The organism is Acinetobacter sp. FY683 (assembly GCF_059515885.1).
The window spans coordinates 1-168,814 of the sequence record NZ_JCAKNA010000004.1; the positions used below are offsets into that span (position 1 = coordinate 1).

Here is a 168,814-nt window from a genome sequence, read left to right on the forward strand (position 1 = left end):
ATCTAAAAAACCGATCACATATATAAAAACAAACTGTTTCCTCTATTTTATTGTTTGTTCTATGATTCTTTCATCAAATAAATATTTACTCCTTTGGAGACGTTAGCAATGTTAGACCAAAATACTTCAGCTCAATTAAAGACACTTCTTGAACGCCTTGAAAGCCCAATTGAAATTGTTGCAACTTTAAATGGTTCTGATAAATCAGACAAAATTAAAGAACTTGTGACTGAAATTGCTGCACTTTCTAATTTAGTCACTGCTCGTTTTGACGGTACTAATTCTCGTGCGCCAAGTTTTGGTATTGCTAAAGTAGGTGAGCAACCTCGCGTAAACTTTGCTGGTTTACCAATGGGACATGAGTTCACTTCTTTGATTCTTGCATTGTTACAAGTATCAGGTTACGCACCTAAAGTTTCTGATGAAGTTCTTGCTCAAATTAGAGGTTTAAACCTAACTGCTGACTTCGATGTATTTGTATCTTTAAGCTGCCATAACTGTCCTGACGTTGTTCAAGCGCTTAACTTAATTGCAATTAACAATCCAGGTACAACTGCAACCATGATTGATGGTGCATTCTTCCAAGACGAAGTTGAAGAACGCAAAATTATGGCAGTTCCAATGCTATTCCAAAATGGTGAGCACATTGGTCAAGGTCGTATGACTTTGGAAGAAATTATTGCGAAGTTAGATACAAATTCTGCTGCAAAAGATGCTGAGAAATTAAATGCAAAAGAAGCATTTGATGTATTGGTGATTGGTGGCGGTCCTGCAGGTAACACTTCTGCAATTTATGCTGCACGTAAAGGTATTCGTACAGGTATCGTCGCTGAACGCATGGGCGGTCAGGTGATGGATACTATGGATATTGAAAACTTTACATCAGTACAAAAAACTCAAGGTCCTAAATTTGCTGCTGAAATGGAAGCACACGTTCGTGAATATGGTGTAGACATCATGAACTTACAACGTGTATCTGACATTAAAGGTGCAGATCAAACAGCAAATGGCTTAGTTGAAGTCACTTTAGAGAATGGTGCAAAACTAGAATCTAAAACAGTGATTCTTTCAACAGGTGCACGTTGGAGAGAAATGAATGTTCCTGGTGAGCAAGAATACCGTACACGTGGTGTTGCTTACTGTCCGCACTGTGATGGTCCATTATTCAAAGGCAAACGTGTTGCTGTGATTGGTGGTGGTAACTCAGGTGTAGAAGCAGCGATTGACCTTGCGGGTATTGTTGAACACGTAACATTGGTTGAGTTTGATACTAAATTACGTGCTGACCAAGTGCTTCAAGATAAATTGAACAGCTTGCCAAACACAACAGTCATCAAAAATGCGTTATCTACAGAAGTGGTTGGTGATGGTTCACAAGTAACTGCACTTAAATACAAAGACCGTGCAACTGATGAAATTAAAACGGTTGAGCTTGCTGGTATCTTTGTACAAATTGGTTTGTTACCAAACACAGACTTCTTAAAAGAAACTGCTGTTGAGCTTTCAAACCGTGGTGAGATTATAATTAACGACCGTAACGAAACCAATGTAAAAGGTGTATTTGCCGCAGGTGACTGTACAACTGTTCCTTACAAGCAAATTATCATTGCGACAGGTGAAGGTGCTAAAGCTTCTCTATCTGCTTTTGATTATATTATTCGTAGCGGAAACTAAGCGAAATTAAAAGAGCTGAAAGTGTCCCCAAACACTTTCAGCTCTAAACTGTAAAACATATTTTTTCTTTTTTGGGAACTTTGGATGCTAACACCAAAGTTCCCTTTTTTTATTTTAAGTTAAAAGTTCAAGGTGTTCCCCATACACCTTGAACTTGTCCCTTAATATACTTTTCTTATTCTAGTTTTTTTCTTTTCCCCCTGGTTATATTCTCTAAATGCAATATGTATGCCATGGATTATTTTTATTGCATACTAAATAAATTGAGTGCTTTAAACTTTGTTTCGAGTTGCTCTTGGGTTTCAATATGCTCAGGATGAGGAATAATGCACTCAATAGGACATACTGAAACACAAGTTTGATGGTCATAAAAGCCAACACATTCAGTACAACGATCTACATCAATTTCATAGACCTTTGAACCTTCATAAATTGCGTCATTTGGACATTCTGGTAAACACATGTCACAGTTGATGCACTTGTCAGTAATGAGCAAAGCCATTTTAAAATCCTAAACCGCTTGATAAGCCAAAGACGACGCTGAAATATCAGCAGTAGAATTTGGTAAGTTACGAATAAGTAGAGCAAAATTCATATCAACATCGGCAGGGACAGGAATATCTACGATGTGACCTGAACCTTTTGCATCTTCAATTGAATTGCCTTTCTTGTCTAAAATCTCAGTTAAAGTAAATGTGATATTGCCTGAAGTTGTCATCAGTTCTAATGAATCTCCAACAACAAAACGATTTTTCACATCAATTTTAATGTAGTTACCGTTACGTTCTAAAACTTCACCACAGAAAATTTGATGATCAAAAACAGATGAGCCTGTTTCGTAATTTTGATATTCACTATGTACATGGCGACGTAGGAAACCTTCGGTATAGCCACGGTTTGCTAAGCCTTCAAGTTGTGTCATTAATGCTGGGTCAAAGTCTTTGCCTTGTAGAGCATCATCAATTGCTTTGCGATAAATTTGTGCAGTACGTGCACAATAGAAGTACGATTTAGTACGACCTTCAATTTTTAATGAGTGAATGCCCATTTTTGTTAAGCGGTCTACATGTTGTACTGCACGTAAATCTTTTGAGTTCATGAAGTAAGTGCCATGTTCATCTTCTTCTGCAGCAAACATTTCTTCTTCATTACGTTGTAAAAGTACAGGTTCATTAAATTGGTTTTGTTCCTGCATGTGTTGTTCATCTGCATTCGCTTGTGAACCTGAACAGCCACAACCTGAATGTTCATCTAATTGTTTTACTGGAATTACATCGCCAGTTTCATCTTCTTTAGCATCGTGAATTTGATATTCCCAACGGCAGGCATTGGTACATGCACCTTGGTTTGCATCACGCTTATTCATGTAGCCTGAAAGTAGGCAACGACCTGAATATGCCATACATAAAGCACCATGTACGAAAACCTCAATTTCCATATCAGGCACATTATTTTTAATTTCTTCAATTTCTTCGATAGATAATTCACGTGACAAAATTACACGTGTTAAACCCATATTTTTCCAAAATTTTACTGTAGCCCAATTTACAGCATTGGCTTGTACAGAAAGGTGAATATCTACATCTGGGAAGTTTTCACGCACCATCATAATTAAGCCTGGATCAGACATAATGAGTGCATCGGGTTGCATTGCAACAACAGGTTCTAAATCACGAATGAAGTTTTTGAGTTTTGAATTATGTGGCTGAATATTCACAACAACATAGAATTTTTTACCGAGCTCATGTGCTTCAGAAATACCAATGGCTAAATTGTCATGGTCAAAAGCATTGTTTCTAACACGTAAACTGTAACGAGGTTGTCCCGCATAAACAGCATCTGCTCCATAGGCAAATGCATAACGCATATTTTTAAGAGAACCAGCAGGAGAAAGTAATTCAGTTACGTGGGAAAGCGTCATGTTGAAAGGCATATAAAAAATATGTCTTTATTGTAAGAATTTAAAAAAAAGTTTCAACCAAGTAAATTGGTCGGCTTTTAAGGAGAATTTGCCTCAAGTTGCTTTAAAATTTGGCAGTCATCGATACGAGAATCATTGTTACAACTCGAGCGTAATTCAATAAGTTGAGTTTGGAATTTTTTTAATTCATTTATTTTATCAGTGACTTGTAGTATGTGGTCGTCAATTAGTTGATTGACAGCACTACAGCTTTGAGTTGGTTTTTGTTCGAGTTCTAAGAGTTTTGTAATTTCATTTAATGAAATTTCTAAAGCACGACAGCGCTTAATAAAGATTAATTTATTGAGTGTTTTTTCATCGTAGTAACGATAATTGTTTGCGCCACGAAAACTTGGATGAATTAAATCTTTCTTTTCATAAAAACGAATCGTATCGGTACTGAATCCTGTTTTTTCAGCCACATCTTTTATTCGATAGTTTTTTTGAAGATTCATACTTGACCTTAGAGTTACTTCATAGTTTTCAATAAGCATAATACAAATTGAATGACTTAGTTATTGAGGTTATGTAAATGGCATGTTCTTGTAGCAGTGCACCTGCACCACAAAAGCCAAATAGTAAATTTCGTACTGCATTATGGATTGCTTTGGTTCTTAATTTGGCTATGTTTTTTGTGGAGTTGGCAGGAGGGGCGTATGCACATTCATCAGCACTTTGGGCAGATTCATTAGACTTTTTTGGTGATGCGGTGAATTATGGTGTTTCACTTGCTGTGCTTGGTGCAAGTTTATATTGGCGTGCAACAGTGGCTTTAGCAAAAGGAATTGTCATGGCGACCTTTGGTTTTGTGGTTATTGCTAAAGTGATTTACGCCTATATTCAAGGAATTCCACCCGAAGCAATTACTATGGGTGCAATTGGTATTCTTGCTTTAATTGCGAACGTAATTTCTGCGGCAGTACTTTATGCATTTAGAGAGGGTGATTCTAATATGCAATCGGTTTGGTTGTGTAGCCGTAATGATGCGATTGGAAACGTAGCGGTAATTTTGGCGGCTGTTGGTGTGTTTGGTACAGGTAGTATGTTACCCGATTTAATTGTCGCGATGATTATGGCAGGATTGGGTGTAACAGCAGGGTATCAAGTGATTAAAAATGCAAGATTTGAACGTCAACAAAATAAAGTGTTAGATGCTCATTAATATTGAATATGATCTGAAATAAAAAACCGAAGCTTGAGCTTCGGTTTTTTTGATTCTAAAGAATCTTATTTTTCAACGAAAGCACGTTCAATTACGTAATCGCCTAACACACCCATTTTCGGTGATTCTTTAAGACCATGTTGGTCAAGAAGTGCAGCAACATCGTCAAGGAATGCAGGGCTACCGCAAAGCATTGCACGGTCAGTTTCAGGGTTGAAACGTGGTAAACCAATTTTCTCGAATAAATCACCGCTTTCAATGGCAGTTGTTACACGACCTTGAGTGTGGAAATCTTCACGAGTAACAGTTGGGTAGTACACTAATTTTTCTTTAGCGCCTAATTCACCAAAGAATTCATGATTAGGGATTTCGTTTTCGATTAAGTCTTGGTAAGCCAACTCTGAAACGTAACGTGTGCCGTGAACCACGATAATTTTTTCAAAACGTTCGTAAGTTTCTGGGTCACGAATAGTTGAAAGGAATGGTGCAAGACCTGTACCTGAAGAAAGAAGGTATAAGTTTTTACCTGGGTTTAAATCGTCAAGAACTAAAGTACCTGTTGGTTTTTTAGAAACTAAGATTTCATCGCCCACTTTTACTTTTTGTAAAATAGAAGTTAAAGGACCATCTGGAACTTTAATAGAGAAGAACTCTAATTCTTCTTCGTAGTTTGCACTTGCAATAGAATAAGCACGCATTAAAGGCTTGCCATTTACTTCAAGACCAATCATCACAAATTGACCGTTTTTAAAACGTAATGCGACATCACGAGTAGTTTTAAAACTAAATAACGTGTCATTCCAGTGGTGAACGTGAGTAATCTTTTCGACGTTGAAAGCAGCCATTAAAGGTCTCAATAATTATCAAATTAGAACAGCTTGCTATTCTAATCTAAAATCATTCTCGATAAACTGAATATATTTAATTGAGCTTATCAGAAAAAGTGATTATGACTGATCTAAAAATGCCAATAATTGGTTATATGAAGTCGCCTTACACAGAAAAGTTTGGTATTCCACGTCAACCGAATTTGGTACAAGTCGAATCTTATATAGAAATGGTAGCGCCTTATAATGATCTTTTAGCATTTGAGGGTATTGATGAATTTAGTCATCTTTGGTTAATTTGGCAATTTCACAATAATAAAAATCAACAGGAAAATCCGAAGTTTAAAGCACAAGTGCGCCCGCCAAGGTTAGGTGGAAATAAGAAAATAGGGGTGTTTGCAACGCGTAGTATGTACCGACCTTCGCCTATGGGCTTATCGGTTGTTCAATTTAGAAAAGTAGAAAAAGTGGGTAAATCTGTACGTTTATATGTGATGGGTAGTGATTTATTAAATGACACACCAATTTTAGATATTAAGCCTTATATTCAATATTCGGATGCCGTTCTTGATGCAAAAAGTGGTTATGCACAAGATGAACCTTCACGAAAGAAAGTTGTTTGGTCGCAAAGTGTTCAAAATGAATGTGACAAATTATTAAAAGAACACAGATTATCGAATCAGTTGATAGATGAATTAAATCAAGTACTCAGTTTGGATCCTCGACCTGCTTATCAAGATGATGCTGAACGTATTTATAAAATGAAATTTGCAGAATTTGATGTTTCATTTCAGGTGATCAATCAAGAAATTTATGTGTTGCAGATTGAATGAAAAGCAGAGGAAAGTAGATTTAGAACATTCAATAATTTGGTATAGTGAGATCAGTTTTGGGGAAAACGTAATGACATATAACTTTGAAATTGATACAACTTGGTGTTTAGAACAATTATTAAAAGATGGACGGATTACAGAGCGTGATCGTAGCTTAGTCCAAACAACACATCGTCAACGAAATCAATTGAAATGGCATGCTTTAGAATGGATAGCACATTTTAATTTAAAAGATCATGCTCATCCTCAAGCAATGCTGACTTTAAATAGACTAAGTCAGTGGTTGGCTGAAAAAGCACAAATCCCTTTATATGTGATTGATCCGTTAAAAGCAGATGTAACGGCTTTAACAGGCGTAATGTCACATGAGTTTGCATTACGTAACCGTATTTTAGCTGTGGAAACAAATGCGAATGAAGTTTTAATTGCTTCCGATCAGCCTTACCAAACAGAATGGTTAAGCAATTTAGAGCGTAGTTTATCTCCAAGAAAAATTAAGCGAGTTCTGCTTAGTCCAGATCAGCTTCAACGCTATATTATTGAATATTATCAAGTGAGCCGAGCTGTTTCAGGTTCACAAAAATCTTCTGCTTATGAACGTGACAACAAAGGTGTAGAAGCACTTTTACAACTCGGTGATACACAGAATCCAGATGCAAATGATCAGCACATCGTAAAATTGGTAGATTGGGTATTACAATTTGCCTTTGAACAAGGTGCAAGTGATATTCATTTGGAACCACGTAAGGACAACGGTAAAATCCGTTTTCGTATAGATGGTGTGTTGCATACAGTCTATAACATGCCAGCAAATACACTTATGGCCGTGATTTCCCGCATTAAAATTTTAGGGCGTATGAATGTTGCGGAAAAGCGTAAACCACAAGATGGTCGATTAAAAACTCGAACTCCAAAAGGTCGTGAAACAGAACTTCGTTTAGCAACTTTACCTACAGCATTTGGTGAAAAGTTGGTGATGCGTATTTTCGACCCTGATGTATTGGTTCGTAGTTTTCAACAGTTGGGTTTTGAAGGACATTTATTAGAAAGTTGGAAAGCTTTAACCACGCATAGTCACGGTATTATTTTGGTGACAGGGCCAACGGGTTCGGGGAAAACGACCACGCTTTATTCAACATTGAAGCAACTTGCGACTGAACAAGTCAATGTCTGTACTATTGAAGATCCAATTGAAATGTTGGAGCCAAGCTTTAACCAAATGCAGGTGAATACAGGTATCGATTTAGGCTTTGCTGATGGCGTGCGTGCTTTAATGCGCCAAGACCCAGACATTATTATGGTTGGGGAAATTCGAGATCACGATACTGCAAATATGGCAATTCAAGCTGCACTTACAGGGCATTTGGTACTTTCAACGTTACATACAAATGATGCGCCATCAAGCTTAACTCGTTTGCATGATTTGGGTGTTCAATCATTCTTAACTTCAGCAACTATTTTAGGTGTACTTGCGCAACGATTAGTGCGTACCTTATGCCCACATTGTAAAGAAAAAACAGTAATTAATGAGCAAGAATGGAAGCATTTAGTATTTGATTATACGGTGCAAACTCCTGACCATGTTTATAAAGCGGTTGGTTGTGAAGAATGTCGAAATACTGGCTATAAAGGGCGTGTCGGGATTTATGAGTTCCTACCTTTAAGTATAGAGATGAAACAGCAGATTAGTGCAAATGCACCTTTAGGTGAATTAAAGCTTCTCGCACAAAAAGAGGGTGTAGAGCCTTTACGTATTGCAGGGGCAAGAAAAGTGGTTGCAGGTTTAACCACCTTAGAAGAAGTGCTAAGAGTAGTACCTTTAAATTAATTATTTCTGTCTTAATATTCGCCTCATCTTTGTTTGTTTTAATAGCTTTATCGAAATGACAAACAGAGATAGAGGCAAGAAATGAAAACTTTAATTAATACACTTTTATGTACGGCATTACTTGGTTCAGCAACAACTGCAATGGCTGAAACGGCTGTAAATCAGCAAGCGCTGAATAAAGTAGTTACTGTAAAACAAGCATTAACAATGAAAGATGATGCTAAAGTTCAATTAAAAGGCTATGTTGTTAAATCTGTTGGCGATGAAAAATATGAATTCCGTGATCGTACAGGTTCAATGACGGTAGATATTGATGATGAACTTTGGATGGGTAAAGAAATTTCAGCAAAAACACCCGTTGTGATTATTGGTGAAGTAGACATCGATTATAAGCCGATGAAACGCGTTGAAATTGATGTAGATGCAGTTAAATTTTAATTTGCATAGAAAACATGAATTTATGATGCTAAAAGACCACATATTTTTGTGGTCTTTTTATGTAAAAATAACATGATATCAATCTATGGAAAGGAAGTTCATCATGAGAATTCTTTTAGCAGAAGATGATTGTTCTCAGGCAGAAAGCATAAAAACGTGGCTAGAAATGGATGGTTATTCTGTTGATTGGGTAGAGCGTGGTGATCATGCAATTTTAGCAATAGAACAACATCAATATGATTGTATCTTATTAGACCGTGGTTTACCGAAAGCAACGGGAGATGAGATTCTGAAAAAGATAAGAGAAAATCAGTCGCATATTCCCGTAATATTTCTAACTGCAAAAGATAGTATTCAAGATCGGGTTGATGGCCTAGATTTAGGTGCCAATGATTATTTGGTTAAGCCATTTAGTTTGGAAGAGTTATCTGCACGATTACGTTCACAACTTCGACAAATGCAAGTGACAAATACCAGTAAAATTCACTTTGCAAATTTAGAGTTAGATATTGCTGCCAAACAATTAAAACTGAATCATGAGCTTGTCGACTTAACAGCAAATGAGTTTAAAATTTTATATAAACTTATGCAAAATCCAACGCATACAATTACTAAAGAACAACTTCAGGAATCACTCTATGCTTGGGGTGAGGAAATTGAAAGTAATGCAATAGAAGTATTTATTTATCAAATTCGCAAAAAAATTGGTAGTCAATATATCAAAACGATTCGTGGGTTAGGTTACAGAATGAATCAGGAAAACTAATATGTCGGAACATCCAAAATCGACAGTTTCATTACAACATCGCTTAGTTAAAAGCTCAATGATTGGCTCTGTATTTGCAGGGCTCATTGCGCTTGTGTTGTTAATGGCAATTAGTACTTATCAAGCTTTGAAAGTACAAGATGAAATTATGGATGAAATTTCTGATATGTTGTTAATTGATGATATTTCTAGTGTTTCCAATTCACAGTTAGATGAGTTGAGTGAAGAGTTTGATATTCAATATGTATTGAAAAATCACCAACAGGTACTATCACATTCTGAAAATTATGATGCAGTTACTGAAAATTTTGAACCTGTAGATAAAGCATATAATGTGATCTGGAAAGATGGAAAGTTATGGCGTACTTATATTCAAACGAATGATGGATTATCGACTTATGTCATTCAACCTTTGAAATATCGTTTTGAACATTTACTGAATACATTCGCTGTCTATGTTGGTGTGCTGTTGATTTTATGGTTAATTCAATGGCTATTTATTCGAATTATGATCCGTCGTCAATTTAAAAGTTTTAATATTTTGGCACGACAAATTTCTGAAAAAAATGCAGATGATTTAGCACCTATACATACTCAGAATATTGAGTTTATTGAGCTTCAGCCAATAATTTTGCAATTGAATAAATTGTTGCAGCGCTTGGATACATCTTTGCAAGCAGAACAACGATTTACTTCAGATGCTTCGCATGAATTACGTTCACCACTTTCAGCTATTCAAATGAGGCTACAACTTTTACAACGTAAATATTCAGATCAAGTTCCCTTACAACAAGATTTAAAGCAAATTCAACAAGACGTAAATCGAGGAACACTCGTACTTGAAAATTTACTGTTACTGGCAAGATTAGATCCTGAAAATCAGCGAAGTTTAGTTACAGAACTGGTAGATTTGAGTGCGCTAGTTAAAGAGGTAGTTTATGCCTTACAGCCGTTTATTGATGAAAAAGCGATAGATGTTGGTGTGAATATAGATGAGCTTTTAAATCTTAATGTTAATAAGCAACTGATGTTTATATGCATCCGAAATATTTTAGACAATGCAATTCGCTATCTTCCTCAAGCTGGAAAGGTTGAAATAACAAGTGAAGTTGTTGGAAATTGTGTGAAATTAAAAATCATTGATCAGGGAAATACTGTGACTGATGAAACAATTCAAAGAATGGGAGAGCGGTTTTATCGTGCTTTAGGTACTAAAACGGTAGGGTCTGGTTTAGGTATTTCAATTTGTAAAAAAATTATTGAATTACATTCTGCTCATATTGAGTATTCCAAAAATCAATATGGTGGATTATCGGTCATCATATCGTTTCAACAAAAACAGTTTTAAATATTTTTATGGTTAGTTTTAAGCTTTAGTGAGCAATAAAAAAGCAGTATGCGCTGACTCATACTGCTTGTTCCCACGCTTATTATTATATTTTGGGTATTTATTATTTTGTCAGAATTAGGCGATTATTACGTGTTAAGCGTAAACGGTATTCTTCGCCAGCATGCATAATTCTAATTTCACGGCCTAAAGAAAATAAGTTGTTTGAATATAACATTGGTAAAGAGTGAGCTGTTTCGTTACGAGTAAATAAGCTAAAAGGTGCGTTCATTTTTGTTAACTCCGTGGTGTGTGGTGAACGATTTAAATGATAATCATTATCGAATAGACCTGTCAATAATTTATTTTAAAAATTTGTGTAATCAGATAGAACGTATACACTGAGTTTCTGAAACAAAGAAAAGGATGGTTTCATGTCAAAGCCTCAGTTAGATGTTGCAATTGGTTTACTTGTTCATAAAAACCAAATTTTGGTGGGGTGGAGAGAAGAAAATCAACATCAAGGAAATAAACACGAATTTCCTGGTGGCAAGGTGGAAAATGGTGAAATGCCGGTAGATGCTTGTCGTCGTGAAATATGTGAAGAGGTCGGGTTAAATTTAACAAGCTGGCAAAAGTTTGATCTAATTAGACATGAATATGATGATGTTATTGTCCAACTACATTTTTTTATTACTCAGATATCTACTGAGGACAGTCAAAGAATAGAAGCACCATGGAAATGGATCGCAAGAGATCAGTTATTCGATTTAAATTTTCCTAAAGCAAATACTGCAATTGTGAAGCGTTTATATTGGCAACGTCTAATTAAGATTAGCCATGATTTATCTGTATTAACCGATTTATCAGATGATCGATTGTTATATTGGCGTATAGATATCTCTGAATTTTCACATGAAAATTTCTCTGCATGCAGTATTGAAAAATTATCTAAGCTTATTGTGAATTTTGATATTTGGAATAAATTAGGTGATTTACAACAGAATGCAATTCAAACGATTCATTTAAAACAAGAGCAATTATTGAAACTGACTCAAAGCGATTTAAATTTAACAAAAAGATATATTGCCGCATGTCATAGTTTAGATGCTTTAAAGCATGCAGAGCAGATTGGTTGTGATGCTGTGTTTTTAAGCCCAGTATTCAACACAGAAACACATCCTGATGCAGAAGCTCTAGGTTGGGATAAGTTCGCTGATATGGCAATACAGGTGAATATGGTGATATTTGCTTTAGGAGGAGTGTCACCTGAACTATTAGCTGATGCACAAAAACATCATGCATACGGTGTGGCAGGCATTCGAAGTTTTTAGTCGGTATTTATTTTTGACCCCAAAAATGCATTAAAGTCTAAAGTGACTTCAATGCATTTTTTGCTTCTGTAACTGCTTTTATATTGTTTTGCTTTTGAGCTGCATTTTGAATGGTAAGCCAAAGCTGACGTTTCATGGTATTGGTTTGTGCATAGCTTAAACCACGTCTAGCTAAAGACTCTGCATTTTTTGCATTGTCCTTTTTCAATGAAATAAGTGATAAATACAAATATGTGTCAGCAGATTGGGGGGCAAGGCGTTGAGCTTGTAAAACAAGACGTTCAGCTTTATCGAACTGACTTGCGTTATAACTGGTTTTAGCTTGAGCCATTAAGCTTTTATAGGCAGGTAATGACTCTCCATCTTCTAACTTTTGTTTCACGCTAGATGTTGGTGGTGCTTGTAGTTTTTCACGCTTAATTTCATCAAGCTCGTAGGTTTTAATGACTACACCATGTTCATTTCTAAACTCTTTAGCTTGAGGCTTAGAAGAATCTGTTTTTTTAGACTCTGGCTTGCTTGGGAGGCTTTGACACCCCACCAAGCCAAGAATGATACATGTGGTCGCTATCAGTTTATACATAGAATAACCTTTTAGTTTGCAAAGCCACCGCTAGAAATAACACGTCCGCCATTTTCATCGGTGCTATCACTTTCACGAATCAGGTTTTCTATACTGTCAGAACTTTCGGTATTTTCATCATCTGTTTGTGTATCAGGATTGTAAGATGCTGTTGGATCATAGTATGGCAAACCGCACTCTGTTACTTGAGTTGGTGCTTTATTGCGTAATACAGGAATATTCATCGCACCATTACAATTTGGTGCAGATAAGAAACCTGAATAACGATCTAACCATAACCATTGAATATTATCTGGTTGGCGTAAATTGACAGGTTTTTGGCGTAATTGTTTCATTACGTTTGTCCAAACAGGAAGCGCGCCTGTTGAACCTGTTAATCCTGTCGTTGCATTGTTATCTAGACCAAGCCATACAACGGTTGCATAGTTGCCTGAATAGCCTGCAAACCAAGAGTCACGTGTATCATTTGTTGTACCTGATTTACCTGCCAGTTTTAAGCTTGGCGCTAAAACAGAATTTGCTGCACGTCCTGTACCTGATGCAATAACTTGTTGTAAGCCATAATTGAGCATATATGCAGATGATGGGTCTATAGTTTGTTGAACGGTTAAGCTATAACGGTCTAGCACACGTCCTTTTGCATCTACAACAGTACGAATAGACTTCACAGGATATTGGAAGCCGCCAGTAGCAAAATTATTGTAAATGTTTAAAACTTCAAGTGGAGATAAATCTACAGCACCTAAGAATGTAGAAGGGTAGTTTGGAATTTTATTCGCATCGATGCCAAACTTCATTAATTGGTTGCGGAAACTACTTACCCCAAACTCTTGCCCTAAACGAACAGCAGATAAGTTGTATGAGTTTGCAAGGGCTTGAACCATAGGTACTACGCCATGCTCACCGCCACTATAATTTTTAGGCGTCCAGTTTTTACCATTTGAAGGAATACTAATGTAGCTATCTTCAATAGGCGTTGCCCAGTTATAACGACCAGACTCTAAAGCATTTAAATAAATAATAGGTTTGAGTAATGAACCAACTTGGCGTTTTGCATCTAATGCACGGTTAAAGCCTGTAAAATCTTGTGTTGAACCAACAGCTGCAACAAGCTCTCCATTTTCAGGATGAGTGATAACGACCGCACCTTGCAAGTCTTTTAAGCGTTTAGGATTACCATTTGCTAAACGTGCAACGGAAGATTTAAACGCATTTTGAACATTGGTTTGTGCAACAGGATCGAGTGTTGTAAAAATACGTAGACCTTGGTTAGTTAAATCACTTTCTTGATATTCTGCACGAAGTTGGCGACGTACAATATCCATAAAGTCTGGGAAACGTGAAGGTCCTAAAGTTGGCTTATCAATAACATTGAGTGGGCGAGCACTTTCAGTTTCAAATTGTTGTTCTGTTAAATACCCCATAACCAACATATTGTGTAAAACAATATTGCGACGTTTAAGTGCACCTTCAGGATTTCTCCAAGGGTTGAATAATGTTGGACCTTGAACTAAACCCACTAAATAAGCTTGTTGTGCAATATTGAGTTCACGTAAAGGTAAACCAAAATAAAATTGAGCAGCTAAACCATAACCATTAATCGAGTAGTTACCGTTTTGACCTAAGTTCACTTCATTTAAGTAAGCTTCTAAAATTTCATTTTTATCGTAGTGCAATTCAATAAGCATAGCCATGAATGCTTCATTTACTTTACGTTTTAATGTTCTTTCAGGAGATAAGTAAAAGTTCTTTACAAGTTGCTGAGTTAGTGTTGAACCACCTTGACGTTTACCACCTGTTACATTACTTACAAGCGCACGTGCTGTACCACGAATAGAAATACCATGGTGACTATAAAAGTTACGATCTTCCGTTGCAATTAAGGCTTGAATAAGTGGTTTTGGCACTTTATCTAATTTAATAAGAACACGGTCTTCATTATGTTGAGGATAAATACCACCAATAAGCATTGGCTCTAAGCGTGCAATACCAGTAGAAGATGGCTTAGTCGCACTGACTTCAGAAATAGAGTCATTATTAAATGTAACTTTTAAAATTTGCTCAGGCTCTACGCTATCGCCAAAATCGAAGCCACGTGTATGTACATAAACAGAATTACCTGAATTGGTGTAATTGCCTGTTTTTGTATAGTTATCTGAATTTTTATAACCCAAAAAATTTAATTCTTGAAGAAGATCTGACTGGCTAACAGGTGCATTGCTATAGATTTCTAATGGACGAGCAAAAACTTTTGCTGGAATATCCCATCTATTGCCTTCAAATTTTTCACGAACAATATTATCCATACGAATAAGATAGATACTAAATGCTACAAATAAGGCAATAACTACAATACAAAAAAGAAGGGCAAATATGCCAATGCCACGTTCAGACTTCATATATCAGAATAAAATATTATTAAATTATGCTAATCATGCGAAGCTTTTAACCAATTTGCAATGATTAATGTGTTTATATCTTTAAAAAACTCATATATTACTAAGAGAAATTTCTAGTCCTAATTTTTAAAATTTTCTGTGATAGTGATATTATAGATAACGAATCGTAGTGGAGCGATATCGCTGGTGCAAATTTCACATAAGAATTTTCGTAACATTGGTTTAATTGGACGTCCAGATAAATCTTCAGTTGTTGAAACTATTAGTCTTATACATGATCATTTAATTAATATTGGTCTACATCCAGTTTTTGACTCGGAAACTGCTGAACTCGTCCCATATAAAAATACGCAAACTGTAAGTCGTGCTTTATTAGGTGAAGTGGTTGATTTAGTCATTGTTGTAGGTGGTGACGGTTCGTTACTTCATGCTGCACGTGCATTGGTCAAGTTCAATACGCCTGTAATTGGTGTAAACCGTGGTCGTTTAGGTTTTTTAACAGATATTAATCCAACAGAAGTGATTTTTAAGCTTGATCAAGTTTTAAAAGGTCAGTTTCAGTTAGATCGTCGTTTTCTTCTAGAAATGGAAGTTCGTTCAAAAGGCGAAATTATTTACGAAGCCATTGCGCTCAATGATGTTGTATTACATGGTAAATCTGTTCATATGATTGATTTCGATTTAAGTATCGATGGTCAGCATGTTTATCGTCAGCATAGTGATGGTTTAATTGTATCTACACCAACAGGCTCAACGGCTTATGCTTTATCTGGTGGTGGACCTATTTTGCATCCGAGTATGGATGCAATAGCACTGGTTCCTATGCATCCGCATACCTTGTCTTCTCGACCAATTGTGGTGGGTGGACAAAGTGAGGTTAAAGTTGCTGTACGTGAAAATCGTGTAATGCCGATGGTGAGTGCGGATGGGCAACAAAGTGTTTCATTGGGTGAAGGTGATACTTTGCATATTCGTAAACATCCTTATAAACTTAATTTACTTCATCCGCCGGGCTACGATTTTTATATGGCTTGTCGTACCAAATTAGGATGGAATCAAGATTTTGAATCTATGCAAAAACAGGATTAATTATGAATATTGAACAAATGTTAGCGGCACTCAATCCTGAAATTGTAGGTCGTTTAAAAACAGCAGTTGAAATTGGTAAATGGCCTAATGGTATTGCTTTAACGCAAGAACAACGCCAAACGTGTATGCAAGCTGTTTATGCTTGGGAAATAAAGAACCTTCCAGAAGCAGAACGTAGTGGTTATATTGACCGTGGTACCAAAGAAGAAGATGAACATTGTGACTCTCATGTTGAAGAGCCAGAGTTTCAACCTGTCCGTTTTATTTAGTTAGCAAATATAATGGTTTGTTAAATAAAGACTAAAAGCCCAATATTCAATTGGGCTTTTTATTATTTGTGTATTTTAAAAGGTGTATATTCTTACTTTAATGGACACTCAATATTACACATAAATGAACAGCGACTCCTATCTCATTTGGACACATTAGAGTTCGTATAATCGCCATTATGTTAAATAATCTAAGCTCTTTACTATAAAATTACTCATAAATTATTTAGATATAGCAAAATGAACGAACAGGAAATTTATCAAAAAATTGGCGAACTTCTATGGTCAATAATGGCAACAGAAGCAAGAATTATTTTTTGTGAAGGATATATTTATCCTGATACTAATTCATGTAGTTTTGAATGGTTAACTCAAAATAATAAAAAAGATTCATTTGAATTTGATGACTATCCAATTGAAATTGGAAATCAAATCATATCCTTAATAACAAAGTTGAGAGCATTCGATGTTTTTAGAGAAAAATGGACACATTTTAAAATTTCATTAACGGAAGAAGAAAAAATAGGTTTTGAATTTGCTTATATTCCTGAAGAAGATAGTTGGGTAAGTCTTTATATGAAAGGCATTAGTGATCTTTCTGAAGAAGAATTAGATAAAGATTATCCTCAAATTCCGAAAGACTTATGGAAAGAAAGATTAAGAATTAAGAATAGTTATAATTAACATAATACACGTTATACGAAATGCTAATTTTTATTCCTTTTAATTCAATTATTTAATACTAATTAAAAAGCCCATTCTCCATTGAGCGGGCCTTTTAATGGATTTTTTATGTTTCGCACTTAATAAATAATCAATTTTTACTGTTTTTATGTAGTCTAATTTAATTCTGAAGCAGAAAGAAATGTCCAAATAAAATAAGAATAGATGTCTGAGTAGTTATTAATTTTGTAAAAAGGTAATGAAAACTACCATGAGTTTAAATTCTTAGCTCTTTTAAAGCGTTCTACTGTATCTTCAGCATCATAATAATTCCTCATGATACGACTACGTTTGAACTCCAAGTTACTTAAGCTATTTTTATATGATTTTTTAACATCCTCTTTAAGATCTTTATTTTCTAGTAGCTTTTCATAGCGTTCAATTTCTCTTTGCAGTTCTTCTTTTTCACGATTTGCTTCGTAGTAGGAGTTACTTACATCGTAATAGGGTTTTAGATACGCAAGTTCACTTGCGGGGCAAATCATATAATTCGCGCTACCACTAAGACCAAGATCGAAAATATTTTGTGGCGTACAATATAGTTTTAGCCCAGCGCTATAACCTGTATTGTAGCGTGTTTGATTGGGTGTAATATTTCCTTTGGCACAAGCTTTTGTATAACTTGCAAACCTGAGTTTATCGTATCCTTGAGAAGCATCGTTATATCCGACATCTTCCCATTGAGCAATTTTGCATTCTTCAACGCTCATTGCTGAACAACCGCTGAGTAAAATGATTAGGCTGAATAAAGTAATTGGTTTCATTTAGTTATGTATATTTGTAATAATTATCAAATATATTACATATTTTGTGACTTATTTCACTAAATATTTAGCATTTTACAAAAATATAATCTCAACTTAATAACTCTAGGTTTGAATAATAATTATTGAATGCAATATAGGCTAAAGCTTTTTTGTCATTTTTTAATAAGTTTAGCCTATATTAGATGGTTGATTTATCAGATTTATTTTTCTGTAAGTCGGTTTAACCAAAGTTTTTTCGCTTCAATCATTGCTTCTTCATAGCTTGAGCAAACGCGCATTGTATATAAAGCGATTCCGATTGTTTCGATAACAGCGGTTTCACCATATTCATGCGATTGTTGACCTTCCCAAACCGCTTTAAAAACATCTAAATTCAATTCTTCTTCGGTTGGGCTGCGATTATCGGTTAATTTGGGTAATTCGTGCTCATACATTTCACCATCTCTAATACCACAAATTAATGTTTTGGCATCTGGATTACGTTCAAATTCACCACCTTCACCTTTAATCACAGCACTATTTTTATAACCTAATTGAAATGCAGCACGTTGATGAGAGCTTCTGTATGCAGGATGGAAAATGGCTTGCATCGTTGCTTTGGCATTAAATGGATTAATTAAACGTGCAAGTGTATGAATAGGAGAGCGCAACCCCATTACATTTCTAAGATTAATTAAGTCACTTAAAATAGGTGAAATAACATCTAAGGGTAAGTAGGCAAAGTTTTTTTCTTGAAGTTGTTGTTCAATATCTTTTTGATTTTGGCAAATAGGGAAGTTTAAAAACTCTAAAACTTGTTCAGTGTATAAACGGTTGATGGTATGACCAGAAGCACCATGCATGACGACTTTGTAGTCATGTTTTGCAAGTGTTAATGCTGCAAGTAAAAACCAAGGATAATGTTTGCGTTTACCAGCATAAGATGACCAGTCTAAATCTACTTCGAGTGGTTTAAATTGAAGTTGATCTTTAGTGGCTTGAACAAAACCTGTTAGTTCATCGACAGATTCTTCTTTTACACGAAGAAGCATTAAGAATGCACCAAGTTGAACATCAAGAACTTCATCTTTTAAAATCATTGAAAAAGCTTGATAAGCTTCTTCATAGGTGAGCGAGCGAGCACCATTTTTGCCTTTGCCAATAATACGAACAAATTGTGCAAAAGGATGTTCAAAGTCTTTATAAAGATTGCGCTTGGTATTCATTAAATCATCATCAACAGATTACAGCTAAGACAATATGCCATAAAACGAGATGAAATAAGCGAATGATGATGGGTTTATTGGGAGAGATTGATAATTTTAACTTTAAATAGATTGGTGATTACGCATGAATTTGCCAGATATTAATGATGTATCTAGAGAATAAAAAGAGCTGTAGCTCTTTTTATATTTAAAGTCGAAGGACATTTAGACTTTCTTTAATAAATGCATTTAAGTCTGCTTGAGAGCGAGAACTGATATATAGGTTATTGTCATTCACGACAGCTTGATCTAAAAATACAGCACCAGCATGAATCACTTCAGACGAAATTTGTTCATGCGTTGTAAGTCTACGCCCTTTAATAACATTGGCATCAATGAGCAGCAGAGGACCATGACAAATACAAAAAATAGGTTTGTATAAGTTCGCAAAATGACGAACAAAATTAATAAATCTTTCATCTAAACGTAGATGTGATGGAGACTGACCACCGGGAATCAGTAATGCATCAAAATCATGTGCAGATACATCATCGATACTTTTATCTATGGTTGTATTATGTTTGTAGTTTCTACCATGAATCACATGACCTGCGTGTGTATTAATATTTGTAACGAGATGGCGTGCAGCACGAAATGCTTCTACGGGTTCAGCATATTCGTCATCTGCATATTGGTGGGTGACTAAAACAGCAATTCTCTTTGACATTTTTATTCCTCGAATTGTTTAGCACGACGTGTTAGGTTTATTTTTAACAAAAAATATAAATGCTTTTGTATTAAATACGTGATTAAAGTGTTTATTTTTAAAATTATAATTACTTTTCAATAAAATAAATTTTATCAGTTTTAGTAAATCTAGCTTTGAATAAGAATGTTTTAGTTGTTTTTATGAACTAATTTAGCAGAGTTAAAGGTAGAGTTATCACTTAAACTTCTAATATTCATAAAACCTTTTCAATATACAAATATCTTGAATTAATGAATGATATTCAAAGCTAAAAAAGACAATAGAATTGGTAAAAACTTCAATTGAGTAAAATTAAGGCTGAGTAAAGCAAAGTCTTATTGCGCAACATTTGAAAGCTAACTATTGTTATACTGTCAAAAATATGTTTTTAAGGGCATCATAACAATGATCAACGACGATCAAAACACAACAACTTCTCTTGATTTAGGCAAAATTCGTGAGGATATAGACTCTGTAGATCAACAGATTCAACAACTCATTAACCGCCGTGCAAAACTGGCTGAAGCAGTGGCTAAAGCAAAATTTGCAGCAGAAGAGAAACCATTGTTTTACCGTCCTGAGCGTGAAGCACAAGTTTTACGTAATGTTATGGAGCGTAATGAAGGTCCACTTTCAGATGCAACAATGGCACGTTTATTCCGTGAAATTATGTCTGCATGCTTAGCTTTGGAAGCACCGCAAAGCATTGCCTTCTTAGGGCCTGTAGGAACGTATACGCATTCGGCTGTTTTAAAGCATTTTGGTCAAGATGCGGTTGTGCGTCCATTACCAACAATTGATGAAGTATTTCGTGATGTAGAAGCAGGTAGTGCACATTATGGTTTAGTGCCTGTAGAAAACTCATCTGAAGGTGTAGTGAACCATACTTTAGATTGTTTTAAAGCATCACATTTAAATGTGATTGGTGAAGTTGAACTTCGTATTCATCACCAATTTCTAGTATCTGAAAACACACGTAAAGACAGTATTAAACAAATTTATGCACATCAACAGACTTTGGCACAATGCCGTGGCTGGTTAGATGCAAACTATCCAGGTGTTGAGCGTGTTGCTTTAAGTTCTAATGCAGAAGCTGCGCGCCGTATTCGTAATGAGTGGCATTCTGCTGCTATTGCTTCAGAAGTTGCAGCAAGTATTTATAATTTAGAAATTTTGCATGGCAATATTGAAGATAATCCAGAAAACACAACACGTTTCCTTGTGATTGGTCGTGAAAAAGTGCCACAAAGTGGTAATGATAAAACGTCATTACTTATTTCTGCACATGACCGTGCAGGTGCTTTACTTGAAATTTTAGCACCATTTGCGAAGCACAATATCAGCTTAACAAGTATCGAAACACGTCCTGCACTTCCTGAAAAATGGGCTTATGTATTCTTTATTGATTTAGAAGGTCATATTGAACAAGAAAACGTAAAATTGGCGATTGAAGAAATTCGTCCATTGGTAAAAGAAGTACGTGTTCTTGGTTCTTATCCAATTGCAGTTTTATAAGATTGCAACCGTGGTTAATGTCAGGGGGAGATTAACCACAATCATTACTTGAAATAATTGGAAGTGTAAAATGTCGTTTGTCCCAGCCAATGAAGGCATCTCGAAATTAAAGCCTTATCAACCAGGTAAACCAATTAGTGAACTTGAGCGAGAGTTGGGGATTACAGATATCGTCAAACTGGCATCAAATGAAAACCCGCTAGGTTGTTCAGATAAAGTAAAAGAAGCTGTTGCAGCAGAACTGGCTGAAATTGGGCGTTATCCTGATGGTGGTGGTTTTATTTTAAAAGACCAAGTTGAAAAGCAATTTGGCGTTGCACACAACCAAATTACTTTAGGTAATGGTTCAAACGATTTACTTGAAATTTTTGCACGTGCATTTGTTTCTGAGCATGATTCTGTAGTTTATAGCCAACATGCCTTTGCCGTTTATAGCTTGGTTACACAGGCTATTAACGCCGAAGCTATTGAAGTGCCTGCAAAAGGTTTTTCACATGATTTAGAAGCTATGGCTGCGGCAGTTAAAGACAATACCAAGTTGATCTTTATTGCGAATCCAAACAACCCGACAGGGACGTGGTTTGAAGAAGCAGAATTTGAAACATTTATGCAAAAAGTGCCTGCAAATGTCATTGTTGTACTAGATGAAGCTTATGTTGAATATTTCCCTGAAAACTTCAACAGCTTAAAGTTCCTTGCTCAATATCCAAACCTTATTATTAGCCGTACCATGTCTAAATGCTTTGGTTTAGCTGCGCTTCGAGTTGGTTTTGCTTTGGCTTCGGTAGAAGTAACAGATTTCTTAAATCGTATTCGTCAGCCATTTAACGTGAACCATTTAGCAATGGTTGCTGCTGTTGCTGCATTAAAAGATGAAGATTTCATTGAGAAATCACGTGTGGTGAATAAAGCCGGTATGGCACAACTTGAAGCAGGTTTTAATGCTTTGGGTTTAGCTTACGTCCCTTCACGCGCCAACTTTATTTTGGTTGATGTGCAAGCAGATCCTGCACAAACATTTAATGCACTTCTGAAAGAAGGTGTTATTGTACGTCCTGTAGGTATTCCAAATCATCTTCGTGTATCGATTGGTACAGAAGAAGAAAATGCAAAATTTTTAGCTGCATTAGCTAAAGTACTTGGTTTAGAGGCCAAAGCTTAAAATATGTCATTGCCACTGTTTGAAAGAGTTGCTTTTATTGGACTTGGGCTCATTGGCTCAAGTCTAGCTCGCGTTATTGTTGCTGAAAAATTAGCAACAGAAATTGTTGCGTCTACACGTTCTCAAAAGACCTTGGATGATGCAAAAGCCCTTGGCTTAATTCAAGAAGGATATACCAATCCAATTGATGCTGTTCAAGGTGCAGATCTAGTTGTATTGGCACTTCCAGTACGTGCAACTCAAAAAGTGCTTGAAATAATTAAGCCTTATTTGTCTGAGCGTACCATTATTACCGATGTTGGAAGTACCAAGGGAAATGTCGTGGATGCTGCCAAAGCTGTTTATGGTGAAACATTACCTGAAGGTTTTGTACCAGGGCATCCTATTGCAGGGTCAGAACATACTGGGGTACATGCAGGTAAGGTCGATTTATTTGCAAACCATAAAGTGATTTTGACACCGCTACCAAGCAGCGCAGATTGGGCAATTAAAAAACTCATTCAACTTTGGCAAGCATCTAAAGCTGAAGTGATTTGTATGGATGTCGAAAAGCACGATGAAGTATTGGCGCATACAAGTCATCTTCCTCATTTGATGGCATTTAACTTGGTTGAGCAACTTGCGAACCGAGAAGATAACTTAGATATTTTTCGTTATGCTGCTGGTGGATTCCGTGATTTTTCAAGAATTGCTGCAAGTGATCCGCAAATGTGGCATGACATTTTCTTTGCCAATAAAAAAGCAATTTTGAATGCCGTAGATGGCTTTGAACAGCAATTGGCAACGATTCGTAAATTAATTGAAGATGAAGACTCACAAGCTTTAATGGGCTTGTTAGGACATGCGCAGGCTGCGCGACAGCATTTTAATCATATGCTCGCAAAGAAACCCTTGATGGAGAAAAATAAAGTGACGACACAGCAATTCACAATATTACCGGGCAAGAAACAATTCCAAGGTAAATTTACAATTCCGGGTGATAAATCTGTGTCACATCGTTCTATCATGTTTGGTGCTATTGCAGAAGGTACAACGCATGTAACGGGTTTTCTAGAAGGCGAAGATGCACTTGCAACACTTCAAGCGTTTCGTGATATGGGCGTAAGTATTGAAGGCCCTAAAAATGGTGAAGTGACCATTCATGGTGTGGGTATGCAGGGCTTAAAAGCACCTGTGGGCGCGTTGTACATGGGGAACTCAGGTACATCTATGCGTTTGCTTTCAGGGATGCTATCTGCTCAGAAATTTGATTCAGTTATGACGGGCGATGCTTCATTAACAAAACGTCCAATGGAGCGTATTGCAAAGCCACTACGTGAAATGGGTGCTTTATTGCAGACTACAGGTGATCGTGGTACACCACCTGTTTCAATTACAGGTAACCAGACGTTAAAAGGTATTCATTACGATTTACCAATGGCTTCAGCACAAGTGAAATCGGGTATTTTACTTGCAGGTTTATGGGCGGAAGGTGAAACAGTTGTTACTGAACCTGAACCAACTCGTGACCATTCAGAGCGTATGCTTCGTGCATTTGGTTATGAAGTGAAAACTGAAGGTAACCGTATTTCTCTACAAGGTGGTGGAAAATTAGTTGGTACAAATATCCAAGTACCATCTGATATTTCTTCAGCTGCATTCTATATGGTCGGTGCTGCAATTACAGAAAATGCAGATGTAACACTAGAAGCTGTAGGTATTAACCCAACACGTACTGGCGTAATTGAAATATTGAAGCAAATGGGTGCGGATATTTCAGTTGAAAATGAACGTATAGCGGGTGGTGAACCTATTGCAGACATTTGCATTCGAGGTTCGCGTACATTAAAAGGTATTCATATACCAGAAGATCAAGTACCTTTAGCAATTGATGAATTCCCAGCTTTATTTATTGCTGCGGCATGTGCAGAAGGTCAAACTATTCTTACGGGTGCTGCGGAGCTTCGTGTAAAAGAATCTGACCGTATTCAAGTCATGGCAGATGGCTTGAAAATTATGGGGATCGACTGCACACCAACTGAAGATGGCATTATCATTGAAGGTAAGGGTAAATCGGGTGAGTGGGATGCAATTTTCACAGGTGGTGAAATTGAATCACATCATGACCACCGTATTGCGATGAGTTTCGCTATGGCAGGTTTGCGTACTTCAGGTGAAATTAAAATTGTGGGAACTGAAACTGTTGCAACAAGTTTCCCAACATTTACAGAACTTGCAAATGAAGCGGGTCTTGCAATTCAAGTTACTGAATAAAACATCATCGTAAAAAACATTAGATTTTAGTCAAAACAGCCAAGCAAATGCTTGGCTGTTTTGTTTTTATTGCTTATGCTAAAACCATACAACAATAAAGCCTTTGGATAATGTAATGCGTAAATTAAAATTTGTGGCAAATCGTGAAATTAAAAATCAAATTAAAGATTTTAGCGAAGTTCAAACGTATGTTGCCGATTTACTTGCACATGAATTAGTGAATCATGGCTTTGAAACCTTGTCACAAAGTGGGGCACAAGTGGCCGTAAGTGTAGATGATCATGCATTACCACTTTCTGTAAGCTGTGAATCACGTAGTGAAGATGGTCATTTAGTATGTGAAATATATTCTCATCCAGATGAAAACCAAGATTGGTTAGATAGAATTACAGAACAAAGTTTATTGAATCAATTAGCACAGGCAGTGGAAAGTAGCCTAAAAGAACATGAAGCATTGAGTGAATTTGAATGGAAAAATACGTAATTATTTTTAATTTTTTTAAAATGGGGCATTAAACTGAATGTATATACCTAAAGTTTTTGAGGAAACAAGAACGGAAGTTTTAACCGAGCTCGTTCAAAAACATGCTTTAGGATGTTTAGTGATATATGCAGATAACGAGCTAAATGCCAACCATCTTCCTTTTGAATATGATGAAAAGACACATTCATTGCTTGCTCATATTGCAAAAGAAAATCCATTATATGCACAGCTAACACAGCCTCAAAATGCGTTGGTGGTTTTTAGTATAGATCATGCCTATGTATCGCCAAATTGGTATGAAGGGAAGTTTGAGCATCATAAAGCCGTTCCTACATGGAATTATGTTGTTATACATGCCAAAGGAACGGTGCAAGTCATTGAAGATGAAAAAATATTGAGAGGTATATTGGCAAGATTAACGCGACAACACGAAAGTAATCAGCCTAAACCTTGGAGAATGTCCGATGCACCGAAAGATTATATCCAAGATGAACTTGGAAAAATTGCTGCAATACGTATTGAAATTAAAAGTTTAGTGGGTAAATTTAAACTCAGCCAAAATAGAGAAGTGACCGATCAACTTAATGTAGCAGAAGCATATCAGCACAATAATAAAAAAGATTTAGCTGAAATAATGTTACGCATCAAAGGCTAATCTAAGAATAAATAAACCTCGCAATAAGCGAGGTTTATTTTGAATCTAAAATAAGTTTTAAGCTGAAACTAAGTAGCGTGAAATAGCTAAACGTAGATGCTTTAAATAACCTGTAAAGAAGTGGTTTGCTCCAGGTAATACTGTAACCATATGACGTTGTGGTCTAGACCACTCAATCATGTCAGATAACAAAGTAACATCATCAGCTTCGCCATGAATAAATAAGATATCACCTTTAATTGGCGGTGTTACATAATGGCGTACACCTGCTACTGTTGCAGTAGGCAAACCACATAAAATAGTTTGTACAGGTTGTAATTCGGCAGGAATAGAAGCATAACTTTTTGCCATAACGTGCGCACCAAAGCTAAAACCACCTGCAAAAAATGGTTTTCCGATATGCTTTTGACGCGCATATTTAATGACTTCTAGTGTATCTTCAGTTTCACCATATCCTTCATCGTGTATACCTTCACTTTCCCCCGAACCTCGGAAACTAGGACGATAAACAACACAGCCACGTTCTAAGAACATTTGCGCTAAAAGATGAGGAACTTTGTGATGTGGCGTTCCACCCTGTAAAGGATGTGGGTGACAAACGACAGCGAATCCTTTCACTTCACCTTTGGGATAATCAACAAAAACTTGAATTTTACCCTCAGAGCCTTGAATGAAAAATGCTTCGGACATAGGATAAGTATACATAGCGGGAGAAGCGGGCTATTTTACCGATTAAGTTAAGCAAAAACAAAAATTGGTTTCAAAATAAGCCTACTGTTATAGTTTGAATTATTAATTATTTGATCGAGTCTTTTATGCTTGCTTTAATTTCACCAGCCAAAACTTTAGATTACGAATCACATTTACCAACAGATCAACATAGTTTGCCACGTTTACTTCAAGAATCTGAATTACTAATTCAAGATTGTCAGAAACTCTCTGTTTCTGAGGTATCTAGCCTAATGAGTGTGAGTGAAAAGATTGCAAAATTGAACGTAGAACGCTTTCAAGATTGGACACCAGAGTTTAATTTTTCAAATGCTAGACAAGCAATTTTTGCATTTAAAGGCGATGTTTATACGGGTTTAGATGCTTATAATTTGGTCGAACAAAATGTTACATTTGCGCAACAAAAACTTAGAATGCTTTCAGGTTTGTACGGTCTTTTACGTCCTTTAGATTTAATGATGCCGTATCGATTGGAAATGGGAACCAAATTAGCCAATATTCGTGGGCATAATTTATATGAGTTTTGGGGGGATAAAATCACCCATTTAATTAATGAAGATTTGGCAGCATCAAATTCAGAAATTTTGTTAAATATAGCATCAGATGAATATTATAAGTCGGTCAAAGAAAGCAAAATTCAAGCTGAAATTATTAAGCCTGTATTCTTAGATCAGAAAAATGGAAAATACAAAGTTATTAGTTTTTATGCAAAAAAAGCACGTGGCTTAATGGCGCGCTTTATGATTGAAAACAAAATTGAGCGTGTAGAAGATATCAAAGCATTTAATATAGATGGTTATTATTTTGATGCTGACAGTTCATTGAAAGGTGAACTTGTATTTAAACGTGATGAGCAAGTTACTTAATTAGCTTTAAAATTGACACTTATTTTTATAAAATAAGTGTCAATTTTAATAAGAATATAGTAAGTAAAAACATGAATTATCGGTTAAAACGTAAGTTAGAGTACATCTCCTTTGGTGTTCTTATATCTATATCTTTTGCATGGATTTTTTTAAATACGGAAATAGACCCAGTTATTGTCATTTTCGGAATTATTATTCTGTTATTGCCATTTTACTCAATAGTAAAGTCTTATCTTAATGCTAGAGTAAAGAGGAAAATACAAAAGAAAATTCGAGTAGGAAGAATATCCAAATTAATTGATGAAACTACAGGTTCATTTTTTAAATTACAAGAAAAACTAGTAGCTTACTGTGATTTATATATTTATTTAGAATCAAAAACTAATCCATATTTTAAATGGAGTGAATTATTGAAGAGTATTGATATTCCAATAAAGGACAGAATAAAACAAGATGATAGATATTTAGCTGTATTAGATCAGATGAGATGTAGTTTTGACATAGGGGATGCATCTATTGGACAAGTTTTATATAAGCTAAATTTATCTTCGCTGGTATCGAAACAAGATATTAAAAAAATGATTGAAGCAATCTTATTGGCTATAGGAATATACCATAAAGAGCATTTAAATATGATTGAAAATGAAATAATCGACTTGATTGAAAACTAACAAAAAAGGCAAAGTAAAAACTTTGCCTTTTTTTATTCAGTGACGAATTAGTGGTGGTGACCGCCAACGCCATGAACGTGACCGTGTTCTAATTCTTCAGCAGAAGCTTCACGGATTTCAACGATTTCAACTTCAAAAGTTAAATCTTGACCAGCAAGTGGGAAGTTAGCATCAACAATTACGTTGTCGCCTTCAACAGATTTAACAGTAACGATTTGAACGCCATCATCAGTTTGAGCTTGGAATTGCATGCCCGCTTGGATGTTATCAACACCTTGGAACATTTGAGCAGGAACTTCTTGAACTAGGTCAGGGTTGTATTCGCCATAACCTTCAGCAGCAGGAATAGTTACTGTGAATTTTTCACCAACTGTTTTGCCTAAAAGTGCATTTTCAAGACCAGGGATGATGTTACCTGCACCGTGCAAATAGGCAAGTGGCTCACCTTGAGATTGGTCCAGAGTTTCACCCTCTGCGTTAGTCAATGTGTAGTTGAAAGAAACCACGAGGTTATTTGCAATAGCAGTCATGTTATTGATCCAGTCAAATTTTAAGGGTACATCATAAAACGAAAAGCGAATTTTGTAGAATAGATTTAAGCAAAATTCTACATTTTAGTGATGTTTTGATATTTATATGGGCAGTTTAAACAAATTCAATGTCATTTCAATGAATAACTGACAAATTCCTTGTTTCTTTTTATATAGTCCATAAAAATGGCGTGATTGAAGTATTATTTTGCAATAAGTAAGGTGTTAATTATGAAAATGTATCAAGTAGATGCTTTTACAACAGAACTTTTCAAAGGAAATCCTGCTGCGGTAATTGTTGTTGATAATTGGTTAGATGATACCCTAATGCAAAATATTGCACTAGAAAATAACTTATCTGAAACAGCATTTGTAAAAGTAATAGATGATGAAAACTATGAAATACGCTGGTTTACACCTACCACCGAAGTCGATTTTTGTGGGCATGCAACATTAGCCAGTAGTTTTGTATTGTTTAATGACTATACCCAAAAACAGAAAATACAGTTTCATGTAAAAGCTTTAGGTATTTTTATTGTAAACCAAGCAGAGGATGGGAAAATTACGATGAATTTCCCAATTCGTTATGCAAAAAAAGTTGAAAACTACCCTGAATTATTAGATCAGGCTTTTACGAAAAAATTTAAAAATGTCTATTTAAATGAACAAGCTTATATTATTGAGTTTGAAAATGTAGATGATGTTTTAAGTGAAAAGCCAAATTTAGAACTTCTTAAACAGTTGGGGAAAATACGCACAGCGATTACAGCAGATGCTTCAACTTTAGATGTTGCAATTACTGCTAACTCTAAAGATTACGATTGTGTTTCACGCTATTTTGCACCCGCAAATGGAATTAATGAAGATCCTGTAACGGGTTCAATTCATACAGGAATTGTCCCTATTTGGGCTGAAAAGTTAGGGAAAAGTAATATTTTAGCTTATCAAGCATCTCAGCGTGGTGGGGAATTATTCTGTCAAATAGTGGATCAAAATCGTATTGAAATTTCAGGTTATGCAAAACTATATATGCAGGCAGAAATTTACATTTAATTTAGATTTATAGATAAAGCCAACGGGAACGTTGGTTTTTTTTTGCAAAAATTAACAGAAATCACTGAATTGCTCGATATATTGAGATTCTTAATAAAAATAAAACATCATTCTAAATAGGTTATTTTATGCAATTAAAACTCAAAACATTAACCATTTCTTTATTGGCTTTAGGTCTAAGCGCTTCCATTTTCGCAAAACCCGTATTGGTGAAGAAATATGATCAAATTGAAGAATATCAACTCGATAATGGTTTGAAGGTTATTTTATCTGACAAAACCAAAAATAATACCGTGTTTATGAATGTCATTTATCAGGCAGGCTCTTTAAATGATCCTCTTGGTAAAAGTGGTATGGCGCACTTGTTAGAACATTTGGCTTTTAAAGGGACTGAAAATATTAAAGAGGGTAATTTTCAAAGTGCGCTTGATCAATACACGTTATTTAGTAATGCACGTACAGACTATTATTCAACTCAATATATGAGTGAAATTCGTTCTGAGCAAAACACTATTAATAAAGTGATTGAGTTAGAAGCGGAACGAATGGATAAATTGGTATTGGATAAAAAGTTTGTAGCACCAGAAATAGAGGTGGTGAAACGTGAACGTGAAGCAAACTTTGATCAAACTTTTTCAAGGTTGATGAATAAAATTTTTCAATCGATCTATGGGGTGGAATATTTTGGTAGAGAGCCAATTGGCGAGTTAGCCGAGCTTGAGTCCATCAATATGAATGAGTTAAATCAGTTTTATCGCACTTGGTATCGTCCGAATAATGCTGTCATTGTTTTGACAGGGAGTTTTGATAAGACAGCTGTTTTAAATCAGATTGATCAAAAATTTGGTGGAATTCCATCTAAAATAGTACCTGAACAACCCACTATTCCTAAAATTAGTATTGAACAAGCAAAATCAGAAGAAATTGTAATTAAAAAGGGAGATGGTTATCAAAAGATTAACGTTTATATTGTGCCTAGAAATGAAGAAATTGAGCCAACATTAGATATTACATCGGCATTATTCACCTTAGAACCTAGTGGTACTCTGTATCAGCGTTTAGTTGAAAAAGGGATTGTTGATAATGTTGATGTCGCTTTATGGACATCACGTGATTTTAATATGATGTTTGTCAGTGCAGATTATGTACCATCGCAAAATTTAAAAAAAATGAATAAAGCTCTCATTGAAAATGTAGAGAAAAAACAGAAATTTAATCAAGCTGATGTGAAACGCTTGCAAGATATTACGAAGAATAGTCGCATAGCCACATTTAGAGAGGCTTCTGCATTGGGAGGAATGTTAAGCGAGGCTATTGTTTTAAATCAGGGTGATTGGCTTTCTTATTTCAATAATAGAGATCGTATTCAAAGTTTGACTACAGACCAAGTTAGTCAAGATCTTCAGAAGATTTTTAAAGAAGAATATCGTTTAGAAGCGGAAATACAGCCAACACCTCTTGCAGATCAAGAAAAACAAAGACTTGAGCCTGAACAGGCACCGCAATTTTTACAACCTATGGGTAATACAAAGCAAGAGACACCTAAAAATTTAGCTGTATATAAAAAGGAAACTGAGCAATATGTAAAGCAAGCTCAAACAATTTTAGAAAAAGCTGAAACAAAAATTCAAAGAGGAACGTTGGAAACTGGGCTTAAGTATGCTTTGTATTCAACACCAACGAAAGATGATCAAATATCTGCTACTTTGACCATACCATTTAGTACTGCAAAAAAATTAATGAATCATGAAAAAATCATTGATATAAGCACATACTTAATGAGTCGCGGTTCAGATCAATATCCATTTCAATATTTAATGGATAAAAGTATTGAGGTAAATGGTGGGGTAGCTATTTCATCAAACTTAAATAGCATTGATGTGCAGGTTGTAGCCAATAAAGATAAGTTTGAAGAATATTTCAAACTTATTATAGATATTTTGCAGAAACCAAGTTTTGAGCAGAAGCAGTTTGATTCTATTAAAAGTAAATATTTAAATCAGATGGATAGAACATATACGGAGCCAGATATTGTTGTCGCAATGGCCTTATCTGAAATTGCAAATCCATATCCTCAGGGAGATTTACGTGCTTATTCTGATCCAGAATTTACAGTTAAGTTGCTAAAGCAAGTTACGAACAAGCAAGTTAAAAAGTTTTATGAAGAAAATATAGGTTTAGATTTTGCACGTGTTGCGGTTACAGGTGAGTTTGATGTGAGTCAAATGAAAGAATTTTTAAATTCGACGCTTTCTAAATGGAAGACAAAAACACAATTCGAAGAAATGGAATTTGCATCTCAACCTAAACCGGCACAAAAGCATTATCTAAAGTCAGAACCTCGTGAATTTGGAAGTTACAGCAGTATTATGAATATAGAGATGGGGAGTGATAGCCCTGATTTACCCGCTGTATTGGTTATGGGGTATATTTTAGGTGAATCGCAATTAACATCTAGATTAGCTAAGGAATTACGTGAAAATAAAAATTTAGTGTATGGTTTTAGTCAGTCTTTAGATTTGAATGAAGGAAATAATGCGAGTAGCTTCAGTATTTCTGCAAACTACACTGCAGGAAAAGCAGATTTAGTTTCGCAAGCGATTCATAAGGTTTTAAGTGATTTATTGAAACATGGTGTCACTGAACAAGAGCTAGAGGTTGCAAAAGCAGAATTATTAAAACAGGGTGTAAGTGGTTTAGATAATGAAAAAGTGATCCATGAATATATGGCTGCAGATTTAAAATTTAATGATGACTTATATTTATTACTCAATCGATATAAAGATATTGCAAGCTTGAAAAAAGAAGATGTTAATGCGGTGATAAAAAAATATATTCGTATGGATCGGTTGGTTGAAGTTATGGCAGATCAATATGGTACACCCACTCAATAAATCGTATGCATGTTTATATTATATTTGTTTATCTAATGTGAATATTTAAGATGTTTACTATGAATTGTTTACAATGAAAGCTAAGTCGCTAGTATACATGTAGAATATATACTAGCTGTCTTTGTTAAATTATCTTTATTAAAATTAAAGAGATATTAGTTTTTATTTAACTTATATTTTAAGAAAAATATAACTAAGTCTTTTGGAGTGGGCATGTCATTTCGCTTTAACCAATGTGTGGTTTCTTTTGTTCTATTGGGTTTTGGTTTTTCTGTTTTTGCACAACCTGTACTGCTGAAGTCGGAACAGCAAGTTGAAGAATACAAATTAGACAATGGATTTCGCATTATTCTTGCGGAAAATGATAAAGAAAATAAAGTTTATATGAGCACAATTTATCAAACGGGTTCTTTAAATGACCCTAAAGGTAAAGGTGGCTTGGCACATTTATTAGAGCATTTAGCATTTAAGGGTACTCAAAATATAAATGGTGAGGAATTTCAGCGCCGTTTAAATCAATATACATTATCAAATAATGCGAGTACCGATTATTACGCGACAAAATATATCAATATTATTCGACCTGAAAAAACTGCAATTAATGAGATCATTCATTTAGAAGCAGAGCGAATGGATAAGTTGGTATTGCAAGAAAAATTTGTACCTTCTGAAATTGCAATTGTAAAGCGTGAGCGTGAAATTCGTTTAGATCAGCCATTTTCGGTGTTAATAGATCAGATTTTTAAAACAGCTTATGGCAATCAATATTTAGGTCGTTTGCCTATTGGCGATTTAAATGAACTGCAATCAATTAAAATGAGCGATTTAAATACATTCTACCGAACATGGTATGCGCCCAATAATGCGATTATGGTAGTTTCAGGTAAATTTGATAAAGCTGAAGTTTTAAAACAAATCGATGAAAAATTTAGCCAAATTCAACCTCGCACTATTCCGAGTCAAGTGAAAGTGCCTGCTTTAGATAGTGCAAAAATTCAAAATAAAACCTTTGTTGTAAAAAAAGGTAGTGACTTAGCGAAATTTAATATTTATTTAACGGCTTCTGATCAGAGTACACAAACAGCATTAGCAATGTCTCCTACACTATATACTTTGCAGCCAAGTGGTCATTTATATCAAAGTATTGTGGAGTCAGGTGTAGCAACAGCTGTAGATTCAACAACTTGGTTAGATAAAGACTTTAATATGGTTTTTATGGGGGCTGTTTATGCACCTAATCATAATGCGAAAATCGTTCAAACGACATTGAATAACGGTGTGGAACAAACGAAGCCATTTACCGATGTTGAGTTAAATCGTGTAAAAAAAATGACGATGAATCAAGCAGAGAATATTAAGAATAATGCGGCAGCATTAGGTTCTCGTTTGGAAGATTATGCTGTTGCCTATAATGGTGATTGGAGTCGATATTTTAAAGATTTGAATGATGTTCAGAATTTAAAAGCGGATGATTTAAATCAGATTTACAAAGCATTTTTTACACCGAAAAATAGAATTATTGGTGATATTCAACCTACACCTGAAGATCAGAAAAAAGCATTAACACTTGATGCAAATGCAGCAGAAGCGAAAACTTTAGATGCTTCTAATGAAAAGCCTGAACCTTTAAAAGATATTTCTACGTATAAAAAAGAAGTAAGTGATTTTGTTGCTGCATCCAAAGCTTCTATTGATTCTACGGAAAAGAAAATTGAACGTGGTGAATTTAAGAATGGCGTGAAATATGCGCTCTATCCAACATCTACCCGTGATGATAAAACCTATGCCACTATTCATGTCGATTTTGGTACAGCGGAATCATTATTTAATAAAGGACAAGTGGTTGATTTGATGGCATACCTGATGTTGCGTGGGTCTGATCAATATAGCTTGCAAGATATAGCTGATAAATCAATTGAAGCGGGTGGTGGTATTTCTGCTTCTGGTAGTGATAATGGCGTAAATATTCAAATTGTTGCAAAAAAAGAGAAGTTTGAAGAATTCTTTAAGTTTGCAATTGAATTGATGAAAAATCCGAAGTTTGAACAAACTCAATTTGATTTAATTAAGTCACAATCATTATCAAGTTTAGATCGTCCATATACAGAACCAGATGTAGTGTCTGCATTAACGATTACCCGTATTGTTGAAAAATATCAGCCAGGTGATTTACGTTATCATTTCGAACCTGAGTTTGAGAAAAAACAATTAAATGCTGTAACAAATGATCAGGTAAAAGCTTTATATCAACAATTCTTTGCGATGAATCATTCACAAATTGCAGTAACAGGTGATTTTGATCCGAAGAAAATTAAAAAATTATTAAAAGCTGAATTTTCAAACTGGAATGGAAAAGAGGCTTATGAAAAGTTAGAAAGTCCATATTCATCTTATCCTGCACAAAAACATCATGTACTTGCTGAACAAAGAAAATTTGGTAGTTATGTAAGTGTAATGCCATTTCCTGTTGGTGATGATCATCCAGACAGACCAGCGATTGTGGTATTTGGAAATATTTTAGGTGCTTCGCAATTATCTTCACGTTTGGCACAAGAATTACGTGAAAAAAATGCTTTGATTTATGGTTTTGGTAGCAACTTAAACTTTAGTGATCATACAGACAGTGGGGCATTGGGTATTAGTGCTAACTATACTGCGGGCAAAGCAAACCAAGTTTCACAAGCTGTTCATAAAGTATTGAATGAATTAATAGAAAAAGGAGTAACCGAGCAAGAAGTTGAAGCTGCAAAAGCGGATATCTTTAAAAAACGTGTAACAGCATTAGAAGATGAACGCCGTATTCACAGTATGTTAGCGCCACAATTAGAACGTGGACGTGATTTATATGCGCGTGAAAAGCAAGATCAAGCTTTTGCTAAGGTGACGAAAGCAGATGTGGATGCAGTGATTAAGAAGTATATTAAGCTCGACCAATTTGTTGAAGTCATGTCTGATCAATATGGCAAAGCTGTAAAGTAAGATTGAGCAGTCTTAATGACTTAAACAATAAAAAAGCCCATAAGGGCTTTTTTATTGTGAGTTTCTAAGGCTAAATATGATATAGCATACTAGTGCTTATGATCATGGTTATGTTTATTAGCATGAAACTCTTCGTTATGACGGAAACGTAAATAGTTTTCAAACTGTTCACAATATTCATCATAGTTATCTTCTAACATCATTTGGAATTGCTGAAGAATATAAGACATGACTTGATCTTTGGCATCACGCATTTCATCGCCATCTTTAAAGTTGTTTGCAGCAACCCAAGTATTAAAACGGGCTGTACCAAACAACATTGCAGCACTCACTTGACCACGCTTTTCACTTGGTTTGTCTTGTGAGCCTTTTTCTACACGGCTAAACTCATTTGCTTGTTTGATAAATTCATCAGCGCGTTCAAAGAAAACGGCATTCAAAGCTTCTTCTTCAGTTACATCTGTCGCTTCGATCTTTTGAACCATGAGCTTTTCCTAGTATAAAAATCTAATGTTGCATTATAGGCAAAGCCTTGCAGAAACGGAACCTTTCGCTTAATCTAAAAATAGCCTAAGCATGATTATGGAATATTCAATGCAAGATGCCATTGCGGTTCAAAGTTTAAAAAGTGATATTGCGTTATTACGCCAAAATATTTGGCCACCTGCAAATTTAGCCAATGTTGAAGGTTTACCAATTTATTACGGTACAAAACCTGAAGTAGACGAATATTACAAACAATGGACAGGTTTAATTGAAAGGGCACAAGGCTTATTTCAGCCATTCATGGAAGATGAACTGCTCGATGCAATTCACTTGCCAAGTCACTTGAATTTACCTTTATTTTACTTTCATGTAGACCGAATACGTATTAATAAAACACGCGCAAAAGAATCGAAAACGTTTCGTGGTATTGCAAGTTTAATAGATAAGTGTGGGCAATTTGAACCTGAGCAAGTTCAAGCAATGTCATATTGGTTAGATAGTGATGACACGGCTGTATTGGTTGCACATCGTGAATTTATTGATTTAAGAACCTATGTGTTTCAGAACAAACAGAGTGAATATACACGTACGCGTTTTTATGTGAATGGTATTGTTTTAAGTACTGAGGAGGATTTTAAGTTGATTGATGCGCGTGATAAGCCACGTAAGCAACGTAGCGATAGTTATAATGATCCTTTAGCGGATAACAACACTTGGAAAGTGTTTGGGAAGTATCGTTAAGTAAAAAGATATAAAACTGTGGAACATTGTTTGAATAATAATCGTGGAACATAAATAATCAATAAAAAAGCCCCTGATAGTAGGCAGGGGCTTTTTATTTTTAGTTATATTTTTGATTTATAAAGACTAAATTTTTGCACTTCGTATAACGTGTATTATGTTAATTTTAGGAAAACTATACAGTAATAAAAGTATCTCTAGCAATATTTCCAACAGTATTAGTTGTTACGGAATCAAAACTTGCACCGATAACACCACCTAATAATGGAATTGCCTTACCTAAATTAATAACACCTTTTTCACCAAATTTAGTAAGTAATCTAAACCCTACTTTTTGGTTTATTGCTGTAATTGTTTTACCACTAATATTTTTAATACTGTTCTGCGCTATTTTTTTGCCAACGACTATACCAATATCTTTTAAAATATCTTTAGCTGCATTTCCTGTTAAACATACAAATACTAAAGATCTGACTCGATCATCATTTAAATTATGCCCGCCCATATGTGCAATAGCAGCAATCATTCTAATCTGAACATACATTACACTAGCTACATTTGCAGGAATTGCGATTGGTAAAGTAATAATACCTCCCAAACCTGTTAAAAAACCTGAAGTCCCCGCCTTAGTGTTTTGCCACCGAATTAACGAATTAGCTTGGTTGTGTAAGCTGTCATTAGTTTTCATATAATCATTTGCTAGATCATATGCAGAATCTAAACCAGCAACACCATTTACAGCTTTTTCATATGACCAATTCAAGAGATCCATCATCTTACTTTGGGTTAATTCATTTGCCATATCTATATTCTTTTAGAAAATTTATAGATCGAATATTACTGAATAAATACATTAAAAATCAAATATTAATAAGTAATCAAACAAGAGTTTGATTAAATAATAGCTATTCAACAATCAAATTTGAATCTTATGTTTGATATACCAATATTGGTATAGGACATTTCTACTTAAGAATTTTTTAAATCTTATGGGTAAATCCCTAACAATTTTCTGAGGCATAAATTTCGGAGAACGTTGTGGGAATAGGTAGGTTGACTTTAAAAGCAAAAAAGCACCTATTGGACTCAATGGTAAAGTGTATCCCTCAGGAAATACCGCATTATTAAAAAATCATTTTTAAATAGAGTCAACTATAGCGAAAACAATAGATATGGCTAATAAAAACCAACTATGATCAGCAAATATTTAAAACCTTTTATTACATATGGTTTTATTCTATAAATCCAATTTGAGAAGCTAGAAAAAACACTATGAATTGCCATCATGATAAATAATATATCGATGATTACGACTATAGGGATTCCAATAACACTTACTATCCCCACACAATTAAGAATAAATATAAATAGTATTTTCGCTAACTTAGTAGCTAATCATGCTGCAATAAAATTATAAATATAAGTCATGGCTAAAATGTATTTTTAATTTAATGAATTATTACATTTTGTTGTAACGATATAAAACTAAATCTAGTTGTTATTTAACATAAAATCTCTTATACGAAATATAAATTTGTAAAAAAAGAGAGGCAGTTAGCCTCGCTTTTTTGTTTATTGAAGCTTATTTCAAGAACTTTCGGCTCACCATAAATTGCTCGGTTGCTTCAAGTAAACGCTCTGCATACACTTCTTGTTTTGCAGTTAACCAACCTAAAACAAACCAATCGCTCGCTTCTAATTCCGTTTGCTGAATATATAAAGCAGAAGAAGATAAAACCAAATACTCACGCGCTGCAAGTTGAGCATCATTTAAAGCTTTGCTGTATTTTTGCAAATTTTTAACATCATAAATATTGGTTAAAATTGGGAAGCTAAATTTAAGCTCACTAATATGCGTTGCGAGCAAATCTAAACTTTCAAAATTGCTAATGTCTGCGGCAGTTAAACTTTCCTGCAAAATTTTATATTGATGTTGTAGGGTATTTTGTGCAAAAGATTTTAAATCTTGCTTTTGATGAAGATCACTTTCATCCAAGCCAAAGGTTAAAAGCTCCAAAAAATGATGAACATTTTGAGTCGACTTAACTAAATTATTCAACTTTTCTTGAGCATAAAGAATATCTTTTTCTAAGTTTGAAGATGTATTGGGGTTTTGTAAGAATGTGCCCAAAGTCTCTTGCATATGTTGTAGATGCTGTAAATTTTCAAATTGTTGTTTAAATGCATTCAACTGATTTGTCCATTTATTTGAAAGAGAAGGACTCCAATCTTTGAAAATATGCAAACTTAAATATAAATGATCTAAAGCGGTTTGAGCTTGCTCAATATGCGCTTTTTCTGCAAGACCTGCCGATATCGCTGCAATATTGGGTAATAAATGCTGAAGCTGCTGAGAAATTAATAAACGTAAATTTTTATCTGCATTGTCTTTTTTACTTAATACAAAGTCTTTTGCATTTTGTGCAGGACTTACATTTTGTTGTTGTGCCAATAAGTTGCCAATTTCAGCTTTACTACGTACATCTAACCAAAGTTGATACTTTTTAACCCACTCAAAACTAAAGGCAAGTAAGCTTTTAATAGAACCTTCTTTAAGTTCAAATTCTACTTCATGAACAGGTGTTTCAGCATGTTCAGAACGAATTGTACCAATATCTAAACTTACCTCAATTGTGGCATCTTCAAAAGGAATTAAGCGGAAAGTACGTTCAATATCTGTTTCAAATTGAAGTTTGAGCGCATTAAAATTTTGTCCTAAAGCATTTTTTAAAATTTGAGTTGCTTCAGCATCATCTTTATAAATGTCGAGGTTTAATTCAGGAGCTTGTTCCGACTCACCCAAATCAACATTATGTTCAAAGCGCTGAATATGGCTTTTACTTGCTGCTTTTAGGGTTTGAATCCAGCGAGTACCTTCTAAACGAAGGCGAAGTGCAGCATGGTTTTGTGCAAGCAGACGATCTTCTGTATCAAAGTATTTTGCTTTTAGCTGAATGGTTTCTGACTTTTTAGGATCTAAAGCTTTAAGTAAGGCATTGCGTCTTGATTCATGAATTTGAAATTTTAATTCAACTTCGATCATAAGTTTTATCCTAGTTTTAAATCTCAGTAATTGAGATCAGTCAGTTCATGTGAATATGCGTTATTAAAGTTATGTATAGCGCGAAAAATAGTCTTGTATAAGTTTAGCTTTTGATTGTAGCGAAAATCTATTTTCATGTAAGACTTGACGAATCTAGATTAGGACGAAGTGGCTTTAATTTAAGCAAAAAATGGTTTAACGTGTTTAAAAAAATATCAGGAAGATATGTATGAACATTAAAATGGATCAAAACTTTAATGTAGATATTCAACCCGAATATAAGTTGCCTATTAAAAACTATCACGAATTTTATCGTTTTTATCTTACAGAACATCGAAATATAGTGAGCCGTCGTTTACACATCTTTGGTAGTAGCTTAGGTTTATATTTTTTTGTTAAAGCAATAAAACAACGTAAAGTGAAATACGTTGTATATGGTTTGGTATCAGGTTATACCTGTGCTTGGATTGGTCATTTTATGTTTGAAAAAAATAAACCTGCAAGTTTTAAACAGCCCATTTATAGCTTTATTTCAGATTGGAAAATGTTTTCGGACGTCTTACGTGGTCATTTAAGTTTAAAAGATAAGAGCTTTGATAAAATAAAAAGTAAGCCAAAGTATTAAAAATAGTACATTTGGTGAAAATATTTTCATGATTAATATAAAAAATATAATAAAAGCTCTATTTTTCTTCAGAAATAGGGTAGAGTGATCAAACATTAAATGAGTTTGATGTAAAAAATTCAGTTTCCAAACCTAGAGCGACCTTCTCTAGGTTTTTTTTATGGAAAAAATATTTCATTTTTTATTTTAAAGTTTTAAAAACAGATTTCTTCTGCTGTCCTATGAGATAATTGAATAAAGTAAGAATTTGAGCAGTTGTTATGCGCGGTTTATATTTAATTACCAATGATGATCCAATTGAGCTTTTATTGGCAAAGCTAGAAGGTGCAATGGCGACCTATGAAGTCGCTGTATTGCAATACCGTCGTAAAAATGTGGTGGATCCAGAAGCTAAAGCTTATGAAATTGGCTATATGAAGCATTTATGCGATCAATATAAAGTACCTTTTGTAATTAATGATGATTTAGATGCAGCGGTTGAATATGGCGTTGGTGTGCATTTAGGTCAGGATGATGGCTCAATTATCGATGCTGTTGCACGGTTACCGAAAAATGTATTGATTGGTCGTAGCTGTAATAATTCTCTTGAATTGGCAGAGCAAGCGATTGCAGATGGCGCAAACTATGTTGCATTTGGTGCTATTTATGCCACAGATACGAAACCTGAAGCGGGCAATATTGGTCTTGAAACATTAAAACAAGCAAAAGCGAAGTTGAATGTGCCAATTTGTGCAATTGGTGGTTTAACCGTAGAAAATGGTAAAGAAGTGATTGAAGCAGGTGCTGATCTGTGTGCTGTAATTAGTGACGTTTTAGGTCGCTCAATGTCTACAGTGGGTCAACGTGTGTATGATTGGTCAGAACTATTTGCTGAACAAGCTTAATTTTTTTATTTATTTTTTGAGTTGAGTGATTTTCATGAGTTTATCTCCAAAGCAAGAACAATTGTTTAAACAAGCGAGCAAACATATTCCAGGTGGTGTGAATTCACCAGTACGTGCATTTAACGGTGTAGGTGGAACGCCTGTATTCATCGAAAAAGCACAAGGTGCTTATTTGTATGATGTTGATGGTAAACGTTATGTAGACTACGTTGGCTCATGGGGTCCAATGATTTTGGGTCATGCACATCCTGAAATTATTAAAGCTGTTCAAAATGCTGCGGTAGATGGTTTAAGTTTTGGTGCACCAACGGTTCACGAAACAACTTTAGCTGATATTATTTGTGAAATCATGCCATCAATTGAGTTAGTTCGTATGACTAACTCAGGTACTGAGGCAACCATGACCGCAATTCGTCTTGCACGTGGTTATACAGGTCGTGACAAGATTGTGAAGTTTGAAGGTTGTTATCATGGTCACTCAGACTCATTGTTGGTAAAAGCAGGTTCAGGTCTTTTAACAAGTGGTGAAGGTGAAGCAACATCTGCGGGTGTTCCTGCAGATTTTGCAAAACATACACTAACGCTGCCATACAACGACATAGCAACACTTGAAGAATGTTTTGCTAAATTTGGTTCTGAAATTGCAGGTGTGATTGTTGAACCTGTTGCAGGTAATATGAACCTTGTAAAACCAATTGATGGTTTCTTACAAGCCATTCGTGATGTTTGTGATGAGCATGGTTCAGTATTTATTATTGATGAAGTGATGACTGGTTTCCGTGTTGGTCTAGGTGGTGCACAAGCACATTATGGCGTAACACCAGATTTAACGACTTTAGGTAAAATTATTGGTGCTGGCTTACCAGTTGGTGCATTTGGTGGTAAACGTGAAGTAATGGAATGCATCGCACCTCTTGGTAAAGTTTATCAAGCGGGTACATTGTCAGGTAATCCACTTGCTATGCGAGCAGGTATTGAGATGTTTAAACATCTACGTGCTGAAGGTTTTTATGAAAAACTAACTGTACAACTTGAAAAGCTTTTAAAAGGCTTACAAGCTGCAGCTGATGAAGCAGGTGTGCCATTTAAAACTCAACAAGTGGGTGGTATGTTTGGTTTGTATTTTACAGACCAGCAAGACATTACAAGTTTCGATTCAATGTTGAAATGTGATGTAGATGCTTTCCGTAAATTTTTCCATGGTATGTTGTCACGCGGTGTAAACCTTGCACCATCTGCGTTTGAAGCAGGCTTTATTTCTGCTGCACACTCTGATGAAGATATTGAATTTACAATTCAAGCGGCTAAAGAAGTTTTTGCAGAATTAAACAGCAAATAAGTTTAATCTTGGTTAATATAAAAGCTCGCAGTAAATGTACTGCGGGCTTTTTTTGAATGAAATTTAGAATAAATTAAGGACATTTTATGAAAACTACACATTATTTAACTTTAGCTGATGCAGAATTCTTATTAAATCAAGCACAAGAATATGCTGTTGAGCATTCATTTAATGTCAGTATTGCTATTGTAGATGCAACAGGTGGTGTGTTGGCTATGAAACGTATGGACGGTGCTGCACCAATTAGTGCAACAATTTGCCAAGAAAAAGCGAAATGTTCAGCGGTTAGTCATAAGCCATCAAAAGTATTTGAAGAGATGATTAAAAATGGTCGTGGTGGTTTTCTTTCAGTTTCTAACTTTGTTGGGTTGCTAGAAGGCGGTTTACCAATTGTTTATGAGGGGCAAGTTGTAGGTGCTGTAGGTGTATCTGGTGTTCAAGCATTTCAAGATGCAGAAATTGCTCAACATGCAATTGATAAGTTTTTAGCTCAATAGTATTTAGATAAAAGCTCTAAAGAGGGTGTGGATATAATCTACACTTTCTTTTTAATATGAAAATTATATTTTTATCATTACTAACAGATAAAATTGTAAATAGTTCGAATAAAATGAAGATTGAAAACCATTGTTCAGAAGGTGGATTTATTATTAAGTACCATACTAGGCTTGGTTGATGCTTTTTCAAACTTAGGGTTCTCTTAATAAAAAATCTCGATTTTCAGTCATATTTAAGTGCTGATATAAAATGCGTAAGTAATAGGTTTGAATTATTATCACTATAGTTTAATTTTTTATTATTTAATTTGTGGATTATTCATATAATTAAACTCACCATCTAAAACTTATTGTTCAATGTTCTATCCACTCCCAAAGAAAATTCAACTCCAAGCAAGCCAAGCCAAATGGACACTTTTATCTACAGATAGTGTTTTACTTATTCTAGATCTAGATGAATTACAGCAACAACAAGATTTTCAAAATTCACAATTAAATCAAAATTTAGGCGTTTTACTTAAAAAAGCCAAAACTCTAGATATTCCTGTTGTGTCTTTAAGTGCAAATGAGCTTATGCAGGGGATGATCCTTTTAGGAGAGCAGCTGAGTTTAAGAAAACAACTTATTGTTATTGGTAAAATTACAGCCCAAGGCAAGCAATTGCTTGAGTATTTAAATTCAGTTACTGAATATATTTGCGTGATTAATGATGCGATTTTACTTGCGAATATTGATCAGCATATTCAATGGATTGATAGTATTTCAACGCAAAAATACCATCATACCAATACATATTCGTTATTACGGTTGTGGACGTTAAGTGCGCCCAAAGAATTTATTCTTTCAACGAAAGGTATTTTATTGGCTGTTGCAGAAGCTTTAGATCTTGATGCTTTGGAAATAGATCCAACTATAGATTTAAAAAGTTATGGTTTAGATTCAGTTGCTATAGTGAGTTTGGTCGGATTGTGGCGAGCTAATGGTGCCAATATTAAATATGAAGATTTACGGGAAGCTTCTTTACAACAATTAATTGAGAGGCTAGTTCATTGAAAGTTAGGGCATATCGATCAAGATAAGCCCTAAGAGGTTAGTTAGTCAAAAATTTTATAAACTGCCTGAAAAGGTAGCGTGACGACATCAAATGCAACAGCAAAAGGGAAAAGTACCAGTTTCCCAGCTGCGCTACTTCCTGCATTTGAGTAGTCAACCTTCTGCTTTTGTGTATATATTTTTACGCTGTAAGGTTTACTTAACGGTTTAAATGCATTGAGATTATTGGCAACAGGATATACAAGACCTTCTAAGTCAATATTAAAACAAAAACGTTGAGCTTTAATCTTTTCATCACTATAAGAAGTACAGTCTCTAGCATTATTTTGTAAGTAAAATTCACGATCAGACTTTGATACATCCTCGGCAAGCATGACATATGAAAGTGATAAGTTTCCATTAAAACGACCATCATTGTCTTTTGAGTAAAAATCTAATTTATCCGTAATGGTAATGCGTTTAGGATCGAGTTTCGAAATGATCTTAACAAATTCGGGTCCACCTTTTGTAAGGACATAGCTATTTTTTTGTCCCATGATTACAAGACTATTTAACGGTAATTGAGGGATAGGTGATGATGGTTGACCAAATGCAACAACATAATCTGAGACTAATGTTTCTTGAACGTTAGTCGTGCGAATTCCGTCGTCCTTATCCATTAAAGTAGCAGTGGCACAGCCAGTTAATAAAGTTAAACTAATGGATGCAAGTGTTGCTAAAAATATATTTAATTTTTTCATAACTCATATTTCTTGTATTTTTTAAGGGGTCTTTTATAGCATCAAAAAAATATTTTTTAACAGAAATCTGATATGTGGTAGGTAAGGAGTGAAATAAAATGTATAAATTGAAAATTTTATTAAGTTAAATCGGAAATTTCGTCGGTTATTAACGCTTTGAACATTGTATTTTAAACTCAAGATTCTTATCATTGCTCGCTTGTTTTCGTGATCAGATTGGAATAGCAACTTGAGTAATTTTCTAAGCGAACACCTAATTCATCGTGATGAAGATTTCATGGTCATTCACAAACCAGAAGGAATACTCACTGTTCCGGGGAAAACAGCAGATTTACAAGATTGTGTGATCAATCGTTTATTAGATGTAGAGCCTAAAACTTTACTGATCCATCGTTTGGATCGGGATACATCGGGTATTTTGGTTTTTGGTTTGTCTAAGTTTGGTCAGAACCGTATTTCTCGTCAATTTCAAGAAAGACAAACGTCAAAAACATATCAAGCTGTAGTGGCGGGTCATTTGAAGGGTGAAGGAACGGTTGATGTTCCTGTTATTTATGATCCATCTCGTCCACCACTTCACATTGCTGAACCATCTCATAATAAGCCTGCACTCACACATTGGCAGGCGATAGAGCATTTCCAAATTCAAGGACAAGATGTAACTCGCGTGGCACTTACGCCTATTACAGGTCGTTCTCATCAACTCCGTGTACATATGCAATATTTGGGTCATCCAATTATTGGCGATACTTTATATGCGACACCAGAACAGCAAAAGCTTTCTGAACGCTTATGTTTACATGCGGAAAAATTAAGCTTTCACCATCCAAAGACAGAACAGCCCGTTGAGTTTTATTGCGCTGTTCCGTTTTAAGATGAAAGTGTTTCAAGAGATTTAATTTAGCTCACTTTTTAGTGAGCTTTATGTCAAAATATATTGCTTAAAGGTGTGGTTTTTTGGTCAAATGCTAGTCGATAGTATTAAATTAAAAACACATCCTAACTTCTAGATAAAGGTGGAAAAAATTGCAGCAGTTTGCTATTGGTCAACGTTGGCTTTCAGACACAGAAACAGAACTTGGTTTAGGGGTTCTCATTGATGTAGATGAGCGATCGGTCAGCATTTTATTCCCCAAAAGTGATGAAACTCGTGTCTATGCACGTAGCAATGCGCCTTTATCTCGTATTATCTTCAATCCTAAAGATGAATTAATGGATCAAGAAGGTACAACGTGGATTGTTGAGTCGAATGAAGATCGCAACGGTGTCATTCGTTATAACGTGATTCGTACACTTGAAGATGGTACAGAAGAGCGTAAATCTTTAAATGAAACGCGCATTGGCGCAAGCATTCAATTGTCTAAGCCTTTAGAGCGTTTGCTTGCAAGTCAAATTGATTATAAAGAATGGTACGATTTACGTATTGAATCTATGTTGATGCAAGCGAATATGAAGTCTAGCCCATTGCGTGGCATGATTGGTTCGCGTGTAGGCTTAATTCCGCATCAACTTTATATTGCACATGAAGTTGGTCAGCGTTTTGCGCCACGTGTTTTATTAGCCGATGAAGTAGGTTTGGGTAAAACGATTGAAGCAGGTTTGATTATTCATCAACAGCTTAAAACAGGGCGTTCTGAACGTATCCTCATTTTAGTACCAGATTCACTACAATATCAGTGGATGATTGAAATGCGTCGTCGTTTCAATCTTCAATTCTCGTTGTTTGATTTGACGCGTACGGCATCTATTAAAGAACATGATCCAGATTTAAACCCATTCTTGACAGAGCAATGTATCATCGCAAGTGTCGATTTAATGATTGACCACGATGATTTACGTGAACAAGCAATGGAAGCAGGTTTTGACCTGATAGTTGTCGATGAAGCTCATCACTTAATGTGGAATGAGGAAGATGGCGGTAATGACCGTTATGACCTTGTTGAAGAGTTTGCACAACAAACAGCGGGTGTGTTGTTATTGACGGCAACACCAGAACAACTGGGTGTGGAAAGTCATTTTGCACGTTTACGTTTGCTCGACCCACAACGCTTTAGTTCACTTGATCGTTTCTTGGATGAAGAAGAGCAATATCAACAAACTGCAAAAATTGCAGAAGTATTGATGTCAGATCTACCTTTAGAAGAAAGTCATTTGGTCGCTTTAGATACATTGTTAGGTCGCCGTATTGAAGATAATCCTGAACAGCGTTTCCGTGCAATTCATGAGTTATTAGACCGTCACGGTACAGGTCGTATCTTATTCCGTAATACACGTGAAGCAATTCAAGGCTTCCCTGGTCGTGATTGTCAACCAGCGCCATTACCAGCACCAGAAACTTGGTCTAAAGATGGTAAATTACGCGAGCAAATGTGGCCTGAAGAAGCGCAACTTGATGGCGCATGGATGGAAACAGACCCACGTGTAACATGGTTAATGGAAATGTTACGTACGCAATTGAAGCACAAAAAAGTGTTACTTATTGCACGTAGCGGCCCTGTGGTTGAAGCGTTAGAAAATGCACTTCGTATTCATGCGGGTATCCGTACGGCAATGTTCCATGAAGGCATGAGCTTACTTGAGCGTGACCAAGCTGCGGCTTATTTTGCTGAAGATTCTTATGGTGCTCAGATTTTACTATGTTCAGAAATTGGTTCTGAGGGTCGTAACTTCCAGTTTGCATCTGATCTAGTCTTATTCGATTTACCTGCAAACCCAGACGTACTTGAGCAACGTATCGGTCGTTTAGACCGTATTGGTCAAGAAAACCGTATTCAAATTCATGTGCCGTATTTGGAAGGTACAGCGCAAGAGCGCATGTTCCGTTGGTATAACGAAGGTCTAAATATCTTCAGTAATATTTCGCCAACTGCGCAAACTTTACAAGAAAACTTTATTGTAGATTTGAAAGACTGCTTGCTTGCAGATTTAGGTCAACAGTTTGAAGACTTGCTTCAAGGTGTCATTGTTCAACGTGAAGCGTTAGAAGCAGAATTGCAAAATGGTCGTGACCGTTTATTAGAATATAATTCATGTCGTCCTGTGGTTGCTCAAGAGATTGTGCAAGCACTTGAAGATTATGATGACAATACAACTTTGCCAATGTTTATGAAGCGCTTTATGGCTTCTACAAATATTGATTTTGATGAGCAAAGTAATGGTACGGTTATTATTAAACCAACAGATCAAATGCAAGTTCAAGGTTTGACACTTGATGAAGAAGGTATGACAGCTACGTTCTACCGTGATCAAGCGCAAATTCGCGAAGATGCTCAGTACTTAACTTTAGAACACCCATTTACTGAAAGTGTAATGGAAATGATTAATACACAAGGCTTTGGTAGTACCAACGTGTCTGTGTTGAAATCTGCTGCATTACCGCAAGGTTCTGTATTATTAGAAGTTTGGTTCAAAGTTGATGTTGTTGCACCAAAAGCATTGAACTTGCCTGCAAGCTTGCCACAACAATTAGTACGTGTGTTATTGAGTGAAAAAGGTCAGGATTTATCACAGAAAATTGCGCCTGATATTTTAAAACCTTATTTACATCACTTAGATGGTAATAGCTGCCGTCAAGTTGTAAAAGCGCGTCGTGATATTATTGAAGCACGCTATTCACAAGCTTTAGATCTTGCTAAAGGTGTGTTGCCACAATTTAAAGAGCAAGCAAAAGAAGTATATGGTGGTAAATGGCAGTATGAAATTGACCGTTTAACTTACTTAAAGCAGTTCAACCCAAGTATTCGTGAAGATGAAATCTTACGTTTACAAAAGTTCCAAAAAGAAGGTTTAAGCCTGTTAGATGGTTTAGCTGTAACACCTGAAGCGATTCGTGTAATGGTTGTTGTAAAACCATAAGATGGCACAATAAAAAAAGCACCTTAGGGTGCTTTTTTTATTTCACTTATTTTAAGAAGTAGTATTAGTCATTAAAATTATAGAAATAAACAGACTAGAGCAGAGTCGTTAAGATGTTATTTATGTACATTTAATTCATTTTATTTATGAAATAAAAAACCCGCAATAAATGCGGGTTTTTTAAAATTTGATGATTAAATCAAATTATTTTTTCTCAGCGGCAATAGAAGCAATTGCAGCATCTACGCCTTCAATTGAATCAGCAGCTTTTTTGATACGTGCAAGTGCATCAACAAGTACTTCATCAGCAGTTGCATAAGAAATACGCATGAAACCGCCTAAACCAAATGCATCGCCAGGAACTACAGCAACGCCAGTTTCTTCCAATAACCATTCAGAGAATTCTGTGCAAGATTTTAAACCTTTAGCACGAATTAATGGGCGGATATTTGCGTATGCATAGAATGCACCATCAGCAGGAAGGCAAGAAATACCGTTAATTGCATTTAAGCCATTTACAACTAAGTCGTGACGACGTTTGAATGCTTCAATCATTGGCTCAAGAACATCTTGAGGACCATTCAATGCAGCTTCAGCAGCAACTTGTGAAATAGAAGTTGGGTTTGAAGTAGATTGAGATTGGATTTTTTTCATTGCACCAATAAGTTTAGCAGGACCCGCTGCATAGCCAATACGCCAGCCAGTCATTGCATATGCTTTTGATACACCGTTAAGTACGATTGTGCGATCGTAAAGGTCAGGTGCAACAGTTGCGATGTTGTAGAATTCATCATCCCAACGGATTGGTTCGTACATATCGTCAGATGCGATATACACTTCTGGATATTTACGAAGAACTTCAGCTAAAGCTTCTAATTCAGCTTTAGTGTAGATCATGCCTGTAGGGTTAGATGGGCTGTTTAATACCACTAAACGAGTTTTGTCAGTGATTGCAGCTTCTAATTGTTCAGGAGTAATTTTGAAACGTTGTTCTTCACCACATTTCACGATTACAGGAGTACCTTCTGCAATAATAACCATATCAGGGTAGCTTACCCAGAATGGAGCAGGGATAATAACTTCATCACCTTTGTTTAACAAAGCTAAAGCCAAGTTAAAGAATGATTGTTTACCACCACAAGAAACCAAAATTTGGTTTGCAGCATAGTCTAGGTTATTGTCACGTTTAAACTTAGCAATAATTGCTTTTTTAAGACCTGGCGTACCGTCAACAGCCGTGTATTTTGTGAAACCATTATTGATTGCTGCAATTGCTGCATCTTTGATGTGTTGTGGTGTATCGAAATCCGGTTCACCAGCACCTAAACCAATAACGTTTTTGCCTGCAGCTTTTAATTCAGCAGCTTTATTGGTAACAGCAAGTGTAGGGGACGGTTTGATGGCATTTACACGATCAGAGAGACGTACGTCCACGGCAGTATTCCTTCTTATGGGGTTTAAAAAATAAAAAGCATATTATCTTATCCTAAAAACTCACCATTAGGCGTAGATAATCTATACAAAATAATAAAAAAATTGAAAAAATGATAAAACTCATTCATTTGTATGTAACGAAGTATGGCATTTACTTGCAAAGGGTCGCACTACTTTTAAAAATTCCGTACAATATGTGCAGTTATAATTGAGTGAATCTAATGAGCACCCAAAATACTCCCAAGAAAAGTCCCAAAGTAGCACTTCCTTTTCCTATAAAGAATGCTAATGATGCTAGAGGCGCAGATGAGGAAGTGGAAGGCTTACGTCCAAAACCACAACCTTATGCTGATCGTACTTGGATGCCACCTCGTGGTACGCGTCGTTCGATGGGTAAACGCTAATAAAAAAGGTGCTATTAAGCACCTTTTTTATGTCTATTCTTTTTAAGAAAGAGAGGAGTAGTATTCTTTCTTTTTAGAGTACATAGATTTATCTGCACGTCGAATCATATTTTCCATGCGTTCATTGGGCTGGGATGTTGCAGTACCAATGGCAAAATCAATTTTGTGTTCAGAGTAGAATTGATTGTCGATGGCAATAAGTTGGAATAAGGTATCTACACAAGACTGAAGTGCAGTTTCATCGGCACCTGGTAGTAAAATAACAAACTCATCGCCACCAATACGAGAAGCACTATAAAGCGTGTTTTGAATAAGCTGAGTTAATATGTTCCCTGTACGGCGTAGTAACTCATCGCCTTCATCGTGACCACGCTCATCATTAACCTCTTTTAAACCATTCATATCGATAAAAATACATGAAACAGGGCGTAATGAACTACGGTCTAATCGATTGAGTTCGGCACTAAAAAATGAGCGATTATATAGCTTGGTGAGCACATCATGCTTTCCTAGATATTCTAAATAATTTTCGGCTTTTTTACGTGCAGTAATGTCTGTGAGCGCAAGTTGCACCATACTCCAATCATTCTCGAAGCTAGGGAATACGGTAAATTGCAGTAATATATGACGAATACTGCCATCTAAAGCATAGTTAGTCGCTTCACATTGATGATGAAGATTGCCATTCCATAATTCAATGAGTTGATGTCGGAATGTTTGCAACGTCTCTTTACCAAATACCGTGTAAATATTTTGGAATAAGTGATCTTTTGAATTTGCACCAAATAAACTTAGTGTTGCTTGATTGACATCAATAATATTGATTTCACGCATACATTCAGTAATAAAGTCATTGTGAACATCAAGAAATGTGACAAAGTCATCGATGCCAAGAGCGCGTAAATGATCAAGGCGCATTTTAATTCGACTAAAATCTTCAACCCAAAGTGAGGTCGGTGAATAGTTGAAGCGAGCTTCTGCAATTGAGCGACTACGAGCTTCTAAACGACAAGCATCTTGATACGAAGTAATGTTTTCTGAGCTGAGTAAAATGAGAGATAAATCATCTTCATGGCCTGGTAATACCGTACCTCTTAAATGAATATCTAAACGCTGTCCAGTTAATGAGTAATTGATCGCCGTATTGGAAAAACTTTTTTCATTATTCCATAAAGCAAGTAATTCTTGTATGTGCGTTTCAGCCATGTCATTTCTAAAGATTTGACTTAAGTTGTCGCGTAAATGATCAATATTCTTTGCTTTAAATAATGCTAAAGTTTCACGGTTAACTTTAATAATTTTAATTAAGCTAGCGCAATGTAGAGCTCGAGAAAGATCTTCTCTTAAAAAGTGTTCTAAGTCTGTAATACCGTCTTTTTTCCAGCGGTCGAATTGATTTTTAACTTCGCTAAAATCTTCGAGCCAAAAGGGAATGGGTGATAAATCAAAAATTGAAGAATCAATAATCTCCATTTGAGTAATACCTAACTTTTTTATGTGTTTTAATGTGTGAAATATATCACTAAAAAATAAAAATAAACAAACGAATAATGATGTAAGTATTATGAAATTTCTATAATTTTTGAAATCTTAATCGGTTTAATAAACTTTATAATGTCAAAAACATTATAAAGTTCGATTAAATATTTTGAGGTAATAAAAACAACAAAGTTTATTTTTTGGCTTTATGCTCAGGTTTTGGGGCAGGAATATCACGACTACCATTCCATACATCAATAAAATCTGATTCATTAATGTTGTAAAGTTCAAGTATTGCTAAAATAGTGCCACCTAAAATAAAACGTGATTCGTTAAGCATGGGAAATTGAATAGCCTTAACACTTAGGTTGTGTAAAATATCTTCAATTTCGAAGGTGCGGTCACGACCATTACTGTCATTTGGATACATTTCTGTATTAATAATAATTTTGGCTAAGCTAATTTCATTATCGGTTAAATTGAGTTGTGCTAGTGAGTGCTCATTTTCTTGAGCATTATAAATATGGTCTGAATTAAAAAGTTCATGCAAAAATTTTTGGGTTAGTTTTGGAAGCGATTTTTCTACAAAAGGACGAAAAGAGGCAGGGAAAATTACATTATGACTAATCCCTTTAAACATCGGGGCAATTTCTTCTACTTTATAACCTGCAATACCACAGCCAATAGAGGTTACAAAATATTTATTTTTAGGGTGGTTTTTTGTATAGATTTTAAAGTCATCAATATAGTGTTGAATTTGAGATAAAGGCATTTGTTGTAAATGTTCATTCATAGTGGGAATGGCAAAACTTTGACCTGACCATCCACGTCCAACACCGTTTAAAGCACCAAAATACTCTAAAGCTGTTTTGGCTGCACCTGCACTATGTTCACCCGCCATGTTGCTTCCAAAGACAAAAGTCGTATCTTCAGCTAAATTTTTTACAATGCTTTCATCGTGATATTGGTAAGTCATGGCACGCTACGGTATCTAGATTCTTCACTTTATGTTGCCTTTGAATAGGTAAGGGGTCAAGCAAAACTTAGTCAAAAAATAAGTCTTTTAATAGAATAAAAATAAATCAATTTAGTTCTATTGTGCAAAGGAAATACACGAAAAAAATGAGGATTATTTATTGCTGAGAGTATGAATCTGCTAGAATCTTTGATCTAAAAATATATCGAGTGAAAGATACTGTGAGTGACCATCAACCTTTCGAATTAGTAACTAACTATGCGCCTGCTGGGGATCAACCGCAAGCAATTGAAAAGCTAGTCCGTGGTGTTGAACAAGGCATGCACGATCAACTTTTATTGGGTGTTACAGGGTCTGGTAAAACCTATACTATGGCAAATGTCATTGCTCAAACGCAAAGACCAACTATTGTCATGGCACATAATAAAACATTAGCGGCACAGCTTTACGGAGAGTTTAAAGCTTTTTTCCCACATAATGCTGTTGAATATTTCGTAAGTTATTACGACTATTATCAGCCTGAAGCTTATGTACCATCTTCAGATACCTTTATTGAAAAAGATTCTTCGATTAATGATCATATCGATCAAATGCGTTTGTCGGCAACGCGTTCATTATTAGAACGTCGTGATGCCATTATTATTGCTTCTGTTTCTGCTATTTATGGTTTGGGTGATCCAAATGCGTATATGAGCATGTTGCTTCATGTGGTGCAGGGTGATTTTATTAATCGAGATGACATTATTCGTCGCTTGGTTGAAATGCAATATTCAAGAAATGAACTTGAATTTTTACGTGGTACTTATCGCATACGTGGGGAGATTATCGATATTTTCCCAGCAGAATCTGAGCAACATGCTATTCGAATTGAGCTATTTGATGATGAAGTTGATTCGATTCGTTGGTTCGACCCAATTACAGGGAAAATGGTAAAAAAAGTTCCACGTGTTACGATTTATCCAAAGAGTCACTATGTAACGCCTAAAGATAATTTAGAACGTGCAATAGGAACCATAAAAGAAGAATTAAAAGAGCGGTTAGTGTTTTTTCGTGAGAATGACAAATTACTCGAAGCTCAGCGTATTGAACAACGTACTCGTTACGACTTAGAAATGATGCAGCAATTGGGTTATACCAATGGTATTGAAAACTACTCACGTCATTTGTCGGGCAGACCTGCGGGCGAAGCACCACCGACTTTGTTTGATTATATCCCCGATGATGCCTTACTTATTATTGATGAGTCTCACGTGACTGTTCCTCAAATTGGTGCGATGTATAAAGGTGACCGTTCACGTAAAGAAAACTTAGTAAATTACGGTTTCCGTTTACCAAGTGCATTGGATAACCGTCCTATGCAATTTGAAGAGTGGGAGCGAATTGTTCCTTCTACTATTTATGTGAGTGCCACGCCAGCGCGTTATGAATTGGAAAAATCTCAGCAGATTGTTGAACAAGTCGTTCGACCGACGGGACTAATTGATCCTGAAATTGAAATTCGTCCTGTATTAACGCAGGTGGATGATGTTCTTTCGGAAATTAATCTTCGTACGGCATTAAATGAACGTGTTTTGGTGACAACGCTGACCAAGCGGATGGCGGAAGATTTAACATCTTATTTAAAAGAATATGGTGTAAAAGTCGCTTATTTACATTCAGATATCGATACTGTTGAGCGTGTTAAAATTATTCACGATTTACGTATGGGCGTACATGACGTTTTAATTGGTATTAACTTGCTGCGTGAAGGCTTAGATATGCCAGAAGTATCTTTGGTTGCTATTTTAGATGCGGACAAAGAAGGTTTCTTGCGTTCAGAAAGATCGCTTATTCAAACTATTGGTCGTGCTGCGCGTAATTTAAAAGGTAAAGCAATTTTATATGCAGATCGGATAACCGATTCTATGCAAAAAGCGATTGATGAAACAGATCGACGTCGTACCAAGCAAATTGAGTTCAATAAAGAACATGGTATTACACCACGTAGTGCAGTTCGCCAAGTGATTAAAGAAATTGATACAGGTGAAGTGTTAAATGATGATCAAATTGAAAGCCAAATTGCAGAACAGGATAAAGCAATTTCAGCAGATGAGCGTTATTTAATGTCGGATCCGAAACTGTTTGCAAAACACCTTGCAAAACTTGAAAAGGAAATGCTTAAAGCATCGAAAGAGTTGCAATTTGAACAAGCTGCTCGCTTACGTGATGAGATATTACGTTTAAAAGCTCAAATGGTACAGTTGAGTTAAATAGTTGAAATATTTATTACATTTTTCAACATTTAAAATTTGAAAAATAAGATATTTTAAAACAACGTATTTAAATTTAACCAAAGGTGTATTTATGGCAAGAGGTATTCCTAAAGCGAGTTATAAACTGGCGAAAATTGCACTTGGTGGAGTGGTTTTAGTCGGATTGGGTATGGCAACAATGGCCTATGCACAATCAAAACCATTAAATACTGTAGAGAAGGTTGAGTTAGATAAATACCTTGGTGTTTGGTATGAAGTTGCTCGAAAACCTTTATCTTTTCAGAAGATGTGTGCACGTGATATTTCTGCTAGATACACATTAAATGAAAATGGAAATATTGTTGTAGATAATCGTTGTTATGATCAAGAAGGGCAATTAAACAAATCTTTAGGTGAAGCTTATGTACAAAATGCTCCTTTTAATTCTAAATTAAAAGTCAGTTTTTTACCTGAAGCAATTCGTTGGTTACCTGTTGGGCGTGGTGACTATTGGATTCTTAAAATAGATACAGATTATGAAACAGTGCTAGTCGGTGAGCCGAGTCGTAAATATATGTGGGTGCTTTCTAGACATACTGAAATAAAACCTGAAGTATTGAATGAGTATTTAGAATACGCAAAGTCTGTGGGTTATGACTTATCTGATTTAATTAAAACACCACATACAATTAAAGATTAAGTTTAATCAGTCAATTTAAATATAAAAAGCCATGTTTTGACATGGCTTTTTTATTCTCTGTTTTCATTATTTGAAAATTATTTTTTGACTCTGTTGAAGACTTAAAATAATGAAATAGATATACTGATGGGTAAAATATTTTTAGAACATTATATTCAGTAAATAGGGGTTTTAGATGTACAAAGGCGTTTTCTTGTCGGTTTTGGCATCGATCACTTTTGGTGTACTGTATTTTTATACAGAATTTCTAAAACCTCTGAATAGTGAAGAAACATTTGCATGGAGAATGCTTTCCACAATTCCATTTTTAACGTTGTTAATGTGGTGGATGGGCGATTTAAAGCTTATTTCTGATATTTTAAAACGCGTTATAAAACAACCTATATTGATTCTTTGGTTAATTTTAAGTTCTATCTTATGTACATCCCAATTGTGGTTATTTTTATGGGGGCCGATTAACGGACGTGGTTTACAGGTTTCGTTAGGTTATTTTCTTTTACCTTTGGTAATGGTGCTTATAGGATGTTTACTTTACAAAGAGAAATTAAGTAAGTGGCAAATAGCAGCCATTATTCTTGCTGTTTTAGGTGTGGGGCATGAGATTTGGCGTATAGGTTCGGTGGTTTGGGAAACTGCGTATGTCGCATTGGCTTATCCATTATATTTCTTTTTACGCCGTGTATTTAAAACTGATAATTTAGGCGGTTTTTGGTGGGATTTAGCTTTGATCTTACCGCTTTCAGTTTATTTAGCATTTGTTTATAGCGATACTATTTCTATTATTGCTGCTTTCCCGTATTTGATTTTAGCTGTTATTGGTTTAGGTTTTTTAAGTGCATTGGGTTTAGGAAGTTATATTTTAGCAAGTCGTTATTTGCCCTTTGTGATCTTTGGTTTATTGAGTTATTTAGAGCCCGTACTTTTAGCATTCGCTTCAATATTATTGGGGGAGCGTGTTCATGCTGCGGAATTACTCACCTATATTCCAATTTGGGTTGCTGTTTTATTACTAGTAGTAGAAGGGAGTTTACATTTGATTAAGCAAAAGAAAAAACAAGATGAGTTAAAAATGAATGCCAATAATTTAGAAAAACGTCTTGGTCATGATGAGTAGTAGATTTAGTTGGTTTAAATTTATCGATATAAGGTAGAAATAAATCAGTGAATCAAATTAGAATGCGCTGAAGATTTTTGTAACTAAATATCTTAGAGTGAATATATTTGCTCGAAAATTGCTTATATTTTGCAGGTGTTTTATCTTTGTTTAGATTTTTATTTTTTGAAAATATAAACATAAGCGACTTATACGCTATGATTTAGAAAAATTATATTTGAACGATTGATTTGTAAATTAAGGGGCTTGGTGTGCAGTCAAATGCTATTCCATACGAAATTCGTGCAAAATTATTGCAGCTAGAGCCAAGTTTAGAGACTGATTGGCATCTTATAATATTGGAAGTACTGCAAGATGCAGACCCTGAACTTTGTGATGATATTAATGAACAAATTCTAAAACCTAAAGAAATTCATTGGAATCGTTTAGCGAATACATTTGAATATAAAGCAAATACAAGTTTAGCTATTTTAAGACATCGTTTAACTCATCCTAAAATGGGGGAGTTTGCTAAAACGCTGAGTGATTCATTAGAAGATTTAAAAGAGTTAAGTGAAAGTTTAGAAATTGCTGATTATTTAGAAAATGCGATTGAACAAATTAATCAAATACAGGTTGAAGAAGATTTTGTGCTTCAACGTGAGAAAATTTTAATTCATCGTACTTTTTTATTAAATGCAGCAAAAATTATTAAAAAAATTAAAATAGACGAACTTCAAGGTTTAAGAAATTTAACCGAAAATGAAATTAAATGTTTTATTGTTGAAGTTTATATTAAGCAGCAATTGCTCGATTATTGGTATAAGCCCTTATTAAAAAAAGACTCTAAGCTTAATAAATTAGCGATTTTTAAGTATCTGGTTTTACGTGAGCAAAAAGTTCGCCATTTTCATATTGTTAAAACATCATCGCTGATTTATTTGGTGGCGCCTGTGATGCATGTTGAAAATAATCCCTATTCTATTCGTCGTTTTTTAATTGAAGAACAAGGCGCACTTCCAGATCAAATTTTCTTAAATGTTATTGTGCTTGATTTATCGAAAGTTGAAGAGATTCAATATATTGAAAGTTTGAAAAGTTTAATCAAGCGTATGGTAACAATTCAAAGCCAAATTCATTTGGATGTTATTGATGTGGTTCACCAGCTTGAAGAAGTGTATGAGGAAAAGTTAATTCCTTTGCTGATTGAGCCTGTTCAGTTTGTGGCAAAAAATGCAGATGTTGTTGCTAAAATGCATTTAAAGAAATTTGAAAATGTTTTAACAGGTGAGTTTTTTGCCTTGATGCATGTGGCGGCAAAGAAGCATTTATCACATATAGAAGAGTTTGATTATTTATATTTAAATGCACATAGATTGCTTTCAGAATTATTAGCATATTACCGTGAATTTAAAGCACAGCCATCATTGGTTTTTAACCAATACGTACAAATGTTTGAATATAAATTATTTGCTTATGTAAAACTGCTAGAAAAGCGCAAGCAAGAATGCTTTGTTCCACTGAATGATAATGATTGGAATTTTATGCATGAACGCTCAATGCAGCCTATTCGTGCTTTGCAATCTACAATTAGTCAGAACCTTGTGGATTATCGCGAGCTTCGAATGTTTATTAATAAAGTGAAACGTGAGCAGACGACAAAATCGACTTCACTGATTAAGCGTATGATGAAGTCAGATCAATCGGAAAACGATTTGCTTGATGCACAAAAGTCAGCTATAGAATTAAAGCGTAAACTTTTTATGAATATTATTGAAATTCCTCGTTTGTATCCAAGCGCGAGCGTGTTTATAGAATTTGAAAGTATGCATAATTTTACAGATAAACAGCGTCATTATGCTTTTCCATGTGGTGATAATGGTTTGACACGGTTACCTGTTTTATTGGGAGTTCCTGATACTTATACAGAGTTTGATGTAGAAGAATTTAATGCGCTTATTCAATATGATTTAAATTTTTCTGCATCTTCAAGAGCTGAAAAAATTGATTTAGATGATCATTCACCTATCTCATACAACACATAGAAGTATAAATTGTATGTAATTTCAACATTTAAAAATAAGCCTATATAAACCGCTAAATATCAGATTTTGCGGTTTTATTTTTGAAATCATAAAAATAATTACAACTATTTCATTATTTTATAGTGAATATACAAGAAAATAGTACAGTCTTATTCAGCTTTTGATACAAAGTTGCCGCTAATTCCATTACAATTATGGGGTTTAGAAATTTATGATTTACCATTAATTAGAGGACGTATCTGTGAGCAAAGACAGTATCATTGCCCTACATGCAGAGCACCAAGGTCGCTGGAAAAACCGTGAAGAACTTGCGGAACGTATGATTGCCCTAGTGGGTCAGTTATACCGTGAAAAAAATATCGTAGTTACAGTATATGGTCGTTCTTTAATTAACCGTTCTGTAATCCAGATTTTAAAAGCTCACCGTCGTACACGTGTATTAGACGTAGAGCTTTCTGCAGTTCATACATACCCAATTCTTGAAGCTTTGGCGAAAATTGAAAACATTGGTTCTGCAGAAGTTGACTTAGGTAAACTAGCGGTTGAATTCAATGCAAAAGGCGGCGATATCAATGCATTTGTTGCAGAAGCGGTTAAGCCTTTAGAAGGCAATAACTCTGCTGTAGAACATAAAGATGTTGTTCTTTATGGCTTTGGTCGTATTGGTCGTATCTTAGCGCGTTTAATCATCAGCCAATCTGGTCTTGGTCGTGGTTTGAACCTTAAAGCGATTGTTGTTCGTAAATCATCTGATGGCGATTTAGAAAAACGTGCTTCACTTTTACGCCGTGACTCAATTCATGGTCCATTTGCAGGCACAATTTCTGTAGATGAAGAAAATGAAGCAATTATTGCAAATGGTAACTTCATTAAAGTTATTTATGCATCTAACCCATCTGAAGTGGATTACACAGCTTACGGTATTAACAATGCATTGGTTATTGATAATACGGGTAAATGGCGTGATTCTGAAGGTTTAGCTCAGCACCTTAAATGCCCAGGCGCTGCACGTGTAATTTTGACTGCACCCGGTAAAGGTGACATGAAAAACGTTGTATACGGTGTTAACCAAGCAGACATCTTAGATGAAGATACAATCATCTCTGCTGCAAGCTGTACTACAAATGCAATTACACCAACACTTAAAGTGTTAAACGACAAGTATACAGTGATTAATGGTCACGTTGAAACAGTTCACTCGTTCACAAACGACCAAAACTTAATTGACAACTACCATAAAGCTGATCGTCGTGGTCGTGCTGCTACATTGAACATGGTTATTACTGAAACTGGTGCTGCTAAAGCTGTTGCTAAAGCTCTTCCTGTTCTTCAAGGTAAGTTAACAGGTAACTCTGTACGTGTTCCTACACCAAACGTATCTTTGGCTATTCTTAACCTTACTTTAGGTCAAGATGTAGACCGTGATGAAGTGAACGAATATATTCGTCAAATTTCTATCAACTCTAAGCTACAAGGTCAAATTGGTTATACAAACTCTACAGAGGTTGTATCTTCTGACTTTATCGGTTCACGCACTGCAGGTGTATTTGATGCGCAAGCAACAATCACTTCTGGTAACCGTTTAACAGCTTATGTTTGGTACGATAACGAAGTTGGTTATAGCTGCCAAGTATTACGTATTGCTGAACAAATGGGCGGCGTAAGCTACCTTAAAGTTCCTGCTGAAACAAATGCATAATTTGTGACGTAGATAAAAAAAGAGCCTCATTTGAGGCTCTTTTTTTATGTGAAACTGAAATTACATAAGTAAGGGTTTAATGGTTTCTTCAAGTGATGTTGTTTGGCGGTTTAACAGAGCTTCTAAGTCTTTACGATCACTCAACATTGCGCCGTGCGTTGCTTCTACATCTGCTTCAATAATTACATCGACTAAACCTTCAGGTAAGCCTGCTTGTAAAAGTCCTTGTTTGTAATCTTCGGCAGATAAGTTGGTATAAACTACAGTTTTATGACTTACTTTTGAAATGGTATTTGCCAAAGTTTCTAAAGTGAAAGCTGTGGAACTTGCCAATTCATAAGTTTTATTTTTATGAGATTCGCTCAATAAAACATTTGCTGCAGCTTCTGCATAATCATTTCGTGGAGCTGCACTAATAAGCGAATTTTGAGCTGCACCATATAAAATGCCTGTTTCAATATTATGAGCAAGACCTGCTAAATAGTTTTCGCTATACCAATTGTTTCTTAAGAAAGTATAGCTTAAACCACTTTCATGTATTAATTGTTCAGTTTCACGATGTTCTTGAGCTAAATCTAGCGGAGATGTATCTGCACGGAGTAGGCTTGTATAAGCAATATAAGGCACTTGTGCTTCAACAGCAGCATTAATAACTGCTTTATGTTGTGGTGTGCGACGACCGATTTCATTTGCAGAAATCAATAATATTTTATCGACTCCTTGTAGAGCAGGAGCAAGCGTAGCAGGTGAGTCATAATCAAAATGTCGAACATCAATTCCTTTTGCTTTTAAGTTTTCAGCCTTGTCTATATTACGAACAAGAGCAACAATATTTTCAGCTTGAGTTAGTTTTAATAAGTGTTGAATAACGAGGTGACCAAGTTGACCTGTTGCGCCAGTAATTGCAATTTTCATGTTTTAATCTCACATTATTTTGATGAATAAATAAACTTGCTGAATAAATATTAATCTGTTAACTTACTAAAAGAAAGTACGTACTAAAAAGTAAGTTAATTACTAAAAGGAAAGATTTTTATGTCTACTTATGAAACGAGTAAATTATTAGGACAAGTTTTATCCACGGACTGTCCATCTCGTGAAATATTGGAACATCTTATGAATAAGTGGTCTGTGTTAGTTTTGAGATGTTTAAGTGATGGTGTACACCGTTTCAGTGAGTTAAAACAGCGTATAGAAGGGGTAAGTGAAAAGATGCTTGCTCAAACATTAAAGATGCTTGAACAAGATGGTTTTATTTTACGTACGGTTTATCCTGTTGTGCCACCAAAAGTGGAATATCAACTGACAATTTTAGGTTCAGATGCTGCAAGTAAAGTGAATTATTTAATCGATTGGATTGAAAAAAGTTTACCTGAAATTATTGAAAATAAAGCACGTGTAATGAGTAAAACTAATTGAATTGAAAGAATTAAATGCAATGAAAATGTACCAAGTCGATGCTTTCAGTCATCAGTTATTTAAAGGTAATCCTGCGGCTGTTTTATTGTTAGATCATTGGTTGGATGATGATTTAATGCAAAATATTGCACTGGAAAATAATCTTTCAGAAACAAGTTTTGCTAAAAAAAATGATGATCAAAATTATGAAATTCGTTGGTTTTCACCAGTAAAAGAAGTTCAGTTTTGTGGGTATGGAACATTAGCAGCAAGTTTTGTAATTTTTAATAATAATCCACAGATTAATTCACTTATATTTCATGTAAAAGGAATGGGTAAATTTTTTGTAGAGAATTTAAGTAATGGTCAGATCTCTCTAAACTTTCCTGCTAAAGTTCCTCAAAAATTAGCACAAGTGCCTGAATTACTGAAAAAGGCGCTAAATTCAGAAATTGTAGAAGTTTATGAAAATCCACAAGCATATATTGCGGTATATAAAGATACGGCAGAAATTTTAGCTGAAAATCCAAATTTTAATTTAATTAAAGAACTTGGTGGAAAACGCGTTGCAATTACGGCTTTTAATGAGCAAAAAGAAGGGTTCTTGAAGGATTACGACATTATTTCCCGTTATTTCACACCATCTATGGGAATTGATGAAGATCCTGTGACAGGCTCTTTGCATACTTCGTTAATGCCATTATGGGCTGATAAAACGGGCAAAAAGGAATTAACAGCCTACCAAGCTTCAAGTCGTGGAGGCGTTCTATATTGTCGTTTACTTGAAAATAATAGAGTTCAGATTAAAGGGAAATGTAAACTTTATATGGAAGCTGTTCTAAATATTAAGATCTAAAACTTATATTCGTGATACAAGCTGAATGAAATTTATTGTATTGCTGAATAAATCTATTCGAGAAAACTTTTAAAATGTGGCAGAATATGGGGTTTTTAAAGTTTTTAGAGGATTGGCAATATGCGCTTTGTTGATGAAGCAGTCATTACCGTAGAGGCTGGCGACGGTGGCAATGGCGTAGCCAGTTTTCGCCGTGAAAAGTTCGTACCATTTGGTGGTCCAGATGGTGGTGATGGTGGTCGTGGCGGTAGTATTCATATTCAAGCCAACGACGACACAAGTACACTTGTAGATTATCGTTATACCCGTAGATACCGTGCAGAACGTGGTAAAAATGGTCGTGGCGCAAACTGTGCAGGCCGTGGCGGTGAATCAGTAATTCTAAAAGTTCCGGTAGGAACAACAATTGTTGATGTAGAGTCTGGCGACATTATTGGCGATTTGATCGAAGATGGTCAAAGCGTAATGGTCGCATTGGGCGGTGATGGTGGTTTGGGTAACACGCACTTCAAATCATCTACAAACCGTTCACCACGTAAATGTACACATGGAACAAAAGGTGAGTTCCGTGAAGTACGCTTAGAACTTAAAGTATTGGCGGATGTTGGCTTATTAGGCATGCCGAATGCAGGTAAATCGACCTTTATTCGCGCTGTTTCTGCTGCAAAACCAAAAGTTGCAGATTATCCATTTACTACTATGGTTCCAAACCTTGGTGTTGTAGATGCAGACCGTTATCGTTCATTTGTAATGGCAGATATTCCAGGCTTAATCGAAGGTGCATCTGAAGGTGCGGGTCTTGGTATTCGTTTCCTTAAGCATTTAGCACGTACACGTATTTTATTACACATTGTAGATGTTCAACCGATTGATGGTTCAGATCCTGCTTACAATGCAAAAGCAATTTTGAAAGAGTTAGATAATTTCTCTCCTACACTTTCAAAATTACCAATCGTATTGGTATTAAACAAAGTAGATCAATTATCTGAAGATACACGTGAAGAATGGTGTAGTCACATTCTTGAAGAACTTCAATGGAAAGGTCCTGTATTCAAAACTTCTGGCTTAACGGCAGAAGGTACGAAAGATGTGGTTTATTACCTCATGGATCAAATTGAAGAACAACGTGAACGCGAAGTTGAAGATCCTGAATACGCAGCAGAGATGAAAGCATTCCGTGATCAGCTTGAAGCTGAAACACGTGAGCAAACACTTGCTGCGAAAGAAGCGTATCGCGAAATGCGTCGTCAACAACGTCTTGCTGGTATTTTGGGTGAAGACGATGAAGATGATGAAGACGACGATAACGATGTAGAAGTGTTTTACGTACGTTAAGCTCTTATGGAAGAGTAACTGAGGACAAGATGATAGAAGTGGTAGATGGGCAACGTCAGCTCAAGGGTTGTAAACGAATCGTTGTTAAGATCGGATCATCTTTACTCACAGCAAATGGGCAAGGTTTAGATATTGCAGCTATTTCGCATTGGGCGAAACAAATTGCAGATCTACACAATGCAGGGCATGAGATTATTCTTGTGACGTCAGGTGCTGTGGCTGAAGGTATGGTTCGAATGAAACTTGAGAATCGACCCACAGATCTACCCAGTCTTCAGGCGTGTGCCGCCATTGGTCAAATGGGTTTAATCCAAACTTGGTCTAGCATACTTGCACAGTTAAATATTCAAACTGCGCAAGTGCTTTTAACCCATGATGATTTGGCGGATCGTCGACGCTATTTAAATTCGTGTGATGCTTTGCAACACCTAATTGATTGGCGTGTGATTCCTGTGATCAATGAAAATGATACAGTTTCAACTGATGAAATTCGCTTTGGTGATAACGATACTTTGGCGGCAATGGTCGCAGGTCAAGTTCATGGTGATTTGCTGATCATTTTAACTGACCAACAAGGTATGTTTGATTCAGACCCACGTTCAAACCCAAATGCCAAACTTTTTGATACTGTTCGTGCTTTAGATGAAAGTTTATTTGATATGGCAGGTGGTGGCGGTAAGTTTGGTCGTGGTGGCATGCTCACGAAAGTTCGTGCAGCACGTTTAGCGGCTAAATCTGGTTGTCCAACGCTTATTGCAAGTGGTGAAAGTGATCATGTTTTATCACGTTTAATGGCTGGGGAAATGCTAGGGACATTGTTTATTAATGACAATGACCGCATGACAGCACATCAACAATGGCTTGCAGCACATTTGCAAACAGCGGGTCGTTTAGTGATTGATGATGGTGCTGTGAAAGCGATTAAAGAAAACCATCGTAGTTTATTGCCTGTAGGTGTAAAAGCTGTAGAGGGGCATTTTGAACGTGGTGATGTGGTTGAATGTGTCGATTCTGATGGTGGGCGAGTTGCTGTAGGTCGTGTGAACTTTAGTTCTCGTTCGGCAGACATTGTAAAAGGTTTATCTTCAGATAAAGTTCATCAAGTGCTTGGTGAAGCTCGTTCTTTAGAGATGATTCATCGAAATCATATGGCGATTTATTAATATATTTTTGATAAATATTAAAAGGCTTAATTCTACAGAGAGTTAAGCCTTTTTTTATGAGGTTATTTAGTGTTTGAAATATCAAGTTATTATTATTTGATTATATGCTGTGTGTTATGATGATTTATATTGAGTTGATGATTGATTTAAATACAATATTTTAGTAAAACCTAATAAAGTTTGGTTTTTTGAAGTTTTAAATAGGCGTAAATTATGAAAAAAATTGCTATAGGGATTCTCTTAGTTAGTGCTGCTGTTCTTGTGCTCATTCTTTATGGTGAAGTTCAAGATGTCGAGACGCCCGTACAGCCAGAGGAAATGACGAAATAATTATATTGGATTAAATATTAAATCTAATAGAAGTCGTCAATAAATAGACAATAAAAAAATCGCTTTAAGCGGTTTTTTTATTGAATTAAACCTTTGTTAATTAGGAATGCGAAAATTTTACGGTAAAGCATCATTACCCAAGTCATAAGTTGCTCTTTATATCGATTCCAAAACTTTAGACCTGAAATATTCACAATATAAGCTAAGAAAAAAGCACCCAGCATATCTATCGGGAAGTGAACGCCAACATAAACACGTGCCCAAGCTACTAACCAAGCGACTGCTATTAATAACTTACCTAACTGACGTTGCGATGAAAAATAATAAGAAAATGCAAGCCCACTAAAAATACTCATGTGATTACTTGGAAAAGATCCTGTAGGTGCATGTAATAAAATTGTTTCACCAACATCCATAACAAAGGGTCTAGGTGTGTTTAATACGTACGATAGTAATTCGCTCATGAATAGAGTGATTGCTGTAAAAATAAATGCTTTTAAAATATTTTTTTTAGTTTGAAAGTTACCAATGAACCAAGCCAAAATAAAAATACCCAATACAATATATATTAAGTCTTGAGCAATAAAAGTTGCATAAGACATCATAAAATTAGATGCATTATTTGGAACATTAAAAATATGAAATAAATAGAGGTTTAAATTTTGCATGAGTATTGTTTATATTGAGGTAAAACGAGATGGACTACTTTAGTTGCTATAATAATTGAATAAAATAATTTTATTGTTGCACTTGTATTAATCATCTTTTTATAACATCAAATCAAAACCGCATAGCGGACTTACGATTTAGATTTGAGATGATTTACTTTAATTGAATTGAGCCATTTGCATTTACAGTAATTTGAGATTCACCACTTGCCATTTCTTGTTCAGGAATAGCATCTGCACTTGCTGCTTTCATCATTGCCATACGAGGAATAGCTCGATTGCTATAATGATTTGTATTTAAATTAAGGTTAATAAGTTGATAACTTGATTTATTCCAAGCTTGAGCCAATGAGTTAGCACGTTGTTGAAAGTTTTTTGAGGCTTCAATCATCAGTTCATTTTCAACTTTTTTACGCTGAGCATCTGACACATTAAAGTGAATAGATTGAGTTTGGAAATTTTGTTGAAGTTCACTAATAAGTTGGCTTGCAGTTTTAAAATCTTTGCTTTCTAATCGAATTTCAGCACGACCACGCCATTCTTTTACTTTACGATTATCATTGTCATAAATTGGGTAGGTCGATTGTGAGCCTGTTTCAAACTTAATTTGAGGATATTTTTTAGCTGCATTCACAGCTTGTGTCATGAGGAGGTTAATTTCAGCTGCCAATTGAGTAGGTTGTTTATTTGATTTTTCAATATATAAAACAGCACTCATTTCATCGTTGGAAATATTACGTGAAGCTTCAGTTTGAATATTGATCACATTGTAATTCAAAGAAGCATTTTCTTGAGCAAAAGTAGGTACGGAAATAACTGCTGTGATTGCAAGGGCAAAAGAACGGTAAAAATGGTGCATATTTATTCCTCATTTGTTGCTGTATTTATTTTTGCTAGCATAGAAATTGTTTATGCCTGATTTATGTATGAAATGTAGTTTATGTGTAAAAGGGTATTTTAAAAAGTAGTTGTTTAAAATTTTTAAATTAGAACTATATCAATGGTTTATGTTGTTTATTTGAGTCGGTAGTCAATAATTAGTTTATAATTTACATGAAGAATAAAAATTAAGCTTTTCTTTTATTTGTCACAGCGTAAGATGATAATTCAATATATCGATGAGATGAATATATCTTTCCGATAAAATTAGGGTAATTTTATTTCCTAAAAGTATTTATTTTTTGGAAAAATTAGGTATTATCCGCCTCCTAGTTAGTGAATGCATATTTCATGATATTTCAACTAACTAGAAAATCAAAAAGCACCGAGTCAAAAGACCGAAAGTCCCCCGACTTATTTCTTTCAACCCATATCAGAGATGGTAATTCGATATGAGCGTTTCTTCAGTAAATTCTGCCACTAAGTCTACTAACGAATACTATTTAACTCGCCAAAGTCAAATGGAATCTAATGTTCGTAGCTATCCACGTAAACTTCCACTTGCGATAGCAAAAGCCTTAGGGTGCTGGGTTACCGATGTTGAAGGTACAGAGTACCTCGATTGTTTAGCTGGGGCAGGGACATTGGCATTAGGCCATAATCACCCTGCGGTCATTCAAAGTATCCAAGACACACTTGCAAGCGGTTTACCGTTGCATACTTTGGATTTAACAACACCTTTAAAAGATGCTTTCACTGAAGCATTACTTGAGCAATTACCAGGTGGTAAAGCTGAGTATTGTTTACAGTTCTGTGGTCCATCTGGTGCAGATGGTACAGAAGCAGCAATTAAATTAGCAAAAACTTACACTGGTCGTAGTTCAGTAATCAGCTTCTCAGGTGGTTATCATGGTATGACTCACGGTTCTTTGGCAATGACAGGTAACTTGTCTGCGAAGAATGCTGTGAATGGCTTAATGCCAGGTGTTCAATTTATGCCTTATCCGCATGAATACCGTTGTCCATTAGGTATTGGCGGTGAAGCGGGTGTAGATGCTTTAACTTATTTCTTCGAAAACTTTATTGAAGATGTAGAAAGTGGTGTAACTAAACCTGCTGCCGTTATTCTTGAAGCAATTCAAGGTGAAGGTGGGGTAGTAACTGCACCTGTAAAATGGTTGAAGAAAATCCGTGAAGTAACAGAAAAGCACAACATTGTGTTGATTCTTGATGAAGTTCAAGCGGGCTTTGCACGTTCAGGTAAAATGTTTGCCTTTGAGCATGCGGGTATTGAACCAGACGTAATTGTAATGTCTAAAGCTGTAGGTGGTAGTTTACCGCTTGCTGTATTAGGTATTAAGCGTAAATTTGACGCATGGCAGCCAGCGGGTCATACGGGTACATTCCGTGGTAACCAACTTGCTATGGGTACAGGTCTTGCAACCATCAACACTATTAAAGAGCAAAATCTAGCTCAAAACGCGCAAGAGCGTGGTGATTTCTTACAAGCTGAAATTAAAAAATTAGCGGTAGAATTCCCATGTATCGGTAACGTGCGTGGTCGTGGTTTGATGCTTGGTGTTGAAATTGTTGATGAGCGTCAAGCGGCAGATCACATGGGTTCTTTACCTGGTGATGGTCAATTAGCTGCTGCGATTCAAGCTGCATGTTTCGATAACAAATTATTGTTAGAGAAAGGTGGTCGTAACGGTACAGTGATTCGTTTACTTTGCCCATTGATCATTACACAAGCTGAATGTGAAGAAGTTATCGTACGCTTCAAAAAAGCTCTTGCTGAAGCACTTGTTGCAACTCGAGGCGCGTAATCATGGTTGATTTTGCAGAACATCGTAAAGCGTTATTCTGCAATGATGCACAATCCATTGCTGACTATCAGTCTGCAATGGATTCAGCTGTAAAAGCTGTGTCTGCATGGTTGCAAAATGACAAAATGTATACAGGCGGTAGCATTAAAGAGCTTCGCTCTGCAATCGCATTCAATCCTTCTAAAGAAGGTTTAGGTGTACAGAAGTCTCTTGATCGTATGGTTGAGCTTTTCTTAAATAAAAGCTTAAAAGTACATCATCCGCATTCTTTAGCGCATTTGCACTGTCCGACTATGGTGACAAGCCAAATCGCAGAAGTTTTAATTAACGCAACTAACCAATCTATGGATTCATGGGATCAAAGCCCAGCAGGTTCATTAATGGAAGTTCAGTTGATTGATTGGCTTCGCCAAAAAGTAGGCTACGGTGCAGGTCAAGCAGGTGTATTCACCTCTGGCGGTACGCAGTCTAACTTGATGGGCGTTTTGCTTGCGCGTGATGCGTGTATCGCGAAAAACTGGAAAGACGAAAACGGCAATCCGTGGTCTGTTCAGCGTGATGGCGTACCAGCGGATGCGATGCGTAATGTCAAAGTTATTTGTTCTGAAAATGCACACTTCTCTGTGCAAAAGAACATGGCAATGATGGGCATGGGTTTCCAATCTGTGGTGACTGTTCCTGTAGATGCAAATGCACGCATGGACATGGATGCACTTGAGAAAACCATGGCACACCTTCAAAACGAAGGCAAAATTGTGGCATGTGTCGTTGCAACTGCGGGAACAACGGATGCAGGAGCAATTGATCCACTGAAAAAAGTGCGTGAAATCACCAATAAATATGGCGCGTGGATGCACATCGACGCAGCATGGGGTGGTGCTTTAATTCTATCGAATGATTTCCGTGATATGTTGGATGGTATTGAACTGTCTGATTCGATCACGCTTGATTTCCATAAGCATTATTTCCAAACGATTTCATGTGGCGCATTCTTGCTAAAAGATGAAGCGAACTATCGTTTCATGCATTATGAAGCTGAGTACTTAAACTCTGCTTATGATGAAGAGCATGGCGTACCGAATCTTGTATCTAAGTCGCTTCAAACAACTCGTCGTTTTGATGCGTTGAAATTGTGGATGACAGTAGAAGCACTAGGTGAAGAGCTTTACGGTTCTATGATCGATCACGGTGTTGGTTTAACACGTGATGTTGCAGCGTATATCGATGCAACTGACGGTCTGGAAATGTTGGTTGATCCACAATTCGCATCTGTATTGTTCCGTGTAATTCCTGAAGGTTACCCAACAGAATTACTTGATACACTCAACCAAAACGTTGCAGATGAACTGTTTGCACGTGGTGAAGCGAACATTGGTGTAACTAAAGTTGGTCAAGTTCAATCATTGAAAATGACAACTTTAAGCCCAGTTGCAACTTTAGACAACGTGAAGAACTTACTTGCACTTGTGTTAGCAGAAGCTGATCGTATTAAAGATGCAATTGCTGATGGTACGTATACACCTGCAATTGACTAATCAATTGGATGTGCAAAAAAGGAGCTCAAACGAGCTCCTTTTTTTGTGATAAATTTAAAATTATTGATAAATTTTGTGATAAATAATGATGTTTTTTAATATCGGTGTATTATTTATAAGCAAAATAAATGCAACTAAAAATTGATTATAAAAACTGAGTAAAAGTGTTTTGGAGCAAAAATGAAAATTAAAAAAATGGTGTTTAAAACATTGTTATTAAGCACATTGATATGTTCTCAAGTATATGCGGCAGACATTATTATTAAAAATGCAAATGTGTTTGATGGTACAGGTTCAGACTTAATCAAAAATGCAAATGTCATTATTGAAGATGGTAAAATTAAAGCAATACAAATAGAAAAGACATCAGAAAAAGCAAAACAAATTATAGATGCGAAAGGCAAAACAGTTATGCCGGGTCTAATTAATGCGCATTTACATTTGTTTTGGGATTTTTATGATATGCCACCGCAAATGCCTGCTAGAAGTGACGCAAGTGCTCAAGCCTTCATTAAGGGAGATTTGACGAAGCGACTTCGTGGACATCTAGACAATGGATTTACTTCGACCTTTTCTCCAATCGATTTCCAACCCTATATTTTTCAAGTACGAGATAAAATTCAAAAAGGTGAAATTATTGGTCCGCGTATTATTGCAGCAGGGCCAGTTCTTTTAAATGCGGGTGATTACTATGCTTGTGGCGATCTTAAAAATGAAGAATTGAAATGGTGTAATAATCATGTGCGTTTATCTATGGACACACCAAAGCAGGCTCGAGCATCGGTACAAGAGCTTGTAAAGAATAAAGCTGATGTTGTTGTTTTTGATGGTGTAACGAATCAAACAGCAATTAATAAAGATGTGATTAAAACAATTGTTGATGAAGCACATAAAAATGACTTAAAAGTTTTTGCTCATAATGCAAATGCAAAAGACGTAAATACCATGCTTGATGCAGGTGTTGATGGGTTTATTCATCCACCTACCGTGACGAAAGATGTGGATGGTACTTTGTTGAAAAGACTAGGTGAACAACAGACACCTATTGCGGTTACCCTTGGTTTCTTGGAGCGTTATATTAAGCTTGGTTATGCATCTGAAAAAGATAAAAATGATTACAAAATTTTAGAATATAACGTTAATGTGATGTTAAAAGCGGGTGCTGTGCCATTGTTTACATCTGATATTCCGGGTATTCCACCACAACAAGTAGTGCCGTTGGTCACGCATGTAATGAAGGGTGTAGGAATTGACAACAAGACAATACTTTTATCTGCAACAAGTGAAGCTGCAAAAGCACTTGGTCAAAAAAAATTAGGGACACTTGAAAAAGGTCAAATTGCCGATTTAATTATGATTGATGGTAATCCAATTGCAGATATTTCAGCATTACAGAATATTGAATTGGTCGTGAAAGATGGTGTGATTGTGACGAATCATTTAAATCAAAAAACGAAACTTGTAAAAGTAGACTGGTTAAATCAACCTATAAAATAATGAAGTATTGAACTCAGATGAGTTTGAACTATTTAGCTCATCAAGTTTTTTAATTATAAACTTTATAACTTATGTGAAATATTACAGAATAAATTAATTAGATTAAAAAAAACTCATTTTTGTGGGTTTGAGGGGAGTTTAATTATCATTAAACCGTAATATAGTTGTAACTTATTTGTCATATTATCTACTCAAAATGCAATAACACAGAACAAGTACAAAACTAAATAAAAGTGGCGTACTCCAAATTTGCATAAAAGAGAGATTCAAATGCGCTATACACATATTGCACTTGCATTAGCAGTTTCAGGGGCAGCTGTAGCAACAACGGCAAATGCAGCTCGTGACACAATTCAAATCGCTGGTTCTTCAACAGTACTTCCATATGCAAGTATTGTGGCTGAAGAATTTGGTAATACATTCCCACAGTTTAAAGCACCTGTTGTTGGTTCTGGTGGTACTTCTGGTGGTTTAAAACAATTTTGTAATGGTGTTGGTGACAACACAATTGATATTGCAAACGCATCTCGTAAAATTAAAGATACAGAATTAGCTGCATGTAAAAAAGCAGGCGTTAATCAAGTATTAGAAATTAAAATTGGTTATGACGGTATTGTATTTGCATCAAACTCAAATAAAGCAGCATACAAACTTCGTCCGCAACATGTATTTGCTGCTTTAGCTGCAGAATTACCATCTAACGGTAAAATGGTTCCAAACCCTTATACACGTTGGAATCAAATTGACAAATCACTTCCAAATGAACCAATTACTTTGGTCATTCCAGCATCAAACCACGGTACACGTGAAGTGTTCCAAGAAAAAATGGTTGATGCAGGCTGTGAAACTTATGAAGCAATTAAAGCTCTAGATAAAGATGCTCAGAAAAAAGCATGTTCAACTTTCCGTAAAGATGGAAAAGTAATTGAAATTTCAGGTGACTACACAGAAACACTTGCACGTCTTAAGACATCACCAAGTGCTGTAGGTGTGTTTGGTTTAGGTTTCTATGACCAAAACCGTGACAAGTTACGTGTTGCAACGGTTAATAATGTTGCACCATCAGAGCAAACTGTTTTAAATGGTTCTTACCCAGTTTCACGTCCTTTATTCTTCTACGTGAAAGGTGAGCACCTTAAATCAATTAAAGGTTTACCTCAATTTACTGAATACTTCTTAAGTAAGAAAGTTTCTGGTAAAGGCTCTAAATTAGATAAAGCTGGCTTAATTTCAATGTCAGACAAAGAGCGTGCACAAGTTCTTGCGAACTTCAAAGCAGGTAAAGCAGTTAAGTAAGTTATCAGCTGATGATTAGGTTTCTAATCATCAGCTTTTTTAGCATCACAATATTCAAAAAATAATTGGAAATTGGTGGAAAATACATGAATCTGCTACTTATTGGTGTGCTGTTGGCAATAATTGCTATCGCTTATCAAATTGGATTAGCCAAAAGCCGCACACTAGCAGGTAAGGGAAATAACTCTGCGAAACTACATTCGCGTCCGGGCTATTATGGTGCATTGGTCGCTTTGTGGTGTGGTATTCCTGCATTCTTAATTTTATTGGTTTGGAATATTGTTGAGCCAAGTATTTTAACGCATGTTGTATTAAACAATGTGCCTGCAAATATTGCTGTGAACTTAGACCCTGCAACAACAGGTGTATTGGTCGATCGAGTACAAGCTATTGCTTCAGGTTTTGGGGTGAGTGATACGCCTACAGTATATGAAGTTGCAGCAGCAGAGCAATTAGCAAAATTTCAAAGCATAGCAACATTTGCAAAAGTGGCACTTGTAATTTGTGCGGCATTAATTGGTTTAGTGTTAGCAAAAAAGAGAATTTCTGAACAATTCCGTGCACGAAACCAAGTCGAAAAAATAATGAATATTAGCTTGGCACTTTGTTCAGGCGTTGCAATTTTAACGACAGTTGGCATTGTAATGTCAATGTTTAGTGAAGCTTTGAGATTTTTCCATTTTGTAAATCCATTTGATTTTTTCTTTGGTACGGAATGGAACCCAGGATTTAGTACATCTGGTAGTGCTGAAGGCAGTTATGGATTGATTCCATTGCTGTGGGGTACGCTCATGGTTAGTGGTATTGCGCTTTTAGTTGCAGTCCCAGTGGGGTTAATGATTGCAATTTATTTGGCGGAATATGCATCTTCAAGTTTTCGTTCTTGGGCTAAACCTGCAATTGAAGTTTTAGCTGGTATTCCAACAATTGTTTATGGTGTATTTGCCTTAATGGTGATTGGTCCTTTTGCAAAGCAAGCAGGGGCATATATCGGCTTAGATATTAATGCGACTAGTGCATTAACTGCAGGTTTTGTGATGGGGATTATGATTATTCCTTTCGTATCATCTCTTTCGGACGACATTATTACGCAAGTGCCAAGAGCGCTTCGTGATGGTTCATTAGGTTTGGGTGCAACTAAATCTGAAACCATTCGTCAGGTGGTTATACCAGCAGCTTTACCAGGCATTATTGGCGCATTTTTACTTGCAGCTTCACGCGCAATTGGTGAAACCATGATTGTGGTGTTAGCAGCGGGGAACAGTCCATTACTACATATTAATCCGCTAGAAGCTGTTTCTACAGTAACGATTACGATTGTGAATCAATTGACGGGAGATACAGATTTTGCAAGCCCACAAGCATTGGTTGCCTTTGCATTGGGTTTAACATTATTTGTGATTACCTTAGGTTTAAACATTGTTGCACTTTACATCGTGCGTAAATACCGCGAGCAATACGACTAATGAGCAATACGAATACAAATACATTAAGTCCAGCCGATCCTCAAGTTGCAGCTGAACTCAGAGAAAAACGAAAGAAAACGATTGCTAGTTCTTTATCTAAACGCCATCGTAAAGAAAAGACATTTCGTATTTTAGGTTTTTCTGCTGTTATTACAGGTTTGTTTTTTGTCGCACTGTTGTTCGGCAGCATTCTTGCGAAAGGTTTACCATCATTTTGGCAAAGTAGTTTAACTGTTCCTATTTATTTCGATCCAACTGTTATTACTGCAGGTCCTAAGCCAAAACCAACTCCAAATGAAACGCCTGCGAAGTATGAAGAGCGTTTAATAGAGTGGCAAACTCAAATGGGGATGGCCGATTGGGATCTACTATTGGTGAATGGTATTGTTTCTGAAGATCCTCAATTAGAGTCTAAGCGTGATGAGGTTGCTTCGTTATATACAAGTTCAGAAGCTTATAAACTTCGCGATATGGTACTTGAAAACCCAAGCTTAGTTGGGCAGGTTAAAGAAGTTAAGGTATTGGCAGACGCAAATATTGATGTGTGGCTGGCTGGTAATATTGATCGCTCTTTACCCGATGAACAGCAACAATTAAGCCCAGAAGTGCGTCAATTAGCAGATGAATTAAAAGCAAAAGGAATTATTGAGAATACATTTAACACCAATATTTTCTTTAGCCCAGATTCACGTAGTTCACCTGCAACATCAGGTTTAGCTGGTGCATTTATGGGGTCATTATTCATGATGTTTATCGTGATATTGATTTCTATTCCAATTGGTGTGGCATCTGCAATTTACTTAGAAGAATTTGCGCCAAAGAACTGGATTACCGATGTTATTGAGGTAAATATTAATAACCTTGCAGCAGTTCCATCTATTGTATTTGGCTTACTTGGCGCGGCAATCTTTATTGGATGGATGCACATGCCGTTATCTGCGCCATTGGTAGGTGGTTTGGTTTTAAGTTTAATGACGTTACCAACTGTCATTATTACAACACGTGCTTCATTAAAGGCAGTACCACCATCTATTCGTCAAGCAGCATTGGGCTTAGGTGCATCTAATTTACAAACAGTATTTCATCATGTATTGCCATTGGCATTGCCGGGTATTTTAACAGGTGCAATTATTGGTGTTGCACAAGCACTTGGTGAAACTGCGCCATTGTTATTGATTGGTATGAGTGCTTTCGTTGCAAGTGTACCAGCAACACCTTTAGATCAATCTACAGCATTACCTGTGCAAATTTTCTTATGGCAAGGTAATGAACTTCGTAACTTCTTTGAAGGACGAACAGCAGCAGCAATTATTGTACTTTTAGCATTAATGATTGGTTTAAACAGTCTTGCTATTTGGTTACGTAAAAAATTTGAAGTTCGTTGGTAATTCAGGGCATGATTATGAATACAGTAACTGCAACAAAAACAAATTCCTTAGAACAGGATAAATCGGTGAACTCAGAACATACACAATTTACATCTGAAAATTTAGATAAAAAGTCATCAACTTCTTTCGTTTCTCAGTTTGATGTGCAATCTTCGGCAAAAAAAGAACCGAAGTCTGCCAATGTAAAACTGAGTACTTCAGATGTGCATGTTTATTATGGTGAATCTGAAGCAATTAAAGGTATTGACCTTAATATTTATGAAAATGAAGTGATTGCATTTATTGGACCATCGGGTTGTGGTAAGTCTACATTCCTACGTACTTTAAACCGTATGAATGACACGATTGATTCATGTCGTGTGACAGGTAAAGTCTTGCTCGATAATCAAGATATTTATGATCCAAACCTAGATGTTGTATTGCTTCGCGCACAAGTAGGTATGGTGTTCCAAAAGCCAAATCCATTTCCAAAGTCTATTTTTGATAACGTTGCTTATGGACCAAAATTACATGGTTTAGCACGTGATAAATACGACTTAGAAGAAATTGTAGAGAATAGCTTACGCAAAGCTGGATTGTGGGATGAAGTGAAAGATCGTTTGAACCAACCAGGTACAGGTTTATCGGGTGGTCAACAGCAACGCTTATGTATTGCACGTACTATTGCTGTTTCTCCTGAAGTGATTTTAATGGATGAACCATGTTCTGCACTCGATCCTATTGCAACTGCTAAAGTTGAAGAGTTAATTACCGAATTATCTCAACAATACACCATTGCAATTGTGACACACTCCATGCAACAAGCTGCACGTGTATCTGATCGTACTGCATATTTCCATTTGGGCGATTTAATTGAAGTTAATGCCACTGAAAAAGTATTTACACAGCCTGATCATCAGCTTACAGAAGCTTATATTACTGGTCGATTTGGCTAATATTGTTTCCACTCACAAAGCGACAAACTAAAAGAGCCAATTTGGCTCTTTTTTTGTTGAATAATTCAATGAGAATTATTTACAAATAGGCATTGATTTTTTGTTACAAAGCCCACATCTTATAAAATATAAATATGTATTAGATGAGCTTTATTATATGTTATTTCACGCAACTAAATTTCCTGCTGAAATTCGAGTGCATCATTTAAATGCTCGAGTAAATGAACAACGCAAAAAAATAGCTCAAACAACAGCTTCTAAATTTGAATTTTTACAGCTTACACAACAACTTGTTAAAGAAGCACGCGTACGTAAAAAAACCAATGAAAAAATTTATGTGCTCGACTTTAAAGGTGATACAGCGGCATCTGCTGTAGAACAATTACGTGAAGAAATTACCTTGGTTTTAGCAACAGCTAAAGCAGGGCGAGATCGTGTGGTTTTACGTTTAGAAAGTCCCGGTGGTATGGTGCATGGTTATGGACTTGCTGCTGCACAACTAGTGCGCTTACGCGATGCGGGTTTTCATTTAACCATTTGTGTCGACAAAGTTGCTGCAAGCGGTGGTTATATGATGGCATGTATTGCATCTGAAATTGTATCTGCACCATTTGCAGTAGTTGGTTCAATTGGTGTGGTTGCTCAAGTGCCAAACTTCAACCGTTTGTTAAAAGAAAACAAGGTCGATTTCGAGCTTTACACAGCAGGTCAATTTAAACGTACAGTGACTATGTTTGGTGAAAATACCGATGAAGGTAAAGCTAAATTTGAAGAAGAATTACAGCAAACGCATAACTTGTTTAAGCATTTTGTTGAAAAGTATCGCCCACAATTGAATATTGAGAAAGTTGCAACAGGTGAGCATTGGTACGGTCAAGATGCCTTAGATTTAAACTTGGTAGATAGCTTAAAAACATCGGATGAATACATTTTAAGTCTTTTATCGAAGCATGATATTTATGTGATTGAAACACGTAAAAAACCAACTTTTGGTGAAAAACTAGGTCTACAAGCAGCTCAAATTGCAGATTCTCTGGTACCTACAGTGATGAATAAAGTAATGGAAAGTTTGACTAAAGCGAGTTCAAATTTGGTTCAAATGCGCGATCCTAAACTTTAAATATTTCGCATATATAAGCTCGCTTTGGCGAGCTTTTTTATATTTGTTTTCCTAAGTTATTAATATTAATAACTTAGGGGATCATTATATAAATCTCATTGATTTAAAATAAAGTATATATTGAAATGAAAAATTAAATTTGAATAATGAGTTCGAGAAATTTGATTGGGATGAGTTATGTGTATTTTAGTAATGTAGTAATAAGTATAGAATAAGAAAAATGATAAAAACACGATTGATGTTCTATAATGTTATTTATATTTTTAGTTGTGATAGGCTTTGTCTTTTTAGTTTTAGGTCCAATTGTTATACCAAGAATTATGAGTTTGAACGGACGTGAGATACAACACGAGGGATTTATTTGGTACAGTTTTGGGCCTGGGCTATTTATAATGATTGTTGCTTTTTATATACAATCGCAACAAATAGTTAAAGTTTCATATGGTTGTGGTGTTGTTCAATACTATAAATTAAATATAAATTCTAAAAACGAATTTGAAAGGATAGTCATTAAATTTGAAAATTCTTCTTATTATCGACACTTAAGGTTTGAAGATCATCTGCTACGTAAAGAATCGGGCGATTATGTGTGTTTCGAGTTTTACGATAAGTTTAAAAATTCCTCTTTGAGAGAATCCGTCGTTTTAAAATGGATTGAACCCACTGAAATGCAAACTATTGCGAGTTTTAATCAGATAAAATAAAGTATATTTCATTGTTAGAGTAGAAAGATGGCTGTTGCTGAAGCATTTGTAGCAATTCAAAATTGTTATTTTAATTATGATTTTGAAGAATTAAATTTGGGTGATGATTTTCCTGAAGAATTGTCTGTGTCACTTCGTGGCATGATGTTCCGTCATGAAATTCAGTATCCTGATGCAATTTATTATATTTACTATAGTGATGTTCTTACAGGTTGTGAATTACAGCGAATGAAGGATGATTGGGCGAAGTATTGTCCCGTGGAATAAGTATTCTCATAAAATTTCCCTCTTTAGTTCTTTCCCAAAGGGAGAGAGAACTTTAGAACTATCCTATTGGATTACCTGTTATTCATCTCCTAAACGGAGAGGGATCAAATAAAAAAGCGAAGCCTGAGCTTCGCTTTTTTATTTATCTAAAATTAGATTTTAGAGATTAGGTCAGCAACTTGTTTTGCTTGTTCTGCTGCATTACCTGTGTAAGTAGCAGGCGTCATTTCAGCTAAACGCGCACGATCTTCAGCAGGAACAGCCGAAAGTTCATTACCATTTACAAAATCAACCATCATATCGCGAGTCATTGCTTGACCACGAGTAAGAGCTTTTAATTTTTCGTATGGTTTTTCAACTGCATAACGACGCATAACAGTTTGAATAGGCTCAGCCAATACTTCTTGAGCATTGTCTAAGTCTTCAAGAATACGGTCAGCATTCAATTCAAGTTTACCAATACCTTTAGAGCAAGCTTCAAAAGCAATTAAGCTTTGTGCAAAACCAACACCCATGTTACGAAGAACAGTTGAGTCGGTTAAGTCACGCTGCCAGCGAGATACAGGAAGTTTTTCGCCTAAGTGACCAAGTACAGCATTTGCAATACCTAAGTTACCTTCAGAGTTTTCAAAATCGATTGGGTTTACTTTATGTGGCATAGTTGAAGAACCAACTTCACCTTCTTTCAAACGTTGTTTGAAGAAACCAAGTGAAATATAACCCCAAACGTCACGGTTAAAGTCGATTAAGATTGTGTTGAAACGACGTAGCGCATCAAAAAGTTCCGCCATGTAGTCATGTGGTTCAATTTGCGTTGTGTACGGGTTAAATGCTAAACCTAAAGATTCAACAAAAGCTTGTGAGTGTGCAGGCCAGTTAATTTCTGGGTAAGCAGAGTAGTGAGCGTTATAGTTACCTACAGCACCGTTAATTTTACCCAATAATTCAACTTGTTTGAATTGTTTGATTTGACGTGCAAGGCGGTAAGCCACGTTCGCCATTTCTTTACCTAATGTTGTTGGGCTAGCAGTTTGACCGTGTGTACGAGACAACATTGGTTGTTCTGCATGAGTTACAGAAAGAGCAACAATTGAGTCGATAATTTGCTGCATAGCGGTAACTAAAACGTCACGACCATTTTTAAGCATTAAAGCATGAGACAAGTTGTTAATGTCTTCAGAAGTACATGCAAAATGAATGAATTCACCAGCATCTTTTAATTCTGCGATATTTGCAATTTGTTCCTTAAGGAAGTATTCAACTGCTTTAACGTCATGGTTTGTTGTACGTTCAATTTCTTTAATACGATTTGCATTGTCTTCAGAGAAGTTTGCAACAATTGCATCAAGTGCAGCATTTGTTTCGTTTGAAAATGCAGGAACTTCTGTAATTTCAGGACGGTTTGCAAGTGCTTGTAACCAGCGAACTTCAACAGTCACACGAGCATGGATTAAACCAAACTCAGAGAGGAAAGGGCGCAAAGCATCACATTTGCTAGCATAGCGTCCATCTAATGGAGAAAGTGCGGTTAAAGCGTTCATAGCGATTCCTTAAACTTTGGAACTAAGCGAAAAAACAAAAACTCAATTTGCATAGGTTAAATTACCTGAAACTGCAAACGAGCCAGATCTTGAATATCTTTAAGTAACTTACGTTTGGTGAAGATCATACTCCATGAACTTCCACCAGATTGACGCCATAAATGCGCCATTTGTAAGCCAGTAAATAATGATGCACGAATACGGTTGGTATGCGAGCTGTCTTTGAAAGCTTCCGCATTGCCTTTCACCATAATACGAGGATTAATTTGTCCTGCTGTATCTACATAGGTTTGGGCTAGGTTTGCGATGATACTAGGATGGAGATAGTTGTTATCGAAAAAAGAAAGTTGTTTTAATATTTTTTGTTGTGATTGTTCAATAATTTCTACAAATTTTGGATTGCTATACACCTTCTTTTCTAAATGTAGAAGAGACATAGCATAGGACATGGGTAGTTTGGTTTGTGAAAATTTTGGAAGTCTAGATTTAGGTGAAGGATTGAAGGGTTGAGTAATACTATTCTCTAATGTTTTCAATCCTAATGAAATATCGGCAAGTTGATTAAAGTAATCTAAAGTTTGGGAACACGGTTTGGCTTGTGGTCGAATATTTAAACTGGCTTTAATTAATTGTTCTAAATAAAAGTTACCGTTTTCGCCTGTGCTCTGTCGTCCTGATAGTGCGGTCATGTGCGTAAGCTGTGCTGATTGAAAAACAGCAGCTAACGCCAAAGCTCTATTTTGACGTGTATTCAGAGTTTGAAGCGATTGAAACGGTAACTCCGTCATGCTCAATATTCCTTTAAATAAAATCAGGTTTTGGGGCATTGGTATGGTGAATTACACCGCCACCTAAACAAACTTCATCTGCGTAGAACACTACACTTTGTCCTGGGGTTACAGCACGCTGTTGTTCATCAAATTCGACACGAACACCATTTGGCATGGTTGAATCTTTGAATAGAACACAGCCTTGGTCGGGTTGGCGATAACGCGTTTTAGCAGTACAGCGGAAACCTGATTCAGGAATTTCTTGTTCACCTGCAACCCAGTCAATTTCCTCACTCCAAAGCATAGTACTTTGCATAAGAGGATGTTCATGACCTTGACCAATCACTAGGCGGTTATTTTCGATGTCTTTGTATAAAACAAACCATGCGCCTTCAGCAGCACCTTTTAAGCCACCTAAGCCAATACCACCACGCTGACCGAGCGTATAGTACATTAAGCCGTGATGTTCACCAACCTCTTTACCATCATCTAGTACAATTTTTCCTGCTTGAGCTGGTAAATATTGTTTTAAGAAGTCATTAAAGCGACGTTCACCAATAAAACAAATACCCGTAGAATCTTTTTTCTTCGCTGTTGCAAGTCCGAGTTCTTCTGCAATACGACGAACTTCAGGTTTTTCAATTTCACCAACGGGGAATAAAGTTTTATTAATTTCACGACCATGCACAGCATGTAAGAAATAAGTCTGATCTTTATTTTGGTCAAAACCACGTAGTAGAGGTGCATATTCTTCACCACGTGAATTTTTTAAAGTTTCACCACGACGGCAGTAATGACCCGTTGCAATAAAGTCTGCGCCTAAATTTACGGCATGATCTAAGAATGCACGAAATTTAATTTCTTTATTGCATAAAATGTCTGGGTTTGGTGTACGACCAGCTGCATATTCAGCTAAGAAGTGCTCAAATACTCGATCCCAATACTCCATAGCAAAGTTTGCTGTATGTAGTTTGATCCCAATTTTGTCGCAAACGGCTTGAGCATCGGCTAGATCTTCCATTGCCGTGCAGTATTCCGTGCCGTCATCTTCCTCCCAGTTTTTCATGAAAAGACCTTCAACTTGGTAACCTTGTTGAAGAAGTAGTGCAGCAGAAACAGAAGAATCTACACCACCAGACATACCGACGATGACACGTTGTTGCATAGGATTAGGCATCCATATTTGTAAATAAGGGAGAGTTTTGATGCTCATAAATGAGCGATAAAGGATATTTTTGACCTGTTAAAGCATCTTCCACGGCTTTAATCACTAATGGACTACGGGCACGTGCAGATTCTTTCAGCTCATCCAATGTCATCCATACAGCGCCAATAATATCTGCATCAAGTTGAGCATCTACATGGTGTTGTATGTCTTTTGCTAAAAAGCAAAAACGATAATATGTACGGTCAGGAAACATTGGAGGCGTGTAAGTATAAATACCAAGCAATGATTCAATTTTTACATCATGCCCAGTTTCTTCCATGGTTTCACGGATTGCTGCTTCAATGAGGGGCTCGCCGCACTCTACATGACCTGCTGGTTGATTAAACACAGTATGAGTCACACCTTCTGTGTGTTCTTCAACAAATAGGAATTTCCCGTTTTTTTCAATAACGGTTGCTACAGTAACGTGAGCAGTCCAAGCGGTCATAGAAAAGCACCATGGGATAAGGATATTGCTATTGTATAAAATTTTGAGTTACGTGGCTATGATGATTGTTGTTTTCCGTCATATTATCTTTGTATTGTGTATGGAATTGTAGATTTAAATAAGATGATGACATATTAGGTAAATGTAGATAATTACATCGAAGTGGGTAATATTTGGGTCATTTTTTTGTTTTTGCAAAGAAATGTAGGTGAATATTTGTGATGTTAATAAAAATAAATAAAAAAATTAGATGAAAAAGATCACTTTATCTAAGAATTCATATAATTTAAGGAAGTAGAGGAAATTCATGATTAATTATTAGAAGTGGAGATTACAGAAATGTCTGACGCAAATACGCCAAACTTAACATTTGCATGTACATCATTAAAAGTTACAGATAAAAAAGGCAATGTATACCATGGCCGTACTTTAGAGTTTTCAGAATCCCCATTGGTTTCAAGTTTTACATATTTTCCAGAAGGACATGTATTTCAACATGTATCGGAAGATAACAAGACTATGGGCTTAGCGTATAAAGCAAAGTATCCAATCATGGCTTTAACAATGCCTCAGAGTGCATCTGAAAAATATGATTGCTTAGAAGGTATGAATCAAGCTGGTTTGTCATTTAGTTTAAATATGTATCATCACAAAGGTCTAAAATCATTAGACCCTACTGAATATGAAAACTCAATTCCTTACGAAGCACTAGGCGAGTGGGGTGTAGCGAATTTTGCAACTGTAGAAGAGTTGAAGGAAGGTTTAAAACAGGTCAATGTTTGGTCTGGAATTATTGAAGTTTTAGGTTTAAATTCGCCATTCCACTTCGTTTTTTATGATAAAAATAATCAATCGGTTGTGATTGAAATTAAAGATAGTGCATTGGCAATTTATGATAATCCAATTGGTGTTATGACAAACGGTCCAGAGTTTCCGTGGCATTTAACGAATTTAAATAATTATACGCAATTGACGAATGTTGATGTGCCTGCTGCTAAAATTGGTGGAATCACACTGATTCAACCCGATAGTGGTATTGCGACACATAACATTCCATCTTCAAATACATCTGTAGGGCGCTTTATTAAGGCCTTTTATTATTCAAGTTTTTACAATCAAGTTGATGATGCACATGAACAGATTGTTGAATTATCACATATTATGAATAATTTTGATCGACCAAAGAACATTAATATAGTGAATACAACGTTACATGGACAAGCCATTGTTGCACGTGAATATACAGTATGGACTGTATTAACTGATTTAACTGGTGGGTTAATGTATGTGCGTGAATATAGTAATTTAAATTATACGAAGTATGATTTTGAACAGTTTAAGAATGTTACAGAAGTATATTCAGTCGCGATTAACTAATATTATTAAAGGCACACTGAATTAAGTGTGCCTTTTTTATTTGATAAAGATATACGATAAATATTTAATTTTTTGAAAAATTTATTTTAAATTAAAAAAATGGTTGTTTACTTCTAATTGAGTTTGATTGTTAAATCGGTTTACAAACTTTGTTTTAAAGGTGAACGAAAAAATGACAAACGACTTAAAAGGTTTACTTATACTGTAATTCCTAGAAATAGCTCAATAATAATGATGTTGAAAACAAAACAAAATTCACTCCCCGTTATTGTGATTGGCTCTGGTATTGCTGGGCTTTCATGTGCAGATAAACTAAAAAAATCTGGAAAAAATGTTCTTGTTTTAGAGGCAAGAAATCGAATAGGCGGTCGCTTATATTCTATAAAGAATGAAGATGAAACGTTCGATTTAGGCGCATCGTGGATTCACGGTATTGAGAACAACCCACTTTGGGAAATAGTGCAAAATAATAAAATTGAAACAGCTATATTTAATTATATAGATTCAGATTTTTTTCATGAAAATGGTCAAGCATTTACTGCGGCAGAAAAACAAGAGTTTGTGCAATATGTAAAACGTATTGAGCAATTACTTTTAAAATCAGAACATGATTCTGCGCTAAATGCTTTGACAAAAATATTAGATAATTTAGAAATAAATAGCCTTAGTTTTTCTCCGAATCAATTTAAAAAATTACTGTATTCGTATTTTGAAAGATTCGCGAATGATCCTTTTGCGACAGAGTTGAATCAACTTTCAACGCATTTTCAGAGATATGAGGGTTACTTTGATGGTGATGAAGTCATTTTCCCGAAAGGCTATACGCAAATTTTAAGTGAATTATCTAAAAACCTTGTCATTAAAAACAATGTAAAAGTTACCCAAATACGTTTAGAAAATAACGCTGTAAAAATTGTTGATGCCAATAATGCAGAATATTTGGCATCTAAAGTTGTGGTGAGTGTACCTTTAGGTGTTTTGAAAAAAGATTCAATTACATTTGTTCCTGAGCTACCAAAGCAACATCAAAACGCTATTTCTAAAATGGGCTTTGGTTCATTTAATAAAGTATTTTTTGAATTGGAAGAATCTCTTAATTTACAAGTTGACTCCAATTCGAATAGTTTTTTTTATTGGGTGAAGGGTGGTTGGTTTAATGTTCTAGATTTATCCAAAATTTATAATAAACCTATTTGTTTAATGTTGTTTGGTGGCAATCAATCTACATTTATTGATGAAGCAACAGATGTGAAAGTTTGGAATTTTATCTGTAGAAATTTAAATACAAGCTTAAATAATTTACCAGATCAACCGAAACGAATATTGATTACTCGTTGGGGTGCAGATGAGTTTAGTTATGGTTCATTTAGCTTTCCTGCTATTGGGCATAATGAGGGTTTGGTTAATACATTAAATGAATCTGTTAATGAGCGAATCTTTTTTACAGGAGAGCACTGTAGTTTAGAGTATGCCGGTACAGTGCATGGTGCATATATAAATGGTTTGGAAACAGCGGGGAAAATCTAGCTAGTTTTAAATCCCATTCGTTTTTTAATATTCAGTATGTTTTCTTTCGAGGTGAGTTGTTCTAGCTTAAGTTTGAGATTCTTTCCAACTTTCTAGTATATATAATCCAATTGTATGAGCAGAATGAATAGCAAGTCGAGCGTGTCTTGGCTTTAAATTGTATAGCTTTAACCCTGCACCATGTGCTGAACTAGCATGAGTTCTTAAGGATGCTATTCCATCTACAACAGAAATAATTCCTGAAATTATTCTTAGAAGATCTTCATCTTCGATAGAATCTCTCTGAATATTTAAAGACTTTCTAACTACATCAAATAAATTTTTTAAATCTTTTTTCTTGGGCATAGCTAAATTATTTTCTGAGATGTAAACCTTACAAATAGATTCTAAGATATTACTTGCTGCTGATACGGCTTCTCTTGGGCTGGTGTCTACATGTGTTAAAGCTCTTAAGAATTCTTGATCTAAGGCAGGTATCTCTAACCCTTTTATGACATTCTCTAAGCTTTTAGTGGGTGTTGTCAGAGAGCCACTAATTATCCCTCCTTTAATATAAAGTAAAGAGTTTTCTGATAAAATTCTTTTTATATTTTTAATTTGTACATCGAAACGTTCTTGATTACTAGGATATAAAATTCCGCCATCTAAATATTTTTCTAATAACTTTCCTAGGATTTTTAGTGGTTCAGGCTCTGATTTATTGACATTCATAAGAACTTGCTGAACTTTTGCTGGCTTACTTACATCAGGAATTTCTGATGTAATTTCAGCATATAGGAATAAATTATCTAAAGTCGCATGACTTTCATTTTCTGGAAGAATTTCGGCGAGAATCGCTACAAGATTTAGAGGTATTTTTGACATAAATGTTTTAAAAATATAAAAAGAAGTAGAAAAGTGGAAGTAATTATCATAAATAATTAATATTTAACATGAAATGTTTAAAACTAAAGATATTATTTATAATTCCCTGAAACTTTCACATAGTTCTGAGCAGAATAAGGCAAAAATGCGAGTTCTTTTTCAGTCAATTTGCGAACTTGCTTAACAGGACTACCCACATATAAATAACCACTTTCCAAACGCTTATTGGGTGGAACAAGCGAACCTGCACCAATCATCACATCATCTTCAACAACAACATCATCTAAAATAATAGTACCAATACCTACAAGAACACGGTTACCAATAGTACAGCCATGCAATTTTACATGATGACCAACAGTTACATCTTCACCAATAATTAACGGTGAGCCTTCAGGCTTATCGGCTTTTTTATGGCTTACATGAAGCATAGAGTGGTCTTGAACATTCGAATTTTTACCAATACGAATATGATTCACATCGCCACGAATTACCGCAAAAGGCCAAACAGAAACATTTTCAGCCAAAACAACATCACCCACCACAACAGACATTGGGTCGATATAACAAGAATCATCAATTTGTGGGGCAGTGTCTAAATAAGGGCGAATGTTTTGGCTCATAAGATTAATCACATTTTTTAGAATAAAGGGAAGTATAAATAAAAAAGCACCTATATCGAAATATAGATGCTTTATCTTAAGTCTAAGATGACGTTATCTGAAAAGATAAATCCTTAGAATAAGTTAGCAAAGAATTGCTTGATATGATCAATCATACGAGAGAAGAAACCTGCTTCTTCAACAGCTTGTAAAGCAACAAGCGGTTTTTCTGCAATAACTTTACCGTCTAAACTCGCAACATATTTACCTACAACTTGACCTTTTTGAAGTGGCGCAGTCAATTTTGGTTGTACTACAAGTTGAGTTTTAATTTCGTTTGCTTTGCCTTTAGGCATAGTTACGTTAAAGTTTTCAGCTAAACCAATTTGAACGTCATTTTCTTTACCGTACCAAATTTTAGATTCAGCCAAAACTTGATTTGCAGACTGAACTTTTACAGTTTCAAAGTTTGCATAACCCCAAGCCAATAACTCACGTGTTTGAGATGCACGCTCATTCATGCTTGGCGCACCAAAAATCACAGAAATTAAGCGCATAGGACCACGCTTAGCAGAAGTTGTTAAGCAATAACCCGCTTCATTGGTGTGACCTGTTTTTAAACCATCTACACTTGGGTCTGTATAAAGCAATGCGTTACGGTTGCCTTGCTTAATACCATTAAACGTAAATTCTTTTTCAGAATAAATTGGGTAGTATTTAGAGCTGTCATGAATAATGTGTTTTGCAAGAGTTGCCATGTCTTTTGCAGTTGAATAATGACCTTCAGCAGGCATACCTGTAGAGTTCATAAACTGCGTATTTGTCATACCAATTTTTTTAGCTTCTTCATTCATCATGTGAACGAAAGTGCCTTCATTACCTGCAATATGTTCAGCCATTGCTTTAGAAGCATCGTTACCCGACTGAATAATAATACCACGCAACATTTCTAAGGCTGTAGCTGTGCCATTCAGCGGAACATACATGCAAGATTCCGTGCTACTACCACGACACCATGCAGATTCGTTCATACGAACTTTTTCATCTTCCGTGAGTTCACCTTTCAATAACTTCTGTTCGATGATGAAACTTGTCATCATTTTTGTCATTGAAGCAGGTGCTAATTTTTCATTTTCGCCTTTAGCAGCTAAGATTTGCCCTGTTTCATAATCCATCAAAACATAAGATTTATTGTTGAGTTCTGGTGGTGTCGTTAAGACAGTCGCTGCATATGAAAAACTAGGTAATAATATCAATGCAGCAAGGGCGCTTTTTCCGGTCATTTTTAGGTGGTTCCAATATTCTGATATAAGCACAACGTTCTTGCATTCTAGGGTAAATGTAAGCTGACTTCTACGGGAAAAATCAGCTAATTTTCAAAACTATTGTAACGAATATAAATTAATTGTTATAAGTTGCGACTTCTTTGCAAATAGCCTTGTTTTTTTCGTCCCCAGCTTTTTTTGCATCAGATTTCGCTTCATCTAAAATGGGTTTAAAACTGGTTTGTTTAGATAATAAATTTAATGCTGCAACTGGATCTTTTTCTGAAGCTAAGTATTCAGTTACTAGGTTCTTATAGCCAGCATCAAATTGTTTTTTATCAGACACTAGGCTAGGGCAAATTTCAGATAAAACATAAATTGCAGCTAGTTCTTGATGAGTGACATCTTGAATTGGTGTTACTTCAATGTTTGCATCTTTTGCATTGGTTACTTGGCTTAACACTAAGCTTAACGCAATTGCGCTCATTGATTTTAAAATTTGAGATTTCATAACGAATATTTACCTAAAATTTTTGTATATATTTTTAACGCTATGATGATTGTCTATTTTTATAAAAATGAAAAGATGCTGAGTGTATAAAAGATGTTGAAAGTGCAAAGATTTTGCAAAAAATATGGATAAATTGTGTAAATAGGTTGCATGATCTTTCATACAACCTAAAAGTTTTACATTTCGATGCTTAAAACTTCTTCACAAGCAAGTTTGTTTTCTTCTTTAGAAGTACTTTTAGCTGCGTCACGAGCCTCTTGAATTAAGCCTTTATACTCAGCATCTTGCTGAAGTTTTTCTAGTGAAATAGATGGCTCTGAATAATCGATTAGATATTCTGCGATCAGACCTTTCATGTTATGTTCAAATTTGGCATTTTTACCAATAAAAGCAGGGCAAACTTCTTGCATTACTTGTGCAGAAGCAACATCTTCTTTAATCATACTGTTTTTTTCAGTTGCGCTTAAATCAGTGGTTGCATGGGTCATAGGTGCTATAAATAGAGTAAGTCCGAATGAATAGCACAATGCTTTAAAAGTTTGCATTTTAATCTCAGTATTTGAGTGGAACTGTAAGCAACAATATATATAATATTTATTACATTTCAATAAATTGAACTTATTGGTCAATAAATTAATAGATAAGAGATTCACGTGAATATTCTAATAGCGAATGATGATGGTGTTTTTGCGCCTGGTATACAGGCTTTAGCTCAGGCATTGAAACCATTGGGTCGAGTGGTTGTAGTTGCACCTGAAAGTGAACGCAGTGGTTTTTCAAGTGCATTGACGTTAGATCGACCATTACGCCCAATTCAAATTTCACAGGATGTCTGGGCTGTAAATGGTACACCTGCAGATTGTGTATATTTATCAATGAATGGTCTATTCGATTTTGAATTTGACTTGGTGGTTAGTGGTATTAATAGTGGTGCTAATTTAGGCGATGATGTTTTGTATTCAGGTACAGTTGGTGCGGCTTTTGAAGGGCGTTTGATGGCACAACCTGCATTAGCTGTTTCATTCTGCGGTGCGAATGTACGCTCTTATAATGAAGCTCAAGATTATGCTGTTGCAGCACAATGGGTTCATGATTTTATTGTTCGTGGTTTACCTGAACTACCACCACGTCATATTTTAAATATTAATATTCCCGATGTGGCTGAATTAAAAGGCTCAAAAGTTACATATCAAGGTCGACGTAGTCAGTCTAAACCTATTACAAGTCATGTCGATCCACGTGGACGTCAAGTATTTTGGATTGGGCTTTCTGGTGAATCGGTAACAGAACAGAAACAAGGGCTCAATAATATAGAGTCTGATTTTTTTGCTGTGGCAAATGGTTATGTCAGCATTACACCTATTCAGATGGATGCGACAAATTATTTAATTTTAACAAAGTTAAATGATGATTTAGCTTGATGGTTTTAAGCCGATTAAAGTCCTAAGAACGTATTGTATTTTTGCAATAAAAGCAAAATGTGAATAAATAATGAGCATGATTGTTATAAGTTTGTGAAAAAGTACTTTCTATAGAATTTTAAAGTACTTTTTTTTGCTACTCTTAGTGTTAATGTGTGGAATTGATTGAAATTAGCGGGGGAAGATGAATGCATTTGGTGTCAAATTGTCGTGGACTGACTATGCCTAAACTATTAAAAACGATTGTAATCTCTACAGCGATGATTACTACAGTTGTATTAAGCGGTTGTGCTTCTAAACCACAAATAAACAATGCTACACGTTATGCAGCAGCGCCAAATTACTATACTGTGCGTACAGGTGATACATTAAGCGGTATTGCAGCGCGTTATGGCTTAAGTTATATCAGTGTTGCAGAGATGAATGATATTGCAGCACCGTATCGTATTTATGTAGGGCAGTCTATTCGCTTGAAAAAAGGGAGTGCACCTCGTACTACAAATACACAGGCTATGACACAAGCGGCACCAATTCAACGTCAAAAAATTGATCTTCCAACAGCAGCAACACAAACGGTAAAACCAATAACACCGGTTAAGACTCCAACAGTAAGTGCAAGTTCTGCATCAAGTTCTTTGCGTTGGGTAAAACCAAGCAATGGCTCAATTATTTCTAAATTTGATTCTGCATCAAATGTAAAAGGGATTCGCTATAGTGGTAATGTAGGTGATCCAATTTATGCGGCAGCAGATGGGCAAGTAGTTTACGCGGCAGATGGTCTTAAGGAGTACGGTAATTTAGTCTTGGTTAAGCATGTAGATGGTTATATTACAGCTTATGCACATAACAATAAAATGTTAGTGAAAAGTGGTCAAAATGTAACTGCTGGTCAAAAAATTGCAGAAATGGGTTCTACAGGTACATCTCGTACAATGTTAGAGTTTCAGGTTCGCCTTGATGGTAAGCCAATCGATCCCGCAAAAATTTTACCAATAAATTAAATTTTATAATGCAAAACATAGATTTCACCGTATAATACAACGAGTTGCTTTTAATATTATGTTGAAGCTTCTCGTAATTTCAGAGGGAAATTTATGTTAGATCAACTTCGTGCAATGGGCGTATTCGCGTGCGTTGTTGAAAAAAGTTCGTTTAGTGGTGCAGCTCGTGAATTAGGAATTACAACGAGCGCAGTCAGTCAACAAATTCGTTCTTTGGAAAATGATATGGAGGTTACACTTCTACATCGTTCTACTCGGAAATTGAGTTTAACTGAAACAGGACAGGCTTTTTTCCACAGTTGTAAAGAAATGTTGGCTGCTGCTGAACGTGGGAAAATTCGGATCAATGAATTACGTGATGATCTTGTGGGTGAATTGCGTTTAGCAACGACTCCAGAACTTGCTGCGAATCATGTAATACCAGCATTGTCACAATGGATATCTGCACATCGAGGTTTGGCTGTTCATATTGAAGCTGATAATCAATATATTGATTTAATTGAAGGTCGTATTGATATTGCACTTCGTTTAAGTTTAAAAACTGAAGATGCTAGTTTGCAGGTTTTTCCTTTAACTCGTGTAGAGCAAGTATTGGTTGCATCTCCAAGTTACTTGAATCAATCAACACCGATTTCTCGTCCAGAAGATTTTCGTAATCATGATTTAATTCCTGTAAATTTACAAAAAAATGCTCAGAATTTTACATTTCAGCACATGAATACAGCTGAAACGATTAATTTGGACATGGATTCACGTTTTACAACGAATAATGTAATGGTTGCGAAGGCACTATGTTTGCAAGGTTATGGTATTGCAAGACTGACATATCTTGATGTGCAAAATGAATTAAGATCTGGTGCTTTGGTTGAAGTATTACCTGAGTGGAAACTTCCAGCATTTACTTTAAATGCTATTACTTCTAAACATGATCAACAACCAATGAAAATTCATCGTTGTTTAGATGCTTTGAAACAGTATTTTGGTCCGCTTTCTACAGGACGTAGTTTTCAAGAAGTATCTTAATTTACGTGTATAGTAAGTTAAGTAAAAAGATAGATTGTAAAAAAGCCGCGAAATGCGGCTTTTTTAGTTAAGGTGTTTTACAAAAACCTATTTATGCTAAATAAGTTTTAACCATTTTTACAATGCGTTCAATAAGTTGATCTGCTTGAGCTTGATCAATATTTAATGCAGGAAGTAAGCGAATTACAGAGCCTGCTGTTACATTAAGAATTAATTTATATTCATCACGTGCAATATCAACCAATTCTGGACAAGCTTTTGGTAATTCAATACCAATCATTAAGCCAAAGCCACGTACAATGACATTTTGATCTGCAAGTTGCTGTTTAAGCTGCTCAACAATATAAGCACCCATGTTGGCAGCATTTTCAACTAAGTTGTCTTTTTGAATAGTATCTATCACTGTATAAACTACACGTGAACCAAGTGGTGTGCCGCTATAAGTAGAACCATGGTTACCCGCAGTTAACACCCCAACGCCACGGCCTTGAGTCATTACAGCACCAATAGGGAAGCCGTTACCTAAGCCTTTTGCAGTGGTAATGACATCTGGAATAATATTGGTATGTTGGTAAGCAAAGTATTTACCTGTACGACCGTTACCTGTTTGAACTTCATCAAGCATCATTAACCAATTATGTTGGTTACAAATTTGACGAATTTCTTCTAAGTAGCTAAAGCCTTGAGGTGCAGTATTTACGCCACCTTCACCTTGAATAGGTTCAACTAGAATTGCCACGATATCAGGATGATTAATGGCTGCTTCTTCAATAGCTTCAATGTCACCAAATGGAACACGAATAAAACCTTCAACAAGTGGACCAAAACCATCTTGAACTTTTTTATTGCCTGTTGCAGAAAGTGTTGCCATTGTACGACCATGGAATGAATGATCGGCTACAATTATTTTAGGGTTTGCTACACCTTGCATGTGACCAAATTTACGCGCAATTTTAATTGCACCTTCATTTGATTCTGCACCACTGTTAGAGAAAAAAACTTCTTCCATACCTGCAACTTCTGCAAGTTTTTGGGCAGCAGCAGTTTGCCAAGGCACTTCAAATAAATTACTTGTGTGAATTAAAGTTGATGCTTGATCAACAATAGCGGCAGTAACAGCAGGATGTGAGTGACCTAAACCACAAACAGCAATACCTGTAAGTGCATCGAAGTATTCGGTACCATCTGCTGTATAAAGATAAGAACCTTGTCCTCGGACAAAGCTGATCTTCTGACGGCCAAATACAGGCATCAAGTGTGATGGTTGATCAGTTTGCACGGGAGCAAAGGTAATGTTATTCATGGCTAACTCTTATCTGTTAGTTGATTGGGAAATTTGGGTATTAATACCAAATAGATCAAAGGTATTAAGATGTTCTATATAAGCAAAATCTGTCTTAAAATTAAAGCCCGATTGTAAATAAAAATGGATTTATTACTTTTGACATACTGTTTTGCGTAGATTTGGGTATAATGCGAAGCAGAATTATTGAGGATTTATCAATGACTGAACAAGCACGCGATACCGAAGCGTTAATTCGTGACCAAATTGCTAAACATGCAGTTCTTCTTTACATGAAAGGCACACCACAATTTCCACAATGTGGTTTCTCTGCACGTGCGGTAGAAGCGCTTAGTCAAATTGGTCGTCCATTTGCGTATGTAAATATTTTGGAAAACCAAGATATTCGTGCTACTTTGCCACAAATTGCAAATTGGCCTACATTCCCACAATTGTGGATCAATGGTGAATTGATTGGCGGTAGCGATATTATGCTAGAAATGTTCCAAACTGGTGAATTGAAAACATTAGTTGAACAATATAGCGCGGCACCTGAAGCTTAATTCAGTTGTTGAAGCAAAAAAAAGCGCCTCTAGGGCGCTTTTTTATTATTTAAATTTTACTTTCATCTGATAGATGTTCTGAAGTTTCAGGTGTGTGTTCAGCATCTTTTAGCTTTTCTTTTTTCTTGTCCTTCTTTTTTTTCTTCTTTTTCTTTGGCTTTTCTTCTTCAAGCTCAGCACCATCTTCTATTGCTTGCCAGTACTCGAGTTGTTCCATAACGGCAGCATAAATAGAGTTTTTGGTATATCGACCTTTTTTATCCAGTGTACCTACAGGGCGAGCCATCAGAATTTCAAGTGCTTGATCGATCGTATCAATCGCATGAATGTGGAATTGACCTTCGGTTACCGCTTCAATTACATCTTTACGGAGCATGAGGTGTTGCATGTTTTGACGAGGAATAATAACGCCTTGTTTACCCGTGAACCCTTGAAGCTTACATGCATCGAAGAAGCCTTCAATTTTCGCATTGACACCGCCAATAGGTTGTACCTGACCTAATTGATTCATGGAACCAGTAATTGCCCAAGATTGATCAATTGGTAATTGGCTAATTGCAGAAATAAGTGCTGAAAGTTCGGCAACTGTTGCGCTATCACCATCTACTTGACCATAACTTTGTTCAAAAGCTAATGCAGCAGAGAAATGTAAAATTTGTTCACGGCCAAAGTGAGCTTTTAAGAAACTTGACATCAATAGCACGCCTTTGGCATGTAAAGAGCCACCCAGTTCTACACTGCGTTCAATATCTAGAATATCGCCACCACCTTGATAAACTGAAGCAGTTAAACGAGAAGGTAAGCCAAATTCTACATCTGCATATTGAATGACAGAGAGGGCATTAATTTGTCCTAAGCGATGTCCGCGTGTTTCTATAAGTTGTGTACCGCGGGATAAATCTTGCCAATACAATTCGCGTAAATAACCTAAACGATATTTACGATGGTCTAAAGCTGTATTGATATGCGCTTCTGTGACCATTTTATCATCTGCTTTTTCTGCATGATGATGTGCTTCGCGAATGAGATCGCCCAAGGTTAAAGCATGAAGTGATAATGAACTTTGATCTTCAGCTTGGCGGCTTGAATCTGTAAGTAATGCGGCTAATGCGCTACGGTCAAAAGGCAGTAATTTATCGGACTGAACATAGTCTGCAATAAGCTGCATATAGGCTTGTTCGTTTAATTCATTACGCTGTAAGGTATCCGTAAAGTCTGCACGAATTTTGAAAATGCTACCAAGTTCAGGCTCAAGTTCTAAGATTTCATAATAAATTTCAGGTTCTGCAAGTAATATCACTTTAATATTTAAAGGAATTGCGGCGGGTTCAATAGAAATGCTTCCTGTTAGGGTAATCATGTGCTCCAAAGAGGAAAGTTTGAGCTGTCCCGATTTAAGTGCACGTTTTAGGCCTTGCCATGCATAAGGTTGTTCTAATAATTGCTCTGCTTCGAGAATGAGAAATCCGCCATTGGCTTTATGCAGTGAACCAGAACGTATTAAGGTGAAATCTGTGGTAATGGTGCCATTTTGAGTAAGTTGTTCTACATGACCCAATAAATTGTAATGCGTTGGGAAATCTTCAAATACGACAGGCATACCAGAATTAGGTTTATGCGTTACTACAATATTGGCTTGATAGCGTGGAGGTACACGACTAAATAGCCCCGCAGTAAAGTCATCTTCTTCTTGTTCCAAAACAATTTCAACATTATGAATAATGTCTTCGGCATAGTGTTTAAGATAGTCGGCTAAACCAGCTACATCTTTAAACTTATTTAACAATGCTTCAATACGAGGAAGAACAACTTGTTTGGCAATATCACGGTTTAACACTTGGACTTTGTCACGAGCATGATCTTCTAAATCACCCAAATGCATACCTAGTCGTTCAAGCTTTTTATCCATATAACGAATGTTTGCAGAAATTTCAGCACGATCTTTGTTGTTGAGTGCATTGATTTCAGTTTGCGTCATTTCTTGCATTTTATTGTCTTTTAAATGCATTGGAACAAAGCAGTGTTCTTCATTGTTCGAGATAAGTTTTAAATCTAATTCTTCGCCTTCTTTAGTAAGCTCAATAAGTGCAAGATGTTGTTCATCTCCCGTTTGTTGACGAATCATTTCAATACGGTTGTGATACGTTTCTGCGGTAAAACGACGTTCAAGCTGTTTGAGTACTGTTTGCCAAGTTTGATGTAGTTGTGCTTGAAACTTGGGTGCTTGTCCTGCGGGCATTTGTAGCGCAATAGGTTGGCGTGGATGTTTAAAGTTATAAACATAGACCCAGTCATTAGGCGTAGGCATAGTTTTCGCATGTTGTTGAAGCAAACGCTTCACCATTGTACGTTTGCCTAAACCGGCTGTACCTACAGCAAATATATTGTATCCAGAATATGGTAGTGCAATGCCAGCTTCTACAGAGGCACGTGCTCGGTCTTGTCCCAAGAAATTATTTAATGGTTTGATACGTTTTGTTGAAGAGGGAATTTTTACAAGATCAGGTGTATGTGTAAGCTGAGACGCTTCAAGCTTAGTTTGAGTAAGCGTAGGAAGGATTTCTGTTTGATCAAATGCTGATATCAGGTTAGTTTGAGTTGTATCTGAGGTTATGTTTGTTGTGTTGGCAGCGACAGCAGTTTTTACTTGATCGAGTTTTTTCGGCACAGTTTTAGGTCCAAAACAAAATTAAACATGAGAAGTTTAAGATATACAGGTTTAAGGGAAAAATTCAAGCAAACATAAAGTTTTTCGTCATAAAAAGATGAATGTTTTCATAAATCATGTTGAATCTATTTGTATTAAGCGTTTGAATAGCAATTATTCATTTTTGCAGAAAATAAATAAGTAATGACAACACAAACTAAGGATTGGAAATCGGCTTTTACTGCATTTTTAGACCGACGTGCATTAATTATGCTGTTCTTGGGTTTCTCTGCGGGTATTCCGATTTTACTCATTTTTTCTAGCTTATCTTTATGGTTAGGTGAAGCAGGAATAGATAAAAGTGCAGTGACATTTTTTAGTTGGGCGGCACTCGGTTATTCGTTCAAATTTGTTTGGGCTCCCTTAGTTGATGAACTTCCTGTACCTATTTTAACGAAGTTATTAGGTCGGCGTAGGGCTTGGTTGCTCATTGCACAATGCTTAATTATTTTAGCTATTTGTATTATGGCATTTTCAGATCCTTCTTTAGGGCAAGGCTATATTTATCAAATGGCGGTAGGTGCAGTATTACTTGGTTTTTCTGCCGCAACGCAAGATATTGTGATCGATGCTTACCGTATTGAGCTTGCTGAAACTAATATGCAAACGGTGTTGGCATCTACCTATAACGCAGGTTATCGAATAGGGATGATAGTTGCTGGTGCTGGAGCATTGTTTCTAGCTGCATCTTTTGGAACGGCAAAAGGGAATTACATTTATAGTGCATGGAAAATCACGTATTTAATTATGGCTGCGGTGATGTTGGTCGGAATCCTGACAACATTATGTATTCGTGAGCCACAAGTAGATCGTATTCGTAAAGAATATAAACGTGGTGATTATTATCGTTTGGTCACGGTATTTTTCATTGCCGTTATTAGTTTTGTACTGAGTTATATCTATTCAGGAAACCTAACCGAAAGCTTAAAAACACAATTAAACATTTCAGATTCATTTTTATTGTTTTGTTTTGAAGCATTACGCTTTTTAGGATCAGGTGCTGTTGCTATATGTATGGGTTCTGTTTTAGTTAAATCAGGTGCTGTGAATAAGCAAATGGCGTATGAAACTTGGGTTCATCCTATCGCAGATTTTTTTAAGCGCTATGGGGTAAAACTTGCTTTAGTTTTATTGTTGCTGATTGGTTTTTACCGAATTTCAGACATTATTGCAGGTGTCATTTCGAATGTCTTTTATCAAGATTTAAACTTTACGAAAGAGCAAATTGCAGAAGCTGTAAAAATTTATGGTGTGATTTTTAGTTTAATTGGCGGTTTTTTAGGGGGCTTGCTAGCACAGCGTATGAACATCATGAAGCTGATGTTTGTAGGTGCTGTACTTGCATCTTCAACCAACCTTATTTTTGTTGGTTTGGTGAAGTCGGGTGAGAAACTTAATGATGTTCAAATTCACGTAGGTACTCAGGCATACGCAGCATCTGTTGATGAAGTTGGCTATTGGCAAGTGAATATTCCAAGTCAGGTTTTAGTGCAAAGTCATCGGTTAGATGTAAAAGCGAGTTATGTAAACTCTAATGAATCTATAACAGCAAACTTACCGTATTTGGTTCAAAAAAATCATCAAACTGTTATGCAACTATTGCCTGTCACAAGTGATAATACAATTTCTGCAAAAGAAAAAAATGGTAGTTTAGTTGTTCGAGGACAGTACTTTGGTGCGCCGTTAAATGATCAACAAAAAATTGTAGTGACGTTGGATGGTGAAAAACTTGATGCCAAATTAGACAAAGATGGTATGTTTAGTACGGCAATTGATGCCAAAAAATTGTTGAACTCACCATCTAAAAATATCACGGCTACACTTGTAGAAAATGACAAAACTGGCTTAGCAGTACAGCATAAATATAGCGTAGATACATCTGAACAAAAACATACTTTAAATGTAGATTTAAAACCGATCCCTGCAATTGATACAAATTCAAATGAAAGCGTAAAAGTGTCAGGAAAAGTGATTAAGCCATATAGTAGCGGTTGGCTCTATTTTGCAATTATTGTCGATAATCTAGCTTCAGGTCTGGCAGGAGCAGCATTTATTGCTTTCTTATCAAGTTTAACGAGCGTGTCATTTACAGCAGTTCAATATGCAATTTTCAGCTCATTAATGACGTTAACCCCTAAGATTTTAGGTGGTTATTCAGGTACTATAGTGACTAATATTGGTTATCCAAATTTCTTCTTAATGACTACATTAATTGGTGTTCCAATTTTGGTTTTAGTTGTTTGGGTTGGAATTTTACTCAGAAACCATCAAAAACTTACTGCAAATGAAGGTGAATAGTATGCGAATGTTACATACCATGTTACGTGTAGGCAATTTAGAACAATCTTTAGCGTTCTATACTGAAGTACTGGGTATGACATTGCTTCGTAAACGTGATTATGAAGAAGGTCGTTTCACATTAGCTTTTGTAGGCTATGGTGATGAAGCAAATAATACAGTACTAGAGCTTACTCATAACTGGGATACAGAAAGTTATGAATTAGGTAATGCTTATGGGCATATCGCAATTGCAGTAGATAATGCCTATAAAGCGTGTGAAGAAATTAAAGCACGTGGTGGTAATGTTGTACGTGAAGCAGGTCCTATGAAGGGCGGTGTAACGGTTATTGCTTTTGTTGAAGATCCAGATGGCTATAAAATTGAGTTGATTCAACAAGACTCAAATGCACGTAATAACTAATAGACCTTATATAGGGTAAATAGTTTAAGAAAATAGTGAATATTTTAATAGATATAGACACTTTTTTCTAAAAGCTCAGTAAGATAGTTTATCGAAAGGTAAATTCTCATACTGAGCTTTTTAATGTCGGTTGATAAATACAAGGAAGAAGTAATGTTGAAGTTGTTGGCTTTAGATCGTTTTACGATTTTATTGGTTGTAATGGTTATATTGGCATCAGTAGTGCCTGTATCGGGTCAGGCTGCATATTACTTTGGTATTTTAACAACAGTTGCCATTGCGATTTTATTTTTTTTACATGGTGCTAAATTATCACGTGAAGCAGTAGTGCAAGGGATTATGCATTGGAAACTTCATACGCTTGTCTTTGCGCTTACTTTTGCTGTATTTCCAATACTGGGGCTAATGGCAAAACCTATACTTGAACCATTATTAGGTAGAGAGTTGTATTGGGGCTTTTTGTTTATGTGCTTTTTGCCCTCTACAGTTCAGTCTTCAATTGCATTTACTTCTGTAGCTAAAGGTAATGTTGCAAGCGCCGTATGTAGTGCATCTTTTTCTAATATTATTGGGATGTTTATTACACCTGTATTGGTGAGTGTATTTATATTGGGTCAGGTCAAGCATGATTTTGATCCAACAGCATCTATTATCCAAATTACGTTGTTACTTTTGATCCCGTTTATTTTGGGGCAAATTTTAAGACCTTGGGTATTTCCCAAAATGCAAAAAGTACCCAGTATTGTCAAAGCATTTGATCAGGGTTCAATTTTGATGGTGGTGTATGGTGCATTTAGTGGAGCAGTAGTTGCTGGTCTATGGAAGGCTGTTAGTTTTAATACTTTGGTTTTATTAATTTTGGCATGCTCAGTGTTGCTAACAGTTGTAATGCTTTTAGCCTTATATATTCCGAAATTATTAGGTTTTAATAAAGCAGATCAAATTGCAATATTCTTTTGTGGCTCTAAGAAAACCTTGGCAAGTGGTGTACCAATGGCACAAATTTTGTTTATTGGTCAGCCATTAGGAATGATTGTTTTACCTATTATGATTTTCCATCAAATGCAACTTATGGTTTGCGGTGTCATTGCAAACTACTGGTCTAATAAAGCTGAAGCAAAAGAGAAAGAATAGTTCGCTTTATGTAAAATATAAAGTATAATGTTGCCCACTTGTTGTGCTTAGCTCTGACGGTATCCGTCTCGGTGGGCCAAAAGAATGGTCTGTTGTGGTGTTGATCTGCTGAAATAATTTAATTCTTTCACCTTTTCCTCATTTTTGATGAGAGTGATCAATTGCGATGACAGCAAAACCTTCTTTAATCTTAGGAGAATCGACGATGCGCGCCGATATTCACCCAAAATATGAAAAATTAGTTGCTACTTGTTCATGTGGTAACGTAATTGAAACTCGTTCTGCGATTGGTAAAGAAACTGTTTACCTAGACGTATGTTCAGCTTGTCACCCATTCTATACTGGTAAACAGAAGAATGTTGACACTGGCGGTCGTATCGACAAGTTCAAACAACGTTTCTCTGGTATGTCACGTTCTATCAAACGTGGTTAATACTGAAGCGAAAAAAACGGGCTTTAAGCCCGTTTTTTTGTGTCTAAAAGAAAGAATAAAAATAAGATTTAACTATTCATATTGGATTGAAAATAAAAAATCAGCAATATTTAAAACCTTTGTATTTTATATTTCAAAAATGACAAAGGTTTAAATAAAGAAGCATGTACAAAAACTTTACGAGTCTTGTACATCAACAAGTTGGTCTAATTTTTTCTGGAAATAATCACCTTGAATAAAACGAGCTTCAACATTCCAGGCATTTGCAAATAAGTTCATATCGTTTAATTCACGTAATAGCATTTGTGCTGGACGAATTTCTTGGAAAGTTAATAGCTTTTCATTGAATTCTTGCATGGTTGTTTCATTGGCTAGCATGTGTGTTAAATCTGAATGTAATGATAAACACTCAACATCAAGTTGTTTTAGAAGCGTTTCACTATACATTGAGCGACCAAAATTACGGATTGCAATTTGTGCGCCGTGCGAGCGTAATAGGGCATACTTTTTCTTCACTTCATCAATATATTGATGTACATCTTCTTCCGCAAATTGAAGAATAAGAGGGTGTTCAACTGGGCTACCAACAATAGTAATTAGTTTTGATACAAACTCTGGGAATGCGTTGTCTTGAAGTAAAATATGTTTGTTTAAGTTGATAATGAGTTTAGCACTCGGATATTGAGTAATAAAATTATGTAGCTGTTTACACGCTTCTACTAAAATCCAACGGTCAAGTTTAATAGATAATTCAGGGTCTTCTGAAAGCTCTAAAATATCATTACAGTTTTTCCAAGTTGTTCCATCAATAAAACTACTTGTAACCTCGTAGGTATAAAGACTTGTATCTTCTTTGTCATATAGTTGTTGATATTTAAGATGAATTTCACCTTTGTTTAGGCATTCTGTAAGTCGACCAAGCGTACTGTCAAGTTGCGGGGCAATGAATACGGATTCATTTGGTTGAGTAATTGCAGGAGTTGGGGTAAGTGCAATGACAGGACTTTCTACTTTGGTTGTAGGAATTTCAATATTTGGTGCGAAGTCTGTGTCTAAAGCAAAATCTACGGTTGATTGTTTGCATGGTACTGGAAGCTCAGTATTAAATGCTTGAGCAATGTGATGATCAAAAGCTTGTTCATCTTTAATACTATTTTCTAATATGCTAAAGCCCATACGTAAGTTTAATGGATAAGATGAACCATTAACTTCAATAAGTTGAGGCTTTGAGAGTGAGCTCAAAGCAGATAGTTTTGAGTCTAAAACAGCTTGTGAATCTGCTTGAAATAGACCGATATAGACAAGGGTATCGACTTTGAATAAAGGAACTTGGGTTTGTTCTTTTAAAAAATTACGAATATTTTGGAAATAGGCTTTAGATGTAAACCAATCTAACTGAAAAATTTGTTCTGGGCATGAAGCCAAAGAAAAAATGACTAGGGCATTTGCAGTAGCTGGCTGCTTTTGCAATACACGATTGATTTGTTGGAAAATATGTGTATTTTGTGGCTGTGTTTCAATAGTTGTTGCAAGTGAAGAAGATGTTGTTTCAATATCGATTGTAATTTGAATAGCATCTTCTTCTGTTGCTTTTAGAAACTCTACATTGAGAGGGTTTTTACTTGATATATTGCTATTTAAAGATTCTAGGCTAAATGAACCTGCTTCTAGTTGACCTTGAGTTGCTTTTTTTATACGCGTTTTTAATTCCGCAACATTTTTAGGCTGAAGTAAATCAAGTAAAGGTAAACCAATAATTTCATCTTCAGATTTAAAGCCAAATAAGTCTAAATACTCAGGATTCGCTTGAATGTGAATACCTTCTTGTACAAGAGCAAGTGCTTTATTGCTGTCTTCAACTAAAGATTGTGCTTGAGTTTGAGCTGTTTCTAACTCTTCCATTAAGTTTTCTTGATGTTGTTGCAAGCGACTAAATGCAAGCGTGCGAATTACACCATAATAAAAACGCTCAGGATGATCGATATTAAGAACATCGTATAAACCTTTATGGATATAACTCGTGTATTGTTCATATTCGTAATCATCGGGGTTAAGTAATAAAAGAGGTAATCCCGGTTGTGATGATGAACGAATTAATGCAATGGCTTGATCTACTTTTAAGTCATAAGCACGACCAAAAATAACAACATCCCATTTTAAATTTAATTGTTTTTCGAAGCTTTTAACATCATCTAAAAGCGTGGCAACAACATTAAAGTTATTTTCTTTCAGTTGATTACAAATTTGATTAAATCTAATTTGATTATCATCGATAATGAGTAAGCGTGCTTCCGAACGTTTATGTTTTTTAGAAAATAATGGATTTCTCACTTTAATGTTTCCCATAAATCATGATGTTTTACTTCATTCAATTGTTGCTGGATAAATGTATCCAAAATTGGCTTGTGCTGTTCATTAAGCAACTCAAAGTCAAAACGCATGAAACTTTGAGTAATTAATAACGGCTTAATTAAAAATACTTTTAACTCATCTGAGCCTAAACGAAGTTGAATAGATTGCTTGTCTTTTAATAATCCAATTCCTGGCAAAATGAGAGTAGTGGATGTTTCATCTAATTGTGTGTTTTGCATAATAAGAGCAGGGTGGTAATGTCCTGTATTCCGATCGACTTGTAAGAAACATGCACATGGTGCAATGTCTTGAGCAAGGATTTCTAAGCCAAGTTCTAAACTTTGTTCGGAAGATTGTTTAATCCAACGAATAACGCCACCACGCCATGGGCTACGTGAGTTTTCTTGGACTAGAATGAATTCACCAGTTTTTAAATTTTTGGGTGTTTCTCCAGACCATTTAATACGATAACCATTGACACTAATATCAAGAACATCGACTTGAAAGATTTTTTTTGCTTCTCGATCTGTTGTTTTAACTGTTTTGTCATTTAGTGAAATTGAATGATCATTTGGGTCTTCAAATACACTTGCACCTTTAATTTGGTAATTAGGGCCTAGTGCCAATGTTTCATTGAAATTTTTGGCTTTAGATAGGTAAAAATGAGCAGCACTTAAGCCAAAACATATTTTAATACGTGCATTATATTCATACCGTTCATGACGTCTTTCTGCTGTATTTGTTAAAATATTATGCAGATGAAAATGTAGAGCAGGTGTTAAAAATAGCTTCTCATTAGAAGACATTTTTTCATTTTTTCGCCCCTGATTTTCATTCAAATATTCAAGTAATGCTTGGGTTGAAATATAGATATTTACACTGCAATCTGAGTTTTGTAGGGTATTGAAAATAGGAGCATGATCTTTAGTTGAATCGACAATATAGCGAGATAGCGTAGATTCTTTAGGTAAAATTTGAATGAACTTTACCCATTCATAGCTACATAAAAACAAGCCCTGAATTTCAGCTGGACGAATTTGATGGGTATTAAAAATATTAAGCACAATTAATTGAGCATAAGCTTGATTAATATTTTTAATTTGATGTTTTGTACCTAATATTTGGTTAATGTTGGTCAAATTGTAATTGTGCTTCATTGCTGTTGCTAAAAGCGTATGCGTGATAAGCCATTGACCAGGGAGGGCTGTGTTGTACAGCATTTGTTGTTGGTAAAATAATAGAGCAAGTTGTTGCAATGCGTAATAGGTTGCAACAATTCGAGCAGTCTGTAAGTTCTTTTTCAGTTTAAAAGAAAATAAAGAAAAATTTTGACTTTCTAATTGATGATTACTGCGCTGAGCAATATCTATATAAACTTTAGATAAATGAATTCTTAAAGATAAAGCCAATTCAATAATTTGTTTATTACGGCTATCTGAAATAAGAGATTGATTAAAGAAATGTTTCTCTAGACTGTTTAAAATATTATCGATAAGAGGGTGAATCGCTTGAGTTAAATCAAAGCGAAGTGTTTCACTACAGTTAAGTTTAGATATTTCTACAAGTGCATTAAATAAAGCACGTGCCGAATCTCCCAAATGATGAATTTCTAATTGTCCCGACCATTGTTGAATGCTTTTTACAGAATTTTGGCAAAAACTAAGTTGATCCAATGTTAATTCGTAGGTCGTTTGAAAGATATCGTTCGACTTTATATCCATAGTTCTTATCTAACTCAAAAAGTTGCAGTTCCAAATAGTGGAGTTTTATTCTTTTCTCCAGCAATTTCTCTAACAAGTTTAGGTACCAAATAGCCAGGCAATGTTGCAAGTAAGTCTGTATAAATGTGATTAATGACATCGGGGGCTAAATCGAAATGATGTGCGCCTTTCACTTTATCTAATACATGTAAATAGTACGGCATTACCCCAATATCAAATAATTTATAACTTAAGTTTGCTAAAATGTCAGCTGAATCATTTACCCCTTTTAACAAAACAGCTTGATTTAAAAGCGTAATTTTATTCTCTACAAGTCCACTTAATTTTGAACATGTATAGTCATCTAATTCTAGAGCATGATTTGAGTGTATCACTAGAATTATGTGTAGCCTACTGTTTTTTAAGATAGAAATAAGTTCATTATCAATTCTACTTGGAATAACAACGGGAACACGTGAGTGAATTCTCAAGTACTTTAATTGATCAATTGATTCTAGTCGATCAATCCATAATTGCAATTTTCGATTTGAAATTGTGAGCGGATCACCACCACTTAAAATAACTTCATTAATGTCAGGTTTCGATTCAATATAGTTTTTTATATTTATCCAGTCATCATTTTTAGGTAAATTTTCTTGATATGGAAAATGACGTCTAAAGCAATATCGGCAATGAACCGCACAAGCACCAGTAAGTGTAAGTAAAAACCGTGATTTATATTTATGTAAAACACCTGGTTGTTGATTGGCATCTTCTTCACCTAATGGATCAGTTACAAAACCACCATGATCCTCAAGTTCTAAGTGATGAGGTAATATTTGTAGTAATAAAGGATCAAGGGGATTTCCTTTCTCTATTTTTTCAGCAAAAGCACGAGGCACACGTAGTTTGAATTCTTCAGATGCCAAAAGCGCACCAGACAATAATTGTTCAGTTGATAATTCGAGTTGATCTAACAGCTCTTGAGGATGAGTAATAAGATCACTCATTTGAGATTGCCAATTTTGCTCTTGATACAAATAATTTGTCATGTTGATGCTTAAAAATATTAATTAATTTTAAATACAAACGAATGGGCTGATTCAAAATTCAAGTGGAGTGAGAGATAAAATTATCTGAAATTGATATTCAATTTTGATGAATTTTACATCTTTATGAGAGTGCTATAAACCAGAGAAATTAATGTATGTGTATAAGTTAATCAGCTTAAGTTCGTTATTCAGGAATTTTTCATTGCGACAAAGTGTATTGGTCATTTAGAATACGTCATATTACATTAATGTGCGCGTGGCATAAATGTGCGAATTAGCTTGCTAAATGATTTGTACAGCCCGTGGCACTAAAGATTAAAGTTAGTAAGTTTGGAGTGCCAGTCATGGCCTATTATTCTACGAATGATTTCAAGTCAGGCCTTAAGGTCATGCTTGATGGTAACCCATGTTCAATCATGGAAAATGAATATGTTAAGCCTGGTAAAGGTCAAGCATTTAACCGTGTTAAATTGCGTAACCTTCGCAGTGGTAAAGTTTTAGAAAAAACTTTCAAATCTGGTGAAAGCTTAGAAGCTGCAGACATCGTAGAAGTAGAAATGGAATACTTGTACAACGATGGTGAAATGTGGAACTTCATGGATCCTGTAACTTTTGAACAGATTGCTGCTGATAAAACAGCGATGAGCGATGCTGCGAAATGGTTAAAAGACGATTCTAACGAAAAATGCACAATCATGTTGTTCAATGGCGTTCCTTTGAACGTTACAGCACCTAACTTTGTTGTATTAAAAATTGTTGAAACAGATCCAGGCGTTCGTGGCGATACTTCAGGCGGTGGCGGTAAGCCAGCTAAGCTTGAAACAGGCGCTGTTGTACGTGTTCCATTATTTGTACAGCAAGAAGAAAGCGTTCGTGTAGACACTCGTACGGGTGATTATTTAGAGCGTGCATAATGGTCTACAATTAGACTATTATCGAAAGGGATGATGAAAATCATCCCTTTTTTTATGCCAAAGTCTTAGATTAAAAGAAGGATATGAGGAGTAAAATTGTTTAGGAAGAAACAGCGGTACTCCAACAAGAATAAATAAGCTGATTAAGTACATACATTTATGAGGGATTTACATGGAATCTGTACAACCTAAGTTGACAACAACTTCGAAAATAATATGGCTGCTTGTTGCCATATTAGGCGCAGTATCATTTGGAATATTGGCGGTAAGTCGTGGTGAGCATGTAAATGCGGTTTGGCTTATTCTGGCAGCTATTTGTGTTTATAGCATTGCATACCGTTTTTATAGTTTATTTATTGCAAATAAAGTTTTTGAACTTAATGAACGTCGTTTAACGCCAGCTCATCGTTTAGCAGATGGCTTAGATTATGTTCCAACAAATAAAAGCGTATTGTTTGGACATCACTTTGCTGCAATTGCAGGTGCTGGTCCGCTTGTAGGTCCAATCCTTGCAGCACAAATGGGTTATTTACCAGGCACCATTTGGCTTTTAGTGGGTGTTGTTCTTGCAGGTGCTGTACAAGATTTCTTAGTTCTTTTCATTTCTACACGTAGAGATGGGCGTTCTTTAGGTGAAATGGCGAAGCAAGAGCTTGGTTCATTTGCTGGTGTAATTGTAATGCTCGGCGCGCTTGGTGTGATGATCATCATTCTTGCTGTATTGGCATTGGTTGTTGTTAAAGCATTAACAAATAGCCCTTGGGGTGTATTCAGTATTGCAGCAACTATTCCAATTGCATTGTTCATGGGTATTTACATGCGATTTATCCGTCCAGGGAAAATTGCAGAAGTGTCAATTATTGGTTTTGTACTAATGATGGCAGGTATTATCTATGGTGAAAATATTGCTCAACATCCATATTGGGGTCCATTATTCACATTAACTGGTACTGAATTAACTTGGTGCTTAATCGGATATGGTTTTGTTGCATCAGTTTTACCAGTTTGGTTGCTTTTAGCACCACGTGATTATCTATCTACATTCCTAAAAATTGGTGTAATTGCAGGTTTGGCTATCGGTATTCTTTTTGCAATGCCAGAAATGAAAATGCCAGCAATCACTCAATTTGTTGATGGTACAGGTCCTGTGTTTGCAGGTTCAATGTTCCCATTCTTATTTATTACTATTGCTTGTGGTGCTATTTCAGGTTTCCACGCACTTGTTTCATCGGGCACAACGCCAAAACTTGTCAACAAAGAAACTGATATTCGTATGATCGGTTATGGCGGTATGTTGATGGAGTCTTTTGTTGCAATCATGGCAATGGTTTGTGCAACAATTTTAGATCCAGGCGTATACTTTGCAATTAACTCTCCAGCAGCAGTTATTGGTACATCTGTAGAGTCAGCAGCTGAAGCTGTTCGTAATTTAGGTTTTGTCGTAACTCCTGAAGCTCTAACATTACTTGCACAAGAAGTGGGTGAGAACTCAATTTTATCGCGTACAGGTGGTGCACCAACATTTGCTATTGGTATGGCTCACATCATTACTGATATTTTTAACAGTCGTGAAATGATGGCATTCTGGTATCACTTTGCAATTTTATTCGAAGCATTATTTATTTTAACAGCAGTTGATGCGGGCACACGTGCTTGTCGTTTTATGGTTCAAGATACCGTTGGTATTGTTGTTCCTGCGGTTAAAAACTCTAAGAATTTTGTGGGTAACCTTATTGGTACAGCGGTAGCCGTATCAGGTTGGGGTTTCTTTGTGTATCAAGGCGTAGTAGACCCATTAGGCGGTATTAATAGCTTATGGCCGTTATTTGGTATTGGTAACCAAATTCTTGCTGCAATGGCACTTATTTTGGGTACAGTTATTCTGTTTAAAATGAAGAAAGAAAAGTATGTTTGGGTGACAATTGTTCCAACAATTTTCTTATTCATCACATCAATGACAGCGGGTTGGCAAAAGATTTTCCACGAAAATCCAAAAATTGGTTTCTTGGCACAAGCGAACCGTTTTTCAGATGCAATTGCGCGTGGTGAAATTTTAAAACCTGCTAAAACAATTGGGGAAATGCAAACAATTGTATTATCAAATCAAATTAATGCAGCGTTATGTGCATTCTTTATGATTGTTGCATTTGTCATGTTGTTTGCTGCTATTAAGGTGATTCGTCGTGCTTTAGCTTCACCAACACCAACAGTAAATGAAGCGGAAGCAATTTACGTTGATCCTGCTGAAATTGAGCCATCAAAATCTGCACATTAATGAGGATTTCGTATGAACCTTAAATTTGCTAAAAGTGGTAAAACGGTGATTTATAAAATCATTAAGATGACCATTATGTCGCAAAAAGAGCTGATTCTTAATCCTAAGAATTGGTCTAGAATTGCGACACTTTGGCAGCGTTTACAACAAAGCTTTCGCTTAATGGTTGGTGTGCCTGATTACCAAAATTATTTGGAACATATGGCAAAACATCATCCTGATTTAGAAGCAATGGATGCAAAAACATTTTATCGTTACTGTGTGGATGCTCGTTATCCAACCGCAGGTGGTGACATGAAAAAATGTCCTTGTTGATATTTTGGTGAATAAAAAAGCGCTCATAAGAGCGCTTTTTTATTTGATTTTGAATGTAATATTTGAATAATGATGATAGAGGAAAACATATAAGTACATAAAATGAGTGAATTTGTAGAATTAATAAAAGTGATCATTGCCAATCCATCATCTAGTATTGTTGTTTTTGCGATTTGTGGGTTCTTAATTTTTAAAGTTAAAGATTTATTGCAAATATTTTTTGATGTAAAAGATTTAAATAAAAAGAGATTGATGCAGAAATTTGAGGAAACATACACATTTCACGAGAAAAACTTTCTCAGTTCTGAGTTAAAAATAAATTATGAGCGCTTATGTGAAGAGGCTCAGATAAAAGCCCTAATTGGTTGTCCATATTGTTCAAAGGAAATGGCGCAATATATTTTAAGCCGGAAACATATCACAAGAGCAATTCGAATTTATCATCGAATTAAAGATGAAATTAAAATAGAAAATGGAGTGATTGTGCCTAATTTGGTTATGCCTAATTGGCGTATAAAGTTGAATACTTATGCTGGTGATGTTTTTTATTTTGTCCTTATTTTTATAGGGGTGATACCGATGATATTAGCTGCGCTAGGAATCTTTTTTAAAGTTCAAAATGCTTTCGATACTCAATATTATATGAATGCTATCTTTATTTTTATAGCATTATCAATTCCCGCCTTTTTTGTTTTAATCCAATCTTTAAAGCCTGAGTTCACTAAAATATTTTGTGAGTTAGAAGCACAACTTACAGATGAAACTGAAGATAAGTCTGAAACGATAGAAATAGAGGGAAAAGTCGCATAACTATCTTAAATTTAATGATACAAAGAGCTTTGAATTCTTTAGAAAAAATCGAAAACCGTGTATGTTAATCATTCATTAGCTTTTATTTTGGGGAAAATGGGTGATTTGGGGAATGAATAAATTTAAGCAAAACGATATATCAGAACTTAGTGCTGACATTGTCATTACACAGTATGCAGATAAAATTGATTTATTCTTAGAACAACTCAACACCATTATTTTAGATAAAAATCAACAAACAAAGCTTTCACTCTGCTGTTTGTTGGCAGGAGGTCATGTTCTTTTTGAAGACTTACCTGGGCTAGGTAAAACTACACTTTCAAGTGCTTTGGCAAAACTTGCGGGAATGGAGTTTCAGCGTATTCAATTTACCAATGACATGCTTGCAAGTGATGTTATTGGTGTGAATATGTTTAATCAAAAAGAACATCAGTTTGAGTTTAAACAAGGCCCAATTTTCACTCAAATTTTACTAGCAGATGAAATCAATCGTTGTAGCCCTAAAACACAAAGTGCATTATTGGAAGCAATGGAAGAAAGCAATGTCACAATTGATGGGGTACGTTATGAGTTACCTCGACCATTTTGGGTTATGGCGACACAAAATCCATTATTCCAAAGTGGTACGTATGCTTTACCTGAATCTCAACTTGACCGATTTTTAATGCGTTTATCAATGGGCTATCCATCAAGACAAGCTGAAAAGCAACTGCTTCAACAAAACTCACGACAAAGTTTAATTTCAACATTAAAGGAAGTATTTAGTGAAAATGAAATTTTAAATATCCAGAACAGTGTGAAAGAAGTACATGTCGCTGAATCAGCCTTGGACTATATGCTTGACTTGGTAGAAGAAACTCGTAAGGGAAGACATGGCTTATCTACTCGAGGCGTAATTGCTTTAAAACGAGCTGCACAAGCTTATGCATTTATCGAAAAAAGAACATACGTTACAGCAGAAGATATTCAAGCAATTTTTGTTGCTGTAACAGCACATCGTATTGGTTTATCAGAGGCAGAAACCTTAAGTATTATGCATAAGGTTGCAGTGAGTTAAGCGCAATGCTGAATAGTTTTTGGCAGAATTGGGAAAATAAACGATTTCGTTTTGATAACTCAAAAAAGCTCTCGCAAAAAGATATTTTGGTCTTTATGTACCAACATGGATATCTATATTTGGTGCTAATTTTTATCACATTTGTTGCAGGTATTAATTATGCAAACAACTTGATTTTGGGTTTTTGTTTTTTAATTAGTGCTGTGCTCTGTATTAGTTTTTATCTGACATTTAAGCAATTACATGGGCTAGAAGTTGAAATCGCGACCAGTGAAATTGGACAGGTAGGACAAAATGTAGAGGTCACGATATATCTGCATCAACAGGAAAAGCATCATCGTTATTTGTGGATTGAAAGCGATGGATATGAAAAAAAGATATTGCTAAATCAATTAAAAGATAAAGTAATTTTGAGCTTGTATACGGATGCTCGAGGGGAATTCTACTTACCTAAAATTAAAATAATGTCGGTGTATCCTTTTGGGTTGGTTCGGGCTTGGACATATTTATATCCAGAAAATTTTATTTGGATTGCACCAAAACCTGAACATTACCAGAGTGAAAGTAAACAATTGCAGCGTTCATTAGAGTTGGATGTAGATGAGTTTCGAGAGCTTCGTGATTTTCAAAAAGGAGATTCTTTGCATGCAGTGTCATGGAAACAAGCTGCACGAGGTCAGGGACTTTATATTAAAGTATTTGAACAGCATGAAGATCAGCACAGCATGAATATTGTGTATGAAAATATGCCTGCAAATTCACATGAAAATAAGCTGAGTTTAATGATGGGGCTAATTGAACAATGTGAGCAAGCAAATTGTGCATATAGTATGTCATTACCTAGAGCTCAACTTGAAAAAGGATCTGGAGAACAACATCTTTTGAATGCAAAACTATTATTAGCACAGGCTTAAAACAATGCATGAATCTATTCGTAATTCGATTGTTTTGACACTGAGTTTAATCTTAGTGACGCAAGCTATTTTTTTACCTGTAGCCATAAGTATTCTATTTTTTATTGTTATTCTTATATTTTATTTTAATGCGAGAAAGAATAAACGTACATCTAAAGTCATTACATTTTTATTTGTTTTAAGTGCATTGCTCAGTATTTTTTTATCATTTAAAACGTTTTTAGGCGTTGAAGCTGGTGTTGCTGTACTGTCTACATTCCTCTTTGCTAAATCGTTAGAAACAAAAGCGAAACGCGACATTATTGTTTTATTTAATTTTGCATTATTTGTGAGCGCAAGCTGTTTTCTTTACAGCCAAGCTGCATGGATGGCAGCGCTAGTTTTCATGTGCTTTTTAAGTTGTTTAACAGGATTGTATCGTTTACAAAGTATCGATTTTTTACCTACACATGAACATAAAGCATATTTATTACAGGATGTTAAACATGTAGGTAAATTGGTTGTATTTGCTATACCATTTTTTGTATTACTTTTCTTGTTTTTCCCGCGTTTACCACCGCTTTGGCATATACCAATACCTGATGATTCAGGTGTAACAGGATTAAGCGATACTATGTCACCAGGTGATATTGCTAAGTTATCGCAATCATCTGAGTTGGCTTTTCGTATTGTGGGGGATATAACGCGGTTGCCTGAACGCTCAGAATTGTATTGGCGAGCATTAGTTTTAGACCAATATGATGGGAGGACATGGACAAGTAATTTTATTAATCAGCAACCTATTCAAAATGAGAAATATCAACAAATAAAAGGGCAGTTGGATTATCAATATTTACCTGCTGATGCACGGGGAAAATGGATAACAGTACTTGAAAAATCTATTCCTCAGCAAAACAATTATGTTTTAAGAGCGGATTGGAGTGTTATCTCAAATAGACCTAATGCACGAATTATTCCAATCTCTATGCAATGGATAGGAGATGGTACTGTTGATGGTATTGATCAAAATATTCCAGAATGGGTGAAATCGACGAATTTAAAAGTTCCTGTAACCGATATAAAAGCACAACAATTTGCTCAAGATTTATATGTGAAAAGTGGTGAAAATTCAGCGAGCTATATTGAAAATATTTTGAATTGGTACAAATCGAATGGCTTTGTTTATACCTTGAGTCCTGGTGTTTTAGGTGAAAATCGCGTAGATGAGTTTTTATTTCAATCAAGACAAGGATTTTGTGAGCATTATGCATCAAGTTTTGTCATGTTAATGCGCTATGTTGGAATTCCTGCACGTATCGTTGTTGGATATCAAGGAGGGCAACTTTCACCTGATGGAGAGACTTGGGAAGTTAGACAACTAGATGCTCATGCATGGGCTGAAGCTTACATTGATGGAAAATGGCATCGATTTGATCCCACTGCGATGATTGCTCCTGAACGTATTGATAGTGGTATGCAGAATATGCTTGCTAGTGATCAAAGGGTTTTAGGTAATCAAAATCAGTGGAAATATCAGCAATTTAATTTGGTGAATAATCTGCGTGTTTGGAGCGATTATTTAGGTTATCAATGGCAGAGTAAAATTGTGGGATATGATGTCGAAGCTCAAAAAAATTGGTTTAATCGAATTGGATTACAAAGTTCATATTCGGCTGTATTGTTTTTAATATTTGGGATAATGATGATCGTGGGAAGCTATTTTGCTTCACTTCAGCTAATTAAATATAAAAGACGAGATAAGATTGTATGGGCATTTAAAAAAATGTCACAAAAACTTCCTGTAGAGTTGCAAAAAGAATTATCAGAACCTATATCAATATGGTTGAAACGTATATCTGTTTCATTGCCCTTAGATCAGGCTGCTGTTTTTCAGCAATGTACATCAGCTTATGAACAATATAAGTATCACAATAGGTGTGAAAAGGCTGATATTTCATACCTGCTTTTTTTGATTGATAATTGTACGGTTGTAATTAGGGAACATAGATACTACTTGTTTTCAGAATCGAAAATTAATAATATCGATAAGCCTTAGGTGTATAGCTCAGTTGGTTAGAGCGCTACGTTGACATCGTAGAGGTCTCCAGTTCGAGTCTGGATATACCTACCAAGATTTTTACTATAAAAAATTAATATATATCTTCAATTAAATTATAGCATTTATACTGTATTTTAAATTTACACCCAATAGCTTCTATAAATAGAAAAGGGCAAGTAAAACTCGCCCTTTTTTAATGCTTATATCAAAGAAAACTTAAACTAAGTTTTGATCATGGCCTAAAATATTTTGGTTGATGTTACTTTCTAAAATAGAAAACAAACGGTCTTGGGCTTCATCTGTTGCCCAAGCAATATGCGCTGTAATCATAACATTTGGATGGTTTATATTTAATAATGGGTGATCTTGAGCAGGTGGTTCTTGATCTAATACATCTGCGCCAAAACCTACAAGATGACCAATCTTAAGAGCATTCGCTACATCTTGGTTATGAACTAAACCACCACGTCCAACATTCACTAATATGCTATTTTTCTTCATTTTAGAAAGAACTTTACTGTCAATAATATGGTATGTTTCATTGTTGAGTTCACAGTGAAGTGACAGAACATCTGCTTGTTGAATGGCATCCTCAAATGGAACATAACCATCACGACAAGTTGTATTGTTTTTGCGTTCGCAGAAAATGACCTTCATTCCAAAAGCTTGTGCTTTATCTGCTAAGGACTGACCAATTTCACCTTTACCTAAAATGACGAGTGTTTTATTTTTTAGCTCACGAATAGGTGCTGCGAGGTGGAATGAAACGGGGCTGTTTGTCCATGTGCCATCGGTTACAGCTTGAATTTGTGCGCCAAAATTTTTAATGAGATTCATCATTAAAATAAAAGCATGTTCTGCAACAGCATCGCCAGCATAACCACGAATATTGCAAACTTTAACATTATGATATTTAAGCAAAGCGATATCTACATGATCATAGCCTGTAGAACATAAAGCCAATAATTTAAGGTTTGGATTGTTATCTAAAACTTGTTGATCAACTTTTAAGTCGCTAATGATTAAAACATCTTGACCGTGGACCAGATCATAAAATTCTTGCTGGCTGAGTTGTTCATATTCGGTATATTCAACTGGAAAATCAAATTGAAAAGCTTGATTGAGTAAAACACCTTTTTCAACGCAGCTAATTTTTAAAGTACTCATAGATTCAATGTTCTTTTATAGGTGTTAGAACATACGAGCTATTTTTTAATTAAGTCGTATGCTACTTTGGTGTCCTCTAGTTGCACTAATGACGCATGACGAGCAGATAAAGGGTCTTTATTTTCAATAGCTGTCATAATTGCTTTATGTCGAGGAAGCGAATGGTTTTGAAGGTTTGGGCGTAAGCTGGTGACTTGAATTGATTGCTGTAAAGGTAAAACTAACATTTTTAACATATAAGCAAGTAAATCATTATGAGTTGCATTGGCAATTGCAAGATGAAAATCTATATCAGGTTGAATAAATTCTTCAATATTTTTTGCTTTTTCCATGCCAGCATACGCTTCTTTAATACGATTTAGGTCTTCTTCTGTGGCAGTGCTTGCCGCAATAAATGCTAACTCAGGCTCCAGCACACGACGTACAGTAGACAATGTTTTAAAAAACTCATTTTCAGGTGTGGATTGGATACGCCAATACATAATATCAGGATCTAGTAAGTGCCATTCATCTTTAGGTCGAACAACTGTGCCAATCTTAGGTCTAGATAAGGTCAAACCTTTTGCATGTAAAACACGAATTGCTTCGCGAAAAACAGGACGGCTGACTTGGTATTCTTCACACAGTTCAGCTTCAGACGGTAATTTTGCATTTTCAGGGATTTCGCCCGAAACTATTTTTAGACCTAATTGTTGGACAATCAGAGCATGTTGGCTTTTACTTGGAGCAGGATTTTTATAATCGGCATTACTCATATTTTAACAATTGACCCTATATGACCTCATTATGGTATAGATGACCTGCTCAATGTACAAGGTCATCTATATATGAGGCGATTAGTGTGAGTGACGTGGAACTTCTGAACCACGGCAACCAACTAGGAAATCAAAGTCACAACCTTCATCGGCTTGAAGAACATGGTCTACATATAGTTGACGATAACCACCAATAAATGTTTTTGGTTGAGGTAGAACTAAAGTATCTAAACGCTGTTTAAGTTCTTCATCGCTAATGTCTAAATGTAATCTACCTTCATAAGCATCTAGCTCAATAAAATCACCATTTTTTACAACTGCGAGAGGACCTGCTGCCATTGCTTCAGGCGCAACATGAAGTACGACTGTACCATAAGCTGTACCACTCATACGTGCATCAGAAATACGTACCATATCTGTAATGCCTTTTTCCAAAATTTTAGGTGGTAAGCCCATATTGCCTACTTCAGCCATACCTGGATAACCTTTAGGACCAGCATTTTTCATCACAAGTACACATGTTTCATCAACATCAAGGTTGGGGTCTGCGATACGTGCTTTATAGTCATCGAAGTTTTCAAATACTACAGCACGACCACGGTGTTTCATCAGTTCAGGTGAGGCAGCTGAAGGTTTTAATACCGCACCTTTAGGTGCAAGGTTACCGCGTAAAATACACATACCACCATCTTTACGAAGCGGATTGTCAATTTTACGAATCACTTCATCGTTATAAATTGGTGAAGCTTGGCAGTTTTCCCAGATTGATTGACCGTTCACAGTAAGTGCATCTGGATGTGGGATAAGATTATTTTCACCCATACGGCGTAATACAGCAGGTAAGCCACCGCTATAATAAAACTCTTCCATTAAGAAACGACCTGAAGGCTGTAAGTCAACAATTGTTGGCATACCACGACCTACACGATTCCAGTCATCGAGTTGAAGATCAACACCAATACGACCTGCAATTGCTTTTAAGTGAATAACAGCATTGGTTGAACCACCAATTGCAGCATTGACACGAATCGCATTTTCAAATGCTTCTTTTGTTAAAATTTTAGATAATGTGAGATCTTCTTTAACCATGTCAACAATACGCATACCTGAAATATGTGCAAGAACATAACGACGTGAATCCACCGCAGGAATAGCCGCATTGTGCGGTAAAGATGTGCCCAATGCTTCTGCCATACATGCCATTGTAGATGCTGTACCCATCGTGTTGCATGTACCGGCAGAACGTGACATACCTGCTTCAGCAGATAAAAATTCATTTAAATCAATTTTTCCTGCTTTTAATTCTTCATGCATTTGCCAAACAATAGTACCTGCACCAATGTCCTTGCCTTTGTGCTTGCCATTCAGCATAGGGCCACCAGTCACGACAATTGCAGGTACATCACAGCTTGCGGCACCCATCAATAATGCAGGTGTAGTTTTGTCACAGCCAGTTAAGAGCACAACACCATCAATTGGGTTGCCACGAATCGCTTCTTCTACATCCATACTTGCTAAGTTACGCGTTAACATCGCTGTTGGACGTAAATTTGACTCACCATTGGAGAACACTGGAAACTCAACAGGGTAGCCTCCGGCTTCTAAAATGCCTTTTTTTACATGTTCTGCAATTTTACGAAAGTGTGCATTACAAGGCGTTAACTCAGACCATGTATTACAAATTCCGATAATTGGACGACCATCAAACTCATGATCAGGAATCCCTTGATTTTTCATCCAGCTGCGGTACATAAATCCATTTTTGTCTGTTGTACCGAACCATGCTGTTGAACGGAAAGGTTTCTTGTTAGCCATGCCTACATCCCTATATAGTATTACTATTTAAAAATTTATAAATAAAATACATGAAAAAAAATAGTTTTAAAAGGGTTTACAAGTTAATTAGTAATACTATATCTTGTTTATTGTGGATGGGAGATCTTCTATAAAACAAAAACACATGGAAAGAGAGGGTGTTATGAGTTTTGAAAATAGCGTTATAAGGAAAGTAACATTTAAGCTGGTTCCAGCTTTAATTGTTTTGTACTTAGTTGCCTATATTGATCGTGCTGCTGTGAGCTTTGCACATCTTCATATGGGTGCTGATGTCGGTATTGGTGATGCTGCTTATGGCTTGGGCGCAGGATTATTTTTTATTGGTTACTTCTTGTTTGAAGTACCTAGTAATTTATTGCTCGACAAATTCGGTGCAAGAAAGTGGTTTGCACGTATTTTATTGACGTGGGGCTTAATCACAATGGCTATGGCACTTATTCAAGGTCCATATACATTCTATGCACTGCGGTTTTTACTTGGTGTTGCTGAAGCAGGCTTTTTCCCTGGTGTTTTGTATCTGATTACTCAATGGTATCCAGTTCGTCACCGTGGAAAAATTATGGGTATGTTTATTCTTTCACAGCCTATTGCAATGATGGTTGCAGGACCACTTTCAGGTGCATTATTAGGTATGGATGGTATTGCCAATATGCATGGTTGGCAGTGGTTGTTTATTGTAGTGGGTTTGCCTGCAGTATTACTTGCTTTGCCAACATTGTTATATCTTCCAGAAAAAGTCGACACAGTATCTTGGTTATCCGTAGAACAAAAAAGTTGGCTTAAAAATGAATTAATCAAAGATGAGTCTGAATATGAACAAACACGGCATGGTAATCCATTACATGCTTTAAAAGATAAGCGCGTACTAACTTTAGCATTGTATTACTTACCAGTCACTTTAAGTATTTATGGCTTAAATATGTGGTTGCCAACAATTATTAAGCAATTTAGTGGCGGTACAGATTTACAAATTGGCTTTTTGTCGAGCATTCCATATCTATTCGGGATTATTGGTCTACTTATTATTCCGCGTAGTACAGATAAGTTAAATGATCGCTACGGACATCTTGGTGTTTTATATGCGGTGGGTGCATGTGGCATGTTCTTAAGTGGTTGGTTAGGGACACCAGTACTTCAATTAGCAGCCTTATCATTAGTTGCATTCTGTTTGTTCTCAACGACAGCTGTGTTCTGGACCTTACCTGGTCGATTCCTAACTGGGGCAAGTGCAGCAGCGGGTATTGCACTTATTAACTCGGTAGGTAATTTAGGTGGATACATTGGACCATTTGGTATTGGTCTATTGAAAGAATACACAGGAAATATGGCTTCGGGCTTGTACTTCCTCACAGGATTTATGATTTTTGGACTGATTTTGACATATATCGTATATGCAAAATTTGAGAACCAGAAAAGCACTAAAAACTAGTTTAAATTAAAATGCTTAAGGAAATTAGCATGAATATTATTCAATTCGAAACGAGTTTAAACCAACGTGCGGTTGGTGTGGTGGAGCAAAATACTGTTTTTCAGCTTAACCAAGTGACAACAGTTCGTGAATTAGCTTTGTTGGCAATTGAAGCTAAAAAATCTTTAGAAGAACAAGTTCAGGTACTGGGTTATACAGATGATCAATATGATTATCAAGAGCTTCTATCGAGCTTAAAAGTATTACCACCGTTAGATCATCCAGATGCTGCGCATTGTTTCATTTCGGGTACAGGGTTAACACATTTAGGTTCGGCATCTACACGTGACAAGATGCACCAACAGAATTTAAATGATGCAGATTCAGTGACTGATACGATGCGTATGTTCCAATGGGGAGTACAAGATGGTAAGCCAACTGAAGGAAAAATTGGCGCACAACCAGAATGGTTTTATAAAGGAGATGGTTCGATTGTTGTACGCCCGGGTGAGTCTTTACCTTTACCACCATTTGCTGAAGATGGTGGTGAAGAACCTGAAATTGCGGGCTTATACGTAATAGGCTCAGATTTAAAACCATATCGTGTTGGCTTCGCATTGGGTAATGAATATTCAGACCATGTGATGGAACGTCGTAACTATTTATATCTAGCTCATTCAAAACTACGTTTTTGTAGCTATGGTCCAGAGCTGTTAACAGGTGAGTTACCTAGGCACTTAGTGGGCACAAGCCGCTTGAAACGTGATGGTAAAGTCATTTGGGAAAAAGAGTTCTTATCTGGTGAAGATAATATGTGTCACAGCCTAAGTAATCTTGAATACCATCACTTCAAGTATCAACAGTTTTTAAAACCTGGTGATGTACATATTCATTACTTTGGTACAGCAACACTTTCATTTGCTGATGGCATGAAAGCTGAAATTGGTGATGAGTTTGAAATTGAAATGAAGGAATTTGGTCAGTCTTTAGTTAACCCATTGGCGCGAACTCAACCAGAACTTCCAATCGGCTCAGTTATCACTCTATAAGGAATATTTACCATGACTATTGGACACAACTTTATTTCAGGCACGCGTAGCGCAGAAGGGCAAAAAATTCTTAAAAGCTTAAATGCAACTACCGGTGAAGCGCTTGATTTTGATTTTTATCAAGCAACTGAACAAGAAGTTAATCGTGCGATTGAAGCAGCTCATGATGCTTTCAAAACTTATCGTCATACATCTCCTGAACAACGTGCAGTGTTCTTAGAAACAATTGCAGATGAGTTAGATGCATTGGGTGAAGATTTCTTGAATATTATTTCTCAAGAAACTGCTTTACCACTTCCACGCTTACAAGGTGAACGTGGTCGTACAAGTGGTCAAATGCGCTTATTTGCTCAAGTACTACGTCGTGGTGATTTCTTAGGTGCACGTATTGATACAGCTTTACCAGATCGTAAACCTTTAGCTCGACCTGATTTACGTCAAATTCAAATTGGCGTAGGTCCTGTTGCTGTATTTGGTGCAAGTAACTTCCCATTGGCATTTTCAACTGCAGGTGGCGATACAGCTTCTGCTTTAGCTGCAGGTTGCTCTGTTGTGGTAAAAGCACATAGTGGTCATATGGCAACAGCAGATTATGTTGCTCAAGCAATTGATCGTGCTGTTGAGAAAGCGAATATGCCTAAAGGTGTATTTAGCATGGTTTACGGTAATGGTGTAGGTGAAATGCTTGTAAAGCATCCTTTAATTAAGGCTGTTGGTTTCACAGGTTCATTAAAGGGTGGTCGTGCTTTATGTGATATGGCAGCAGCACGTTCTCAACCAATTCCTGTATTTGCTGAAATGAGTAGTATTAACCCAATGTTGGTATTACCTCAAGCTATTCAAAACCGTGGTGAAAAAATTGCTCAAGAGTTGGCTGATTCTGTTGTATTGGGGTGTGGTCAGTTTTGTACAAATCCGGGTTTAATTTTAGGCTTGAAATCTGCTGCATTCACTCAGTTCCTTGAGCGGTTAGCATCAAATATTGAAAGTAAGCCAGCACAGACGATGTTGAATGCAGGCACATTAAATAGTTATGTAAATGGTTTAGCACACTTGTCTGAACACCATGGTGTTGAGCATTTAGCAGGTCAAGTGCAGCAAGGTTCGCAAGCATTCCCGCAATTATTTAAAGCGGATGTAGAGTTATTGCTAGCTGGCGATCAATTACTTCAAGAAGAAATTTTTGGACCAACAACCATTGTGATTGAAGTGGAAGATAAAGCACAATTGTTGGTAGCACTTAATAGCATGAATGGTCAACTTACAGCAACATTAATTGCGGATGAGCAAGATATCATAGATTTTGCAGATGTTGTTCCTGTGTATGAGGAGAAGGCGGGTCGTTTATTATTAAATGGTTATCCAACTGGTGTTGAAGTTTGCGATGCTATGGTTCATGGTGGTCCATACCCTGCGACTTCAGATGCTCGTGGTACTTCGGTAGGTACATTAGCAATTGATCGTTATTTAAGACCAGTATGTTACCAAAACTATCCTCAGGTTCTATTACCTGCTGCTTTAAAGGATGAAAATCCTTTAAATATTTTACGCTTAGTAAATGGTCAAATGTCTAAAGATCAAATCTAAAAGGAACGAATATATTCCACAATCTTAAATGTATTTGGATTGTGGAATTTCAGGAGTAAGGTTTAAGATTTTGTTATATATTTTTTATATTAATACCTACATTTTATCTATTCATAAAGGTATTTTCTGTCGAAATATGTTTCAAAACAAAAACTTTAGACTTAAAATATCATAAAATGTCGATCTAACTATAGACAAAAGTCTAAGATTTGAATTATTAGTTATTTGGAAAAGAATAATAATTTAGCGTAATTTTTACAAATAAAACTATAAAAAACAGTATATTGGTTTAAATTATTAAAATTAAATATCATTATTTCATGAATGAATACCTAATATTTTGATCTACGAGAAAACATAAAATTCTTGTACAATATTGCCACTTAAAAGCAGTATATATGTGTGTATTATTTATTCGATATCACGAAATGAAATGTTCTTTCATGAATTGGTAACGATGAGCATCGATACTCTTAATGTTTTATTCAAGCAAATCGGTTCGAAGAGTTGAGTCAAAAGCTCACTTCTAAAAACTCAAAAATCTATCGCAAGGGGCTATATATGGCTGGTGGAAAGTCAAAAATCATTTATACACTGACCGACGAGGCGCCATTATTGGCAACTTATTCACTATTGCCGATCATTGAAACCTTTACAAAGCCGGCTGGTGTAGAAATTGTTAAAAGTGATATTTCTGTAGCAGTACGTGTACTCGCAGAATTTTCAGATTATTTAACAGCTGAACAAAAAGTTCCTGATAATCTTGCAGAGCTAGGTCGTCTTACTCAAGACCCGGATACTAACATTATTAAACTCCCTAATATTAGTGCATCTGTTGGTCAATTAACGGCATGTATTAAAGAACTTCAATCTAAAGGTTATGCGATTCCTGATTATCCAGAAAATCCAACAACTGAAGAAGAAAAAGCGATTAAAACACGTTACAGCAAATGTTTAGGTTCTGCTGTAAACCCAGTTTTACGTGAAGGTAACTCTGACCGTCGTGCACCTGCTGCAGTTAAAAACTACGTTAAGAAAAATCCACACTCTATGAGCGAGTGGAAGCAGTGGTCACAAACTCACGTATCACACATGAATGAAGGTGACTTCTATCATGGCGAAAAGTCTATGACTTTAGACCGTGCTCGTGATGTGAAAATGGAATTAGTGACTAAGTCTGGTCAAACTATTGTTCTTAAGTCAAAAGTTGCACTTCAAGACGGTGAAATCATCGATTCAATGTTCATGAGCAAGAAAGCGCTTTGCGATTTCTACGAAAAAGAACTTGAAGATTGTCGTGAAGCGGGCATTTTATTCTCTTTACACGTTAAAGCAACAATGATGAAAGTTTCACACCCGATCGTATTCGGTCACTGTGTGAAAATTTACTACAAAGAAGCTTTTGAAAAGCACGGTAAATTATTTGACGAGCTAGGCATTAACGTAAACAACGGTATGGCTGGTCTTTACGAAAAAATTCAAACTTTACCGACTTCTTTACGTGAAGAAATCATTGAAGATTTACATGCTTGCCAAGAACACCGTCCTGCGCTTGCAATGGTAGATTCTGCAAAAGGTATTACAAACTTCCATTCACCTAACGACGTAATTGTAGATGCTTCTATGCCTGCAATGATTCGTGGTGGCGGTAAAATGTGGGGCGCTGACGGCAAACCTTACGACTGTAAAGCAGTAATGCCTGAATCAACTTTCGCACGTATTTACCAAGAAATGATCAATTTCTGTAAATGGAATGGCAACTTCGATCCAAAAACAATGGGTACTGTACCTAACGTTGGTTTGATGGCGCAAAAAGCGGAAGAATACGGTTCACACGACAAGACGTTTGAAATCACAGAAGCGGGTGTTGCAAACATCGTTGATATCGAAACTGGCGAAGTGTTGATGTCACAAAACGTGGAAGAAGGCGATATCTGGCGTATGTGTCAGGTGAAAGATGCACCGATTCAAGACTGGGTTAAACTTGCAGTAACTCGTGCACGTAACTCTGGCATGCCAGCAATTTTCTGGCTGGACCCGTATCGTCCACACGAAAATGAAGTGATCAAAAAAGTTGAAAAATACTTGAAAGATCATGATACTGACGGTTTAGACATTCAAATCATGTCTCAAGTTCGTGCTATGCGTTATACGCTTGAGCGTGTTGCTCGTGGTTTAGACACAATTTCTGTTACTGGTAATATCTTACGTGACTACTTAACAGACTTGTTCCCAATTATGGAATTAGGTACATCTGCTAAGATGTTATCTATTGTTCCGTTAATGGCGGGCGGTGGTATGTACGAAACTGGTGCTGGTGGTTCTGCGCCTAAACACGTACAACAGCTTGTTGAAGAAAACCACTTGCGTTGGGATTCTCTAGGTGAGTTCATGGCTTTAGCTGTTTCTTTAGAAGAAATGGGTATTAAAGAGAACAACCCAAGTATCAAATTACTTGCTAAAACTTTAGACCAAGCAACAGGTAAATTACTTGATAACGATAAGTCTCCATCACGTCGTACAGGTGAGCTTGATAACCGTGGTAGCCATTACTACTTAGCAAAATATTGGGCAGATGCACTTGTTGAGCAAAATGAAAATGCTGAACTTAAAGCTCAATTTGCTCCATTAGCTAAAGCACTTGATGAAAACGAAGATAAAATCGTTGCAGAACTTGCTGCTGTACAAGGTAAGCCTGCTGATATCGGTGGTTACTACGCTGTAGATCAAGAAAAAGTAAATGCTGTTATGCGTCCAAGCGCAACATTAAATGCAGCACTTGCTACAGTTTAATTGTTAAACATATTGCCTATGTAAATGGGCAGTATAAAAAAGCCGATACGATAGTATCGGCTTTTTTATGTTTAGAGGAGGTTAAATAAGTGATTGAAGTGAAACACAGTATTGATTTGGGTTGTTTAGCTTCGACTGTTAAATTTGAATCTTTTATAGGGTAGTGATTGGGTTTTTAAAGGAATATTAACCATTAAATAAGGGGCTTTCTTAATATAAGGTTATTCGTATTTCGTTGTAATGCACTAATCAAGACAAAAGCTTGAGGTGAGTAGCTCTAAGTTGAAAGTGGCAGATAGAATGGGTTTTACGTATTTCATTGGTAATTTATTTTTAAGTAAAACTGATAAAAAAATCCATAATATTTAATATTAATGAATAAAAGTGTTAAAAATAATACAAAATATTGAGTTTTTTTGTTATATTTTATAATAAATATGTAGTTGGGCTAAAAAATAATTGGGTATTTAAAATAATTGAGGCTAAAAATGTTTAAATTTATTGTGGGGGGGACTTTTTTTGTTGTACTGGTATTGGGTTTTATTGTTTATAAAGACGTACAAGTAAAACAACATGAAGAGTTAAAGTTACTGATTAAAGATGCTAGATATTCTATTGATAAAATAGAAAAAATAAAAATTATTATGCACCTAAAAAAGATGGTGCTTTAGGCGATCATAAGGAATAGAAAGGTAGTTTGCATTTCAGGATTCTTTGATAGCACTTGAAAAATAAAATTTTAGAAACTTTAAAAATCAATGTGATATAATCCTGAAATAGGAAGGTTGGACTCAATATCTTAAAAAATTATGTATTTAATTTCAGGTGAATAGGTAGGGCTGCATATAATTTATGCAGCTTTTTTGTTTACCAACACAATGAGTTTTTCTATTTGTTGTGCTGTGAAATTGGTTGGATATATTCTTTTTTTAATTTGGCATAACCATTGCAGCAAGTTTTTTATGCAATATACCTTTTTGTATATCTTAAAATTTCTTGGCATTAAGTTTATTAACAGGGGCTAGGTCATGACGACTCCTAATCCATCTTCAGTGAGTGTGCTAGAGCGCTTATTCAAGCTCAGCGAAAATAAAACTGATTTTCGTACAGAAGTTCTAGCAGGTATAACAACATTCTTAGCAATGAGTTATATCATTATTGTCAATCCAATGATTTTATCCGCGACAGGAATGGATCACGGGGCTGTCTTCGTTGCAACATGTCTTGCTGCTGCTATTGGTTGCGTAGTCATGGGTATGATTGCAAACTATCCGATCGCTCTTGCACCTGGTATGGGGCTAAACGCTTACTTCACGTACTCTGTCTGCTTGGGTATGGGAGTGCCGTGGCAAACTGCTTTAGCGGCAGTGTTTGTATCGGGTTTAGTTTTTATTGCTATTAGTATGTTTAAAATTCGTGAGGCAATTGTGAATGCAATTCCAATGTCTCTGAAGTTTGCTATTGGTGGTGGTATAGGTTTATTCCTAGCATTGGTTGCATTGAAAAATGCGGGTATTATTGTCGATAATCAAGCAACTTTAGTTGGCTTGGGCGATTTAAAACAGCCTTCAGTATTACTTGCGCTTTTAGGTTTCTTATTCATTGTTATCATGCATCATTTTAAAGTGCGTGGTGCGATTGTAATTAGTATTTTAGCAGTTACTGCTTTATCTACAATTTTAGGTTATAACGAATTTAAAGGTGTTGTAGGTGCAATTCCTTCTATAGCTCCAACATTCATGCAAATGGATTTTGAAGGCTTATTCACAGCAAGCTTAATTGGCGTGATCTTTGTATTCTTCTTGGTTGATTTATTTGACTCGACAGGGACATTGGTTGGTGTTTCACATCGTGCTGGTTTGTTGAAAGATGGTAAATTACCTCGCTTGAAAAAGGCTTTATTTGCCGACTCATCTGCAATTGTTGCGGGTGCAGCTTTAGGTACATCTTCAACTACGCCTTATATTGAATCTTCGGCAGGTGTTGCTGCTGGTGGTCGTACGGGTTTAACCGCGGTAGTTGTTGGCGTTCTATTTATTCTGTGTTTATTCTTGGCGCCATTGGCTCAATCTGTACCAGGCTTTGCAACAGCTCCGGCATTGTTGTTTGTTGGTGTGTTGATGATTCAAGGTATTACCAATATTGATTGGGAAGATATCACAGAGGCAGTTCCTGCATTTTTAACCATTATTTTCATGCCGTTTGCATATTCAATTGCAGATGGTATTGCAATGGGCTTTATTAGTTATGCATTAATTAAACTCTTTACAGGTAAGGCGAAAACCGTACCGTATATGGTTTGGATTGTTGCTGTACTTTGGGTATTAAAATTTGCCTTATTTGGTGGCTAATTCACCGAATAAAGCAAAGGGTGTAAACTTTGTTTACACCCTTTTTTATTTTTGAGGATATCAATGAATCAATTAGATTTTATTCGTGCATTGCCAAAAGCTGAGTTGCACGTACATATAGAAGGGACGTTTGAGCCAGAGCTAATGTTTGCAATTGCACAACGTAATCAAGTCGAAATCCCATACAAATCTGTAGAAGAAGTAAAACAAGCTTATAATTTTCATAATTTACAATCTTTTCTCGATATTTATTATGCGGGTGCAAATGTACTTATTCATGAGCAAGACTTTTATGATCTTGCTTGGGCATATTTTGAAAAATGTGCTGAAGATAAAGTTGTTCATACAGAAATGTTCTTCGATCCGCAAACACATACAGATCGAGGAATTGAATTTTCAACAGTAATTAATGGCTTGCAACGTGCATGTGATGACGCAAAAGAAAAATTTGGTATCTCATCACATTTAATTATGTGTTTCTTGCGTCATTTGAGTGAAGAAGCTGCATTTAAAACACTTGAGCAGGCCTTACCATATAAAGATCAAATTATTGGTGTTGGTTTAGATTCTAGTGAAGTTGGTCATCCGCCATCTAAATTTGAACGTGTGTTTGCTAAAGCGCGAGAAGCAGGCTTTTTGGTGGTGGCTCATGCAGGTGAAGAAGGGCCAGCAGAATATGTGTGGGAAGCATTAGATTTATTAAAAGTAAATCGTATTGACCACGGTGTACGCTCTGAAGAAGATGATAAGCTTATGGAGCGATTGATTGCAGAAAAAATGCCATTAACTGTTTGTCCATTAAGTAACTTAAAACTATGTGTTGTAGATGATATGGCGAAACATAATATTCGTCGTTTATTACAAAAAGGTGTGCATGTTACAGTAAATTCAGATGATCCATCTTACTTTGGTGGTTATATGAATGATAACTTTATTGCAATTACTGAAGCTTTAGATTTAACAAAAGATGAGCTTAAGCAATTGGCAATTAATTCATTTGAAGCTTCTTTTATTTCAGGTGATGAAAAGCAAAAATGGTCAGAGAAAATTCAAGCAATGGCTTAAGTTTCTGATTTAGATAAAGCAGTGAGTTTTCACTGCTTTTTTTATAGAAGAAGTATAGATGAAGAAGATATTTAAAATATTTACGCTGATATTATTTTTATTGGTTGCTATTGTGATGTACTTAGCTGTGGCACATCCTGCCATAATTACAAAAACGGCACTTAAACCTGTAATCGATTATCAATGTAAAGCTGAGCTACAAGCGACGAAAATTTGGAAAACAGCTTCAATTTTTATGACAGAAGATGAACAACTACAGAGTTTATCTCAAGTTTGTGGTTGTGTTTCTGAGCATGCAACAGATGATGTATCTGTTAAGGAGTTGATGAGCGCATTGTTTAATGAAGAGGCTAAAAATAAGTTGGTTTCTAAAGCAATTGGAAACAGTGTGCGTGGTTGTGTCGTTAAAGCATTGGAATGAAAATATTTCACTAGTGTAATAAAAAAAGCCGAATTAATGCGGCTTTTTTTATTGAGTAGGTGTGTATTTATTTTGGTTGTTTTGTCATGCTAATTAAAACAGCATCTTTATCAATAAAATGATGCTTTAATGCAGCAAGAATATGACCTACAAGTAATAAGCCCGCAGCCCAAGAAAGATAAATATGCAATGGCTTAACAATAGCTGTAACTTCAGGGTTTTCTGAAATTAAAGCAGGTAGGTTAAATAAGTATAAAACGGGTGCAGGATATCCGGCACTCCAGCTAAATAAACAGCCTGTAATGGGTAATGCAAGTAACATAAAATAAAGTGCTATATGTCCCAAATGAGCGAGACGCTTCATAGTTGGAGACATTGTATTTGGTAGTTCTGGTGCAGGGTGGGTGTAGCGCCAAAAAATACGAATAACAACTAAGAAAATAATAACGGTTGCAATATTTTTATGTAGAGTGGTAACACTTCCTTTAAAGCTACCATCTACGTCATAGCTTAAAAAATTACCGCTATAAAAGCCAATGACCCATGCAAGAATAAAAATAATAGCCATTAACCAATGTAGAACTTGTGCGGTGCGTGTGTAATATCCTGAAGTATTTTTCATAATATATTCGAAGTTTTTAGATTTAAATAAATATTAGAGTGTTTTTTGACTATTTAAAAGCTAACTGGCGTAACAGAGTGTTTGATTGTTAGAACGATGGCTGTTGATTAATTATGCATATAATGAATAATTAAAAAATGGGGATTCACTATTATTTTTATATTCGGCAAAATAGGGCACATTTATTTTTTATAAAAAGGACAATATTGTGAAAAAGTTATTTGCTGTATTGGCACCAATGGCTTTGGTTTTATCTGCATGTGCAACAACGGACACGACAGGTACTCCATCTACGACGCAGCAACTTGGTACAACAGCACTTAAAATTGCAGTAAATACAAAATGTACAGCTGAATTAAATGACTTGGCTGCATGGAAAACTGCAACACAATTTATGACAGTATCACAAAAAGAAGAAGTTCAATCTAAAATTTGCGATTGTGTAAGTGAAAAAGCACCACAAAGTGTTTCTGCTATGGATTTAGCAAGTGCAGCACTTGATCCTGTAGCTCGTACGACAATTATTTCAAATGCGGTAGCAAAAACAGTAAATACTTGTGTAGCTGAAGCTGTCGCTAAATAATTGGAATTTATTTGAAATGGGCTGATGTTTTATCAGCCTATTTTTTTAAGGAAAGATATGAAAAAAATTGCCGGTACAGATGAGGCGGGGCGTGGACCATTAGTTGGTTCGGTTGTTGCTGCGGCTGTTATTTTAGACCCGAATAATCCTATTGATGGATTAAATGATTCTAAAAAGTTAACAGAAAAAAAACGTGAAAAGTTATTTGTTGAAATTAAAGAAAAGGCACTTGCTTGGGCAATAGCGGAATCGAGTGCGCAAGAAATTGATGAATTAAATATCTTGCAAGCATCCTTATTGGCAATGCGTAGGGCGGTAGAGAAGCTTTCTATTCAACCTGATCATGTGTTGGTAGATGGAAATAAAGAGCCTAAAGGTTTACTCATGAGTTGTGAAGCTGTTGTGGGTGGTGATGCTATTCATGCTGAGATTTCTGCTGCAAGTATTTTGGCAAAAGTTACTCGTGATCATGAAATGGTCGAACTTGATCAAAAATACCCACAATATGGATTTGCAAAGCATAAAGGTTATCCGACAAAAGCACATTTTGAAGCAATTGCAGAACATGGTGTAATTGATGAACACCGTAGAAGTTTTGGCCCTGTGAGGAAAGTGTTGGAATTAATGGATCAACAATAATTTTCTAAATTTTAGGCAAATTTAAAGCGGCAATGTAGCCGCTTTATACTTACAAAATATAATAATCTTAACGATTATATGTATTTTGTTGACTATTTTCTTCTTCAATAGACGGTTGATAGTCTTGATCAATGTGTTGAAGATGTTCATGCATTGCACGTTCATGCTGAATGCGTTGATAAATTTCTTCACGATGAACAGAAACTTCTTTAGGTGCATTTACACCAATACGAACTTGATTGCCTTTAACACCAAGAACAGTAACACTGACTTGATCCCCAATCATTAATGTTTCACCGACACGTCGGGTAAGAATCAGCATGTTTATCTCCTTGCAATATGCTAAACGTGCAAATGTTAAAATAGGAAATTACACAACCCTAAAACCTTTTTAAATTTTGACAAATATTTGTAGTAAACAAAACATAGGATACAAATTGTCTTAATCTAATATTAAGCTGTAGCTCAATATAACAGAGCCACTAATATAAATACTAGGGGCTCTATCTGTTCTGTATATAAAACTTTACAAATTTATTTAGGATATCAATAGATTAAGCACGAACGCTTGATTCACCGCTTTCACGATCTAAACCAAATGCTGTGTGAAGTGCACGTACAGCAAGTTCTAAATACTTTTCATCAATAATCACTGAAATTTTAATTTCAGATGTTGAAATCATTAAAATGTTAATGCCTTCTTTTGCAAGAGCGGTAAACATTTTACTTGCAACACCAGCATGAGAACGCATACCAACACCAACGATAGATACTTTTACGATATCTGAACGTGTAGCAACTTCACGCGCACCAATTTCTTTTGCTGTTGCTTCAAGAATTGATTTTGCTTTCGCCAATTCACCACGGTTCACAGTAAACGTAAAGTCAGTTGTTCCATCTTCTTCAACATTCTGTATGATCATGTCAACTTCAACATTTGCATCACCAATAGGTGAAAGAATGTTTGAAGCAATACCAGGTAAATCTGGCACACCAAGAATAGTTAATTTTGCTTCGTCACGGTTAAATGCGATACCTGAGATGATTGGTTGTTCCATGTTGTCTTCCGCTTCAGTGGTGATTAGTGTTCCGACGTTTTGTTTAAAATCTTCGTCGAATGCGCCATCATCGTCATTATCAAAACTAGATAATACGCGTAAAGGCACTTGGTATTTGCCTGCAAACTCTACTGAACGAATTTGAAGAACTTTAGAACCAAGCGATGCCATTTCAAGCATTTCTTCAAAAGAGATACGATCTACTTTTTTAGCTTTTGGTGCAACACGTGGATCTGTTGTGTAAACACCGTCAACATCTGTATAAATTTGGCATTCGTCTGCTTTAAGTGCAGCAGCAAGTGCTACACCTGAAGTGTCAGAACCACCACGACCTAAAGTCGTTGTGTTGCCATTGGCATCAAAGCCTTGGAAACCTGCAACAACAATCACTTGACCAGCATCTAAGTAACGTGTCATTACATCAGTATCAATTGCTTCGATACGTGCTTTTGTGAATGAGCTGTCTGTTTTAATACCGACTTGGCGACCTGTTAGTGATGTCGCTTTCACACCAACAGTGTTTAGTGCCATCGCTAACATGGAAATCGTTACCTGTTCACCCGTAGACACCATTTGGTCTAATTCACGAGGATCAGGGGTTTCGGTAATGGCCTTCGCTAAAGCAAGTAGACGATTGGTTTCACCACTCATTGCTGATACAACCACCACTACCTTGTGGCCGTGGTCATGCCAGCGCTTTACACGACGAGCAACATTTAAAATGCGCTCGGGAGTACCCATTGAAGTACCGCCATATTTTTGAACGATTAATGCCATAGTTGTTCCATAAAAGCCATGACCCTGATTACCTTTCAGGGTCAGTTACACAAAAGGTGAAATTATTTAGCCTCAAGCCAAGCCACAAGGCTTGTCATTACAGGTTCTAATTTCTCGTTAAGTGGCGCGCCACCTTGTGCCAAGTCAGGTTTACCACCACCTTTACCACCTAGTTCTTGACCTAAGTGTTTGATGATGTCGCCTGCTTTAATAGACGCAGTAAATTCTTTCGCTACAGATGCAATCAGGCTAACTTTGTCACCCTCAACACCTGCAAGTACGATGACTGCATTGTCTAATTTAGATTTCACACCGTCATGCAAGTTGCGAAGTGATTTCGCATCTGTATTTTGAACGGTTATGATTAATGTTGAACGACCAGCAATAGTTTGAACTTGGCTTAAAAGTTCAGTTGCTTGGAAGTTTGCAAGTTTTTGGTTGAGTTGCTCAATTTGCTTTTGAAGGCTAGAAGCGGTAGAAGCAAGATTTTCAACTTTTTCTAAAGTTTGATCTTTTTGTGCCTTTAGCAAATCGTTAATTGCATGAATATCACGATCTGCTTTTTGAGCCGCTTCAATTGCTTTTGTACCAGTAACAGCTTCAATACGACGTACACCAGCAGCAACACCACCTTCAGAAGTGATTTTGAATAAACCAATATCACCTGTACGTTTTACGTGAATACCACCACAAAGTTCGATAGAGAAGTTTTTATCTTCACTCATAGAACCCATAGAGAGTACGCGAACTTCTTCACCGTATTTTTCACCGAACAACATCATTGCGCCTTTCTCTTTAGCCGCATCGATGTTTAAAAGCTCAGTTGTTACAGCTGTGTTAGCAATGACTTCACGGTTAACAATACGTTCAATTTCTTGAATTTGTTCAAAAGTAACAGGTTGGTCATTTGCAAAATCGAAACGTAAAAGCTCGCTTGCAACTAAAGAACCTTTTTGTTGAACATGAGAACCTAAAACTTGGCGTAAAGCTGCATGTAACAAGTGCGTAGCAGAGTGGTTGCGTGCAGTTGCATCACGAAGATCTGCTTTCACAATAGCTTCTACAGATTGAGTAGATTTGAGGTTACCCATAGTCACGATACCTTGGTGTACAAATGCACCACCAGATTTTTTCGTGTCTTGAACTTCAAAAATACCTGTATCGTTTTTGAAGATACCTGTATCGCCAATTTGACCACCACTTTCTGCATAGAAAGGTGTTTGGTTTAGGACAATAAGGGCTTCATCACCTTCGAATACTTCATCAACTTGTTCGCCATCTTTGTAGATCGCAATAATTTGACCTTGACCTTGAGTTGCATCATAGCCATCAAATTGAGTTTCGCCTTCAACTTTTACAACACTGTTGTAGTCGATTGCGAACTTACCAGCATCACGTGCACGTTGACGTTGTGCTGCCATTTCAACTTCAAAGCCTGCTTCATCAATGGTTAAGTCACGTTCACGTGCGATGTCAGCTGTTAAATCTGTTGGGAAGCCATAGGTGTCGTAAAGTTTAAATACGGTTGCACCTGGAATAACGGAACCAGTTAAATTTGCTAACTCGCCTTCAAGCAATTTCAAACCTTGCTCTAAAGTTTTTGCAAATTGTTCTTCTTCCTTAAGAAGTTGTGCTTCGATGCGAGCTTTTTGAGCTTCAAGTTCAGGATATGCAGCGCCCATTACATTAATTAATGGTTGAAGCATTTTGTGGAAGAATGAACCTGTAGCACCTAATTTGTTACCATGACGTACTGCACGACGAATAATACGACGTAATACATAACCACGACCTTCATTAGAAGGGTTTACACCATCTGCAATTAAGAAACAGCATGAACGAGCGTGGTCAGCTACAACTTTTAATGATGCAGGATATTCAACAGGTTTGTTTTCTGCTTGTGCTTTAGCATCTATTTCAGCAGTGTCTAAACCAATAATCTGTGCAGCATCTTTAAGTAAGTTTTGGAATAGATCGATTTCGTAGTTTGAGTTTACGTGTTGTAAAACTGCAGAAATACGTTCTAAGCCCATACCTGTATCTACAGATGGAGCTGGAAGAGGGTGTAATACGCCATCAGCAGTACGGTTAAACTGCATGAAAACGTTGTTCCAAATTTCAATGAAACGGTCGCCATCTTCTTCAGGTGTGCCCGGTAAGCCACCCCAAATGTGATCGCCATGGTCAAAGAAAATTTCAGAACATGGACCACATGGACCTGTATCACCCATTGCCCAGAAGTTATCAGATGCGTATTTTTCGCCTTTATTATCGCCAATACGGATAATACGGCTTGCATCTAAACCAATTTCTTTATTCCAAATATCAAATGCTTCGTCATCTGTATGGTAAACAGTGGCATATAGTTTATCTTTTGGTAAAGCGAGCCATTGTTCAGATGTGAGGAAATCCCAAGCAAATTTAATTGCATCACGTTTGAAGTAGTCGCCAAAAGAGAAGTTACCTAACATTTCGAAGAATGTATGGTGACGTGCTGTATAACCTACGTTATCTAGGTCGTTATGTTTACCGCCTGCACGTACACATTTTTGTGAAGATGTTGCGCGAACATAATCACGTTTTTCCAAACCAAGGAAGCAGTCTTTAAACTGGTTCATACCAGCATTTGTAAATAATAATGTTGGGTCGTTGGCCGGAACCAGAGAACTCGACGCGACACGTGTATGCCCTTGCGATTCAAAATAGCTTAAAAAAGCTTCGCGAATTTCAGCGGATGTCATAAAACGAGTACTCACAACCAAGTCACTCCATAAATCTTGTATTTGGCTAATAGTATCTCAGATAAGTTTGACTTAAATATTAAAGCTAACTTGAGATACTGGCTTAAATTTTAAAAACGACAAATTATAACGGAAGAAAGGCGTACGCACCAATTATTTTCCAAGGAAAAGTAATATGAATTGAATAATTTGATTTAAGGGGAATGTGAAATTAAATAGAGGGTTATCGTTATTTTGAGTTATATCTCGGATAAATAAAAATGTGAGAGATTTTATTTAATGAAAAATATAATCTCTCACAAATTAGAATGAAGCTTTAGCTATGAATTAGCAAGCGCCCCAATATGGACCTTCTGCTGGTGCAAATTCACAGTTGAATGGCTGATTGTTGAAGAAACCATCATTTGTATTCCATTCCATTTGTTCTAGGTTGAACTGTTGGTTTTCTTGGTTAATTTGCTGTGTTTCTTGGAACGATTGGAAAGCAAGTTTGTAACAAGCTTGGAATGTTGGGTTATTTACACGAGCTTGATATTGTTTGTCAAAGCTAGCACGATCTTGTGCGCTAAGTTGACTAATTTTTGGTAACTCTGCCATTAGGTTGGCTGCAACAGGGTCACATTGTTTTGCTAAAGCAACTTGGAAGTTAAGTCTTTTTTGAGCTTTTTCTTGCGCATATTCTGCTTTTTGCTGAGGTGTTAATGCACAAGCAGTTAAAACCGTACCAAATAGAACTGCTCCGAATATACCTAATTTCTTTTTCATGTGATATTTCCTTTATAGTGGTAAATAAAACCGCACTTAATCTTATATTTATAGCGTGAATAGTGAAAGTATTTAATTGTTTAAATTGTTGATTTAATATTTGATTTGTTATTTTGTCACTATAGAGATTTATGTGTGATTAAAAATAAGAGAGCAATATTATCTTTTATGTTGCTTTATCCCTTAATATATTGTGGTTTTCTTCTTGTTTGAAATGTAAAGGGTCTTTTCATGCAACATGTGGCGATAAATGGATTTGGTCGAATTGGACGTAATGTATTACGTGCATGGTTTGAAAATCCTAAAGATTTTGCATTTAAAATTGTTGCGATTAATGATGTTGCTGATGTAGAAACTCTGATTCATTTATTTAAATACGATACAACGCATGGTCGTTTTCAAGGTGAAGTTGAACTGTGTTATGTTGATGAGCAAGCATATTTGCAGATATCGGCAGGTGATGCGAAGTTAAATGTTCAAGTACATAACTGTGAAGACCCAGAACAGTTGCCTTGGAAAGAGCTACAAGTTGATGTGGTTTTAGAATGTACGGGCTTATTTCGTTCTCGCCAAGCAGCAACTAAGCATCTGACTGCGGGTGCGAAGCGTGTCATTATTGGTGCTGCACCATTTGATACTGTGGATGCTGCAATTGTATATGGTGTAAATCATCAAGAAGTGAAACCGACAGATCAAATTATTTCAGGTGTTTCGTGTACCACGCAAGCTTTGGTACCACTTGTTAAAATTCTAGATGATATTTTTGGTATAGATACAGCATTAATGACTGAAATTCATGCAGTCACAGCAGATCAGTCTGTACTTGATCATGCACATCGAGATTTACGTCGTGCACGTGCTTCAGGGCAAAATATTATTCCTACAACATCTTCAGCTTTAGGTGCGCTTAAGCGTGTTATGCCTAAAATGGAAAACCGAATAGATGGTTATTCGATTCGTGTGCCGACTATTAATGTGGCAGCTATTGATTTAACTTTTATTGCGAAAATCGATGTGAATTCGCAAATGATTAATGATGCTTTGGTGAATGCGGCACGTTATGATTATTCAGAAATTATGCAAGTGACAGATGAAGCGTTGGTTTCAAGTGATTTTAATCATTCTCCATACTCTTTAATTGTTGATTTAACCCAAACGATGGTGGTTGGGCGTCAAGCAAAAGTTTTTGCTTGGTATGACAATGAATGGGGTTATGCAAACCGATTATTGGATTTGTGTGAATCTTTTAATGTTTAACACTTAAATGAAATGACTATCAGTATTTAAAACATGATTAAGATATAAAAAAATGCCCTAAATTTAGGGCATTTTTTTATAAGAAAAACATTCTTAATAGTGCGGTTGAAGCCATGCTAATGATCACGGTTGGTAGTAGTGAAAAACGTGTTGCAACTAAGACTGTAATGAAAATAGCAAGTAAGTCTACAGGGTTGTCTTTGACAAAATAGGGGGTAATGACTGAAATTAGGACACAGCCCGGAACGACTTCTAAAATCCGTCTTTGTTTTGTGCTTAGTGTTTTATTTTTTAATAAAACATAACCTAAGATGCGGGTTAAATAGGTGGTGAGTGCAATACACACAATTGTAATTAATGTTGGTGTATGGATCATCATTGGTGATCATCCTCTATTAAGAAAAACGCAGAGGCAATTCCACTGATTGCACCTATAGGGACATACCAGCCTGAAGGTAAATATAAGTAAGCGAGAGCTGCACAAACTAAACTGATTAACCAAGGTCTTGCCGCACGGGTACCTTTCCACATTCCGCGTAGTAGAACTAGAAATACAGCAGGGAAAGCCATATCAAATCCAAAACGACTAATATCGCCAAGAGCTGGTCCTATAGCTGCACCAAGTGTGGTGAAGCTGACCCACATGATATAAAGAGCAAAACATAGTCCTGCATAAAATGGAAAGGAGAAAGCATGTTGAAAGCCCGTATGTTTTTGCTTAATTTGAGCATCTGCTAAGGCTACAGCCCAACTTTCATCACACATAAAAAATAAGGCAGGAAATACTTTTTTGTTAGGCAAGTGTTTTAAGTAAGGAACTAAGCTTGCCCCCATTAATAAATGCCGACTATTGACTAAAAATGTAATAAACATCAGCATTAAAATATTAGGTGGATTTGTCCAAACTTCTAAAATGGCAAATTCCGAACCCCCTGCAAAATTCAATCCTGTAAACAATGGGACTTCAATTAAGCTGAATCCTTTTGTTGTTGCTTGTGCGCCAAGGACTAATGCAAATGGAATAATGCCTAAAAGCATAGGGATAGATGTTTTTATACCGCGTTGAAAATTTGAAAATTCAACGATAGAAAGCTGTTTTTGAGTGAGATTTCTCAATGTTTGCATGAGTATAAAACATAGGATTTTAGGATTTAAAAAGTATATTTATAAAAAGTTGGAATTTGTAAGCTAAATCTGCTTAATTTTAGTTGTGTTTGGCATAAAATATTAAAGATGATGTTTAAATTAAAATTAAATGCTTAAGGTTTTGATATGGACGCAATAGATAAAAAGATATTGAGGCAAATTCAGCGTAATGGGAAGTTACAAAATAATGAGTTGGCAACATTGGTTGGGTTATCGCCATCACCATGTTTAAGACGTGTTAAACAACTCGAAGATGATGGAGTGATTGAGCAATATGTAGCTCTGCTAAATGCACAGAAAGTGAATTTGGGTTTAACTGTTTTTGCACGTATTTGGCTAAAAGAACAAGATGCTAAAACAGTGAATCAGTTTGTGGATGCTATACACGACATGCCAGAAGTTGTGGAATGTCAATTAATGGCGGGGGATTGTGATTTCTTTTTAAGAATAGTCGTTGCAGATTTGGATGCTTATAGAACTTTTCAAATTAATAATTTGAATAAAATTACAAGTATTCAAAATGTTAAAACGGAAATTCCATTGCAAAGTATTAAAAAAACAACAGAATTACCAGTGTATTAAAATTTATATACCTTTTAGTGAATAATTATGGGAATAATATTGAATAATTATAAAGGCTTGAGTCGTGTGGGAGTTGAATTCTTTATATGACGTATAAAGTTTGGTTAATTCACTAGGAATTCTGAAAAAGTCGGTGCACAGCTAAAATGAACGTGTTAGACTAGGAGAAATCGGGTGTGCTCCCGATTTTTTTATGCGGATTACTTCCGCGCTGACGAGTATTTAGGTTTACAACATGCCCATTTCAGAGACATGGTTATTACCTGATGGTGTAGCTGATGTATTACCAGAGCAAGCGCAAGTAATTGAAACTTTGCGCCGTGACGCATTGGATTTCCTCGCATCTCGAGGTTATCAATTGGTGTACACGCCTTTCATCGAATACATAGAATCTCTATCTTCTCTTTCCGAATCGAATCAAGATTTAGACTTAGCCACTTTTAAAGTAATTGATCAGCTTTCTGGTCGTTTACTTGGTGTGCGTGCCGATATGACACCGCAAGTGGCACGTATCGATGCGCATGTTCATCAAGTTCAAGGCGTTGCTCGTTACTGCTATGCAGGAACGGTATTACACACAAAACCTCAGGGTTTTAATACCACACGAGCACCACTACAACTAGGTGCAGAGCTTTTTGGTTCAGATAGTATTGATGCAGACGTTGAAATGATCGACGTAATGCTTAATTTACTCAAAACCACAGGATATGAAGATGGAATCCATCTTGATGTCGGTCATGTGGGTTTATTCCGTAGCTTGGTTAAGCACGCAGGAATAAGCAAATCTACTGAAAATCAATTATCAGATTTATATCAACGTAAAGCATTACCAGAGCTTGCAGTCTTTACGGCCGATCTTAATTTTGGTGCAGATTTCTATACGCTTGGGCGTTATTCAAGTGATGTTAAAGCATTACAAGAAAATTTAAGTGCTGCAGTTCTTGAAGATGAAGCATTTAAACTTGCATTAGAAACTTTGCAAACAACATGCCAAGCGATTCAAGCACGTTGGCCTAAGTTGGATATTGGTATAGATGTTGTAGAACTTCGTTCATATCATTATCACACTGGTTTAATGTATGCCGTATATGCGCCAAATCGTGCTGCACCAATTGCACAAGGTGGTCGCTACGATGGTATTGGTGAGCATTTTGGTCGTGCGCGTCCAGCAACAGGCTTTTCTTGTGACTTATACGCATTAAGTGCGGGTCAGTACAAAACAATTAAAAAAGTTGTTGCGCCAAAAGGCACCGAACAAGATTTGTTAAAAGCAATTGAATTAACTCGAGCACAAGGTTTGAGTGTTATTCAATTACTAGGTAATGATGGTTTAGACTCTGTACCATTTGCAACACACCAATTGGTGAGTGTTGCAGGTGAGTGGAAAGTCGAAAAAATTTAATCGCAGAACTGAATGTTCATGTCATTCGGTTTTGTTTTCAATTTTAACAGCATGATGTAATGAGGCTATTATGGGCAAGAATGTTGTGGTACTTGGTACCCAATGGGGCGACGAAGGTAAGGGTAAAATCGTCGACCTGCTCACAGATCAAGCGACTGCGGTTGTACGTTATCAAGGCGGACATAATGCGGGTCATACTCTCGTGGTTGGTGGTAAAAAAACTGTATTACACCTCATTCCATCTGGTATTTTACGTGAAAACGTACTGTGCTTAATTGGTAACGGTGTTGTACTTTCACCTGAAGCACTTATTAAAGAGATGGCTATTTTAGAGGAAGAAGGCGTACCTGTTAAAGAGCGTCTACGTATTTCTCCAAACTGTCCTTTAATTTTGCCTAACCACATCGCACTTGACCAAGCGCGTGAGAAAAAACGTGGTAACGCGAAAATTGGTACTACAGGCCGTGGTATTGGACCTGCTTACGAAGATAAAGTTGCGCGCCGTGCAGTACGTGTTGCGGACTTGGTTCGTGGTGGCGATCATTTGAAAGCTCAATTAGAAGAGCTTCTTGAATACCATAACTTCCAATTAACTCAATTCTACGGTGTAGAAGCAGTTAAATTGGAAGATGTTATTGCACTTTGCGATCAATGGCGTGAAGTTGTTGCACCATTAGTAATTGATGTAACAGGTGAACTTCATAAGTACCGTAAAGCTGGTGATAACATCATGTTTGAAGGTGCTCAAGGTTCACTTCTTGATGTTGATCATGGTACATATCCGTATGTAACATCTTCAAACACAACTGCTGGTGGCGTAAGCTCAGGTTCAGGTTTAGGTCCATTGCACCTTGACTATGTATTGGGTATTACAAAAGCATACACAACACGTGTAGGTGCAGGTCCGTTCCCAACTGAGTTGGTATATGACGCTGCAAATGACGTTGGTGATGCGATTGGTAAACACCTTGGTACAGTTGGTTCTGAGTTTGGTGCATCTACTGGTCGTCAACGCCGTTGTGGTTGGTTTGATGCTGAAATTCTACGCCGTTCTGTAGAAGTAAACTCACTTTCAGGTATTTGCTTAACTAAACTTGACGTACTTGATGGTTTGGAAGAAGTAAAAATCTGTGTTGGTTATGAAGCAGCAGATTCGGGTTGTGTAGGTTCATCTGATGCACTTGCATTTGAAACCTTAAAGCCAATTTACGAAACTATGCCTGGTTGGTCTGAATCTACTTTTGGTGCTAAGTCTTTAGACCAATTGCCAGAAGCAGCAATCAACTACATCAAGCGTATTGAGCAGTTAATTGAATGTCCAATCGACATCGTTTCTACTGGTCCAGACCGTGATGAAACAATCGTATTGCGTCATCCATTTGATGCATAATTTGCTTCAGATGTAAGATTTAAAAAGCCTCGCAAATGCGAGGCTTTTTTTGTTTATATACAAGGATAAAACCTACTAAAGTTGCATTTGAACGAGCTATGCAAACTTTATGTACTTGTTACAATACAAAATTAATAAATATTGAGATATGCAGGATGCAGAACAATATCGCAAGTACCATTTTTTATTCTTTGTTGTTTGCTATGGGTGGCGCACCTACAATTGCAATGTTAATAATAAAAACACAGAATGTTGATGACGCTGTTTTTTATCAAGTATTTATTGGTTTAAGTGTGATTATCGCTTGTATTTTGGTGCCATTTATTTTAATTCAAAATGCATATTTATTTTTTAAGCGTAAAAATGAAATCTTAGAGAAAAAAATTAAACCACTTAGCCAGTTCTATTTTGTATTGAATGCACTTTGCTTGGTATTTTGGTTAATTATTCAATTTATGCTTTGATAAAACATATAATTAATACTGAAATATAATAAAAAAATAGTTGAACATTCTTTTTAGCTGAATATCGATTGATTATAATGATGAAAATAAGTGGAGAAATTTTAATGAATAAAAAACTGTTGATGGCATTGTGTGCCTCAGGTGTGGTTACAATTTCAGGTTGCGCTACATTTGCAGAAATGGCGGGTGCAGACACAACAACTTTAAATGCTGTTGCAACTGAAGGATTTAATAAAACTTTAACTGAAGCGCGTGCAAAAAATACTTTAGATACGTCATCTTCAGTTTATAAGCGCATTAATACAGTTTTTATCAATTTAAAGCCGTATGCAGATCAAATGAATACAACAGGTGTTAAATTTGATTGGCAACTTGCAGTATTGAAGTCAGATCAAGTTAATGCTTATGTTGCCCCAGGTGGAAAGGTTGTTTTTTATACGGGTATTGTAACCAAGCTTAATCTAACTAATGCTGAAATTGCTGCTGTTATGGGGCATGAGATGACGCATGCGCTTGAAGAGCATTCAAAACAAAAAATTGGTGCTGATGCACTTACAAATATTGCATTAGGTGTGGGGTTAAGTGCAGCAGGTGTAGGTGAGGGTGGTACAGCATTAGCACAGCTAGGTTCACAAGTTGGTGTTGGTTTACCATATTCGCGTAGTTTAGAAAGCCGAGCAGATGAAGGTGGTTTATTTTTAATGGCAAGAGCTGGATATAACCCTCAGGCTGCTATTACGCTTTGGGAAAAAATGGCAAAACTTTCTGGTTCTAGTGCTTCAGGAAGTTTCTTTTCTACCCACCCATCAAATAATCAGCGTATAGAAGCAATGCGTAAGAATTTGCCTGCTGCTATGGCAATTTACAATCAAAGTAAAATTAAACGCTCTTAAAAAATAGAGATGTGAAAAAGGATGCTTAGGCATCCTTTTTTTATTTCTAAAAATTAAAGCAGTGCTTTTATGCTTCTCATAAAAATTTAAAGGAGTCCTTAAATTTTCATTAGGGAGCAGGGTTAGGTTGTTGCTTATGAATGGCCTCAATACCTTGTAATACTTCCGCTGAAAGATTGATATCAAAAGCATCAATGTTTTCTTTGAGTTGAGATAGATTTGTTGCACCAATAATAGTTGATGTTACAAAGAATTGTTGCTTGATAAATGCTAGAGCAAGCTGGGTGAGGGTTAAACCATGCTGTTCTGCAAGCTGTGCGTACTGTTCAGTTGCCCATTCACTTTCTGGGTTGCTGTAACGGCTAAAACGAGAAAATAGCGTTACACGGGCATTTTCAGGGCGTGCGCCATTACGGAATTTTCCTGTTAAGTAGCCAAAAGCCAGAGGTGAATATGCCAATAAGCCTATGCCTTCATATTTGGCAATTTCAGACATGCCAGTTTCATAAGTTCTATTTAATAAACTATAAGGGTTTTGAACACTCACAAATTTAGATAGCCCAAGTTTTTCTGCTAAATGTAAAAACTTCATGGTTCCCCAAGGTGTTTCGTTTGATAAGCCGATATAACGAATACGACCTTTTTTAATTTCATCTTGTAAGGCACTTAGTGTTTCTTCAAGTGCTGTAATTTCTTTTGTATTTTCAGCTTCTTCATTGGTATAGCCAAGTTTGCCAAAAAAGTTAGTTGGGCGTTGTGGCCAATGTAATTGGTACAGGTCGATATAGTCTGTTTGGAGGCGCTTTAAATTACCATCAAGTGCAGAGGAGATATCTGAAGCATTAAACCGTGTTTGACCATCACGAATATGGCTACCACCTTGTGAAGGGCCTGCAATTTTAGAGGCTAAAAATAGTTGATTACGACCACCGTTCTGCTGAATCCAGTTGCCAATAATACGTTCTGTTGCGCCTTGAGTTTCGGGCTTTGGAGGAACAGGGTACATTTCGGCTGTATCCCAAAAATATAACCCACGATCCAAAGCATACTCAAGTTGCTGGAATGCTTCTGATTGAGTGTTTTGCTCTCCAAAAGTCATGGTTCCTAAACAAACTTCAGGTAAAAGAATACCTGTATTGGCAAGTGGTTTAAATTGCATGTGAATTTGCTCTCAATAAACGTAGATATATTTTTAAGCCTCTCGGTGAATAGACGCAAGGCTTATATTGAAATCATTGTGTGTAAAAGGTTAGTGAAAAGTTGAGTTAGGTGAATTTTAGATATAAAAAAAGCAAATCAGGAGATTTGCTTTTTTACTTCAAACAGACCGTTAATCTTCAGTGTCTGCATAAGCACTTTCTTCAACAGCTTCTAAAGAAGCATCAAAGATTAAAATTGCTTTACCGTCAGTTTCGATCATGCCTTGTTCTTCTAATGTTTTAAGAACACGACCAACCATTTCACGTGAACAACCTACAATTCGACCAATTTCTTGGCGTGTGATGCGAATTTGACGACCGTTCGGTAAAATCATCGCTTCTGGCTGAGATGAAAGGTCGATTAAACAACGTGCAATACGACCAGAAACATCAATAAATGCAAGGTCTGTTACTTTACGAGTTGTATTTTTTAAGCGACGTACTAACTGAGCAAATACAGCATAGCTTAAGTCTGGAAATTGTTTGCTTAGTTCATGGAAGTTTTCATAAGTCACTTCGGCAATTTCACACACGTCGCGAGTACGAACTTCCGCAGTACGTTGTGGATTTGATTCGAATAGACCCATTTCCCCAAAAAAGTCCCCTGGATTTAAATACGCAACCACAATTTCACGATCATCATCTTCGCGAAGGATGATTGATACAGACCCTTTAAGGATTAAGTATAAAGATTTAGATTCCGACCCCGAGTCAATAATTGTTGTACGTTTTGGATAACGATTAATATATGCACGCTTTAGTAATGCTTTAACTGAGTCAGGCAATTGACCCGGTGATAGGGCATCGGTGCTTAGTTGTGAAAAATTTGAAGTCATACTAACAGTTCCGAAAATGGATAAATAATAGATCGCATAAGATCTAGTATGAACGTGCCACACATGGGCTGAAATTCCGTCTCAACCCAAATTATGTTAGTGTACAGGTACACTGTAAATTTATAGCTTTTTTTAGGGACTTGCAATGCAAACAAGCGTTCATTGGTTAGAGAATGTTGCTTTTGAGGCAAAATCGGATAGCGGTCATACAATTACGATGGATGGATCACCTGAATATGGTGGTGAAAATCGTGGACCACGTCCCATGGAATTAATATTAATGGGTCTTGGTGGTTGTGCATCGTTCGATATTGTGACTATTTTAAAAAAATCTCGCCAAGATGTGACCAATGTTGTGTGTCAGTTAAAGGCTGATCGTGCGGATACAATCCCTGCAGTATTTACTAAAATTCATTTGCATTTTGTTGTGTCAGGTCGTGCTATTAAAGAGAAGCAGGTCGCAAAAGCAGTCGAACTTTCTGCTGAAAAATACTGTTCTGCTAGCAAAATGTTATCAGATGGTGGTGTTGTGATTAGCCATGATTTTGAAATTATTGAAGCCGAATAATTAAAATTGTAAGCAAATGTAATATTTTTAAAGATCGATTTTTAATCGATCTTTAATTTAGATATTTTAAAATATAAGTTATTAATTATTAAATAAAAATACAATTGAATCTGTTTAATGAATGACATTTCTATTAATTTATAAGCCTAGCCTTGAAATAAGACTTATGAAGACCCATATTATAGCAGAGCTATATGCTTTATATTTGTATTTAAACATTTGAAAAATATAAATAAAAATGAATAAAAAGATTTGAAATTTGATGTAATACCTCCATATAAGATTCAAGTAAAAAATTTGTTGTGAGGTAAAACAAGAATGCGTTTTGAAAAATTTACAAATCGCCTGCAGCAATCTTTGTCAGACGCTCAATCTCTAGCAATGGCTAAAGACCATACATCTATTGATGGTATTCATATTCTTGCCATTTTATTAGAAGAAGCTTCTAACCTAAGTATGTTGCAACAAGCGGGAACAAATATTCCTGAATTGCAAAAAAAATTACAGCAGGCTTTAGCTGATGCACCGACATTGGCAAATCCGACTGGTGATTTACATTTAAGTCCAGATGCAGTCAAAATTTTAAATTTAGCAGATAGCTATGCACAAAAAGTGGGTGATGAATTTGTTTCGACAGATTGGGTCATGTTGGCTTTACTTGAAGTTGGTGCAACTAAAACATTGTTAACAAGCGTTGGTGTAAACAAAGACAATTTACGCAATGCCATTGAAAAAATTAGAGGGAATGACAAAGTGATGAGCAACAATCATGAGGATCAACGTGATTCACTCAGTAAATATACGATAGATTTAACTGAGCGAGCGGTGGCTGGAAAACTTGATCCTGTTATTGGACGTGATGATGAAATTCGTCGTACAGTTCAAGTATTGTCACGTCGTACTAAAAATAACCCTGTTTTAATTGGCGAACCTGGTGTTGGTAAAACAGCTATTGTTGAAGGTCTTGCTCAACGGATTATTAATCGGGAAGTACCAGAAAGCTTACAAGGTAAGCGAGTTTTATCATTAGACTTAGGTGCATTACTTGCAGGTGCTAAATATCGGGGTGAGTTTGAAGAGCGCCTAAAAGCCGTACTCAATGATTTGGCAAAACAAGATGGTGAAGTCATTCTCTTTATTGATGAGCTTCATACGCTTGTTGGTGCAGGTAAAACCGATGGTGCAATGGATGCGGGTAATATGTTGAAACCTGCTCTTGCACGTGGTGAGCTGCGCTGTGTGGGTGCAACAACGCTAGATGAATATCGTCAGTATATTGAAAAAGATGCTGCGCTTGAACGTCGTTTCCAAAAAGTTCAGGTCGATGAACCTTCTGTAGAAGATACAGTGGCGATTTTACGTGGCTTAAAAGAGCGCTATGAAGTGCACCATGGTGTGAAAATTTTGGACTCTGCCATTATTGCAGCAGCAAAAATGTCGCATCGTTATATCACAGATCGTCAATTGCCCGATAAAGCGATTGATTTGATTGATGAGGCTGCATCTCGTATTAAAATGGAATTGGATTCAAAACCAGAGCCATTAGATAAACTTGAACGTCGTTTAATTCAGTTGAAACTTCAACTTGAAGCTGTGAAAAAAGATGAAGATGCTGGCAGTAAAGCTGAAATTGAACATCTTGAAAAGCAAATTGACGAAGTGCAAAAAGAGTATAGCGATTTAGAAGAAATTTGGATTGCTGAAAAACGCTTGGTTCAGGGCGATCAACAAATTCAGGCGGAATTGGATCAGGCACGTATTACTTTGCAAAAAGCACAACGTGAAAATGATTTATCTGAAATGGCTCGCTTGCAATATGGCGTCATTCCAGGACTTGAAAAACGTTTAAGTGAAGAAGAGGCAACTGAAGAAAAAGCAGAACCTAAACTTTTACGTAATAAAGTGACTGATAATGAAATTGCAGAAGTTGTTAGTGCCGCAACAGGTATTCCTGTAGCTAAAATGATGCAAGGCGAACGTGAAAAACTTCTTCAAATGGAAGATTTCTTACACAAACGTGTTGTTGGTCAAAGTGAAGCGGTTGTTGCTGTATCGAATGCGGTACGTCGTTCACGTGCAGGATTATCTGATCCGAACCGTCCAAGTGGTTCATTCTTATTCCTTGGACCAACGGGTGTGGGTAAAACTGAATTGACTAAAGCACTTGCGAATTTCTTATTTGATAGTGACGATGCGATGGTTCGAATCGACATGTCCGAATTTATGGAAAAACACAGTGTAAGTCGTTTAGTGGGTGCACCTCCGGGCTATGTAGGTTATGAGGAAGGTGGTGTGCTAACGGAAGCTATTCGCCGTAAGCCTTATAGTGTTGTGTTATTTGATGAAGTTGAAAAAGCACATCCAGATGTATTTAACATCTTATTGCAAGTATTGGATGATGGTCGTTTAACCGACTCACAAGGTCGAATTGTAGACTTCCGTAATACCGTTATTGTGATGACATCTAACTTAGGTTCGCAAGATGTTCGTGAATTAGGTGATGGTGCATCGGAAGATGAAGTACGTGCGGTTGTGATGGGTGCGGTAAATCAGCATTTCCGTCCAGAGTTTATTAACCGTATTGATGAGTTAGTGATTTTCCACTCATTGAAAAAAGAGCAAATTCGTGGCATTGCAGATATTCAATTGAGCCGTTTACGTGAGCGTTTAGCAGAGCGTGATTTAAGCTTAACTGTAGATGATAGTGCTTTTGACTTGTTAATTGATGCTGGATTTGACCCAATTTTTGGTGCACGTCCATTGAAACGAGCGATTCAACAGCAAATTGAAAACCCGTTAGCACAAAAAATCTTGTCAGCAGATTTTGTGGCAGGAGATACGATTATTGCTTATGTGGATAATGGTCAGTTAAGTTTTGATACGTTAAAGCTGAACTAATTTCACGGGGTCTAAATATCTAATTAATAGTTGCATACTAAAAGTAAGTTTGTTGATTTAGATATAAAAGATTGAGAGATAAAAAAACCGAGCTTAGGCTCGGTTTTTTTCTATACAAAATTTACGCTTCATTTTTTGGATGTGAAATTTTCCAAGCACGGTGAATTTTTGTATTACGTTTAAAGTCTAAACCAATCGTTTCATTCGAAATTTCTTGAACATCGTAGAATGCTAAGATTTCTTCATCCATTTCAAAACCACGGTAGTTATTTGAGAAGTATAACGTACCATCTGTAGTTAAGCGGTTCATTGCACGTTTAAGCAATGACAAATGGTCACGTTGAACATCAAAAGTACCGTGGAACTTTTTCGAGTTTGAGAAAGTTGGTGGGTCAATGAAGATTAATTCATATTGTTCATGACCTTCTTTCAACCATTCAAAGCAGTCACTAGCAAAGAATTGGTGTTGTTCATCTGCATGGTCAACAGTTAAACCATTTAAAACAAAGTTTTCTTTAGACCAGTTTAGGTATGTATTCGATAAATCGACACTTGTAGTACTTGCAGCACCGCCTAATGCAGCATGCAAGCTTGCTGTAGAAGTGTAGCTGTATAAGTTTAGGAAGTGTTTACCTTTGGCTTCAGCAGCAATACGTAAACGCATTTGACGGTGATCTAGGAATAAACCAGTGTCTAGATAGTCTGTTAAGTTCACTAAAATTTTAGCTTTACCTTCTTGTACGATAAAGCGTTTAGATGCAGTACTTTGTTTAGTGTACTGAGTTTTACCTTCTTGGCGAGCACGTGTTTTAATGAAAATTGCATCACGACCTAAACCTGTTACAGAGCGAATGGCTTGTAAAGCAAGGTTAAAACGACGTTTTGCTTTTTCAGGATCAATTTGTTTTGGTGGTGCATATTCTTGCACGTGTAAACGATCGCCATATAAATCGACTGCAACGTTAAAGTCAGGTAAATCTGCATCATATAAACGTAAGCAGTAGATATTCTCTTTGACTGCCCATTTTTTTAGATTCTGCATGTTTTTCGTTAAACGATTTGCAAACTCCATTGCACCTTCAATTTCTTCAAATTGTTGAGGTTGCCAATCTGCAAGGAATGGTTTGCTTACTGTTGCAGGTTTAATTGTGCCGAAACGAATATAAATTGGTAATTTACCATTCATTAAGCGCAAAATTTGTGGGTTGTTAAATGCAAGAACATCGGCTTGTTCAACTTGTGAAGCAATAACCGCAGCTGCTTGATTTGGGAAATGCTTTTGTAATAAAGCAGATAAACCTAAATACAATGCACGGTTAGATGCTTTTTCACCTAAGCGTTCACCATAAGGAGGGTTGGTCACAACAAATGACACTTTGCCTTCATTTTCAAAATCAGGCCAGTCTGCAAGAGTGCGTTCTTCAATTTGAATTTGATCTAAAATAGATTCAAAACCAGCTGCAATAATATTTTGTTTGGTTGCTTTTACCGCTTCCCAATCTGCATCAAATGCGTAGAACTTAGGTAATGGTTTTTCTAGCGCAATTTTATGGCGTTCAGCTGCTTCGGCTTTAATATCCATCCAAAGTTCATGGTTATGACCATTCCAACCATTGAAGCCGAAACGACGTACTAAACCAGGCGCACGGTCAGTCAAAATGAATAATGATTCGATAATGAACGTACCTGAACCACACATTGGGTCAAGAATAATGTCAGGATTTTTTTCAGCTAATTTTGCTTTTTGTAGGATTGCTGCTGCAAGGTTTTCTTTAATAGGGGCATCTGTCATAAAACGACGGTAGCCACGTTTATGTAAAGAATCACCTGATAAATCTAGGCAGTAAGTATGCTCAGTTTTACCCGCAAGAATAAACATTGTAATTTCAGGTTGTTTTGTATCGATGCTAGGGCGTTTACCCACCGCTTCCATAAACGAGTCAACCACACCATCTTTTGCACGTAAAGTTGCAAACTGTGTGTTTACTTTAATGTCACGTTCTACATGTAAGCGAATAGCAAAGGTACTTTGTGGTGCAAAAATAAGCGACCAATCGAAGCTAATTGCACCTTCATAAAGCTCTTCAGCGACATCACGAGCATCATGTGAAAACTCTATCTCATGTGTATGAATAGGCATAAGAACACGAGATGCAAGGCGAGACCACATACAAATACGGTAGGCATTTTCTAAATTGCCTTGGAAAATTAAACGACCAGGTAGGCGTTCTATGTTTTGAATACCTAAACCTTCCATTTCTTCTTGGAGCAAGGTTTCAAGTCCATCTGCACAGGTAACCCAATATGTAGAAAGACGTGGTTTCGAATTCATGTAAATTTCCAAAAGCAAAAAAGCAATCTGCTATTTTAACGTATTTTCATGCTTTTGGGCTGATGAACTACAGAACATATATAGGAAAATTTATAACTTATGATTTAAAAATTAAAAAATAGTAAAAAAAGCATGTTTGTTCCCACTCAGTTTTGCTGAAGTTATCAAAAATTAAATAGAAATTTATAAGTTGGTATGGCTTTTGCTTAAATTAAAAACATAAATCTTTAAAGTTTAATTGTTGAAGGAGTTTTCATGGAAGATGAATTGTTTGGTGGATTAGTTGCTAAAAATGAAGCTTTTTCTACAGCAACTTTAATTTACACCAGATTAAGACGAGTAACTGGTCGTGTATTGGATGCAGCTTATTTGGCAGAAAATACTCAATATGTACAACACGTAGCAGCACTTATTCAAGCAACAGGCGATGTTGAGTTGCTTAAGCTTTTAGATAAATTGAAAACTGCTTTAGGTGTTGGTATAGATGTTAAAGAAATAGAACTAGATGAAAAGAAACAAAATTTAGAAATAAAGCTTGAGCCAAGTTATCAAGCAACAGAGGAAGAAGTATATAAAGCGCAGGTGTCACATCACTATATAGGAAGTTTGCGTTAAGAAAGACCAGTGAAGAAAAAAGGGGGTATTTGTTTTGTATAGGGGAAATAAGAAAAACTGAAAACATTACAATACTGAAAAGATAAGAATTAAAAGATAAGAATTAAAATTACAATTTTATTGAGTTAAGCCACTCAAGTAACCTTAAAACAGTTACTTGAGTTTTTTTTATCTTCTTATAGCAATTTTAGAAATTAGCTTTGAAGAGGGTAAATTTTTAACTTGTCTGTATTGCTAGAAAATAGATTAGAAAACCACATTATCACTCGTTGAAAAATATTTGCTTCTTCAACTTGAACATCTTGGTCTAAATGAAGGGTATTGATAAGCACGTTATTTTGATAAACCTGAATGGTTGCAAGTTGCATTACTTTTGCAATAGGTGCAATCATTTCGTTAGGTTTTACCTGAACGTCATAACGTGTATTAGTTTGTGTAAGTGGATTAATTTGTTGAAGCGTACCATTTCCAGTATTTAACATGATGCGCTGATTTACTTTGTCGTAAGTTGCTAAATCGATTGCATAGTTCTGGTCATATAGCGAAACTGTTGCATATTTGGGTTCGCTTGCAGTGACTTTAAACATTTTTAAAGTCGATTTAACGACAGGGATATCTGCAATAGTTTGTTTTTCTTTTACCACAACTTCATTACGTGTGTAGGCATAAGCTAAATTCAGCAGAGTTTGCGCTACTTCAGCACGTTTAACTGCACTTTTTGCACCCATTACGACCACAATTAAGCGACGATCTGGGGTATTTAAATCTTCCGTTGGGCGGTGTGCTGTTAATGTGAGGTTATAGCCTGCTGCACGGGTAAAACCTGTTTTTAAGCCATCGACACTTGGATCTGTTTTTAATGCTAGGTTTGTTGCATGGTGAAAGCGTTGGTTGTAGCTAAAACTAGGCATGATTGAATAATGTAAATATTCAGGCGTTTGTTTTGTAACAGCTTGACCTAAAAGTGCCATATCGTGTGCAGATGAAAAGTGATCATCCATCGTGATACCCGCAGGATTTGAAAAATGTGTGTCTTTCATTCCTAATGCTTGAGCTTCTTTATTCATACGCTGAACAAAGGCAGGCACTGAGCCTGAAATACGTTCTGCAAGCGTAACAGCTGCATCATTTGCAGACATGACAATTAAACCTGCAAGTAACTGATCGACTGAAATGGTTTCAGTAGGCTTGAGGTACATTTGAGATTCATCCCACTGAACTGTATTGACTACAGGTGTAGCAGTAATAATTTCATTTTTAGATAAACGACCTGCTTCAATTTCTTTAAATGCAATATAAGCGACCATCATTTTAGTCATAGAGGCGGGCGCTCTTTGCACATGGCTGTTATGTTCTGCAATCACTTGACCCGATTGAGGGTCTAGAATAGTCCAAGCTTCAGCTTCCACACTTTGTGGAACGATATTTAAGAGGGCAGCTTGGGTTAAAGTTGAACACAATAAACTCAATATTGTGAGTACATAAATAACAGCTTTCAATGAAAATCCTTAGTCAAGTCAGGCCGAGACTGTAGTAGCGCAAAAGAGGGTAAATGCTATGCCTTTTTTTTCAAGCTGACTAGTCAAAAATGCAGACATTTAAGACAGTTCAGCACTGTATTTAAAAAAAATGATAAGCTAGAACTAAGTTTTGTAAAATATATTTTGAATTGCCTATTATGCTGCATTATCAAATCGAATTTGACGATTACCGTCAACATCTTGTACACGTAACACTTCGCTTTTTGGCAGATCCTACGCAAGTTTTGAGCTTGCCAACTTGGATTCCAGGTAGTTATTTAATTCGTGAGTTTTCTAAGCATATCGAATCTGTAAAAGCATCGGATGAAGATGGTCGTCTTTTAAAAATTAGTAAATTTGAAAAGAACAAATGGCGTTTGTTTAATACAGATCATGAGCTGATTACGGTTGAATATGATGTATATGCCTATGACTTATCTGTACGTGGCGCGTATGTAGATCAAAATCGTTTATATATTAACCCTGCATGTGCTTGTATTGGCTTGGTTGGGCAGGAAGATAAACCTGTAGAAATTGAAGTGTTTTTACCGCCAGAGTTAAAACATTTCCAATTGGCAACGGGTTTAGAATCTAAAAGCTTAGTAAAAGGTCGTTATACCTTAAAAGCGAAAAACTATGCAGAATTAATTGATTCACCATTTGAGTTGGCAGATCAAACACGTTTTGCTTTTGAAGCGAATGGCATTGCACATGAGTTTGTGGTTTCAGGTCAGCACAAAATGAATGCTGAACGTATGAAACAAGATATTGAAAAAATCTGTGCGACAGAAATTTCAATGTTTGGTTCTGCGCCATTTAAAAACTATACCTTTATGACGATGGCAACTGCTAACAGTTATGGCGGTTTAGAGCATCCGAATAGTACAAGCTTAATTAGCCCACGTGATGATTTACCAAAAGCCAATGAGCCTGTAGAACCATCTGAAAATTACCAACGCTTTTTAGGTTTATGTAGCCATGAATATTTCCATTCTTGGTTGGTGAAATTTATCCGTCCTGAAAACTTTGTAAATTACGATTTAAACCGTGAAGGCTATACGTCTTTATTGTGGATTTTTGAAGGTTTCACTTCGTATTATGATGATTTAATTTTGCTTCGTAGCGGTGTAATTAACCAAGATTCATACATTAAATTGTTAAAAGCACAAATTGATCGTTATTTACAAAACCCAGGTCGTGGAATTCAAACGGTTGCAGAAAGTAGTTTTGATGCTTGGGTAAAATTCTACCGTCAAGATGAAAACTCGAATAACGCAGGTACAAGCTACTACAACAAAGGTTGTTTGGTTGCGCTGTGCTTAGATTTGGGCTTGCGTTTACGTGGTTCTAGCTTAGATGCCTTAATGCGTAAATTGTACGAAAATGCACAAAAGGGCATTCAAGTACATGAAGGTACAATTTATGAATTGTGTGAAGCGCTTACAGGTGATGATTGGTCTGAACAAATTAATCACTTGATTAATACCACAGATGAATTGCCTTTAGATCAGTTATTCCCTGAATTTGGTGTTTCTTATACTTTAAAAAATGACAAGACTTTGCCATTTGGTTTGAAACTTGCCGATAAGCCTGAAGGTGTTGTGGTTCAGTCTGCACGCCGTGATGGTGTTGGTGCTAAAGCAGGTCTTTCTGCTCAAGATGTGATTATTGCCATTGATGGTTTAAAAGCGTCTGTAAAATTACTTGAGCAATATGCGAAAGAGGAAGGCGTGTTTACTGTTTATGCGTTCCGCCGTGATGAGTTAATGCAGTTTGAAGTGAATGCTTCGGGTTCTGTTTTAGCGGAAGTTGTGCTTAAAGTTGAAGATGCTGTAAAAGCGGAAAAATGGTTTAAAGCTTAATTGCATATAGTAGAAAGACCATGTAAAACCCATACTTAGGTATGGGTTTTTTATTGCCTAAAATTAAATATTTATGAGTAGAAAAATAAAGTGAATGAGAGAAGTTCTAAATTTTCGGTTTGGATGACAATTTTATGGCTAGGTGGAATATTTGGCTTTTATATATTGGGGGTGTTTGAAAGACCTACATCTTTTAATGAGTTAGGTGATTTTTTAGCAGGTGTTTTTGCTCCAGTCGCTATATTTTGGATTGTTGTGGGATATAACCTACAGTCGAAAGCTTTAAAAATAAGTATGGATAGTTTGAATACTCAAAATATACTAATGAAAAGGAATCAAAATAAGTTAGAACCATTTATTAAAGTAAATACTAAGAGTATAAAACCTTGCAATCTAATAGATAATATTGAAAGGAGAACAGAAAAGTCTCTTGATTTTTGTTTCGTGTTAAAAGCAGAGAAAAATGAAGCAAGAGAAATAGAGATTTTGGATATTGATGGAGTCATGACTGTTGAGAGAAAAAATGAACTAAAAAGAGATGAAGAATACGAGTTTCATATTTTTATAAATGAGTTTAATGAAGATATACTTTTTAAAGATGGTAAAAATTTAAGATATAAGATTCGCTATCAAAGTATATTAGGGGATGTAAGAGAAGACTTTTATCATTTTCAGGTTGTTGAGAAAAATGGGAATTATAAATATATGGCAGCTTCGCTATTAAAAAGACATTATGATACTAAAAGATATTATTAAAAAAACCCCTCAATTGAGGGGTTTAATTTATAACAAACTTCTAAATCTTAACGACCATTACGTCCGCGACCACGTGGCGCTTTCGTATTCGGGCGCGTAGTACCATTGGTTCTACGTTTCGGCTTCTCGCTATCATCCATCTGCCAAATACGCTTCGTACCAGACTTCTTCACAGAACCATCTTTATTCTTACGAACCATCGGCTTACCACCAGTACCACCCGGTTTTTTCACATAAGAACGAGAACGGTACGGCTCTTCCGCAGGCACATTTTGAAAGTCAGGATATAAAAGCGGTTCAATCTCTTTAATTTCACCTGGTTTTAATTGCATTTGCACTAAATCGATTTGACCAATTTTAGTACGAATTAAACGCAAAGTCGGGAAACCAACAGCAGAAGTCATACGACGAACTTGACGGTTACGACCTTCACAAATAGAAATTTCAACCCAAGACGTTGGTACAGACGCACGGAAACGAACAGGAGGAGTACGCTCCCACAACCATTCAGGCTCTTCAACTTTTTCCGCACGTGCAGGCAAAGTCATACCATCTTTAAGTTCTACGCCTTTACGAAGTTGCTCAAGCGCTTCTTCAGTTACATCACCTTCAACCTGAACTAAGTAAGTTTTAAACTTCTTGTTTTCAGGGTTAGTAATATATTGGTTTAAACCACCGTGATCGGTTAAAAATACTAAACCTTCAGAGTCCATATCTAAACGACCAGCCAAACGAAGTGTTGGATCGTTTACAAAGTCCGCCATAGTTTGATGTTTTTCATCGGCACGAAATTGTGAGAGAACGTCATAAGGTTTGTTTAAAATGACGATTTTCATAAAAATGCTTCTTTAATAAAGATAAATACTGAAATGCTTAAGATTTATTCGATGGAGAAATATCATGATTTCTCATTAAATCTTAAAAAAACGAAAATTAGATGACACTATTATGCTTTAAGATCGCTCGAAAGTATTGTAAATCGCCAAATTTTTTTCAAAGTTCTTTGTTTTACAGCTTTAAAGCCACGAATTTGCAAATAAAGAGGTTTAATTTGAAAAGTAATTTTCATCTTAGTTAGCTTTTATTGTTATTTCTTGTGTGAACTATGACACTGTAAGGACTGTCTTATTTGAAATGTGATTAGTGAGAGTTTAAGACGCGAAAGAGAAAGCTTGTTGAGCCTGTGCTAAAAGATAAAAGGATGAGAATGAGTAAATAACATAAATATTCAAAAAGTCCATTTCTGGGATTGTTTAGAAAATAGTGGTGAATCAAATATAATGATAAAACAAGAATGGTTGAAATAATGAAAGACATGAGATAATTCACTCAAACGTATATTAGAATTAAAACATATTTATCATTTTTTATATTTGATAAAAGTCACAATTAGAAAATGTAATTTGGAGTAAAAAAATTAAATTGTTTATGGTGTTTGGTTTTGTTGGAATTCATCTTTAAAATTCATAACTTAGCATTTTGATAAAACTATGTAATTGAAATTATTATTGGATATTTAATTTTTAATTGTAAATCTTTGCGTGTATTTGTTCATTTGTTGCGAGCTTAGACTGCAACTTCCTTAGGAATGTCTGTATAATATGTTGACTTAGCATATAAGGAATCCACCATGCATTTGGCGGCACTGCATACTCCGAGCCAGATTCAGCTCAACCAAAACGGAAACCTAAAGCATTTTTTGACCATTGAAGGTCTATCTAAAGAAACTCTCACAAAAATATTGGACACAGCACAGTCCTTTTTTAATGACCAAAATCAGCTAATTACCAACAACCTTTTAGAAGGTCGTACGGTAATGAACCTCTTCTTTGAAAACTCAACACGTACACGTACTACATTTGAAGCAGCGGCAAAACGTCTTTCTGCAAATGTTTTGAATATTGATATTGCACGCTCAAGCACATCTAAAGGTGAAACACTACGTGACACGCTTTGGAACTTAGAAGCAATGGCAACAGATATTTTCGTTGTACGTCATTCGTCTTCAGGTGCAGCACACTTTATTGCAAAAGATGTTTGTCCAAATGTGGCAATCATTAATGCGGGTGATGGGCGTCATGCACATCCGACTCAAGCAATGTTAGACATGCTCACGATTCGCCGTGAAACCAAGAAAAATTTTGAAGATATGAGTGTTTCCATTATTGGTGATATTAAGCATTCACGTGTAGCACGTTCAGATGTTGCAGCATTACAAACATTGGGCTGTAAAGATATTCGTGTGATTGCGCCAAATACCTTACTTCCACATGGTTTTAATGACTATAGCGAAGGTATTCGCTTATTCAATAAAATGGAAGATGGTGTTAAAGATTGTGATGTGATCATTACTTTGCGTATTCAAAATGAACGTATCGATTCACCCGCATTATCTTCACAAGCCGAATTCTACAAAATGTATGGCTTAAACAAAGAGCGTTTGGCTTTGGCAAAACCTGATTGCATCGTGATGCATCCGGGTCCTATGAACCGTGGTGTGGAAATTGACTCAAGCATTGCTGATGGTTCTCAATCGGTTATTTTGCATCAAGTAACAAATGGTATTGCTGTTCGTATGGCGGTATTGGCACTTGCAATGCAAGGTCAACTTGAAGATCAGGGTTTGTTAGAAGCGATTGTAGGTTAAGGGAAAGTCATGAGTATTGTAAAAATTGAAAATGTACGTGTCTTAGACCCAATTGCTAAAACTGACAGCGTGCAAACGGTATATGTTGAAAATGGTAAATTGGTTGCTGCAACAACTGATATTGCTGAAACGATAGATGGTCAAGGTAAATGGTTAATGCCAACCATGGTCGATTTGTGCGCGCGTTTACGTGAGCCCGGTCAGCAACAACATGGTACGTTAAAATCTGAAGGTAAAGCCGCACGTGAAAATGGCGTATTGCATGTATTTACCCCACCAGATTCGCAGCCTATCGTACAAGATAATGGTGCGCTTATTCATGGCTTAGTTGAAAAAGCGATGTTAGATGGCGGTATTTATCTTCAAGTGATTGGTGCACAAACTCAAGGCTTACTTGGCAAGCAACCTGCCAATATGGCAGGTTTGAAAAAGGGTGGATGTACAGCTGTTTCAAATGCGTATGCAACTTTTGAAAATGATGATGTTGTACTTCGGACTTTAGAATATGCAGCAGGCTTAGATATGACTGTGGTGTTCTATGCAGAAGAACATCAAATTGCTAAAGATGGTTGTGTACACGAAGGCTTTATTGCGTCTCGTCAAGGTTTACCAATGATTCCAACATTGGCAGAGACAGTTGCGATTGCAAAATATTTGTTAATGATTGAAGCGACTGGTGTTCAAGCTCACTTTGGCTTGTTGTCTTGTGGTGCTTCTGTTGAACTGATTCGTGCTGCTAAAGAAAAAGGCTTAAATATCACATGTGATGTTGCAATGCATCAATTGCACTTAACCGATCAATTGATTGATGGTTTTAACTCGCTTGCACATGTACGTCCACCATTACGCTCTGAACAAGATAAAGAATTACTCCGTCAAGGTGTAAAATCTGGTGTAATTGATGCGATTTGTACGCACCATGAGCCTTTATCGAGTTCTGCGAAAATGGCACCATTTGCTGAAACTTTAGCAGGCTTCACAGCTTTTGATACGTACATACCATTAGGTGTTCAACTTATTAATGAAGGTTTATTAGAACCATTAGAGTGGGTTGAAAAAGTAACAGTTGCACCAGCAAAAGTTGCCAATATGTATGATCGTTGGGTGGCGGAGTCTGGTTTGGTGTTAATAGATCCTGAACTTGAGTGGACATTAACTAAAGATTCAATGATCTCTCAAGGCAAGAACACGCCGTTAATTCAGCAAACTGTAAAAGCAAAAGCAATGAGAACTTTTTCAGCTTAATTGTGTTTGATGATATGTGGTAAAGAGTAAAAGTCAGCTTCGGCTGGCTTTTTTGTTACACAAATATATAAATAAAGGAAATTAAAATATTTTACTTAGAATAAAAAATAACCTATAAGTACAAGTAATTACATAAAAATCGTGGGGGCGAGATGTCTTTAAATATAATTAATTTATTAAAAATGCATGTAACGCCTATTGTACTTGCAGATGAAAATGAATATTTATTATTTAAAAAACAAGCACTCACAGATTTTTATACAATTTTATTAACGGCTATTAATTCTAAGCCAGAGTTATTTGAGCAATTACACAACCAAATTGAGCCAGATATAACTGAAATTTTTGATAATAACGCTAATATTACACAGCAAATTTTAAATTACATTAGTGGGGAGGCATCCACACAAGATGTGAATAGGTTGTTAAATGCATCATTGGCGCCATCTTTAAATTTATTGGTTAGTGAGGCGGGTTCAAGTGATGTGCAAGTCATTGAACATTTGGTGAAAGGGCAAATGCCAGTGTTATTGAATACCTTGCCACATTGGTCAGTCGATTTACTAGAAATGGCGGGAATTCAGTATTCGATTACAGAAATAAGAGAAGAGCTAAAACAGCCTGAAAAATTAAACTCTCGTTCTAAGCACAAGAAAAAATCATTTCCAATGCATTATGTTGTTATAGTTATATTAATTATTTTGGTATTCATGATTGTAAGAGCATTCATAAAACATGAATCAGAAAATAAAAAAACGGATCATATTGATGCAGCAGTTTCAGAGGTGATACCCACAACGTCCAATTCTGTTGAGCAAGTAAATTCTAAGCCTTTAGTAAATAATCCTTTACCTGAAATTGAGCAAGCCGTTCAGCCTGTTTCAAGTACTGAAAGAATGGATGAAACGCAATAAAATGTTCCATAGATTTATTTAAAAATCGATCATGTATTAAAAGGACGAATTGATTCGTCCTTTTTTTATTGGCATGCTGTAGCAAAGAAAAGTTGTGAATGAATCATGAAAATTAGTTTTATTGGTGCGGGGCGGGTTGCATATCATTTGGCAAAGGTCTTAAGCATTCATCATCAGATTGTTCAGGTTTATAGCCGTACTTTTGACAAAGCTGAAGGGCTTGCACAACAAGTAAAGGCTCAAGCCATTTCAAATTATGAAGATCTCGATCAAAACATAGATTTAATGATTATTGCGGTAAGTGATCAATCTATTGCAAAAGTTATAGAAAGCTTAAGCTTAAAGCTGAAAGATGTATGTATTGTGCATACATCGGGAAGTACGCACTTAAATGTATTAACGAAATTTCATGAAAAATCGGGAGTATTTTATCCGTTGCAAACCTTTAGTTTGGAACGTGAAATAGACTGGGAAAATACGCCTTTATTTATTGAGGCAACAAATATACAGGATTTGTCAAACTTACTTGATCTTGCAAATAGCCTAAGCAACAGGGTTTATTCATATAATTCGGAACAGCGTTTAAGTCTGCATTTGGCTGCGGTATTTACTTGTAACTTTAGTAACTATTGTTATGACATGGCAAAACAAATTGTAGATGCCAAACATGTAGATTTCAGCCTGCTATATCCTTTAATTCAAGAAACTGCAAATAAGGCGTTGGTGAATGATCCAAAAGAGATGCAGACAGGACCAGCCATGCGTGGTGATGAAAATATTATTCGCATGCATAGCAATATGTTAATACAAGATCAGCGAGAAGACTTAAAGTCTGTATATACGTTACTGAGTCAGCAAATTTTAGAACGTCATCAATCCTAAAAATTTTCAAATGAGCTTAGTATTAAGCTGAAAAGGAGGATGTTGTGGCAAAAGACTTTCAAAGTCTACATGTAGTAAACAGGTATGATGAGCATATTCGTCAACTTATACCTGGCTACGATTTGGCTCATCAACATATTCAAGCTTTATTAAAAGTTGATGTATTCAATGAATATGCACGAGTTTTGATTGTTGGCTGTGGAACAGGTTATGAGCTTTCATATTTGCTACAACGTTTTCCAAAATGGACATTTGTCGTAACCGAATTATCAGAAACGATGCTGAGTAAAGCGAAACAAAATGTTCAGCAATATAATATTGATAACAGAGTAGAGTTTATTTTGGGTGACTTCGCTGTAAATGACTTTGCTGATCGATATAGTGATGCCAGTTTTGATGTTGTGCTGACTATTTTAGTGAGTCATTTTGTAGAATATGAAACAAAGCCTAATTTTTTTAAAAATATTTATACAGTTTTAAAACAAAATGGCATCTTTATTACGTTCGATTTAATGAAATTCAAATCTAAAAAAGAAGCTGAATTGTTAAAATGCATTTGTATGCAAAATGGACTGAGTGAAAAGCAGGCTTCCACAATGCTCAGTCGTTTAGAAGATGATTTTTATCCTTTAAGTGAGAATGAAACTTTTAATTTATTTGAAAAAATAGGATTTCATGAAATCCAAAGGTTCATTCAAGTAACGTCTTATAAGGGTTTTATTACATTTAAATAAATTATTTTAAAAAATTGGCAAAGAAAAAGGGCTCTGGTTGAGCCCTTTAGTCTTAATGTTTAAATCTTAGTTAATCTTTTTGAAAAGGAAGTCATTAATTTTATGACCTTCTTCTAAACCACGACGTTCAAACTTAGTTTGTGGACGCCAATCTGGGCGAGGGTAGCTATTGCCTTTTCCTGCCATATTTTCAAGATTTGGACGGTTATCTAAAACATCTAACATCCATTCAGCATACGGTTCCCAGTCAGTTGCAGAGTGGAATGTACCACCCATTTCTAACTTCTGTTCTACCAATGGCATACGGTCATGTGACACGAAGCGACGTTTGAAATGACGCTTTTTCTGCCAAGGATCTGGGAAATATAATTGAATCGCATTAATGCTATTATCTGGCATTTCACGTAATACTTGAATTGCATCTGCATCAAGTAGGCGTAGGTTAGTTAAACCAGCCATACCCGCTTCATATACGCACTGTGCGATACCAGGTACATGTACTTCAATACCCACAAAGTTACGTTCAGGGTTGGCTTTTGCCATAAGGACCAAAGAGCGTCCCATACCAAAACCAATTTCCACTGTTAGTGGACGTTCAGGATGTTCAAACTGTTGGCGTAAATCACCAACTGGATATTCCAAAATTAGGTGAGCGTATTGTTCAAGCGCAGTACGTTGAGAAGTATTTAGTGGAGATGAACGACGCATGAAAGTGACAATTTCACGATGCTCGTTCAGGTTTTCCAGCTCTACAACTTGCTGGTCTAATTGATCGTTCGACATAATTTTGGCAATGTTAAAAACTACGAATGCGGTATTTTAAGTGCTGAGCCTCACAAGTCAAACTTTTATATGCCTTTATCTATAAATTGAACAAAAAATAAAAGAAAAGAGCCAAATAGGCTCTTTTCTTTTATTAATCTAATTATATTTATCTATAAGTGTGCTACTTGCTTCATTTAAGCCAATAATTTTCACTTCAATCTTTTTGTCATTAAATTTTTTTACAACACTATTAAACATTCTTACTGAGGTGACATCCCAAATATGAGCATGAGTAAGGTCAAGTTCAACAGTTTTAATGTTTTCTTTAAAGTCGAAAAATTGGAAAAATTTATCTGAACTACTAAAGAAAATTTGCCCAGAAACAATGTATTTTCGTTCATTGTTATGAAAGATAGATTCCACTTTTACTGAGCTTTCTAATTTATTAATAATAAATAGTGCAGAAAGTAAAACACCCACGCCTACGCCAAGAGCTAAATTATGTGTTGCAAGTACCACAATAATGACTGCAATCATCACGACATTAAAAGAAATAGGATGATTTTTAAATTGTTTTACAGAGTGCCATTGGAAAGTGGTGAAAGACACCATAATCATGATGGCAACCAGTGCAGCCATTGGAATATATGCGAGCCAATCTTTGAGAAAAACCACTAAGCACAGTAAAAATATACCCGCAATAAGTGTAGATAAACGTGTACGCGCGCCTGAGCTTACATTAATAATCGATTGACCAATCATGGCACAACCTGCCATACCACCCATAAAGCCACTGACAATATTGGCAAAGCCTTGTCCGCGGCATTCTTTATGCTTATCACCTTCAGTTTGAGTAACCTCATCAACCACAGTTGTGGTCATCATTGTCTCAAGTAAACCCACTGTTGCTAAGGTGATGGAGTAAGGGAAAATGATGCTAAGTGTCTCAAAATTTAAAGGAATATTTGGAATTAAGAAAATTGGTAATGTATCTGGAAATGTACCTAAATCACTTACAGTTCGCATATCTGCACCTAAAAATAGTGCTAAACAGCTTAAAACAATAATGCAAATGAGCGGGGATGGAATAGTCTTACCAATTTTAGGAATATAGGGAAATAGATAGATAATCGCTAAACCTAAGCCAACAAAAATATAGGCGGTACTATCCATTTTGTTTATTTCAGGAAGTTGTGCTGCAAAAATTAAAATTGCTAAGGCATTTAAAAAGCCAAAAATAACAGACTGTGAAACAAAGCGCATGAGCTTGGCAACTTTAAAATAGCCTGCAATAACCTGAATAATGCCTGTGAGTACTGTTGCAGCAAGTAAATATTGCAAGCCATGTTCTTTTACAAGAGTAATCATGAGCAAGGCAAGAGCACCTGTTGCTGCTGAAATCATGGCAGGGCGACCACCAAAAAATGCAATAGAAACAGCAATACAAAAAGATGCGTATAAACCCACTTGAGGGTCTACCCCTGCAATAGCAGAAAATGCAATTGATTCAGGAATTAAAGCTAAACCAACAACTAAACCTGCTAAAACATCGGTACGTATATTGGAAAACCATTCATCTTTTTTTAAGCTAATCACGTGCAATATTCAAAATATTTTAAAGCCGCCTATGTTAAAGCAACTTTGTTAAAAAAAGTACGTATATTCGACTTGATTAATTCATCTAATTGAACAATATTGAAAGTGTAAGTGTGAATTTTACAGTTACGAATTTTCTAAAAATAAGTAGGTTTCTTTACTTGAAAGTTTGACCGAAGCAATTTAAAACAGAGTATAGATATATAAAAGGGATCAAGTATGAAGCTATATTATTCACCGGGTGCATGTTCACTTGCATCTCATATTATTTTAAATGAAATTAATGTCGATTTTGATTTAGAACGTGTCAATGTTAAAACACATATCACAGAAAAAGGCACAGATTATTACAGCATTAATCCAAAAGGCTATGTACCTGCATTGGAAATTAATCCGGGTTTAATTTTAACGGAAAATGTCGCAATTCTTCCTTTCCTAGCTCAACATGATCCTAAGCAAGATTTAATTCCTCCATCGGGCTTAGGACGTGCCAAAGTTTTAGAATGGTTAGGTTACTTAAATTCAGAATTACATGATGCTTATGCTGTATTTTTTGGTGCAACTTTAGATGCCGAAGCAAAAGAAAAGGCTTATGCAGAAATTGATCGCTTATTGAAATATATAGATGATGCAATTGAAAAGTCCGACCATGATTATTTGGTAGATGATAATTTTGGCCCTGCCGATGCATATTTATTTGTCATTACAAATTGGTCTAAATTAATTCAACATGATTTAACACCGTACAAAAATGTTTTAGCTCTACGTGAGAAAGTATTTGCACGTCAATCTGTACAAATTGCTATGCGAGATGAAGGTTTAATTCCTTAATGTGTATGCAATAAAAAAGGACTCTTTATGAGTCCTTTTTTATTGGGCATTCATTTAAATATTCAAATGAATGATTTGAATAAGTTACTTAAAGAAATAACCTGTTTCAGGTGAACTTGCATTTGCCATGCGCTTACGTGGCATACGACCTGCTAAGAAAGCTTCTCGACCTGCTTCTACGGCTTTTTTCATTGCAGAAGCCATTAAAATAGGGTTTTGTGCAGCAGCAATAGCCGTATTCATGAGTACACCATCACAACCAAGTTCCATGGCAATAGCTGCATCACTTGCTGTACCAACGCCTGCATCTACAAGTACAGGAACTTTTGCATTTTCTTTGATAATAGAAATAGTATGTGGGTTTAAAATACCTAAGCCAGAACCAATTAAACTACCCAATGGCATAATTGCAACACAGCCCATGCTCTCAAGTTCTTGAGCAACAATTGGGTCATCCGATGTGTACACCATAATTTCAAAGCCATCGTCAATTAACGTACGCGCAGCTTTTAATGTTTCGGTGATATTGGGATAAAGTGTTTTTTCATCGCCTAAAACTTCAAGTTTTACAAGGTTGTGACCATCTAACAATTCACGTGCAAGCATGCAGGTGCGAATTGCGCTATTTGCATCGAAACAGCCTGCTGTATTTGGAAGAATTGTATATTTTTCAGGAGGTACAACAGAAAGTAAATTTGGTTGATCTGGATGTTGACCAATATTCACGCGTCGAATTGCAACAGTCACAATTTCTGCACCACTTGCTTGAATGGCAAGATCGGTTTCATTTAAATCTTTATATTTACCTGTCCCTACAAGCAGGCGAGATTGAAATGTACGTGAACCAATTATAAGGGGGGTGTCTTCCATGGGAGCTCCAAATTAACCGCCACCGACGGCATGTATAATTTCTATTCGATCTTTATCATTAATCACACTTTGCTGTAATTTGCTTTTTGCAATAATCATTTCATTGTGTTCAACAGCAAAACGTTTACCCTCTAATGCAAGTTCCTGAATAAGTTCTAGTAAGTTGGAACAAGCGGTATTTTGAAGTTCACCATTCAAATAAATTTGCACGTTGATTTCCCTAAATTTGTCATTATTTCGTGTATTTAAAAGCATTCCATGCCAACACTAACCATCCTGCAATCATGAGTGCACCACCAATAGGAGTAATAGCGCCTAAACCACGTGGTAAGCCTAAAGCCATGATATACAATGATCCACAGAAAAAGAAAATACCGATTTGTATGAGTAAAAAGCTAGCTTTAATTGGAAATTGTGGTGTGACTTTGGCAATAATTGAAAGTGCTAATAAACCTAAAGCATGATAGAAAAAATAGTCAGTAGCCGTTTGCCACCAACCCAATTGAATTTCTGTTGCATGTGCTTTTAAACCATGTGCGCCAAATGCACCTAACATGACAGCAATTGCTAAATTTAATGCTGATATCGCAAGCCACATAAGTCATTTTACCTATACAAAATTTGCGCTTAACCTTAGCATATTTTGTATATTTGATTAGGGTCTGTTGACATTTGCTGTGCAAAAAAAATAGCGAGAAAGTAAAATTTAATCGCCAAACCAAATCTACTCCTCGCTATGCCTCGTACAATGTTGACTGATCAACACTGGTCTAAGTTAGAAACTATTTTCCGTAATTTTCGTATTTATCTCAAACAAAATCTTCGTAATTTTATTGAAGCTATTCTTTATAGAATCCGTACAGGTTGCCCATGGCGGGATTTACCCGCCACTTTTGGAAAGCCAAACTCCATATTCAAGAAATTTTCTAGATGGTCGAAAGATAATAAGCTATTAAAAATATTTAAGTTAATTTCATCTGATGCTGACCTAGAGTGGATATTTATTGATGCTAGTCATGTGAGAGCTCATCAACATGCTACAGGAATTAAAAATCAGGCTATTTCAAAAAGTATCGGTGGAAACAGTTCTAAAATTCATTTGGCTGTTGATGCTCATGGGAACCCTGTTCAGTTTCTAATAGAGGATGGCACGACCCACGATGTAAAAGTGGCACCTAAATTAGTTGATAGCCTCTACCTAAACGAGACAGAAACTCTATGTGCAGATAAGGGTTATGACTCTGAATCCTTGAGAGAACAGATAGAAAATACGGGTACTCAAGCCAATATTCCTAAGAAATCCAATACACTATCAAATCATGATCATATGGATTGGTATTTATATAAAATCAGGCATTTAGTTGAGAATGCCTTTGCTAGATTAAAGCACTTTAGAGGCATTGCCACACGCTATGATAAGCTAAAGCAAAGCTATGAAAATTCTGTTGCCTTAGCTTGCATCTTTATTTGGTTACCATTATGAAATGTCAACAGCCCCTA

Annotated in this window: 150 protein-coding genes and 1 tRNA gene; 95 read left to right on the forward strand and 56 right to left on the reverse strand. The window is 36.0% G+C overall.

Features of this window, described 5'->3' with window-relative positions; translation table 11 throughout:
- The first annotated feature begins 108 nt into the window (after positions 1 to 108).
- Entirely contained in the window at positions 109 to 1,674 is a 1,566-nt protein-coding gene (gene ahpF, locus AC5YDH_RS02915) for an alkyl hydroperoxide reductase subunit F (RefSeq protein ID WP_496116796.1), read from the forward strand.
- A 244-nt stretch (positions 1,675 to 1,918) separates the two neighbouring features.
- On the opposite strand, the gene AC5YDH_RS02920 is transcribed toward ahpF, so the two are convergent.
- The 3 genes from AC5YDH_RS02920 to AC5YDH_RS02930 all read right to left on the reverse strand — a co-directional run bounded on the left by AC5YDH_RS02920 (position 1,919) and on the right by AC5YDH_RS02930 (position 4,089).
- Positions 1,919 to 2,176, reverse strand: coding sequence for a YfhL family 4Fe-4S dicluster ferredoxin (locus tag AC5YDH_RS02920; RefSeq protein ID WP_496116797.1), 258 nt, complete (start codon positions 2,174 to 2,176; stop codon positions 1,919 to 1,921).
- A gap of 9 nt (positions 2,177 to 2,185) precedes the next feature.
- The gene (trhP, locus tag AC5YDH_RS02925; protein ID WP_496116798.1) at positions 2,186 to 3,595 is read right to left on the reverse strand and encodes a prephenate-dependent tRNA uridine(34) hydroxylase TrhP; all 1,410 of its coding nucleotides are present in this window, start codon (positions 3,593 to 3,595) and stop codon (positions 2,186 to 2,188) included.
- Positions 3,596 to 3,672: 77 nt separating this feature from the next.
- Entirely contained in the window at positions 3,673 to 4,089 is a 417-nt protein-coding gene (locus AC5YDH_RS02930) for a Cd(II)/Pb(II)-responsive transcriptional regulator (protein ID WP_496116799.1), read from the reverse strand.
- 77 nt (positions 4,090 to 4,166) lie between these two features.
- Between AC5YDH_RS02930 and AC5YDH_RS02935 the strand changes: the two genes are divergently transcribed.
- Entirely contained in the window at positions 4,167 to 4,796 is a 630-nt protein-coding gene (locus AC5YDH_RS02935) for a cation efflux transmembrane domain-containing protein (RefSeq protein WP_496116800.1), read from the forward strand.
- 65 nt (positions 4,797 to 4,861) lie between these two features.
- Here the strand turns inward: AC5YDH_RS02935 and AC5YDH_RS02940 are convergent, their stop codons facing one another.
- The gene (locus AC5YDH_RS02940) at positions 4,862 to 5,641 is read right to left on the reverse strand and encodes a ferredoxin--NADP reductase (protein WP_496116801.1); all 780 of its coding nucleotides are present in this window, start codon (positions 5,639 to 5,641) and stop codon (positions 4,862 to 4,864) included.
- 104 nt (positions 5,642 to 5,745) lie between these two features.
- On the opposite strand from AC5YDH_RS02940, the gene tsaA reads away from it, so the two are divergent.
- The 5 genes from tsaA (at position 5,746) to AC5YDH_RS02965 (ending at position 10,836) form a co-directional block, all read left to right on the forward strand.
- The gene (gene tsaA, locus AC5YDH_RS02945) at positions 5,746 to 6,456 is read left to right on the forward strand and encodes a tRNA (N6-threonylcarbamoyladenosine(37)-N6)-methyltransferase TrmO (RefSeq protein WP_496116802.1); all 711 of its coding nucleotides are present in this window, start codon (positions 5,746 to 5,748) and stop codon (positions 6,454 to 6,456) included.
- Between the two features lie 70 nt (positions 6,457 to 6,526).
- Positions 6,527 to 8,284: a type IV pilus assembly ATPase TfpB gene (gene tfpB / locus AC5YDH_RS02950; RefSeq protein WP_496116803.1), complete on the forward strand. Its 1,758-nt coding sequence runs from the start codon at positions 6,527 to 6,529 to the stop codon at positions 8,282 to 8,284.
- 81 nt (positions 8,285 to 8,365) lie between these two features.
- On the forward strand, positions 8,366 to 8,722 hold the full coding sequence (locus tag AC5YDH_RS02955) for a NirD/YgiW/YdeI family stress tolerance protein (RefSeq protein ID WP_496116804.1): 357 nt from the start codon (positions 8,366 to 8,368) through the stop codon (positions 8,720 to 8,722).
- A gap of 103 nt (positions 8,723 to 8,825) precedes the next feature.
- Positions 8,826 to 9,488, forward strand: a complete 663-nt coding sequence (locus tag AC5YDH_RS02960) for a response regulator transcription factor (protein ID WP_496116805.1) — start codon at positions 8,826 to 8,828, stop codon at positions 9,486 to 9,488.
- Between the two features lies 1 nt (position 9,489).
- Positions 9,490 to 10,836: an ATP-binding protein gene (locus AC5YDH_RS02965; protein WP_496116806.1), complete on the forward strand. Its 1,347-nt coding sequence runs from the start codon at positions 9,490 to 9,492 to the stop codon at positions 10,834 to 10,836.
- Between the two features lie 103 nt (positions 10,837 to 10,939).
- Here AC5YDH_RS02965 and hemP read toward each other — a convergent pair whose 3' ends face one another.
- Positions 10,940 to 11,107, reverse strand: a complete 168-nt coding sequence (hemP, locus tag AC5YDH_RS02970) for a hemin uptake protein HemP (RefSeq protein WP_496116807.1) — start codon at positions 11,105 to 11,107, stop codon at positions 10,940 to 10,942.
- A gap of 142 nt (positions 11,108 to 11,249) precedes the next feature.
- Between hemP and AC5YDH_RS02975 the strand changes: the two genes are divergently transcribed.
- Positions 11,250 to 12,149 (forward strand): NUDIX domain-containing protein, encoded by a 900-nt coding sequence (locus AC5YDH_RS02975; RefSeq protein WP_496116808.1) that lies wholly within the window; start codon positions 11,250 to 11,252, stop codon positions 12,147 to 12,149.
- Positions 12,150 to 12,186: 37 nt separating this feature from the next.
- Here AC5YDH_RS02975 and AC5YDH_RS02980 read toward each other — a convergent pair whose 3' ends face one another.
- Positions 12,187 to 12,732 carry a tetratricopeptide repeat protein gene (locus AC5YDH_RS02980; protein WP_496116809.1) on the reverse strand — a complete coding sequence of 182 codons (546 nt, stop codon included), beginning with the start codon at positions 12,730 to 12,732 and terminating at the stop codon, positions 12,187 to 12,189.
- 11 nt (positions 12,733 to 12,743) lie between these two features.
- Positions 12,744 to 15,131: a penicillin-binding protein 1B gene (gene mrcB, locus AC5YDH_RS02985; protein ID WP_496116810.1), complete on the reverse strand. Its 2,388-nt coding sequence runs from the start codon at positions 15,129 to 15,131 to the stop codon at positions 12,744 to 12,746.
- 186 nt (positions 15,132 to 15,317) lie between these two features.
- Between mrcB and AC5YDH_RS02990 the strand changes: the two genes are divergently transcribed.
- The 3 genes from AC5YDH_RS02990 to AC5YDH_RS03000 all read left to right on the forward strand — a co-directional run bounded on the left by AC5YDH_RS02990 (position 15,318) and on the right by AC5YDH_RS03000 (position 17,173).
- Positions 15,318 to 16,220, forward strand: coding sequence for an NAD(+) kinase (locus AC5YDH_RS02990; RefSeq protein WP_496116811.1), 903 nt, complete (start codon positions 15,318 to 15,320; stop codon positions 16,218 to 16,220).
- 2 nt (positions 16,221 to 16,222) lie between these two features.
- Positions 16,223 to 16,489 carry a YeaC family protein gene (locus tag AC5YDH_RS02995; protein ID WP_496116812.1) on the forward strand — a complete coding sequence of 89 codons (267 nt, stop codon included), beginning with the start codon at positions 16,223 to 16,225 and terminating at the stop codon, positions 16,487 to 16,489.
- Between the two features lie 240 nt (positions 16,490 to 16,729).
- Complete coding sequence (locus AC5YDH_RS03000) at positions 16,730 to 17,173, forward strand: hypothetical protein (protein WP_496116813.1); 444 nt, start codon at positions 16,730 to 16,732, stop codon at positions 17,171 to 17,173.
- A gap of 245 nt (positions 17,174 to 17,418) precedes the next feature.
- Here AC5YDH_RS03000 and AC5YDH_RS03005 read toward each other — a convergent pair whose 3' ends face one another.
- The 3 genes from AC5YDH_RS03005 to AC5YDH_RS03015 form a co-directional block, all read right to left on the reverse strand.
- Entirely contained in the window at positions 17,419 to 17,922 is a 504-nt protein-coding gene (locus AC5YDH_RS03005) for a DUF2799 domain-containing protein (RefSeq protein WP_496116814.1), read from the reverse strand.
- Between the two features lie 257 nt (positions 17,923 to 18,179).
- Positions 18,180 to 19,184 carry a glycosyl transferase family protein gene (locus tag AC5YDH_RS03010; protein ID WP_496116815.1) on the reverse strand — a complete coding sequence of 335 codons (1,005 nt, stop codon included), beginning with the start codon at positions 19,182 to 19,184 and terminating at the stop codon, positions 18,180 to 18,182.
- 187 nt (positions 19,185 to 19,371) lie between these two features.
- The gene (locus AC5YDH_RS03015) at positions 19,372 to 19,890 is read right to left on the reverse strand and encodes a type 1 glutamine amidotransferase domain-containing protein (RefSeq protein WP_496116816.1); all 519 of its coding nucleotides are present in this window, start codon (positions 19,888 to 19,890) and stop codon (positions 19,372 to 19,374) included.
- Between the two features lie 426 nt (positions 19,891 to 20,316).
- On the opposite strand from AC5YDH_RS03015, the gene pheA reads away from it, so the two are divergent.
- From pheA to AC5YDH_RS03040, 5 genes are all read left to right on the forward strand, one after another.
- Positions 20,317 to 21,426, forward strand: coding sequence for a prephenate dehydratase (gene pheA, locus AC5YDH_RS03020; protein ID WP_496116817.1), 1,110 nt, complete (start codon positions 20,317 to 20,319; stop codon positions 21,424 to 21,426).
- 70 nt (positions 21,427 to 21,496) lie between these two features.
- Entirely contained in the window at positions 21,497 to 22,588 is a 1,092-nt protein-coding gene (gene hisC / locus AC5YDH_RS03025) for a histidinol-phosphate transaminase (RefSeq protein WP_496116818.1), read from the forward strand.
- Positions 22,589 to 22,591: 3 nt separating this feature from the next.
- Positions 22,592 to 24,841: a bifunctional prephenate dehydrogenase/3-phosphoshikimate 1-carboxyvinyltransferase gene (locus tag AC5YDH_RS03030; RefSeq protein WP_496116819.1), complete on the forward strand. Its 2,250-nt coding sequence runs from the start codon at positions 22,592 to 22,594 to the stop codon at positions 24,839 to 24,841.
- 115 nt (positions 24,842 to 24,956) lie between these two features.
- Positions 24,957 to 25,325: a hypothetical protein gene (locus tag AC5YDH_RS03035; RefSeq protein ID WP_496116820.1), complete on the forward strand. Its 369-nt coding sequence runs from the start codon at positions 24,957 to 24,959 to the stop codon at positions 25,323 to 25,325.
- Positions 25,326 to 25,362: 37 nt separating this feature from the next.
- Complete coding sequence (locus AC5YDH_RS03040) at positions 25,363 to 25,980, forward strand: FMN-binding negative transcriptional regulator (RefSeq protein ID WP_496116821.1); 618 nt, start codon at positions 25,363 to 25,365, stop codon at positions 25,978 to 25,980.
- Between the two features lie 57 nt (positions 25,981 to 26,037).
- Here the strand turns inward: AC5YDH_RS03040 and AC5YDH_RS03045 are convergent, their stop codons facing one another.
- Positions 26,038 to 26,670 carry an alpha/beta hydrolase gene (locus tag AC5YDH_RS03045; protein WP_496116822.1) on the reverse strand — a complete coding sequence of 211 codons (633 nt, stop codon included), beginning with the start codon at positions 26,668 to 26,670 and terminating at the stop codon, positions 26,038 to 26,040.
- Positions 26,671 to 26,795: 125 nt separating this feature from the next.
- On the opposite strand from AC5YDH_RS03045, the gene yaaA reads away from it, so the two are divergent.
- Entirely contained in the window at positions 26,796 to 27,575 is a 780-nt protein-coding gene (gene yaaA, locus AC5YDH_RS03050) for a peroxide stress protein YaaA (protein WP_496116823.1), read from the forward strand.
- A 71-nt stretch (positions 27,576 to 27,646) separates the two neighbouring features.
- Entirely contained in the window at positions 27,647 to 28,246 is a 600-nt protein-coding gene (locus AC5YDH_RS03055) for a hypothetical protein (RefSeq protein ID WP_496116824.1), read from the forward strand.
- Between the two features lie 47 nt (positions 28,247 to 28,293).
- Here the strand turns inward: AC5YDH_RS03055 and AC5YDH_RS03060 are convergent, their stop codons facing one another.
- A complete protein-coding gene (locus AC5YDH_RS03060) occupies positions 28,294 to 28,776 on the reverse strand; it encodes an FKBP-type peptidyl-prolyl cis-trans isomerase (protein WP_496116825.1) in 483 nt (160 codons plus the stop codon).
- 231 nt (positions 28,777 to 29,007) lie between these two features.
- On the opposite strand from AC5YDH_RS03060, the gene AC5YDH_RS03065 reads away from it, so the two are divergent.
- The 3 genes from AC5YDH_RS03065 to AC5YDH_RS03075 all read left to right on the forward strand — a co-directional run bounded on the left by AC5YDH_RS03065 (position 29,008) and on the right by AC5YDH_RS03075 (position 35,702).
- Entirely contained in the window at positions 29,008 to 29,829 is an 822-nt protein-coding gene (locus tag AC5YDH_RS03065) for a PhzF family phenazine biosynthesis protein (RefSeq protein WP_496116826.1), read from the forward strand.
- 128 nt (positions 29,830 to 29,957) lie between these two features.
- On the forward strand, positions 29,958 to 32,723 hold the full coding sequence (locus tag AC5YDH_RS03070) for a M16 family metallopeptidase (protein WP_496116827.1): 2,766 nt from the start codon (positions 29,958 to 29,960) through the stop codon (positions 32,721 to 32,723).
- A gap of 213 nt (positions 32,724 to 32,936) precedes the next feature.
- Complete coding sequence (locus tag AC5YDH_RS03075) at positions 32,937 to 35,702, forward strand: M16 family metallopeptidase (RefSeq protein WP_496116828.1); 2,766 nt, start codon at positions 32,937 to 32,939, stop codon at positions 35,700 to 35,702.
- An 89-nt stretch (positions 35,703 to 35,791) separates the two neighbouring features.
- Here the strand turns inward: AC5YDH_RS03075 and AC5YDH_RS03080 are convergent, their stop codons facing one another.
- Positions 35,792 to 36,187 carry a DUF3144 domain-containing protein gene (locus tag AC5YDH_RS03080; protein ID WP_496116829.1) on the reverse strand — a complete coding sequence of 132 codons (396 nt, stop codon included), beginning with the start codon at positions 36,185 to 36,187 and terminating at the stop codon, positions 35,792 to 35,794.
- A 109-nt stretch (positions 36,188 to 36,296) separates the two neighbouring features.
- Here AC5YDH_RS03080 and AC5YDH_RS03085 point away from each other — a divergent pair, with 109 nt between their 5' ends.
- Positions 36,297 to 36,929, forward strand: a complete 633-nt coding sequence (locus AC5YDH_RS03085; RefSeq protein WP_496116830.1) for a hypothetical protein — start codon at positions 36,297 to 36,299, stop codon at positions 36,927 to 36,929.
- 175 nt (positions 36,930 to 37,104) lie between these two features.
- Here AC5YDH_RS03085 and AC5YDH_RS03090 read toward each other — a convergent pair whose 3' ends face one another.
- On the reverse strand, positions 37,105 to 37,731 hold the full coding sequence (locus tag AC5YDH_RS03090) for an EcsC family protein (RefSeq protein ID WP_496116831.1): 627 nt from the start codon (positions 37,729 to 37,731) through the stop codon (positions 37,105 to 37,107).
- Between the two features lie 780 nt (positions 37,732 to 38,511).
- Positions 38,512 to 39,972: a CYTH domain-containing protein gene (locus AC5YDH_RS03095; RefSeq protein ID WP_496116832.1), complete on the reverse strand. Its 1,461-nt coding sequence runs from the start codon at positions 39,970 to 39,972 to the stop codon at positions 38,512 to 38,514.
- Between the two features lie 229 nt (positions 39,973 to 40,201).
- Between AC5YDH_RS03095 and AC5YDH_RS03100 the strand changes: the two genes are divergently transcribed.
- The 5 genes from AC5YDH_RS03100 (at position 40,202) to AC5YDH_RS03120 (ending at position 44,370) form a co-directional block, all read left to right on the forward strand.
- On the forward strand, positions 40,202 to 40,597 hold the full coding sequence (locus tag AC5YDH_RS03100; RefSeq protein ID WP_496116833.1) for an Mpo1-like protein: 396 nt from the start codon (positions 40,202 to 40,204) through the stop codon (positions 40,595 to 40,597).
- Positions 40,598 to 40,857: 260 nt separating this feature from the next.
- Complete coding sequence (gene thiE / locus AC5YDH_RS03105; protein ID WP_496116834.1) at positions 40,858 to 41,481, forward strand: thiamine phosphate synthase; 624 nt, start codon at positions 40,858 to 40,860, stop codon at positions 41,479 to 41,481.
- 34 nt (positions 41,482 to 41,515) lie between these two features.
- Positions 41,516 to 42,820 (forward strand): glutamate-1-semialdehyde 2,1-aminomutase, encoded by a 1,305-nt coding sequence (hemL, locus tag AC5YDH_RS03110; protein WP_496116835.1) that lies wholly within the window; start codon positions 41,516 to 41,518, stop codon positions 42,818 to 42,820.
- 86 nt (positions 42,821 to 42,906) lie between these two features.
- Complete coding sequence (locus tag AC5YDH_RS03115; RefSeq protein WP_496116836.1) at positions 42,907 to 43,317, forward strand: GlcG/HbpS family heme-binding protein; 411 nt, start codon at positions 42,907 to 42,909, stop codon at positions 43,315 to 43,317.
- Positions 43,318 to 43,674: 357 nt separating this feature from the next.
- Positions 43,675 to 44,370: a phosphopantetheine-binding protein gene (locus AC5YDH_RS03120; protein ID WP_496116837.1), complete on the forward strand. Its 696-nt coding sequence runs from the start codon at positions 43,675 to 43,677 to the stop codon at positions 44,368 to 44,370.
- Positions 44,371 to 44,411: 41 nt separating this feature from the next.
- On the opposite strand, the gene AC5YDH_RS03125 is transcribed toward AC5YDH_RS03120, so the two are convergent.
- Positions 44,412 to 45,110, reverse strand: coding sequence for a YidX family protein (locus AC5YDH_RS03125; protein ID WP_496116838.1), 699 nt, complete (start codon positions 45,108 to 45,110; stop codon positions 44,412 to 44,414).
- Positions 45,111 to 45,339: 229 nt separating this feature from the next.
- Between AC5YDH_RS03125 and AC5YDH_RS03130 the strand changes: the two genes are divergently transcribed.
- Positions 45,340 to 45,984: an RluA family pseudouridine synthase gene (locus tag AC5YDH_RS03130; RefSeq protein ID WP_496116839.1), complete on the forward strand. Its 645-nt coding sequence runs from the start codon at positions 45,340 to 45,342 to the stop codon at positions 45,982 to 45,984.
- Positions 45,985 to 46,136: 152 nt separating this feature from the next.
- A complete protein-coding gene (gene rapA, locus AC5YDH_RS03135; protein WP_496116840.1) occupies positions 46,137 to 48,965 on the forward strand; it encodes an RNA polymerase-associated protein RapA in 2,829 nt (942 codons plus the stop codon).
- 204 nt (positions 48,966 to 49,169) lie between these two features.
- On the opposite strand, the gene AC5YDH_RS03140 is transcribed toward rapA, so the two are convergent.
- Positions 49,170 to 50,399, reverse strand: a complete 1,230-nt coding sequence (locus AC5YDH_RS03140) for a pyridoxal phosphate-dependent aminotransferase (RefSeq protein ID WP_496116841.1) — start codon at positions 50,397 to 50,399, stop codon at positions 49,170 to 49,172.
- Between the two features lie 221 nt (positions 50,400 to 50,620).
- On the opposite strand from AC5YDH_RS03140, the gene AC5YDH_RS03145 reads away from it, so the two are divergent.
- Positions 50,621 to 50,803 (forward strand): hypothetical protein, encoded by a 183-nt coding sequence (locus AC5YDH_RS03145; RefSeq protein ID WP_496116842.1) that lies wholly within the window; start codon positions 50,621 to 50,623, stop codon positions 50,801 to 50,803.
- A gap of 42 nt (positions 50,804 to 50,845) precedes the next feature.
- Here AC5YDH_RS03145 and AC5YDH_RS03150 read toward each other — a convergent pair whose 3' ends face one another.
- Together AC5YDH_RS03150 and AC5YDH_RS03155 are read right to left on the reverse strand one after the other, a co-directional pair.
- Positions 50,846 to 52,276, reverse strand: a complete 1,431-nt coding sequence (locus AC5YDH_RS03150; RefSeq protein WP_496116843.1) for a diguanylate cyclase domain-containing protein — start codon at positions 52,274 to 52,276, stop codon at positions 50,846 to 50,848.
- A 199-nt stretch (positions 52,277 to 52,475) separates the two neighbouring features.
- Positions 52,476 to 53,258, reverse strand: coding sequence for an A1S_2505 family phage non-structural protein (locus AC5YDH_RS03155; protein ID WP_496116844.1), 783 nt, complete (start codon positions 53,256 to 53,258; stop codon positions 52,476 to 52,478).
- Positions 53,259 to 53,479: 221 nt separating this feature from the next.
- Here AC5YDH_RS03155 and uvrB point away from each other — a divergent pair, with 221 nt between their 5' ends.
- From uvrB to AC5YDH_RS03180, 5 genes are all read left to right on the forward strand, one after another.
- Positions 53,480 to 55,507 (forward strand): excinuclease ABC subunit UvrB, encoded by a 2,028-nt coding sequence (gene uvrB / locus AC5YDH_RS03160; protein WP_496116845.1) that lies wholly within the window; start codon positions 53,480 to 53,482, stop codon positions 55,505 to 55,507.
- A 94-nt stretch (positions 55,508 to 55,601) separates the two neighbouring features.
- Positions 55,602 to 56,189 (forward strand): lipocalin family protein, encoded by a 588-nt coding sequence (locus AC5YDH_RS03165; RefSeq protein ID WP_496116846.1) that lies wholly within the window; start codon positions 55,602 to 55,604, stop codon positions 56,187 to 56,189.
- Between the two features lie 175 nt (positions 56,190 to 56,364).
- Positions 56,365 to 57,303 carry an EamA family transporter RarD gene (gene rarD / locus AC5YDH_RS03170; RefSeq protein WP_496116847.1) on the forward strand — a complete coding sequence of 313 codons (939 nt, stop codon included), beginning with the start codon at positions 56,365 to 56,367 and terminating at the stop codon, positions 57,301 to 57,303.
- Between the two features lie 251 nt (positions 57,304 to 57,554).
- Positions 57,555 to 59,327, forward strand: coding sequence for a hypothetical protein (locus AC5YDH_RS03175; RefSeq protein WP_496116848.1), 1,773 nt, complete (start codon positions 57,555 to 57,557; stop codon positions 59,325 to 59,327).
- Between the two features lie 241 nt (positions 59,328 to 59,568).
- Positions 59,569 to 61,026 (forward strand): glyceraldehyde-3-phosphate dehydrogenase, encoded by a 1,458-nt coding sequence (locus AC5YDH_RS03180; RefSeq protein WP_321096406.1) that lies wholly within the window; start codon positions 59,569 to 59,571, stop codon positions 61,024 to 61,026.
- 60 nt (positions 61,027 to 61,086) lie between these two features.
- On the opposite strand, the gene AC5YDH_RS03185 is transcribed toward AC5YDH_RS03180, so the two are convergent.
- Positions 61,087 to 61,941 (reverse strand): SDR family oxidoreductase, encoded by an 855-nt coding sequence (locus AC5YDH_RS03185; protein WP_496116849.1) that lies wholly within the window; start codon positions 61,939 to 61,941, stop codon positions 61,087 to 61,089.
- Positions 61,942 to 62,061: 120 nt separating this feature from the next.
- On the opposite strand from AC5YDH_RS03185, the gene AC5YDH_RS03190 reads away from it, so the two are divergent.
- The 4 genes from AC5YDH_RS03190 (at position 62,062) to proB (ending at position 65,778) form a co-directional block, all read left to right on the forward strand.
- On the forward strand, positions 62,062 to 62,445 hold the full coding sequence (locus tag AC5YDH_RS03190; protein ID WP_496116850.1) for a winged helix-turn-helix transcriptional regulator: 384 nt from the start codon (positions 62,062 to 62,064) through the stop codon (positions 62,443 to 62,445).
- Positions 62,446 to 62,464: 19 nt separating this feature from the next.
- Positions 62,465 to 63,280, forward strand: a complete 816-nt coding sequence (locus tag AC5YDH_RS03195) for a PhzF family phenazine biosynthesis protein (RefSeq protein WP_496116851.1) — start codon at positions 62,465 to 62,467, stop codon at positions 63,278 to 63,280.
- 120 nt (positions 63,281 to 63,400) lie between these two features.
- Entirely contained in the window at positions 63,401 to 64,615 is a 1,215-nt protein-coding gene (cgtA, locus tag AC5YDH_RS03200) for an Obg family GTPase CgtA (RefSeq protein WP_496116852.1), read from the forward strand.
- A 29-nt stretch (positions 64,616 to 64,644) separates the two neighbouring features.
- Positions 64,645 to 65,778 carry a glutamate 5-kinase gene (proB, locus tag AC5YDH_RS03205; RefSeq protein ID WP_496116853.1) on the forward strand — a complete coding sequence of 378 codons (1,134 nt, stop codon included), beginning with the start codon at positions 64,645 to 64,647 and terminating at the stop codon, positions 65,776 to 65,778.
- Positions 65,779 to 66,185: 407 nt separating this feature from the next.
- Here the strand turns inward: proB and AC5YDH_RS03210 are convergent, their stop codons facing one another.
- Together AC5YDH_RS03210 and AC5YDH_RS03215 are read right to left on the reverse strand one after the other, a co-directional pair.
- Positions 66,186 to 66,782 carry a phosphatase PAP2 family protein gene (locus AC5YDH_RS03210; protein WP_496116940.1) on the reverse strand — a complete coding sequence of 199 codons (597 nt, stop codon included), beginning with the start codon at positions 66,780 to 66,782 and terminating at the stop codon, positions 66,186 to 66,188.
- 148 nt (positions 66,783 to 66,930) lie between these two features.
- Complete coding sequence (locus tag AC5YDH_RS03215) at positions 66,931 to 67,635, reverse strand: SIMPL domain-containing protein (RefSeq protein WP_496116854.1); 705 nt, start codon at positions 67,633 to 67,635, stop codon at positions 66,931 to 66,933.
- A gap of 472 nt (positions 67,636 to 68,107) precedes the next feature.
- Between AC5YDH_RS03215 and AC5YDH_RS03220 the strand changes: the two genes are divergently transcribed.
- The 10 genes from AC5YDH_RS03220 (at position 68,108) to AC5YDH_RS03265 (ending at position 79,689) form a co-directional block, all read left to right on the forward strand.
- Positions 68,108 to 69,481, forward strand: coding sequence for a diaminobutyrate--2-oxoglutarate transaminase (locus AC5YDH_RS03220; protein ID WP_496116855.1), 1,374 nt, complete (start codon positions 68,108 to 68,110; stop codon positions 69,479 to 69,481).
- A gap of 2 nt (positions 69,482 to 69,483) precedes the next feature.
- Positions 69,484 to 71,016 (forward strand): pyridoxal phosphate-dependent decarboxylase family protein, encoded by a 1,533-nt coding sequence (locus tag AC5YDH_RS03225; RefSeq protein WP_496116856.1) that lies wholly within the window; start codon positions 69,484 to 69,486, stop codon positions 71,014 to 71,016.
- A gap of 180 nt (positions 71,017 to 71,196) precedes the next feature.
- Positions 71,197 to 72,513: an amidohydrolase family protein gene (locus AC5YDH_RS03230; RefSeq protein ID WP_496116857.1), complete on the forward strand. Its 1,317-nt coding sequence runs from the start codon at positions 71,197 to 71,199 to the stop codon at positions 72,511 to 72,513.
- Between the two features lie 270 nt (positions 72,514 to 72,783).
- Positions 72,784 to 73,809: a substrate-binding domain-containing protein gene (locus AC5YDH_RS03235; protein ID WP_496116858.1), complete on the forward strand. Its 1,026-nt coding sequence runs from the start codon at positions 72,784 to 72,786 to the stop codon at positions 73,807 to 73,809.
- Between the two features lie 86 nt (positions 73,810 to 73,895).
- Positions 73,896 to 75,275 (forward strand): phosphate ABC transporter permease subunit PstC, encoded by a 1,380-nt coding sequence (pstC, locus tag AC5YDH_RS03240; protein WP_496116859.1) that lies wholly within the window; start codon positions 73,896 to 73,898, stop codon positions 75,273 to 75,275.
- The gene (gene pstA, locus AC5YDH_RS03245; protein ID WP_496116860.1) at positions 75,275 to 76,663 is read left to right on the forward strand and encodes a phosphate ABC transporter permease PstA; all 1,389 of its coding nucleotides are present in this window, start codon (positions 75,275 to 75,277) and stop codon (positions 76,661 to 76,663) included. The genes pstC and pstA overlap by 1 nt, the downstream gene beginning before the upstream one ends.
- A 14-nt stretch (positions 76,664 to 76,677) precedes the next feature.
- A complete protein-coding gene (gene pstB / locus AC5YDH_RS03250; RefSeq protein WP_496116861.1) occupies positions 76,678 to 77,598 on the forward strand; it encodes a phosphate ABC transporter ATP-binding protein PstB in 921 nt (306 codons plus the stop codon).
- Positions 77,599 to 77,755: 157 nt separating this feature from the next.
- Positions 77,756 to 78,718, forward strand: coding sequence for a protease SohB (gene sohB, locus AC5YDH_RS03255; RefSeq protein ID WP_496116862.1), 963 nt, complete (start codon positions 77,756 to 77,758; stop codon positions 78,716 to 78,718).
- Positions 78,719 to 78,966: 248 nt separating this feature from the next.
- The gene (locus AC5YDH_RS03260) at positions 78,967 to 79,422 is read left to right on the forward strand and encodes a hypothetical protein (RefSeq protein WP_496116863.1); all 456 of its coding nucleotides are present in this window, start codon (positions 78,967 to 78,969) and stop codon (positions 79,420 to 79,422) included.
- 27 nt (positions 79,423 to 79,449) lie between these two features.
- The gene (locus AC5YDH_RS03265) at positions 79,450 to 79,689 is read left to right on the forward strand and encodes a hypothetical protein (protein WP_496116864.1); all 240 of its coding nucleotides are present in this window, start codon (positions 79,450 to 79,452) and stop codon (positions 79,687 to 79,689) included.
- A 152-nt stretch (positions 79,690 to 79,841) separates the two neighbouring features.
- Here AC5YDH_RS03265 and purB read toward each other — a convergent pair whose 3' ends face one another.
- The 4 genes from purB to AC5YDH_RS03285 are packed head-to-tail and all read right to left on the reverse strand — an operon-like array spanning position 79,842 to position 83,655.
- Positions 79,842 to 81,230: an adenylosuccinate lyase gene (gene purB, locus AC5YDH_RS03270; RefSeq protein WP_496116865.1), complete on the reverse strand. Its 1,389-nt coding sequence runs from the start codon at positions 81,228 to 81,230 to the stop codon at positions 79,842 to 79,844.
- A gap of 56 nt (positions 81,231 to 81,286) precedes the next feature.
- Positions 81,287 to 82,018 (reverse strand): high frequency lysogenization protein HflD, encoded by a 732-nt coding sequence (gene hflD / locus AC5YDH_RS03275; protein ID WP_496116866.1) that lies wholly within the window; start codon positions 82,016 to 82,018, stop codon positions 81,287 to 81,289.
- A gap of 13 nt (positions 82,019 to 82,031) precedes the next feature.
- Positions 82,032 to 83,165, reverse strand: a complete 1,134-nt coding sequence (gene mnmA / locus AC5YDH_RS03280; RefSeq protein WP_496116867.1) for a tRNA 2-thiouridine(34) synthase MnmA — start codon at positions 83,163 to 83,165, stop codon at positions 82,032 to 82,034.
- Positions 83,166 to 83,169: 4 nt separating this feature from the next.
- Positions 83,170 to 83,655, reverse strand: coding sequence for an NUDIX hydrolase (locus AC5YDH_RS03285; RefSeq protein ID WP_496116868.1), 486 nt, complete (start codon positions 83,653 to 83,655; stop codon positions 83,170 to 83,172).
- A gap of 339 nt (positions 83,656 to 83,994) precedes the next feature.
- Here AC5YDH_RS03285 and AC5YDH_RS03290 point away from each other — a divergent pair, with 339 nt between their 5' ends.
- On the forward strand, positions 83,995 to 85,032 hold the full coding sequence (locus AC5YDH_RS03290; protein ID WP_496116869.1) for a linear amide C-N hydrolase: 1,038 nt from the start codon (positions 83,995 to 83,997) through the stop codon (positions 85,030 to 85,032).
- 231 nt (positions 85,033 to 85,263) lie between these two features.
- A complete protein-coding gene (locus AC5YDH_RS03295) occupies positions 85,264 to 86,559 on the forward strand; it encodes a flavin monoamine oxidase family protein (RefSeq protein WP_496116870.1) in 1,296 nt (431 codons plus the stop codon).
- A gap of 66 nt (positions 86,560 to 86,625) precedes the next feature.
- Here the strand turns inward: AC5YDH_RS03295 and AC5YDH_RS03300 are convergent, their stop codons facing one another.
- The 5 genes from AC5YDH_RS03300 to AC5YDH_RS03320 all read right to left on the reverse strand — a co-directional run bounded on the left by AC5YDH_RS03300 (position 86,626) and on the right by AC5YDH_RS03320 (position 90,346).
- Positions 86,626 to 87,423: an abortive infection family protein gene (locus AC5YDH_RS03300; protein WP_496116871.1), complete on the reverse strand. Its 798-nt coding sequence runs from the start codon at positions 87,421 to 87,423 to the stop codon at positions 86,626 to 86,628.
- Between the two features lie 92 nt (positions 87,424 to 87,515).
- Positions 87,516 to 88,046 carry a gamma carbonic anhydrase family protein gene (locus AC5YDH_RS03305; RefSeq protein ID WP_496116872.1) on the reverse strand — a complete coding sequence of 177 codons (531 nt, stop codon included), beginning with the start codon at positions 88,044 to 88,046 and terminating at the stop codon, positions 87,516 to 87,518.
- 113 nt (positions 88,047 to 88,159) lie between these two features.
- The gene (gene dacC / locus AC5YDH_RS03310; protein ID WP_496116873.1) at positions 88,160 to 89,308 is read right to left on the reverse strand and encodes a D-alanyl-D-alanine carboxypeptidase PBP5/6; all 1,149 of its coding nucleotides are present in this window, start codon (positions 89,306 to 89,308) and stop codon (positions 88,160 to 88,162) included.
- Positions 89,309 to 89,426: 118 nt separating this feature from the next.
- Positions 89,427 to 89,801: an MCR_0457 family protein gene (locus AC5YDH_RS03315; RefSeq protein ID WP_496116874.1), complete on the reverse strand. Its 375-nt coding sequence runs from the start codon at positions 89,799 to 89,801 to the stop codon at positions 89,427 to 89,429.
- Between the two features lie 176 nt (positions 89,802 to 89,977).
- Positions 89,978 to 90,346 carry an MCR_0457 family protein gene (locus AC5YDH_RS03320; RefSeq protein ID WP_496116875.1) on the reverse strand — a complete coding sequence of 123 codons (369 nt, stop codon included), beginning with the start codon at positions 90,344 to 90,346 and terminating at the stop codon, positions 89,978 to 89,980.
- A 108-nt stretch (positions 90,347 to 90,454) separates the two neighbouring features.
- Between AC5YDH_RS03320 and surE the strand changes: the two genes are divergently transcribed.
- The 3 genes from surE to AC5YDH_RS03335 all read left to right on the forward strand — a co-directional run bounded on the left by surE (position 90,455) and on the right by AC5YDH_RS03335 (position 93,246).
- Positions 90,455 to 91,222: a 5'/3'-nucleotidase SurE gene (gene surE / locus AC5YDH_RS03325; protein WP_496116876.1), complete on the forward strand. Its 768-nt coding sequence runs from the start codon at positions 90,455 to 90,457 to the stop codon at positions 91,220 to 91,222.
- A gap of 188 nt (positions 91,223 to 91,410) precedes the next feature.
- The gene (locus AC5YDH_RS03330; RefSeq protein ID WP_496116877.1) at positions 91,411 to 92,223 is read left to right on the forward strand and encodes a peptidoglycan DD-metalloendopeptidase family protein; all 813 of its coding nucleotides are present in this window, start codon (positions 91,411 to 91,413) and stop codon (positions 92,221 to 92,223) included.
- Positions 92,224 to 92,316: 93 nt separating this feature from the next.
- Entirely contained in the window at positions 92,317 to 93,246 is a 930-nt protein-coding gene (locus AC5YDH_RS03335) for a LysR family transcriptional regulator (RefSeq protein WP_496116878.1), read from the forward strand.
- A 91-nt stretch (positions 93,247 to 93,337) separates the two neighbouring features.
- Here the strand turns inward: AC5YDH_RS03335 and AC5YDH_RS03340 are convergent, their stop codons facing one another.
- Positions 93,338 to 94,549, reverse strand: a complete 1,212-nt coding sequence (locus AC5YDH_RS03340) for an aspartate aminotransferase family protein (RefSeq protein ID WP_496116879.1) — start codon at positions 94,547 to 94,549, stop codon at positions 93,338 to 93,340.
- Positions 94,550 to 94,749: 200 nt separating this feature from the next.
- Here AC5YDH_RS03340 and grxD point away from each other — a divergent pair, with 200 nt between their 5' ends.
- Entirely contained in the window at positions 94,750 to 95,091 is a 342-nt protein-coding gene (gene grxD, locus AC5YDH_RS03345) for a Grx4 family monothiol glutaredoxin (protein ID WP_166323214.1), read from the forward strand.
- A gap of 49 nt (positions 95,092 to 95,140) precedes the next feature.
- Here the strand turns inward: grxD and AC5YDH_RS03350 are convergent, their stop codons facing one another.
- Entirely contained in the window at positions 95,141 to 97,759 is a 2,619-nt protein-coding gene (locus AC5YDH_RS03350; protein ID WP_496116880.1) for a Lon protease family protein, read from the reverse strand.
- A 183-nt stretch (positions 97,760 to 97,942) separates the two neighbouring features.
- On the opposite strand from AC5YDH_RS03350, the gene AC5YDH_RS03355 reads away from it, so the two are divergent.
- The 4 genes from AC5YDH_RS03355 to rpmE all read left to right on the forward strand — a co-directional run bounded on the left by AC5YDH_RS03355 (position 97,943) and on the right by rpmE (position 102,066).
- Positions 97,943 to 100,096 carry an AmpG family muropeptide MFS transporter gene (locus AC5YDH_RS03355; protein WP_496116881.1) on the forward strand — a complete coding sequence of 718 codons (2,154 nt, stop codon included), beginning with the start codon at positions 97,943 to 97,945 and terminating at the stop codon, positions 100,094 to 100,096.
- Position 100,097: 1 nt separating this feature from the next.
- Entirely contained in the window at positions 100,098 to 100,499 is a 402-nt protein-coding gene (gloA, locus tag AC5YDH_RS03360) for a lactoylglutathione lyase (RefSeq protein ID WP_496116882.1), read from the forward strand.
- Between the two features lie 153 nt (positions 100,500 to 100,652).
- A complete protein-coding gene (locus AC5YDH_RS03365; RefSeq protein ID WP_496116883.1) occupies positions 100,653 to 101,633 on the forward strand; it encodes a bile acid:sodium symporter family protein in 981 nt (326 codons plus the stop codon).
- Positions 101,634 to 101,838: 205 nt separating this feature from the next.
- Positions 101,839 to 102,066, forward strand: coding sequence for a 50S ribosomal protein L31 (rpmE, locus tag AC5YDH_RS03370; RefSeq protein ID WP_496116884.1), 228 nt, complete (start codon positions 101,839 to 101,841; stop codon positions 102,064 to 102,066).
- Positions 102,067 to 102,243: 177 nt separating this feature from the next.
- On the opposite strand, the gene AC5YDH_RS03375 is transcribed toward rpmE, so the two are convergent.
- Genes AC5YDH_RS03375 through epmB form a run of 3 tightly spaced genes read right to left on the reverse strand, consistent with a single transcriptional unit; the run spans position 102,244 to position 107,170 of the window.
- Positions 102,244 to 104,412 (reverse strand): EAL domain-containing protein, encoded by a 2,169-nt coding sequence (locus AC5YDH_RS03375; RefSeq protein ID WP_496116885.1) that lies wholly within the window; start codon positions 104,410 to 104,412, stop codon positions 102,244 to 102,246.
- Positions 104,394 to 106,139, reverse strand: coding sequence for a cyclic-di-GMP receptor FimW-related protein (locus AC5YDH_RS03380; RefSeq protein ID WP_496116886.1), 1,746 nt, complete (start codon positions 106,137 to 106,139; stop codon positions 104,394 to 104,396). The genes AC5YDH_RS03375 and AC5YDH_RS03380 overlap by 19 nt, the downstream gene beginning before the upstream one ends.
- Positions 106,140 to 106,153: 14 nt before the next feature.
- Positions 106,154 to 107,170, reverse strand: coding sequence for an EF-P beta-lysylation protein EpmB (gene epmB, locus AC5YDH_RS03385; protein WP_496116887.1), 1,017 nt, complete (start codon positions 107,168 to 107,170; stop codon positions 106,154 to 106,156).
- A gap of 344 nt (positions 107,171 to 107,514) precedes the next feature.
- Between epmB and efp the strand changes: the two genes are divergently transcribed.
- From efp to AC5YDH_RS03425, 8 genes are all read left to right on the forward strand, one after another.
- The gene (gene efp / locus AC5YDH_RS03390; protein WP_496116888.1) at positions 107,515 to 108,084 is read left to right on the forward strand and encodes an elongation factor P; all 570 of its coding nucleotides are present in this window, start codon (positions 107,515 to 107,517) and stop codon (positions 108,082 to 108,084) included.
- A 172-nt stretch (positions 108,085 to 108,256) separates the two neighbouring features.
- Entirely contained in the window at positions 108,257 to 110,359 is a 2,103-nt protein-coding gene (locus AC5YDH_RS03395; protein WP_496116889.1) for a carbon starvation CstA family protein, read from the forward strand.
- 12 nt (positions 110,360 to 110,371) lie between these two features.
- Complete coding sequence (locus AC5YDH_RS03400; RefSeq protein WP_154773214.1) at positions 110,372 to 110,674, forward strand: YbdD/YjiX family protein; 303 nt, start codon at positions 110,372 to 110,374, stop codon at positions 110,672 to 110,674.
- Positions 110,675 to 110,776: 102 nt separating this feature from the next.
- Complete coding sequence (locus AC5YDH_RS03405) at positions 110,777 to 111,484, forward strand: hypothetical protein (protein WP_496116890.1); 708 nt, start codon at positions 110,777 to 110,779, stop codon at positions 111,482 to 111,484.
- Positions 111,485 to 111,584: 100 nt separating this feature from the next.
- Entirely contained in the window at positions 111,585 to 112,541 is a 957-nt protein-coding gene (locus AC5YDH_RS03410) for an AAA family ATPase (RefSeq protein ID WP_496116891.1), read from the forward strand.
- Positions 112,542 to 112,549: 8 nt separating this feature from the next.
- On the forward strand, positions 112,550 to 113,455 hold the full coding sequence (locus tag AC5YDH_RS03415) for a DUF58 domain-containing protein (RefSeq protein ID WP_496116941.1): 906 nt from the start codon (positions 112,550 to 112,552) through the stop codon (positions 113,453 to 113,455).
- 4 nt (positions 113,456 to 113,459) lie between these two features.
- On the forward strand, positions 113,460 to 115,490 hold the full coding sequence (locus tag AC5YDH_RS03420; RefSeq protein WP_496116892.1) for a transglutaminase TgpA family protein: 2,031 nt from the start codon (positions 113,460 to 113,462) through the stop codon (positions 115,488 to 115,490).
- A tRNA-Val gene (locus tag AC5YDH_RS03425) sits at positions 115,489 to 115,565 on the forward strand. The genes AC5YDH_RS03420 and AC5YDH_RS03425 overlap by 2 nt, the downstream gene beginning before the upstream one ends.
- 144 nt (positions 115,566 to 115,709) lie before the next feature.
- On the opposite strand, the gene AC5YDH_RS03430 is transcribed toward AC5YDH_RS03425, so the two are convergent.
- The 3 genes from AC5YDH_RS03430 to AC5YDH_RS03440 form a co-directional block, all read right to left on the reverse strand.
- Positions 115,710 to 116,660, reverse strand: a complete 951-nt coding sequence (locus AC5YDH_RS03430) for an NAD(P)-dependent oxidoreductase (protein WP_496116893.1) — start codon at positions 116,658 to 116,660, stop codon at positions 115,710 to 115,712.
- Between the two features lie 38 nt (positions 116,661 to 116,698).
- Positions 116,699 to 117,415, reverse strand: a complete 717-nt coding sequence (locus AC5YDH_RS03435) for a FadR/GntR family transcriptional regulator (protein WP_496116894.1) — start codon at positions 117,413 to 117,415, stop codon at positions 116,699 to 116,701.
- Positions 117,416 to 117,496: 81 nt separating this feature from the next.
- The gene (locus tag AC5YDH_RS03440; RefSeq protein WP_496116895.1) at positions 117,497 to 119,230 is read right to left on the reverse strand and encodes an IlvD/Edd family dehydratase; all 1,734 of its coding nucleotides are present in this window, start codon (positions 119,228 to 119,230) and stop codon (positions 117,497 to 117,499) included.
- 163 nt (positions 119,231 to 119,393) lie between these two features.
- Between AC5YDH_RS03440 and AC5YDH_RS03445 the strand changes: the two genes are divergently transcribed.
- The 8 genes from AC5YDH_RS03445 (at position 119,394) to AC5YDH_RS03480 (ending at position 129,925) form a co-directional block, all read left to right on the forward strand.
- On the forward strand, positions 119,394 to 120,680 hold the full coding sequence (locus AC5YDH_RS03445; protein WP_496116896.1) for an MFS transporter: 1,287 nt from the start codon (positions 119,394 to 119,396) through the stop codon (positions 120,678 to 120,680).
- A 29-nt stretch (positions 120,681 to 120,709) separates the two neighbouring features.
- Positions 120,710 to 121,708, forward strand: coding sequence for an AraD1 family protein (gene araD1 / locus AC5YDH_RS03450; protein WP_496116897.1), 999 nt, complete (start codon positions 120,710 to 120,712; stop codon positions 121,706 to 121,708).
- A gap of 12 nt (positions 121,709 to 121,720) precedes the next feature.
- Positions 121,721 to 123,295, forward strand: coding sequence for an aldehyde dehydrogenase (NADP(+)) (locus AC5YDH_RS03455; protein ID WP_496116898.1), 1,575 nt, complete (start codon positions 121,721 to 121,723; stop codon positions 123,293 to 123,295).
- A 561-nt stretch (positions 123,296 to 123,856) separates the two neighbouring features.
- Positions 123,857 to 126,088: an NADP-dependent isocitrate dehydrogenase gene (locus AC5YDH_RS03460; RefSeq protein ID WP_496116899.1), complete on the forward strand. Its 2,232-nt coding sequence runs from the start codon at positions 123,857 to 123,859 to the stop codon at positions 126,086 to 126,088.
- 488 nt (positions 126,089 to 126,576) lie between these two features.
- Positions 126,577 to 126,759, forward strand: coding sequence for a hypothetical protein (locus AC5YDH_RS03465; RefSeq protein WP_496116900.1), 183 nt, complete (start codon positions 126,577 to 126,579; stop codon positions 126,757 to 126,759).
- A gap of 357 nt (positions 126,760 to 127,116) precedes the next feature.
- The gene (locus AC5YDH_RS03470) at positions 127,117 to 128,439 is read left to right on the forward strand and encodes an NCS2 family permease (protein ID WP_496116901.1); all 1,323 of its coding nucleotides are present in this window, start codon (positions 127,117 to 127,119) and stop codon (positions 128,437 to 128,439) included.
- 63 nt (positions 128,440 to 128,502) lie between these two features.
- Entirely contained in the window at positions 128,503 to 129,504 is a 1,002-nt protein-coding gene (locus AC5YDH_RS03475) for an adenosine deaminase (RefSeq protein WP_496116902.1), read from the forward strand.
- A gap of 58 nt (positions 129,505 to 129,562) precedes the next feature.
- On the forward strand, positions 129,563 to 129,925 hold the full coding sequence (locus AC5YDH_RS03480; protein ID WP_496116903.1) for a hypothetical protein: 363 nt from the start codon (positions 129,563 to 129,565) through the stop codon (positions 129,923 to 129,925).
- A gap of 67 nt (positions 129,926 to 129,992) precedes the next feature.
- Here the strand turns inward: AC5YDH_RS03480 and AC5YDH_RS03485 are convergent, their stop codons facing one another.
- Complete coding sequence (locus tag AC5YDH_RS03485; RefSeq protein WP_496116904.1) at positions 129,993 to 130,547, reverse strand: cytochrome b; 555 nt, start codon at positions 130,545 to 130,547, stop codon at positions 129,993 to 129,995.
- A gap of 208 nt (positions 130,548 to 130,755) precedes the next feature.
- Between AC5YDH_RS03485 and AC5YDH_RS03490 the strand changes: the two genes are divergently transcribed.
- Together AC5YDH_RS03490 and rnhB are read left to right on the forward strand one after the other, a co-directional pair.
- Complete coding sequence (locus AC5YDH_RS03490; protein WP_496116905.1) at positions 130,756 to 131,130, forward strand: hypothetical protein; 375 nt, start codon at positions 130,756 to 130,758, stop codon at positions 131,128 to 131,130.
- Between the two features lie 24 nt (positions 131,131 to 131,154).
- The gene (gene rnhB / locus AC5YDH_RS03495) at positions 131,155 to 131,769 is read left to right on the forward strand and encodes a ribonuclease HII (RefSeq protein ID WP_496116906.1); all 615 of its coding nucleotides are present in this window, start codon (positions 131,155 to 131,157) and stop codon (positions 131,767 to 131,769) included.
- Positions 131,770 to 131,836: 67 nt separating this feature from the next.
- On the opposite strand, the gene csrA is transcribed toward rnhB, so the two are convergent.
- The 4 genes from csrA to AC5YDH_RS03515 all read right to left on the reverse strand — a co-directional run bounded on the left by csrA (position 131,837) and on the right by AC5YDH_RS03515 (position 137,110).
- Positions 131,837 to 132,091, reverse strand: a complete 255-nt coding sequence (gene csrA / locus AC5YDH_RS03500; RefSeq protein ID WP_496116907.1) for a carbon storage regulator CsrA — start codon at positions 132,089 to 132,091, stop codon at positions 131,837 to 131,839.
- A 232-nt stretch (positions 132,092 to 132,323) separates the two neighbouring features.
- Complete coding sequence (locus tag AC5YDH_RS03505; protein WP_496116908.1) at positions 132,324 to 133,604, reverse strand: aspartate kinase; 1,281 nt, start codon at positions 133,602 to 133,604, stop codon at positions 132,324 to 132,326.
- 62 nt (positions 133,605 to 133,666) lie between these two features.
- Positions 133,667 to 136,360 (reverse strand): alanine--tRNA ligase, encoded by a 2,694-nt coding sequence (gene alaS / locus AC5YDH_RS03510; RefSeq protein ID WP_496116909.1) that lies wholly within the window; start codon positions 136,358 to 136,360, stop codon positions 133,667 to 133,669.
- Positions 136,361 to 136,672: 312 nt separating this feature from the next.
- A complete protein-coding gene (locus tag AC5YDH_RS03515) occupies positions 136,673 to 137,110 on the reverse strand; it encodes a hypothetical protein (RefSeq protein WP_496116910.1) in 438 nt (145 codons plus the stop codon).
- Positions 137,111 to 137,341: 231 nt separating this feature from the next.
- Here AC5YDH_RS03515 and AC5YDH_RS03520 point away from each other — a divergent pair, with 231 nt between their 5' ends.
- The gene (locus tag AC5YDH_RS03520) at positions 137,342 to 138,367 is read left to right on the forward strand and encodes a type I glyceraldehyde-3-phosphate dehydrogenase (protein ID WP_496116911.1); all 1,026 of its coding nucleotides are present in this window, start codon (positions 137,342 to 137,344) and stop codon (positions 138,365 to 138,367) included.
- A 76-nt stretch (positions 138,368 to 138,443) separates the two neighbouring features.
- Here AC5YDH_RS03520 and AC5YDH_RS03525 read toward each other — a convergent pair whose 3' ends face one another.
- Positions 138,444 to 138,743, reverse strand: coding sequence for an AzlD family protein (locus AC5YDH_RS03525; protein WP_496116942.1), 300 nt, complete (start codon positions 138,741 to 138,743; stop codon positions 138,444 to 138,446).
- Complete coding sequence (locus tag AC5YDH_RS03530) at positions 138,743 to 139,492, reverse strand: AzlC family ABC transporter permease (protein ID WP_496116912.1); 750 nt, start codon at positions 139,490 to 139,492, stop codon at positions 138,743 to 138,745. Before AC5YDH_RS03530 ends, AC5YDH_RS03525 begins: the two co-directional genes overlap by 1 nt.
- A gap of 147 nt (positions 139,493 to 139,639) precedes the next feature.
- Between AC5YDH_RS03530 and AC5YDH_RS03535 the strand changes: the two genes are divergently transcribed.
- The 5 genes from AC5YDH_RS03535 (at position 139,640) to AC5YDH_RS03555 (ending at position 144,244) form a co-directional block, all read left to right on the forward strand.
- Positions 139,640 to 140,095, forward strand: a complete 456-nt coding sequence (locus AC5YDH_RS03535; protein WP_496116913.1) for an Lrp/AsnC family transcriptional regulator — start codon at positions 139,640 to 139,642, stop codon at positions 140,093 to 140,095.
- Between the two features lie 235 nt (positions 140,096 to 140,330).
- A complete protein-coding gene (locus tag AC5YDH_RS03540) occupies positions 140,331 to 141,497 on the forward strand; it encodes an ATP phosphoribosyltransferase regulatory subunit (RefSeq protein WP_496116914.1) in 1,167 nt (388 codons plus the stop codon).
- A 70-nt stretch (positions 141,498 to 141,567) separates the two neighbouring features.
- Positions 141,568 to 142,887 (forward strand): adenylosuccinate synthase, encoded by a 1,320-nt coding sequence (locus AC5YDH_RS03545; RefSeq protein ID WP_496116915.1) that lies wholly within the window; start codon positions 141,568 to 141,570, stop codon positions 142,885 to 142,887.
- Between the two features lie 155 nt (positions 142,888 to 143,042).
- Positions 143,043 to 143,351, forward strand: a complete 309-nt coding sequence (locus AC5YDH_RS03550; protein WP_496116916.1) for a hypothetical protein — start codon at positions 143,043 to 143,045, stop codon at positions 143,349 to 143,351.
- Between the two features lie 104 nt (positions 143,352 to 143,455).
- Positions 143,456 to 144,244, forward strand: a complete 789-nt coding sequence (locus AC5YDH_RS03555; protein WP_496116917.1) for a M48 family metallopeptidase — start codon at positions 143,456 to 143,458, stop codon at positions 144,242 to 144,244.
- Positions 144,245 to 144,353: 109 nt separating this feature from the next.
- Here the strand turns inward: AC5YDH_RS03555 and AC5YDH_RS03560 are convergent, their stop codons facing one another.
- Together AC5YDH_RS03560 and crp are read right to left on the reverse strand one after the other, a co-directional pair.
- Complete coding sequence (locus tag AC5YDH_RS03560) at positions 144,354 to 145,403, reverse strand: NADP(H)-dependent aldo-keto reductase (RefSeq protein ID WP_496116918.1); 1,050 nt, start codon at positions 145,401 to 145,403, stop codon at positions 144,354 to 144,356.
- Between the two features lie 171 nt (positions 145,404 to 145,574).
- Positions 145,575 to 146,279 (reverse strand): cAMP-activated global transcriptional regulator CRP, encoded by a 705-nt coding sequence (gene crp, locus AC5YDH_RS03565; protein WP_496116919.1) that lies wholly within the window; start codon positions 146,277 to 146,279, stop codon positions 145,575 to 145,577.
- Between the two features lie 145 nt (positions 146,280 to 146,424).
- Here crp and AC5YDH_RS03570 point away from each other — a divergent pair, with 145 nt between their 5' ends.
- Together AC5YDH_RS03570 and clpB are read left to right on the forward strand one after the other, a co-directional pair.
- Positions 146,425 to 146,847, forward strand: a complete 423-nt coding sequence (locus AC5YDH_RS03570; protein WP_496116920.1) for an OsmC family protein — start codon at positions 146,425 to 146,427, stop codon at positions 146,845 to 146,847.
- Between the two features lie 318 nt (positions 146,848 to 147,165).
- Positions 147,166 to 149,745 (forward strand): ATP-dependent chaperone ClpB, encoded by a 2,580-nt coding sequence (gene clpB / locus AC5YDH_RS03575; protein WP_496116921.1) that lies wholly within the window; start codon positions 147,166 to 147,168, stop codon positions 149,743 to 149,745.
- Between the two features lie 121 nt (positions 149,746 to 149,866).
- Here the strand turns inward: clpB and rlmKL are convergent, their stop codons facing one another.
- Positions 149,867 to 152,077, reverse strand: a complete 2,211-nt coding sequence (rlmKL, locus tag AC5YDH_RS03580) for a bifunctional 23S rRNA (guanine(2069)-N(7))-methyltransferase RlmK/23S rRNA (guanine(2445)-N(2))-methyltransferase RlmL (protein WP_496116922.1) — start codon at positions 152,075 to 152,077, stop codon at positions 149,867 to 149,869.
- A gap of 255 nt (positions 152,078 to 152,332) precedes the next feature.
- Between rlmKL and AC5YDH_RS03585 the strand changes: the two genes are divergently transcribed.
- Positions 152,333 to 152,692: a hypothetical protein gene (locus tag AC5YDH_RS03585; protein ID WP_496116923.1), complete on the forward strand. Its 360-nt coding sequence runs from the start codon at positions 152,333 to 152,335 to the stop codon at positions 152,690 to 152,692.
- 194 nt (positions 152,693 to 152,886) lie between these two features.
- Here the strand turns inward: AC5YDH_RS03585 and AC5YDH_RS03590 are convergent, their stop codons facing one another.
- Positions 152,887 to 154,191, reverse strand: coding sequence for a D-alanyl-D-alanine carboxypeptidase PBP6B (locus AC5YDH_RS03590; RefSeq protein ID WP_496116924.1), 1,305 nt, complete (start codon positions 154,189 to 154,191; stop codon positions 152,887 to 152,889).
- Between the two features lie 179 nt (positions 154,192 to 154,370).
- Between AC5YDH_RS03590 and AC5YDH_RS03595 the strand changes: the two genes are divergently transcribed.
- Both AC5YDH_RS03595 and AC5YDH_RS03600 read left to right on the forward strand, forming a co-directional pair.
- Positions 154,371 to 156,074, forward strand: coding sequence for a M61 family metallopeptidase (locus tag AC5YDH_RS03595; RefSeq protein WP_496116925.1), 1,704 nt, complete (start codon positions 154,371 to 154,373; stop codon positions 156,072 to 156,074).
- A 90-nt stretch (positions 156,075 to 156,164) separates the two neighbouring features.
- Positions 156,165 to 156,830, forward strand: a complete 666-nt coding sequence (locus tag AC5YDH_RS03600) for a hypothetical protein (protein WP_496116926.1) — start codon at positions 156,165 to 156,167, stop codon at positions 156,828 to 156,830.
- 47 nt (positions 156,831 to 156,877) lie between these two features.
- On the opposite strand, the gene AC5YDH_RS03605 is transcribed toward AC5YDH_RS03600, so the two are convergent.
- A complete protein-coding gene (locus AC5YDH_RS03605; RefSeq protein ID WP_496116927.1) occupies positions 156,878 to 157,666 on the reverse strand; it encodes an rRNA large subunit pseudouridine synthase E in 789 nt (262 codons plus the stop codon).
- A 794-nt stretch (positions 157,667 to 158,460) separates the two neighbouring features.
- Here AC5YDH_RS03605 and AC5YDH_RS03610 point away from each other — a divergent pair.
- From AC5YDH_RS03610 to AC5YDH_RS03630, 5 genes are all read left to right on the forward strand, one after another.
- On the forward strand, positions 158,461 to 159,477 hold the full coding sequence (locus AC5YDH_RS03610) for an aspartate carbamoyltransferase catalytic subunit (RefSeq protein WP_496116928.1): 1,017 nt from the start codon (positions 158,461 to 158,463) through the stop codon (positions 159,475 to 159,477).
- 9 nt (positions 159,478 to 159,486) lie between these two features.
- The gene (locus tag AC5YDH_RS03615; RefSeq protein WP_496116929.1) at positions 159,487 to 160,722 is read left to right on the forward strand and encodes a dihydroorotase; all 1,236 of its coding nucleotides are present in this window, start codon (positions 159,487 to 159,489) and stop codon (positions 160,720 to 160,722) included.
- A gap of 152 nt (positions 160,723 to 160,874) precedes the next feature.
- Entirely contained in the window at positions 160,875 to 161,636 is a 762-nt protein-coding gene (locus AC5YDH_RS03620) for a hypothetical protein (protein WP_496116930.1), read from the forward strand.
- A 105-nt stretch (positions 161,637 to 161,741) separates the two neighbouring features.
- The gene (locus AC5YDH_RS03625; protein ID WP_496116931.1) at positions 161,742 to 162,518 is read left to right on the forward strand and encodes a Rossmann-like and DUF2520 domain-containing protein; all 777 of its coding nucleotides are present in this window, start codon (positions 161,742 to 161,744) and stop codon (positions 162,516 to 162,518) included.
- 44 nt (positions 162,519 to 162,562) lie between these two features.
- Positions 162,563 to 163,252, forward strand: coding sequence for a class I SAM-dependent methyltransferase (locus AC5YDH_RS03630; protein ID WP_496116932.1), 690 nt, complete (start codon positions 162,563 to 162,565; stop codon positions 163,250 to 163,252).
- Between the two features lie 66 nt (positions 163,253 to 163,318).
- Here the strand turns inward: AC5YDH_RS03630 and trmB are convergent, their stop codons facing one another.
- Complete coding sequence (gene trmB / locus AC5YDH_RS03635) at positions 163,319 to 164,035, reverse strand: tRNA (guanosine(46)-N7)-methyltransferase TrmB (RefSeq protein WP_496116933.1); 717 nt, start codon at positions 164,033 to 164,035, stop codon at positions 163,319 to 163,321.
- A gap of 138 nt (positions 164,036 to 164,173) precedes the next feature.
- Positions 164,174 to 165,613 carry a SulP family inorganic anion transporter gene (locus AC5YDH_RS03640; protein ID WP_496116934.1) on the reverse strand — a complete coding sequence of 480 codons (1,440 nt, stop codon included), beginning with the start codon at positions 165,611 to 165,613 and terminating at the stop codon, positions 164,174 to 164,176.
- 219 nt (positions 165,614 to 165,832) lie between these two features.
- Between AC5YDH_RS03640 and AC5YDH_RS03645 the strand changes: the two genes are divergently transcribed.
- Entirely contained in the window at positions 165,833 to 166,444 is a 612-nt protein-coding gene (locus AC5YDH_RS03645) for a glutathione binding-like protein (RefSeq protein WP_496116935.1), read from the forward strand.
- 84 nt (positions 166,445 to 166,528) lie between these two features.
- On the opposite strand, the gene AC5YDH_RS03650 is transcribed toward AC5YDH_RS03645, so the two are convergent.
- From AC5YDH_RS03650 to AC5YDH_RS03660, 3 genes are read right to left on the reverse strand one after another with little or no spacing between them, the layout of a single operon-like run.
- Positions 166,529 to 167,314 carry a thiazole synthase gene (locus AC5YDH_RS03650; protein ID WP_496116936.1) on the reverse strand — a complete coding sequence of 262 codons (786 nt, stop codon included), beginning with the start codon at positions 167,312 to 167,314 and terminating at the stop codon, positions 166,529 to 166,531.
- A gap of 12 nt (positions 167,315 to 167,326) precedes the next feature.
- On the reverse strand, positions 167,327 to 167,524 hold the full coding sequence (thiS, locus tag AC5YDH_RS03655) for a sulfur carrier protein ThiS (protein ID WP_496116937.1): 198 nt from the start codon (positions 167,522 to 167,524) through the stop codon (positions 167,327 to 167,329).
- A 22-nt stretch (positions 167,525 to 167,546) separates the two neighbouring features.
- Complete coding sequence (locus tag AC5YDH_RS03660; protein ID WP_496116938.1) at positions 167,547 to 167,912, reverse strand: DUF423 domain-containing protein; 366 nt, start codon at positions 167,910 to 167,912, stop codon at positions 167,547 to 167,549.
- Between the two features lie 138 nt (positions 167,913 to 168,050).
- Between AC5YDH_RS03660 and AC5YDH_RS03665 the strand changes: the two genes are divergently transcribed.
- Complete coding sequence (locus tag AC5YDH_RS03665; RefSeq protein WP_496116939.1) at positions 168,051 to 168,797, forward strand: IS5 family transposase; 747 nt, start codon at positions 168,051 to 168,053, stop codon at positions 168,795 to 168,797.
- Positions 168,798 to 168,814: the final 17 nt, after the last annotated feature.

Bases quoted from the DNA above. Each gene is read 5' to 3' on its own strand.
- ahpF (WP_496116796.1), top strand. From the start codon at position 109: ATGTTAGACCAAAATACTTCAGCTCAATTAAAGACACTTCTTGAACGC.
- AC5YDH_RS02920 (WP_496116797.1), bottom strand. From the start codon at position 2,176: ATGGCTTTGCTCATTACTGACAAGTGCATCAACTGTGACATGTGTTTA.
- trhP (WP_496116798.1), bottom strand. From the start codon at position 3,595: ATGACGCTTTCCCACGTAACTGAATTACTTTCTCCTGCTGGTTCTCTT.
- AC5YDH_RS02930 (WP_496116799.1), bottom strand. From the start codon at position 4,089: ATGAATCTTCAAAAAAACTATCGAATAAAAGATGTGGCTGAAAAAACA.
- AC5YDH_RS02935 (WP_496116800.1), top strand. From the start codon at position 4,167: ATGGCATGTTCTTGTAGCAGTGCACCTGCACCACAAAAGCCAAATAGT.
- AC5YDH_RS02940 (WP_496116801.1), bottom strand. From the start codon at position 5,641: ATGGCTGCTTTCAACGTCGAAAAGATTACTCACGTTCACCACTGGAAT.
- tsaA (WP_496116802.1), top strand. From the start codon at position 5,746: ATGACTGATCTAAAAATGCCAATAATTGGTTATATGAAGTCGCCTTAC.
- tfpB (WP_496116803.1), top strand. From the start codon at position 6,527: ATGACATATAACTTTGAAATTGATACAACTTGGTGTTTAGAACAATTA.
- AC5YDH_RS02955 (WP_496116804.1), top strand. From the start codon at position 8,366: ATGAAAACTTTAATTAATACACTTTTATGTACGGCATTACTTGGTTCA.
- AC5YDH_RS02960 (WP_496116805.1), top strand. From the start codon at position 8,826: ATGAGAATTCTTTTAGCAGAAGATGATTGTTCTCAGGCAGAAAGCATA.
- AC5YDH_RS02965 (WP_496116806.1), top strand. From the start codon at position 9,490: ATGTCGGAACATCCAAAATCGACAGTTTCATTACAACATCGCTTAGTT.
- hemP (WP_496116807.1), bottom strand. From the start codon at position 11,107: ATGAACGCACCTTTTAGCTTATTTACTCGTAACGAAACAGCTCACTCT.
- AC5YDH_RS02975 (WP_496116808.1), top strand. From the start codon at position 11,250: ATGTCAAAGCCTCAGTTAGATGTTGCAATTGGTTTACTTGTTCATAAA.
- AC5YDH_RS02980 (WP_496116809.1), bottom strand. From the start codon at position 12,732: ATGTATAAACTGATAGCGACCACATGTATCATTCTTGGCTTGGTGGGG.
- mrcB (WP_496116810.1), bottom strand. From the start codon at position 15,131: ATGAAGTCTGAACGTGGCATTGGCATATTTGCCCTTCTTTTTTGTATT.
- AC5YDH_RS02995 (WP_496116812.1), top strand. From the start codon at position 16,223: ATGAATATTGAACAAATGTTAGCGGCACTCAATCCTGAAATTGTAGGT.
- AC5YDH_RS03000 (WP_496116813.1), top strand. From the start codon at position 16,730: ATGAACGAACAGGAAATTTATCAAAAAATTGGCGAACTTCTATGGTCA.
- AC5YDH_RS03005 (WP_496116814.1), bottom strand. From the start codon at position 17,922: ATGAGCGTTGAAGAATGCAAAATTGCTCAATGGGAAGATGTCGGATAT.
- AC5YDH_RS03010 (WP_496116815.1), bottom strand. From the start codon at position 19,184: ATGAATACCAAGCGCAATCTTTATAAAGACTTTGAACATCCTTTTGCA.
- AC5YDH_RS03015 (WP_496116816.1), bottom strand. From the start codon at position 19,890: ATGTCAAAGAGAATTGCTGTTTTAGTCACCCACCAATATGCAGATGAC.
- pheA (WP_496116817.1), top strand. From the start codon at position 20,317: ATGATCAACGACGATCAAAACACAACAACTTCTCTTGATTTAGGCAAA.
- hisC (WP_496116818.1), top strand. From the start codon at position 21,497: ATGTCGTTTGTCCCAGCCAATGAAGGCATCTCGAAATTAAAGCCTTAT.
- AC5YDH_RS03030 (WP_496116819.1), top strand. From the start codon at position 22,592: ATGTCATTGCCACTGTTTGAAAGAGTTGCTTTTATTGGACTTGGGCTC.
- AC5YDH_RS03035 (WP_496116820.1), top strand. From the start codon at position 24,957: ATGCGTAAATTAAAATTTGTGGCAAATCGTGAAATTAAAAATCAAATT.
- AC5YDH_RS03040 (WP_496116821.1), top strand. From the start codon at position 25,363: ATGTATATACCTAAAGTTTTTGAGGAAACAAGAACGGAAGTTTTAACC.
- AC5YDH_RS03045 (WP_496116822.1), bottom strand. From the start codon at position 26,670: ATGTCCGAAGCATTTTTCATTCAAGGCTCTGAGGGTAAAATTCAAGTT.
- yaaA (WP_496116823.1), top strand. From the start codon at position 26,796: ATGCTTGCTTTAATTTCACCAGCCAAAACTTTAGATTACGAATCACAT.
- AC5YDH_RS03055 (WP_496116824.1), top strand. From the start codon at position 27,647: ATGAATTATCGGTTAAAACGTAAGTTAGAGTACATCTCCTTTGGTGTT.
- AC5YDH_RS03060 (WP_496116825.1), bottom strand. From the start codon at position 28,776: ATGACTGCTATTGCAAATAACCTCGTGGTTTCTTTCAACTACACATTG.
- AC5YDH_RS03065 (WP_496116826.1), top strand. From the start codon at position 29,008: ATGAAAATGTATCAAGTAGATGCTTTTACAACAGAACTTTTCAAAGGA.
- AC5YDH_RS03070 (WP_496116827.1), top strand. From the start codon at position 29,958: ATGCAATTAAAACTCAAAACATTAACCATTTCTTTATTGGCTTTAGGT.
- AC5YDH_RS03075 (WP_496116828.1), top strand. From the start codon at position 32,937: ATGTCATTTCGCTTTAACCAATGTGTGGTTTCTTTTGTTCTATTGGGT.
- AC5YDH_RS03080 (WP_496116829.1), bottom strand. From the start codon at position 36,187: ATGGTTCAAAAGATCGAAGCGACAGATGTAACTGAAGAAGAAGCTTTG.
- AC5YDH_RS03085 (WP_496116830.1), top strand. From the start codon at position 36,297: ATGCAAGATGCCATTGCGGTTCAAAGTTTAAAAAGTGATATTGCGTTA.
- AC5YDH_RS03090 (WP_496116831.1), bottom strand. From the start codon at position 37,731: ATGGCAAATGAATTAACCCAAAGTAAGATGATGGATCTCTTGAATTGG.
- AC5YDH_RS03095 (WP_496116832.1), bottom strand. From the start codon at position 39,972: ATGATCGAAGTTGAATTAAAATTTCAAATTCATGAATCAAGACGCAAT.
- AC5YDH_RS03100 (WP_496116833.1), top strand. From the start codon at position 40,202: ATGAACATTAAAATGGATCAAAACTTTAATGTAGATATTCAACCCGAA.
- thiE (WP_496116834.1), top strand. From the start codon at position 40,858: ATGCGCGGTTTATATTTAATTACCAATGATGATCCAATTGAGCTTTTA.
- hemL (WP_496116835.1), top strand. From the start codon at position 41,516: ATGAGTTTATCTCCAAAGCAAGAACAATTGTTTAAACAAGCGAGCAAA.
- AC5YDH_RS03115 (WP_496116836.1), top strand. From the start codon at position 42,907: ATGAAAACTACACATTATTTAACTTTAGCTGATGCAGAATTCTTATTA.
- AC5YDH_RS03120 (WP_496116837.1), top strand. From the start codon at position 43,675: ATGTTCTATCCACTCCCAAAGAAAATTCAACTCCAAGCAAGCCAAGCC.
- AC5YDH_RS03125 (WP_496116838.1), bottom strand. From the start codon at position 45,110: ATGAAAAAATTAAATATATTTTTAGCAACACTTGCATCCATTAGTTTA.
- AC5YDH_RS03145 (WP_496116842.1), top strand. From the start codon at position 50,621: ATGAGCACCCAAAATACTCCCAAGAAAAGTCCCAAAGTAGCACTTCCT.
- AC5YDH_RS03150 (WP_496116843.1), bottom strand. From the start codon at position 52,276: ATGGAGATTATTGATTCTTCAATTTTTGATTTATCACCCATTCCCTTT.
- AC5YDH_RS03155 (WP_496116844.1), bottom strand. From the start codon at position 53,258: ATGACTTACCAATATCACGATGAAAGCATTGTAAAAAATTTAGCTGAA.
- AC5YDH_RS03165 (WP_496116846.1), top strand. From the start codon at position 55,602: ATGGCAAGAGGTATTCCTAAAGCGAGTTATAAACTGGCGAAAATTGCA.
- rarD (WP_496116847.1), top strand. From the start codon at position 56,365: ATGTACAAAGGCGTTTTCTTGTCGGTTTTGGCATCGATCACTTTTGGT.
- AC5YDH_RS03185 (WP_496116849.1), bottom strand. From the start codon at position 61,941: ATGAAAATTGCAATTACTGGCGCAACAGGTCAACTTGGTCACCTCGTT.
- AC5YDH_RS03190 (WP_496116850.1), top strand. From the start codon at position 62,062: ATGTCTACTTATGAAACGAGTAAATTATTAGGACAAGTTTTATCCACG.
- AC5YDH_RS03195 (WP_496116851.1), top strand. From the start codon at position 62,465: ATGAAAATGTACCAAGTCGATGCTTTCAGTCATCAGTTATTTAAAGGT.
- cgtA (WP_496116852.1), top strand. From the start codon at position 63,401: ATGCGCTTTGTTGATGAAGCAGTCATTACCGTAGAGGCTGGCGACGGT.
- proB (WP_496116853.1), top strand. From the start codon at position 64,645: ATGATAGAAGTGGTAGATGGGCAACGTCAGCTCAAGGGTTGTAAACGA.
- AC5YDH_RS03215 (WP_496116854.1), bottom strand. From the start codon at position 67,635: ATGCACCATTTTTACCGTTCTTTTGCCCTTGCAATCACAGCAGTTATT.
- AC5YDH_RS03220 (WP_496116855.1), top strand. From the start codon at position 68,108: ATGAGCGTTTCTTCAGTAAATTCTGCCACTAAGTCTACTAACGAATAC.
- AC5YDH_RS03225 (WP_496116856.1), top strand. From the start codon at position 69,484: ATGGTTGATTTTGCAGAACATCGTAAAGCGTTATTCTGCAATGATGCA.
- AC5YDH_RS03230 (WP_496116857.1), top strand. From the start codon at position 71,197: ATGAAAATTAAAAAAATGGTGTTTAAAACATTGTTATTAAGCACATTG.
- AC5YDH_RS03235 (WP_496116858.1), top strand. From the start codon at position 72,784: ATGCGCTATACACATATTGCACTTGCATTAGCAGTTTCAGGGGCAGCT.
- pstC (WP_496116859.1), top strand. From the start codon at position 73,896: ATGAATCTGCTACTTATTGGTGTGCTGTTGGCAATAATTGCTATCGCT.
- pstA (WP_496116860.1), top strand. From the start codon at position 75,275: ATGAGCAATACGAATACAAATACATTAAGTCCAGCCGATCCTCAAGTT.
- pstB (WP_496116861.1), top strand. From the start codon at position 76,678: ATGAATACAGTAACTGCAACAAAAACAAATTCCTTAGAACAGGATAAA.
- sohB (WP_496116862.1), top strand. From the start codon at position 77,756: ATGTTATTTCACGCAACTAAATTTCCTGCTGAAATTCGAGTGCATCAT.
- AC5YDH_RS03260 (WP_496116863.1), top strand. From the start codon at position 78,967: ATGTTATTTATATTTTTAGTTGTGATAGGCTTTGTCTTTTTAGTTTTA.
- AC5YDH_RS03265 (WP_496116864.1), top strand. From the start codon at position 79,450: ATGGCTGTTGCTGAAGCATTTGTAGCAATTCAAAATTGTTATTTTAAT.
- purB (WP_496116865.1), bottom strand. From the start codon at position 81,230: ATGAACGCTTTAACCGCACTTTCTCCATTAGATGGACGCTATGCTAGC.
- hflD (WP_496116866.1), bottom strand. From the start codon at position 82,018: ATGACGGAGTTACCGTTTCAATCGCTTCAAACTCTGAATACACGTCAA.
- mnmA (WP_496116867.1), bottom strand. From the start codon at position 83,165: ATGCAACAACGTGTCATCGTCGGTATGTCTGGTGGTGTAGATTCTTCT.
- AC5YDH_RS03285 (WP_496116868.1), bottom strand. From the start codon at position 83,655: ATGACCGCTTGGACTGCTCACGTTACTGTAGCAACCGTTATTGAAAAA.
- AC5YDH_RS03290 (WP_496116869.1), top strand. From the start codon at position 83,995: ATGTCTGACGCAAATACGCCAAACTTAACATTTGCATGTACATCATTA.
- AC5YDH_RS03295 (WP_496116870.1), top strand. From the start codon at position 85,264: ATGATGTTGAAAACAAAACAAAATTCACTCCCCGTTATTGTGATTGGC.
- AC5YDH_RS03300 (WP_496116871.1), bottom strand. From the start codon at position 87,423: ATGTCAAAAATACCTCTAAATCTTGTAGCGATTCTCGCCGAAATTCTT.
- AC5YDH_RS03305 (WP_496116872.1), bottom strand. From the start codon at position 88,046: ATGAGCCAAAACATTCGCCCTTATTTAGACACTGCCCCACAAATTGAT.
- dacC (WP_496116873.1), bottom strand. From the start codon at position 89,308: ATGACCGGAAAAAGCGCCCTTGCTGCATTGATATTATTACCTAGTTTT.
- AC5YDH_RS03315 (WP_496116874.1), bottom strand. From the start codon at position 89,801: ATGAAATCTCAAATTTTAAAATCAATGAGCGCAATTGCGTTAAGCTTA.
- AC5YDH_RS03320 (WP_496116875.1), bottom strand. From the start codon at position 90,346: ATGCAAACTTTTAAAGCATTGTGCTATTCATTCGGACTTACTCTATTT.
- AC5YDH_RS03330 (WP_496116877.1), top strand. From the start codon at position 91,411: ATGCATTTGGTGTCAAATTGTCGTGGACTGACTATGCCTAAACTATTA.
- AC5YDH_RS03335 (WP_496116878.1), top strand. From the start codon at position 92,317: ATGTTAGATCAACTTCGTGCAATGGGCGTATTCGCGTGCGTTGTTGAA.
- AC5YDH_RS03340 (WP_496116879.1), bottom strand. From the start codon at position 94,549: ATGAATAACATTACCTTTGCTCCCGTGCAAACTGATCAACCATCACAC.
- grxD (WP_166323214.1), top strand. From the start codon at position 94,750: ATGACTGAACAAGCACGCGATACCGAAGCGTTAATTCGTGACCAAATT.
- AC5YDH_RS03355 (WP_496116881.1), top strand. From the start codon at position 97,943: ATGACAACACAAACTAAGGATTGGAAATCGGCTTTTACTGCATTTTTA.
- gloA (WP_496116882.1), top strand. From the start codon at position 100,098: ATGCGAATGTTACATACCATGTTACGTGTAGGCAATTTAGAACAATCT.
- AC5YDH_RS03365 (WP_496116883.1), top strand. From the start codon at position 100,653: ATGTTGAAGTTGTTGGCTTTAGATCGTTTTACGATTTTATTGGTTGTA.
- rpmE (WP_496116884.1), top strand. From the start codon at position 101,839: ATGCGCGCCGATATTCACCCAAAATATGAAAAATTAGTTGCTACTTGT.
- AC5YDH_RS03375 (WP_496116885.1), bottom strand. From the start codon at position 104,412: ATGGGAAACATTAAAGTGAGAAATCCATTATTTTCTAAAAAACATAAA.
- AC5YDH_RS03380 (WP_496116886.1), bottom strand. From the start codon at position 106,139: ATGGATATAAAGTCGAACGATATCTTTCAAACGACCTACGAATTAACA.
- epmB (WP_496116887.1), bottom strand. From the start codon at position 107,170: ATGACAAATTATTTGTATCAAGAGCAAAATTGGCAATCTCAAATGAGT.
- efp (WP_496116888.1), top strand. From the start codon at position 107,515: ATGGCCTATTATTCTACGAATGATTTCAAGTCAGGCCTTAAGGTCATG.
- AC5YDH_RS03395 (WP_496116889.1), top strand. From the start codon at position 108,257: ATGGAATCTGTACAACCTAAGTTGACAACAACTTCGAAAATAATATGG.
- AC5YDH_RS03400 (WP_154773214.1), top strand. From the start codon at position 110,372: ATGAACCTTAAATTTGCTAAAAGTGGTAAAACGGTGATTTATAAAATC.
- AC5YDH_RS03405 (WP_496116890.1), top strand. From the start codon at position 110,777: ATGAGTGAATTTGTAGAATTAATAAAAGTGATCATTGCCAATCCATCA.
- AC5YDH_RS03420 (WP_496116892.1), top strand. From the start codon at position 113,460: ATGCATGAATCTATTCGTAATTCGATTGTTTTGACACTGAGTTTAATC.
- AC5YDH_RS03430 (WP_496116893.1), bottom strand. From the start codon at position 116,660: ATGAGTACTTTAAAAATTAGCTGCGTTGAAAAAGGTGTTTTACTCAAT.
- AC5YDH_RS03435 (WP_496116894.1), bottom strand. From the start codon at position 117,415: ATGAGTAATGCCGATTATAAAAATCCTGCTCCAAGTAAAAGCCAACAT.
- AC5YDH_RS03440 (WP_496116895.1), bottom strand. From the start codon at position 119,230: ATGGCTAACAAGAAACCTTTCCGTTCAACAGCATGGTTCGGTACAACA.
- AC5YDH_RS03445 (WP_496116896.1), top strand. From the start codon at position 119,394: ATGAGTTTTGAAAATAGCGTTATAAGGAAAGTAACATTTAAGCTGGTT.
- araD1 (WP_496116897.1), top strand. From the start codon at position 120,710: ATGAATATTATTCAATTCGAAACGAGTTTAAACCAACGTGCGGTTGGT.
- AC5YDH_RS03455 (WP_496116898.1), top strand. From the start codon at position 121,721: ATGACTATTGGACACAACTTTATTTCAGGCACGCGTAGCGCAGAAGGG.
- AC5YDH_RS03460 (WP_496116899.1), top strand. From the start codon at position 123,857: ATGGCTGGTGGAAAGTCAAAAATCATTTATACACTGACCGACGAGGCG.
- AC5YDH_RS03465 (WP_496116900.1), top strand. From the start codon at position 126,577: ATGTTTAAATTTATTGTGGGGGGGACTTTTTTTGTTGTACTGGTATTG.
- AC5YDH_RS03470 (WP_496116901.1), top strand. From the start codon at position 127,117: ATGACGACTCCTAATCCATCTTCAGTGAGTGTGCTAGAGCGCTTATTC.
- AC5YDH_RS03475 (WP_496116902.1), top strand. From the start codon at position 128,503: ATGAATCAATTAGATTTTATTCGTGCATTGCCAAAAGCTGAGTTGCAC.
- AC5YDH_RS03480 (WP_496116903.1), top strand. From the start codon at position 129,563: ATGAAGAAGATATTTAAAATATTTACGCTGATATTATTTTTATTGGTT.
- AC5YDH_RS03485 (WP_496116904.1), bottom strand. From the start codon at position 130,547: ATGAAAAATACTTCAGGATATTACACACGCACCGCACAAGTTCTACAT.
- rnhB (WP_496116906.1), top strand. From the start codon at position 131,155: ATGTTTTATCAGCCTATTTTTTTAAGGAAAGATATGAAAAAAATTGCC.
- csrA (WP_496116907.1), bottom strand. From the start codon at position 132,091: ATGCTGATTCTTACCCGACGTGTCGGTGAAACATTAATGATTGGGGAT.
- AC5YDH_RS03505 (WP_496116908.1), bottom strand. From the start codon at position 133,604: ATGGCATTAATCGTTCAAAAATATGGCGGTACTTCAATGGGTACTCCC.
- AC5YDH_RS03515 (WP_496116910.1), bottom strand. From the start codon at position 137,110: ATGAAAAAGAAATTAGGTATATTCGGAGCAGTTCTATTTGGTACGGTT.
- AC5YDH_RS03520 (WP_496116911.1), top strand. From the start codon at position 137,342: ATGCAACATGTGGCGATAAATGGATTTGGTCGAATTGGACGTAATGTA.
- AC5YDH_RS03525 (WP_496116942.1), bottom strand. From the start codon at position 138,743: ATGATCCATACACCAACATTAATTACAATTGTGTGTATTGCACTCACC.
- AC5YDH_RS03530 (WP_496116912.1), bottom strand. From the start codon at position 139,492: ATGCAAACATTGAGAAATCTCACTCAAAAACAGCTTTCTATCGTTGAA.
- AC5YDH_RS03535 (WP_496116913.1), top strand. From the start codon at position 139,640: ATGGACGCAATAGATAAAAAGATATTGAGGCAAATTCAGCGTAATGGG.
- AC5YDH_RS03540 (WP_496116914.1), top strand. From the start codon at position 140,331: ATGCCCATTTCAGAGACATGGTTATTACCTGATGGTGTAGCTGATGTA.
- AC5YDH_RS03545 (WP_496116915.1), top strand. From the start codon at position 141,568: ATGGGCAAGAATGTTGTGGTACTTGGTACCCAATGGGGCGACGAAGGT.
- AC5YDH_RS03550 (WP_496116916.1), top strand. From the start codon at position 143,043: ATGCAGAACAATATCGCAAGTACCATTTTTTATTCTTTGTTGTTTGCT.
- AC5YDH_RS03555 (WP_496116917.1), top strand. From the start codon at position 143,456: ATGAATAAAAAACTGTTGATGGCATTGTGTGCCTCAGGTGTGGTTACA.
- AC5YDH_RS03560 (WP_496116918.1), bottom strand. From the start codon at position 145,403: ATGCAATTTAAACCACTTGCCAATACAGGTATTCTTTTACCTGAAGTT.
- crp (WP_496116919.1), bottom strand. From the start codon at position 146,279: ATGACTTCAAATTTTTCACAACTAAGCACCGATGCCCTATCACCGGGT.
- AC5YDH_RS03570 (WP_496116920.1), top strand. From the start codon at position 146,425: ATGCAAACAAGCGTTCATTGGTTAGAGAATGTTGCTTTTGAGGCAAAA.
- clpB (WP_496116921.1), top strand. From the start codon at position 147,166: ATGCGTTTTGAAAAATTTACAAATCGCCTGCAGCAATCTTTGTCAGAC.
- rlmKL (WP_496116922.1), bottom strand. From the start codon at position 152,077: ATGAATTCGAAACCACGTCTTTCTACATATTGGGTTACCTGTGCAGAT.
- AC5YDH_RS03585 (WP_496116923.1), top strand. From the start codon at position 152,333: ATGGAAGATGAATTGTTTGGTGGATTAGTTGCTAAAAATGAAGCTTTT.
- AC5YDH_RS03595 (WP_496116925.1), top strand. From the start codon at position 154,371: ATGCTGCATTATCAAATCGAATTTGACGATTACCGTCAACATCTTGTA.
- AC5YDH_RS03605 (WP_496116927.1), bottom strand. From the start codon at position 157,666: ATGAAAATCGTCATTTTAAACAAACCTTATGACGTTCTCTCACAATTT.
- AC5YDH_RS03610 (WP_496116928.1), top strand. From the start codon at position 158,461: ATGCATTTGGCGGCACTGCATACTCCGAGCCAGATTCAGCTCAACCAA.
- AC5YDH_RS03615 (WP_496116929.1), top strand. From the start codon at position 159,487: ATGAGTATTGTAAAAATTGAAAATGTACGTGTCTTAGACCCAATTGCT.
- AC5YDH_RS03620 (WP_496116930.1), top strand. From the start codon at position 160,875: ATGTCTTTAAATATAATTAATTTATTAAAAATGCATGTAACGCCTATT.
- AC5YDH_RS03625 (WP_496116931.1), top strand. From the start codon at position 161,742: ATGAAAATTAGTTTTATTGGTGCGGGGCGGGTTGCATATCATTTGGCA.
- trmB (WP_496116933.1), bottom strand. From the start codon at position 164,035: ATGTCGAACGATCAATTAGACCAGCAAGTTGTAGAGCTGGAAAACCTG.
- AC5YDH_RS03645 (WP_496116935.1), top strand. From the start codon at position 165,833: ATGAAGCTATATTATTCACCGGGTGCATGTTCACTTGCATCTCATATT.
- AC5YDH_RS03650 (WP_496116936.1), bottom strand. From the start codon at position 167,314: ATGGAAGACACCCCCCTTATAATTGGTTCACGTACATTTCAATCTCGC.
- AC5YDH_RS03660 (WP_496116938.1), bottom strand. From the start codon at position 167,912: ATGTGGCTTGCGATATCAGCATTAAATTTAGCAATTGCTGTCATGTTA.
- AC5YDH_RS03665 (WP_496116939.1), top strand. From the start codon at position 168,051: ATGCCTCGTACAATGTTGACTGATCAACACTGGTCTAAGTTAGAAACT.